The 230,686-nt window shown below is 45.6% G+C and carries 207 protein-coding genes and 1 pseudogene (2 of these 208 only partly in view); 16 read left to right on the top strand and 192 right to left on the bottom strand.

Annotation, left to right across the window (positions count from 1 at the left end):
• The 96 genes from pduL to C161_RS11260 form a co-directional block, all read right to left on the bottom strand.
• Positions 1-157 carry the 5' portion of a phosphate propanoyltransferase gene (gene pduL / locus C161_RS11725; protein WP_017689107.1) on the bottom strand. 416 nt of this gene lie to the left of the window's left edge, so 157 of the gene's 573 nt are visible here — the first part of the coding sequence; the start codon lies at positions 155-157; its stop codon lies beyond the left edge, outside the window.
• A 193-nt stretch (positions 158-350) separates the two neighbouring features.
• Entirely contained in the window at positions 351-1,352 is a 1,002-nt protein-coding gene (locus C161_RS11720; protein WP_442789427.1) for a dipeptidase, read from the bottom strand.
• Between the two features lie 86 nt (positions 1,353-1,438).
• Entirely contained in the window at positions 1,439-1,699 is a 261-nt protein-coding gene (locus tag C161_RS11715) for a stage V sporulation protein S (RefSeq protein WP_007430104.1), read from the bottom strand.
• A 117-nt stretch (positions 1,700-1,816) separates the two neighbouring features.
• Positions 1,817-2,611, bottom strand: coding sequence for a TIGR00282 family metallophosphoesterase (locus tag C161_RS11710; protein WP_036609256.1), 795 nt, complete (start codon positions 2,609-2,611; stop codon positions 1,817-1,819).
• Between the two features lie 153 nt (positions 2,612-2,764).
• A complete protein-coding gene (gene rny / locus C161_RS11705; protein WP_036670418.1) occupies positions 2,765-4,306 on the bottom strand; it encodes a ribonuclease Y in 1,542 nt (513 codons plus the stop codon).
• 310 nt (positions 4,307-4,616) lie between these two features.
• Positions 4,617-5,354 (bottom strand): regulatory protein RecX, encoded by a 738-nt coding sequence (locus C161_RS11700; RefSeq protein WP_036670417.1) that lies wholly within the window; start codon positions 5,352-5,354, stop codon positions 4,617-4,619.
• A 282-nt stretch (positions 5,355-5,636) separates the two neighbouring features.
• On the bottom strand, positions 5,637-6,701 hold the full coding sequence (recA, locus tag C161_RS11695) for a recombinase RecA (protein WP_036609261.1): 1,065 nt from the start codon (positions 6,699-6,701) through the stop codon (positions 5,637-5,639).
• Between the two features lie 243 nt (positions 6,702-6,944).
• Entirely contained in the window at positions 6,945-8,201 is a 1,257-nt protein-coding gene (locus tag C161_RS11690) for a competence/damage-inducible protein A (RefSeq protein WP_036670416.1), read from the bottom strand.
• Between the two features lie 107 nt (positions 8,202-8,308).
• On the bottom strand, positions 8,309-8,896 hold the full coding sequence (pgsA, locus tag C161_RS11685) for a CDP-diacylglycerol--glycerol-3-phosphate 3-phosphatidyltransferase (RefSeq protein WP_017689114.1): 588 nt from the start codon (positions 8,894-8,896) through the stop codon (positions 8,309-8,311).
• Positions 8,897-9,215: 319 nt separating this feature from the next.
• Entirely contained in the window at positions 9,216-9,707 is a 492-nt protein-coding gene (locus tag C161_RS11680) for a YajQ family cyclic di-GMP-binding protein (RefSeq protein WP_036609266.1), read from the bottom strand.
• Between the two features lie 155 nt (positions 9,708-9,862).
• Positions 9,863-10,033 carry a hypothetical protein gene (locus C161_RS32340; protein WP_017689116.1) on the bottom strand — a complete coding sequence of 57 codons (171 nt, stop codon included), beginning with the start codon at positions 10,031-10,033 and terminating at the stop codon, positions 9,863-9,865.
• Between the two features lie 67 nt (positions 10,034-10,100).
• A complete protein-coding gene (locus C161_RS11675) occupies positions 10,101-11,150 on the bottom strand; it encodes a helix-turn-helix domain-containing protein (protein WP_036670414.1) in 1,050 nt (349 codons plus the stop codon).
• Positions 11,151-11,216: 66 nt separating this feature from the next.
• Positions 11,217-11,984 carry a DUF3388 domain-containing protein gene (locus tag C161_RS11670; RefSeq protein WP_036609270.1) on the bottom strand — a complete coding sequence of 256 codons (768 nt, stop codon included), beginning with the start codon at positions 11,982-11,984 and terminating at the stop codon, positions 11,217-11,219.
• 197 nt (positions 11,985-12,181) lie between these two features.
• Positions 12,182-12,445, bottom strand: a complete 264-nt coding sequence (locus C161_RS11665) for a DUF3243 domain-containing protein (RefSeq protein WP_017689119.1) — start codon at positions 12,443-12,445, stop codon at positions 12,182-12,184.
• Between the two features lie 164 nt (positions 12,446-12,609).
• The gene (gene ymfI, locus C161_RS11660) at positions 12,610-13,380 is read right to left on the bottom strand and encodes an elongation factor P 5-aminopentanone reductase (RefSeq protein ID WP_036670413.1); all 771 of its coding nucleotides are present in this window, start codon (positions 13,378-13,380) and stop codon (positions 12,610-12,612) included.
• Position 13,381: 1 nt separating this feature from the next.
• Positions 13,382-14,662, bottom strand: a complete 1,281-nt coding sequence (gene yfmH / locus C161_RS11655; RefSeq protein WP_036670412.1) for an EF-P 5-aminopentanol modification-associated protein YfmH — start codon at positions 14,660-14,662, stop codon at positions 13,382-13,384.
• Positions 14,663-14,665: 3 nt separating this feature from the next.
• A complete protein-coding gene (yfmF, locus tag C161_RS11650; RefSeq protein WP_036670411.1) occupies positions 14,666-15,946 on the bottom strand; it encodes an EF-P 5-aminopentanol modification-associated protein YfmF in 1,281 nt (426 codons plus the stop codon).
• Between the two features lie 126 nt (positions 15,947-16,072).
• Positions 16,073-16,900: a spore cortex-lytic enzyme gene (sleB, locus tag C161_RS11645; protein ID WP_036670407.1), complete on the bottom strand. Its 828-nt coding sequence runs from the start codon at positions 16,898-16,900 to the stop codon at positions 16,073-16,075.
• A gap of 195 nt (positions 16,901-17,095) precedes the next feature.
• Positions 17,096-19,834 carry an FtsK/SpoIIIE family DNA translocase gene (locus tag C161_RS11640; protein WP_036670405.1) on the bottom strand — a complete coding sequence of 913 codons (2,739 nt, stop codon included), beginning with the start codon at positions 19,832-19,834 and terminating at the stop codon, positions 17,096-17,098.
• A gap of 90 nt (positions 19,835-19,924) precedes the next feature.
• The gene (locus tag C161_RS11635) at positions 19,925-20,155 is read right to left on the bottom strand and encodes a YlzJ-like family protein (protein WP_036670404.1); all 231 of its coding nucleotides are present in this window, start codon (positions 20,153-20,155) and stop codon (positions 19,925-19,927) included.
• Positions 20,152-20,913 carry a ClpP family protease gene (locus C161_RS11630; RefSeq protein WP_036609439.1) on the bottom strand — a complete coding sequence of 254 codons (762 nt, stop codon included), beginning with the start codon at positions 20,911-20,913 and terminating at the stop codon, positions 20,152-20,154. Before C161_RS11630 ends, C161_RS11635 begins: the two co-directional genes overlap by 4 nt.
• Before the next feature lie 233 nt (positions 20,914-21,146).
• Positions 21,147-22,826, bottom strand: coding sequence for a ribonuclease J (locus tag C161_RS11625; RefSeq protein WP_036609284.1), 1,680 nt, complete (start codon positions 22,824-22,826; stop codon positions 21,147-21,149).
• A 476-nt stretch (positions 22,827-23,302) separates the two neighbouring features.
• Positions 23,303-24,181, bottom strand: coding sequence for a 4-hydroxy-tetrahydrodipicolinate synthase (gene dapA / locus C161_RS11620; protein ID WP_036670403.1), 879 nt, complete (start codon positions 24,179-24,181; stop codon positions 23,303-23,305).
• 47 nt (positions 24,182-24,228) lie between these two features.
• Entirely contained in the window at positions 24,229-25,449 is a 1,221-nt protein-coding gene (dapG, locus tag C161_RS11615) for an aspartate kinase (protein WP_036670402.1), read from the bottom strand.
• Between the two features lie 377 nt (positions 25,450-25,826).
• Entirely contained in the window at positions 25,827-26,423 is a 597-nt protein-coding gene (locus C161_RS11610) for a dipicolinate synthase subunit B (protein WP_036670401.1), read from the bottom strand.
• Positions 26,420-27,319, bottom strand: coding sequence for a dipicolinate synthase subunit DpsA (dpsA, locus tag C161_RS11605; RefSeq protein ID WP_017689131.1), 900 nt, complete (start codon positions 27,317-27,319; stop codon positions 26,420-26,422). Before dpsA ends, C161_RS11610 begins: the two co-directional genes overlap by 4 nt.
• A 156-nt stretch (positions 27,320-27,475) precedes the next feature.
• The gene (gene dut / locus C161_RS11600; RefSeq protein ID WP_017689132.1) at positions 27,476-27,922 is read right to left on the bottom strand and encodes a dUTP diphosphatase; all 447 of its coding nucleotides are present in this window, start codon (positions 27,920-27,922) and stop codon (positions 27,476-27,478) included.
• Entirely contained in the window at positions 27,882-29,165 is a 1,284-nt protein-coding gene (locus C161_RS11595) for a M16 family metallopeptidase (RefSeq protein ID WP_036670399.1), read from the bottom strand. Before C161_RS11595 ends, dut begins: the two co-directional genes overlap by 41 nt.
• Before the next feature lie 99 nt (positions 29,166-29,264).
• Positions 29,265-30,260 (bottom strand): polysaccharide deacetylase family protein, encoded by a 996-nt coding sequence (locus C161_RS11590; protein WP_036670398.1) that lies wholly within the window; start codon positions 30,258-30,260, stop codon positions 29,265-29,267.
• A 175-nt stretch (positions 30,261-30,435) separates the two neighbouring features.
• Entirely contained in the window at positions 30,436-32,538 is a 2,103-nt protein-coding gene (pnp, locus tag C161_RS11585) for a polyribonucleotide nucleotidyltransferase (RefSeq protein ID WP_036670397.1), read from the bottom strand.
• Positions 32,539-32,797: 259 nt separating this feature from the next.
• Positions 32,798-33,067 (bottom strand): 30S ribosomal protein S15, encoded by a 270-nt coding sequence (gene rpsO, locus C161_RS11580; RefSeq protein ID WP_036609297.1) that lies wholly within the window; start codon positions 33,065-33,067, stop codon positions 32,798-32,800.
• A complete protein-coding gene (locus C161_RS33305) occupies positions 33,045-33,179 on the bottom strand; it encodes a hypothetical protein (protein WP_268745224.1) in 135 nt (44 codons plus the stop codon). Before C161_RS33305 ends, rpsO begins: the two co-directional genes overlap by 23 nt.
• Positions 33,180-33,226: 47 nt before the next feature.
• The gene (locus C161_RS11575) at positions 33,227-34,165 is read right to left on the bottom strand and encodes a bifunctional riboflavin kinase/FAD synthetase (protein ID WP_036671020.1); all 939 of its coding nucleotides are present in this window, start codon (positions 34,163-34,165) and stop codon (positions 33,227-33,229) included.
• 70 nt (positions 34,166-34,235) lie between these two features.
• Positions 34,236-35,159: a tRNA pseudouridine(55) synthase TruB gene (gene truB, locus C161_RS11570; protein ID WP_036670396.1), complete on the bottom strand. Its 924-nt coding sequence runs from the start codon at positions 35,157-35,159 to the stop codon at positions 34,236-34,238.
• A complete protein-coding gene (locus C161_RS11565; RefSeq protein ID WP_036670394.1) occupies positions 35,153-36,130 on the bottom strand; it encodes a DHH family phosphoesterase in 978 nt (325 codons plus the stop codon). The genes truB and C161_RS11565 overlap by 7 nt, the downstream gene beginning before the upstream one ends.
• Positions 36,131-36,149: 19 nt before the next feature.
• Complete coding sequence (gene rbfA / locus C161_RS11560) at positions 36,150-36,509, bottom strand: 30S ribosome-binding factor RbfA (RefSeq protein WP_017689140.1); 360 nt, start codon at positions 36,507-36,509, stop codon at positions 36,150-36,152.
• A gap of 25 nt (positions 36,510-36,534) precedes the next feature.
• The gene (gene infB / locus C161_RS11555) at positions 36,535-39,120 is read right to left on the bottom strand and encodes a translation initiation factor IF-2 (RefSeq protein ID WP_036670392.1); all 2,586 of its coding nucleotides are present in this window, start codon (positions 39,118-39,120) and stop codon (positions 36,535-36,537) included.
• Positions 39,113-39,442, bottom strand: a complete 330-nt coding sequence (locus C161_RS11550; RefSeq protein WP_017689142.1) for a L7Ae/L30e/S12e/Gadd45 family ribosomal protein — start codon at positions 39,440-39,442, stop codon at positions 39,113-39,115. Before C161_RS11550 ends, infB begins: the two co-directional genes overlap by 8 nt.
• Positions 39,435-39,740 (bottom strand): RNase P modulator RnpM, encoded by a 306-nt coding sequence (gene rnpM, locus C161_RS11545; RefSeq protein WP_017689143.1) that lies wholly within the window; start codon positions 39,738-39,740, stop codon positions 39,435-39,437. Before rnpM ends, C161_RS11550 begins: the two co-directional genes overlap by 8 nt.
• Positions 39,741-39,765: 25 nt before the next feature.
• Positions 39,766-40,863, bottom strand: coding sequence for a transcription termination factor NusA (gene nusA / locus C161_RS11540; RefSeq protein WP_036609309.1), 1,098 nt, complete (start codon positions 40,861-40,863; stop codon positions 39,766-39,768).
• Positions 40,864-40,986: 123 nt separating this feature from the next.
• Positions 40,987-41,448, bottom strand: a complete 462-nt coding sequence (gene rimP / locus C161_RS11535; RefSeq protein ID WP_036609311.1) for a ribosome maturation factor RimP — start codon at positions 41,446-41,448, stop codon at positions 40,987-40,989.
• Between the two features lie 256 nt (positions 41,449-41,704).
• Positions 41,705-46,024 (bottom strand): PolC-type DNA polymerase III, encoded by a 4,320-nt coding sequence (locus C161_RS11530; RefSeq protein ID WP_036670388.1) that lies wholly within the window; start codon positions 46,022-46,024, stop codon positions 41,705-41,707.
• Positions 46,025-46,176: 152 nt separating this feature from the next.
• Positions 46,177-47,631, bottom strand: coding sequence for a proline--tRNA ligase (gene proS, locus C161_RS11525; protein WP_036670387.1), 1,455 nt, complete (start codon positions 47,629-47,631; stop codon positions 46,177-46,179).
• A gap of 62 nt (positions 47,632-47,693) precedes the next feature.
• Positions 47,694-48,965, bottom strand: coding sequence for an RIP metalloprotease RseP (rseP, locus tag C161_RS11520; RefSeq protein ID WP_036609317.1), 1,272 nt, complete (start codon positions 48,963-48,965; stop codon positions 47,694-47,696).
• Between the two features lie 113 nt (positions 48,966-49,078).
• The gene (locus C161_RS11515; RefSeq protein WP_036670386.1) at positions 49,079-50,218 is read right to left on the bottom strand and encodes a 1-deoxy-D-xylulose-5-phosphate reductoisomerase; all 1,140 of its coding nucleotides are present in this window, start codon (positions 50,216-50,218) and stop codon (positions 49,079-49,081) included.
• A gap of 70 nt (positions 50,219-50,288) precedes the next feature.
• Positions 50,289-51,083 (bottom strand): phosphatidate cytidylyltransferase, encoded by a 795-nt coding sequence (locus C161_RS11510; RefSeq protein ID WP_036670385.1) that lies wholly within the window; start codon positions 51,081-51,083, stop codon positions 50,289-50,291.
• A gap of 16 nt (positions 51,084-51,099) precedes the next feature.
• Positions 51,100-51,867, bottom strand: coding sequence for an isoprenyl transferase (locus tag C161_RS11505; RefSeq protein ID WP_017689151.1), 768 nt, complete (start codon positions 51,865-51,867; stop codon positions 51,100-51,102).
• Positions 51,868-51,956: 89 nt separating this feature from the next.
• Positions 51,957-52,511: a ribosome recycling factor gene (gene frr, locus C161_RS11500; RefSeq protein ID WP_036670384.1), complete on the bottom strand. Its 555-nt coding sequence runs from the start codon at positions 52,509-52,511 to the stop codon at positions 51,957-51,959.
• Positions 52,511-53,239 carry a UMP kinase gene (gene pyrH / locus C161_RS11495; protein WP_017689153.1) on the bottom strand — a complete coding sequence of 243 codons (729 nt, stop codon included), beginning with the start codon at positions 53,237-53,239 and terminating at the stop codon, positions 52,511-52,513. The genes frr and pyrH overlap by 1 nt, the downstream gene beginning before the upstream one ends.
• 232 nt (positions 53,240-53,471) lie before the next feature.
• Positions 53,472-54,122, bottom strand: a complete 651-nt coding sequence (tsf, locus tag C161_RS11490; RefSeq protein WP_036609326.1) for a translation elongation factor Ts — start codon at positions 54,120-54,122, stop codon at positions 53,472-53,474.
• A 115-nt stretch (positions 54,123-54,237) separates the two neighbouring features.
• On the bottom strand, positions 54,238-54,936 hold the full coding sequence (rpsB, locus tag C161_RS11485; RefSeq protein WP_017689155.1) for a 30S ribosomal protein S2: 699 nt from the start codon (positions 54,934-54,936) through the stop codon (positions 54,238-54,240).
• A gap of 296 nt (positions 54,937-55,232) precedes the next feature.
• Complete coding sequence (locus C161_RS11480; protein WP_036670382.1) at positions 55,233-55,859, bottom strand: endolytic transglycosylase MltG; 627 nt, start codon at positions 55,857-55,859, stop codon at positions 55,233-55,235.
• Positions 55,860-55,862: 3 nt separating this feature from the next.
• Positions 55,863-56,447: a hypothetical protein gene (locus C161_RS11475; RefSeq protein ID WP_036670381.1), complete on the bottom strand. Its 585-nt coding sequence runs from the start codon at positions 56,445-56,447 to the stop codon at positions 55,863-55,865.
• Positions 56,448-56,512: 65 nt separating this feature from the next.
• On the bottom strand, positions 56,513-56,833 hold the full coding sequence (locus C161_RS11470) for a hypothetical protein (RefSeq protein WP_036670379.1): 321 nt from the start codon (positions 56,831-56,833) through the stop codon (positions 56,513-56,515).
• A gap of 52 nt (positions 56,834-56,885) precedes the next feature.
• Entirely contained in the window at positions 56,886-58,295 is a 1,410-nt protein-coding gene (locus tag C161_RS11465; RefSeq protein WP_036609334.1) for a DUF342 domain-containing protein, read from the bottom strand.
• A gap of 62 nt (positions 58,296-58,357) precedes the next feature.
• Entirely contained in the window at positions 58,358-59,146 is a 789-nt protein-coding gene (locus tag C161_RS11460) for a FliA/WhiG family RNA polymerase sigma factor (RefSeq protein ID WP_017689160.1), read from the bottom strand.
• Between the two features lie 15 nt (positions 59,147-59,161).
• The gene (locus C161_RS11455; RefSeq protein WP_017689161.1) at positions 59,162-59,605 is read right to left on the bottom strand and encodes a hypothetical protein; all 444 of its coding nucleotides are present in this window, start codon (positions 59,603-59,605) and stop codon (positions 59,162-59,164) included.
• Positions 59,606-59,609: 4 nt separating this feature from the next.
• Complete coding sequence (locus C161_RS11450) at positions 59,610-60,107, bottom strand: chemotaxis protein CheD (RefSeq protein ID WP_017689162.1); 498 nt, start codon at positions 60,105-60,107, stop codon at positions 59,610-59,612.
• Positions 60,100-60,720: a chemotaxis protein CheC gene (locus C161_RS11445; RefSeq protein WP_100529443.1), complete on the bottom strand. Its 621-nt coding sequence runs from the start codon at positions 60,718-60,720 to the stop codon at positions 60,100-60,102. Before C161_RS11445 ends, C161_RS11450 begins: the two co-directional genes overlap by 8 nt.
• A gap of 10 nt (positions 60,721-60,730) precedes the next feature.
• Positions 60,731-61,192: a chemotaxis protein CheW gene (locus C161_RS11440; RefSeq protein WP_036609340.1), complete on the bottom strand. Its 462-nt coding sequence runs from the start codon at positions 61,190-61,192 to the stop codon at positions 60,731-60,733.
• Positions 61,193-61,233: 41 nt separating this feature from the next.
• A complete protein-coding gene (locus C161_RS11435; protein ID WP_036670378.1) occupies positions 61,234-63,306 on the bottom strand; it encodes a chemotaxis protein CheA in 2,073 nt (690 codons plus the stop codon).
• Between the two features lie 32 nt (positions 63,307-63,338).
• Positions 63,339-64,781, bottom strand: coding sequence for a chemotaxis-specific protein-glutamate methyltransferase CheB (gene cheB / locus C161_RS11430; protein WP_036670377.1), 1,443 nt, complete (start codon positions 64,779-64,781; stop codon positions 63,339-63,341).
• A gap of 32 nt (positions 64,782-64,813) precedes the next feature.
• Positions 64,814-65,701 carry a MinD/ParA family protein gene (locus tag C161_RS11425; protein WP_036670376.1) on the bottom strand — a complete coding sequence of 296 codons (888 nt, stop codon included), beginning with the start codon at positions 65,699-65,701 and terminating at the stop codon, positions 64,814-64,816.
• Positions 65,698-67,050, bottom strand: coding sequence for a flagellar biosynthesis protein FlhF (gene flhF, locus C161_RS11420; RefSeq protein WP_036670374.1), 1,353 nt, complete (start codon positions 67,048-67,050; stop codon positions 65,698-65,700). The genes C161_RS11425 and flhF overlap by 4 nt, the downstream gene beginning before the upstream one ends.
• Positions 67,047-69,080, bottom strand: a complete 2,034-nt coding sequence (gene flhA, locus C161_RS11415; RefSeq protein WP_036670372.1) for a flagellar biosynthesis protein FlhA — start codon at positions 69,078-69,080, stop codon at positions 67,047-67,049. The genes flhF and flhA overlap by 4 nt, the downstream gene beginning before the upstream one ends.
• 25 nt (positions 69,081-69,105) lie before the next feature.
• A complete protein-coding gene (gene flhB, locus C161_RS11410) occupies positions 69,106-70,188 on the bottom strand; it encodes a flagellar biosynthesis protein FlhB (RefSeq protein ID WP_200869420.1) in 1,083 nt (360 codons plus the stop codon).
• 23 nt (positions 70,189-70,211) lie between these two features.
• Positions 70,212-71,000 carry a flagellar biosynthetic protein FliR gene (gene fliR, locus C161_RS11405; protein WP_036670369.1) on the bottom strand — a complete coding sequence of 263 codons (789 nt, stop codon included), beginning with the start codon at positions 70,998-71,000 and terminating at the stop codon, positions 70,212-70,214.
• A gap of 10 nt (positions 71,001-71,010) precedes the next feature.
• Positions 71,011-71,280, bottom strand: a complete 270-nt coding sequence (gene fliQ / locus C161_RS11400) for a flagellar biosynthesis protein FliQ (RefSeq protein ID WP_017689172.1) — start codon at positions 71,278-71,280, stop codon at positions 71,011-71,013.
• A 25-nt stretch (positions 71,281-71,305) separates the two neighbouring features.
• Positions 71,306-72,061 carry a flagellar type III secretion system pore protein FliP gene (gene fliP / locus C161_RS11395; RefSeq protein ID WP_036609355.1) on the bottom strand — a complete coding sequence of 252 codons (756 nt, stop codon included), beginning with the start codon at positions 72,059-72,061 and terminating at the stop codon, positions 71,306-71,308.
• A complete protein-coding gene (locus tag C161_RS11390; RefSeq protein ID WP_156946118.1) occupies positions 72,058-72,594 on the bottom strand; it encodes a flagellar biosynthetic protein FliO in 537 nt (178 codons plus the stop codon). The genes fliP and C161_RS11390 overlap by 4 nt, the downstream gene beginning before the upstream one ends.
• An 11-nt stretch (positions 72,595-72,605) precedes the next feature.
• Positions 72,606-72,971, bottom strand: coding sequence for a response regulator (locus C161_RS11385; protein WP_017689175.1), 366 nt, complete (start codon positions 72,969-72,971; stop codon positions 72,606-72,608).
• A gap of 28 nt (positions 72,972-72,999) precedes the next feature.
• Positions 73,000-74,274 carry a flagellar motor switch phosphatase FliY gene (gene fliY, locus C161_RS11380; RefSeq protein WP_036609358.1) on the bottom strand — a complete coding sequence of 425 codons (1,275 nt, stop codon included), beginning with the start codon at positions 74,272-74,274 and terminating at the stop codon, positions 73,000-73,002.
• Complete coding sequence (gene fliM, locus C161_RS11375) at positions 74,264-75,262, bottom strand: flagellar motor switch protein FliM (protein WP_036609359.1); 999 nt, start codon at positions 75,260-75,262, stop codon at positions 74,264-74,266. The genes fliY and fliM overlap by 11 nt, the downstream gene beginning before the upstream one ends.
• 40 nt (positions 75,263-75,302) lie before the next feature.
• Entirely contained in the window at positions 75,303-75,764 is a 462-nt protein-coding gene (locus C161_RS11370) for a flagellar basal body-associated FliL family protein (RefSeq protein ID WP_036609360.1), read from the bottom strand.
• Positions 75,764-75,985 (bottom strand): flagellar FlbD family protein, encoded by a 222-nt coding sequence (locus C161_RS11365; protein WP_017689179.1) that lies wholly within the window; start codon positions 75,983-75,985, stop codon positions 75,764-75,766. The genes C161_RS11370 and C161_RS11365 overlap by 1 nt, the downstream gene beginning before the upstream one ends.
• Positions 75,986-76,053: 68 nt before the next feature.
• Positions 76,054-76,872 carry a flagellar basal body rod protein FlgG gene (gene flgG / locus C161_RS11360; protein WP_036609361.1) on the bottom strand — a complete coding sequence of 273 codons (819 nt, stop codon included), beginning with the start codon at positions 76,870-76,872 and terminating at the stop codon, positions 76,054-76,056.
• Between the two features lie 81 nt (positions 76,873-76,953).
• A complete protein-coding gene (locus C161_RS11355) occupies positions 76,954-77,337 on the bottom strand; it encodes a TIGR02530 family flagellar biosynthesis protein (protein WP_036609362.1) in 384 nt (127 codons plus the stop codon).
• Positions 77,334-77,891, bottom strand: a complete 558-nt coding sequence (locus C161_RS11350) for a flagellar hook capping FlgD N-terminal domain-containing protein (RefSeq protein ID WP_017689182.1) — start codon at positions 77,889-77,891, stop codon at positions 77,334-77,336. The genes C161_RS11355 and C161_RS11350 overlap by 4 nt, the downstream gene beginning before the upstream one ends.
• A gap of 19 nt (positions 77,892-77,910) precedes the next feature.
• On the bottom strand, positions 77,911-79,299 hold the full coding sequence (locus tag C161_RS11345) for a flagellar hook-length control protein FliK (RefSeq protein WP_051449694.1): 1,389 nt from the start codon (positions 79,297-79,299) through the stop codon (positions 77,911-77,913).
• Positions 79,300-79,339: 40 nt separating this feature from the next.
• Positions 79,340-80,281 carry a MotE family protein gene (locus C161_RS11340; protein ID WP_036670365.1) on the bottom strand — a complete coding sequence of 314 codons (942 nt, stop codon included), beginning with the start codon at positions 80,279-80,281 and terminating at the stop codon, positions 79,340-79,342.
• A 43-nt stretch (positions 80,282-80,324) separates the two neighbouring features.
• Positions 80,325-80,777 (bottom strand): flagellar export protein FliJ, encoded by a 453-nt coding sequence (gene fliJ, locus C161_RS11335; RefSeq protein WP_036670362.1) that lies wholly within the window; start codon positions 80,775-80,777, stop codon positions 80,325-80,327.
• Positions 80,778-80,788: 11 nt separating this feature from the next.
• Positions 80,789-82,108 (bottom strand): flagellar protein export ATPase FliI, encoded by a 1,320-nt coding sequence (gene fliI / locus C161_RS11330; RefSeq protein WP_036609365.1) that lies wholly within the window; start codon positions 82,106-82,108, stop codon positions 80,789-80,791.
• Positions 82,095-82,958, bottom strand: coding sequence for a FliH/SctL family protein (locus C161_RS11325; RefSeq protein WP_036609366.1), 864 nt, complete (start codon positions 82,956-82,958; stop codon positions 82,095-82,097). Before C161_RS11325 ends, fliI begins: the two co-directional genes overlap by 14 nt.
• Positions 82,951-83,967, bottom strand: a complete 1,017-nt coding sequence (fliG, locus tag C161_RS11320; RefSeq protein WP_036609368.1) for a flagellar motor switch protein FliG — start codon at positions 83,965-83,967, stop codon at positions 82,951-82,953. The genes C161_RS11325 and fliG overlap by 8 nt, the downstream gene beginning before the upstream one ends.
• 11 nt (positions 83,968-83,978) lie before the next feature.
• Entirely contained in the window at positions 83,979-85,562 is a 1,584-nt protein-coding gene (gene fliF / locus C161_RS11315; protein WP_036609370.1) for a flagellar basal-body MS-ring/collar protein FliF, read from the bottom strand.
• A gap of 137 nt (positions 85,563-85,699) precedes the next feature.
• Positions 85,700-86,011: a flagellar hook-basal body complex protein FliE gene (gene fliE, locus C161_RS11310; RefSeq protein ID WP_017689190.1), complete on the bottom strand. Its 312-nt coding sequence runs from the start codon at positions 86,009-86,011 to the stop codon at positions 85,700-85,702.
• A gap of 58 nt (positions 86,012-86,069) precedes the next feature.
• The gene (gene flgC / locus C161_RS11305) at positions 86,070-86,519 is read right to left on the bottom strand and encodes a flagellar basal body rod protein FlgC (protein ID WP_017689191.1); all 450 of its coding nucleotides are present in this window, start codon (positions 86,517-86,519) and stop codon (positions 86,070-86,072) included.
• A 6-nt stretch (positions 86,520-86,525) separates the two neighbouring features.
• Entirely contained in the window at positions 86,526-86,933 is a 408-nt protein-coding gene (gene flgB, locus C161_RS11300) for a flagellar basal body rod protein FlgB (protein ID WP_036670359.1), read from the bottom strand.
• Between the two features lie 987 nt (positions 86,934-87,920).
• Positions 87,921-89,321, bottom strand: coding sequence for an ATP-dependent protease ATPase subunit HslU (gene hslU, locus C161_RS11295; RefSeq protein ID WP_036609375.1), 1,401 nt, complete (start codon positions 89,319-89,321; stop codon positions 87,921-87,923).
• A gap of 116 nt (positions 89,322-89,437) precedes the next feature.
• Entirely contained in the window at positions 89,438-89,980 is a 543-nt protein-coding gene (gene hslV, locus C161_RS11290; protein ID WP_017689194.1) for an ATP-dependent protease subunit HslV, read from the bottom strand.
• Positions 89,981-90,006: 26 nt separating this feature from the next.
• Entirely contained in the window at positions 90,007-91,350 is a 1,344-nt protein-coding gene (gene trmFO / locus C161_RS11285; RefSeq protein WP_370511405.1) for an FADH(2)-oxidizing methylenetetrahydrofolate--tRNA-(uracil(54)-C(5))-methyltransferase TrmFO, read from the bottom strand.
• Positions 91,351-91,406: 56 nt separating this feature from the next.
• Positions 91,407-93,506: a type I DNA topoisomerase gene (gene topA / locus C161_RS11280; protein WP_036609379.1), complete on the bottom strand. Its 2,100-nt coding sequence runs from the start codon at positions 93,504-93,506 to the stop codon at positions 91,407-91,409.
• A gap of 116 nt (positions 93,507-93,622) precedes the next feature.
• Positions 93,623-94,753 (bottom strand): DNA-processing protein DprA, encoded by a 1,131-nt coding sequence (gene dprA, locus C161_RS11275; RefSeq protein ID WP_036609380.1) that lies wholly within the window; start codon positions 94,751-94,753, stop codon positions 93,623-93,625.
• Positions 94,754-94,998: 245 nt separating this feature from the next.
• Positions 94,999-95,928, bottom strand: coding sequence for a succinate--CoA ligase subunit alpha (gene sucD / locus C161_RS11270; protein WP_036609382.1), 930 nt, complete (start codon positions 95,926-95,928; stop codon positions 94,999-95,001).
• Between the two features lie 63 nt (positions 95,929-95,991).
• Positions 95,992-97,152, bottom strand: a complete 1,161-nt coding sequence (sucC, locus tag C161_RS11265) for an ADP-forming succinate--CoA ligase subunit beta (RefSeq protein ID WP_036609384.1) — start codon at positions 97,150-97,152, stop codon at positions 95,992-95,994.
• 243 nt (positions 97,153-97,395) lie between these two features.
• A complete protein-coding gene (locus tag C161_RS11260; protein WP_036609387.1) occupies positions 97,396-97,851 on the bottom strand; it encodes a MarR family winged helix-turn-helix transcriptional regulator in 456 nt (151 codons plus the stop codon).
• 437 nt (positions 97,852-98,288) lie between these two features.
• On the opposite strand from C161_RS11260, the gene C161_RS11255 reads away from it, so the two are divergent.
• Entirely contained in the window at positions 98,289-99,899 is a 1,611-nt protein-coding gene (locus tag C161_RS11255; protein WP_036609389.1) for a YifB family Mg chelatase-like AAA ATPase, read from the top strand.
• 243 nt (positions 99,900-100,142) lie between these two features.
• On the opposite strand, the gene C161_RS11250 is transcribed toward C161_RS11255, so the two are convergent.
• From C161_RS11250 to rplS, 10 genes are all read right to left on the bottom strand, one after another.
• Positions 100,143-100,694 (bottom strand): nitroreductase family protein, encoded by a 552-nt coding sequence (locus tag C161_RS11250; RefSeq protein ID WP_036609391.1) that lies wholly within the window; start codon positions 100,692-100,694, stop codon positions 100,143-100,145.
• Positions 100,695-100,974: 280 nt separating this feature from the next.
• Complete coding sequence (locus C161_RS11245) at positions 100,975-102,165, bottom strand: carboxypeptidase-like regulatory domain-containing protein (RefSeq protein ID WP_036670356.1); 1,191 nt, start codon at positions 102,163-102,165, stop codon at positions 100,975-100,977.
• Positions 102,166-102,222: 57 nt separating this feature from the next.
• Positions 102,223-102,384: a paeninodin family lasso peptide gene (locus tag C161_RS32335; protein ID WP_143781352.1), complete on the bottom strand. Its 162-nt coding sequence runs from the start codon at positions 102,382-102,384 to the stop codon at positions 102,223-102,225.
• A 319-nt stretch (positions 102,385-102,703) separates the two neighbouring features.
• Positions 102,704-103,102 (bottom strand): YraN family protein, encoded by a 399-nt coding sequence (locus tag C161_RS11240; RefSeq protein WP_051447123.1) that lies wholly within the window; start codon positions 103,100-103,102, stop codon positions 102,704-102,706.
• Positions 103,096-103,407: an EscU/YscU/HrcU family type III secretion system export apparatus switch protein gene (locus C161_RS11235; RefSeq protein ID WP_036609395.1), complete on the bottom strand. Its 312-nt coding sequence runs from the start codon at positions 103,405-103,407 to the stop codon at positions 103,096-103,098. The genes C161_RS11240 and C161_RS11235 overlap by 7 nt, the downstream gene beginning before the upstream one ends.
• Complete coding sequence (locus C161_RS11230; protein WP_036670354.1) at positions 103,404-105,437, bottom strand: hypothetical protein; 2,034 nt, start codon at positions 105,435-105,437, stop codon at positions 103,404-103,406. The genes C161_RS11235 and C161_RS11230 overlap by 4 nt, the downstream gene beginning before the upstream one ends.
• 30 nt (positions 105,438-105,467) lie before the next feature.
• Complete coding sequence (locus C161_RS11225; protein WP_081745912.1) at positions 105,468-106,169, bottom strand: ribonuclease HII; 702 nt, start codon at positions 106,167-106,169, stop codon at positions 105,468-105,470.
• A 462-nt stretch (positions 106,170-106,631) separates the two neighbouring features.
• The gene (ylqF, locus tag C161_RS11220; RefSeq protein ID WP_036670353.1) at positions 106,632-107,495 is read right to left on the bottom strand and encodes a ribosome biogenesis GTPase YlqF; all 864 of its coding nucleotides are present in this window, start codon (positions 107,493-107,495) and stop codon (positions 106,632-106,634) included.
• A 30-nt stretch (positions 107,496-107,525) separates the two neighbouring features.
• Complete coding sequence (lepB, locus tag C161_RS11215; protein ID WP_036609449.1) at positions 107,526-108,146, bottom strand: signal peptidase I; 621 nt, start codon at positions 108,144-108,146, stop codon at positions 107,526-107,528.
• Positions 108,147-108,503: 357 nt separating this feature from the next.
• Positions 108,504-108,845, bottom strand: coding sequence for a 50S ribosomal protein L19 (gene rplS / locus C161_RS11210; RefSeq protein ID WP_017689212.1), 342 nt, complete (start codon positions 108,843-108,845; stop codon positions 108,504-108,506).
• A gap of 350 nt (positions 108,846-109,195) precedes the next feature.
• On the opposite strand from rplS, the gene C161_RS11205 reads away from it, so the two are divergent.
• The gene (locus tag C161_RS11205) at positions 109,196-110,107 is read left to right on the top strand and encodes a polysaccharide deacetylase family protein (RefSeq protein WP_036670351.1); all 912 of its coding nucleotides are present in this window, start codon (positions 109,196-109,198) and stop codon (positions 110,105-110,107) included.
• Positions 110,108-110,110: 3 nt separating this feature from the next.
• Here the strand turns inward: C161_RS11205 and C161_RS11200 are convergent, their stop codons facing one another.
• The 21 genes from C161_RS11200 to C161_RS11100 all read right to left on the bottom strand — a co-directional run bounded on the left by C161_RS11200 (position 110,111) and on the right by C161_RS11100 (position 130,140).
• Positions 110,111-111,358: a hypothetical protein gene (locus C161_RS11200; RefSeq protein ID WP_036670348.1), complete on the bottom strand. Its 1,248-nt coding sequence runs from the start codon at positions 111,356-111,358 to the stop codon at positions 110,111-110,113.
• Between the two features lie 153 nt (positions 111,359-111,511).
• Positions 111,512-111,886, bottom strand: a complete 375-nt coding sequence (locus C161_RS11195; protein ID WP_036670345.1) for a VOC family protein — start codon at positions 111,884-111,886, stop codon at positions 111,512-111,514.
• Between the two features lie 187 nt (positions 111,887-112,073).
• Positions 112,074-112,841 carry a tRNA (guanosine(37)-N1)-methyltransferase TrmD gene (gene trmD, locus C161_RS11190; RefSeq protein WP_036670343.1) on the bottom strand — a complete coding sequence of 256 codons (768 nt, stop codon included), beginning with the start codon at positions 112,839-112,841 and terminating at the stop codon, positions 112,074-112,076.
• 1 nt (position 112,842) lies between these two features.
• Positions 112,843-113,355, bottom strand: coding sequence for a ribosome maturation factor RimM (gene rimM / locus C161_RS11185; RefSeq protein ID WP_036609454.1), 513 nt, complete (start codon positions 113,353-113,355; stop codon positions 112,843-112,845).
• A gap of 301 nt (positions 113,356-113,656) precedes the next feature.
• On the bottom strand, positions 113,657-113,887 hold the full coding sequence (locus tag C161_RS11180) for a KH domain-containing protein (RefSeq protein WP_017689218.1): 231 nt from the start codon (positions 113,885-113,887) through the stop codon (positions 113,657-113,659).
• Between the two features lie 23 nt (positions 113,888-113,910).
• Positions 113,911-114,183 (bottom strand): 30S ribosomal protein S16, encoded by a 273-nt coding sequence (gene rpsP, locus C161_RS11175; RefSeq protein WP_017689219.1) that lies wholly within the window; start codon positions 114,181-114,183, stop codon positions 113,911-113,913.
• A 53-nt stretch (positions 114,184-114,236) separates the two neighbouring features.
• Positions 114,237-115,616: a signal recognition particle protein gene (gene ffh, locus C161_RS11170; RefSeq protein WP_017689220.1), complete on the bottom strand. Its 1,380-nt coding sequence runs from the start codon at positions 115,614-115,616 to the stop codon at positions 114,237-114,239.
• A gap of 62 nt (positions 115,617-115,678) precedes the next feature.
• On the bottom strand, positions 115,679-116,029 hold the full coding sequence (ylxM, locus tag C161_RS11165) for a YlxM family DNA-binding protein (protein WP_017689221.1): 351 nt from the start codon (positions 116,027-116,029) through the stop codon (positions 115,679-115,681).
• A gap of 262 nt (positions 116,030-116,291) precedes the next feature.
• A complete protein-coding gene (trhA, locus tag C161_RS11160; RefSeq protein WP_017689222.1) occupies positions 116,292-116,939 on the bottom strand; it encodes a PAQR family membrane homeostasis protein TrhA in 648 nt (215 codons plus the stop codon).
• Between the two features lie 146 nt (positions 116,940-117,085).
• On the bottom strand, positions 117,086-118,099 hold the full coding sequence (gene ftsY, locus C161_RS11155) for a signal recognition particle-docking protein FtsY (protein ID WP_036609455.1): 1,014 nt from the start codon (positions 118,097-118,099) through the stop codon (positions 117,086-117,088).
• Between the two features lie 108 nt (positions 118,100-118,207).
• A complete protein-coding gene (smc, locus tag C161_RS11150) occupies positions 118,208-121,777 on the bottom strand; it encodes a chromosome segregation protein SMC (protein ID WP_036670340.1) in 3,570 nt (1,189 codons plus the stop codon).
• Between the two features lie 218 nt (positions 121,778-121,995).
• Positions 121,996-122,700: a ribonuclease III gene (gene rnc, locus C161_RS11145; RefSeq protein ID WP_036670338.1), complete on the bottom strand. Its 705-nt coding sequence runs from the start codon at positions 122,698-122,700 to the stop codon at positions 121,996-121,998.
• A 13-nt stretch (positions 122,701-122,713) separates the two neighbouring features.
• Positions 122,714-123,952, bottom strand: a complete 1,239-nt coding sequence (fabF, locus tag C161_RS11140; RefSeq protein WP_036609459.1) for a beta-ketoacyl-ACP synthase II — start codon at positions 123,950-123,952, stop codon at positions 122,714-122,716.
• 177 nt (positions 123,953-124,129) lie between these two features.
• Entirely contained in the window at positions 124,130-124,363 is a 234-nt protein-coding gene (acpP, locus tag C161_RS11135) for an acyl carrier protein (protein WP_024630176.1), read from the bottom strand.
• 152 nt (positions 124,364-124,515) lie between these two features.
• Entirely contained in the window at positions 124,516-125,265 is a 750-nt protein-coding gene (fabG, locus tag C161_RS11130; protein WP_017689228.1) for a 3-oxoacyl-[acyl-carrier-protein] reductase, read from the bottom strand.
• A gap of 249 nt (positions 125,266-125,514) precedes the next feature.
• A complete protein-coding gene (fabD, locus tag C161_RS11125; RefSeq protein WP_036609461.1) occupies positions 125,515-126,456 on the bottom strand; it encodes an ACP S-malonyltransferase in 942 nt (313 codons plus the stop codon).
• A gap of 25 nt (positions 126,457-126,481) precedes the next feature.
• Positions 126,482-127,471, bottom strand: a complete 990-nt coding sequence (locus C161_RS11120; RefSeq protein WP_036610885.1) for a beta-ketoacyl-ACP synthase III — start codon at positions 127,469-127,471, stop codon at positions 126,482-126,484.
• Between the two features lie 8 nt (positions 127,472-127,479).
• Complete coding sequence (gene plsX, locus C161_RS11115; protein WP_017689231.1) at positions 127,480-128,475, bottom strand: phosphate acyltransferase PlsX; 996 nt, start codon at positions 128,473-128,475, stop codon at positions 127,480-127,482.
• On the bottom strand, positions 128,472-129,020 hold the full coding sequence (fapR, locus tag C161_RS11110) for a transcription factor FapR (RefSeq protein ID WP_047842457.1): 549 nt from the start codon (positions 129,018-129,020) through the stop codon (positions 128,472-128,474). The genes plsX and fapR overlap by 4 nt, the downstream gene beginning before the upstream one ends.
• A gap of 372 nt (positions 129,021-129,392) precedes the next feature.
• The gene (gene rpmF / locus C161_RS11105) at positions 129,393-129,566 is read right to left on the bottom strand and encodes a 50S ribosomal protein L32 (RefSeq protein WP_017689233.1); all 174 of its coding nucleotides are present in this window, start codon (positions 129,564-129,566) and stop codon (positions 129,393-129,395) included.
• Between the two features lie 67 nt (positions 129,567-129,633).
• Positions 129,634-130,140, bottom strand: a complete 507-nt coding sequence (locus C161_RS11100; protein WP_036609465.1) for a YceD family protein — start codon at positions 130,138-130,140, stop codon at positions 129,634-129,636.
• A 463-nt stretch (positions 130,141-130,603) separates the two neighbouring features.
• On the opposite strand from C161_RS11100, the pseudogene hmpA reads away from it, so the two are divergent.
• Positions 130,604-131,839 (top strand): annotated as a pseudogene (hmpA, locus tag C161_RS11095) (NO-inducible flavohemoprotein).
• 219 nt (positions 131,840-132,058) lie between these two features.
• Complete coding sequence (locus C161_RS11090; RefSeq protein ID WP_036670334.1) at positions 132,059-133,291, top strand: nucleotidyltransferase; 1,233 nt, start codon at positions 132,059-132,061, stop codon at positions 133,289-133,291.
• Between the two features lie 363 nt (positions 133,292-133,654).
• Here the strand turns inward: C161_RS11090 and C161_RS11085 are convergent, their stop codons facing one another.
• Positions 133,655-134,695 (bottom strand): SepM family pheromone-processing serine protease, encoded by a 1,041-nt coding sequence (locus C161_RS11085; protein ID WP_036670333.1) that lies wholly within the window; start codon positions 134,693-134,695, stop codon positions 133,655-133,657.
• Between the two features lie 250 nt (positions 134,696-134,945).
• On the opposite strand from C161_RS11085, the gene C161_RS11080 reads away from it, so the two are divergent.
• Positions 134,946-136,283 carry a nucleoside recognition domain-containing protein gene (locus C161_RS11080; protein ID WP_036670331.1) on the top strand — a complete coding sequence of 446 codons (1,338 nt, stop codon included), beginning with the start codon at positions 134,946-134,948 and terminating at the stop codon, positions 136,281-136,283.
• On the opposite strand, the gene coaD is transcribed toward C161_RS11080, so the two are convergent.
• The 28 genes from coaD to C161_RS10940 form a co-directional block, all read right to left on the bottom strand.
• On the bottom strand, positions 136,261-136,767 hold the full coding sequence (gene coaD, locus C161_RS11075; RefSeq protein ID WP_085981453.1) for a pantetheine-phosphate adenylyltransferase: 507 nt from the start codon (positions 136,765-136,767) through the stop codon (positions 136,261-136,263). The two genes, C161_RS11080 and coaD, sit on opposite strands and share 23 nt — an antisense overlap.
• A gap of 1 nt (position 136,768) precedes the next feature.
• On the bottom strand, positions 136,769-137,377 hold the full coding sequence (rsmD, locus tag C161_RS11070) for a 16S rRNA (guanine(966)-N(2))-methyltransferase RsmD (protein ID WP_036609474.1): 609 nt from the start codon (positions 137,375-137,377) through the stop codon (positions 136,769-136,771).
• A 336-nt stretch (positions 137,378-137,713) separates the two neighbouring features.
• On the bottom strand, positions 137,714-138,124 hold the full coding sequence (locus C161_RS11065) for a BRO-N domain-containing protein (protein ID WP_051449693.1): 411 nt from the start codon (positions 138,122-138,124) through the stop codon (positions 137,714-137,716).
• Between the two features lie 804 nt (positions 138,125-138,928).
• Positions 138,929-139,114, bottom strand: coding sequence for a hypothetical protein (locus tag C161_RS11060; protein WP_036670329.1), 186 nt, complete (start codon positions 139,112-139,114; stop codon positions 138,929-138,931).
• 22 nt (positions 139,115-139,136) lie between these two features.
• On the bottom strand, positions 139,137-139,859 hold the full coding sequence (locus C161_RS11055; protein WP_327196783.1) for a hypothetical protein: 723 nt from the start codon (positions 139,857-139,859) through the stop codon (positions 139,137-139,139).
• Between the two features lie 417 nt (positions 139,860-140,276).
• Positions 140,277-140,591: a hypothetical protein gene (locus C161_RS11050; RefSeq protein ID WP_036670326.1), complete on the bottom strand. Its 315-nt coding sequence runs from the start codon at positions 140,589-140,591 to the stop codon at positions 140,277-140,279.
• Between the two features lie 131 nt (positions 140,592-140,722).
• A complete protein-coding gene (locus tag C161_RS31500) occupies positions 140,723-141,586 on the bottom strand; it encodes a hypothetical protein (RefSeq protein ID WP_051449692.1) in 864 nt (287 codons plus the stop codon).
• 126 nt (positions 141,587-141,712) lie between these two features.
• Complete coding sequence (locus C161_RS11040; protein ID WP_036670323.1) at positions 141,713-142,903, bottom strand: putative phage abortive infection protein; 1,191 nt, start codon at positions 142,901-142,903, stop codon at positions 141,713-141,715.
• A 425-nt stretch (positions 142,904-143,328) separates the two neighbouring features.
• A complete protein-coding gene (locus C161_RS11035; protein WP_036670321.1) occupies positions 143,329-143,796 on the bottom strand; it encodes a hypothetical protein in 468 nt (155 codons plus the stop codon).
• A 113-nt stretch (positions 143,797-143,909) separates the two neighbouring features.
• Positions 143,910-144,581 (bottom strand): SOS response-associated peptidase, encoded by a 672-nt coding sequence (locus tag C161_RS11030; RefSeq protein ID WP_036670319.1) that lies wholly within the window; start codon positions 144,579-144,581, stop codon positions 143,910-143,912.
• A gap of 36 nt (positions 144,582-144,617) precedes the next feature.
• The gene (locus C161_RS11025) at positions 144,618-145,475 is read right to left on the bottom strand and encodes an ATP-dependent DNA ligase (protein ID WP_036670318.1); all 858 of its coding nucleotides are present in this window, start codon (positions 145,473-145,475) and stop codon (positions 144,618-144,620) included.
• Between the two features lie 63 nt (positions 145,476-145,538).
• Positions 145,539-146,540: a hypothetical protein gene (locus C161_RS11020; protein ID WP_036670316.1), complete on the bottom strand. Its 1,002-nt coding sequence runs from the start codon at positions 146,538-146,540 to the stop codon at positions 145,539-145,541.
• Positions 146,541-147,092: 552 nt separating this feature from the next.
• On the bottom strand, positions 147,093-148,493 hold the full coding sequence (locus C161_RS11015; protein ID WP_036670314.1) for a hypothetical protein: 1,401 nt from the start codon (positions 148,491-148,493) through the stop codon (positions 147,093-147,095).
• A 145-nt stretch (positions 148,494-148,638) separates the two neighbouring features.
• Positions 148,639-149,706: a GIY-YIG nuclease family protein gene (locus C161_RS11010; RefSeq protein WP_036670312.1), complete on the bottom strand. Its 1,068-nt coding sequence runs from the start codon at positions 149,704-149,706 to the stop codon at positions 148,639-148,641.
• Between the two features lie 336 nt (positions 149,707-150,042).
• Entirely contained in the window at positions 150,043-150,477 is a 435-nt protein-coding gene (locus C161_RS11005) for a hypothetical protein (RefSeq protein WP_156946106.1), read from the bottom strand.
• Positions 150,478-150,604: 127 nt separating this feature from the next.
• A complete protein-coding gene (locus tag C161_RS11000) occupies positions 150,605-150,853 on the bottom strand; it encodes a hypothetical protein (RefSeq protein ID WP_235193784.1) in 249 nt (82 codons plus the stop codon).
• A 78-nt stretch (positions 150,854-150,931) separates the two neighbouring features.
• Positions 150,932-151,237 carry a hypothetical protein gene (locus tag C161_RS10995; protein WP_017689244.1) on the bottom strand — a complete coding sequence of 102 codons (306 nt, stop codon included), beginning with the start codon at positions 151,235-151,237 and terminating at the stop codon, positions 150,932-150,934.
• A gap of 169 nt (positions 151,238-151,406) precedes the next feature.
• Positions 151,407-154,454 (bottom strand): glycoside hydrolase family 2 TIM barrel-domain containing protein, encoded by a 3,048-nt coding sequence (locus C161_RS10990; protein WP_036670306.1) that lies wholly within the window; start codon positions 154,452-154,454, stop codon positions 151,407-151,409.
• A 157-nt stretch (positions 154,455-154,611) separates the two neighbouring features.
• Positions 154,612-155,442 carry a carbohydrate ABC transporter permease gene (locus C161_RS10985; RefSeq protein ID WP_036609483.1) on the bottom strand — a complete coding sequence of 277 codons (831 nt, stop codon included), beginning with the start codon at positions 155,440-155,442 and terminating at the stop codon, positions 154,612-154,614.
• The gene (locus C161_RS10980) at positions 155,435-156,325 is read right to left on the bottom strand and encodes a carbohydrate ABC transporter permease (RefSeq protein WP_036610887.1); all 891 of its coding nucleotides are present in this window, start codon (positions 156,323-156,325) and stop codon (positions 155,435-155,437) included. Before C161_RS10980 ends, C161_RS10985 begins: the two co-directional genes overlap by 8 nt.
• A 141-nt stretch (positions 156,326-156,466) precedes the next feature.
• Positions 156,467-157,750: an extracellular solute-binding protein gene (locus C161_RS10975; protein ID WP_235193818.1), complete on the bottom strand. Its 1,284-nt coding sequence runs from the start codon at positions 157,748-157,750 to the stop codon at positions 156,467-156,469.
• A 352-nt stretch (positions 157,751-158,102) separates the two neighbouring features.
• Positions 158,103-159,872: a cache domain-containing sensor histidine kinase gene (locus tag C161_RS10970; protein WP_036670305.1), complete on the bottom strand. Its 1,770-nt coding sequence runs from the start codon at positions 159,870-159,872 to the stop codon at positions 158,103-158,105.
• Between the two features lie 18 nt (positions 159,873-159,890).
• Entirely contained in the window at positions 159,891-161,438 is a 1,548-nt protein-coding gene (locus C161_RS10965) for a response regulator transcription factor (protein WP_036670302.1), read from the bottom strand.
• 271 nt (positions 161,439-161,709) lie between these two features.
• Entirely contained in the window at positions 161,710-164,778 is a 3,069-nt protein-coding gene (locus C161_RS10960) for a X2-like carbohydrate binding domain-containing protein (RefSeq protein ID WP_036670298.1), read from the bottom strand.
• Between the two features lie 404 nt (positions 164,779-165,182).
• The gene (locus C161_RS10955; protein ID WP_036670296.1) at positions 165,183-166,064 is read right to left on the bottom strand and encodes an SMP-30/gluconolactonase/LRE family protein; all 882 of its coding nucleotides are present in this window, start codon (positions 166,062-166,064) and stop codon (positions 165,183-165,185) included.
• Positions 166,065-166,076: 12 nt separating this feature from the next.
• Positions 166,077-166,742 (bottom strand): SGNH/GDSL hydrolase family protein, encoded by a 666-nt coding sequence (locus tag C161_RS10950; protein ID WP_017689253.1) that lies wholly within the window; start codon positions 166,740-166,742, stop codon positions 166,077-166,079.
• 81 nt (positions 166,743-166,823) lie between these two features.
• On the bottom strand, positions 166,824-167,612 hold the full coding sequence (locus C161_RS10945; protein WP_036609494.1) for an alpha/beta hydrolase: 789 nt from the start codon (positions 167,610-167,612) through the stop codon (positions 166,824-166,826).
• Between the two features lie 143 nt (positions 167,613-167,755).
• A complete protein-coding gene (locus C161_RS10940; protein WP_036670294.1) occupies positions 167,756-168,589 on the bottom strand; it encodes an AraC family transcriptional regulator in 834 nt (277 codons plus the stop codon).
• A gap of 128 nt (positions 168,590-168,717) precedes the next feature.
• On the opposite strand from C161_RS10940, the gene C161_RS10935 reads away from it, so the two are divergent.
• The 3 genes from C161_RS10935 to C161_RS10925 all read left to right on the top strand — a co-directional run bounded on the left by C161_RS10935 (position 168,718) and on the right by C161_RS10925 (position 172,861).
• Positions 168,718-170,745: a beta-galactosidase gene (locus C161_RS10935; protein ID WP_036670290.1), complete on the top strand. Its 2,028-nt coding sequence runs from the start codon at positions 168,718-168,720 to the stop codon at positions 170,743-170,745.
• Between the two features lie 438 nt (positions 170,746-171,183).
• Positions 171,184-172,140 carry a helix-turn-helix transcriptional regulator gene (locus tag C161_RS10930; RefSeq protein WP_036670288.1) on the top strand — a complete coding sequence of 319 codons (957 nt, stop codon included), beginning with the start codon at positions 171,184-171,186 and terminating at the stop codon, positions 172,138-172,140.
• 34 nt (positions 172,141-172,174) lie between these two features.
• A complete protein-coding gene (locus C161_RS10925; protein WP_036670284.1) occupies positions 172,175-172,861 on the top strand; it encodes an AlkZ-related protein in 687 nt (228 codons plus the stop codon).
• Between the two features lie 101 nt (positions 172,862-172,962).
• On the opposite strand, the gene C161_RS10920 is transcribed toward C161_RS10925, so the two are convergent.
• Together C161_RS10920 and C161_RS10915 are read right to left on the bottom strand one after the other, a co-directional pair.
• Positions 172,963-174,477, bottom strand: coding sequence for a UxaA family hydrolase (locus C161_RS10920; RefSeq protein ID WP_200869419.1), 1,515 nt, complete (start codon positions 174,475-174,477; stop codon positions 172,963-172,965).
• Positions 174,474-175,991, bottom strand: coding sequence for a tagaturonate reductase (locus tag C161_RS10915; protein WP_036670281.1), 1,518 nt, complete (start codon positions 175,989-175,991; stop codon positions 174,474-174,476). The genes C161_RS10920 and C161_RS10915 overlap by 4 nt, the downstream gene beginning before the upstream one ends.
• A 141-nt stretch (positions 175,992-176,132) precedes the next feature.
• Between C161_RS10915 and C161_RS10910 the strand changes: the two genes are divergently transcribed.
• From C161_RS10910 to C161_RS10900, 3 genes are all read left to right on the top strand, one after another.
• Positions 176,133-177,059 (top strand): AraC family transcriptional regulator, encoded by a 927-nt coding sequence (locus tag C161_RS10910; protein WP_084650127.1) that lies wholly within the window; start codon positions 176,133-176,135, stop codon positions 177,057-177,059.
• Positions 177,060-177,200: 141 nt separating this feature from the next.
• The gene (locus tag C161_RS10905; RefSeq protein WP_036670278.1) at positions 177,201-179,189 is read left to right on the top strand and encodes a GTP-binding protein; all 1,989 of its coding nucleotides are present in this window, start codon (positions 177,201-177,203) and stop codon (positions 179,187-179,189) included.
• Between the two features lie 14 nt (positions 179,190-179,203).
• Positions 179,204-179,881 (top strand): tetratricopeptide repeat protein, encoded by a 678-nt coding sequence (locus tag C161_RS10900; RefSeq protein ID WP_036670276.1) that lies wholly within the window; start codon positions 179,204-179,206, stop codon positions 179,879-179,881.
• Between the two features lie 113 nt (positions 179,882-179,994).
• On the opposite strand, the gene C161_RS10895 is transcribed toward C161_RS10900, so the two are convergent.
• The 13 genes from C161_RS10895 to rpiA all read right to left on the bottom strand — a co-directional run bounded on the left by C161_RS10895 (position 179,995) and on the right by rpiA (position 193,202).
• Positions 179,995-180,942, bottom strand: a complete 948-nt coding sequence (locus tag C161_RS10895) for a phosphotransferase (protein WP_156946105.1) — start codon at positions 180,940-180,942, stop codon at positions 179,995-179,997.
• Positions 180,943-181,148: 206 nt separating this feature from the next.
• Positions 181,149-181,775 (bottom strand): GDSL-type esterase/lipase family protein, encoded by a 627-nt coding sequence (locus C161_RS10890; RefSeq protein ID WP_017689264.1) that lies wholly within the window; start codon positions 181,773-181,775, stop codon positions 181,149-181,151.
• A 203-nt stretch (positions 181,776-181,978) separates the two neighbouring features.
• Positions 181,979-185,146 carry an MMPL/RND family transporter gene (locus C161_RS10885; RefSeq protein ID WP_036670274.1) on the bottom strand — a complete coding sequence of 1,056 codons (3,168 nt, stop codon included), beginning with the start codon at positions 185,144-185,146 and terminating at the stop codon, positions 181,979-181,981.
• Positions 185,143-185,601: a MarR family winged helix-turn-helix transcriptional regulator gene (locus tag C161_RS10880; protein ID WP_036609512.1), complete on the bottom strand. Its 459-nt coding sequence runs from the start codon at positions 185,599-185,601 to the stop codon at positions 185,143-185,145. Before C161_RS10880 ends, C161_RS10885 begins: the two co-directional genes overlap by 4 nt.
• A 220-nt stretch (positions 185,602-185,821) precedes the next feature.
• Positions 185,822-186,259, bottom strand: a complete 438-nt coding sequence (locus C161_RS10875) for a GNAT family N-acetyltransferase (RefSeq protein ID WP_036670273.1) — start codon at positions 186,257-186,259, stop codon at positions 185,822-185,824.
• Positions 186,260-186,314: 55 nt separating this feature from the next.
• Positions 186,315-186,500 (bottom strand): hypothetical protein, encoded by a 186-nt coding sequence (locus tag C161_RS10870; RefSeq protein ID WP_036670270.1) that lies wholly within the window; start codon positions 186,498-186,500, stop codon positions 186,315-186,317.
• 68 nt (positions 186,501-186,568) lie between these two features.
• A complete protein-coding gene (locus tag C161_RS10865; RefSeq protein ID WP_036670268.1) occupies positions 186,569-187,282 on the bottom strand; it encodes a class I SAM-dependent methyltransferase in 714 nt (237 codons plus the stop codon).
• Positions 187,283-187,350: 68 nt separating this feature from the next.
• Positions 187,351-188,304 (bottom strand): alpha/beta hydrolase, encoded by a 954-nt coding sequence (locus tag C161_RS10860; protein WP_036670264.1) that lies wholly within the window; start codon positions 188,302-188,304, stop codon positions 187,351-187,353.
• 36 nt (positions 188,305-188,340) lie between these two features.
• Positions 188,341-190,038 (bottom strand): ATP-binding protein, encoded by a 1,698-nt coding sequence (locus tag C161_RS10855; RefSeq protein ID WP_036670262.1) that lies wholly within the window; start codon positions 190,036-190,038, stop codon positions 188,341-188,343.
• 15 nt (positions 190,039-190,053) lie between these two features.
• Entirely contained in the window at positions 190,054-191,142 is a 1,089-nt protein-coding gene (locus tag C161_RS10850) for a cobalamin-dependent protein (RefSeq protein WP_036670261.1), read from the bottom strand.
• A gap of 286 nt (positions 191,143-191,428) precedes the next feature.
• Positions 191,429-191,890 carry a MarR family winged helix-turn-helix transcriptional regulator gene (locus tag C161_RS10845; protein ID WP_036670259.1) on the bottom strand — a complete coding sequence of 154 codons (462 nt, stop codon included), beginning with the start codon at positions 191,888-191,890 and terminating at the stop codon, positions 191,429-191,431.
• Between the two features lie 15 nt (positions 191,891-191,905).
• On the bottom strand, positions 191,906-192,505 hold the full coding sequence (locus tag C161_RS10840) for a GNAT family N-acetyltransferase (RefSeq protein WP_051449743.1): 600 nt from the start codon (positions 192,503-192,505) through the stop codon (positions 191,906-191,908).
• Positions 192,506-192,530: 25 nt separating this feature from the next.
• Positions 192,531-193,202, bottom strand: a complete 672-nt coding sequence (gene rpiA / locus C161_RS10835) for a ribose-5-phosphate isomerase RpiA (RefSeq protein ID WP_036670256.1) — start codon at positions 193,200-193,202, stop codon at positions 192,531-192,533.
• 510 nt (positions 193,203-193,712) lie between these two features.
• Here rpiA and C161_RS10830 point away from each other — a divergent pair.
• Entirely contained in the window at positions 193,713-195,455 is a 1,743-nt protein-coding gene (locus tag C161_RS10830) for a methyl-accepting chemotaxis protein (RefSeq protein WP_036610901.1), read from the top strand.
• Positions 195,456-195,534: 79 nt separating this feature from the next.
• Positions 195,535-199,209: a non-ribosomal peptide synthetase gene (locus tag C161_RS10825; protein ID WP_036671009.1), complete on the top strand. Its 3,675-nt coding sequence runs from the start codon at positions 195,535-195,537 to the stop codon at positions 199,207-199,209.
• A 116-nt stretch (positions 199,210-199,325) separates the two neighbouring features.
• On the opposite strand, the gene C161_RS10820 is transcribed toward C161_RS10825, so the two are convergent.
• From C161_RS10820 to C161_RS10810, 3 genes are all read right to left on the bottom strand, one after another.
• A complete protein-coding gene (locus C161_RS10820; RefSeq protein ID WP_235193783.1) occupies positions 199,326-199,946 on the bottom strand; it encodes a TraX family protein in 621 nt (206 codons plus the stop codon).
• Positions 199,947-200,023: 77 nt separating this feature from the next.
• The gene (locus tag C161_RS10815) at positions 200,024-200,482 is read right to left on the bottom strand and encodes a GNAT family N-acetyltransferase (protein WP_051449742.1); all 459 of its coding nucleotides are present in this window, start codon (positions 200,480-200,482) and stop codon (positions 200,024-200,026) included.
• Positions 200,483-200,749: 267 nt separating this feature from the next.
• Positions 200,750-201,223 carry an RbsD/FucU family protein gene (locus tag C161_RS10810; protein WP_036609525.1) on the bottom strand — a complete coding sequence of 158 codons (474 nt, stop codon included), beginning with the start codon at positions 201,221-201,223 and terminating at the stop codon, positions 200,750-200,752.
• A gap of 231 nt (positions 201,224-201,454) precedes the next feature.
• On the opposite strand from C161_RS10810, the gene C161_RS10805 reads away from it, so the two are divergent.
• Together C161_RS10805 and C161_RS10800 are read left to right on the top strand one after the other, a co-directional pair.
• Positions 201,455-201,901 (top strand): MarR family winged helix-turn-helix transcriptional regulator, encoded by a 447-nt coding sequence (locus tag C161_RS10805; protein ID WP_235193782.1) that lies wholly within the window; start codon positions 201,455-201,457, stop codon positions 201,899-201,901.
• A gap of 30 nt (positions 201,902-201,931) precedes the next feature.
• A complete protein-coding gene (locus C161_RS10800) occupies positions 201,932-203,275 on the top strand; it encodes an MFS transporter (RefSeq protein ID WP_036670252.1) in 1,344 nt (447 codons plus the stop codon).
• A 158-nt stretch (positions 203,276-203,433) separates the two neighbouring features.
• Here the strand turns inward: C161_RS10800 and C161_RS10795 are convergent, their stop codons facing one another.
• The 5 genes from C161_RS10795 to yicI all read right to left on the bottom strand — a co-directional run bounded on the left by C161_RS10795 (position 203,434) and on the right by yicI (position 211,192).
• Positions 203,434-204,735: an MFS transporter gene (locus C161_RS10795; protein ID WP_036670249.1), complete on the bottom strand. Its 1,302-nt coding sequence runs from the start codon at positions 204,733-204,735 to the stop codon at positions 203,434-203,436.
• A gap of 82 nt (positions 204,736-204,817) precedes the next feature.
• Complete coding sequence (locus C161_RS32330; RefSeq protein WP_051449689.1) at positions 204,818-206,308, bottom strand: glycoside hydrolase family 3 C-terminal domain-containing protein; 1,491 nt, start codon at positions 206,306-206,308, stop codon at positions 204,818-204,820.
• Entirely contained in the window at positions 206,305-207,768 is a 1,464-nt protein-coding gene (locus tag C161_RS32325) for a glycoside hydrolase family 3 protein (RefSeq protein WP_051449688.1), read from the bottom strand. The genes C161_RS32330 and C161_RS32325 overlap by 4 nt, the downstream gene beginning before the upstream one ends.
• Positions 207,769-207,787: 19 nt before the next feature.
• On the bottom strand, positions 207,788-208,798 hold the full coding sequence (locus C161_RS10785) for a phosphotransferase family protein (protein ID WP_036670247.1): 1,011 nt from the start codon (positions 208,796-208,798) through the stop codon (positions 207,788-207,790).
• A gap of 75 nt (positions 208,799-208,873) precedes the next feature.
• Complete coding sequence (gene yicI, locus C161_RS10780) at positions 208,874-211,192, bottom strand: alpha-xylosidase (protein WP_036670246.1); 2,319 nt, start codon at positions 211,190-211,192, stop codon at positions 208,874-208,876.
• A gap of 172 nt (positions 211,193-211,364) precedes the next feature.
• Here yicI and C161_RS10775 point away from each other — a divergent pair, with 172 nt between their 5' ends.
• A complete protein-coding gene (locus C161_RS10775) occupies positions 211,365-212,285 on the top strand; it encodes an AraC family transcriptional regulator (RefSeq protein ID WP_036670244.1) in 921 nt (306 codons plus the stop codon).
• A gap of 176 nt (positions 212,286-212,461) precedes the next feature.
• Here C161_RS10775 and C161_RS10770 read toward each other — a convergent pair whose 3' ends face one another.
• From C161_RS10770 to C161_RS10710, 13 genes are all read right to left on the bottom strand, one after another.
• Positions 212,462-213,382, bottom strand: a complete 921-nt coding sequence (locus C161_RS10770) for a hypothetical protein (protein WP_036670241.1) — start codon at positions 213,380-213,382, stop codon at positions 212,462-212,464.
• 385 nt (positions 213,383-213,767) lie between these two features.
• The gene (locus tag C161_RS10765; protein WP_036670239.1) at positions 213,768-215,627 is read right to left on the bottom strand and encodes an adenine deaminase; all 1,860 of its coding nucleotides are present in this window, start codon (positions 215,625-215,627) and stop codon (positions 213,768-213,770) included.
• 312 nt (positions 215,628-215,939) lie between these two features.
• Positions 215,940-218,315 carry an RNA polymerase recycling motor HelD gene (helD, locus tag C161_RS10760; protein WP_036670237.1) on the bottom strand — a complete coding sequence of 792 codons (2,376 nt, stop codon included), beginning with the start codon at positions 218,313-218,315 and terminating at the stop codon, positions 215,940-215,942.
• Between the two features lie 244 nt (positions 218,316-218,559).
• On the bottom strand, positions 218,560-219,021 hold the full coding sequence (locus C161_RS10755) for a hypothetical protein (protein ID WP_036670231.1): 462 nt from the start codon (positions 219,019-219,021) through the stop codon (positions 218,560-218,562).
• Between the two features lie 180 nt (positions 219,022-219,201).
• Positions 219,202-220,269, bottom strand: coding sequence for an FUSC family protein (locus C161_RS10750; RefSeq protein WP_017689291.1), 1,068 nt, complete (start codon positions 220,267-220,269; stop codon positions 219,202-219,204).
• 300 nt (positions 220,270-220,569) lie between these two features.
• A complete protein-coding gene (locus C161_RS10745; RefSeq protein ID WP_143781049.1) occupies positions 220,570-221,241 on the bottom strand; it encodes an HD domain-containing protein in 672 nt (223 codons plus the stop codon).
• Positions 221,242-221,293: 52 nt separating this feature from the next.
• Entirely contained in the window at positions 221,294-222,733 is a 1,440-nt protein-coding gene (locus C161_RS10740; protein ID WP_036670229.1) for an NAD-dependent malic enzyme, read from the bottom strand.
• Positions 222,734-222,941: 208 nt separating this feature from the next.
• On the bottom strand, positions 222,942-225,014 hold the full coding sequence (locus C161_RS10735; RefSeq protein ID WP_036670227.1) for a beta-galactosidase: 2,073 nt from the start codon (positions 225,012-225,014) through the stop codon (positions 222,942-222,944).
• A gap of 91 nt (positions 225,015-225,105) precedes the next feature.
• Positions 225,106-226,191 (bottom strand): glycoside hydrolase family 53 protein, encoded by a 1,086-nt coding sequence (locus C161_RS10730; protein ID WP_081745916.1) that lies wholly within the window; start codon positions 226,189-226,191, stop codon positions 225,106-225,108.
• A 32-nt stretch (positions 226,192-226,223) separates the two neighbouring features.
• Positions 226,224-227,102, bottom strand: coding sequence for a carbohydrate ABC transporter permease (locus tag C161_RS10725; protein ID WP_036670224.1), 879 nt, complete (start codon positions 227,100-227,102; stop codon positions 226,224-226,226).
• A 29-nt stretch (positions 227,103-227,131) separates the two neighbouring features.
• The gene (locus tag C161_RS10720) at positions 227,132-228,022 is read right to left on the bottom strand and encodes an ABC transporter permease (RefSeq protein WP_017689297.1); all 891 of its coding nucleotides are present in this window, start codon (positions 228,020-228,022) and stop codon (positions 227,132-227,134) included.
• 189 nt (positions 228,023-228,211) lie between these two features.
• Entirely contained in the window at positions 228,212-229,897 is a 1,686-nt protein-coding gene (locus tag C161_RS10715) for an extracellular solute-binding protein (RefSeq protein ID WP_036670223.1), read from the bottom strand.
• Positions 229,898-230,020: 123 nt separating this feature from the next.
• A protein-coding gene (locus C161_RS10710; protein ID WP_036670221.1) for a response regulator crosses the window boundary here: on the bottom strand, positions 230,021-230,686 show its 3' portion. Its footprint extends 963 nt past the window's final position; the window shows 666 of its 1,629 coding nt (coding positions 964-1,629); its start codon lies off the right edge, out of view — the gene reads right to left on this strand; it ends in the stop codon at positions 230,021-230,023.

Below are 230,686 nucleotides of genomic sequence, written 5' to 3'. Positions count from 1 at the left end.
CAATTACCGCTACAGTTTCGTTAGCAGCGTATTGGCCAGGCTGGGACAGAGGTTTAAATTCAGTCAGTTCATAACCTTTACCAAACAAAATTTCAACGTGCTCTTGGGATACATGAATGTGACGGGCAGATACGCCCACAGGTACTGTTTTACTCATTGTAAATTCACTCCTTGTTTATCTATGGCCTGTACTCAGGCTCTTAACAATCCAATGGTATTATACCCCTTTTTGGAGTGAAATGAAAACGAACTGGTGAAAATTCATGAAATACACTTATTTCACCATCATTCCCCTCCTTTATTTGGAAAACAAGTTTCAATTCAACACATTCAAAGCACACACCAGTTCACTATTTCATGGAATTCCCCTTCATCTGCATCTTCGGATTGCTCTCTGGCAAGTGTTCCCCCAGATAACTCATCGCATTCCCCCACAACCAGCCGCGCACTAAATGTTCATCATAATGCTTGAGCAGGATTTCCGTCAGTCTCGGATAATGTCCTGAATGTTCAAGTCTCTGAATATACGTTGAAATTCCATCAAAATCAGACCCCATCATCAGATGATGCTGCCCGCCGAGAGAACAGATCTCCTCAATATGAGGCAGCAGATCTTCTATACGTACCTCACCCTCCTGCTTTACAAACCAGGGTACAAACGTCAGTCCGATCCGCCCTTCCCGGGCAATGATAGCCTGAATCTGATCGTCTTTCAGATTACGCACATGGGGACATACGCTATAACTGTTGGAATGGGAGGCGATAAAAGGACGTTTGCTCAAGTCAGCCAGTTCCCAGAAACCTTTCTCTGTCAGATGTGACACGTCGAGCAGCATTCCGATTTCATTACACTGGCGCACCAGTTCCTTCCCCTTCTCGGTCAGACCTGCTCCACGCTTCTCCATTACTCCGTCAGCCGCCCAATTGGCATAATTCCACGTTAGTCCAATAATTCGAACGCCCATCTGATAACATAACTCCAGATAGAACAGGTTGCCCTCCAGGCCATCCACACCCTCCAGTGTGATTAATCCCCACGGCCCCCCTGTTTGCCCCACCTGAGCCACCTGTTCACGCCATAACAACGTCTGTGTGCCGCCAGGCCGCTCCTGACTTCTCTCCACACGTCTACGATAAATCTCCAACTGCCCCATCACATGTTCAAACTTGCCTCTGCCAAGCACTTCGGGTAAATAGATGGCGAACGCCTGCAATTCTACATTCCCCTCTTTCAAACGTTGCAAGTTCACATCCAGTTGTGGAGCATTTTCAAATGAAAGGGCAGGCTGCATCAAAATTTTGCTCAGTGCATCACAGTGAAAATCAGCTACACGCCAATCAGACATGGACATCTTAAACCCTCCTCAATATGTGATTGCAAAAAAAACGCAAAAAAACCTGTCTACATCGTAAACAGGTTCAATGCATACTGCATGTATTATCTGGGCTCCACAATCAGCTTAATGGCCGTTCGGTCCTCGCCGTCGATCACAATGTCTGTAAAAGCTGGAATACAAATCAGGTCAACTCCGCTTGGTGCTACAAATCCCCGGGCTATCGCTACCGCTTTAATGGCTTGGTTCAGTGCTCCCGCTCCAATTGCCTGCAGTTCAGCATTTCCACGTTCACGAAGAACCCCTGCAAGAGCGCCGGCTACAGAATTAGGATTGGACTTTGCTGAAACTTTTAATACATCCATGGTAAGTACCTCCCTGGGAATGTTGAAAGTTTGTTTCCACTTACTAGATGTTATTCGCGGGAGGCAAAAAAATTCCTTCTTTTTAGACGGGTTTCCCTGCAAATTGGGACAATACCCCTATTCCATGCGCCACTCGTCCTCCGTCAGACGAATTTTTTCGATGCGTGTTGCCGCACCTGTGGCTTCATCAATTTCAACAAAAACACCATGGAAGTGCCATTTGCCATCATCCACAACAAAACGTACAGGTAGCTGGGTGTAGAACTTACGCAGCACGGCCTCACGCTCCATACCCAATATACCGTCACGAGGCCCTACCATGCCTGCATCCGTCAAGTAAGCTGTTCCTCCAGGCAAAATCCGATCATCATTACTCTGTACATGCGTATGTGTACCTACAACGAGAGACGCACGTCCATCCAGATGCCATCCCATGGCAATCTTTTCTGACGTCGCTTCAGCATGCATATCGACCAAAATACATTTATGGTCTTGGCGCAGCTCATCTACAATTTCATCAGCTACACGGAATGGACAATCCAGAGCAGGCAGGAACGTTCTTCCTTGAAGATTGACAATCGCCAGCTCTTTCCCTTCGCCTTTGACAACCGTGTACCCTCGTCCTGGTGTGCCTGGTGGAAAGTTCGCTGGACGAATCATGCGGGGCTCATCATCTATAAAATCAAAAATATCCTTATTGTCCCAAGTATGATTACCAAGTGTAATACCATGTACACCCCAGTTGAAAAACTCATTTGCGATTGCGCCGGTAATGCCGCGACCTGCTGCCGCATTTTCACCATTCACAATCACTACATGTGGCTTATACTTCGATTTCAGATACGGTAAATTTTCCTTTAATGCCTTACGTCCCACGTTACCTACAATGTCACCAATAAACAAAACTTTCATTGATTACTGCCTCCTCAATTCCTGCAAAGTCCTCTTACTTCAAATGTTGAACCTTTGCAGGACTCTATCTCATGCTCCATGATGTGTAGTTGCCTTTAACAGGCTATCAACAGGAAAAGTGGCCCACTACTGCGGCCACTTTTCCGTAATGCTCTATTTTGCGTATTCAACCGCACGGGTTTCCCGGATGACGGTGACTTTGATGTGACCCGGATAGTCGAGTTCATTCTCAATCATCTTCGTGATGTCACGGGCTAAGCGGAATGCTTCAGCATCATCGATCTTCTCAGGCTGTACCATAACGCGAACTTCGCGTCCGGCCTGAATGGCGTACGATTTCTCGACACCTTCGAAGGATTCTGAGATTTCTTCCAGCTTCTCCAGTCGTTTGATATACGTTTCCAGCGTTTCGCGGCGTGCGCCTGGTCTTGCTGCGGAGAGCGCATCTGCTGCGCCAACCAACATGGCAATGACCGAAGTCGCTTCGCAATCTCCGTGATGGGACGCGATACTGTTGATTACAACCGGATGTTCTTTGTATTTCTTCGCCAGTTCCACGCCAATTTCGACGTGTGATCCTTCCACTTCGTGATCCAGCGCTTTACCGATGTCATGCAATAGACCTGCACGTCTTGCCAGAGTTACGTCTTCTCCCAGTTCGCCAGCCATCAGTCCAGCCAGATAAGCGACTTCCATGGAATGTTTCAAGACGTTCTGACCGTAACTTGTACGGAACTTCAACCGGCCCAAAATTTTGATCAGATCCGGATGCAGACCATGCACGCCCACTTCAAAGGTAGCTTGCTCACCGTATTCACGGATGCGCTCATCCACTTCTTTGCGGGATTTCTCAACCATCTCTTCAATCCGTGCCGGGTGAATACGTCCATCAGCCACCAGTTTCTCCAGGGCAGTACGGGCGATTTCACGGCGAATCGGGTCAAAGCCCGACAGAATAACAGCTTCTGGCGTATCATCGATAATGAGGTCAATCCCTGTAAGGGTTTCAAGCGCACGGATGTTACGTCCTTCACGACCGATAATCCGGCCTTTCATTTCTTCATTTGGCAGGGTAACAACAGATACCGTTGTTTCCGCTACGTGGTCAGCCGCACAACGTTGGATGGCGAGCGTAATAATCTCGCGGGACTTTTTGTCCGCTTCTTCCTTCGCTTGTTGTTCAATGTCCTTGATCATTTGAGCCGTCTCATGACGAACTTCCTGTTCTACGTTGGACAGTATGATACTGCGTGCGTCTTCCATGGTGAGGTTGGATATACGTTCCAACTCTGTCACCTGGTTTTTGTAAATCATTTCGATCTGCTGCTGAGTCTCATCAATTCGTTTCTCTTTGTTAGCCACTTGCTCTTCTTTACGTTCGAGTGATTCCAATTTTTTATCCAGCGACTCTTCTTTTTGCAACAATCGTCTTTCTTGTCGTTGAATTTCATTCCGACGTTCACGAGTGTCTTTTTCAGCTTCAGCGCGAATGCGATGGATTTCATCCTTCGCCTCCAGCACCGTTTCTTTCTTCAGTGCTTCTGCCTCTTTCTTCGCGTTCTCCACGATTTGTACGGCAGCTTGTTCCGCACTAGAGATTTTAGCCTCTGCAAGAGATTTGCGAATAAAATATCCTACTCCGAACCCAATGAATAGCGCGGCTGCAACGAGAGCGATCGTGATTGCAATTTCCATACTGTTCACCTCCTCGTTGGTTCCTCCAAGGCATTCCTTGGGTCAATTTGCAGTTTTCAAACCTTACATATGTTTGGGAATAACGAATACTCACGGCGATCCCCCGCCGATTTTCATTTCACATGTACATGTTTCCACGTACTATTCACTGTTTCCAGCGAACCCATAATTAAGAATGGTATAAATCTTAAGAAACCGAAACCGCTTTTTTGGAAGGAAAAAGGGTTGTCCATTTCTTACAGACTCATGTCCATTTTAGTATTTGACGAAAGAAATTGTCAAGAGAATGCAGTATAGAGACTCTAGTCTGCTAATCCCATAACAACGCTTCGTCATCTTCAGGGTCCCCAGCCTCATCTTCTTCAATTAAACAATTCACGACCTTGCGCACCATATCCATTGAAAAACCACGTCTCATTAGGAAGGGAAGCGTTTTATTTTTCTTCTCTTTGACGTCCCCTTTGACCTGATTCCATTTTTTTCGTCCGGCACTCAAAGCAGTCTCAAATTCCGCATCTGTACTTATCCCTTCTAGTGCCTCAACAATGAGATCATTGGCAATGCCCTTTTGACGCAGCTCTTGCCTTATCCACAGTTTTCCCTTCCGCTTGCCCTCCATACGCTGTCTTGTCCATTCCTTCGCAAATAGATCGTCATCCACCAGGTTCTCCCGCTCAAGCCGATCCAGCGCCTCTTCAATCAAAGGTGCAGCAAACTCCTTCTGACGAAGTTTCTGACTTAATTCATGGCGCGTACGTGGCTTATGCTCCAAAAAACGCAGAGACTGTGCATACGTCCGCTGTCGCTCGTCAGCTAGAATGATATCTTCCAGATCCTTCTTCATAAACGTATTACCTTGAGTCATCCTGTATTTAATCATCACATCTTCAAGAACCGTAATGGAGTGGATGCCAAAAGTGATTCGATAACGAGCTTGCCTGCTCTTCGTTCGTTCTACACGTGTAATAATAAGTTCTTCGTTGTCCGGAAATTGGGATAGGCCATCCTGTTCTGCTTCTTCATATAAATCCTCGTCATGTTGATCCATTCTGGTCTCCCCTTTCATAACATTTTCATTCTGACTACGCCAAACACACCTTCAGATAAGACAAAGAACACCAATAATACAAAAGACCGGGAACTCTGCCCGGCCTTTACTCCACAGTTAGCGTGCTAACAGCCCCTGTCCATTGGGACAGGGGCTGTTAGACAGCACGAGTACTCCCACTACAATCCATTATCCAGATTGATCCAAGCTCAATCAGATAAGTTTACGGAGTCCAGTGGGGAACACCCTCAGGGTCCTCCCTACAAGGGAGGTTTTGAGAGATTACTCGTTGATTTCAAACAATTCTTGTTCTTCTGCTGCTTCTTTTTGTTGCTCTTCACTCGTTGGCGCAGGAACTGCAGTAACCAAGTTACTGGCTACACGAATTTTTTGTTCAATGATGTCAGCAATATCTTTATGCTCTTTCATGAACTGCTTTGCGTTCTCACGACCTTGTCCTAAACGCTCGCCTTCGTAGGAGTACCAAGCACCACTTTTATTAACGATGTCCAGCTCTGTACCAATGTCAATGATACTGCCTTCTCTCGAAATACCCTCGCCATACATGATATCCACTTCCGCTTGTTTAAACGGAGGTGCCACTTTGTTTTTCACAACTTTAATACGAGTACGGTTACCAATCATGTCATTGCCTGATTTGATACTCTCAATACGACGCACATCCAGACGTACTGTGGAATAAAACTTCAGAGCACGACCACCAGGTGTTGTTTCCGGGTTACCAAACATAACGCCGACTTTCTCACGAAGCTGGTTAATGAAGATTGCGATTGTTTTGGATTTGCTGATTGCACCAGACAGTTTACGCAGCGCCTGAGACATCAAACGCGCTTGCAAACCAACGTGTGAATCGCCCATTTCGCCTTCAATCTCTGCTTTTGGAACCAATGCGGCTACAGAGTCAATAACGACGATATCTACTGCACCACTGCGTACAAGAGCTTCTGCAATTTCCAACCCTTGCTCACCCGTATCTGGCTGAGACAGAAGCAATTCATCAATATTAACACCAAGTTTGCTTGCGTACTGTGGGTCAAGAGCATGCTCGGCATCGATAAATGCAGCTTGTCCACCCGCTCTTTGTACTTCAGCGATAGCATGCAATGCTACGGTTGTTTTACCAGAGGATTCAGGTCCATATATTTCAACAATACGGCCTTTAGGCAAGCCGCCTGTTCCTAATGCAATATCCAAAGCCAAGGAACCACTGGGAATAATTTCCACATTCATATGAGTGGACTCACCCAGTTTCATGATGGATCCTTTACCAAATTGCTTCTCTATTTGACGGAGCGCCATATCAAGCGCGGCACGACGGTCTGACAATAAGCTCACACCCTTTACTGTTTATAAGATAATGATACCTTGTTTTAACACGTTTGCCAAGCTTTTTTTCGAACATACATTCGTTTTTTTTGTAAAGGCCGAGGCGCCTCTTCCTCAAGGAAACTTTCCATTAAACAGAAAAAAGAACCGTAAACAAGGCTGTAAAGCCTAATTCTACGGTTCTTCCGTCTTCCTTAATTATACTTGCTTGGAACTGTAAATGCAATCGAAGCTATTAACTAATCAATCCATCGCCACAAGTTTTTGCCATAAGCGATATAGAATTGCTTTGGCTGAACGAATGCGAACCGTCTCGCGATTACCATTAATACGTAGCTCATGGATTTCCGTCTCTTTTCCACGTTCTGCAAGAGCGATGAAGACAAGTCCGGGTGGCTTGCGTTCCGAATATCCCGGTCCAGCTACACCGGTAACAGCCAAGCCAAAATCAGCATCGCCAATCATGCGGATCTGCTCAGCAAGCACTTTTGCAACCTCAGGACTTACCGCCCCAGGTGCATCTTCACCCTCCAGATAATCATGAGGCACATTCAGCAGCTTTTCTTTAATTTCATTGGAGTAACAAACAATACCACCTTTGAGCATTGATGCACTTCCGGGTACAGAGGTCAGACTCTGCATGACAAGCCCTCCTGTACAGCTCTCAGCAGCGCTGAGCGTCAGCCCCATGTCAGACATCATAGTTACAATCGTGTACTCTATAGGCACATCCTCGTTCGCGTAGAGATGTTCTGTCAAACGTTCCCGAATCTGAACTTCCATCGCATCCAGCTTCAGCTTCGCCTCTCCCTCACTCGCAGCCTTTGTGGAGACACGTACCGTAACTTCGCCTTCGCTCGCGTAAGGAGCAATCGTAGGGTCTGTCTGCGCGTCAATCAGATCCAGAAGTCGATCTTCAAGAGCAGATTCACCAATACCTGCGAATTTGAGCATTCGGGAATAGATCGGCATCTCTTCTGTGAGTACATGCTGGAACAGCCAAGGTTTGACTTCCTGTTCAAACATTGGAATCAACTCTTTAGGTGGTCCAGGCATCACAACATAATATTTGTCATTGTCAGAAATCGCATTTCCTGCCGCAAGGCCCGTTTCATTGGCCAGAGGTGTTCCGCCATCAATAACGATCGCCTGACGTCGGTTATTCTCTGTCATATCCACATTACGATCTCTGAAAAAGCTCTCAATTTTGTCCATTGCCATTCGATCTGTATGCAGTTTCCGGTTAAGAACAGCTGCGAGCGCATCCTTGGTCAGATCATCTTGGGTAGGTCCGATGCCACCGGAAAATAAAATAACGTCTGCACGGCTCTGCGCAATGCGAATAGCTTCACTAAGTCGGTTCAGGTTATCCCCAACCACCGTTTGGAAATATACATCGATCCCCATCGCAGCCAATTCACGGGATAGGTATCTGGCATTGGTATTGACGATTTGTCCAAGCAGTAGCTCTGTGCCAACTGCAATGATTTCTGCCTTCATTGAGCATCCTCCTGTACACGTGGTGAGTGATCAAAGGGCAATAGGATAATTTCCTATTGCCCCTGACCCAATGCTTCCTTCATGATTACCCAATTAAGAACAAACCATTATGCTTTTGTTAAATGAAGCAGGTTTTTGTTTTTAATAAAGTAATCGATACCCGACCAGATGGTAATAAGCGCTGCTGCCCATACCGCGATAATATCGACGTGAATACCCGTGTATGAAAACGGGAAATTGTTCAACAGCAACAGCACAATCGCCACAATCTGCACTACAGTCTTCAGCTTGCCCCAAGCACTGGCGGCAACAACCGAACCATCCAGCAATGCAATTTGACGCAAGCCGGTAACTGCAAATTCACGACTAATAATGACAACTGCAATCCAGGAATCCAGCTTGCCCATCTCCACAAGCGAGATCAAAACTGCAGTAACCAGCAACTTGTCTGCGAGTGGATCGAGCAGTTTCCCCAGATTGGTAACCATGTTATTTTTCCGCGCAAGGTATCCGTCAATTCCATCTGTGCTTGCGGCGATGATAAAAATAACAGCAGCAATCAGTTGATTATACGGAAGCGACAAGCTTCCAAGCTGCAACGGCTCTGGATAAAATGGAAAATCCACGAGCAGGAACACCATCAAAAAAGGGATTAAGCAAATTCGTGCAAGCGTAATCCGGTTGGGTAAATTCACAAGACGCCCTCCCTCATATCCTCCATTACTCCAAACAATCATCATAATCCCGTTATCATCATCCGGAACATGAAATGTACAGTTTCAATGTCAATCCATATTAACATGATCCCACTATGTAGAAACGCAAAAAATAAAGTCAACCGCTCAAAAGCAAAACGCTTTAAACGTTCCGGTGACTTCCAGAAGATGTACTGCTTTTCACAAAGTCAGCAAACGATGAGGACTGGACTTGATGCTTGACTGCCAGCAATGCACACTTAGTATAATATACGCCCAATACCGTGTCAAAAAACACTTTTGCTACAAAAAGGCCTTATTACTTGAAATTTGTATATTGCAAATCCAGAGGCAGGTTAGCACCATTTAGCAACTGCATGACAGCTTGCAAATCATTTTTACTCTTACCAGTTACCCGAAGTTGATCTCCCTGAATCTGACTCTTCACCTTCATCTTGGAGTCCCGAATCAGGATATTGATTTTCTTGGCGATGTCCTGATCAATCCCCTGTTTAAAATTCAAACGCTGGCGGACTGTACCAGAAGACGCTGGCTCTACCTTTGCGTAATCAATGTTTTTCAATGGTAGACCACGCTTCGCCATTTTGGATTGCAGCACTTCAATGACAGCCTTGAGTTTGGTCTCATCATCAGATACGATCGTTAACGCATCCTTATCCAGTTTCAGGCTGCTCTTGCTGCCCTTGAAGTCATAACGAGCGCCAATTTCTTTCTCGGTTTGTGTAACGGCATTTGTCAGTTCTTGCAAGTCCATTTTGGACACGATATCAAATGAATTTTCTGAGCTCAAACCAGTCACCCTTTCAGTTAATCGTATGTTCTGTAACATTATAGAGGATACCTTAAGCAAAAGTCTAATTTCAAGCTGTTTTACACAAAGAAAAAAGCATTTTTGGCTTCCACTTCAAGTGGCTGCCAAAAATGCTCGCTGGTTTAGCTTCCAACCTAATAGCGGCTGCGGTTGGGCTGTCTGAACATATCGAGCACACCCAAAAGTACATGTGCAAGTCCAAAACCCAATATTCCGTAACCCCAAGCACTTGGAGTCAGGTAATAACCCAGGAGGCTGACAATGATCCCTAAACCTGTTACGATCCAGCTGACTGTCACAGCCATCCACCTCACTTCACCAAAAGTTAACTGCAAGTTAAGACACGATTATTGTCTCCTGCAGTTGACCCGGTTATTCGCTACCCGTGGTACCCCCTGTACCGTCCGTTGATCCATTTTCAACACCTGTGGAAGAAGTAGTGCCACTACTATCTTCACCAAGCTTCAAACGGATCCGATTGGTCGCCTTGCCATCCGTTACAACCTGCCCGCCAACCTCAATCGTGGTCGCTGCAGCGTAACCAGACTTAATATACATACCTACACTATCCAACTCAAAGGTATAGCTGTCACCTTCGGCTGTGTTACCATACTCCAACTTCTCTCCACTGGAGTTTTCGCCTTTATACACTTCCAGCCAGCTATGACCTGTTGCTTTGATCGTAACCGTTACAGGTTGCCCTGCACTACCGTTAACTTTAAAGTTCGTAATATTCCCTGATTTCCCATCTTCTGCAACAGTCACATTAGACGGTGAATTGTCAGTTGGTTTTTCCTCAGTTTCATCCGTCTGTCCGTCCGTTTGGCCATCAGTTTGACCGTCCGTCTGTCCTTCAGTGTCTGTACCGCCACCGTTACCGCCAGCGTCGCCCTCACCAGTACCGTCAGTACCTGAGTCTGTCGCAGGCGGATTAGATGCCTGTCCGTTGTCGGCAGGTGGATCCGGTTTATCCTCAGGCTGTTGTTGACTGTCTGTAATTTTGACCTGATCAAGACCCGGATTATCTGATTCATCACCATTGTTATACACCACGTATACATACAACAGTACTACGATCAAAACAGGGAATGTCCACATCAACGCGACAGACATCCACCGATTACTACGCTCAACCGGACGGCTGGAACGCTTCTGAATAACCGGTTCCATCGTTGCTTCCGTCTCTTCTTCGGGTACGTCTTTTTTGTGTCCCTCCAGCAGCTCATCAGGGTTCAGTCCCACGGTCTCCGCATAGGTTTTGATGAAAGCACGCACATAGAAGCTACCCGGCAGCACTTTATAGTCTCCTGCTTCTATGGCCTCCAGATACCTCTTGCGAATTTTTGTCATTTCCTGTACATCGTCAAGACTCATCCCTTTTTGCAGCCGGGCCTCCCTTAACTGCTGACCCAGTTCAGACATGCCATCTCCTCCTTATGTTTATCTCTTGAGTTGTTGCTAATCTATTCCATGATTCCGTACGGTTCCTTACAATTCATCGGTGTAGCTAGCCGTAAACGTATCATAAATAATCTCTTCATTGGGAATGTTACGCAATTCAATAATAATATCAAAATCATTAAAATCATATTCGGATTCCTGTACAAAAATATCCGGATGTTCAATAACTTTGGTGCTAGGCATGGACATAATATCCTGCAACAGGTTGTAATGCCGCTCACTGGAACGAATCGTACTTACAATTCCGTCAATGATGAAGACATTGTTTGGGTTCAATTCGTCTTCGGACATTTGACTCCTTATCGTCTGACGAAGAAGTGTGGAGGAAACAAACGTCCATCGCTTCATTGCACATACGCTGCCCGCAATAATAGACTCCGTTTTGCCAACACGAGGCATTCCGCGCAAACCGATGACCTGATTGCCTTCCCTCTTAAATACTTCACCCAAAAAGTCCACAAGTAACCCAAGTTCATCTCGTGTGAAACGAAATGTCTTGCGATCATCCGAGTCACGGTCAATGTATCTGCCATGACGTACGGCCAAAATATCCACCAATTTAGGTTGCCGCAAAGCCGATACGGTGATGCTGTTTACTTTGCCAAGCATTTCACCAAGCAAACGGATTTTTTCATCATCATCCGATTCAAGCAGCATGCCTCGAGTTTTGCCTTCAACACCGTTAATGGTCAATATATTCACTTCAAGCATCCCCAGCATAGAGGCAATATCGCCTAACAAACCGGGTCTGTTCTTATGTATTTTATATTCCATGTACCATTGTTTAGATTCCATTTCAACACCCCGTAATGCATTATTCCCCATTATTCGACAGCAACAGAACATATCCACTGGACAACAATCTGAGACATCTTCTAAAAATGGGTCACGTTAATGATATATAAAATGAAAATGAATTACAAGAACAGCTCTGTAATCCGTTTGTAATCATTAGAGAAAAGCCCCCTTGCGGGAGCTCTTCATCTGTAATCTTATGCGTTTTGTTTGGCCAATTTGACCATCAGGCACGCAATCGTACGACGCTCATCAGCATCGCCGACATCCCATAACTCTTTCAATGCCCGGTTGGAATGGTTCGCCGGATCGACTTTCTCATCAAGGAAGTCGCCGATTTCATACGCAAGTTTGTTGATGGTTTCTTCACTCATCCCCATCTTCTCTGCTTGCAGTACGCGGTCACCCAGGAACTTCTTCCATGTGTCAAAACTGGAGAGCACTGTTTTTTCTGTTGACATGATAAATCCTCCTTAGATGACGCATGAGATTTAAAATCAACAGTTGTAATATGTGCTTTCGAGGCATTTTATATACGAGCATTTTGAAAATAATCCGGAAGACGACTGCTTCTCAGCAACCTTCACCTGGTTCATTCACAGCCAGTCAAGTTTTCTTGCTTTTTTTACGTTAACCAACCGCCATTTGGACTGATGATCTGCCCATTGATATAACCCGATTCAGGGAGAGCCAAAAAATAAACCAATGATGAGATTTCATCAGGTTGAGCAAGTCTTCCTGCCGGAATTTCCTCTTCCAGCATCTTCAGTTCACTCTGATCCAGATGGCTCAGCATGGATGTCTGAACGGCACCAGGAGCAACGGCATTTACGGTTACTCCGGAAGGCGCGAGTTCTTTCGCAAGCGCTTTGGTGAATGCATTCACCCCACCCTTGGTTGTGGAATACAGCACCTCACAAGAAGCACCAGACAGCCCCCAGATCGACGATACATTAATGATCCGGCCGTACCTTTGGGAGATCATGTGAGGCATCATTTCCTGTGTACACATAAACGTGCCTTTGAGGTTAATCGCCATCACTTCATCCCAGATCTCCTCTGTAACATCAGCCAACATCCCATAGTGCGAGATTCCTGCATTGTTCACAAGGATATCTGGCATGAGATTGTGCGACTCCAGCTTCTCACGCATACGCTCAATCTGTTCCCGGCTGCGAAGATCCGCAGACACGGTCATGATTTTTCCGCTGCCTTGTTCCATGCACCGTCTGGCGGCTTCATTCGCTGCTTCATGCGATTTCATATAGTGTATAACAACATTCATTCCCACTCTGGCAAAGCGTTCTGCGATAGCCGCTCCGATGCCACCGCTTGCGCCAGTTACCAGTACAGTCATTTCCCCGATTGCCTTCAATTGTCCCGTTCCCCTCTCCATATCAAGGACTCACGACTAGCGATACAGCCAGATGATCCCACCGAATATGCTCTCTCAGTCTGAGATTTACATCTTCCAGTGTAATCGATTCATAGAGCGGCAGCATATTGAAAAAATCACCGCCACGGAATTGCTGACGTGTAAATTCATGCGCAATGTTCTCCGGAGAATTGAGCATACGCAAATATCCGCCTATTTTCTTTTTGCGTGCACGTTCAAAATCCGTGGAATCGAACCCTTTTTCTACAATGGCATCCACTTCTTCACGTATACGCGCGAGCAGTTGATCCGGGTCTTTTGTATCACCACCAATGGCTGAAAACGCATATTGCGGCGAACTGTTATACTCATGTCCAAAGCTGTCCGAGATCAGATCTTCATCGTAGAGCTTCTGAAATACTCGTGTGCTTGAGCCAAACAAAAGATCCATCATCAGCTGCGTTGTCATATCTCGCCGTAACAATTGTTCCCCCGTGAGTCCAACGTCCGTCTCCTTGAATCCAAACAGACATTTGGGCAGTGAAACAGCCAGTTTCGCTTCCCGTCTGGCTTCTCCTACCTGCTCAGGCTCAGGTTCAAAGAAACGTTGAATGCTCCCCTGTGGCTTATAATCCTTCTGCTCCTGGTTCGATCGAACCATATCAATGACTTCTTGTGGATCTACACCACCCACCACAAACAAGAGCATATTACTCGGGTGATAGAAGGTGTTATAACACTCATATAACATCTCTTTGGTAATCGTACGGATGGATTCCACCGTTCCTGCAATATCGATATGCACCGGATGTTTCTGATACATGGCTTCGATCAATCCAAAATAAACACGCCAATCCGGATTATCAGCATACATGTCAATTTCCTGTCCAATAATGCCTTTTTCCTTTTCCACATTTTGATCCGTGAAGTAAGGATTTTGCACAAAGTTGACTAATGTTTGTATATTTTCATTCACATATTCAGTCGCTGAAAACAAATAAACCGTCTGATCAAAGCTCGTAAACGCATTAGCTGAGGCACCGTGAGACGCAAATGTTGCAAAAATATCGCCTGTTGGTTCTTCAAACATTTTATGCTCCAGGAAATGAGCAATCCCATCCGGGACCTTCACTTCTTCCTGCCCCTCAACCTGAAAATGATTATCCACCGATCCATACTTGGTTGCAAACGTAGCATACGTTTTCTGGAACCCCGGTTTAGGCAAAATATAGACATGCAGTCCGTTATCCATTACTTCGTAATATAGTGTCTCCTGCAAATGCTCATACCGAATGCTCTCCACCGATTATTCCTCCTTCTCATCCCGCAAGAAATAAATCGTATCCAGACGGAATTGTTCTGCCGCCTCACGTACATCTTCCTTGCTAATATGTTCTACCTGAGCCAAAAGTTCTTCAGCCGTTCTCTCTTTGCCAGACAACTGTCGATTGAAGTCATAAGCGATCATCTCAAAAGCAGAATCCTGCATTTCCTTGAGCAGGTTACGGATCATTGCTTTGGTCTGAGACATTTCCAGATCACTGATTGTACCGCTTTTCATTTCTTCCAGCTGCTGCTTGATGATGGTGACAGCCTTCTCATAATTAGGGATTTCAATCCCGGATTGAATCGTTGCAATGCCCTTATGTCCGTCATATCGCGAAGACGCGTAATACGCCAGGCTTTCTTTTTCACGAACATTGACAAACAGTTTGGAATGAGGATAACCACCGAGAATCCCGTTGTACATTAGTGCTGCGGCATACTGAGGATCTCCATAAGTGATAGATGTACGGAGTCCCATATTGAGTTTTCCCTGACTCACATTCAGTCGCTCAACAACGGTCTCCACTTCCTTATTTCCTCGAACCGCTGCCTGTGTCTGGTAATCAGAGGAGGACGTTCGATCTACATTGAAATGACGCTGAACAAGGTTCTCGACCTCCTCCAGTGTCGTATCCCCTACCACGTACAGATCCATACTCGCCTGCTGCAGCCACTCCTGATAAGACGCAGTAAGTGTGTCAGGCTCAATCCCGGGCAGATCCTTTCGCTCACCCAGTGGGTGAAGACGGTACGGCTCGTTCTTGCACATTTCCTCAATACTGCGTTCAGCGGCATAGCGCATTTTATCATTCACGATGGACTCCAGCTTTTTCCGAACAGTCTCTCGCTCTGCTTGTACATAAGACGTCCTGAAATGTCCATTCTCCTGTGCAGGTCGTGTAAGAACCTCTCCTAGGAAGGCAAATGAACGATCCAGCAACTGCTCATCCCCTCCAACAAAGGAATCATTAATGGTATCCATTCGGAACTGCACAATCTGGTAATCCCCGCGTTTATAGACGTCAAAACCAAAACCTGCTCCATACAGATGCTCCAGTTGCTCACGAAATTGCGTTGTTTCCGGATAGGACTCCGTGCCGCGTCGCAGAACAAAAGGTGTCAGTGCTACTTTGGTTACTTTATCTTCCCGTAAGGGAACTCCTGCATATAACGATATAGCAAACGTTTTAAAACGTTTAGTCGGAAGCACATGTATACGAAACTGTCTCTTGCTACCTCGTTCGAATCCTGATGTATTCAAATGTCAAAACCCCTTTACGGCGTCATTTATCATGCAATCGTATTAAGCTAAACGTAACAACCATTTTAACCCATTCAAAAGGCAAGAAGCAACCGAAGTCACGCCTTCTGGTTGCTTCCAACATCATCACATACAAAAGATATGCTGTCCGATTGTTTTCACTTGTGGGCGGGTCCAGATCCATTTGGATGTTGCTGTCTTCGGGTTAAAATAATAGAGACATCCACCGGACGGATCCCATCCATTCAGGGCCTGCTCAACTGCCTTTTTGGCTTGTGCGTTTGGTTCCAAATAGATCTGTCCGTCCGCTACAGCCGTAAATGCACCTGGCTGAAAGATCACGCCAGAAGGCGTATTTGGAAAGCTTGGTGATTTCACGCGATTCATAATTACTGCTGCTACTGCGACTTGACCTTCAAACGGTTCACCCCGGGCTTCACCATATACAGCGTTAGCCATAATCTTGAGTTCATTCTCTGAGAGACCAAGGGCATTGGCAGATCCCATATTGTCTTGCTCTTTATCTGCCGTATTGTTGCTACCTCCACCTCCACCTGAGGATTCCTTGTGTAGCGGCGGCTCTGTTGGCGACCATTTGGTTGAAGCATTATACAATTTCAGTTTGGTTTCAGCTCCAACGACACCATCGGCTTTCATACCAAATTCGGATTGAAACCATTTGACGGATTTCAGCGTGCTGTTGCCAAAATTGCTATCGATTTTACCATTGTAAAATCCCAAATACTTGAGCCGGCCTTGAAGCTCATACACATCCTGACCGTAACTTCCATATTTCACAGCGTTGCTGCTGAAAGTAGGCAAGGCTTTCTCTTCAACTTGTGATGTGCTTTGATTCGAACTTTCGGTTGCTGCATTCTCAGGAAGCAAATAGCGGATTCCCAATGCGGACATCAGCAAAATAGCAGTGAAAAGCCATATGTTCATTTTTCGCATCGACTGTGCTCTACCTTTCTCTTGTGGGATTAACAGAATCGCTAAGGTTATTATGACAAGCCTGCTTGCTTCCTATGCACCAAATCATCCGATCATTGGACATCATGGTAAAACTTCAGTCAAATTGTATGAAAAAAGCCCCCAACCATTAAGGTTGAGGGCTCGAATCGCCTGAATATTCATGTGCAGTACAAGCTACGAGCTTATTTTGTTTTGTTGGTACTCTTCAAGCGAGACCAACACTTCCCGTGGTTTGCTACCCTCGTAAGGACCGATCACGCCCCGGGATTCCATGGAGTCAATCAAACGTGCGGCACGGGTGTATCCTACTCGCATTCGACGTTGTAGCAGAGAAACAGACGCTTGCTTGGCCTCCAGAATAATCTGCACTGCCTTTTCGTATAACTCGTCCTGTACTTCATCTTCAGCCTGGATAGAGTCGTCCACCTCAGGTACAAGGGACTCATCATACTGTGCTTCACCTTGACCACGTACATAATTCACAATATTCTCCACTTCTTCATCACTCATAAAAGCACCTTGTACACGAACCGGTTTCGATGCGCCCATTGGCATGAACAACATGTCTCCACGACCCAACAGTTTCTCAGCCCCACCCATATCCAGAATAGTTCGAGAATCCACCTGTGAGGATACACCGAAGGCGATACGTGAAGGTATGTTGGCTTTGATTACGCCAGTAATAACATCCACAGAAGGCCGCTGTGTAGCAATAATCAGATGGATACCGGCTGCACGAGCCATCTGGGCAAGCCGCGCAATCGCATCTTCAACATCTCCGGCAGCAACCATCATCAGATCTGCAAGCTCATCCACAATGACAACGATATAAGGCAGAACAGCCGCAGGATTATCTTTCATCAGATTATTGTAACCTTCAACGTTACGAGTGCCTGATTTGGAGAACAGTTCATATCGTTTCTCCATCTCAACCACAATCTTTTTGAGAGCAAGTGACGCTCTCTTAGGATCAGTTACTACCGGTGCCAGCAAATGGGGAATCCCATTATATACGTTCAACTCAACCATCTTGGGATCGACCATCAGGAACTTCACTTCATCCGGCTTGGCTTTGTACAATATGCTGGTAATAATTCCGTTAATACACACCGACTTACCGGAACCTGTAGCACCCGCAACCAACAAATGGGGCATACGAGCCAAGTTACCAATAATCGTCTGTCCCGAGATATCTCGGCCAAATGCAATGGTCACTTTGGATTCTGCATCCTGGAACGTTGCTGTCTCCATTACTTCACGCATCGTTACAACCGATACTTCACCATTAGGTACTTCGATACCAATAGCAGACTTTCCGGGAATCGGTGCTTCCATCCGAATATCTTTTGCCGCCAGAGCCAACGCGATATCATCAGTTAGGCTGACAATTCTGCTGACCTTGACGCCAATGTCAGGTTGAATTTCATATCTTGTAACGGCAGGACCCCGAACCACTTCAAGTACTTTGGCACGAACACCGAAGCTTTCCAGTGTGGCTTCCAACTTACGTGCTGTTTGCATATAATCCTTCTGGTCACCCGCCTTGCCCCCATTGTTTGGCTTGGCAAGTAGACGGAATGATGGCAGCTTGTACGGCTTAGGAGGTGGCGGTGGTGGTTTCACCGGTGGTGTGTCCTGCCCTTCAGGAGTTGGAGTATCTGTTCCCTGCATTGCATCATTAGGTACTTCTTCTCCACTCTGAATCTCATCCACAGCATTCATCCCGTTTGTACCCGCATCGGATGCGGACCACTCCGTCTCTACCAGTTCATCCGTTATTTTAATGGCATGCTCGCCCTGTTGTACTACGTTTGGATCGGCCAGATTATCCGGGAAAGGATAAGCATCGTCCAGATCATCTTCAATGCTTGCCTCTTCTGTTCTGACGTGCTCGAAAAAGTCTCGAATGATCGGCGCTGAATTAGGTTTAGCCTGAACAGGAACACGTGATGAAGCTGATTTGTTAGTTACGTCTTCGGTTGCATCCAGCCACGCCTCTAGATTGTGATCTTGTTCGGCGCGGTACACAATCTGTTCTGTTTCTGCCGAATCGACCTCATCCATTTCACGTCCTGATGTCGCCTGTTCCCGTTTAGCTCCCCATTTTCCGAAAAGTTGGAAGAATATGGGCGAGTTTCGTTTTGGCAGATGCTGTTCCTCTAATTCATCCTCATACTCGTCTTCGTCATCTTCAACAGGAACAGGTACCACTTTACGGGCGTTACCTTTCTTTCTGGCATCAGAAGTTGAAGCAGAACGTGCAGAGGGTCTCGACTCCAGCTTTTTGTACATCGAACTCCCGGCATCCCAAATCTTTGTTCGGAATATTCGTATCAAATCCACATAAGATAGACTCGTAATCAGCATAAAACTGATGATAAACATGACAATCATGATGAGTCTCGCCCCAAGACTGCCGAACAGCCACAGGAAAAGAGCAAATTGCCCAGCTCCGAGATAACCACCGCTGATGTCCTTGTTAAGCATGGAGTCCCTCTCACCTGGCACAGCAGGGGTTAGCAACTCGGTTTGCATATCATTATGTACCTGCGTAATCACAGCACCAGGCTCAAGCGCACCAACCGGAATGAGCTTCTGGTGCATTGCAGAGACAGTACTCATCAAGGTTAAGGCAAAGACCAGCAAAACAAGTCCTGTCTTGCGTGTGGTCCAACCACTCGGCCATTTCCGGTGAATCATCACCATGAGACCATAATAAATACCAACAAGTGGAATCGCAAAATAAAACTTACCAAGCATCAGTCCGAACATCTTGGAAAGCGAACGTCCAACGGTGGCTTCACCCGATAATGCTATGACAGCAAGGGTAATAAGCACAATCCCGTAAATTTCATATTTTAAAACGCCGCTAAAACCAGCGCCCTTTTTTTTCCTCTTTTTTCTTCTGGCCAAAATCAGGTCACCCCCAGAAGAATATTATACCATACAAATATAATCCGTACATATGTTCTTTTTCTGCTCAATTTGTCTGAATTCGTCGCGTTATGCTGATCCCAAGTTACCCGAAAGCGGAATGGTCGAACCAGGCATATTAGCAGGATTGAGATAGGCTTCAAGTGGACAATCCAGCAAACGTACAATAACGGCTTCATTGTCATTAACAGGTCTCACCTGCATCAATAAACCATTCATCTTGATCTCCTTTGTATCTTCGCCCTCTTTCCACATTCCCGACCAGAGTTGTTCAGGAGGCATCACGGTATATAGTGTCATTGGGTATAACCTCCCGCCTGCAGGGTCTGTCTCTTGTCTCCTATGAGCTGATTTAACTGAGCAATAGCCTGTCCAATCCCGCCCACTGCATCCATTAATCCATGTTTCACTGCATCTGCGCTTCCTACAGCTGTACCAATATCCCGATTCAACTCACCAGTCTTAAACATTAGTTCTTTGAACATCTCTTCAGAGATATTCGAATGAGAAGTCACGAACCGAACAACCCTTTCCTGCATTTTCTCCATATACTCAAACGTTTGAGGTACACCAATGACAAGGCCGTTCATCCGAATCGGATGGATCGTCATCGTTGCACTTCCGGCAATCAGGGAATATGTTGAAGCTACAGCAATCGGTACTCCAATGCTATGCCCGCCTCCAATGACCACAGTCACCGTAGGTTTGCTCAGAGAAGCAATCATCTCTGCAATGGCTAGACCCGCCTCTACATCTCCACCTACCGTGTTCAAAATGATCAGTATACCTTCAATACGCTGATTCTGTTCTGCGGCCACCAGCTGTGGAATGATATGTTCATACTTTGTTGTTTTGTTTTGTGGCGGCAAAATCAAATGCCCTTCGACCTGTCCAATAATGGTCATACAGAAGATGTTCGATTCACCTGCTGGCGACTGTGTCTGCCCAAATTGCTGAATAGTCTCTGTCACGGGAGAGATGGCCTTTTCCTCCTGAATCGGAATTTCCGGCGCTTCAACTTCCGGTTGATTGGATCTTGATGCCTGCTTGTCATTCATACGTTCATTCATTTCAATAATCCCCTTCTCCAGAAACATTTAATGTATTTCCTTAGTATGGGGATTTTTCCAACCGCCTTATACCCGCTACATCAAATTGCTTCACATATTGACGCTATTGCAGATCTTCCTGAAAACGCAAAAAAAGCCCCTTCTCTACGAGGAACCGTCCAATATTACTCGTAGAGAAGGGGCGACTGTGTGCCTGAATATATGTTTTTGTTTAGCTTATTTTAAACTTCCATAATGATTGGCAAAATCATCGGTCTACGACGAGTTTGCTCATACAGGAAGCGTCCCAGTGCATCTTTAACATTTGTTTTGAGTGAAGCCCACTCGTTAACGTTCTCACTCATCAACTTCTGCAATGTGCTGCTAACGATCCGGTTGGCCTCATCCAATAGTCCTTCCGATTCACGAACATACACAAATCCGCGAGAGATGATGTCAGGACCGGAAACAATTTTTCCATCCTGTTTGCTCAGTGTTACCACAACAACAAGGATACCATCTTGTGACAACAATTTGCGGTCACGAAGTACAATGTTACCCACATCGCCTACACCCAAGCCATCGATCAACACATTACCTGCAGTAACTTTACCTGCTCTACGTGCTGCTCCACCTTGAATTTCAATCACTTCACCGATATCCGTGATGAAAATGTTCTCAGGTTCTACCCCTACAGATTCAGCAAGAACCGCGTGGCGACGCTGCATACGGAATTCACCGTGAATCGGCAAGAAGAATTTCGGTTTCATCAGGTTGAGCATCAGTTTCAGCTCTTCCTGGCTACCGTGACCAGATACGTGGACGCCACTGTTAGCACCGCTGTAATGCACGTTAGCACCCAGACGGAACAGTTCATCAATCGTACGGCCTACATATTTCTCATTACCTGGAACCGGAGTTGCTGCGATAATGACGGTGTCACCTGGCAGGATGTCCACTTTACGGTGCGTGGAACGAGCCATACGTGTCAGTGCTGACATTGGCTCTCCTTGACTTCCTGTGCAGAGAATCACGACACGATCAGCTGCCATCTTGCCTACTTCTTCAGGTTCAATGATCATGCCATCCGGAATCTCAAGATAACCCAGTTCTGAAGCAATACCAACCACGTTCACCATGCTGCGTCCGATAACTGCAACTTTACGTCCAGTCACTTCTGCTGCATTGATCACCTGTTGGATACGGTGTACGTTGGAAGCAAATGTCGCCACAACAACACGTTGACTTGCTTTACGGAAGATATCTTCCAGCACGATACCCACATTTTTCTCCGATGGTGTGAATCCAGGTTTCTCAGCGTTCGTACTATCGGACAACAGCGCTAACACGCCATTTGTTCCGATCTGTGCCATACGCTGAAGATCTGCATATTGACCATTGACTGGAGTATGGTCGAATTTGAAGTCACCTGTGTGAACAACTGCACCTTCCGGTGTTTCGACACATACACCAACAGAATCCGGAATACTATGGTTAGTAGCGAAGAACGATGCTTTCAGAACAGATCCAAGTTGGATCTCGGAATCAGCATCAATCAGAATACGTTTTGTATCACCCAGCAAATTCGCTTCTTTCAACTTGTTTTCTACAAGTCCAAGCGTAAGTCTTGTTCCGTATACAGGAACATTCAGATGTTTGAGAACATATGGCAGACCACCAATGTGATCCTCATGTCCGTGAGTAAGGATGATTCCTCTTACTTTGTCACGGTTCTCAGTCAGGTAAGAAATGTCAGGGATGACAATATCAATACCAAGCATATCTTCTTCCGGGAATTTAAGACCAGCATCTACGACTACAATGTCGTTGGCGTATTGGATGACGTACATATTTTTACCAATCTCGCCTACGCCGCCCAAAGCAAAAATCATCAGTTTATCGTTATTATTTTTCTTAGACAAATGAATCTAAACCTCCTATGGTAGTTGGACGTCGTACCTTATTATTTATTGTAAGTTAAGAAAAGTAGTCCATACATCACATACCCACCTATCGGGATGAATGCAAAAGAACACCTTTATTCACGATATTTGGAAGAAGTTCTTCGAAGTTATTCCCTTTGACCAACAAGTTGGAGTTGAAATTCCCTCTTAGCCGTTCCTTCCTTTTTCACCGCAAAGCTACACCACGAAGCGATGTCGCTTTCAATTTCAAAAAAATACCGCACCCAGTCACTTGACATCATTATACATGATTAAAAACAAAAAAAACAAGTCACTCTCTCGTTAACCTGTAGGTTTCCCCTTAGCAGTGGAAAAGAAACCTCACATTACTCGTAAAAAAAAGAACCGCAGCCTCTAGGAAGAGGAGCGGTTCTTTTGCTGACCTGAAGGATATTTCCATGATTAATAAAATAGTCCATATACAACCAAAATGATTACAAATTAAGCAAACCTTTGATATAAACCTGCTCCTCTTCCGTTGGGGGAATAAGGGGCAACCGTACGGAACCAACGTCTAGACCACGCAAGGTCAGCGCATATTTCACCGCTACGGGGTTTGGTAGAGGCTGTGGACACTCAAACAGGCCTTTGAACACCGGGAACAACTGCTGATGAATCTGAGCAGCCTGAAGAGGTGCTCCGCCATAGAAGGCGTCAATCATTTTCTTCATTTCTGCCCCTACGACATGACTGGCCACGCTGACAATTCCATGTGCTCCAACCGCAATCGCTGGTAAGCCTGAAGCATCATCACCGGAATAAACTCTGAAATTTTCTGGAGCACTCGCTGCAATCAGCGTAACCTGCTCCATAGACGCACATTCCTTCGTAGCGACGATGTTAGGAATCTGTGCAAGACGAAGCGTTGTCTCTGCTGACAGGCTGGTTACTGTACGCCCAGGCACGTTGTAGAGCATAATTGGCAGCTTGGTGGAGCCTGCAATCGCTTCAAAATGTTTGAACAAACCTTCTTGGCTAGGTTTATTGTAATACGGAACAACCAACAAAATGCCATCCACTCCGGCACGTTCAGCTTCCTGTGTCAAATGGATGGAATGTGCCGTGTTATTGCTTCCCGTTCCGGCTATAATTTTGCACCGACCGGCCGCATGTTTCACTGCAAATTCGAATAATTGAACTTTCTCAGTATCACTAAGTGTTGGAGACTCCCCTGTTGTTCCAGAAACCACAAGCGTCTCCGACTTTTGATCTACAATCAGATAGTCGATTAGACGTGCCGTTTCCTCCCAATGAATCTCTCCTTGTTCATTGAACGGAGTGACCATTGCTGTAATCAATCTTCCAAAGTCCAATTCGATTCCTCCTTCAAAACAGGTTTGGCTCCTCTAACTTCAGTTATTTACAAATGAAGTTCGAATGAGGCGTGAAGTGCCCTCAGGGCCTGAACCATATCTTCTTTTTTTACGAGTACCCAGATCGTTGTATTCGAATCTGCCGATTGCAGGATCTGAATGTCTGCCAGTGTCAAGGACTCCACGATTCGAGCCATGATTCCAGGTACACCATTAATGCCTCCGCCAATGACGGACACTTTGGCACAACCGGACAGACTTTGTGGCTTGAGACCTATCTCCTGCAATACCTGTATGGCTTTCTCGGAATCACTGTCAAAAACCGTATAGACAACTCCCGAGGGGGTAACATTAATAAAATCAACGCTGATTGAATTCTCAGCCATGGTTTTGAACACTTTTAGTTGCAATCGATCTGCACCACCACCAGGCACATCCACCGTAATTTGCGTTACATTGCTCACGTAGGCGATGCCTGTTACATAACGGTCAACAATGCCTGTCTGCACATCCTGGAATCCTTCCGGATGCGTAACCAGCGTTCCCTCCGTGTCTGCAAAAGTAGATCTTACCCGCACTGGAATCTGGGATTGCATCGCAATCTCAACCGCACGTGGATGGATTACCTTGGCCCCGTGGTGGGCCATGTTACAGATCTCTGCATAACTTACAACAGTCAGTGGACGTGCATCCTCAACAATTCGCGGATCAGCGGTGAGTATCCCGTTCACATCTGTGTAGATATCCACCATTTCAGCACGTAATGCTGCACCGAGAGCTGTAGCAGACGTATCGCTTCCCCCACGACCCAATGTCGTGAAGTCTCCGTTCTCTGTCTGCCCCTGGAATCCGGTTACAACAACGACACGGCCAAGCTGAAGCTGCTCCAACACACGAACAGGACGGACATCCAATATCCGGGCATTCCCGAAATTGTCGTCCGTCACAAAACCTGCTTGTGCACCGGTCAGCACTGTAGTTGGAATGCCTTCATGTTCGAGTAAACTGCTCAACGTTGTCGCCGATATGATTTCACCACAGCACAGCAGTAAATCCTTTTCGCGTGCGGATAGTGCGTTTCCGTTCTGTGCAGCCCAGTCCAGCAACGTATCGGTCGCATATGGCTCGCCGCGGCGCCCCATCGCAGACACAACGATGACCAGACTCAATCCTGCTTCAAGTTCACGTTTAACATGACGGAGCACATGCTCTCTCGCCTGAACAGTGGAGAGAGACGTGCCTCCGAATTTCTGTACCATGATACGCATCTTTATTCCTCCATTTGTGTACGCAAGAAGACTGGACACGGGTCAAATCAACAAATGGATCACTCTAGGGAGCGTTCTGATGCGATAATTTCAGCATTTTATACGGCATTCCATGCCGCTCCTTATTTTCTGTAATTGTCTGGGACAATCGCAAATCAAAGGTCGCGGTTGTTATCGAGGTCATGATGCATACATTCACAATAGACCTCTCCCGCTTGCTTAACCTGTACTGCCCGCAAGCAGGAATGCCTTATAGACAGGAACGTGGACATAGTAGCTGTTCAATCCAGCATATTGTCCCCCATGATTTTCTTTGTCTCTTGAACCCTTCTTCATTTCTCCAAGCGCATAAACGTTGTCACCGAATCATTGTTCCATCAAGACTGTGAAGAACGCTCCACAATCATCGGCTGCAACTGTTTGCCCTCAAGAGCACTCCAGCAAGCCTCTGGAATCAATTCCATTTTGGCGACTAACGAGTTTGGTTTTTTCACTGGATCGTCTTGCCCAAATGGCACAAAATACAAGTATTTAGCCACAAGCAATTTGGCGATATTCGCAGCATTCAAGCCCAGACCGTCATTCGTGGAAATCGCGAGCACAAGCGGACGCTGATTGCGCATCTGCGCTTTGGCTGCCATTAGCACTGGACTGTCGGTCATCGCATTAGCCAGCTTGCTTGTTGTATTCCCTGTGCATGGAGCAATAACCAGCACATCAAGCAGCTTGGAAGGCCCTAATGGCTCCGCTTCAACAATTGTAGAAATGATATCATTACCTGTTATATCTTTCAACTGTTTTTGCCAATTTTGCGCCGTACCAAAGCGTGTATCCGTCGTCAGAACCGAATTCGAAATAATCGGAATGACGTTGGCACCTTCAGCTACGAAGCGGCTAATTACCGGCATAACCTCTTCAAACGTACAATGAGAACCCGTAATTGCATAACCTACCGTTTTTCCCTGCCAGTTCATGATTTAACCTCCCGTGCGTTCTGTTCTTCCAAAAGCAAACGGATCAACGCGTCGGCAATAATGCCGCCAGCCGTTTTGGGAGCAACAATGCCGGGGAGGCCAGGCGCAAGTAGCGCTTTGATACCGCGTTTGTCGGCATACCTGAAATCACAGCCGCCAGGAGCGGATGCGAGGTCGATAATGACAGCCTTTTGCGGCATTCTGGACAGGATTTGTGCTGTGATTATCATAGTCGGTATCGTATTAAAAAGCAAGTCAACTTCCCCGGTCTGAGCGGCCAAATCCGTTGTCATGAAAGGCTTCCAGCCCATTATTGTAGCGCGGGCAGCATCCTCTTCCCGCCTGATTCCCACCCGTACATTTGCTCCAAGTCCCTGCAGTGTTTTGGCCATTGTGAATCCTGTTCGACCAATGCCAAGCACAATGCATTCCGAACCATGGATTGTGAAGTCCGTCTCCCGAATAGCTATGGCGATGGCTCCCTCAGCTGTTGGAATAGAGTTATAAAGTGCAATATCATCACGATCAAGTACTTCAACAAGTCGCAGCCCATTTTCAAGACAAAGTTCGCGCAAGAACGGCTTTGCCATACCTGTGAACACAATACAATGCTCTGGTAATGCTGCAATATGTTCCTTTTTCAAATAGATCGGTGTGTCACTGAATGAAGTACTTACTTTTCCCTGCTCATCGCAACCGACAACAGGCAGTACGAGTACATCTGCGGAAGCAAACACTTCATCCTCCAGTTCCTGGTGCTCGATCCCTGGAATGGAACGCTCTATTTTATCGAAACCCACCACACTTACCGTTGCATCCAGCTCAGCGCACTTTTGAATGACTTCAAGCTGCCGCGCATCACCGCCCAGGACTACAATCCGGACTCCGGTCAGCATCGGGACGTCACTCCTTTCACCACATGTATGCCTTATCGTATGCAGGGGCCCACAGGGGGGTGAAAACAATAATTGCATTCCACCGTCCGTTTCTCAAATGTAAAAAAGAGCCGCCCCTGTCAGGGACGACTCTAAAGAATAGTATATTTACGCTGCTTATTTCCCGGTATGACCGAATCCGCCTTCGCCACGTACCGTTTCCGAAAGTTCATTCACTTCCGTCAATTCAACCGCAGGCACGGTCTGGAAGACGATCTGTGCGATGCGCTCTCCCCGTACAATCGTGAACGGTTCCTGACCCAGATTAATCAACAGAACTTTAACTTCTCCGCGATAATCCGCATCAATGGTCCCCGGTGTATTGAGGCAGGTAATACCATGTTTGAAAGCCAGTCCGCTCCGAGGACGGATCTGTGCTTCCAATCCAGCTGGCATTGCCATCGCAAGTCCGGTAGGAATCAGCGTACGCTGACCCGGCTGCAATACAACGTCTTCCTGAAGTGCAGCTACTACATCAAAGCCGGATGCCAGCTCCGACATTTTTTGAGGCAGTTTAATATCTTCATTGCCCGGCAGTTTCTGTATTTGAACGTAATGCAACAAAATCATCCCTTCTCAATCCAGCGATCGTCTTATCTGAAGCGCCAACCATAGCAAGTGCAAAAGGTTCAGCAAACATCAGATCTAGTACCGCGTTAATATCGTCCATGGTAACTTGCTCAATTTTGGCAATCATCTCATCCAGTGTATGGTGTCTGCCCAGCATGAGCTCGTTTTTACCCAGACGATTCATGCGACTGCCTGTGCTTTCCAAGCTTAGAATCAAGCTGCCTTTCAGCTGTTCTTTTCCTTTACGAAGTTCATCTTCGGACAAGCCGTTAACAGCCAGGTCGCGTAGAACCTCTTTGGTCAGATCGAGCACTTCTTTGGTCTGTTTCGGTGCTGTACCTGCGTATATCGTGAAAAGTCCGCTGTCCGCATGAGAGCTATGATAGGAATACACGGAGTACGCAAGACCCCGTTTCTCACGAATTTCCTGGAACAGCCTGGAGCTCATGCCTCCACCAATGGCGTTATTCAGAACAACCATAGCGAATTGCAACGGATCTCCGATTTTACAGCCCGGGAACGAAATACAGATATGATTCTGTTCCGTTTTCTTTTTGTGAAAGAGCTGTCCGCTTTGGAAGGCTGGCATCGTGACTGCTTCCGATACTCCATTTACATCAAAAGCACCAAAATGCTTCTCCATCAGATCGATTACACTGTCATCAATATTACCCGCGATACTAATGACCGTGTTCTCAATCGTGTAGTGCTCCTTCATATATGCACGCAGATGGCTGGAATCCATCGCTTTGAGACGTTCTTCCGTACCCAGGATTGGGTATGCGAGTGGATGCTCACCATAGGCGGCCAAGGCCATCAGATCATGAACCATATCATCAGGCGTATCTTCATACATCGAGATTTCTTCCAGAATGACGTTTTTCTCCTTGATCAATTCACCATCATCCATTTTGGAGCGGAAAAACATATCAGACAATACATCAACCGCAATCGGCAAATGCTCATCCAATACTTTAGCATAATAACACGTGTATTCTTTGGAAGTGAATGCATTCACGTTACCACCAATCGCATCGAACTGCTCCGCAATCGCCTTGGCATCATAACGATCTGTTCCCTTGAATAACATGTGTTCAATAAAATGTGATACTCCGTTACTTGCAGGTTGCTCATTACGCGAACCTGTCTTGACCCATATTCCGAAAGACACAGAACGGCAGGTCGGTATCTGTTCCATGACAACTCTGAGGCCATTGCCCAGCTGAATTTTTTTCATGGTTGGCCCTCCTACATCTCTATAATTGCCTTGATCTCAACCTTGAAATTGAAATCGACATTTGGTTCCAACTGTTTGATATTAACAAAAAAACAACGTTCACTCAACCGCAGAGGTGTTTACACGTTCCGAAGACAGCGTCTCACTTACTGTTCCGAGCACCAGACCTTTGGCCCGTATGGATTGAATCATGCCCTTTAAAGCTCCCGAAGAAGCAGCTGTAGGGTGCATTAGAATTAACGTTCCAGCCTCGGTATTTTTAGCAATTTTGGCAACAACGGCATCCGGGCTTGGCTTACGCCAATCCACAGTATCTACTGTCCATAACACGGTTTGCAGTCCCATGGATGAAGCAATGTCAACGGTCTTCTGATTAAAGTCACCGGATGGTGGAGCAAACCAACGATTCTCTACGCCCAGTGTTTTATGGAGCAGATCCTGGGTTTTGCTAATTTCCAGCTTGGCCCGTTCTGCGCTCAATCGACTCATGTTAGGGTGAGAATATGCATGGTTGGACATCTCATGCCCACGTTTCTGAATTTCTTTGGCCAGTTCAACATTTTTGCTTAACCAACTTCCATCCAGAAAAAAAGTAGCCTTCACTTTCTCGGCATCGAGCGTATCCAGCATCGGTTTAATGTATTCGTTCCCCCAAGCCACATTAATCATAAAAGAAACCATCGGTTTGTTTGCGTTCCCCCGATAGATCGGATGTGCACCCAAATCCTTAAGCTGAATCTCCGGCTCAATCTGACGGTAGACATACGCTATTTTGGTATTCAATGTTCCACTCAGCGCCTTACGGTATGTCGCTTCCACATCAATCTCCATGCCATTATAACCAGGAATCGCTTTCCATACCCGATCCACTTTGGCATTTACCGGAGCAATTTTCGTTTCATCCGCTTTATCCCGAATCGCAGACAACAGCGCATCTTCTCCAGTTGCCTCCTTAAACATGTCAAAAGCATTTTGCGTACCTGGCCCATCACGGATCTCCGTAATGTATGTACGTACACTGCCAACTTGTCCGATCAATATGACCGCAGTCACACCCGCCAGAACAGCCGCCAGCTTTTTGGATTGGTTTCCCACAGCTCCATCCTCCCGCCGTCTTTGTCCCCATCATATGAGGACAAGGGCAAAAATATGAATGCTAAGCCATGGTTTCATCCTTGCTTTACGTATTTAAACGTTAAAAAAAGAGCCAGAAATTCACATTCTGTCTCTTCATTCAATCTATCCATTTATAACCTGTCGCTTCGGTATCCTAGGATTGAGCCGGAGCTTCAGCAGTCAAAACTGCTTTACGGGACAAGTTGATTCGACCTTGTGGGTCAATTTCTGTTACTTTTACCGTAATGGAATCACCGATAGCTACAACATCTTCCACTTTGGCAACACGTTCAGTTGACAGTTGCGAGATGTGTACCAGACCTTCTTTGTTCGGAAGTACTTCAACAAATGCACCGAATTTTTCTACGCGTTTTACTTTGCCGACATAAATCTCGCCGACCAATACTTCGCGCACAATACCTTCGATGATCGCTTTGGCTTTATCATTCATCTCCTGGTTGGAAGAAGCGATAAAGACACGTCCATCCTGTTCAATATCAATTTTAACACCGGTTTCTTCGATGATTTTATTGATGATTTTACCACCTGCACCGATAACATCACGGATTTTGTCCGGATTGATATGCATCGTTGTAATTTTAGGCGCATATTGTGATAACTGCTCACGTGGAGTTTTCAAAATTTCGTTCATTTTGCCCAAAATGTGCATACGGCCTTCTTTGGCTTGCGCCAATGCATCAGACAAAATTTGACGATTAATGCCAGCAATCTTGATGTCCATTTGGATTGCAGTTACACCTTCAGGTGTTCCAGCTACTTTAAAGTCCATGTCACCGAGGTGATCCTCCATACCTTGAATATCACTCAGAATGGATACATGATCTCCATCTTTGATCAGACCCATAGCTACACCCGCAACTGGAGCTTTGATTGGTACACCTGCATCCATCATAGCTAAAGTGCTGGCACAGATACTTGCCTGAGATGATGAGCCGTTGGATTCAAGAACTTCAGATACCAAACGAATCGTGTATGGGAAATCCGTTTCGGAAGGAATCACTTTGGAAAGCGCGCGCTCACCCAGAGCACCATGTCCGATTTCGCGACGGCCTGGAGCACGCAATGGACGCGCTTCGCCTACGCTGAATGGTGGGAAGTTATAGTGATGCATGAATCGTTTCGTTTCTTCAAGACTGATTCCGTCCAAAATCTGAACATCACCCAGTGCACCAAGTGTACAAACACTAAGTGCTTGCGTTTGCCCACGCGTAAACAGTCCTGTACCATGTGCACGTGGCAGCAGAGATGTATCACATTCGATTGGGCGAATTTCAGCAAGTCCACGTCCATCTGGACGAACTTTATCATGCGTGATCAGACGACGCACTTCTTCTTTGACGATATCGTGCAGAACTTCCTTCACGTCTTTGAACAATTCCGGACTTTCAATATATTTCTCTTCAAAGTGAGCAACGGTTTCGTCATTCACTACATCGATTGCATCTTGACGAGCATGTTTCTCGGCGATTTTAACCGCTTCGACCAGACGAGCGCTGGCGAATTCACGCACACTGCTGTTAACTTCAGCATTAACGGTACGCAACTTAACAGCCATTTTTTCTTTTCCAGCAACTTGCACAAGTTGTTCGATTACAGCAATAATATTTTGGATCTCATCATGTCCAAACATGATTGCTTCGAGCATCACTTCTTCCGGCACTTCGTTTGCTTCGGCCTCAACCATCATGATGGCATCTTTGGTTCCTGCAACGACCAGTTCAATATCACTGACTTCAAGCTGTGCAATCGTTGGGTTAATGATGAACTCGCCATCAATACGTCCAACTTTCACGCCACCAATCGGTCCGCTGAATGGAACATCCGAAATGCTCAATGCTGCCGATGTACCAATCATTGCAGCGATTTGCGGTTCGCAATCCTGATCCACACTCATAACGATATTCAGAACTTGTACATCATTCCGGAAGCCTTCCGGGAACAAAGGACGAATTGGACGGTCTGTCAGACGGCTTGAAAGAATGGCTTTCTCACTCGGTCTGCCTTCACGTTTAATAAATCCTCCCGGGATTTTACCTACGGCGTACAATCTTTCTTCATAGTTCACCGTTAATGGGAAAAAGTCCAGATCTTTCGGCTCACTTGATGCTGTCACGGTACACAATACCACGGTATCCCCGTATGTTACCTTAACGGCAGCATTAGCCTGCTTGGCCAAACGCCCGGTCTCAAGCGTAAGCTTTCTTCCACCAAGCTGCATTTCAACACGCTGTTCCATGAAACCCCTCCTTTTATTCGTTCCTAATTCAATGGATTCTGCATATTCACAGTATTTCCTGCTTGTCCTGCATTCATTAGCTATGTATGGAACTTTCAACATGCTAACCTGCACAACAAAAGCTCCTCACGGAGCCCCATCTACAAATATATGGCAACATGTTCATCTACAAAACAACCCGGCTGTAAGTTCCGCTTGTCCTTTTAGACAAAAGAATGACGGATAACAGCCAGGTTGATTTTGAAAACATGTACGATAATTAACGACGCAATCCGAGTTTTTCGATCAGTGCGCTGTAACGTTTAACATCTTTGTTTTTCACATAAGCCAAAAGCTTACGACGTTGACCTACCATTTTCAAAAGTCCACGACGTGAGTGGTGGTCTTTCTTATGCGTACGCAAGTGGTTTGTCAAACTTGTGATGTTTTCCGTAAGGATAGCAACTTGCACCTCTGGAGATCCTGTATCGGACTCGTGAGTTTTGTGCTCGTCGATCAGTTGTTGTTTACGTTCTTGAGTCAATGCCATCCTGTTCACCTCCTTCAATATAATCGCCATTAGCCTCGTCACCGCCGGTGAGAGCAAGCAACCAAGCCAAGGTTAATGTTGCCTCAATCGACAACGTAGTACAGTATATCATAATTGCCTAGTTAAAGTAAATGTAAACATGCATTTAATCCTGAACCTTTAAGATAACAGGCGGCCGGCAGTTAATGCATCTTCACGAATCTGGCTAATCAATGCCTCAATGGAGTCAAACTTTCGTTCTGCACGAATATAGTGAACGAGCTCAACCTTTAGTTCCTGGTCATACAAGTGTCCATCAAAATCAAGCAGGTGCACTTCAAACGTAGGTTTCATCCCACTTTCGTGAAACGTAGGTTTCACACCGAGATTCATTACGCCATGCAGTTCCTGTTCCCCATACTGCACACGAACAGCGTAAACACCTTTCGACGGGGTAACGTAATGATCCGTGAGTTCAAGGTTGGCTGTAGGAAATCCAATCGTTCGTCCACGCTTCTCCCCGTGAATGACGGTTCCTCTGATGCTGTAAGGTCGGCCAAGCCACTGACTGGCCTCATCCATCTCCCCACGCTTCAACAGGCCACGAATGAGAGAACTGCTCACTTTTTCACCATTTAACAAGAAAGGAGGAACGGTTTCCACCGTCATCTCTCCTTCTCCCAAAGTACGAAGAAGTTGTTCATCCCCTGCACCCTTGTGACCAAAACGGAAGTCAAAACCAACCACCGCTGTTCGTGTCTGAAGAGGAATCAACAAGTCGTGTACGAATTGTTGCGGCGTCAAACGTGAGAAATCTTCATTGAACTCCACCACATAGAGTACATCAACGCCCATTCCTGCCAAGATGTCTTCTTTATCTCTCAAGGGAGTTAAATAACCCTCGTAATCCCCTTTGCGCATAACTTCCTTCGGATGTGGATGAAAGGTCATGACCGCTGCCTGCATGCCCGTTTCCCGCGCAATGCGGACAGCTGATAAAATGACACTTGCATGTCCGAGATGCAGTCCGTCGAATTGACCAATCGCAAGCACTTGGGGCAGTGTGCTCAGCTCAGTCGAATGTAACGTCTGCGGATAGGTTAGCATTACGGTTTTCACAATCATTCACCTGCATTTCACTAGATAGGCCAAGCTTGAGCCTCACCACAACTCCAAGCCCGAAACCTCTTTATTCCGGCAAAAAGACTTTAACTGCCCTCACCGTTGGTTTTAGTTCATCCCGTTCAAATATCCCCAGAAACGTACCATCCTGAGCATACAACCGCAATAGACCAGGTTGCTCTACAGGCGGTTCCAGAAGACGTGCAGACAGTTTCTGACCTTGAAGTGCTCCTTTGGTCTGTTCTTCTCCAACCTTATGGGCCGGAATTGAAGCAATAGCCTCGTCAACAGGAATCAGCGCCTCCGCCAAAGTCCCGTCAGCCATAAGTTGTTCCACTTCTTCAATTCGAAGACAACGATCTGCAGAGATACCTGCCGATATCGTACGCTCCAGTTGAACCATGGTTGATGGATATCCGAGTTGCCGACCAATGTCTACACACAATGTCCGAATATAAGTTCCTTTTGAACATAAGGCCCGGAAGGATATATCGGTGGTCTCACCCTGAGTCTCAATCCCAGTAAGTTCGAGCTCATAGATTGTGACCTCACGGCTCTTACGCTCTACCGTCTTACCTTCACGAGCAAGCTCATAAAGACGTTTGCCGTCTACCTTTACCGCAGAATACATGGGTGGTACCTGTGAGATCGTGCCCAGAAACTGCTCAAGCACCTGTTGAACCTGTTCCTGTGTTACTTCCACAGTCGTTTCAGCCCGCTCAATGACTTCCCCTGTCATATCCTCTGTGTCAGTAGACAGTCCCAATCTCAGCGTAGCCAGATATTCCTTCGGAAGCTCCTGCATGTACTCCACCACACGTGTCGCCCGTCCAAGACAGAGCGGCAGAACGCCTGTAACTTGTGGGTCAAGTGTGCCCGTATGCCCAATGCGCTTCATTTTGAGAATGCGACGCATTTTGGCTACAACATCATGAGAAGTAAATCCCGCCGGTTTATATACTGGAAGTACACCTTCAAATGGCTTTACCATTGTGAATTCACCTGCTTCAGCACTTTTGCGATAATATCATCAAGTCTGCCTTCCAGACGACATCCGGCTGCGAGCACATGCCCGCCTCCGCCAAAGGTCTGGGCGAGTGCAGCAACATCAATCTTACCAGCTGAACGCAAAGAAACCTTGACTGCATTCTCGTTGATGACTTTGAAAAAGATACCAACTTCCACGCCCTGAATGTTGCGCGGATAGTTCACTACCCCTTCAAGATCTTCATTAGCTGCTCCACAAGCCACCATATCATCTGGTGTAATAACAACCCAGGCTATCTTTCCATCATCTGTCATCTGCAGGCTTGATAGTGCCTGATTCAAAATCCGAACTTGCGGAAGAGTCACCTGCTCCAACAAGGTCTGGGCGAGATAGGGTCCATCCACGCCATGTTCAAGCAGTCTGGAGGCAGTTGTCATTACATTTGGGCTGGTGTTGGCATAGCGGAATCCACCTGTATCGGTAAGCAATCCTGTATAAACTGCCGTCGCAACATCTTTATCCCATGTTACTTGGAACAGGTTAAGAAAATCGAACAAGATTTCAGCCGTTGCAGCAGCATCAGACTTAATGATGTTGACTGTACCATAAGCGTCATTTGTAGGGTGATGATCAATATTCAAAATAACAGCATCGTCTTCGAAATAATGACGTGTCAAACCTACTCTGGCAAAGTCTGCACAATCCACACAGATAACAGCTTTATATTTTCGCTGCGGTGGTTGTTCGGTCATGTTCACAATGTTGCCTGCTTCCCACAAAAATTGCATACGCCCGGGGATTTCACCTTCATTAATCATCGTGAATGTCTTACCCAGACATGACAGCAGCCAGCCCACCGTTACCGTCGAGCTGACTGCGTCACCGTCCGGCTGTACATGCGACACGACCAGGTAATCATCATGCTCCAGCAGAAATTGCTTTCCGGTCTGGAGCGCCTGTTCATAAGTGTGCATTGCCGTCTCCTCTATTCTGTTACTGGGATTCGTTCTTGTCGGAACCAATATCGCCAAGCAGCTTCTCAATTCGGCTGCCATAAGCGATGGATTCGTCAATCTTAAATATCAACTCGGGAACATGCCGGAACCGGATACGTTTGCCCAGCTCCGAACGCAAAAATCCATTTGCTTTTGCCAGAGCTTTCAGCGTGTTATCTTTTTGTTCCTGTTCACCGAAGACACTCAGATAAACTTTGGCTTGCGACAAGTCTCCTGTCACTTCGACTCCCGTTACCGTAATAAAGCCGATACGTGGATCTTTCAGTTCAGACTGGATGAGCAGACTTATTTCTTTCTTGATCTGCTCGCCCACTCTACCTGTACGAATCTTAGCCATTGTTGTTCACCTCATGCTTCCTTGCTTATCGTTGTACTGTCTCCATAATGAAAGCTTCGATAACGTCGCCTTCTTTGAGATCATTAAATTTATCAAGTGTGATACCGCACTCGTAACCTTGTGCTACTTCTTTGGCATCATCTTTATAACGTTTCAGGGAATCCAGCTTACCTTCGTAAAGGACAATGCCATCACGAATCAGGCGTGCTTCCGCAGAACGCGTAATTTTACCTGAGGTAACCATACAACCAGCGATGGTACCCACTTTACTGATGGAGAACGTGCTCCGAACTTCAGCATGACCGATAACTTTTTCTTTGTAGATCGGATCAAGCATACCTTTCATCGCTTGTTCAATTTCTTCGATAACACTGTAGATCACGCGATGCAGACGAATGTCTACTTGCTCTTGATCTGCAGTTGATTTCGCCTGGTTATCAGGACGAACGTTGAAACCGATCACGATAGCATTGGATGCTGCAGCTAAAATGATATCGGATTCTGTGATTGCACCAGCGCCGCTATGAATGATTTTCACGCGTACACCTTCAACTTCGATCTTCGCAAGGGAACCTTTCAATGCTTCAACCGAACCTTGTACATCACCTTTGATGATTACGTTCAGATCTTTGATCTCGCCATCTTTGATGTGCTGGAACAGATCATCCAACGTCACACGAGTATGCGTACCCAGATCGGATTCACGTTGCGTGATCGAACGTTTGTCAGCGATGGAACGCGCTTTGCGCTCATCTTCAAACACCATGAATGGATCTCCCGCACCTGGAACTTCAGTCAGACCTGTGATTTCTACAGGTGTTGAAGGTCCAGCTTCTTTCAATTTGCGACCTTTGTCATTGACCATCGCACGAACACGACCGAAGCAGTTACCTGCTACGAAAGCATCGCCGACTTTCAATGTACCGTGCTGTACGAGGATACGTGCAACTGGGCCACGTCCTTTATCCAGCTCGGCTTCAATCACTGTACCACGGGCACGTTTGTCCGGGTTCGCTTTGTATTCGTTCACTTCTGCAACGAGCAGAATCATTTCAAGCAGACCTTCCAGACCCATTCTTTGTTTCGCTGACACGTTAACAAAGATGGTATCTCCGCCCCACTCTTCAGGAACGAGTTCATAGCTGGTTAGTTCTTGTTTCACTTTGTCTGGATCAGCGCCCGGCTTGTCAATTTTGTTGACAGCCACGATGATTGGTAGCCCAGCAGCTTTGGCATGGTTAATCGCCTCAATGGTCTGTGGCATAACACCGTCATCCGCAGCTACGACAATAATCGTCATATCCGTAACTTGTGCGCCACGTGCACGCATCGCTGTAAACGCTTCGTGACCCGGAGTATCCAGGAACGTGATCTTTTTGTTGTTAATTTCAACTTGATATGCACCGATATGTTGCGTGATTCCGCCTGCTTCGCCATCGGATACATTCGTGGAACGAATCGCATCCAGCAAAGTAGTTTTACCATGGTCAACGTGACCCATGATCGTAACTACTGGTGGACGAGCCTGCAAGTCAGCAGCATCATCATTCTCTTCCAGTGTTTCGAAACGGTCATCTTCAAGCACAATCTTCACTTCAACCTCAACACCGAATTCACCTGAAAGCAGAAGGATCGTTTCGATATCAAGCTCTTGGTTGATTGTTGCCATAACGCCCATAGCGATGAGCTTTTTGATAACTTCGGAAGCATCCTTATGGAGCAACTTCGCTGTTTCACCAACGGTCATATCACCACGAACGATGATTTTCTTAGGTGTGTTATCAATTTTCTCACGTTGTTGGTACTGTTGTTGATTTCTGTTGCGGTTGTTCTTGCCACCACGGTTACCACGGAAGTTGCCGCCACGGTTGTCATCATAACGACGTCCACCGCCACCGCTGTTCGAACGGTTACCACTATTGTTGTTGTTGCCAGTAGTACCACCTGGGCCGCTTCTACGTTGGCCTTGTCCTTGGCTCTGACCTTGGCCACCGCTACGGTTGCCAGCAGTACCTGTATTACCACCGCTGTTAGGGCCTGAAGTTCTTACTTGACCGCCACCGCTGTTATTCGGACGTTGACCCGTTCCTTGCGGACGGGATGCAGTACTGCTTTGTCCACCTTGAGCTGGTCTTGGACGGTTAGTTGATTGTCCTCCTTGGCTTGAGCCTTGGGAAGAGTTCGTTCTGTTGCGGCTATCTTGGCCGCTGGGTCTTTGGGTGCCATTGTTATTGTTGGAATTTGGTCTATTGTTCATACCTACCTGCTTTTCCTGTTGTATTTTTGTTTGTACGGGACTACCGGATGGGTTACTGCTCTTCGGCGTGTTCACTCCGCCGGCCGGCTTGTTGCTGTCCACTGGTTTGTCACTGCGCACTGCCGAAGTAGCAACTGGTTTTGCATCGTTGCCTTGTTTCGAAGCAGCAGTGGATTTTATATCTTTAAAAAATTGTTCCACCTTACCTACTGAACCATTCTCCATGACACTCATATGATTGTTTACGGGAATTTCCAGCTTTTTAAGAATGGTTATAATTTCTTTACTACTCATATTAAGGGACTTCGCATATTCATAAACTCGCAATTTATCCTTGTTTTCCTGTTTACTCAATATACTCCACCTCCGACATTATACCGACTTGCTTGGAGATCATTTTTGCAAACCCTCGATCCGTTACTGCAAGAACAACACGCGTGTCTTTACCGATACTTGAACCCAGACTATCCCGGTCAAATCCGATCAACAGAGGAACCTTATAAGTTCCACATTTATCGCGAAATTTCTTTTGTGTATTGGCTGAGGCGTCACCCGCAACAATAACCATTTTAGCTTCGGAAGAACGGATCGCTTTAAGTACAATTTCTTCACCTGTTACAAGTTTACCTGCACGCATAGAGAGTCCCAAATAAGACAGCGTTTTAATATTAGTCATGTTCACGCTCCTGTGCTGCTTTGAATTCATCCTCAACCGCGATGAAGTCAGCTGCTAATTGCTCGTAAATTTCAGGTGAGACTTTGCCTTTTAACGCCCGATCCAAAGCCCGGTTTTTGAGTGCGAGCTTAAAACAGGACTCTTTGCCGCATAAATAGGCACCACGTCCGGATTTTTTGCCAGTCAAATCGATCAGCACTTCATCCTCTGGCGTTTTAACAATGCGAATCAGCTGCTTTTTGGGCATCATTTCTTGGCATGCCACACATTTGCGCAGCGGCACTTTTTTTGGTTTCATACGTCAGCGCCCCCCGTACTTTACTTTAGTCGACGGAGACGGAATCCTGATGCATTTCAGAAGAAGAATCTTTTTCTCTGCCGAATTCCTGTTCCGCCTGGCTCTCGCTCTTAATGTCGATTTTCCAGCCGGTTAATTTGGCTGCCAATCTGGCATTTTGGCCTTTGATACCAATTGCGAGGGACAGTTGATAGTCCGGAACGATAACCCGAGCCATCTTTTCTTCCTCAAATACATGAACTTCCAATACTTTGGAAGGACTCAGTGCATTAGCAACATATTCGTCTACCTGATCGGAGAAACGAACGATGTCGATTTTTTCACCGCGCAGCTCACCCACAATGGTCTGCACGCGCATTCCCCTAGGACCTACACAAGATCCAACTGGATCAACTTCCTCGTTGCGGGAGTGAACGGCAATCTTGGAGCGGAACCCTGCTTCGCGAGCGACGGAGCGAATTTCAACTACACCGTCAAAGATCTCAGGCACTTCCAGTTCAAAGAGACGTTTCAAGAGGCCCGGATGGGTACGGGACAAAATGATTTGCGGCCCTTTTGTCGTATTCTCGACCTTGGTGATATACGCCTTAATACGGTCACCATGAACAAACTTCTCGTTCGGCATCAATTCGGTCAGCGGTAAAGCCGCTTCGATTTTGCCCAGATCGATGTAGATATTGCGCAAATCCTGACGCTGCACCACTCCCGTAACGATATCTTCTTCCTTATCTACGAAAGCGTTGTAGATCAGGCCGCGTTCGGCTTCACGAATCCGCTGGGTCACTACCTGTTTGGCAGTTTGTGCCGCGATACGTCCGAAATCACGCGGCGTAACTTCAATCTCCGCAATATCTTCCAACTGGAAGTGTGGGTTGATTTCTCGTGCAGCAGGCAATGAAATTTCGGTACGTGAATCCAGGACTTCTTCCACGATCAATTTACGGGCATACACCCGAATAACTCCCGTATTACGGTTCATGTCAACACGCACATTCTGGGCCGTGTTGAAATTCCGCTTGTAGCTGGAAATTAGTGCAGCTTCGATCGCTTCAAACAGCACATCCTTGCTGATCCCTTTTTCCCGTTCCAATTCATTCATTGCTTCAATAAAATCCGTACTCATGAATGTTGATCCCCCTTTCAAACATGGCATCTCATACGTAAAACGGCGAAAGGCTCTGAACTCATGAGCACCTTGCCGTTATCGTGAGATGTGTCTTTTTCATTAATAAAGTGAACAAGGCACTTAAAACAAAATAGCTAGGCGCGCACTGGCAACCTTATCATAAGAAATGGCATGCTGTTTTTTGCCTGCTTCGATCACGAGTTCATCGTCATCAAAGGAAAGCAGCTTGCCTTCAAATTCCTTCAATCCGTTCACCGGCTCGTAGGTTGTAACAAAAACATTTTTGCCTACAGCTTTGGTAACGTCCTCAGGTTTTTTCAGTGGACGCTCCGCACCGGGAGAAGACACTTCAAGGAAATAGATGGTTGGAATCGGATCGTTCTCATCCAGCTTGGCGCTCAGCTTTTCGCTGATCAAGACACAATCGTCGATGTCGATGCCACCCTCTTTGTCGACATACACCCGTAAAAACCAGTTGCTGCCTTCTTTGACGTATTCGATGTCAACCAGCTCGAAGCCTTGTTCGTTCAAGTAGGGTTGGATCATTTCTTCCACGGTAGATTTAATGTTCGTTGTGCTCAAAACCAATAACCTCCAACTTAGGTTACACCAGCAAAAAAGCACTGGCAGATTATTCAATACCCAAGATTCTTGTATACCAAAGACTAAAGAGTGGGTTTCCCCACTCTTTAGAAATTCGTACTATCTCGTTCACTTCAAAAATTATAACATAGTCTGGTAATAGTGACAAGTAAGCGATGCTTCAGGCAGTTTACTTACTAATGAAGGAAAAATTACGTTCCCCCAACAATCGCTATGGTTAGATCCAAATTCAATCCTAGAAAAGGGAAAGCTGATTGCTCTCTGGCAAGCCACGGAAACATCCCATATTCGACAGGAGTTCAACAATGGTCTTACTTGCTTTCGACTTCTGCTGGAAGTCTTCCACTGACAGGAATTCACCATGATCTCTTGCCGCAGCAATATTGCGAGCTGCATTATCCCCGATTCCTGCCAAAGCTGAAAATGGAGGGATTAGTGTTTTTCCGTCAACGATGAACTTTGTCGCTTCTGAACGGTATAAGTCAATGGATTTCAGCGAGAATCCGCGTGCTGCCATTTCCAGACCCATTTCCAGGACAGGTAACATGTTTTTCTCTTTTGGAGGTGCCTGGAAACCTAATTGCTCAATTTCCGTAATTTTGCGATAAATCGCGTCATATCCCTGACACATCAGTTCGATATCAATCTCATCAGCTCGAACAGTAAAGTAAGTTGCGTAATATTCAATCGGATGATACAGCTTGAAGAACGCCGTACGTACTGCCGAAATAACATAAGCGGCCGCGTGAGCCTTCGGGAACATGTACTGGATTTTGAGACACGAATCAATGTACCATTGAGGCACTTTACAATTCTTCATCTCGTCAATCCATTCCTGTGGCAGACCCCGTCCTTTACGAACACTCTCGGTAATCTTAAATGCCAGACTTGCGTCCATTCCCGTTTTATAGATCAGAAATAACATGATATCATCCCGACAACCAATTACCGTCTTAATGTTACACGTTCCGTTCTTAATCAGATCCTGAGCGTTTCCAAGCCATACCCCTGTACCATGGGACAATCCGGAAATCTGCAGCAAATCGGCAAAAGACGTCGGCTGGGATTCAACAAGCATCTGACGTACAAACTTCGTTCCCATCTCCGGCACGCCAAACGTTGCGACTGGCGACCTAATCTGTTCCGGTGTAACACCCAAAGCTTCGGTTGAGTTAAACATGCTCATAACTTTCGGATCATTCATCGGAATGGTCGTTGGATCGACCCCTGTCAAATCCTGCAACATCCGCATCATAGTTGGATCATCGTGCCCCAGAATATCAAGTTTCAGCAAGTTTTCTTCAAAAGCATGATAATCAAAGTGTGTCGTTTTCCACTCCGCATTAACGTCGTCAGCCGGAAACTGAACAGGTGTAACGTCTTCGACCTCGATATAATCAGGTACTACAACAATACCACCGGGATGCTGGCCAGTACTCCGTTTCACCCCAGTACAGCCAGAGGCCAAACGATTCAATTCAGCTCCACGCCATTTCTTCTGATGATGTTCCTCGTACTTCTTGGCAAAACCAAATGCTGTTTTCTCAGCCACCGTACCGATGGTCCCCGCACGGAAAACACTCTTCTCACTAAATAGTACTTTCGTATAGTTATGAGCATGAGGCTGATAATCACCAGAGAAGTTCAAGTCAATATCGGGAACTTTATCTCCTTTAAATCCAAGGAAGGTCTCAAACGGAATATCCTGGCCTTCTCCTTTAAGTGTGCCACCACAATCCGGACACTCTTTCTCTGGAAGGTCAAATCCACTCCGAACACTGCCGTCCAGGAACCACTCGCTGTGTTTGCATTCTGAATTCACACAAATATAATGAGCAGGTAGTGGATTAACCTCGGATATACCCAGGAATGTAGCAACAACAGAGGAGCCAACCGATCCCCGCGAACCTACGAGGTAACCATCCTGATTCGATTTTTTAACCAAGCGTTCCGAGATCAGATAGTTGGCAGAAAAACCGTATTTAATAATTGGAATGAGCTCTTTCTCTAGTCGTGCAACGATTACTTCTGGTAATTCCTCGCCATAGATAGACTTGGCAGTGTCATAGCAGGTATTACGGATTTCTTCGTCCGCACCTTCCAGAATTGGAGTAAACAGTTTGTCCGGGAATAACTTAATTTCCTCAAAGCGGTCAGATAACTCTACCGTATTTGTAACAACGACTTCGTAAGCTTTATCTTGGCCCAGGAACTGGAACTCTTCCAGCATTTCCTCCGTCGTTCTAAAATGTGCATCCGGTTTACGTTGATCTTTGAGTGGACTAAAACCTGTAATTCCGTGAATGGTGATATCCCGATATAACTTGTCACGAGGTTCCAAGTAATGAACATTACCTGTGGCTATGACCGGTTTATTAAATTTTGCGCCTATATCAATGACTTTACGGATCGCTGTTTTGATTTCTTCGGGTGTAGCCACCAACCCTTTATCCACCAAATGCATATACATGGTAAGTGGTTGGATCTCCAGTATGTCATAGAACTCAGCGATCTCTTCCGCTTCTTCGAGCGATTTGTTAAGCACCGCTTCGAAAAACTCCCCTTTTTCACAGCCCGATATAATAACAAGGCCTTCACGCAAATTAATCAGTTTTGATTTGGGAATGCACGGTACCCGCTTGAAATGTTCCGTATGAGAGAGAGATACCAGCTTGTATAGATTTTTCTTACCGACATCATTCAATGCATAGATTCCACAATGGAAAGGTCTTGTATTCGACAAGTCGACACCTACATAATCGTTCAAGCGATCAAGCCTCGTTAAACCTTTCATCTGAGCAGCATCATTTAATAATCCGATCAGTATACCCGCGAGTGCAATCGTATCATCAATGGCACGGTGATGACTTTCAAGTCCAACCTTATATTTATCTGCCATCGTATTCAGACGGTGGTTCTTATTTTTTGGAAATAACAATCGCGCCAGTTCCAACGTGTCAAGGACAGGGTTAGGAAGCTCTGGCATTCCAATTTGCTTCAGGGAAGCCTGGATAAAGCCCATATCAAAACGTGCATTATGCGCAACAAGCACACCATCACCAGCAAACTGCACAAACTCACGAATGACAGGCTCCAGCTCAGGTGCGTCTTTTACCATGTCATCATTAATATTGGTCAACTGCTGAATGTTGTAGGGAATGCGTTCATGCGGATTCACAAAAGTTGCAAACCGGTCGATTTCTTTACCATCTTGCATCTTCACTGCTGCAATCTCAATGATTTTGTTCTGTGTTACCGACAAACCTGTGGTCTCGATATCAAATACGATGTATGTTGCTGTTTGGAGATCCAATGGCTGAGGAGCCATTACAACGGCAACAGAGTCATTCACGACATTGGCCTCGAGGCCGTAGATCATTTTAATCCCGTTTTTCTTAGCAGCCTTGGAAGCCTCGGGATATACCTGCACCCCACCATGATCAGTGACTGCAATCGCCTTATGTCCCCACTCTGCTGCCATTTTCACGTATTTGTCGATTGAAGTTACAGCATCCATCGTACTCATCGTAGAGTGCAAATGGAACTCCACCCGCTTCTCTGGTGCATTATCTTTGCGAGACGGCGGTGCTTTAACTTCAATCAGGTCCGATGGAATCATGGCGAGTTCAGGAATTTGCATAAACCGGTCATATTCTACACGACCACGCACTTTCACCCATTTACCATTAGCCAACAAACTGAGAATTTTTACATCTTCTTTTGTTTTGGCAAACATCTTCATTTGCATGGAGTCCGTGAAGTCGGTCAGGTAGAAGGTAAACAACGTATTTCCGTTTCGCAGTTCTTTACGATCCAGACCAAACACCGAACCTTGAAGCGTGACCTTTTTCTCTTCATCCTGGATTTCCTGCATAGGTACTGCAGGTTCCTTGATGTCATAACCCATTTGCAAACGCAGATCACCCTGCTCCTCATCCACCGGGATTTCTGTGTCCACTTCACTCATCATCTTCTCGATGACCTCAAGTTCTTCTACACGTTTTTGGGCCTGGAACTGTTCCATGGCCTCTTTATTACTTCCCACTTCACCCACTTGCATCTTGATGCGAAGAGGTAGATGAAAGTATTTTTCATAGAATTTCGTAATAGCTTGATCAATCTGTTTCTTACGAGCCAATTCCATCGACGTTGCATCACTCATTGTCAGTTGTAGAAGATCCTCTTCACATTCAAAGGTTGTCCGGTTCATCCAACCATTTACAGATGGAATCTCACGGGTAACCCACTCCAGAAACAGATTCCAATATTCACTGACGATATCCCCATTTTGTACTTGGTCCGTGTATTTGAAGCCAAATGAAATTTTGGCGATATGATTCATCTTCTCTTGAATATGCAGGCAAAATGTGCGATATATTGGAGCGGGTACCAACGTATCCTTTGCAATCAGAATATTCCATTCCCGATTACTTCGATTGGTCTCTACTTGTTCAATCCATCCATCCAAAAAATAGGGCTCTAACAGACCAGCCGGAAGCTCTGCCTGTTTCATCAACAACTCAAACCGTTTTCTTTTCTCCTCGAATCCGCTCATCGTGTTCCTCCTTGTACCCCCTTAAAGCATGAAAAGCCCCTGCATTCAAAAATGTCACCGATCCGAACTCGCACCGACTCATTTTATCCGACAGAAGCTCTCCATTCATTACTTAAACGGTGAATAAGTGCTTTTCGTCAAGTGATCCTGACTTAGTATGCTCTTGCAAACACAACCGTGTGTTCTGCCTGTTCACCACAAGCCAGGCACGTATGCTTTTCTTCCGCAGGCTGGAACGGAATGTTCCGGCTTGTTGCACCTGTGACTTCTCTTACTTTATCTTCGCAAGTTTCCGAACCGCACCATCCGGCCAGTGTAAACCCGCGTTTATTTTCCATCAGTTCTTTCATCTCATCGAGTGTATCCACGGAGTAGAAGTTATCCGACATAAATGTGCGAGCACGCTCTAACATATCTACCTGGATCTGTGTCAGCATAGCCTGGATCTCTTCTACCAGGTTTGCTTGTTCTACCACTTTCTTCTCACCTGTGATCCGTGATACGAGTACACAAACGCCATTTTCCATATCACGTGGACCAATCTCCAGACGAATCGGAACACCGCGCATCTCGTATTCATTGAACTTCCAACCTGGGCGAACATCACTGCGATCATCCATTTTCACACGGACTCCAGCTTTTTTCAACTCAGTGAACAACTCGTCTGCACGCCCAACAACAGCATCACGTGTTTTAGGAGGTCCAATTGGAATCATGACCACTTGAGTCGGTGCGACTTTAGGAGGAAGTACGAGACCACGGTCATCTCCATGAACCATAATTAATGCACCGATCAAACGTGTGCTTACTCCCCATGAAGTAGTGTAAGCCAGCTCCAGCACATTATTCCGGCTAAGATACTGGATTTCAAATGCTTTTGCAAAGTTCGTCCCCATGTAGTGAGATGTACCTGCTTGTACTGCACGTCCATCCTTCATCATGGCTTCGATCGAGTAGGTATCCACCGCACCCGCAAACTTCTCGGACTTGGTTTTCTGACCCACAATTACAGGAATAGCCAAGTATTCCTCAACCACTTCACGATAAATCTGAAGCATTTTCATCGTTTCTTCACGTGCTTCTTCTTCCGTCTCATGCGCTGTATGACCTTCCTGCCACAGGAACTCACTTGTGCGAAGGAAAGGCAATGTTCTTTTTTCCCAACGAACTACGTTAGCCCACTGGTTGATCAGTACCGGAAGATCCCGATAAGACTGAATCCACTTGGAATACATGTGACCAATAATCGTTTCGGATGTAGGACGGATTGCCAGACGTTCTTCCAGCTTCTCTCCGCCAGCTTCCGTAACCCATGGTAATTCAGGGTTAAAACCTTCCACGTGCTCTTTTTCCTTTTGAAAGAAGCTCTCAGGAATGAACATCGGGAAGTAGGCGTTGCGATGACCCGTTTCCCGGAAACGACGATCCAACTCATCCTTAATATGTTCCCAGATTTCAAATCCGTCTGGTTTGAACACAATACAACCGCGTACGGGTGCATAGTCCATGAGATCAGCTTTTTTGATAACATCAATGTACCAGCGTGAGAAATCCTCACCCTGTGGTGTGATTTCAGTCACGAACTGTTTATCATTTTCCTTTGACATAAGACTCCAGCGTCCTCCCATAACGACTATCTCTGAATGTCCAGAGCGTAGTCCAACCGTAATTATCCGTTAATTAAACGTAATATATCATTGTAAGTTACTGCCAGCATCAACACAAACAACATCGCAAATCCGACGAAATGCACCATGCCTTCGCGATTGGGATCAACAGGTCTGCCGCGCAGCGCTTCAATTCCCAAAAATACCAGACGACTGCCGTCCAGTGCAGGTATTGGTAGCAGGTTGAAAATCCCAAGGTACAGACTCAAAATCGCTGCCCATCTCGTTAACTGTTCAATCCCTTGTTTAGCAATTTGTCCTGTCACTTCAAATGTGCGAACTGGACCACCGATATCATCCATGTTGAACTGATTGATCAGATGTTTAAAACCTTCAAATATTATTTTGGTTGTATCAACCATGGCCACGCCTGAGACTTTAAATGTCTCTACAAATCCAACAGATCGGGTTGGTAACGTAGGTACGATTCCCACTTTACCGCCCTCTTGTCCTTCTACAGCACGTGGAGTAATCGTTATATTAAACGTATCCGAACCCCGGCGCAGCGTCCATTCCATCGGCTTGTCTTTGGAATCGGCAATCATCGACACCATTTTTTGTGAATCCGTACCAATTGCAGTACCATTGATGGTTTCGATAATATCGCCCTTTTGCAGGTTCGCCTCATCGGCTGCCCCACCTTCAAGCACTTCACCAATTACAAGATTTTTTGGATTTTCCACTGGAACTCCTGCCATCTGGGCATATACAGCAAACAGCACAAAGGCCAAGATAAAGTTCATGAGTGGGCCCGCAAAAATAGCCAATGCACGCTGTCCAACAGTTTTGCTGCCGAATTGACGATCTTTCGGTGCAATCTGCGTTTGTTTACCACGACTTACCAACATTGCTTGAGGATGAATACGATACTCCTGAATCTCTCCATCTACATCGAGTTGAAGCTTCAGCGCTCTCTCCATATCAATGGAGATGACTTCACCACGTATTACATTTTTACGGTTATCCAGCTGATCCAGATAGATCATCTTCACCTGGTCATCCGCTGATCTTACCGCAATGGTCTGTCCTTCCTGGATCTCTACCAGTTCCGGATCTTCCCCTGCCATCCGTGCATATCCACCAAAAGGCAACAAACGCAATGTAAACTGGGTCTCGTTTCTTTTATATGAGAACAATTTGGGACCAAAACCGATCGCAAACTCCCGTACAAGAATACCGGCGCGTTTGGCAAAATAATAATGCCCCCATTCATGAACCGTCACGATGACAAAGAACATGAGCACCGTTAGAAATACCACTTGTATGGTTTCCAATCCCTATCCATCCTCCTTCACGGCACATACCGCAGTCTGTCCCTCTAGATTATCATTATTCTCTGATGCCGCACAAGAGAATCACTTCTTCCAATTTGTTATGAAAAAAGAGATTACAGACTCGCCGCAAGCTTACGGCTCTCCTGATCACAACGCGCGATCTCCTGAAGATCAGGCTCGTCCACATTGTGGTGTGCTTCCAGCACAGAAGCAATAATATCTTCTATTTTAAGGAATGAAATCTCTTTACGCAAGAAACGGGCTACAGCAACCTCGTTGGCTGCATTAAACGCCGTTGTTGCGGTTCCTCCCATTTTACCACACTCATACGCCATTCTTAAACACGGGAACCGTTCCATATCCATATCACGGAAATGTAATTTCCCAGCTTGAGCAAGAGACAGACGCTGTGCCGGTGATGGCAAGCGGTCAGGGTAAGTCAGTGCATATTGAATTGGAACTCGCATATCCGGATTCCCCAGTTGTGCGATGATGCTTGTGTCATCAAATTCCACATAGGAATGAATAACACTCTCTGGGTGAAGCAATACATTAATCTGATCATATCGAAGACCAAATAACCAATGTGCTTCAATGACCTCGAGCCCCTTGTTAACCATCGTTGCCGAGTCTATCGTGATTTTGGAGCCCATTGACCAATTTGGATGTTTAAGTGCATCCTCTATAGTCACGTTCTTTAACTGTTCACGGGTAAGATCACGGAATGATCCACCTGAAGCGGTGAGCGTGATGCCTGTCAGGCGTTCTTTGTTTTCACCATTTAAACATTGGAATATAGCAGAGTGCTCACTATCAACGGGCAGTAAAGAAACTCCTTTGGCAGCCGCTCTTGTCGTAACGATATGCCCCGCTGTAACCAATGTCTCCTTATTGGCCAGTCCGATCTGTTTGCCTGCATCTATGGCAGCAAGCGTTGACTCCAATCCAACACTGCCCACCACCGCTGTAACAACCGTATGCGCATCGGTTCCTGCCGCAACTTCTACGAGTCCTTCGTTGCCATAAAATAGTTGCGTTCCTGCTGGCAAATGTGGAGCTATCTTCTCCGCCAGTTCTTTGGACCCCACTGATACTTTCTTCGGCCGGTAACGTTTGGTTTGTTCGATCAGCAGGTCTGTATTGCCTCCGGCAGCCAGTCCCTCCACTTGAAAGAGTTCTGGATGCATGTCAACTACATCCAGTGTCTGGGTTCCAATGGAACCGGTTGACCCAAGAATCGCAATTTTTTTCATGCTGCACCTCATCTTTAATTATCCAATGCCTACGGCGAACAATGCTGTTATCTCAGACTCATGTTCTTCTTTAGTAGGGCAGTAGCATTAGTATATGTACGAATGGAAAAACAACAATCCAGCTGTCGCACCGATCAAGAATGCCTCCATGCCCTGGGAGAAGACTGCCTGAATCCTTGATATTATATACACGTTTGTATGCAGACTGGATCAAGTCACCCATCTGACCTACAACTGCACAGGCAATTCCGATCACAATCGCTCTCTGCCAGGAAAGCAAACCATCTGATACTAATGCAAAAATAACAGAAGTAACAATTGCAATTACGATGCCACCCAGTGCACCCTCTATAGTTTTGTTTGGACTGATAGAAGGCCACAGTTTGTTTTTACCAATGAGTTTCCCTACAAAATAAGCTCCTGCATCACTGGCCCATATGGAGCCCAGCAACAGGAACGTCCAGAACAACCCATGATGCAGATGTCTGGATTCTGCAATGTAATAGAAACCGATCCCTATATACAACACGCCGAGGAAAAGCATGGCCACTGTATTCACGGGAACCTTATTTTTGGTGACAACCGAAGCTGTCATCAGTACAAGCATTACTATCCAGATGACCTGAAATAAGGATAGCGGTCTTGCCTCCCAAAACATTTCCCAAGGAAACACAATGGCAAACACACCAGCATATCCAATCAGGGCCACACCTGAAAAAGGCATCACCCCGGTCATTTTAACAAATTCATAATAACCGATGAGAGCCATAAGCAATACCAAACCATGGTACCAGGGTCCGCCCAGCATGCAAAAACCTAAAAACAACACACCTGCTATGATTCCTGTCGTTAGTCGCTGTTTCAACGGCTTCATCCTCCATCTATTTCAAACCGCCGTAACGCCTTGTTCTGCGCTGATATTCGGCTACTGCTTCAAGCAAATGCTTTTTGCCAAATTCGGGCCAGTATATATCCGTAAACCATAATTCACTATATGCAAGCTGCCAAAGCATAAAGTTGCTTAATCTCAACTCTCCGCTCGTCCGGATCAGCAGATCCGGATCAGGCATGTCAACCGTCAGCATATGTCTATCAATGAGTTCAGGTGTTATATCCTCTGCCGATAGTTCCCCCGATTTCACCTGCAGAGCGATCTGTTTAACACAGTCCGTCATTTCACGACGACTTCCATAGTTCATTGCAAAATTCAAAACGAGACCTGTATTATGTTCCGTAAGACGAATGGCTTCCCGCAAGGCATTAATGGTATGAGAAGGTAAATGTTCCTCTTGACCCATCATGCGAATGCGCACATTTTTTTCTATAAGTTCATCCAGCTCTATAGCTAGAAATTCTTGCGGAAGTCGCATCAGAAAATCCACTTCTTCTTTTGGACGCGTCCAGTTTTCTGTCGAAAAAGCGTACATCGTCAGATATTTGATGCCCAGTTCATCCGCCGCGATGGTCGCACGTTTGACCGCCTTCATGCCATTTTGGTGCCCGGCTATACGCGGCAGCCCCAAACGTTTGGCCCATCGTCCATTGCCGTCCATGATGATGGCGACGTGCTGCGGGATATTGTCCTCGGATATAGTCAGCGTTTCCTGCTTGTCAGCCCCATTCCACCACGACCGAACCCGTTTGATCATTCCTGTTCCTCCAAAATCCCTGAAGTTTCTTTATCTGAAGCTTGGAAAAAGAGACAAAACCCCACCGTATTGGAGGGGCTGCGCTTGTCTTACACTTCCATGATTTCTTTTTCTTTGGCAGCGAGTACCTTATCGACTTCAGCAATAAACTTGTCGGTCGATTTTTGGATATCATCTTGATGTCTCCGGGATTCATCCTCAGAAATATCTGACTTTTCCAGTTTCTTGATGTCATCATTCGCATCACGGCGAATGTTACGAATCGCTACTTTACCTTCTTCACCGAACTTCTTCGTCAGCTTAACAAGTTCCGCTCTACGTTCTTCCGTCAATGCCGGAATAGACAAACGGATCATGCTACCATCATTGGCTGGAGTAAGACCCAGATCCGATTTCATGATGGCACGCTCGATGTCACTCATGGAGGATTTGTCCCAAGGCTGAATCATCAGTGTACGGGAATCCGGAGTACTAATATTAGCGAGTTGATTCAATGGCGTCATTGCTCCATAATACTCTACCTGAATTCGGTCCAGAAGAGCTGGAGTTGCGCGGCCTGCACGCAAAGTAGCCAGGTCACGACGCAATGCTTGAATTGCTTTTTCCATACGCTCTTCGGCATGTTGTTTAACCGCTTGTGGCATTAATCTACACTCCCTTTAACGATTGTTCCGATACGTTCGCCCAGAACAACACGTTTGATGTTACCTTGTTCCGTAATGGCAAATACGATCAACGGGATGTTGTTGTCCTTACAAAGCGAGGATGCCGTTGAATCCATTACACCAAGGTCTTTGTTAAGAATATCCATGTAAGTCAACTGATCAAATTTCACAGCTGTACTGTCCTTAAACGGATCTGCTGAGTATACACCATCAACTTTATTTTTGGCCATCAAGATAACTTCTGCTTCAATCTCCGCTGCGCGCAGTGCTGCTGTTGTATCCGTGGAAAAGAACGGGTTACCTGTACCTGCTGCAAAAATAACGACCCGGCCTTTCTCCAGATGGCGAATAGCTCTACGACGAATATAAGGCTCTGCAATCTGTTGCATTGCAATAGATGTCTGTACACGCGTAGGCACTTCAATCTGTTCCAAAGCATCCTGCAGTGCCAGCGAGTTCATTACTGTCGCCAGCATACCCATATAATCGGCAGTTGCACGATCGATGCCGTTTTCGCTACCGGCAATTCCACGCCAGATGTTTCCGCCGCCACATACAATAGCAACCTGTACACCAAGTGCAACAACCTCTTTTACCTGTTGGGCAATCGACGAGATCGTATCTGCATCAATACCGTAGCCGTTTTGACCGGAAAGAGACTCTCCGCTGACCTTTAAGACAACACGTTTAAATACTGGCTGTTCCAATTATTCACCCTCCACTTTGAATCGAACACGCTTGGTGTTCAACCAACAAAACTTCTCGCGCATGGCCTCCTGCTTAAAAAGAAAGGAACACAGTTGTGTTCCGCTCTTTTAGGAAAAACGTTTAACCGGTAAGGCACTGTTTTCCTGAGATATAAGGGAGTTTACGCTTCGAAGTTTCATCATTCTTATATCTTCGAAAATCAATTCTGCTCGCCGGTTTATAGAAACCGTCTTATTTGTTTACTTGGGACATTACTTCTTCTACGAAGTTGTCTACTTTTTTCTCAAGACCTTCACCCAGTTCGTAACGAACGAAACGACGGATGGAGATGTTTTCACCAATTTGGCTGATTTTTTCGTTCAGCAATTGAGAGATCGTTTTGTCTGGATCTTTAACAAAAGTTTGTTCCAGCAGGCAGTACTCTTCGTAGTATTTACCGATACGGCCTTCAACCATTTTTTCAATGATTTTTTCTGGTTTGCCTTCGTTAAGAGCTTGAGCTTTCAGAATTTCTTTTTCTTTTTCCAGCTCATCTGCAGGAACTTCTTCACGTGTAACGAATTTAGGATTAGCTGCAGCGATTTGCATAGCTACATCTTTAACGAAATCCTTAAATTGATCCGTTTTACCAACGAAGTCTGTTTCACAGTTAACTTCAACCAAGACACCAATACGTCCACCAGCGTGGATGTAAGATTCAACAACGCCTTCAGTTGCTGCACGGCCTGCTTTGCTTGCTGCTGCAGAAAGACCTTTCTCACGCAACAATTCAGCTGCTTTTGTTACATCACCGTTTGCTTCTTCCAGTGCTTTTTTGCAATCGAGCATACCAGCGCCCGTTCTTTCGCGAAGTTCTTTTACTGCACTCGCATTAACTGCCATTATAAATTCCCTCCAACATTAAGTATTGTACGTACACTCTAAAAAAAGGGCAGTGAGAGGTTATCCACCTGCCAACCACCCTTTTCATTTAGTTTATAACATATGTTCGAATCTATTAAGCGGAAGTTTCTTCGCCTTGGTTAGCTTCGATTACAGCATCAGCCATTTTACCTGTCAGCAATTTAACAGCGCGGATCGCGTCGTCATTACCTGGGATAACATAATCGATCTCATCCGGATCGCAGTTAGTATCAACGATACCAACAATTGGGATACCCAATTTGCGAGCTTCCGCAACAGCGATACGCTCTTTGCGTGGATCGATGATGAACAGGGCGCTTGGCAGGCCTTTCATATTTTTAATACCGCCCAAGAATTTCTCCAGACGATCTTTTTCTTTGCGAAGCAAGATTACTTCTTTTTTAGGCAATACAGCGAATGTACCGTCTTCTTCCCAAGCTTCCAACTGTTTCAAACGATCAATACGTTTTTGAATAGTTTGGAAGTTAGTCAGGGTACCACCGAGCCAGCGTTGGTTAATGTAAAATTGACCAGCACGTTCAGCTTCTTCTTTAACAGAATCTTGAGCTTGTTTCTTAGTACCCACGAAAAGAATTTTACCATTCTCTCCTGCGATTCCTTTAACGAAATTGTAAGCCTCTTCGACTTTTTTCACCGTTTTTTGCAAATCGATGATGTAAATTCCGTTTCTTTCAGTGAAGATATAACGATCCATTTTTGGGTTCCAACGACGAGTTTGGTGACCGAAGTGTACCCCAGCTTCGAGAAGCTGCTTCATGGAGATTACTGCCATCTTCACACACCTCCTAATATGGTTTTTATTGTGTCCTCCGCCGGCATCATTTTTCGCCAAGACTCTCCATAAGGAAAGCACCCTCAACAAAATTAGCACATGCGTGTGTTTTAACACCGTTATCTAATATAGCATAACTGACTGTCCGATGCAACAGTCTTTGAAGCTAAAATCTACTTTTCGTTTTTTGCTAGTATCGAATCATTTTAAACTTGATATGTAACTCAGGCGCTAATTATTATCAAGCTTTGAAAATGTACCGTTTAATACGCAAAAACCGTCCTGTCCGAGCATGCTCAGTTTGACGGTTCTTTCGTGATTTTTGCGATAATGGATTTGAAACTTTCGCCTTTTTCAAGCGCATAGGTACCCACCTGGATTTTGGTATTGATTCGCTCAGCCTTGCCAGCCTTTATGAATGCTTGAGCATCATCTACGATTCCCGCAGTTTTTAGGTTTGCTGCAACGATCGCCAGACTGTTGCCTGAACGTACTTTAAATGATACTGTTGCGCCTTTCGGATTGCTTGGCGTTACAGGTTCTGTTGTCTTCGGCTCAGTTATCTCTTTCTGCCCTTCACCTTCACTTGCAGCAGGCTCTTGTGGCTTCTCAGGCTCGGTAGGTGTTTCCGTAGAGGTTGCTGTCTCTGGCGGTGTTGCTGTACTCCCCTGCAACTCACTGCTCTCCTGCTTTTTCTTTGCCACCCACTCTGCTTCTGTGTATAGTTCCTCTTCAGAACCGACCAACTTCATATCCAAGGTTTTCGCGGCCGTTTCAAGCTGTTCTTTGGTCATATTGGCAGTCTGCTCGGGGTCCAGATTACTATCCGACAATGCATTTTGTCCAACTGTGGCCAGTTGAAGCAAAACCGCACCAATAATCATGCCGCTCCCCAGACCAATCCATAAGGATCGCTTGTCCATGACTTAGCTTTCCTCCCGTTCTGCCAGTTGCAGTATTAACTGTACCTCACCTCGCTGAATGCCTGTCTGCTTGGATATGGCATCCATCGACTTACCTTCAGCATGTAGATTAAAGAGTTCTGCATATCGATCTTTAATCGATTCACGCCCAGGCAAAGATTCGACTTCACTGGTCTGTTGGTCTGCTTCTAACGCCTGCTGGGCCGCCTCTGCTTGTACACTTTTCACGAGCGCTTGTGCTTGCAAACCTTCGGAAGATTGTACGGATACATTACCGGAGTGTGGAACAGGTGATGCGACAGCTTCATTCTTTTTGCTCTGTTCCAGCTGATCCAACCGCTGCTGTAATTCCTGAAGTTGCAATTGCATACGTTGATCGGCTGCTGTCGCTTCTCCCTTCATTTCAGCCACACGTTGAATAAGAGCATCATTATCATTTTCGATCTCGGTCATGTAGTGCTCAAGCGTAGATTCCATCTCCTGCACCAGTTGATGCCCAGGCTCTTGCACCTTGTTTTTCCGTGGCATAATACAAGCGTAGGCGATGGCGCAGGCCCCTAATATGACAATAATGATCCATGGTGACAAATTGGGTTCTCTCCTTCTGATTCAACCATCGGTGCGCAAGACTGCATGTCCATAACAACCATTTATTATAAAGACAGATCTATGTGTTTTCCCTTGTAAGGGTGCTCTGCAGGTTTCACAGTTTCTTGAGCTTGAGACTGAACCGTCTCCTGTCCATCGGAACCACTCTGCTGATCTCCATCATGGTTATGCCCATCACGCACCGAAGTCTGTGAAGTTTCGTCCATTGCTTCACTTCGTTGCCTTGCTTCATTTGCTTCTTTCGACGTTTGCTCTGCCAAAAGATTCTGATCCGTAATCGGTCGCTGCTGGGCTTCACTTTGATAACGTCCCGCTTCACTTGTTCGTGGTACCGCAATCTGCAACTCCACTGCTTTGAAACTCATACGCTCACCTCACGGTTTCGAATGGATTTCTTCCTGTGCCTGAATGCTGTACTTAAACGTATGGAACCATCGTAATATCACCATCGTGATAATAAAATGAAATTCGACTCACTGGATCTTTAATAAATTTCGTGTATCTGCCGATAACTATTTTAGAGCCTCCATAAATCATCTTCAGAATATCAACACGAGCATTACTTGTATCTTCAAGTGCCTTTTCAATTTCAAAGATACGCATTTTCGTTTCTTCACTTATACGAAGAGCAGATTTCTGCGTAGCATTCAGCTTGATTCGCATCGACATCTTATCTGGAGTTAGTTGTCCAGCGGCAGCTAATTGATCCAGCAATGTCAAAGCTTTCTTCGTTTTGTCCAAGGAATCCATCTGCTCTCTGACTTCCTTGCGCAAATCATTGAGTTCGTTACGCAGCTTTGGTAGCACACCAACTTCAATGGAAGTGACCGTGGACATGCTGTTGCCCACAACACGCGCTGAGACGTTCTGGCCAGCCTGGATCGAGCCACCAACAATAAGACCCTTGGTTCCCGCACAGATGACACCGTGGCCAGCACGAATATTAGAATGCATAATACTTTGGGAAACCAGAACATCTTCACCGGCATCTACGTTGCCTTCTTGAATGAAAGTACATTTAACATTATGGCCTGCTTGTACCAGTCCTTTGTTATAACCAATAATACCACCGGTAATTTCGATTGAGCCGCCTGCTTCCAGTTCAGCTCCTTCGACACCTCCGACGACACGAATGTCACCTGCTGCTTTTACTTTAAATCCGGTAAGTACATTGCCTCGTATGACAACTGTGCCTACAAAGTCGATATTACCGTTATTGTAGTCAACGTCACCATTGACTTCATAAACCGGAAACACATTCAGTTTGTTACCGTCCGTTTTGGTAACCAGCCCATCTAGTGCAGCATACATCGCAGAACCATCCGGGTTAATCACAACGTTTTTCCCAACTTTAAACCGAGCTTCTTTTCCCGGACGATAAGGAATTTCCTCACCCGTTACTGCCCTGCCTGGTATGCCATCGCTAGGAGCGATCCGCTCTGCAATGATCTGACCACTACGGACATTGTTTAACCGGGTCACTTCTTTGTAATCGACAGTTCCATCTTCCGATTCCAGTGGTCGTCGTTCATTCGAATCGTCCATTCCAACCAGAACCTTAATGAAGCCATCTGTTCCTTGAATGGGAGCGACACCTTCTGCGATCTTGTATTTATCTTTCAAATAGGTTTCAGGGTTGTTCACAAAAAGTAATAATGCCTCTCGCGATACACCTTGTTTGATGCCCTTGTTTGCCACAAATTGTTCAAGTTCATCGATCGTGCAGGCAAAGCCTTCTTCCTCTTTGGAAAATTCAAGGTAGGCTGTGCATTTGTCGTCCGATAAAACAATGTTTAAACATTGTTCCAAAGCAGTCCGCTGTATCACCGCAATTCTTCCCCCTTTTAGACTTTCCACTCCCCAAACTCCAATGATATTACTTCTCTCTATTAATCTTTACGCATCAACAAATCTTTCTGTTTGTCCAACGTGCCGCGTAATCGTAATATTGCCTTGGAATGTAACTGGGATATACGAGACGGAGAAAGAGACATAACCTCAGCAATTTCACTAAGAGAAAGATCTTCGTAATACAAGAGTGAAACAACCGTTCTCTCTTTTACCGTCAACTTGTCAAGCCCTTGCACCAAAGCTTCCTTCAAATAAAACTCATTCACTTTATAATCCGGATTTTTGGCTTTCTCATCCACCATCAAAGACAGACGAGTCTCAGACTCTTCCTCACGAATTGGGTCCTCCAGCGAGCAAAGTGACATGACTGCCACTTCCTGAAGCATATGTTGAAAATCTTTAGTGGATACGTCCAAGTACTCGCTCATTTCCTCATCACTAACAGACCTGAGATAACTTTGTTCCAGCTGTTGGTAGGCGTCTTCAATTCGCTTGGCCTTCTCACGCACAGAACGCGGAACCCAATCACCTTGACGCAGACCGTCAAGAATGGCTCCGCGGACCCTCCATGATGCATAAGTTTCAAATTGCAGACCACGTTCATAGTCGAACTTCTCCAATGCATCAATTAACCCCATAACGCCATTGCTCTCCAAGTCATCCTTGGGAACATTTTTGGGTAAACCAACAGCCAGTCGACCGGATACATAATTTACAATATGAAGATACTTTTCAATCAACGTTTTCTTGGCTTCAAGATCTCCATGTTCTTTCCACTTTTCCCACAGATCAGAATGGTTCAAATGTGAAGCTTTACGCTCGTTCAATTACTTTCACCCTCCTTATTTGTCTGTCAGGTGACGAACGGCCTGCGCCAATTCCTCCGGATCCTTGGTCCGGACAAGTTTAGGCGGATCCAAAGGGGCGAATCCCGTTGGAGCTTTCGTCTCAGATGGCGGAAGATCGTCCCCAGATGAAGCGTTCTGTCCACTCTTGAGCAAATCATTCAGCTCTTGTCCATCGTCTTCGATTTTAATGTCCACCTGTGAACCTCTTTGATCTTGAGCACTTGGTGAATCATAACCATACCCATTTCCCTCAATCTGAGGGTTCAGCAGCAATCCCAATCCCCAGCGTAAACCATATGCAAGGACAAACCAGGCTACGAATCCGATCAATCCGCGAATTAAACTGGTCATCAGCACATTGCTGCTGTATGCTACAAAAAAAGTAAGAATAAACCCAACGATGCCTGCTCCAAGATTAATGCGGTAGTTTCCTATCATAGTCTTATAGTTCCTTTACACCCATTTGTACGCTTCGAATAGTCAAAAGTCCAGTTTCACAATCCATCTCAATCGTTCGTCCATAATTCCCACCCGTATCTTCTGCTAGAAGAGGGATATTGAGTTTTTGAAGCCACTCTCGACAAGAATCTGCATTCCTTGGTCCAATACGCATTGTATCTCCAGCGCCAGCAAAGGCAAACATCTGAGAGCCTCCGGCCATTTTAGACACAATACGTGAGTGAGAAGCGCCTAGTTTAATCATCTTTTCCAAAAGCTCAGGCAACGCCGTATCCGCATATTTCGCAGTGTTCAGTTTCCCTTCACGGGCGATCTCTGAAGTAGGAAGCATGACATGCGCCATTCCAGCCAGCTTCAAATGTGGGTCATACATTGTTAATCCCACACACGAACCCAAGCCAGTCGTACGGATTACACCAGGAAGATGAGCGATGTTTAAATCCGCCATACCGACTTTAACGACGCTTTTGTCCTCAATCATAGCTCAGTGGCACCCCTAGCGATTCAAATATCTTTGCAAAGGATGGTGGATCCGGAATGAGGAAAAACTGACCCTCAACTTGATCTTCACCTTCAAAGAAAGATGTGTCAATCAACAATGCAGCGTCACCCATCTCGCCAAATTGCAGCAAGCCATAACTTAGAATGGCACCTGCCATGTCGATGGCAAGTCCAGGAACAGTTGGATACATAGACAACTTCGTGAAATCTGCCAGAGAAGAAAGATAGGATCCAGCCAAAATATTTCCAATCTCGGAAAGCGCTGATTGTTCCATATCTGTAAAATCGAGTCCTTCTTTCAGATCAAATCCGGCAAGTCTATTCAACAACATTTTAGCAGCCTCTGGTGTCATCATAAAGAAAAGATTTCCCGGTGCTTCGCCTTCTACACGAAGAAACACGGTAACCACGATGCGTTCATCTCCGCCCACTTTTTCGGCAACTTCTTCAAAAGGGAGCATTTGTACTGTAGGTACACCCATGTCAATCGGTCTGTTGAGGAGTTGAGACAACGCCGTTGCGGCGTTGCCTGCTCCAATGTTACCGACCTCTTTGAGCACATCCATCTGGAATACCTCAAATCGGTTGAACATCTCCACGGTACTAGCCCTCAACACTTTCCAGCTGTACAATCTCGCTTTTATTTAATACTTCGTTTAGGTTGAGCATAATCAACAAGCGTGAATCTTCCAATTTAGCAACACCTCGCAGGTATCTCGCTTTGACGCCGCCAACCACTTCTGGTGGGCTATCGATCGCACTGCTCTTGATATCAATAACATCATTGGCAGAATCTACGATAAAGCCAACTTGCATGTCGTCTACACCTACGATAACAATACGAGTCTGATCCGTGTATTCCGTTTCCGGAAGGGAGAAACGACCGCGTAGATCAATGACTGGAATTACAACACCGCGTAGATTAATAACTCCTTTTACAAAGGAAAGTGTCTTGGGAACACGGGTAATTGGCATCATGCGCTCAATCGTCTGAACCTTGTCTACCTCAATACCATACTCTTCGGAACCCAATTTAAAGACGATGACTTTCAACTCTTCTTCCATGTAAAAAACCTCCCTATTAAATGTAAGACTTAGCTCTATGCTTATTTAATAAATGCATTAGGATCAAGAATCAGGGCTACTTGTCCATCTCCGAGAATGGTTGCTCCAGAGATTCCTTCAATAGCAGGAAGATAGGTTCCCATTGATTTGAGAACAATCTCACTTTGTCCAATAAATTCTTCAACAGCTACGGCTGCAAGACGGTCGCCTTTGCGAATCACGACAATTTCTGTTTCTTGCTCATCAGCATCATTGAAATCCGGTACAGAGAATACTTCGCTCAAAGACAAGTACGGAATCAGTGACTCACGGAATGTGATCATTTTATTGCCGTGAATATTACGAACTTGCTCACGTTGTACAATGGCCGTCTCTACAATGGAGGACAACGGAACAGCATATTTCTCAGAACCAAGTCGTACAAGCATTGCAGCAATAATGGATAGTGTCAACGGAAGCTGAACAGAGAAGTTCGTGCCTTTGCCTGGAGTTGAATGAATCGTTACATTACCACCAAGCGAAGTGATCTTCGATTTTACTACATCCAAGCCAACGCCCCGGCCAGAGATATCCGAGATAATATCAGCAGTACTAAAACCAGGTGCGAACAACAGTTGATTCACTTCATCGTCACTCATCTTGGCACCTTGTTCTTCGGTTACAACACCACGTTTGATCGCAGTTTTCAAAAGCTTGTCGCGATAGATCCCTTTACCATCATCTTCAATCTCGATAAATACGTGATTTCCACTGTGGAAGGCACGCAGGTTTACTGTACCCATCTCTGGTTTACCTGCAGCTACACGCTCTGCAATGGATTCCACACCATGGTCAACCGCGTTACGCAGTAAATGCACAAGCGGATCACCAATCTCATCAATTACCGTACGATCCAATTCCGTCTCAGCACCTGTAATCACCAGATCGATTTTTTTATCAAGTGTCTTAGCCAGATCACGGATCATGCGCGGGAATCGATTAAATACGGTATCTACCGGAACCATCCGCAATTTCAGTACAATATTTTGCAAATCTGTGCTAACTCGACTTAAATGAGCTACTGTATCGGATAAATCATTGTTGCCTGTTTCACTGGCCAGTTGCTCCAGACGTGAACGGTCAATCAACAATTCACTGAACAGGTTCATCAATACGTCGAGACGTTCAATATCTACACGAATGGTACGTGAAGGTGCAGCAGCTTGCTTCGGTGCAGCTGTTTTAGCTGGTGCCGTTGCGGTTTCTTCTTTGGGTACAGAATTCTTATCCGGCGAAGCAACCTCAGCTACAGCTGTTGGTGCGGGTGGCGCTTCAACTGTAGCTGCTACCTGATTGGCCATCTGCTGAAGAGTCTCCTGATCCAGTTGAATGAGCTTTGCACTTTCAATTTCAGAGATACTCATGATGCCTTCTTCCAGTTCGTGCGCCTCTTTAGTTGTTATGTAATACAACGAGAAACTGCGCTCAAACTTCTCCTGCTCAATATCCTGAACGGATGGGTAAGCCTTAACGACTTCACCTGAACGTTCCAGCATATCAAAGACCATATAAGCCCGTACACCTTTTAACTGGCTATGCTCGCTAACAAGCACATCCACGTAGAACACACGATGACCTTCGGCGATCGACTGATCCAGCACTGAATATTGGAATTCATCCAGCTCCACAGCCGAAGAGATTGAAGCGTTAGCCGGCTTGTTTGTTTCTGTAGCAGGTCCATTTCCGTTTGTCATTTCACCATTTTCAATGGCTTGAAGTGAAGCTACGATTGACGACACATCTGCTTTACCTTGTCCACCTTCGGTAATATCCTGAACCATGGTTTCCAAAGCGTCCAGACTCTTGAACATGGTATCAAAAATGTAATCCTGCATTTTCAACTTCTCATTACGAACCAGATCCAACACATTTTCCATTTTATGTGTCAGTGATGCCAAATCTTCAAAGCCCATAGTTGCTGCCATACCCTTCAAGGTATGAGCAGAGCGGAATATAACCTGAACTATGCCCAGGTCTTCCGGATTGCCTTCAAGTTGAAGCATGTTTTCGTTAAGCGATTGCAGATGATCATTAGACTCATCAATAAACATGGATAAATATTGGTTCATGTCCATTGTGAGGCACCTCCTCCGTGAGTTACACTCCGTTATTTCACTGCTTGAACAAGTTTAGAAGCAATCTCCTGCAATGGCAGAAGATGACGAACGCATTGCAGCTCTACAGCAGAACGCGGCATACCATATACAACACATGTTTCTTCATTCTCGGCAAAGGTTGATGTAACTCCAGCTTCGTATAATCGCTTCATCATACGTGCTCCATCACTTCCCATTCCCGTTAGCAAAACAAGATGCCTTTGTAAAGATGTAAACGGTAGAAGTGACTCAAACATCGTATCCACTGAAGGTCTATGTCCATTCACTGGTTGATCTTCAGTCAACTTCACGATAAACTTCCCGTCTGCTGTTTTGTTAACTTTCACATGGAATCCGCCGGGTGCTATATAGGCGGTTCCTTTTTTCAGAACCATGCCCTCTTCAGCTTCAACCACATGCAGTGGACTGAATGTATTCAATCGTTGAGCCAGAGAACGTGTGAAATTGGGCGGCATATGCTGCACAATAATGACCGGTGCAGGCAAATCAGCAGGCAACTGCTCGAGCAATGTCTTGAGAGCCCTCGGTCCACCCGTAGAACAACCTATTGCCACAAGTTTGTTGAATGGTCCTTCCAGCCCTCCTCCACCTTTGGGAACAGGATTAGGCTTGATTACATCCTTGGCTTTTGCAGAGGCAGAAGTTGCCGCTATTTGATCAGCTGCCACTCTAGCTGCATTAGGTAGTCGAACTTCCTTTGGAGTCTGTACTGGATTAGCTGACCTCACTGCTTTTTCTGCCTTCGTGCCCAAATTACGCTCAGCCTTTGGCAAAGGCTCCGGTTTATTCTCTACGCGACCTGGTTTTGAAGGTGACAATGGTTCAATTGGTTTCTTGGCTTTGGCCTGAAAGGCTTCAGTCCGCTCTCGAAGAGAGCGTTGAATCGTCTCGACAGGTTCGATCGTTTTTTTTACAGGCTCCGCTCGATCCCTAGCCGGCAGTTCTTTCTGCACTGGCTGAGTTGGGGGAGCAACTGCTCCTCGCAACATGTCTCTATTTTTCATGGATAACTCACGATCAGCTTTTCTTTTGACCTCATTCATCGCAGCACGCATGCGCTCAACCAAGGCTTTACCAACTTGAGCAATATCCTGGTCATGTGAAATAGATGGTTTGCGAATGAAGTCAAATGCCCCGGCTTCAAGCGCCATAATGGTTTCTTTCATGCCTTGTTCATTGATACCAGAGAGCATAATCACAGGAACGAAAGATTCCTTCATAATTGATTTTAATGCATCCAACCCATTCATTTCGGGCATCTCAACGTCCATTGTAATAATATCGGGTTTCAATTCTAGTGATTTTTGAATCGCTTCTCTACCGTTTGATGCCGTTGCCGTAACCTTGAATTCCGGATCCGCTTGGATCAAATCCGTAACAATCTTACGCATAAAAGCGGAATCATCGACAACCAATACTTGATACGCCGCCATGTTGTGTCACCCCTGTTTCCTTTATTCAGAAATCATGTTGTTCGTTTAAGCCACTTATTCATAAATCCCCTGATTCCTGTCAAGGTTCCGGATCCCGGAGTTGCAGGTACAGCCAGATAACGAAGAGCAAGTTTCTCTATATCTTTAGAGGCTTTGGCATTGGGATAAGCCAGACTATAGGGCATTTGCCTTTTAACCGCCTTGACTACCTGGGCGTCTTCTGAAATATACCCAAGCAGCGGAATATCCGTCTGCAAAAACCGCCTCGCCACTCCAGCTATTTTTTCTGCCACCCGTTCCGCTTCTCGTTCGTCTTCCACCCGGTTAACGATCATCCGAAAGGGTGTAGCATTTTCCTGGCCGTGCATAACTTTGACTAAAGCATAAGCATCGGTTATTGAAGTCGGTTCAGGTGTAGTTATAATCAGGCATTCATCAGCAGCACCGATGAACTTCATATTCTCTCTGGAGAGTCCTGCCCCAGTGTCAAAGATGACATAATCCATTTCCTGGGCAATATCCTCGACTTGACTGGCGAAAAACTCCAGATCACGATCAGACAATGAGAACAACTCTTTCATGCCCGATCCTCCAGCAATGTAAGGCAAGCCACTGGCACCCAGTTGTATGATTTCCCTTATGGATTTTTGTCGGTACAACAGGTGGTAAAGATTATAGGAAGAAGACGTACCCATAAGAACATCAATATTAGCCATTCCAATATCGGCATCAAATACAAGTACCTTTTGCCCCAAAGCCTGCAATGCCAAGGCAAAGTTCAGTGTGAAATTGGATTTGCCAACACCTCCCTTACCACTGGCCACAGTAATGATTTTCGAGGATCGAATATCTCGCTCAATGCCTTCCATTTCCAATGGCGCGGAGACCATACTTCGAAGTGTAGCTGCCTGATCCTTCATTGTGACCATTCTCCCAGCAACTGTTTGGACAACGAATCTGCATCTGGTTTCAACAAATCATCCGGAACATTTTGTCCATTTGCCACATATGCGAGCTTGAGTGGAAAACGGTGTAACAAGTTAAATAGCGGACCGCAGCTCCCAGTCTCATCCATTTTGGTGAAAATCACCTTATCCAGTCCATATTTACTGAAATGTTCCGTGATCTGCACCATATCAGCACTTTTGGAAGTCATACTCATGACCAGAAAGGTTTCGCTATTCTCTACAGGAGCAAGCAAACTTTGCAGTTCTGAAACAAGTAATTCATTTCTGTAGTTTCTACCCGCTGTATCCATAAAGATCAAATCACAATTCTCTAATCGAGAAATGGCACGTTGTGTATCACCAGGCGATTGCACCACCTCAAGTGGAACATTCAGTATAGATGCATACGTTCTAAGCTGTTCTACCGCCGAGATCCGATACGTATCTGATGTAATGAATCCAACTTTACGCTGTTTTTCGAACATTTGTTCAGCAGCCAATTTTGCAATTGTCGTAGTTTTCCCTACACCGGTTGGTCCAGCTACATAGACGATTCGCGTGGTAGGAAGAATGCCTTCTTCAATACGTTGCTCCAAAAAGTGCATAACCTCAAGCTTCACTATTTGCTCTACATCTTGTTCTTTTAATCCATTCTCAGACCATTTTGCTTGAATTGAATCAAACCAGGATTCCCATACTTCAGGCCAAACATCTTGTTCTGTCAAACGTTCTCGGATCGTATGCAGTTCCTCTGGCACAGGGTCCGCAGAAGTACCTTGCTTTGAAAGCCTGGTCACCATCTGTTTAAGATCCTGCAATTCAGTCATTAACTTATCCTGCTGCAGGTCTGAACCTGTTGGCTTCGGAGCAGTTGTTGAACCCGAAAAATCCGCCCCTTGCGGTCGCGGTTTATGATCCGTGCTCGAAGAACCTGAGCCGCTGTCTATGTTTGAACCGATATTACGCGATTCAAACACAGACGGTGCAGCCGCAGATTGGTCCTGTACACTTTGATCAGCTGTATTCGTTGTCACCGACTCATCAGAAGCCGCAACAAACGAACGAGCTGTTTGCCGATAAGCCTCAGGTACAAATGCACGAGGTACAGGCGTGAATTGATTTTGTACTGGCTTTGTTGTTTGCTTGTTTTCTTCCTTATCCACTGCAGCTACAACTTCGATCCGTTTTTTGCGAAACATTCCCATTACACCGCCCACCTTAATCTCTTTGGTGGACAGAATAACGGCATCACTTCCCAGGTCTTTGCGAATTTGAAGCATAGCTTCGGGCATGGTCTCAACAACGTATTGTTTTACTCTCATAAGTTCACCACCCCGATACTTTGAATTTCAACATTCGGCTCCAACTCGCTGTAGGAAAGCACAGGAATGTCCTGCATAGTACGTTCAATAACCTGACGCAGATACATCCGAATGGTTGGAGAAGTTAATACAACAGGTTGTTGACCTGATTGAATCAAACGGTTCACTTGTTCACTGAGCTTCTGATATACACTTTGTGTAGATACAGGGTCTAGCGCAAGATAACTGCCTTGATCCGATTGTTGCACACTTTCAGCAATTTTCTTCTCAAGACCAGGTCCAACCGTGATCACTCGAAGTGTCTCACCTTTCTGTGAGAACTGCTGAGTAATCTGACGTGAGAGGGATTGTCTGACGTATTCAGTCAGCACATCAGGATCTTTCGTATACGTACCATAGTCAGCCAGTGTCTCGAAGATGGTAACCATATCTCGAATAGATATTTTCTCACGCAATAACTTGGCAAGCACTTTCTGTACATCACCAATGGAAAGTAGAGAAGGGATCAGTTCATCCACAAGGGCAGAATAGTTCTCTCTGAGATTATCCACAAGTGCTTTTGTTTCTTGTCTTCCAAGTAACTCATGCGCATGTTTCTTAATCAGTTCCGTCAGATGTGTAGCCACAACGGAAGGCGGATCAACGACCGTATATCCTGCAAGTTCGGCTCTGTCTTTGGTTACTTCATCAATCCATAGTGCCGGAAGTCCAAAAGCAGGTTCCGTCGTTTCAATACCTGTCACAGACTCCTCATCATAGCCAGGACTCATGGCAAGGTAATGATTCAACAACAGTTCTCCGCCACCTACCACATTACCCTTGATTTTGATAACATACTCATTGGGTCTGAGCTGGATATTATCTCGAATCCGTATAACCGGAACGACCAACCCCAGTTCAAGAGCACACTGCCTCCGAATCATAATGATCCGATCCAATAAGTCCCCACCCTGCTGATTATCAGCAAGTGGTATTAAACCATAACCAAATTCAAACTCAATAGGGTCCACCTGAAGCAGGTTAATTACACTTTCAGGACTTCTAACCTCTTCAATCTGCTGTTCTTCTTCCAACTGTTCTTCCGCTACTTGTTTCAAATTCAGATTATTCTGCATACGCCACGCGGCATATGCCAAGACACCTGCCAACGGAAGCGTAGTAATAACATGAATTGGTGTGAAGAAACCGAGCATGGCAATAACGAAAGCTACGATATAAATTAGTATTGGATATGTAAACAGTTGCCCCGTAATATCATCTGCCAGGTTTCCTTCTGAAGACGCTCTGGTGACGATAAGTCCTGCTGCTGTGGAAATAAGCAGAGCCGGGATTTGGCTTACCAATCCATCTCCGATAGTCAGTACAGAGTACGTTGACATTGCATCTGCAAAAGCCATCCCATGCACAGTCATACCGATTATAAATCCACCAATGAGATTGATCAGGAGGATGATAATACTTGCAATTGCGTCACCTTTTACGAATTTACTTGCTCCATCCATCGCTCCATAGAAATCGGCTTCACGTTCAATTTTGGAACGACGCTCACGAGCTTGTTGCTCGTTGATCAGACCCGCATTCAGATCCGCATCAATACTCATTTGTTTACCAGGCATCGCATCAAGGGTGAATCGGGCAGCAACTTCAGCTACGCGCTCAGACCCCTTTGTAATAACGATAAACTGAACGACAACGAGGATCAAAAACACGATAAATCCAATTGCAATCTGTCCTCCAGCAATCCAGCTACCAAAGGTAGCAACTACAGCTCCAGCATCCCCTTCACCAAGAATTAGCTTGGTAGTCGAAATGTTCAGAGCCAGTCGGAATAGTGTAGTGATCAACAGCAAAGCTGGAAAAATAGAAAACTGCAACGCTTCTTTGCTGTTCATTGCAACAAGGAGTATCATCAGTGCAATTGAAATATTAACGACCAGCAACAAGTCCAACAGCCAGGTTGGGATCGGAAGAATCATCATCAACACAATGCCAATGATACCCGCAAGGACAGCTATATCTTTAATCTTCAATGAATGTACGGCCTCCGATCCCCTTTTATTTCGTTCTGCCCTTTAGTTTATATACATAAGCCAGCACTTCAGCTACCGCTTGAAACAAATCGGCCGGTATAGCGTCACCAATCTCGGCTCTCTGGAACAATGCCCGTGCCAGCGGCTTGTTTTCCATCGTAATAACACCGTTTTCTTTGGCTATTTCCTTAATACGCAAGGCGACATAATCCTGACCTTTGGCAATAATCTGTGGTGCCTCCATCTCGGAACCTTCATACTTTAGCGCAACCGCAAAGTGGGTCGGGTTCGTGATGATTACATCCGCATTTGGCACTTCCTGCATCATACGCTGCATAGCCATACGACGCTGGCGTTCCCGGATTTTACCTTTGATCAGCGGATCACCTTCCATTTTCTTGTACTCGTCTTTGATGTCTTGCTTGGACATACGAATCTTCTTCTCATGGTCATACTTCTGATACATGTAATCAAATATCGCAAGTATCATTAATGCCACTGCAATCTTGATACCAAGACTTAAAGTGATCGACGCAGCGAAATGTAAAATAGCATCCAATGAAAAATGAGAAAGTGAAGCAATATCTGACTGGTAGCCTTTAATTGTACTGTAAACGAGATAACCGATAAGCGACATTTTCAAAATGGATTTAGCAAATTCCACTAATGAGCGGAGAGAGAATATATTTTTGAAACCTTTAATCGGGTCCAGTTTCTCAAGTTTTGGCTTCAAACCTTCCCCTACAAGAAGAAAACCAACTTGCATGTAGTTAACGATTAAAGCAACCAGTAACGCACCCAGCAAAACGGGAGCGATCAATAACAAAACTTCAATGCCATAGCGCATCATAAGCGCCATCACATTCTCTCCGGTGATATCCATACTCAATCGATTGATGAAGATATCTGTAAACAGACGAACTATACGTTCTTTATAGAAATTGCTGAATACCATCATGATCAAAAACACGATTAGGAGAATGGATGCGCCAGATAGTTCAGCGCTTTTTACAACCTGTCCTTTTTTTCGTGTATCCTGTTTCTTTTTCGGGGTAGCTTTCTCCGTCTTCTCCCCTGAAAACAACTGGAGGTCGAGTTGAAGTTTCATCCGTGTCTTTTCCTCCGTTTCACTCAGCCGGGCCTTTGTCCAATGGTTCCAAGCAATTTTTCCATCGATCTGAATATCGCTTCGAACAATTGACTAAATACAAAGGAGAAACTGGGAACCAGCAAAAGCAAAATAGCAAGACCAACGAGTAACTTAAGCGGCAACCCAACTGCAAATACATTAAATTGAGGAGCAGTTTTGGCCAAAAAACCCAATCCAACATCCGTCAAAAACAACGCAACTACAATCGGAGCCGACATCTGAAAAGCCAGCATAAATGATTGACCTAAGGTCTGAATCAAAAATTCAGCAATACTTCCATCTGCCAACCGTAGGAAAAACACATTAGATAATGGTACCCACCGGTAACTGTAAACTATCGCATCCAGCAAATAATGGTGACCATTCATTGTCAGAAACAGAAGCATAGCAAATGCATACTTCAAGTTACCCGTAAGTGGAGCTGAAGCACCTGTCATTGGATCGTATACATTGGCCATACCAAAACCGATCTGTAGATCGATAAAGGTCCCCGCAGTCTGAACAGCCGTCATCAACAGATAAGCCACAAAACCTAAAAGCTGGCCAATTAGAATCTCTCTGATGATCAATAAGACATAACTCAGGTCTGTGGGTACGGTCTGGTCTATTCCGTAAATCAGATAGACAGATAATGTGACAAATGCAGAGATACCTATTTTAACTGAAGCCGGCACATTTCGAGCCGAAAAAACTGGCGCAGTTACAAAAAATGATGTGATTCGACAAAACATAAGCAGAGCGACAGGGAAACTTTGCAACAATGTCTCCATCTGCTAAAGCCTACCCTATGTATCTGTATAGATTATCGAGAATGTTAAACGTGAAATCGACCAAGATATTTAAGATCCAAGGTCCAAACAAAAGTACTGACAGAAGTACGGCAACAATCTTGGGCACAAAAGCTAATGTTTGTTCCTGAATTTGAGTTGTCGCTTGAAAAATACTGATTGCAAGTCCTACAACCAGAGCTAGTATAAGCATAGGTGCGCTGGCCAGCAATGACGTGTATACCGCTTTCCCGGCCAGACCGATAATAAATTCCGAAGTCATGACCGTCCTCCTTTAACTTTCCGGATCAAGTGTTAAAACTCAGTAACAGTGACTTGACAACCAGATACCATCCGTCCACAAGGACAAAGAGCAGTATTTTGAAAGGTAATGAGATCATGACCGGCGGAAGCATCATCATCCCCATTGCCATGAGTGTACTCGCGACAACAATGTCTATAACCAGAAACGGAATAAAAATCATAAACCCCATCTGGAATGCTGTCTTCAACTCACTGATTACATATGCCGGCACCATAACAGTAATTGGGATATCCTGATAGGTCTTTGGTTGTTCAGTCTGATTGTACTTCATAAATAGCAGAAGATCTTTTTCTCTGGTGTGACTAAACATAAATTTCTTCATGGGATCCGCTGCTTTTTCAAGTGCCTCTGTTTGCGTAAGCTCTCCCTGGAGATAGGGCTGAAGCGCTACCTGATTTATGGAAGACAATGTCGGCGACATAATGAAAAGTGTCAGAAATAGCGCCAAACCGACCAGCACCTGATTGGGTGGCATTTGTTGTGTACCCAAAGATGTACGTATAAAACCGAGCACAATCACAATCCGAGTAAAGCTGGTCATCAGTACAAGCATTGCTGGAGCAATACTAAGCACCGTAATTAACAGAATGATGGACAGTGAACTCGTGCTTGGTGTTCCTCCATCACCGTTTCCAATCTGAATATCAATATTCGGAATGGGTTCGGCAAAGGCAACCGTTACAGATGCCAGACTGATAAGTCCTAATAAACAACACGCTAACCAAATCTTTTTCTTCATGAATCCCTCGACCGATCTGTAGTATTGTCTTTATCCAGGAGCTTTTCCATCTTCTCTTTACGGTTAGGCATCTGCCGAAGTTTGGATTCAAACATTTCGTGAAAAGAAGTTGTGTCCTCTAGTTCCATTTCCCGCGGCGGTTCTTCTTTACGGAAACGTTTTGTGAGCTTGGCAATGAGAGGTGAGAGATTTCCTTGTTGTGCAGCAGCATCTCGTTCGAAGGAATCAATGATTCTTTGGGCCTCTTCCAGATCCGAAACCTTATCTATCAACTGGATGTCTTCACCTACACCAAGCAGATATACATATCCACCAATTTCCATAATTTGCAATGACTTGTTTTGCCCCAGTCCAACTCCGCCCAGGGTACGAATTGTGCCGTGCCGGAACATTTGCTGATTCCTTTTGTTTAGAAAACGGATCAGATAAACAATAAGGGCCAGGATGACGGCCAGGACAACAATCACCCATACAAGCTGTAAATAATAATTACTTCCCACGCCAGCTCCTCCTGGAATATCACCCTGAGCCATCATCATGTCTCTTAAACGCCCAGTGTCTTGCTGATCGCTTCGATAACCCGGTCAGATTGGAACGGTTTAACGATAAAGTCTTTAGCACCTGCTTGAATAGCGTCGATTACCATCGCTTGTTGACCCATCGCGGAGCACATAATTACTTTAGCGTTAGCATCAATCTTCTTGATTTCTTTCAAAGCTGCAATGCCGTCCATCTCAGGCATCGTAATATCCATTGTGATTAGATCTGGACGAAGCTCTTTAAATTTCTCAATTGCTTGTGAGCCATCCTGTGCCTCACCAACAACCTCATATCCATTTTTGGACAAAATGTCCCGGATCATCATTCTCATAAATGCAGCGTCGTCTACGACTAAAATTCGGTTTGCCATCTTGATTCAAGTCCTCCCTAAATTGTGCTTATTGTAATTTCTGAATTCGGTCCCATTGGCTAACGATATCTATAACACGAACACCAAAGTTTTCGTCAATAACGACAACTTCTCCCTTGGCGATCAGTTTGTTATTCACCAAAATATCGACAGGTTCCCCGGCTAACTTATCCAGTTCGACAATCGAACCCTGTGACAGTTCCAAAATATCTTTAATTTGCTTCTGGGTCCTTCCTAATTCTACGGTGACCTTAAGGGGAATGTCCATCAATAAATTCAAATTGTTTTCGTCTACCTGACCATACGCCCCATTTTGCAAATTGGCGAATTGAACTGGTTGTACGTTAACATTCCTATTTGGCATTCCACCGTAATGTTGAGGTGCACCATAAGGTTGCTGCGGTGGCATGCCATACGGCTGCTGTGGCGGCATTCCTTGAGGCATACCCATCGGGGCCTGTCCATATCCGTTATAGTCCTGAGCAGGCTGTTGTGGAGCCTGTGGAGCCTGTTGGTGCTGAACGGGCGGCTGCTCCGCAACCGGTGGTGGCGTTGCTGGTACAGCTGCTGGCGCAGGTTCAGGTGTTGATGCCACTGGTGCGCTGGCAGTTGACTCCTGAGCGCCTCCAATCAGCATATCTACCATGCTTTTGGCAAAATGTACTGGAAGCAACTGCATCAGATTGGAATCGATCAGATCCCCGATTAACAAACGAAATGAAACTTGGATAAGTGTCTCATCTGCTGGAAGATTACTTACACCCTCTCCACTCTCCAGATTGAGAATATCGATTCCCGGAGGGGAAATATTCACAAAACGATTAAAAATCGTGGACATTGAGGTTGCAGAGGAACCCATCATCTGGTTCATCGCTTCCTGTACTGCACTAATATGGATTTCATTCAGTTCTTCATCGACCGGATTTCCTTCTCCACCCAACATCAAATCAGCGATGACTTGGGCATCTCTCTTCTTGATAACAAGTGAGTTAATACCTTCGAATCCATCCACGTAATTCACATGAACGGCAACATGTGGCTTAGGAAAAGCTTCTTCAAACTGCGTTCGACTAATGATAGAAACTTTAGGTGTTGTAATATCTACTTTGAGGCCTAATAGCGTGGATAAGGCTGTTGCCGCGCTACCAAATGTAATGTTACCAATCTCCCCCAAGGCATCCTGCTCCAGCTCGGTCAAAAAATCATCAACCGTCTTTTCAGCGGGTTCCGAGCTGTTTATCGATTCCGATTGCCTGAGCAAAGCATCGATTTCTTCTTGGGATAAATAATCCTTACTCGTCAAATTCTTCAACTCCTTCGGTGACAATCTTGTCTATTTGCACAGCCACACGGTCTTTGATTGTCCCCGGACTGCCCATGTATTTCAGTTTGTCACCCACTTTAATGGAAAGTCCCTCATCAACTGGTTTGTTCAACGTAATGACATCGCCAACGGACAGACCCAGAAATTCTGCAATTGAAATTCTCGATTCTCCCAATTCCGCAACGATTGGTAACTTGGCTTTGTTTACACGCTCTTTTAGAGCATCATACTCCTCCGGAGCTCTCGTTTTCTTCTCCGAAACAAACCACTGATGAGTTGACAACCGTGACATAATAGGTTCAAGAACGACATGCGGTATACATAGATTGATCATGCCTGTCGTGTCACCAATTTTGGTACTGAGCGAGATCAGAGCAATGGTCTCATTGGGAGATACAATCTGCATAAATTGCGGATTGGTCTCGAGCGCTTCCATCCTTGGGGAAATATCCAACACAGTCTTCCATGCTTCCTGCAAACTTTCAAATGCTCGGCTGAATATCCGCTCCATGATGGTCGTCTCAATCTCCGTCATGGATGCGATCTTGGTTGGAGCAATTCCGGTTCCACCAAGCAGGCGATCCAACATCGCATATCCCACGTTTGGATGGACTTCCATCACCATTCGTCCCTGTAGTGGCTCCGCTTCAAAAATGTTCAATATCGTCATCTTAGGAATAGAACGGATAAACTCATCATAAGGCAACTGTTCGACCTGAACGACATTGATTTGAACGAACGTCCGCAGTTGGGCTGAAAAATAAGTGGTGAGAAAGCGTGCAAAGTTTTCGTGAATACGAGTCAAGCTTCTGATATGGTCTTTGGAAAAACGCACTGCCCGCTTAAAATCGTACGATCTGATTTTCTTCTGAGTTTCTTCCTTCTTCAATTCTTCTGCGTCCATTTCACCAGAAGAAAGGGCTGCTAATAGGGCGTCAATCTCATTTTGTGATAATACATCCACCATGTTCTCACCCCCTTACAGGTCTACAGCGTGTTCTGTTCATTTACATTGGCGCCATTACAAAAGCTGAAAAACTGGTGCTGCTCAACTTACCTTCAGGTAAAGCTTCATTAATTAGTCCCGTCAATCTCTCATTAAATTGTACGCGGCCCTTCGCTGTAGCCAGCTCCTCAGACTTTGTATCCGCAAACGTCTGAATGATAATAGGCTTCACTGTAATTTCTTTGATTTTCTCGAAATCTTCTTTGGCTGTTTTGTCTGACAACTTGAATGAGAAGCTGACAACTACAACATGATCCGTATCAGCCAAATTGGTTTTAATTTCTCCAAGCTCAGAGGAAACCTCTACAATTTCATCCGCAGTCATCTTCTTAGCTTCTGAGGCTGCCGCCGTATGTGTGTCGTCCTTATTCCCGTTCTGTCCTTGCATAAATACAAACACAACCACCACAATGAGTGTTATCGCCAGCAACATTGTTGCAAGCCAGGGCATCATTTTTTTCATCAGGATTCCTCCGTTTGCTGCACTTTAATAGTGGCTGCCTGAACCCCGATTTCACGGTTGTAATCTTTAATCTTGGAAATAACGTCAGCGGCTTTTTCAAGCACAATCAGTCTCTTTCCAGTTACCAGAGTAATATACGTATCCGGCGTCTCTTCCACAATTTCAACCATCAGCGCATTTAACCACATGGGAGAACCATTTAACCGCGTAACCGAAATCATGCTAAGCCCCCTTAATCAGAGTGGGAGGAGCAAGCTCCCCCACGTTTTAAAAATTCATTAATCAGTTATTAACGTTTCAGGTTAACAACTTCCTGAAGTATTTCATCCGACGTTGTAATGATCCGGGAGTTTGCCTGGAATCCACGTTGAGCTACAATCATCTCAGTAAACTCTCCTGTCAAATCCACGTTAGACATCTCGAGTTGTCCAGCAATGATTGCTCCTGTTCCGTCCTCAGCACTGTTCGCAGTTAAAGGATCAAGAGTACCGTCAGGATTTGCGTTAGCTGTCATCCGGTATAGGTTACCCCCTATTTTTTCCAATCCTTCAGGGTTAACTACCTTCCCTATTCCAATTTGAGTATCGCCTTCGATTGTTCCATCAGCCATTGTCTGATTAATCATACCGTTCTGTCCGATTGTGAATGAAACAACATCATCCCCAATTGTAATGGGCTCTCCCTCACTACTTAAGACGAACAAACCATCTGAAGTTACAAGATTTCGAGCAGCATCAACATGGAAATCCCCTGCACGTGTCAAGTAAGGAATTTCCTGATCTCCACCCAAGGAGACAAGAAAAAAGCCATCTCCGTTAATACGTAAGTCTGTCGGATTGTTTGTAGTCATTGGGCTTCCTGCGAGATGCAGTGTATCTATAGATCCCACAGATACACCCAAACCGATTTGCTTTGCATTCACACCACCAGATGGAGCATCAGTTGGGGCAGTTACCCCTGCCGTAGTTTGGCTCATAATATCTTTGAACATAACCCGACTGCCTTTGAAGCCAACCGTGTTTACGTTCGCAATATTGTTACCAATTACGTCGAGTTTTGTTTGGAAACCCCGCATCCCGGAAACGCCTGAGTACATTGATTTCAACATTTTTAAAAATCCTCCCAGTCTTCATTTGGTTACCGCATCAGTCGGTCAGCGGCATTCCGGCTCCCGAGAAGGGCCAGCCGGTCAAGAAATGATTACGGCACTATCAATCTGAGTGAACACATTATTCTTCATGCTTTCACTATCCATAGCGGTAACCACAGTACGATTTTTGACATTGACGATAAAAGCCATATCCTGCATTAAAATCAATGACTCTTTGGCTCCTTTGGCAGCAGCTTTGTCCAAAGCAGAACCAATCTGTTCCATTTGCTCGGTCTTGAGTTCAATACCACGCTGTTCCAATCGTTTGGCAGCATGATTGCTCAATTTCAGAAGATTATCTTCCAGCACCTTTGCAAAAGGTTTTTCGGGTATAGCCGAAGCTTCTCCCGTTTTGGGTCTTTGAAGCATATTCGGTGTAATCGGGCCTGCGTATAATTGTCCAACCGTTATGCGATCACTCATATCGTTTTCCCGCTATCTTCTGTATCACCCGTTTCAGCGGATGATTCAACTTCCTGGCTCTCGTTCGTTTCAGGAGTTACATCCTGAACGTTCTGTACCGGAGTTTGACTCTCTTCTGCCTGTTTTGGATAATTCACCTGAATGATCTCATCCAGCTTAATCTCGTCGTTGCCCACTTTTGCATATTGAACGCTATCTCTTACAATGATGGAATCTACAATACCCTGACGAAGAGTTCCGTTATCATCTTTATTAGAAGAAAGCCAACTTACCTCCATGCCAATCATGCCGGATACAGCACCAAGGGACTGGTTCAATGTTTTAAGCTGCGTAGAAATATTGACCAGTTGTTCCACTGAGCTGAACTGTGCCATTTGAGCGATAAATTCCTTATCCTCCATTGGCTGCATCGGGTCTTGATTTTGCAGCTGGGTAATCAGGATTTTTAGAAACTGATCTTTACCCAATTCTTTTGTTGCAGCACTTGTGGTTGCTTTATTGGCTGCCGAATAGTTCGGCCAGGTATTATTCATTGAAACATTTTCATTAGCCATTTACTCACCTCATTTCTATTTAAGCCTCAGCACTAAACGTATCTCTCTGTAATTCGTTTCCTTCGACTTGCTCGCTACGCCAGTTACGCAATTCTTCTTGAATCCCTGCTGTAGCTATAGCATCATCCGATTGTTCCTCACGCTCACGCGAACGGCGTTGTTGCTGAGAGTTACTTCCCGGCTGACGGCCTCCGTCCTGATACATCTGTGATCCGATTGAACTGTTCTGGGTAACCTCAAGTCGTTCCACTTGAATTCCCTGGGCTTGAAGTGAAGAACGTAGCTGCGTCATTTGTTGTTCAAGCATGTCTTTAGCCATCGTATGTTCAGTCATAAACCGTGCAACCAACTGCCCGTTCTGCAAGGTAATTTGAACATCCAATTTACCTAGATGCTCAGGCCGAAGTGAGATGGTCGCCTCGGAAAATCCCTTTTGCTGGACAATATCCAGCTTATTAACAACAAACTGTGTCATTTCCTTGGCAAACTGTGATGTTTGCATTACAGGTTCAGCCGGTTTTCCTGCTGTAGTACCTGATGAACGCAAGGACAGCTCTCCTGCAGTAATGATGGTTGAGTGTTCCACTTCTCCACCTGCATTTGAAGTAGATGTTGTCTCAACCTCAGCTTTCACTTGGGTTCCAGAATTCGCCACTGCCGCAACAAGAACTTGTGGTACGACCGAATCCTGTTTGGATGTTTGAAGCCTAGTACTTGGAGCGACCTGTGCAATCTGATCCTTAACTGCAGTCAATGTATCCAGTATGGATTTCAGTTCAGTCCATCCTTTGTTACTAGTGGTATCCACTCCAGCCTCTTGAAGCTGACTCTGCAGAGATTGTAACAAATGTTTGAATTCAGGAGCGTTCTTCGCAACGTTACTCTCAGGATCATTCATTCCAGCTACTAATTGTGTAAGCATATCTTGCAGAACAAAACGTACTGCTGCCGGATGCTGCGACAGTTCAATTGCGGGTACTGTTTTTACGCTTTCCGCTCCGTTCGAAGACTCGTCGGAACCTTCTGCATTAGTACCTGAAGGATTAGTTAATTGTGTATACATCTGTTGAATCAGAGTTTGCATACCTGCAAGTAGAGCTGGGTCATTTTCCAAAGCTTCGTCAAGTGAATCCAAGTCCGTGAACAACGAATTCAGTATAGCTGTGATTGATGCCGCTTCTCCTTCTTCACTTGTAGCAAAGGAAAACAACAACGGATTGGCAGTTAAACTTCCAGTAGCGCTTGAACTATCACCTTCTGTGTTTCCTCCAGATAGCGATTGTGCAAGAGTTTGGAGAAATTCACCGCTAGCACCTGCAGCTGAACCTTTCGATTGTGCTCCGGTTGTCTGACCTGCTCCTGTTGCTTTTACAGTTGCTGTGGATGCCATTTGATATACAATCGACATTTTATTTTCACCTCCTCTCGGTTAAACAGTGTAATCCGATCTACTTGTTGCCCATTAATTTGTTCAAAATTTTTGCAGTTTCAACCGAGTCCTCTGAAGACATGTTCTCAAGCAATTGAGAGCGTGTTGCATCATCTACTGAATTCAGGATGGTCAATGTTTTGTCAGGACTTAACTTGTATGTTTCCAATAATAACTTGGCACCACTTGAAGCAGACATCGAAGCAAATGTTTGACTAAGCTGGTTTTTATCCAGGTTTTTGCTTGTGGTTGTGGATGCAGTTGAAGTTGCTGTGGTTTCTTTCTTCAATCTGGATTGCAGCGCATCCAGCGCCAGATCCCCGGACGGTTTGGCATCCTTCATCATCATGGTGACATCGGCTGCTGTTTTCGGGTCCATCTTTTCAAGCACCTTGGTCCGAGCAGATGACTGCATGGCATTCAACAACAATACCATTTCCTCATTCGTCATATTTTGCAAAATCGGTGCAGCTTTGCTTGGGCTCATGTCAGCATACATTTTAGCCAAATCTTTGATTTGTTTCTGATAATCAGATTCCGTTTCCGGCGTTGCTGCTGTAGCCGTTTCAGCCGCTTTTTCCGCATCATCCAACTTCTTCTGAAGGTCCGTGGCCTTCTTTGCTTCAGTTGTTGTCGCTTCCTGTGCTGCCTTGAGCTCTGTTTCTTTGGCAGTTACTTGGGATTTCAGCTTTTCGATTGTGGCTTCAGCACTTTCAACCTGCTGCTCACTCTTCTCCAGCTTCTCCTTCTCCGGATCCAGTACAGGATCAGGTACCCATTCCTTGACTACCGGTATCTTGTTGGCGAATTCAAACAAATTATTACGAATATCTACATTAAACAGCGTAAGTAGTACACCTAGCAATACTACGGTGAATACAATCGGGATTGAAATCATCAGAAACTTTTCCCAACCGCCTCCCGACTCTTTTTCCATGTCGCTATCATCTTTAACAGCCATCGTTTATTCCTCCTTCACGAGACAACTTCGCGTCCGGCTCACATCAATTCGCGCGTCCGGCTTTGGCAGCGAAGCGTACAGTAGCCATCTCGTCCAGATCGTTCTGTTCCCGGAGGAGCATCTCCTGCTGAAATTTGATCTTGGCCTTGTCTCTCGCTCCAAGCCATACTTTTTCATCAACCATCTTACCGTTCAGAAACGTCTGATTCCGTTGCACGTTGACCTGAGCATGTTTAACATCACTGTTTTTGCGTGAAATGCACTCGTCAAGGTGATGTACATAACGCTGCATCTCCTGCAGACTGTTTACAGACGCTGTATTTTCCGTAGCAGATTGGATAATGCCGATCAGATTACTTCTATCATTAAGAAGTTGTATCAGATGTTCTTCCTCCGTCTGAAGTTTACCGATCGCTGTGGATAACATCCACTCTGCCTGTGTTTTTTCATTACTCTTCAGGTCAACAACTTTCTGGAAATGATATCGAAATTTCATCGTTTACCCATTCATCTCCTTGCAAATTCAAGAATCAAACGTTCCTGTACTTCACTTAAAGTGACTTTCTCGTCGACTTTCTGCTTGGTAAAGTTCCATATACTATCAATCTGGTCTATCGATTCATCTATGGCTGCATTTGATCCCCGCTGGTAAGCTCCAATATTGATCAAATCTTCCGATTCTTTGTACACAGCCATCAAACGTTTCATATTATTAACGGCTTCCAGCTGCTCTTCCGGAGCAATATCCTTCATAACACGGCTTATGCTGGCTAACACATCAATCGCTGGAAAATGACCTTTATTTGCAATGGATCGATTTAACACAATGTGTCCATCCAGAATACCCCTTACCGCATCCGCGATTGGTTCGTTCATGTCATCTCCATCAACCAGAACGGTGTAAAAGGCTGTAATCGAACCCGTAGGCCCTGTGCCTGCCCGTTCAAGCAGTTTGGGCAAACTTGCAAAAACCGATGGCGTATATCCTCTCATTGCCGGAGGTTCACCTACGGCCAGACCAACTTCCCTTTGTGCCATCGCATATCGAGTTACCGAATCCATCATGAGCATCACGTTCATTCCACGATCTCGGAAATACTCTGCAATAGTGGTCGCAATAACTGCTCCCTTAATCCGAATCAGGGCAGGCTGATCTGAAGTTGCAACAATGACTACGGAGCGTTCCAGTCCTTCCGGACCCAGATCCCGTTCAATAAAGTCGCGCACCTCACGTCCACGCTCACCCACAAGCGCGATGACATTGACATCTGCTGCTGTATTACGAGCAATCATGCCCATCAATGTACTCTTACCAACACCAGAACCGGCAAAAATACCTACACGCTGTCCCTTACCTACGGTCAACAATCCGTCGATAGCTCTTACACCAACACCCATCGTTTCAAGTACACGCGGACGATCCATTGGATTAACCGGTGTATTGGAGGTAGAGTACATCGGCATTCTGGATGGAAGGAGGGAACCGTCCAGCGGTTGTCCAAGTCCGTCCAATACTTTACCGAGCAATTCGGAGCCTACCTGAACGCCGAGTGGTTTACCCGTACCTACTACATCGCAACCAGGACCGATGGATTGAAGTTCACCCAGTGGCATAAGCAGCACTTTGTTATCTCGAAACCCAACAACTTCGGCCTGAAGAGGCTTAGCCGATTTACCAGGATAGATATAACATACGTCACCGATACTTGCATCTGGCCCTTCTGACTCCACCATAAGACCAATGACCTGAGTAACTTTGCCGTTAATACGAACAGGATCGAATTGGCGCAAATGTTCCATATATCGCTGTGAACTAAGAACCTTCATGTTGATTTTTTCGCTCCTCATCCTCAAGTGCTATGCGGACCAGTTCTTTTTTAATCTCAGCAAGCTGTGTATCAATTCTCGCATCTACACTTCCGAACGAAGAACGAATGACACATCCCTTATCTTTGACCGTTGAATCAGGCAAAATCTGCAATTCTGCCTGAGAGTCAATAGATAGAGACAATTCTTCACGAGCTGCCTGTACAAAAGTAAACTGATCAGGTGCCACACAGAGTGTGATCAAACCCTGCTCCCGTTTACGTGACAAACTCTGACGAATCAGTTCCAATGTATGATCGGGTTCAATGGTAAGTTGCTTATCAATGACTTTCTCAGCGATCCCGCAAGCGAGCTCCACGAGGAACGGTTCGGCTTCCTGAATGATCTGATCTTTAGCTACATAAGCTTCCTTGAGCACTTCCTGGGCTTCAATCATCATCTTTTCGATCTGCACCTGGAGATCCAGTTCAGCTTGTACTTTGCCTTCCTCAAAACCCTGTTGGAAACCTTGTGAACGAAGCGCTTCAGTCAGATGTTCATCCTGTTGTCGTTGTTCCTGCCACCAGCTGTCGATCTGTTCACGGGCCTCTTGAAGCATGCGCTCTGCCTCTTCTGAAGCTTCACGTACTTGCTTTTCTGCAAACTCCTTGGCATCTTCCAGCATTTCTGCGGTAAGACGTTGTGTTTCTTCGTCCACGCGTGCTTGAAGCGTTTCTGCCTCAGAACCTTCAGCACTATCACCGTATAATTCCGTTTCAGACTCCTCAGCACCACCATAATGATGATGATTTTCAAGTTTTTTACGGTCATCAACGGGTACATACTGGAAAGATTTAATCAAATTAGACAATGATATCATCTCCTCCACCGCGTGCGATAATGATCTCACCGGCTTCTTCCAATCTGCGTATCGTTCCTACGATACGTGTCTGAGCTTCCTCAACATCACGCAATCGCACAGGTCCCATGAATTCCATCTCTTCTTTGAATGTCTCGGACATCCGTTTCGACATATTCCGGAACACGGCATCCCGAACTTCTTCGCTTGCCACTTTGAGTGCCAACTGCAAATCTGCGTTGTCGATATCCCGAATAATGCGCTGAATCGAACGATCATCCACATTGACGATATCTTCGAATACAAACATGCGTTTTTTGATTTCCTCTGCAAGCTCTGGATCCTGAATTTCAAGCGAGTCCAAAATGGTACGTTCTGTACCCCGATCGACTCCGTTCAGAATCTGAACGATCGATTCGATACCACCTGCATTGGTGTAATCCTGCGTTACGGTAGAGGATAACTTCTGTTCCAGAACCCGCTCCACTTGAGAGATGACTTCCGGCGAAGTACTATCCATAACAGCCACCCGGCGAGCGACATCTGCCTGTTTCTCTTGTGGCAAGGATGATAGAATCGCTGCTGCCTGTTCGAATTGCAGGTAAGACAGAACTAGGGCAATCGTTTGCGGGCTTTCATTCTGAATAAAGTTCAAAATTTGATTCGGATCTGCTTTGCGCGCAAAGTCAAATGGTCTGACTTGCAGCGTAGCTGTCAAACGATTAATGACTTCAAGTGCTTTTGATGAACCCAGAGCTTTCTCCAGGATTTCTCTGGCGTAATTGATACCGCCCTGAGAGATATATTCCTGCGCCAGACAGATCTGGTGAAACTCGGCCATGATCATATCCTTTTCGGAAGAATCAACTTTGCGAACGTTGGCAATCTCCAACGTAAGTTGCTCAATCTCCTCATCACGCAGATGTTTGAATATCTGAGCCGATACTTCCGGACCTAATGTAATCAACAATATTGCTGCTTTTTGTTTGCCAGTCAAACCTTGACTGCTTGCCTTTGCCAATGCGCTCACCTCTATTCGTCAGCCAGCCATGTACGCAGCAGATTGACGAATTCGTCTGGCTTTTTCTTGGCCAAACTCTCCAATTGTTTGCGCACCTGACTTTCGTTCGTTACACTGTCCAGCGTAATGGACGGGAACTCTGTTGCTATTGGAAGAGGAATCTCTTCTTCTTCGACTTCGTTTTGTTTGCGGCGACGGCGTACTAACAAAATAACTACCGCTGCGATCAATGCCGCTATGAGTGCGCCTCCACCCCACATCATCGTTGAGGAAAGCTGGAAACCTGTATTGTCTGCAGAGGCAGTCTGGAAGCCTTGTGACATGACTGAAACTTTCTTTGTCAGATCGGCGTCACTTATTACAGTGCCTGAGTCTGCCAGTGAAGCACGAACAATGTTAACCAAAATGTTCTCAATTGCGTCCTGAACCGGTCCCTGTAATTCTGTTTCTCCATTCGGTGGTTCAACTGCAACGTTAATGGTTAAGTCTTTTACAGTATACGGACTGGAAATAATATCCTTAGCGATTCGATTAACATCGTAGTTTATAGTGCTTGATGATTCTTCGGAGGTAGAGTTACCGGTTGCATCAGATGATGGGTAACCCGGAACTTCCTCTTGTCCTGTGCCAGCAACACCACCTGTTGGATTGCTTGCGCCAGTGTAGCTCTTTTGAATCTCCTGCACACTGATCTCGATGCCTTTCATATTATCTACATCAACAGGTGTGACCAGATTTTCCTTACGTGTTTCTTTGTCAAAATTAAGCTTGGAGGCTACCAAAACATTAACTTTGTCTTCGCCTACAATCTGGGAAAGGAATTGTTTTACGTTATTACGGACATCGTTTTCAAACTTTTTCTGTAGTGCCATGTTCTCTTGAACTTCGGAAGACAACCCGCCACTGCCACCTCGGGCAGTTGGGATCAATTCTGCTTCATCTGTGTTTGTAATTGTGATGTTCTCAACAGGCAGATTAGGAATTGCAGTCTTAACCAAGTTAAAGTAGCCATCTACCGCTGCCTGATTTGGATGATAACCCGGTTTGAATTGGAGAGCTACCGATGCTGATGCTTTGTCTTGTTCTTCCAAACCAGCAAAGATGTTATCTTTCGGCATATTAACCAGTACTTTAGCATCCTGTATCCCTTGCATCCGCTGAAGTAACTGTTCAACTTCTCCGTTTATAGCGTTGTTGTACTTTACATCAAACTCTTTATCCGTCATCCCGATGGGGGATGATGACTCCTCGAATGACTTATACCCTAATGAACCATTCTGAATAATCCCTTGAGATCCAACATTCACTTTTGCAATTGCAACACTTGTACTCGGTACGGATATGGTCTTGCCATCTGAACTTAATTTGTATGGAATGCTAGATGAATCGAGATAACTGATCACGCCCGCTGAATCACTTGCATTCAAATCTGTAAAAGCAACTTCATATTCCGTTTTGGACAATTGCATCGTGAGTACAACTGCAGCCAAAATCAGGAACAGGAAGGTGGATATAAATAATACTTTTTGCTTTTTGCTAAAACTATTCCAATACTGGGATGCCTTATCCCTGTACTGGGCGATTCTCTCATTCACTCTGTCACCCCATCCGAAACTTTGCTTAGTCTGTCCTTACTCAACCCTAGCCGTTTCATAGGTTGACGATCAGGAGCAGCATCGCAGCTGCTTTGTTGTAATGATCAGCGCTATTATCGAAGCGCAAGTAGGTTATTTTATAACTGCGTTCGCATAACTTCTTGGTATGCTTCGACCACTTTGTTTCGGACTTGAGTTGTGAGTTGTAGGCTTAACAAGGCCTGTTCGGAAGCAATCATCACCTGATCCACATTCGCTTTGCCGACCAAAAATTGATTCGACATTTCATGCGATTGAGCCTCCTGTGCTGCAACGGACCCTAATGCATTCTGTAAGTATGTACCGAAGCTCTGAATGGTTTCGGCTGGTGTAGAAGGCTTACTTTCGGTTGCACTCTTCATCTGTAGCGGTTGTATCCCCTGTGTGCTAAACATGTTGTTCTGAATCATTAATGTCCCTCCCCTTCATCCCTGGTTTGTATTTTTCTTATTTTCATTTCTAAGCAGATTATCTTCCAATCTCCAAAGCTTTGGAGATCATCGCTTTGGTTGAATTCAGTGCTGTTACGTTTGCTTCATATGAACGCGAAGCAGAGATCATGTCGACCATTTCTTTCGCAATATCTACATTAGGCATAAATACATATCCTTCTGCGTTTGCATCCGGATGAGAAGGGTCATACACAGGCTTCAGAGGTGACTGATCCTCGCGAATCTCCGTTACTCTTACGCCATCTCCTGAACCGCTACCTCTCATCTGATTTTGCAGCATCGTACCAAATGACGTTTTATTCGGCTCAAGCACAACCATTTTACGTTTGTAAGGGACCGCTTCACCATTGGATACGCTCGCGCGCGTAGTCTCTGCGTTGGCAATGTTGGAAGATATTACGTCCATCCGCAACCGTTGGGCTGTCAGAGCTGAGCTACTGATACTAAAACTATTACTAATGTTCAATTTAGGTTATCTCCCTTCCACGCCAACACGCATGATTTTAATTTGTTCGTTCACTTGCTGAATATAAGCGTTATAACGTAACTGATTCTCCGCCAGAAGACTCATTTCTCTGTCTATATCGACATTGTTTTCGTTGTTATTCATGGAGGTTGACTGGTCCATATTAACTACTGGCGTGGGTACGGAAGAGGAAGGACCTATGACAAAATGCCTTGCATCAGTTACTTTACCCTTAAGAACAGGCATATCTCCATTCATTTGCCCTTGCAACATTTCTTCAAAAGAAACGTCCGAGCGCTTGAAATACGGGGTGTCGGCGTTCGCGATGTTGTCAGCAATTGTTCGTTGTCTGATATTGGACGCATCGAGTGCACCTTGTAATCTTTTAAAGCTGATATCGTTTAAAAGATTCACAATCTCCCTCCTCTCTTTAGAAGTTATGGAAAAAGATTGTATCTTTTCCCTTAAAAATTCTTATGTTTTTTTCGACAAAAACATTCGTCTTTACACGGTTTTCTAGGACTTAAGTAGAATTAACTCTGATGTTGTCGTATAACATAAGTTTCTTCGAGTTTGGGATTTATTACAATAAGAAAAAAGCCCTATCTTTTCTGAAAGACGGGGCTTTTTGTGTATTTTCTGCAAATTATGAATTTTTTCGTAAATGTTCGGGCCCAAAACAAAAGTATGTTAATACTCTCCCTTATTGTTCTTTAACATTCTTAAAATAAAAAAAAAAATTCGAGTCTCAGCATGAGCTTATAACGCCCGTAATTATGTATATTTCCGAATATTTCATAGTTGATAATGTTAGAATTTTTTGCCGTCATACTAAGGGTTTAAGGACAATATGATAGGTATACATACAAAGCTGTATATTAATCAATTGACAAATTATCTTTCAAGAATAAAGAAAACTCGTCTTGCCCACACAACACTTTCTTAACAATTCAGTGGGGTCTATATATTTTAATTTTAAGAAAACAATTAGTGGCTTCAAACTTTTCAACAATTCATCATTTTGCGCATTTACGCAACATTTACCAATCTGTCGACTAAACCGATGACCAGACTTGGAATAAGGAAAATTCTTTTAATGGGAATCATTGGGTATGGAATGGAAGAATAACTACCACTCCGATAGGTTTTAACTCCGGATACATGCGGCACAAGTCCTAGGTTTTGTCGATCCGTATAACAACCACACATCTTTTATCGGTTGTAACATCAAAATCCTTTAGATAGAAACAAAAATAAACGATATGCGTTAAGTAAGAGGGCCTTTGTGATTCGTTAAAGGATCGCTTCCCTTTGTCGATCACACAAATGTTCTCTACTCTCTTGCATACCGTTCATTTATAACATCATTTTAACAACTACATTACTAGCCGCAGCCGCATGTTACAGGATATACTGACTCAAATCACGATCAAGCGCAATATCATTTAATTTCTCCCGGACATACTCCGGAGTAATCACCATACGTTCCAGTGTAAGCTCAGGTGCCTCAAAGGATAAATCCTCCAAAAGCTTCTCAAGAATCGTATGCAATCGACGTGCACCTATATTTTCTGTATTTTGATTGACGGATTCAGCCAATTTGGCAATCTCGCGAATAGCCTCATCCGAGAACTCAATCTCAATATTCTCTGTGCGCAACAGATCAACATACTGCTTGGTCAGTGCATTTTGGGGTTCAGTCAGAATGGATACAAACTCCTCCAGTGTTAGACTGCTTAGTTCCACACGAATTGGGAAGCGTCCCTGAAGCTCAGGAATCAAATCAGAGGGTTTGGCGACATGGAATGCGCCAGCTGCCATAAACAGAATATAATCCGTTTTGACAGGACCATATTTCGTCATTACTGTAGAGCCCTCTACGATAGGCAGTATGTCACGTTGCACACCCTCACGGGATACATCAGGACCACTACCGCGCCCTTGACTGGCGACCTTGTCAATTTCATCTATGAAAATGATACCTGTCTGCTCTGCTCGACGAATGGACTCTTGGGTAACATCATCCATATCGATCAATTTGCCTGCTTCTTCCTGGGTCAACACTTTGCGCGCTTCTTTGATGGCGAGCTTGCGCTTTTTCGTACGACGAGGTAAGAGGCTACCAAACATCTCCTGCATATTCATGCCCATCTGATCATTACCTTGTCCAGCAAACATGTCCATCATGTTAGGCGCAGTGTCTTCGACATCAATCTCAATGATGTCATCCTCCAGCTTGCCGGACAACAGATCAAACTTGATCTTACGGCGGCGTTCGGCAACCCCAGTATCCGGTTCTGGCTCATCCTGTTCCTGAACGTTGTTGCCATTATTACCAAAGATCATCTCAAAGGGATTACGCTGACTCTTGGACTTAGACTGTGAAGGAGCCAAAATATGTACAATTCGCTCATTGGCAGCTTCTTCAGCTTTGTCCTTCACTTTTTCAGTCCGCTCCAACTTCACCATCCGCAGTGATGTCTCAATCAGATCACGCACCATCGATTCAACGTCACGGCCAACGTAACCTACTTCAGTGAACTTGGTAGCTTCCACTTTCACAAATGGCGCACCTACCAGTTTAGCAAGGCGACGGGCGATTTCCGTTTTACCCACACCGGTAGGTCCAATCATCAAGATATTTTTAGGCACAATGTCGTCCTGAGTGTGCTCAGGCAAAAGGCTACGCCGATATCGATTACGAAGGGCTACAGCTACCGATTTTTTAGCTTTCTTTTGACCTACAATATACTTGTCAAGCTCTGCAACAATCTGTCTCGGTGTTAACGCTTGAGTATTCATATTGCTTCCCTCCTACCAGTATGTTGAATTTATTTTTCCTAACAAGGACAAAGAATCCCCTAGACGTCCTGGAGCAGATTACAGAATCATGCTCCACTACGGGAGATTTCTTTGGCTTATAACTCTTCTACAATAATATTATTATTGGTATATACACATAGCTCCGAGGCAATCTGAAGTGATTCACGCGCAATATCTTTCGCTTCCAGGTTTACTGCATGACGTTTCAACGCACGCGCAGCAGATAAGGCAAAGTTTCCACCTGATCCGATAGCAATAACGTCATCATCCGGTTCAATTATCTCCCCGCCGCCTGAAATGAGCAGCATACCTGATTTGTCCATCACAATCAAGAGTGCCTCAAGCTTACGCAAGATCCGATCCTGACGCCAATCCTTGGCAAGCTCTACAGCAGCACGTTGCAAGTTACCATGGTGCTCCTCGAGCTTACCTTCGAATTTCTCAAACAGGGTGATCGCATCCGCCACAGAACCAGCAAAGCCAGCAACAACCTGTCCGCGGTACAAACGTCTTACCTTCTTGGCTGTATTCTTCATCACAACACTTTGGCCCATGGTCACCTGACCATCTCCTGCGATTGCAGCCTTACCATTATGACGAACAGCACAGATCGTTGTAGCATGAAATGACATATCCATGATATCAGCATCCTCCCACGAATAATTTATACGCGTTCCGGAACAGTTAGACCTTCTGCCGCAGCAAAACTGGTGATGCCATCCAGGGCACGCTGTGCAAGAGCTTCATTTTTTTCCTTTTTGTTACGAATCTTCGTTTCAAGCTTCGGCAGCAAACCAAAGTTTGCGTTCATTGGTTGGAAGTGCTTGAAGTCAGCAGTTGTAATATACTGAGCCATACTGCCAAGTGTTGTTTCTACGGGCAATACCACCAGTTCCTGCCCAAGTGCTGCTTTGGCTGCGTTCATGCCGGCAATCAGCCCTGATGCAGCAGATTCCACATATCCTTCTACACCCGTCATCTGACCTGCAAAGAACAGGTTTGGACGCTCTTTAAACTGATACGTCGGAAGAAGCAGTTTAGGAGAGTTAATAAATGTATTACGGTGCATTACGCCATAACGAACGAACTCTGCATTTTCAAGTCCAGGAATAAGGGAAAAGACACGTTTCTGTTCTCCCCATTTCAGATGCGTCTGGAAGCCCACCAAGTTATACAGGGTTCCAGCTGCATTGTCCTGTCTAAGCTGAACAACCGCATGTGGCAACTCTCCTGTATGAGGGTTAACCAGACCTACCGGTTTCATCGGACCAAACAGAGCCGTCTGTTTTCCGCGTTTCATCATCACTTCGATTGGCATACAGCCTTCAAAGTAGATTTCTTTCTCGAACTCTTTCAATTGAGCGACTTCAGCAGTAATGAGAGCTTCATAGAAGACATCAAACTCTTCTTCTGTCATCGGACAGTTCAGATATGCCGCTTCACCCTTATCATAACGGGAAGCCAGATACACTTTATTCATATCAATTGAATCTTTTTCGATGATCGGTGCAGCTGCATCATAGAAGTAGAAATACTCTTCCCCCATTAGTGCCTTGATTTGCTCAGACAAGGCAGGTGAGGTCAGCGGCCCCGTTGCAACAACAACGATGCCATCTTCCGGCAGAGAAGTTAATTCCTCATTCACCACTTCGATGAGCGGATGCTGGTGCAACGTGGATGTAATCTCACCTGAAAATCCATCCCGGTCCACAGCAAGTGCCCCACCTGCGGGAACTGCATGTTTGTCTGCTGCTGACAATACGAGAGAATTGAGCATTCTCATTTCTTCTTTTAACACACCCACTGCATTGGTCAATCCATTCGCACGAAGCGAGTTGCTACATACCAGTTCTGCAAATTTATCCGTATGATGGGCTGGCGTTTTCACAACAGGTCTCATCTCGTATAATTTCACGCGTACGCCGCGACTTGCAATCTGCCAGGCCGCTTCTGTTCCTGCCAGCCCGGCACCAATAACGGTTACTTGTTGTTCATTCGTCAAAATCATTTACCCCCATAAAGCAATTTCATATTTCACTATAATTGTATTGATTCACATATATACTAATCTGCTGATTCGTCATCCGGTTCATCCACCGGCTCCTGATGATCACATGAAGTACACTGCAATCGTGCTCCCTTTTTGTTCCGCTTTTCAATCATTAGCGATCCGCAACTTGGACATGGTTTGGCTGAAGGTCTGTCCCATGAGACAAAATCACATTCAGGATATTTGTCACAACCGTAGAAAATACGTCCTTTTTTGCTACGACGCTCAACAACATGACCTTCCTTACACTTCGGACAAGTCACGCCGATATCCTTGATAATCGGTTTGGTATTCCGGCAATCAGGGAAGCCCGAGCACGCAAGAAACTTGCCAAAACGTCCGAGTTTATAAACCAGCGGTTTGCCGCACTTCTCACAGATCTCATCGGATACTTCGTCTTCAATCTCGATTTCTTTCATTTCTTCTTCCGCAAACTCAAGGCGTTTCTCAAAAGATTCATAGAATTCTGCGAGTACCTTGACCCAATCCTCCGAACCTTCCTCCACATGGTCAAGATCACCTTCCATGTTTGCGGTGAACTCTACATTCAGGATTTCCGGGAAAAACTCTTCCATCTGTTCGATGACCAGTTCACCCAGCTCGGTCGGCATGAATTTCTTTTCCTCAATTGCAACATATCCGCGCTTCTGAATGGTCTCCAGTGTTGGCGCATATGTACTCGGACGCCCTATACCCAATTCCTCAAGCGTCTTAACCAACCTTGCCTCCGTATATCGGGGTGGCGGTTGTGTAAAATGCTGTTTTGGCTCAATCTCCTGCTTCTCAAGCACATCTCCACTTTTCAACGGGGGCAACAGACGATCTTCATCGGTTGTACCATCGTCGTTTCCTTCAACATATACCTTCATGAAACCTTGGAATCGTACCTTCGAACCTGCTGCACGGAAAATGGTGTCCCCCGCAGCAATATCTACAGAGAGTGTATCCAGGATAGCCGAAGACATCTGGCTCGCAACAAAACGTTCCCATACCAGTTTGTACAACCGGAACTGATCGCGACTCATGAATGACTTGATTGAGTCAGGGTCACGCAGAATTGAAGTTGGACGAATCGCTTCATGCGCATCCTGAGCATTAGCTGCTTTTTTGGAATAGTTTCGTGGAGTCTCAGGTGCAAATGGCTCACCATACTTACCAACGATATATTCTTTGGCTTCTTCTTGTGCAGATGCCGCAATTCGTGTGGAGTCCGTACGCATATACGTGATGAGACCTACTGTGCCTTCTTTTCCAAGGTCTACACCTTCATATAGTTGTTGGGCGACCGACATCGTCTTGGAAGCTCTGAAATTCAATTTACGCGCCGCTTCCTGTTGCAGAGAACTTGTCGTAAACGGGGCGGAGGGATTACGGCTCCGTTCTTTCTCTTTAACTTCCTTGATCGTAAAGTCTGCACCTTCGATCTGTTTCAGGATCGCTTGCACTTCCTCTTCACTGCCCAGCTCTGTTTTGGCCCCGTTCAGTTTATGAAACTTGGCTTCAAACGGATTGCCGTCTGCTGTCAGCTTGGCGGTAATGCTCCAGTATTCTTCCGGCTCAAAATCATCAATTTCATTTTCACGATCTAAAATGATTTTAACAGCCACGGACTGAACCCGGCCTGCAGACAAACCTTTTTTCACTTTCTTCCATAATAACGGACTAATTTTATATCCAACGAGCCGATCCAGAATACGTCTTGCCTGCTGCGCGTTAACCAAATCCATATTGATTTTCCGCGGCGTTTTGAACGCATCTTTGACCGCCTGTTTTGTAATTTCATTAAATACTACCCGGCAATCTGCCGTATCGTCCAGTTCAAGGGCATGGGCCAAATGCCATGCGATAGCCTCACCTTCGCGATCCGGGTCAGCTGCGAGATACACTTTTTTCACTTTCTTCCGTGCATCCTTCAGTTCTTTCAAAATTGAACCTTTGCCGCGGATCGTAATATATTTCGGATTAAAATCATTCTCTACCTCAACGCCGATCTGACTCTTTGGCAAATCGCGAATATGCCCCATCGAAGCTTTTACGATGAACTTGCTGCCTAAATATTTGCCTATCGTCTTCGCCTTTGAGGGCGACTCCACGATTACGAGTGCATCCGCCATAGGTTCATCCTCCTCTCAGTCATGAAACTGTCATGAAACTGTTTCTGTAAGCTTATGCATAGTTAATAACTTCTGCTAATTATATATTTCCACGCACTACGTAAGTTGTAGCTTCGTCATACCCTCGCGTATTTAGTGCCTGGTAATTGGCTAATCTGCTTTTTTATGATTAAAGATAACAGAACTGAATGCAAATGTCCAAAATCCCAACCAAGCAGCTCAACCAGTTGATCCAATGATTGTTCTCCCTGTTCCAACAGATAAATCACACGTTGTTCATCTGGAGAGAGCTTAACCTCAGCGAATATCCCACGCCTGGAAGGCTCGCTTGTTTCGGTCGAACGTCCTCTATTGTAAGGAAGTTGTTCTGCATTTGGCAAGCCCAATCGATACTCTTCCAATACATCTGCTGCACAAGTGACCAATTTGGCCCCTTGACGGATAAGATTGTGTGCTCCCCGACTTTTCGGCGATGTAATAGGTCCAGGGACTGCAAATACATCCCTGCCTGCTTCAAGCGCAGCATCTGCTGTAATGAGTGAACCACTGCGAATGTCAGCCTCAACAACCAATGTTCCCAGTGTCAGACCGGCAATGATTCGATTCCGTTCCGGAAATAATCCCTGGCGCGCTCTCGTACCTGGTGGATATTCCGACAAAAGCAGCCCTGTCTCCGCGATTCGTTCAGCGAGGCTTGTATTTTCGGGTGGGTATATATTATCAATCCCTGTTCCAAATACTGCAATCGTTTTTCCTTTGGCACGTAGTACTGCCTCATGACATACGCTATCAATACCGCGGGCAAGCCCGCTTACAATCGTCAGTCCTGCATTGCATAATTGCTCTGCAAGCTTTTCTCCAACTTTGCGCCCATACACGGTTGGCATACGAGTTCCCACCATGGCAATAGACGAATTGTGAAGCAAACTAACATCCCCTCGAGCATACATTACCCAGGGAGGCTGAACGGTTTCCTTCATTAATATGGGATAATTCTGATCCAGATAAGTAATAACCTCTATCCCCTGATTGTAAACGTGTTCTCTTTTACTCTCGATCCAGTCGATAGTAAATTGGCTAGCCAAACGTGCAGCTTGATCTTTGCGCAAGCCTGCTGCGACCCAGTCGCTTTCCCCATAATTCAATAGTTCGGGTAATTCATGTTGTCCCAGAATCAGTTTCGAGATTGTTTTCTTGCCAATGCCCTCCATCTCATGTAACCCAAACAAGATCCATCTTTCTTTCATACCATAAACCTCCCAAAGCGGGAAGAGATCTTCCCTCATATTGTGTGTTAAGTGACCACGGAATGCAAGCGTTTACGCAGATGAGAGACAATTCCTCCCCCTTTTTCCGTAAAAAAAAACGCAAAAAAGCAACCCTTCGCCCTGTTCAAGGACAAAAGGTTGCTTACCTTTTCCGTAACCATAATAGTCGGTCTACCAGAAATAAATCATTTCCGAGCCGTTTCTTCTATTATAACGAAAAAGAATTAATGTGTCGTGCACAAATTCAAAATACCGCGTTCCTCAAGTACACTCACCAAAGTCGAACCCATCTCAGCAGGAGTTGGTGCTACTTTGATTCCACATGATTCCAGCTTCGCAATCTTCTCTTTGGCTGTACCTTTACCGCCAGAGATAATAGCGCCAGCATGGCCCATCCGTTTGCCTGGAGGCGCTGTTACGCCACCGATAAAGCCAACAACCGGTTTGGTCATGTTTTCACGTACCCAATCTGCAGCATCCTCTTCAGCTGTACCACCAATCTCACCAATCATGATGACCGCATGAGTCTGTGGATCTTCATTGAACCGTTTGAGGATATCAATGAACTCGGAGCCTTTTACAGGGTCTCCCCCGATTCCTACAGCAGAAGATTGTCCAATGCCACGTGTCGTCAGTTGATGAACGGCTTCATAGGTAAGTGTTCCACTACGGGAAACAACGCCTACGTGCCCTGCCATATGGATATAACCAGGCATGATACCGATTTTACATTCGCCTGGTGTAATGACACCTGGACAGTTTGGTCCGATCAGGACGGTATTTTTACCTTCCATGAAGCGGTCAACCTTGATCATGTCAAGAACCGGAATACCTTCTGTAATACAGATCACGAGGTCCAGCTCAGCATCAACAGCTTCCATAATGGAATCTGCTGCAAATGCAGGAGGAACGTAAATGACGCTCGCTGTTGCGCCTGTAGCTTCCTTCGCTTCCTGCACAGTGTTGAACACCGGCAGACTAGCTACTGTACCGTCTTCCAACGTGATATCCACATTAGTTCCGCCTTTACCCGGTGTAACTCCGCCTACCATCTGGGTTCCGTAGTCCAATGCGCCCTTCGTGTGGAACATTCCCGTTGAACCCGTAATGCCTTGCGTAATGACTTTTGTATTTTTATCGATCAAAATACTCACGTTGCTTCACATCCTTACGGTTATTTTTCAATTCCCGGACAGCTCCGGTACTAAGGAATGAACTTATTTTACGAGGGCAACAATTTTCTGTGCACCATCGGCCATGGAATCAGCAGGAACGATATTCAGGCCAGATTCACCCAGTATACGTTTGCCAAGCTCCACGTTAGTTCCTTCAAGACGAACAACCAGCGGTTTGGTCAGGCCAAGCTGCTTCGCGGCTTCAACAACACCATTGGCGATAACATCACAGCGCATGATGCCACCGAAGATGTTAACAAAGATCCCAGCTACTTTGGCATCGGATAAGATGATCTTAAATGCTTCAGTCACCTTCTCTGTTGTTGCACCGCCCCCAACGTCAAGGAAGTTGGCCGGGTCTCCACCGTAGTATTTAATAATATCCATCGTTGCCATCGCAAGTCCCGCACCATTGACCATACAGCCGATGTTGCCATCAAGTGCTATGTAGCTGAGGTCGTATTTGGAAGCTTCGATTTCTTTTTCATCCTCTTCATCCAGGTCACGCAGTTCCAAAATGTCTTTGTGACGGAACAGGGCGTTGGAGTCAAAGTTTAATTTCGCATCTAGCGCGATAACGTTTCCATCTCCGGTAACAACGAGAGGATTGATCTCTGCAATAGAGCAATCTTTTTCGACAAATGCAGTGTACAGCGCGAGCATGAACTTAACAGCTTTGTTCACCAGTTCATTTGGAATCTTAATGCTGTAGGCCAGTTTACGGGCCTGGAACACTTGCAATCCAATGGCAGGGTCAATGATTTCTTTGAAAATTTTCTCAGGTGTAGCTTCAGCTACTTCTTCAATCTCAGTACCGCCTTCTTCGGAAGCCATCATAACTACACGGCCTGTGGCACGGTCCACAACAACACCCACATAATACTCTTTGCGGATATCGCATCCTTCTTCAATCAGAAGACGTTTCACTTCTTTACCTTCTGGTCCAGTCTGGTGTGTTACCAATACTTTGCCCAGAATTTCAGAAGCATAGGCACGAACTTCATCCGTACTCTTTGCCACTTTTACGCCGCCGGCTTTACCCCGGCCACCTGCGTGAATCTGTGCTTTGACAACAGTCACTGGACTGCCCAATGCCTCAGCGGCCGCGACCGCTTCATCGACTGTATAAGCAACCTTTCCGTTTGGAACGGTAACTCCATACTGTTTCAGTACTTCTTTTCCTTGATATTCATGGATATTCATTCTCGAATCCTCCTATCAACATGACTGCAACAAGGCGGGTTGGTAGACTAACAAAAGACAAATGTTGACTATTTTCACTCAAGCCCAATTCATTGTAACACGTTTTTAAAACGCTTTCCTTAAAAAACTAATGGTTAATAGACAGTATTTTGATATGAGTATGATCCCATATTGTGAATGCTTGGGTATTTATGGAAAAAACCTCAGCTAAAAACTGAGGTTTCCTTGATGTAAAACTACATTTTATTTTTTGGCTGCGTTGGTGTTGGTTTCGTGAACTTTCTCCAGCAATCCTTTGAACTGACCCAGCAATGTTTCAAACTCTGTACTGTTCAAACACGCATCTCCCTGAATGGATTCAGGTATGGATAATGCCTTGTTCCGCAACTCACGACCCGAGTCGGTTAGTGTAATTAATACTTTTCGTTCGTCCTGAGCCGAGCGTTCGCGATTAATAAGTCCTGCTGACTGCAAACGTTTGAGAAGTGGTGTCAACGTTCCCGAATCGAGATAGAGAGCCTCCCCGATCTCCTTAACCGTACATTCTTCACGTTCCCATAAAACCATCAACACCAAATACTGGGAATACGTTACGCCAAGTACCTCCAGATAAGGCTGGTACATCTTCGTAATCTCACGTGAACAAGCATATATGGCAAAGCATAATTGGTTATCCAGCTTCAAACTGTCAGTCTGCATATGTCTTTCTCACCTGCCTATTGTGCAATCTATTCCTAATAATACGGGAACTATAGATCTATACTATCACAAAATAGAAAAAAAACAGAATAATTGAGCACAAATGATTTTACTATTCAATTTAATTATGATAAATTAGATTGCGTAAAATATAAATATAATTAGATAAGTCCAGCGAACAGATTCACGATTTCTCAGGTCAAATTTAATAATCATAATGAAAGTTTATACGTAACCATTTCACCAAAGCTATTTAATGATTTCCTTCCAGAAATAAAATTCAGGGATCAGGAAAGATGACTACAGCAATGATAATGACAGGTTGACTCCATGATTCCTTTTATATAAAATGCTTAATAGAAGCTGAGGAAGCACCTTAATTCGTAGACTGGCCCGTATTATGCGGAGTCAAGAATCGAGTGAGGTGTTTCTTTGTTATGTACGGAAAATTACACAGTGCGTGTTTGTACGGAATCGATGGTGTTCTGATCGAGGTGGAAACCGATTTATCTAATGGTCTGCCACAGACATCCATCATCGGTTTACCGGATTCAGCTATTCGTGAGGCCGTTGAACGTGTCCGTGCAGCGATTAAAAACTGCGGATATCAGTATCCTTTACAGCGGATCACAATCAATCTGGCCCCCGCTGATCTACGCAAGGAAGGATCTTCCTTTGATCTAGCCATTGCTATTGGTTTACTTATGACAAGCGGCCAGCTTGTACTTCCTCCCCAGGAACGGACACTAGTGGTTGGCGAACTGGCGTTGGACGGTTCGATCAGGTCCGTGCCGGGCATTTTATCCATGGTGGATCTGGCCAAACGGCAAGGCTTTACGTCCGTGCTCCTACCTTTGGATAACGTGGAGGAAGCGTCACTGATTCGAGGTATCCAGGTTTTTGGTATTCGTCATTTACAGGATATTGCTCCGGAAAACCCAGATCAACCCTCTAATTCAGTGGGAATACCAAATAATTCGAATGCAGGACCAGTCGTGTTGAAAAATTATGCACACCTCGCTGCTCCTATAACTGATAAGACTCATAAGATGGCGGATAGGAAGACGAGACAAACACCATTATTTGCAGACGACTATAGTGATGTTCTAGGGCAGCATCATGTAAAACGCGCGCTTATGATTGCTGCAGCCGGCATGCATAATATACTGCTCGTTGGACCGCCAGGCACGGGCAAAACGATGTTAATCAAACGTCTACCCTCCATCCTTCCTCCTTTGTCAGAAGATGAAGCGTTGGAAGTCACCAAAGTATTAAGTGCCGCAGGCAAGTTGAAAGAAGCGCCTCAAGGCCTGATTGCAGACAGACCTTTTCGCTCTCCTCACCACACGATATCCACCTCTGGTCTGATTGGAGGCGGTGGTATCCCAAAACCGGGTGAAGTGAGCCTTGCCCACCGGGGCATATTGTTTCTGGATGAATTACCTGAATTCCAGCGCCAAGTGCTGGAGGTATTAAGGCAACCGTTAGAGGATCGCACAGTGACAATTAGTCGGGCACGGGCTGCTTTCACCTTTCCGGCCCAGTTTATGCTTGCATGTTCCATGAATCCCTGTCCCTGCGGATATTTGTCCGCTCATTCGGAGGAGCAACGCTGCATATGTAGTCCAGCCCGTGTTGCCGCGTACCGAGCCAAAATTTCAGGACCACTGCTGGACCGCATTGATCTTCAGGTTGAGGTTCCTCCACCAGGCGAGTGGCGCAAGTCTGCTGCTTCTCCTTCCTCTGAAGAAATGCAGGCAAAAGTGATCCACGCTCATCAAATTCAGGCTACACGTTATGCCAAAAGTTCAGTCCGTTGGAATAGCCAGCTTTCGGGCACGCTTTTGCGACGAACGATCCATCTCCCCCAAGAGGCAGAGCAACTGTTAGAGCAAACGCTGCAAACGTTAAACCTGAGCATGCGTGCACATGATCGGATTATCAAGATGGCACAGACAATTGCCGATCTGGACCATGAAGGTGAAATTGTGACAGCTCATGTGGCTGAAGCCATCCAGTATCGTCAATTGGATCTTAATTTATTTTGAAGCTATTTTAGAAGCATATGGAGGGAAGAACAGGCCGATTTACCCAAAGGCAGTGAAATGGGCATGAAACTGTAAACAGCAGAGGAAGATCGAGAAGGATTCCTTATGCAGATTCTACAATGCGGATACGCCAACATGACAAAAAACGTACAAGCCCTTCTCTTCTGTGAAGAAAGGTACTTGTACGTAGATTTCCCTGTAAACGTAAGGGGATCTTATATAGCTAAGGTCTACAATAATCTATTATTCAAAAAGAGTGAGTTTGTCCTTAGCTGGTGTGCGTTCTTTGGCAGAAGGAATAACATCAGGATATCCCATATAAATCATGCCTACAATCTTCTCTCCCGCCTCTATTCCAAGCGGTTTGCGGAATTTGGGAGCGTACAAGAATGGCTTGGTCACCCAGAACGTTCCAATGTCTTCACTCCAGGCTGCAAGCATAAAATTCTGAACCAATGCACTAACCGCAGCGAAGTCTTCGTCCCAGATATTCTGTCTTGGATCTTCTTCCAGCACAACAAGCATAACGGATGGAACTTGCATAATATTGGGTGAGAATTTGTTGTCTTCTCCCATTTCTGCATCAATAGCCTCAGCCAGTTTCTTCCGTCCATTTCCGGTAAACAACAAAAATCTCCAAGGTTCACGCAGTTTATGATTAGGAGCCCAGACTGCCGTATCCAGCAATTCTATAATCTGCTGTGTAGGAACAGCTTCTTTTTTGAATTTTTTCACCGTACGACGGTTTTGAATCGCATTTCTGACTTCATTTGTTGTTTTCGTAGCTTTACTCATCGGCCGTACCTCCTGTTTATAAAATCATTTGCAACCGCAATAGTGATTCGCGGCCTTGTACATTCAATATAATTTCTTTATGACATAATAAAATACCAGTTTACCTTCTTGATTATACACCCATCTGATCACGAGATTCAAAGGGGAGGCAAGGTCAGTACCGTTAGGGTCATTCCAACAGAAAAGACGACTCTGAATCTTGATTCACCACGAGGGATCATAAAGTCAGAACCGTCTTTTATTCTCATGTTATTTATTCACATATCATATCAACGAGTAATCAATCGTCGTAACTCTCCCCTTCAAACGTGCCATTCCCTTCAAATGTGCCATTAATAAAATCCATTTTGTTGTACTTCTCCTGGTTACCTGCAACATCTGTACTATAGTACTCTACCACCTTGACATCAGGGGCATAAAACTTGACGGGTCCCTCATAGTTTTTCCATTCTCCCCCGTTGATTCGATATTGCGTTGTTTTTACACCCGAACCTTTGACTTCGTCTGTTGCCTGAAGTCTGAATGTAAATCCTTTGATGTATATTTTCCCGTTCACAGTATCTGTAATAGGAACTAATCTGTACTTGGTTACTGGAGGTGTAAAATCTGCATCCTTCTTAAGTACGATATTAAACGTATTATGATCTCCTTTTACAAGAGTAACGCTCAGGCTCGTTTTTAGATATCCTGCTGCTTCTCCCGTTATCGTTCTAGCCCCTGTTGGTACGCGCTTTATTAAATAGTTGCCTTGAGCATCTGTTGTTGCCGAACCTCCAGCATTAACTTTAGCCCCACTTACTGGATTGCCCGACTCATCTACAACTTTTCCCCGCACGTGTGCCGCCTCTGCCAAAACAACATCCATTCTCAAGGTTCCTCCCTCCCGGACACCCAAGCGATCCTGTTCATATAACATATAATCATCGGCATCTACCCATATTGCAATGTTCGGATTATAGGCGTAATCAATTCCTGTAACCGCATATCGACCTTGCTGATCAGTTTTCACTATACGATCAAAGACACTTGTTACTTTTATACGAGCATCTGGAACCGGTCTGCCTGCCTGATCTTTGACTGTTCCTACAATCGTGGATGGCTCATAAATACGAAAATCAAGTTGTATTTGCTCTCCACCCCTTAAACTATAGGAAGTGTAATGTCGATACGGCACATACCCCTCTGCTTCAACTGAAAAGGTAAATACAGTATAGTTCTCAACGGATTCAATAATACGATAATTCCCACTCTCATCTGTCTCCACGCTGTGTTCCTTATTCCCATAATCAAGCCAATACTTGACTGTGGCGTCCTTGACAGGCAATCCCTGACGATCAATCACTTTACCTGACACACTAACCGCATTGTCAGATTCAGTAGCATAAGAAACTCCGGAATACATGATTCCAAACAAAATGAAACATAAAGATAGTGTACTTAGTCGAATGATCCATTTGATACTTGTCTGCATCTTCTCACTACACCTCATTTATTTTATTGATCAAACATTGCTCTTTAACCTCTTAAATTAACTGACCATAAGTTCAAGCTTCCAGAATTCTCCGTCCCAAACATATTGCCAAATCCCCTGTCCACCGTTCATGGTCTCGCTGATATCCAGCACTTCCATCCGAGGGCACTCCCATACTTGTTTTACTGTGTTGTTCGAAATATTCTGAAGCTCTTTCATACATCCCACCAACCTCTCTTTAAATTTCAACTTTCTTATTTTATTACAAATGATACATTTTGTATCTATAATTTTCTGAAATACAATGATTTTATTATCAATGCTCTATCCTCTGTTTAGTGATTTCATAGGTAAATCAAAAAAGCCGCAGCTCCTGTATGTAGAGGAACTACGGCTTTAGAATATTAACTAATTTTAAAACTAAAACGAATGCAAAGATAAGACATAATTAAACTTGTACTTCAAAATTACTGACCGACTCACATTAAAAAGATACAATTCGTATCAATTAATACAGCAGTAACTTCGAATGTAATTCTTAAAAAGCATTAACAATATGATTCACAGAGACAATCTCTCCTGCTTGATCAAGCATTACGGCAATTACATCAAAACGGATCTGAAGTTCCGTCTCTCCCGTCATTTGCAAATACACGGATGCGGTTGAACGCACCTGCTGCATTTTACGCATATCAACCGATTCCTGAGGTGTACCGTACTGAGCGGCTCCACTTCTGCTTCTTACTTCCACAAAGATAATCAGGCCCTCGCAGGAAGCAATGATGTCAATCTCACCGCTACGGCAACGCCAGTTCTGTCTAATGATCCGATAATCGTTCTCTCGCAACCATTGACAGGCAGCCTCTTCACCTAATCGGCCTTTCTGCTGTCGTGTGAGCTTTAATCCTGGCTCCTGACCCAATCTACGTTCTACCATGACTCATTTTCCTCACGTCCTGAGGCCATGCGATCTGCACGGTAGACGTACGTTAGCACCTCTGCGACCAGTTGATACAGCTCTGCCGGAATCTGTTCATCCAGATCCAACTTGGAGAGCACCTCCACAAGTGCTGCATCCTCCTGAACAGCCACGCCGTTTTCTCTGGCTTTATCCAGAATGGCTTCTGCTACTTTGCCACGGCCCTTCGCTACAACAACAGGTGCTTCACTCTCTCCAGGGACATACTTTAGGGCAACCGCCTTTTTGGAAAGCAGGTCCGGTTGTGACGACTCGTCTTTCATACCTTCAAGTCCACCCCTTTGTATCGTTCAGGACTATAGTCCGAGGCCCGCGTTTTTCGTTCCGCGCCCGGTTCCTGCCCCACAGGCCACGGTTCCGCCTTGAAGGTCAGCAGTTGATAGCCCAGCTTGTCCAATGCCTGATGGATTACCTCTCGTCCACTCTCCAGGAGCGGTCCCATGCCTTCGCGATCATTTAATACACGCAGACTGACAATGTTATTAACCACATGGACATCTACCAGAGTAGGCCCAAGACTCTTCATGTCCAGATCGAACCATAGACGGCAATTGGACGCATCCAGCTCTCCACGAGGTCCACGACGTGATTGAATCTGAACAGACGCCGTTTCTTCCCCATCCGGTCCAGTGATCGGAATAAACCAGTGCATCTGTGCAAATGTAGCACTGCGATCTGTTGTTAGCAATAACTGCTGACCTGTCAGATATTGCACGGCCTGTCCGGCGGCATCCTTAAGCGCCGCCGGTGCACCTTCGCTGCTGGCAAGTTGCAGCAGCAAGCCCTTCAGCGTGTCCGCATTTGCCGGACTCGCCGCATCCCCCACGCGCGGCTGCACTGCCGCGCCGTGAACGGCCTGCTGCTCGTGCTCCGCACCGAGCAGCTTCAGCACGCGCCCCACCCACGGGTCCCTCTCGTGGGTGACAGGCGCGTGCACTGCCGCAGCTCCCGCAGGTGCTGCGGCACTACCGCCAGCCGGCGGCGCATCAGCGCCGGCTGGCAACGGCTGCGGCACGCCTCCGGCAGCCGCAGCCGCCTGGCCGCCCTGCGATGCAGGGGCGGCCTGTGCTGCAGTGGACGCGCTGCGCAAGGCGTCCAGCAGCGTCAGCAGCTTGGGCGCCAGCTGCGCTGCCGTAGGCGCTGCTGGCGCTGCCTGGCCTGCTGCGGACGGCGCCCCCGCAGCAACAGGCGTTTCAGCGCGACCGTCAGTCCGACCGGCCGCGCCTGCTTCAGGCTGGCCTGCACTTGCACGGCCAGCCACAGATTCTGCTGCCGCCCCCGGTGTACCCGGGCGGCTCCCGACTTGGCCCGCGTCAGCCCCGCGCGGGCTCTCGCCAGGTATTCCGGTTCCAGACGGAATACCTGCACCCCCTTTGCCAGCCGTTTCAACGTTGCTAGCAACTGCCTTGGCCCCGGCTTCAGCATTCGCTGTGCCTCCGCCGGTCTGCACATTTCCTTTCACCGCAGTACCTGCATCCTCTGTCCCGCCATCCGTCATGGATTTAGATCCCGCCAAAGCTGCTTGTCCTTGTTGCGTTGACAAAGCAGGTGTTCCGGTTCCAGTCACCTGACGACCATTGCCTGACGCAGCCAATCCTTCTTCCATCTGTGCTTCATTCAGCACGACGGGTACACCAGCCACAACAGTTGGTTTCATCGCATCAGATTGTTCTCCAGGCAATAGCGGTTTACCTGTTGTTTGAGTCAGCATCGTTTCCAACTGATCAGCCAACCCGCTTAACAACTGGTGCAGAGGGGGACCAAACACCGTCTGGTGTAATCCTTTTACTGTTTCCGCCGTAACCGGAAGACCACGCTGAAAAGCAATTCCCGTCGCCTGCACCCATTCTTCCACAGGGACCTGTGCAGGTTTAGCTGTCATCATATTCTGGACCATAGCCACATTATCCTTCGTTAGTGGCAATCCGCTACGCTGCATGGCAAGTAACAGTTCCCGGTTCCCTTTTGTATCCGGCAGTCCTACATCCTTAAGCAGGTTGTTCAGCGAAGCTTGTGGCAACTCAGCAAGTGTACCCGTCATAGGTTTCATTACCGTTATGCCATTTTCACCTGGAGGCTGCACTTGAAGCAACGTGGTCTCACCCGGACGGAGTGGAGTCTCCAACTTGGCGCGCACTTGCACACCTTGAATCTGCAGAACTGCTTCTCCCCCATCATCGGATACACTAACGACGGAGCCACGAACCACCTGACCTTCCTTTAATTCAAGCGGTTTGGCATTGCCGGGCTTACTGTCTCCCATTAACCCCTTTATCATGGAACCGATATTCAAATCTCTCCCCCTCCTTTCTTCAAACCTGTGTTAAAACAAAGATTGCTGCTCTCCAAGCAGGTTGCCCAGAAAACTGCGCCGATGCATCGGGGTTGCCCCCAATGCCATAATCTGCTCCCGATGAACTTTTGTTGCATATCCTTTATGTATCGACAAACCATATTCCGGATATAACGTATCCCATTCTTCCTTACACAGCCGATCTCGCGTTACCTTGGCAATAATAGATGCCGCTGCGATCGATTGACTATTAGCATCACCTTTAATAATGGACAGTTGAGGTACATTCACATCCACCTTTTCGGCATCCACCAGCATATAATCAGGAGTTTCTCCCAATGCTTCAACCGCACGTTTCATCGCAAGTCTCGCAGCCTGTTTGATATTAAGCCGATCAATCGTCTCTGCATCCGCGTACCCGATACCTACCGCCAGCGCTTTTTCCATAATGACGTCATATAATGCATCACGTTTTTTCTCCGTTAATTTCTTGGAGTCATTCACACCTTCCAGGATGAGATCCTTCGGTAAAATAACCGCCGCTGCGACAACATCCCCAAACAAACAGCCCCGTCCTACCTCATCAATACCAGCAATACGTTCAAATCCACTGTCCCAATACTCCCGCTCATAGAGCAACAGATCTCGAGGTTCACTGACTTCTTTTTTCTTCTTTGGTCCAATCGGAGTATCCAGTAGATTCAACCCGATCTCTTCATTATTTTCAACCATAACGCTCATCTCCTCTACCCACGCTTTTTCAGCATACGTATCACTTATAACTTTTTATAATATAGACGTAAATCCTCTGTCTTTTGTTCTGTACAACCTGTCTCTATCAGTAAAACTTTTCCTTGAGATTTACAATATAAAGATAGTGATGTCTTCATTTATCGGTATTTGATGGTTTAAATTGAATATATCAGACCTCGTCTAATTTAAATTGCACCACCATTTATCATAGCACGATTTAGATGCACCTGATATATAGGTCAGCCAATTCCATAAAGCGTACTGTTCTTCAAACCTCTTCCATTTTATCGTTTTCTACGTATGTTCCAGCTCTACTTCCGCGTTTGTATACACAAAAAACGACCGCTCCCGGTAATCCGGTAACGGCCGCTTCTTTCGGCACTTGTATATATGAAATGAACAAATGAAGACAATGATCTTCATCGTGTAGAGTCCATTTTTTTAATAGGGAGCTTCCATAGAGAAACGTCCCATTTTACCGGCTCGCAGTTCACGCAGAAATGCTCGTGATGCCTTTTCCAGATCAATACGTCCACCGCTTACAACACATCCACGGATACGGCCGACTTGTTCCATAATTGCAATAACACTGTCTGAATCATCTGCATCCTTGGAGAACTCCTGAAGTCCGTATCTCTCTTCAAGGGCGTCCCAGTAATAACGCATCAGGTAACTGATTCCAAAAAAGGCGATATCCTCTGCATTCAAAATTTCCTCTTTGATCGCACCAGTTACGGCAAGACGATAACCTACATTTTGATCTTCGAACTTAGGCCAAAGAATACCTGGAGTATCCAATAACTCCATTTCTTTGCCTACCTTGATCCACTGTTGCCCCTTCGTCACACCAGGACGATCTCCTGTTAACGCAATACTCCGTCCAGCCAGTCGGTTAATCAGTGTTGATTTACCTACATTGGGAATCCCTACGATCAACCCGCGAACCGCACGAGGATTAATCCCTTTAGCAATTTGACGGTCAATTTTTTCTTTAAGAAGAAGCTTGGCCTGCACGGGAATATCTTTAACATTGGTTCCCGTCGAAGCATCTACAGGAAAAGCGGTAATTCCTTCTTTTTTGAAATATTCAATCCATTCTTGCGTCACTTTTGCATCTGCCAAATCCGATTTGTTCAACAAAATCATCCGGGGTTTATCCAGCAATATTTCGTCAATCATTGGATTACGGCTGGAGACAGGCAGACGGGCATCCAATAGTTCGATGACCACGTCGATGAGCTTTAACTTATCCTGAATCTGGCGTCTGGCTCGAGTCATATGACCTGGAAACCATTGTATCGTCAACTTGTCTTCACCTCATTATTTACTTCAAATTCAGTGGTTGATCCACTTAATCTCACCGATCGGCCAGAAAATCACATCTGCACGACCAATAATATCTTTTAAAGAAACATAACCGATCATACGGCTGTCTGTACTATTCGGACGGTTATCTCCCATGACAAACACATGACCTGCCGGCACTTTGCCATCAGGGAACTGTTCATTCGGGAAATCCTTCACGTTATAGGTTCCACCATTTGCTTCAGCTGCATCAATGGCTCCTTGAATATACGTTTCATCAACCTTTTTACCGTTAACCATCACGGTATCGTCTTGAACCTCAACGGTATCACCTTCTACAGCAATAACACGTTTAATGAAATCTCGACCTTCGGATGGTACGTGGAAGACGATAACTTCACCGCGCTTCGGTTCTCTGATATCATATAAGATTTCGTTGACGATCACACGTTCACCCGTTTCAAAGTTCGGCTGCATGGACGGACCGTCCACAACAAACGGTTTGAAGAGCAACCACCGAATCAGAATGACGAGAACTAATGCAATAACAATGGCTTTAAGCCATTCAACAATTTCATTTTTGGCTTTTTTGGATCGACTATCTTTCTCTTCGGCAGGATTGCCCCGGTCATGTTGAACTTCTTGTTCCATTCAAGATCTTCCTCTCTTCACAGTACATGTTTATAGCAGTACACACATCCAGCATTCTGTATCGTTCCAATAACTCAATGGATGGATACAAAACATTCACATCAGTTATGTAATCTTACACCAAGCATTACAGTACATTTAATCCACAATTCAAATGCCTTCAAGAGGTTGTTCAAAAAGTCGGTACTGAAACCGGTCTTTTGAACACGCACTTCAATAACTGATTTTACAAGCCTCCCGGACTATTCCCCGCATGTGTTGCCATACCATTTTACTCGGAAGTGTACCTCCGGTTCAACTTTTCCCGGACAAAAACGAAAAGGGCTTGTCTCCAAGCCCTTCCCGGTATCCGTTATATTAACGAATTTCTTTAATTCTCGCTGCTTTACCGCGTAGTTCACGAAGATAATAAAGCTTCGCACGACGAACTTTACCACGGCGAGCCACTTCGATTCTATCGATTTTAGGGGAATGAAGCGGGAAAGCTCTTTCCACACCTACACCGTAAGAAATTTTACGAACTGTAAAAGTCTCACTGATTCCACCACCACGGCGTTTAATCACAACACCTTCGAACAATTGGATACGCTCGCGAGTTCCCTCGATTACCTTAACGTGCACTTTCAAAGTGTCACCAGGACGAAAACTCGGAAGATCCTTGCGAAGTTGTTCTTGTGTAATCGCTTGAACGATATTCATCTATGACTCCCTCCTTCCATACAGGCGTTCATACTTCTTCCAGAGATCACCTTGTCTCCTTCATCATCCATAGAGGACCGCCGTATTCCACATAACAGACTTATTGTATCACGCAGCATATCAAAACACAAGAGAAATTAAACAAATGCCTATTGTTCAATCTGCCACTCTGAAACTCATCCATCACATGTTAACTTCATTCTAAAATACATTCTCCCGTATGGAAAGTGAATCAACGCTCTCATCTTGCAAGTCAACCTGATACAGGAAAAAATACTGTAACTTCCAGTGTAGTAATATCGTCTATGATATAACTTATTGACCACTTTAAAAGGAGAATCCCAAGACTTATGAAATATTGGAAAAAGATCACACTTGCCCTACTCGCCATGCTCACATGCTCCATTACACTATATTCATATGCCGTAACTCACCCAACGAATGCACTGTCACACACTGACTTCTCTAACCAATCTGCGCTGGATCGTTCTAACTTTAGGATTGAACAAGGTACCGCTACAGAAGTTCCTGTGCTGATGTATCATTACATAGAGCCCAAACTGAATAATCACGAGACAGATAATAAATCCATCATTAATCTGGAGGATTTTGAGCAAAATATGAAATACCTGCATGATGAAGGCTACCGCACGATTACATTGGATCAGCTTGAGCAATATGTTAGCGGGAAGATTTCCCTGCCACAGAAGTCCATTGTGATTACCTTTGATGATGGATACCAGAACAATTATACATTAGCTTACCCTGTGCTTCAGAAATATAATTTTCATGCCTCGCTGTTTGTCATAGGCAGTAAAATTCAAGATCAACCTTCGGAATTTGAGCCCGCCATTAACAGTTTCATCTCCAAACCAGAGATGCAGGCAGCAACTGACGTATTTGAATTCAACAGCCATACCTATAACCTGCATCACAAGGGATTTATGCGCTGTGGTAACAGTGTTCCTGTCGGTCTGGACACCAGTCTTCTGGATGATGATATCCAGCAAATGAAGGAAACCGGAATAGACACACCTTATTTGGCCTATCCTTTTGGTTATACCAGCACACAGATGATCTACAAGTTACAGCAACATGGATATCGCATGGCCTTTACCGTAAAGTCTGGATTTGTGCATCCAGGAGATCATCCGATGAAGTTGCCTCGCTTGACGGTCACGACAGGTACTGATTTGGCGACGTTGCTTCAACCCGAATCCAGTCCGCAGAACGAATCATCTGCATCGGAGAATGACCAGTAAAATCTAGATTTTAACTTCACCGCCCGGATACAGAGTCGAGTTATACAGCCTTTTTAGCTGTGGCTTGGCTCTTTTTGCATCCAGTAGTGATAATGTCATCGGAGAACTGGAATAAATCACTGCTTCCTCTGCGTCATAGATGATGATCTGTTCTTTCCCCGTCTGAACCAGGTCTGCATGCACCGCATATCCCTCTTTCGGGAATTCAGTAACCGTTTTCATATCTCCATCTACCAAAGAAGGCAACACATCTCCCCCTCGGCGATACGCCAAAATATAATCGAGTCCACCCTCATCCCAGTTACACACAGGCTCTATAATGGTTAACCAGCCCCGAGTTGTGCGGTTTTCTTTCCAAATTTCTTTACCAGCGCTATCCAGCATGAACATTCCATCCTTACCATGCTCATCCCCCCGGACAATCCGGTCCAGACCTGCAATCTGTAAACCTTCCATTCCAGTACAAAAATGGCCTAACGCAATATGCTGTGATTCAATTGAATCTTCATAACGCCATTTCTCATTTCCGTAGCGGTCCATCATGACCGTAACACTGCCACCAATGACAACCTCGACTTGCCCATCACCGTCAACGTCGCCAAACCATATACAGTCAGCATGATCATCGAGATTCTGACAAGACCATAATAATGTCCCATCATGATCCAGCATGTCATATCCGGCCATCACTTCATCTTTCCCATCTCCATCGATATCGTATACCCATGGAAAATGTCCTGGATTCCCTTCATGCTTCCATAACAAATTAAAATCATGGTCGAGTGCCCACAACGTCTTATAGCGGTCTTTCAGTATAATGTCCATTCTATGCTGGTTACCCGTCAGGTTGGCGAGAATAATGCAGTCATGTGCTTCATCACCTGGCAGATCACGTGTTTCTTTGATCTCTCCGGTCCGGCCATCCAACACGAGAAATTGTTTGTCCATCACACACAATACTTCATTATTTCCATCTCCATCCCAATCTGCGACCTGAGCGGGATAGTCTGAACCCGGACCCCCTGCATCGGGATCAGGAGTTCCGACCTGCCATAGTAATGTTCCTTCCAGATCAAACGCAGTCAAACAACATACCTGATGCGGGACATACCGATCGTCTATACCCCCATCTGCCTGTACCAGCAACATTTCAAGTCTGCCATCCCCGTTTAGATCTCCTAAAAGCATTTTGCAGCGTTCTCCGGCTTGGCTAATATTTAGACTGGCGATTTCATAAGGCTGAATGCTCATCATCTTCCTCCTCAGCTTATCGTTGTTATTCAAATCCAGCTGAGTTCACCATAAAGAAAACCCCTATTTTTTACAACCCTATTATGTGGTCATGCAAAAATGTTCAAAGTTGCAAAAAAGTGCCTACGTAATAAACGATTTAAACGAATGATTTTAAGCCCACTCTAAAAACTCAAGACGATTGCCAAAAGGATCATTTATATAAAAACGTCTTACACCTTCATCTGCCCTTGCTTCGTCATCGACAATATGAATTTGGTTATGAATGAGATGATCACGCAACTGATCCAAATGTTGTACATGAAAAGCCGGATGAGCTTTTGTGGCGGGAATAAAATCTTTTTGTACGCCAATATGCACTTGGTGTCCACCACACTCAAACCATACACCACCCCGTTTTCTCAGAATTTCAGGTTTGGGAATCTCCGTCCAGCCCAGTACTTTATTGAAAAAATGACGTGCCTCCGCTTCACAAGCTTCAGGTGCTGCGAGCTGAATATGATCAAGACCAATAATATTGTAAGTCATTCATACACCGCCTTTGGTTTCATTTAGTGAAACTGAGTTTTAAAATATACCTCCATTTTATAGAATAACCCATTGAATATCCAGCTTTCTTTACAAAACACATAAGAAAAGCCAACCTTTGGTATCAAGGTTGGCTTTTTCAAACTCTATAAAAAGATATATTTACGTGTTTATACGATACATATACTTATTCTGTGCTATGTTTACGGTTTGAGCGTATCTTTTTCAACCAAATACGTTCTTTATCTGTCAAATCAGCCGTTTCCAACATCTCCGGTCTGCGCTCCAGCGTACGAAGCAACGACTGTTCTCTGCGCCATGCCTCAATGTTCAGATGATGTCCCGACAACAGCATATCCGGTACTTTCATGCCCCTAAACTCGGGTGGACGTGTGTAGTGTGGATATTCGAGGAGTCCAGTACTGAATGAATCCGTCACAGCACTTGTCTCATTGCCAAGCACACCGGGAATAAGGCGTACGATGCTGTCGATCGCAACCATAGCAGGCAATTCCCCACCAGTGAGCACGTAATCACCAATGGATAGTTCATCCGTCACGAGAAATTCGCGAATTCGCTCATCGTAACCTTCATAATGTCCACATATAAAAATCAGATGATCTTCCTGTACAAGTTCTTCTGCTTTTTTCTGTGTAAACGTCTCACCTTGCGGACACATTAAAATGATACGTGGAGCTTTCATGGTTGCCGCGGCTTCTCCGCGTTGCTCCAGTACATCTTCAACAGCAGCAAAGATCGGATCTGGTTTCAGCACCATGCCTCCACCCCCACCGTAAGGAGCATCATCGACCGTATTGTGCTTATTGGTCGCATAATTACGGAAGTTGGTTGCACCGAGGGACACCAGCCCCTTCGTTTGGGCTTTACCCAGAATGCTTGCTCCGAATACGCCATCAAACATCTCCGGGAATAGTGTTAATACATCCACTTTCATGTTACAGCAGCCCTTCCATCAGGTGAATCTTCACTTGTTGCTGTTCGATGTCCACATCAAGTACTACATCATCAATAACGGGAATCAGCACTTCTTTACCTGCTGGCGTTTTGACAACCCATACATCATTGGCACCCGGAGTCAAAATTTCAGAGATGGTTCCAAGCGTTTCACCCTCTTCGGTGATAACCGAACACCCAACGATTTGATGGAAGTAGTATTCACCTTCCTCCAGCTCAGCGAGGTTCTCTTTTAACACTTTGGCCATACCGCCTTTAAACTTCTCTACTTCATTAATATTGCCATACTCTTTCAGACGAAGAATATACATATTTTTATGCAAACGTGCAGATTCCACGTTAACCATGACGGGATGATTATCTGGCGTAAAGAAAAACAACTCTGCATTTTTCGCGAAACGCACTTCTGGGAAATCGGTTATAGGCATGATTCTCACCTCACCGCGAATTCCATGCGTATTAACGATTTTACCTACATTCATAAACTCTGCCATACGTTCCTCCTACGAAATTAAATCAAACTAAACAGCTACTTCGACTCTCGTACGGTCATTCCGGCGACGGTTCGTTCTTTCGATCGCTGTTACCCCCTCATTTTTCGAACTTAATTTAAAAGGTGAAAATGAGGTGATAAAGGCGAACGCTGACGCTTCTCCAGAATCGATCCCGTCCCCTGCACTGCTCCGAAGTCACTCATACCCAAAATATTTTAATTCAATATCTAATTCAACATATTAAGTTCAGCATGCACGAAAAGGGGCTAGGACATGCATCCTAACCCCCTTTCGTATATCTTTAAGATATGATATCAACGGTAACCCGTTTATCCATCTTAACTGCTGCTGATGTGACGACCGTACGAAGTGATTTCGCGATTCGTCCTTGTTTACCAATTACCTTCCCGACATCGTCAGGATGAACGGTTAACTCATAAACGACAAGCCGGTCTTTCTCAACCGTCCGAACCGTCACATCTTCCGGATGATCGACTAAAGCCTTAGCAATTATGCTTACTAATTCTTCCATAGATGACCCTCCGAATCAGCACTTTATTTAGATAATTTAGACTCGTGGAACTTCTTCATCACGCCCGCTTTGCTAAGCAAGTTGCGGACAGTGTCAGATGCTTGTGCACCGTTTTGAAGCCATGCCAATGCTTTATCTTCATCGATCTTAACAACAGCCGGTTGTTCAACCGGGTTGTAGTAACCGATCTCCTCGATAAAACGACCGTCACGTGGGGAACGGGAATCCGATACCACTACGCGGTAGAAAGGAGCTTTGTGAGCACCCATACGTTTCAGACGAATACGAACTGCCATTTGAAAATTCACCTCCTTCAATGAAATCTGTATATGATCCAGCTTCGCTTAAATCAACGGAAAGGAAACTTCATTCCTTTACCCATACCTTTAAGCTGCTTCATCGCTTTATTTTTACCGCCGCCTTTAGGTCCCATCATATCCGAGAACTGCTTCATCATGCGGCGCATCTCATCAAATTGCTTGATCAGACGATTTACTTCAGCCAGAGATGTTCCGCTTCCGGTAGCAATACGCTTCCGGCGGCTATGGTTGATCATGTCCGGGTTACGTTTCTCTTCGGTCGTCATTGAGTAAACGATCGCTTCGATCCGGCCCATCTGTTTATCATCAACCTTCAGATCCTTGGCTTGTTTCATCTTGCCCATGCCGGGGATCATATCCATGATCTGATCGATTGGTCCCAGCTTTTTCACTTGATCCATCTGCTCCAGGAAATCTTCAAACGTGAATTCTGCATTACGCATCTTCCGTTCCATTTCCTTGGCTTTATCGGTATCAATGTTTAATTGTGCTTTCTCAATCAGAGATAACATATCACCCATACCGAGGATCCGTGAAGCCATACGTTCCGGGTGGAACGGCTCCAAAGCGTCAAGTTTCTCTCCAAGGGAAGCAAACTTGATTGGACAACCCGTAACTGCTTTGACGGAAAGCGCAGCACCACCACGAGTATCTCCATCCAGCTTTGTCAGGACAACCCCGGTCAGATTAAGCTGCTGGTTAAAGTGTTCTGCTACGTTAACCGCATCCTGACCTGTCATGCTGTCTACAACAAGCAGTACTTCATCCGGATTCACTACGCTGTGAATCTGGCGAAGTTCTTCCATCAGTTCTTCATCAACATGCAGACGTCCAGCTGTATCGATAATAACATAGTCATTACCGTTATCTTTGGCATGTTGTAGACCTTGACGTGCGATCTCAACAGGGCTTGTCTGATCTCCCAGTGTGAATACCGGCGCTTTGATCTGCTCGCCAAGTACTTGCAACTGTTTGATCGCTGCCGGACGATAAATATCTCCTGCAACAAGCAATGGTCTGCTGTTTTGCTTTTGCAACATTTTAGCTAGTTTACCCGATGTGGTTGTTTTACCAGCACCCTGCAAACCAACCATCATCAGCACCGTAGGCGGTTTGTTCGCTTTAGCCAGTTTCGCTTGGCTTCCACCCATCAAATCCGTTAGTTCCTTGTTAACGATGTCGATGATGACCATTCCTGGCGTGAAGCTCTCCATCACTTCTTTGCCAACAGCCTTCTCTTTCACCTTGGCGATGAATTCCTTGACCACTTTGAAGTTTACATCCGCTTCGAGCAATGCCAGACGTACCTCGCGCATAGCCTCGGCTACATCTTCATCAGACACCTTGCCTTTGCCGCGCAGCTTGCTGAACACATTCTGTAATCGGGTCGTTAATCCTTCAAATGCCATGATCCCACCTCCTTAAGCTTTAATACTGTTTTCAAGACCGATACGTTCCGCTCAGCCAATTATCATTCACTAAGCTGAGCAACGATATCGTGTATTTGTTTGTTGTTATCAATGGAGACGCCTGCGCGTTCCAATGCATTTTGCAAATCTTCAAGATTGCGATTACGCCGTTCATGCTTTTCTAGCAAGCCCAGCTTGCTTTCGTAATTTTCCAGCACTTGTTCGGCACGCTTGATATGCTCGTATACCGCCTGGCGGCTGATCTCAAACTCGGCTGCAATTTCACCAAGTGAGAAATCGTCATGAAAGTAATACTTTAGAAAAGTCTGCTGTTTCTCGGTAAGTAACAATTCATAAAAAGCAAACAGCAAGTTAATCCGGTTTGTCTTCTCAAGCCGATTTTCTTGACTCACATCGGGGCACTCCCTTCGTCAAGGAAAAACACTTTACACTCTTGCAACGTTCCTAATAATACCTAAAACAAATCAGGTTGTCAAGCAAAAATACTTGTCACAATAAAAACAGCTCTGATGATACGTTATTTCGATGTTTAACGGGTGGTTTATACCCTTTTTCACTACAAGCAAATTCTATCTGTGTCCCTGCGACCCACCTCTATGTAGAAGAAAAAACGAATGCGTCTCAGTCCGTGGAGATGCATCCGTTTATGGTGTTCTAACGAAGTGGTGTCAGGTACAGCAGTACCATAAAGAAATGAAGAATACTGCCTGCTAACACAAAGAGATGCCAAATCGCATGGTGGTACGGAAATCCACGCCATACATAAAAGAGCGTACCCAGTGTATACATCAGGCCTCCAGCAACCAGCAACACAATGCCGCCTGTAGGAATGGCAGCCATAAGAGGTTGCCAGGCAATAACGATCAGCCAGCCCATCGCAATATAGAAAATCGTGGACATGAATAGAAACTTTTTCGTAAAAAATGCCTTAAAGATCACGCCGAATAATGCGATTCCCCAGATTATACCAAACAGGGTCCATCCAAGTGTACCGCGAACAGCAATAAACAAAAGCGGAGTGTACGATCCCGCAATAAACAAATAAATGGAAGAATGGTCGAAAATCTCAAATAAATCTTTCACTTTTCCATCTTTCCATGCATGCACGAGTGTAGAGCTTGTATAGAGCAGCAGCATGGTGATCCCGTAGATCGTGAAACTGACCACATGCCAAGCCGTGCCTTTCATACTTGAAAATACAATCAATATCACCAGTGCAGCTACACTGAGTGCAGCGCCGATTCCATGTGTCACCGCATTGGCGACTTCTTCACGGCGAGAATAGGTATACGTATTGGCCATTTTCAACCGTCCTTTCTAACCCTTTAACATTGCCTGCTTTATTCCTCTATTATACACGTATTGCCAGTGACATTACACGTGACACTTATCACGTATATCACTGGCAATACGGTTAACATTATTAATTCATTCTATTATTAATGATTCTAGGAATTAGCTTCCTCTTCTTCAGCACTTTCCGCTGGCTGTTCCTGGATCAATCCGGCGAACAAAGCATGCACAAATTGCTCCGAATCAAACGGCTGCAGATCATCAATTTTTTCACCCAGTCCTACGAGCTTCACAGGCAAGTCCAGCTCCTGACGGATCGCAACAACGATCCCCCCTTTGGCTGTTCCATCCAGTTTCGTCAGTACGAGGCCAGTTACGCCGCTTTTCTCACCGAAAAGTTTGGCTTGGTTTAAAGCATTTTGACCTGTTGTTGCATCCAGTACCATCAGTACTTCATGCGGAGCATCCGGAATTTCACGCTGAATGACACGATAGATCTTGTTAAGCTCGTCCATCAGGTTCGATTTATTTTGCAGACGACCTGCTGTATCACAGAGCAGAACATCCGCACCCCGTTGTTTCGCTGCTTGTACCGCATCATACATAACCGCTGCTGGATCAGAACCAGATTGCTGTTTGATAACATCGACACCGGCACGTTGCCCCCATACTTCCAGCTGTTCAATGGCTCCGGCACGGAACGTATCTCCAGCTGCCATGATGACTTTTTTACCTTGTTGTTTAAATCGATGTGCCAGCTTGCCAATCGTTGTTGTTTTACCAACACCGTTAACACCAACGAACAAAATGACGGTAATGCCATCCGGGTTCATTTTCAATTCGTTATTCTGTTCACCGCGAAGAAGACCCGTCAGTTTCTCGGACAATACAGGCTGCAGCTCAGCCGCATCCTCAATTTTGCGTTTTTTCACCTCAACGCGCAGGTCTTCGATCAGATTCATGACTGTATTCACACCAACGTCTGCTCCGATCAAAATCTCTTCCAGTTCTTCATAGAACTCTTCATCGATTTTTTTGCGACGGATTACGAGATCCGACACTTTTTCCACTAACCCTTTACGTGTCTTTTCCAATCCATCCTTGAACTGTTTGGTGACCGACTCCGTTTTGCTTGCAATGCTGTCTCTAAGCTTTTTAAAAAAACTCATAAAGCCCCTCCATCGTGTACATAATCTAAGCGCTTTTGCAAAAATGCTCAATCTGAATGATTTTCAATGATTACAATGAGTTCATTTGTCTCGCAAGTTTGGATCAGATCAGGCAATTACTGCTTCCTCATCTTCCAGTTTAACCGAAACAAGCTTGGATACTCCGCCCTCTTCCATCGTAACACCGTACAGCACATCTGCCTCTTCCATCGTACCTTTACGATGGGTAACAACGATAAACTGTGTCTGTTCGGAGAATTCACGCAAGTACTGGGCAAAACGTACCACGTTAGCTTCGTCCAGCGCTGCCTCTACTTCATCCAACACGCAGAATGGTACCGGTTTGACATGCAGAATAGCAAATAATAGAGCCATGGCCGTCAAAGCCCGCTCCCCACCGGATAACAGTTGCAGATTTTGCAGTTTCTTGCCTGGTGGCTGAGCCACAATATCTATTCCTGTTTCAAGCAAGCGCTCCGGGTCCATCAGAACAAGGTCAGCACGTCCCCCGCCAAACAGCTTGCTAAACACGGTACCGAACTCACGGCGGATGGCATCAAACGTGATCTTGAATCGCTTCGCCATCTCGTCTTCCATTTCCCGAATAACCTGATACAACGTTGTTTTAGCTTCCACCAGGTCATTCTTCTGTTCACTCAGGAACTCGTATCGCTCATTGACTCGCTGGAACTCCTCAATCGCTCCTAGGTTCACATCACCCAGTGCGGAAATACTGCGCTTCAGCTTCTGTACCTCTGCCTGTGTATGCTCCACGTCTTCCGGTACAGGATAACGCTCTTTGGCCAGTTCATAGCCTAGTTCGTATTCATCCGTCAGCTTTCGCAGTATATTTTCCAGCTCAACATCCAACCGGTTCACGGAAATTTCCGTCTGTCGCATCTGCTCTTCCACAGCTTTTAACTGCGTGCGCTGTTCCTTCGTTTCGCTCTCGGCAAGCTCAAGCTTTTTCGACAACTCACTTCGGGCAGCGCGTTTGAAGTCCAACTCCTGGGAAGTTTCCGCTTTTTTCAGCTTGTACTGGTTCAGATCTTCAATCTGTTTGACACTCTCGGTCTGTGTTTTCTTGAGATCTGCTTCCATCGAAGCCAGCAACGTGCGATTCTGACGAAGATCTTTCACCAACGACTCCACTTCCCGCTCCAGACGTCGCAATTGTTCCCCATTGGAGAATCGCTCCTGATCAAGCTTGCCTTCGCGCACTTTCAATTCGGTGAGTTGGCTCTGCAATTCTTCCTTCGCCGATTCATTGGCTTTCCGAGCAAACTCAGCTGCATGAATGGCACGATGAGTCGCTTTTTCTTCCTCTTCAAGCTGCTCCAGCTTCTTCACAGCGACGATGCGAGCTGTATCCAGCTCTTTGATCTCTTCGGTAAAGCCGCTCTTCTCCTGCCCGGCAACGGCAACCTGTTCAAGCACATGGCGAAGCTCATGCTCTACCTGTTTCATTTCCATCGAAGCCTGCTGTTCTGCATTTCGGGTATCATCACCGGACTGACGAAGTTCATCCAGTTTGTCCTGACACTGCTCCAGTTGGACTTTTACATCATCCACACTGCGATGCAGTTTCACGATTTGATTTTCCGTATCCAAAATATCCTGGTCGAGCTGGTCCAGCTGCCGTTTCCGGCTGAGCAGACTCACATTTTTCTTGTGCTGGCTACCACCTGTCATGGAACCACCCGCATTGACCACGTCACCTTCAAGTGTCACAACCCGGAAACGATACTGGCAGCGAGCCGCAATTTTATTGGCGACCTCCAACGTTTCGGCAATAATAACATTACCTAACAGACTGCCAATGATTGAAGCGTACTTGGATTCGAATTGTACAAGATCAGCACCGATCCCCACAAAACCCTCCATACCTTCGATCATGGAACGTTCAGCTGCTCCAATGGCACGAGGACGAATGACATCCAGAGGCAGGAACGTTGCACGCCCCAACTGGCGTTGCTTCAGGAAAGCGATTGCCTGTCTGGAAACTGATTCATTTTCCATGACTACATGCTGCAAGGATGCTCCCATTGCTGTTTCTACCGCAAGTTCAATCTTCTCGGGAACTTTGACGAGTTCAGCTACAGCTCCATGAATACCGCTCAGCGTACCTTTGCGTGAAGCCTTGAGGACCTCCTTGACACCCAGCATGAATCCGTCAAAATCATCCTGCATCTCTTTCATCGTATCGCGGCGGGAAACTTGAGCTTCACGCTTCTGTTCCCATTTACGGACCGTACCCCGACTTTCTTCGAGCAGCTTCTGCAGCGACTGGAGTCGTTCACTTTCCGTAATGTATCCACCACGTAGATCACTGATTTCTTTGCCCAAACGAACAACTTTTTTCTCAATGTCCGCTTTACGACTTTCCAGTGTCTCTTTTTGATCTTCCCATTTGCCCGATTCCTCAGCCGCGCGATTCATTCTGCGCTCCAGCGTTTCTTTCTGCTGATCCACATAACGAATTTCATTTCGTGTCTGAGCCATCTGATTCATCAGTTCCAGCAAGTTGCCTTTGAGGCTTTCCTCTTGCTGTTGACTAATGCCACCTGTGACACCGATGAGTTTGGCTTCTTCTTGGGACAACTGATTTCTCACATCATTCAGTTCATGCTCAAGTTTGCCAAACTTCTCACGCAGTGCAAGCAGCTCGGTTTCCCGTTCGCGATGTCTCTCTTCACTGGCGGCAAGCGTTACTTTGAGCTGCTCCTGATTCGTTTGCAGATGGTGGGAGCGCTCCTTGAGCAATTCTCCAAGCCCTTCACTTTTCTCTGTCGCTTCACTGAATTGCAATAAAGCGGCTTGCAGTTGCTCTGTCTCTGTTTCCAGGATACGCAGCGCATTCCGATCATTTTCCAGCTTGGCATCATGCGTAGAGACAATCGCTGCGAGTCCAACCTCTTCCTGTTTTAGCGATTGCAGGCGCTCGTTCGCCTTACTCCAGGACGCATGAATCTGTTCGATCTGGTACACATACATGGAAATTTCCTGCGATTTGAGCTGGGAACGAAGTTCCTTATAGTGGATCGCTTTCTCTGATTGTTCCTTTAGCGGTCCAATCTGATCTTCCAGTTCAGTCACCAGATCATGAATACGCAGCAAATTCTGCTCTGTCTCATCCAGTTTGCGCGTCGCATCCCGCTTGCGGGATTTATATTTAACGATACCTGAAGCTTCTTCAAAGATACCTCTGCGATCCTCTGAACGGGTACTCAGAATCTCTTCGATTCGCCCCTGTCCAATAATCGAGTAGGCTTCCTTACCGATGCCGGTATCCATAAACAACTCCGTGATATCCTTCAAACGACAAGATTGTTTGTTGATAAAATATTCACTATCTCCGCTGCGATGTACACGACGAGTCACCGTCACCTCACCAAAATCCAATGCAAGTGCGTGATCTTCGTTATCAAGCGTTAGCGACACCTCACCGAAATTAACGGCCTTCCGTGCGTCACTGCCTGCAAAGATGATATCTTCCATCTTGCCACCACGCAGCGACTTGGCACTTTGTTCCCCCAGAACCCAGCGAATTCCGTCCGATATATTACTCTTGCCACTTCCGTTCGGACCTACAACAGCCGTAATGCCACGAACGAACTCCATCTCCGTTTTGTCGGCGAATGACTTGAATCCACCCAATTCAATCCGTTTTAAAAACATAGGGTTTCTCGTCACCTCCTCTTGCAAATTTCAAGTATTGCATTCCAGCGCCTAACTAAATTGAACTAAAATAAAATTCAACTTATTTAGTTAACGATCAGGAACCTTCTCCTGAACCTCTTTACAAAAAAAAGAGCAAAAAGCAGTCCGGCCGATTACTTCCGCCGGGGCGGACCCGCGGGCTGCTCTTTGCTCTTCGTTTGTCTATGCGCTATCGGTTAAGCTCCGGCTTCCGGAAGCTTCAGTCGATCAAGTGCTGCAGATGCAGCCTGTTGTTCCGCTTCCTTTTTGGAACGTCCTGTACCTCTGCCAAGTCTTTCTTGACCCATATGGACCTCCGAGACAAACTCACGTTCATGGGCAGGTCCCCGTTCCTCAACGATACGGTATTCCAAAGCTCCCATATTGTGATGCTGAGTAAGTTCCTGCAGTTCCGTTTTGTAATCACTCATTTGCAGCTTGCTGCCCAATACGATTAATGGGAAGACATGCTGATCAAGAAATGTCCGAACAGGCGCAAGCCCCTGATCCAGATACAATGCACCAATGAAAGATTCAAACACATCTGCCAGCAGAGCCGGCCGTGTCCGTCCTCCAGTTAGTTCCTCACCTTTACCAAGAAGTACATACTGCCCAAAACCCAACGCTTCAGCAAATTTGACGAGGGAAGGCTCACAGACAATGGATGCCCGCAGCTTAGTTAATTCACCTTCCGGACGGTTAGGATACAAATGATACAAGTACTCCGATACAGTCAGTTCCAGCACGGCATCGCCCAGAAATTCCAGACGCTCGTTGTCCTGATGCTGACTGAACCGGTGTTCGTTTACATAAGAAGCATGGGTAAACGCTTGTTTTAAAAGCTGCCTGTTGTCAAATTTGATTTGAAGTTTATGTTGTAACTGCTTCAGATCTTCACTCAAACGAACTAGCCCCTTATGCTTCAAATTTTTTGAGAATAATGGTGGCATTGTGACCGCCGAATCCAAATGAATTGGACATGGCAATATTAACTTTGGTTTGACGTGGAACATTTGGTACATAATCCAGATCACATTCCGGGTCCTGATTTTCCAGGTTAATCGTTGGAGCCAGTGTCTGATGTGTCAGTGACAATCCGCAGATAACCGCTTCTACACCACCAGCAGCGCCAAGCATGTGGCCCGTCATGGATTTAGTGGAACTCACGGCGAGCTTGTACGCATGATCACCAAACGCCTTTTTGATCGCAAGCGTTTCGGATCTGTCGCCTACAGGCGTCGAAGTTCCGTGTGCATTAATGTAGTCCACTTCTTCAGGCTCAATGCCCGCATTACGAAGTGCCATCTTCATGCAACGTGCTGCTCCGTCCGGATCTGGTTCTGTCATGTGATGTGCATCACCTGTCAGACCGTAACCGATCACTTCACCATAAATGCGTGCACCACGTTTTTGAGCATGCTCCAGGGATTCCAGAATCATAACACCAGCGCCTTCGCCCATAACAAAACCATCACGTTCTGTATCAAAAGGACGGCTTGACTTCGCAGGATCATCATTACGTGTAGACATTGCGCGCATCGCACAGAACCCTGCAAGACCCGTTGGTCTGATTGTTGCTTCCGCACCACCACAGATCATGGCATCTGCATCACCATTGGCAATCAGCTTGAAGGAATCTCCGATGGAGTGTGTACCTGTTGCACAAGCGGTAACAACGTTAATGTTAGGACCTTTGGCACCAAGAGAAATGGACATTTGGCCTGAAGCCATGTTGGAGATCATCATGGGAATAAAGAATGGGCTTACCCGTTTTGGACCTTTTTGCAATAATGCATTATGTTGGTCCTCCCACGTACCCAATCCACCAATACCTGATCCGATGGATACACCGAAACGCTCTGCATCAATATTCTCGTTAATTTTCAGACCACTGTCTTCAACGGCTTTGAAGCCGGCTGCCACAGCGAACTGTACAAAACGGTCCATTTTGCGAGCATCCTTGCGATCCATATATTCTTCCGGGTTGAAATCCTTGATCTCGGCTGCAATCTGTGTCGTGTATTCACTAACATCAAACGCCTCAATCTGAGAAATTCCGGACTTTCCTGCCATTAAACTGCCCCAGAACGTTTCCAAATCTTTTCCGAGCGATGTCATTACGCCCATTCCGGTAATTACTACTCTTTGTTTCAAACCGAGTCACCTCTATATCGACTGCATTACGCAAGTATTTTGTGGGAATATCCGCAAACAGACATCTACTCAACCAAGATAGGCTTGCTTGAGTAGAGCTGCTTGCGGAATGAGAAAAACCAATGAATGATGAGAAGTCCCGCCTGTTCGAAAACATGTGCGGGACTAAAAATGACTTTAGGTATGAGATTGTATGTAGTTTACAACTTCACCTACGGTCGTGATTTTTTCTGCATCTTCATCAGAGATTTCCAAATCAAATTCATCTTCCAATTCCATGACCAATTCCACTACATCCAAAGAATCAGCACCCAAATCTTCTTTGAAAGATGCTTCAAGTGTAACTTCAGCTTCGTCTGCGCCCAAGCGGTCGACGACGATGCGTTTTACACGCTCCAATACATCGGACATCCGGTTCACCTCCTTCTTTGGTATTATACGAGAATCGCAGGCAAAATGCCATAGAAGACATATGCGGCTCCCGGCCGGGGAACCCGGCCTTTTTCCGGCATTTCGGATCGTCCAGCGCCTGTTCCCCGACTATTGTTCAAGTCCGGGAAGAATTACATGTACATGCCACCATCGACATGCAGCGTCTGCCCTGTCATATAAGATGAAGCCTGTGAAGCCAAGAACGTGACTACACCCGCGATTTCATCCGGCTGACCCAAACGGGACAACGGAATACCACTTAGCATACCGTCCACCAGCTCCTGGGACAACTCTTTTGTCATATCTGTCTCAATGAAACCTGGTGCAACACAGTTAACTGTGATTCCACGAGAAGCCAGTTCACGAGCAGATGCCTTTGTCAGGCCAATGACTCCTGCCTTGGCAGCAACATAGTTCGCTTGTCCAGCATTACCGAGCACACCTACAACCGAGGAGATATTGATAATTCTTCCCGACCGTTGTTTCATCATTGGACGTGTAACCGCCTTAAGGCAGTTAAACACACCTTTGAGATTGGTTTCAATAACCTGATCGAATTCTTCCTCTTTCATACGCATGATCAGATTATCACGGGTAATTCCAGCATTGTTCACCAGAATATCAACGTTGCCCCATGCTTCGAGTGTAGCTTTGACCATTTGTTCAGCTTCATCCATCAGGCCAACATTGGCTTGAAGTGTAATCGCCTTGACTCCTTTGGCACGAATCGCTTCCGCTACTTCCTCAGCTGCCGCTTGGCTACCCGCATAATTCACGGCTACGTTCGCTCCAGCTTCTGCAAGTGCCAGTGCAATACTGCGCCCAATGCCCCGGGATGCCCCGGTAACGAGTGCATTTTTACCTTCTAATGGTTTAGACATAATCATTCCTCCTTTCCCCAAATCTATATCAGTTCAACCAAAGAATGTTTACACTTGCCACTCCGATGACAGAATAAACTTCCGATCGCTGTTATCCCCAGATTTTTTTGATTCCCTTTTATAAAGGGAAAATCCGGTGATAGCGTATGCTTCCGATGTAGCTTTCTTTCAGAAAGCTTTTAGGCGAACGCTCCGCTTCTTCAGTTTTTTTCTGTCCTCTCCGTTCTCGTGTAAAAAGTTTAGTTTAACTCATATAATTCCTTCTAATTCACTTGCCGTTGCTTCGAGCGTTTCAAGACTGTTCACATTGTACAGTTTTACGGTTTTATCTGTTTTTTTAATCAAACCAGTCAATACACTGCCAGATCCAATCTCGATGAACGTATCCACACCTTGCTCAATAAGCCATGTCACACTGTCTTCCCATAATACAGGAGAATAGACCTGAGCTGTCAACAAATCCTGAACCTGTCCATCCTCTGCAGGTCTTGCAGTCACATTAGCGACTACAGGGACCGATGCCGGTGAGAACGTAACGGTTTTCAGTTTCTCTGCCAGCTTCTCAGCCGCACCCTTCATCAATGAAGAGTGGAACGGACCGCTTACTTCCAATGCAATGGCGCGTTTACCGCCTGCTTCTTTCACTCGTTCCGCAACAGCAGCTACGCCTTCCTTCACACCAGAAATGACGATTTGTCCCGGACAATTAATGTTGGCAAGTTCAACCGCATGACCACTTTCAGATACGTCACGGCAAAGCACCCCCAGCGCTTCCCGATCCGCACCCAACACAGCAGCCATCGCTCCTTGTCCACCCGGTACTGCCTGTTCCATATACTGACCACGTGCCCGCACAGTGCTCACTGCGTCAGCAAACGAAAGAACGCCCGCTGCCACCAGTGCACTGTATTCTCCCAGACTGTGTCCAGCCGTATAGTCAGGCTGAATTCCTTTTTCTTTGAAAGCTTCAAGCAAGGCAATACTTGCTGTCAACAGAGCCGGTTGTGTATTTGATGTCTGTTTCAACTCGGTCTCCGGTCCTTCAAATACAAGGTTACTCAGCGAGAAACCCAATGTTTCATCTGCTGTGCGAAAAATTTCAGTTGCCGCAGGCACGGACTCATACGCGTCCTTGGCCATGCCTACAGCCTGTGATCCCTGTCCGGGAAATACAAATGCTATTTTACCCATCTCATTCATCTCCCAGATGTCTATTTTACCAAACGAGTACCGATGCACCCCATGTCAAACCGCCACCGAATCCAACCATAAGAACGGTATCTCCGGCTTTCATGCGACCTTCCTCTGCTGCTTCTACCAGAGCCAGCGGGATGGAAGCAGCAGATGTGTTTGCATACTTATCCACGTTAACTACAACCTTTTCTTCAGGAAGTTCAAGTCGTTGCATCGCAGATTGGATAATCCGAATATTCGCTTGGTGAGGAACAAACAGATCCACATCCGTACGCTCCATACCAGCCTTGCGTAATACCTCAATGGTAGCCGTCCCCATGACACGTACCGCAAACTTAAACACTTCACGACCGTTCATGTTGATGTAATGTTTTTTATTTTCAACGGTCTCTGCAGTAGCAGGCAGACGGGAACCGCCGCCTTCCATCTGAAGAAGACTACCGCCAGCACCTTCGGCACCGAGATCGAACGCTTTGAATCCGCGACCTTCCGGAACTTCACCAACGACTACCGCCCCTGCTCCATCACCAAAGAGGACACAAGTGTTACGGTCTGTATAATCCGTAATACGAGACAAGCAGTCCGCACCAATTACAAGTGCATTGTTGTACATACCGCTTTGGATGAAGCTCGTAGCACTAGCCAAACCGTATACAAATCCGGAACAAGCAGCCGACAGATCAAATGCCGCGGCACCTTTTGCACCCAATTTGTCCTGCAAGATGCAGGCTGTCGATGGGAACGAAGAATCCGGTGTAATGGTTGCAACAATGATCAGATCAAGATCACTGCCTGTCATCCCTGCAGATTCAAGGGCTTTAATCGCCGCTTCGTATGCCAGATCAGAAGTTGCCTGATCGGGTGCAGCGATGTGACGCTCTTTGATTCCTGTACGACTGACGATCCACTCGTCATTGGTATCGACCATTTTCTCCAGATCGCTATTTGTCAAAATTTTCTCAGGCACATATTTCCCTGTACCAATAATCCCTACTGGGCGCAAATTATTCATATCGTCACTCACTTCCCGCTAATTTCCTTAGATATGCTCTCTACCAGCTGATTCTGCACTGCAATCCGAGCTTGGCGCACAGCATTTTTGATGGCATTGCCATCAGCAGATCCATGACTTTTCACAACTAGTCTGCTCAAACCGAGGAGTGGCGCTCCGCCATGCTCCGTATAATCCAGCTTTCGTTTCAACCCACGCAGCTCAGGCATTAGTACAGCTGCAGCCAGTTTACTTTTGAGAGAAGATGAAAATTGTTCCTTAAGCAAGGCGAAAATAGCACCTGCTGTGCCTTCCAGCGACTTCAGCAGGATATTCCCTGCAAAACCGTCACATACAAGCACATCACAAGCACCAGTCAGCACATCACGTGCCTCAACATTACCGACAAAACGAATTGGGAGTTGTTCCAGTAAAGGGTATGCATGTTTGGTTAACTCATTTCCCTTGCCTGGCTCTGTTCCTACATTGAGCAAGCCCACTCGTGGGGACTCAATGCCCTGTACTTTTTGCCGATACAAACTGCCCATCAGACCATATTGTGCAAGGTGCTCCGGTTTGGCATCCATATTCGCTCCTAGATCCAGCGCAAGTACACCTACATCATCAATCGTTGGAATCATAGGCGCAAGCGCCGGACGTTCAATGCCTTCCATGCGACCTACAACAAGCAAACCCGCTGTCATGAGCGCTCCAGTATTGCCCGCCGAGATCATCGCGTCCGCTTCGCCCTCTTTCAGCATGCGGCCTGCCACCACCATGGAGGCATCCTTTTTGCGACGCACTGCTTTGACGGGTTCATCATCCGAACCAATAACTTCGGAAGCATGCCGGACCGTAAGGTTGGCAGGTCTAACACCTGACTGACTCAAAAGAGGTTCCAGCTTGGCTTCATCGCCGATCAGGACGATCTGTGTATCCGCCCATTCCGTGGCTGCGGCAATCGCACCTTCTACCGTTGATGCAGGTGCATTGTCGCCTCCCATGGCATCAATGACGATTTTCATTCCAAATGACCTCCTTCTCCGCTGTCTTCTCCACCTGAATGGTAGATTACAAAGTTGCCTTGAAACACCATTTCTTCACCTACATAAGTGAATACTTCCACTTTGGCTTTGCCCTTTTGACCCGGGATCGATCTCACATAAGCCTTTGCAATACATTTCTCTCCCAAATGAACCGAACGGACAAAGCGAATGTCTGCTGATGCAGTCAACGCGATCTCGTCATTAATAATCGCTACAGCCAAGGAGTTGGCCTGTGCAAAGACATAGTGTCCACGTGCAATCCCTGTTCTGGAAAACACGTGTTCTTCCTTAATCTCAAACAGGGAAATCCCGCTCTTATCCAGTTGCAGATCCACAATATCACCGATAATTTCATGCAAGGGCAACGAGCGTACCTGATCATACGAGAGCTCTGCCATCAGTTTCATCCGCTCCCGAAGTTCGGGTATTCCAAGTTCCAGCCTGTCAAGACGAATCGTCTGAATACTCACCTTCAATTGGCGTGTAAGTTCCTGATCCGTCACAAACGGGTTCTCTTCTATCATTCTGGTTAACTGCTGTTGCCTCTGTCTCTTCGGTACACGTTCGATGCCTGACACCCCCCGCTGTATCGTTTACGGAACCGTCCCGTCCGGCCAGTTCAACCATTCTTTCGTGTTGCTTCTATAGTTGCATCCCTGGTCACCAGGGTCGTTCTCAAACGGATTATGGTTCATCTATATGTAACGTCAAATCTTAGAACCTGGTACTAAACTATAGTATATCTCATCCCGTGTCAAAAAGAAAGACTGGCCTAACAAAAACAATTCACCCTTCTGGTGCAAGGATTTCATGCTTGTTAGCTCACTCTACCTACACTCTCTAATCCAAAAAAAGTAGCACCTCATCGAAATGAAGTGCTACTTAATGTCCAACTATTATTGAGAGATGATCTCTCTTGCTTTGTACGTTCCGCACACTTTGCACACGTGGTGACTAAGTTTAAGTTCGCCACATTGTTCACATTTCACCATGCCCGGTACAGCCAATTTAAAGTGAGTGCGACGTTTGTCGCGACGCGTCTTGGACGTTCTCCGTTGAGGTACTGCCATTATTCCCACCTCCTTATCAAAATCAACCTTTGCAGGTAGTCTTAAAATGTTCGATTTTCAATCATGCTCATTTAAAAAAATCCTTGAGCCCTGCAAGCCGCGGATCAATAACCTCGTTATCACAACCGCAGTCACCTTCGTTCAGCTCATGGCCACACTTGGGGCATAACCCTTTGCATGTATCGCTACATAGCGGTATAAACGGAAGATCCAGCAGAAAAGCTTCCTCGGCATAACCCTTCAGATCAACGCTATCTCCATCCACATAGAGCGTATCATCGTCTTCGTGTAATCCCTCTGGCTGTTTTCCCTGCTTGAATTGCTCATGAAAATCAATATGAAAATGTTCATTGATCGGCTTAAGACAACGGGAGCACAACATGTCCACTCCTACAGTCAGCTTGCCATGAACATCCACAACGTCACCTTCTCTGAATTCTGCAGATAAGTCCGCAGTCAGCGGGGTAACGGCTGTGATATCTTGTCGGTTAGAAACCAGTTCCTTGATCTCCCACTGTTCGTTAAACTTCAGGGGACCATCACTGGTAGCCACTTTGCGAAATGGCATTAACATTTCCATCACTCCAAACGAAACCAATTTCATAATTCGTATCAAACGTATCACGACAGTTATACAGGTCAAGCCTGCTTTTGTAAAGCAATAAATCCTGACTGTATGTATTCTGACGAATCTTCGTTAAAAGTATTATGAAATTGACTTAACAAACAAAAATCATTATACCGATTTTTCAAGACGTTTGTCAACACTTTTAACTTTACACCCTATTTTAAAACCAATGGCCCAGAACCGTTTACTCCATCTGGTCTATTATAGACTCACTTTAAGATAAACTACAAGTCGTCATTTTAATTGTAGTTCCTTGCAAATAGCGGTCACATTTCGTTAACGTTTGGTGTGATCTATGTCACACAGACCCGCTTGCTCCCTATCTATACTTGCTATAAACCGAAGCATGATCAGCTCCATGACCGATTTATTATCCAACTATTTCATATTATATCGGGAGGGAAAATGTATGTTAAGCGAGCACACCATTAGAGTCATTAAATCTACAGTACCTGTACTTGAAGTCCACGGCGAAGCGATCACACGCCATTTCTATGAAACGATGTTCACAGCTCATCCGGAACTACTGAATATTTTCAATCACGCAAATCAGAAACAGGGACGACAGCAAGCCGCCCTCGCCAATATGGTATACACCGCTGCCCTGCATATCGATAATCTGTCCTCCATCCTGCCTGCCGTCCGGCAAGTTGCACATAAACATCGCAGCCTGGGTATCGTTCCCGAGCAATATGTGATTGTTGGCACCTATCTGCTTCAAGCCATCAAAGATGTACTTGGAGACGCGGCAACGGATGAAATTATCACGGCGTGGGGCGAAGCCTATAATGTCATTGCAGACGCCTTTATCGGGATTGAACAGGATATGTATACGGAAGCGGAAAACCAAACGGGTGGCTGGGAAGGGTTCCGTACCTTCAAGGTTGCCAAGAAAGTGCAGGAAAGTGAAATCATCACGTCCTTTTACCTCGTTCCAGACGATGGCCAGCCCATTGCTAGTTATGAACCGGGATAATACATCAGTATCAAAATCAAACCAGAGGCACAGTCATTTACCCAGATTCGTCAGTATAGCCTTTCAGATACCCCGGGTAAACCCCACTATCGCATTTCCGTTAAGCGTGAGCGAGGTGTATTAGAGCGTCCTGACGGAGTTATCTCTACGTATCTCCACGATCACATTAAAGAAGGCAGTCTGGTGGAACTATCCGCTCCTGCTGGCGACTTCACGCTGAATGCAGACGATAAACGACCTGTTGTTCTCCTGAGTGGTGGTGTCGGTCTAACGCCCATGATCAGTATGTTAAATACGCTGGTTAACTTGAATGAAAATCGCATCATTACATTTTTGCATGCAAGTCCCAATGGTCAATCGCACGCGTTCCGTGATCATGTGAACAGTCTGGCCAAACGTAATCAGGGCGTTAAAGCTTATTATTGTTATACTCAACCTGAGGATGCTGATCGTGAAAATGAGTATTTTCATAAGGAAGGTTATATAGATGCGATCTGGCTTCGTCAAGTGATTGATGAACTGGATTCCACGTATTATCTGTGTGGACCGGTTTCGTTCATGCGGGCAGTGTATACGGAACTTCAGGCGCTTGGTGTTGCCGCGGACAACATTCATTATGAATTTTTTGGGCCAAAAGCAAGTCTATCTCCCGCGCCGGAAAGTGTCTAAAGCGTGCTGATTTATTAAGTTGAAGAAGCCGTTCTCCGAATATCGAAAATCTGTAATATACAATAGATTTGCAGGCACAGTCTGACATCTGCTGATGTTGGAATTGTGCCTTTTTCTTGTCTAAATTGGTGCATGATTTGATCTAATACATGACATCCCCTATGATGGAATGGATGTTATACATACTCGGTTATCCAATCGAAAGGAGTACGTCTAATCATGAAAGCCGTAGGCGTCATTGTTGAATATAACCCCTTGCACAATGGGCATGTCTATCATTTGCAGGAAGCACGGCGGCTAAGCGGCGCAGACGCCGTTGTTGCGGTCATGAGCGGCCCTTTTCTCCAGCGTGGCGAACCCGCCATCGTGGGTAAAAGGGCACGCACCGAGATGGCGCTGCACGCAGGCGCGGATCTCGTGCTTGAACTGCCGGTTGCGTACGCGGTCCAACCGGCAGAGTGGTTTGCCTTCGGTGCGGTATCGCTGCTGCACCGCACCGGCGTTGTGGACTCGCTCTGCTTTGGCAGCGAGTCCGGCGACCTGGACAGCCTGCAGCGCATTGCGCGCGTGCTGGCTGTGGAGCCCGCAGGGATGCGCGAGGACATCGCGCGCCGCCTGCGAGAAGGCGCCAGCTACCCCGCCGCGTACGCAGGCGCGGCGGCAGCGCTGGCGCCCGGCGGCGTCGATGCTCACGACGCCGCTGCACTGCTGGAGCAGCCCAACAATTCGCTTGGGCTGCACTACCTGATCGCGCTGCAACGACTTGGCAGCGCGATCCAGCCCTATACGGCGGCGCGTACCGGTGCCGCGTATCATGAGGCGACGCCCGGGCCGGGGGCGATCGCCAGTGCAACAGCCGTCCGCCGCCTTCTGATGGCGGACGGACCTGACGCCGCCGCGCCATACGTGCCGGCGGCAACCCTTGCCATTCTGCATCGCGAATGGCAGGAAGGGCGCGCTCCCATACACTGGGAGCGCTTTGCACAGCCGCTGTTGCACCTTGCGGCCACCCGCCGTGCCTCCGAGCTGGAACGCATCGCCGAAGTCACGGAAGGCCTGGAACACCGGCTGAGCCGTGCACTCGCTCAGCTCCCGGAGCCTTCAGTCGAAGCACTCCTGAATGCACTGAAGACCAAACGATACACACGCACCAAACTCCAGCGTATGCTAGCCCACTTGCTCCTGAATCACACCAAAGCCGAGTGTTCACCAGAGCAATTGGCTACCGGACCCGGATATCTCCGTGTTCTCGGATTTAATGCTCAAGGGCAGAGCCTGCTTAAACAAATGAAGAAAACCGCCTCACTGCCTGTTGTGCTGAAACCGTCGACGTTCACACACAATCAACTTGAACTGGATATACAAGCTCAGGTTGCGTATGGGCTCGCTTGCGAGCACAGGGACACACGCAAGATGTTCAGTGACTACTATGAGTCGCCTGTGAGACTGTAATCCGCTTTTGACCATAAGGCTTCATCTCTATAGAGCTTTTTATTCCATCATCAAACAGATCATTGATATCCACTATTCCACACTCAACTATACAATTGAAATATCCCCTTGCTGCGCGCCGCTCAGGCACCTCGCAACAAGGGGATTTCCTTATTCACTTCTCTTATTCTCTTCTCTTGTTCTCTTAGTTCTTGTTCTCTTAATTCTTTTGGTTATTTTAATCCCTTTGAGTCTAGTGAGTCTGTTGATCTTCTCAAATCTCTTGATCACACTTCATTCCACTGTAATCAATTATTCCGATTTTATCCGTTCTTTATCCATCCGGTTCAACGTTGGCTCGATCTCTTCCCGCCCGATTATAACCTATGATTTCACGGACAAGGTTTTCAAATAAGCCAGCGCATCATCCACCGTGCTCACAGGCACAAGTTTCATTTTGGTACCGATCTGTTCAGCCTTGGCTGCTGCTTCCTTATAGTTATCCTTCGGTACAAAGAAGATCTCCGCTTCTTTTCGATCAGCGGCTACAATCTTGTGTACTACACCACCAATGGCACCCACCACACCCTCCTTGGTAATGGTACCTGTACCCGCAATTCGATGCCCCTTGGTCAGATCTCCAGGTGTTAACTGGTTATAGATCTCCAACGTAAACATCAAACCGGCAGACGGACCACCAACCTGAGTATCGGTAAAGGAGATCTGTTTGTCCGGCTCTTCAGCTTTCACCTTCTGAACCGTACCAATCATTACTCCAAGTCCCGGGCGGATTTCACCTGTTTTATTGTCTTTTACCTGAATCAGTTTCACGTCCCGGCTAATGGTCTCTCCTCCACGTTCCAGTTGCATTTCAACCGTATCTCCGACCTTTTTATCTTTTAACTGGGCAGAAAGCACCGTATTATCCGGCGTAGCTGTTCCGTTCACTCCCAGAATGATATCTCCCGGAGCAATGTCTCCTTCCGGTTTTGGATCTTCAGACAGTCCAAATACAAAGATATGTTCAGGTACAATAGAGTAAGTCACACCAGCCTGCTCATATGCAGCCTCCATTGCGGAGGATTGTGAGTCACTCATGAACCACACCTGTTCGGCAGAGTATTCCGCTTCGCTTTTGCCGCGCAGTCGGTCTTCCTTTTTATCCACTTGAGCATTTTTATTGAACAGAGAGGTTCCTAGCAAAAACACGTTGGCATATGTTGCCGACACGGTTGTCATCATGAACACACCGTGTTCTTCCTGGTCTCCACCCTTAACGGTTACCATTGGTTTTACTTCATCTGCACTGCCAGGCATATATATGATATACGGCGTTGGCATGTACACGGCAACATAGACGACCAGAGCCACCACGATCACAAAGATCGAAGCTCTGAATCCGCCAGATTTCCGAATCCGATTCATCGCATGAGCCTCCGTTCTTTGTATCTCTATATAAGCTGAACTCTACACTAATCAGCGATCGTAATTCCATCTTGTTTAATCATTTTTTCAAGTCTAACACTCTGGTCCTTGTGCATACAATGGTACAGGCCGGATAGGCCGCTGTATACAATAGCCTGTCCGGTCAAGGCCGAACCGCCCTTCGGGCGTCATTCGGCCGTCCATAACGATTCAGATGCCAAATCGGCGTTATCTGATATGAGGTGAAACGATGACATTACAGAGCGAGGTTAGAGATTCTGGCCCGTTACGAACGATAATCCTAAGTACCGGCGCTTTAATGTTGGTCATTGCGGTAGTTGCGTCCCCCAAAGAAGCGTTTGATGCCTCTATTCAAGGTCTGGATATATGGTGGAAAATCATCTTCCCTGCCATGCTCCCGTTCCTCATGTTATCCCAAATGCTCACTGCGTTTGGCTTCACCCACGCGATCGGCGCCTTGCTCGGACCGTTAATGCAACGCTGGTTTAGACTCCCAGGCAACGCAGGTCTGGCAATTGCCGTTGGCATGTGCGGCGGATTCCCCGCAGGAGCAGATGCGGTATCCCGTTTATTTCAGGATAGACAAATTACCGCCAAGCAGGCGGTTGTCCTTGCGGCGGCATCTCATTTTGCCAATCCAATGATGATCATACTGGTCGTTGGTGCTGCTTTTCTCCACCAGCCAGCGGCCGGATATTTTCTACTCGTGGTCCACTGGATCAGCGGCTGGATTGCTGCCATTCTTGCCACACGTCTCCTGCCAGCACCGGGTAAACAGAAAAACAGGGTTGGCTCGACAGCCTTACAAGCAGATAAGAACTCTCTTGATTCTCAGCCTGCAAGTCCTGCAAGTTCCACAAGTCGCTCATCTGCCCCCCACCATGCTACGAACAAACGACGCAGTATATGGTCTGATATGATGATTGCAGCCAAAGAAGCCCATAGTCGTGATGGAAGAGGATTTGGCAAACTGTTAGGTGACACTGTATCCCAAGCTGTGCAGACCTTAATGATGACTGGAGGATACATGATCGGTTTTGCCGTATTTATCCGGCTGGTCTCCCTTTATCTGACCCCCGGGTCCTCTGCTGCGCTGTGGCCAGCTTTCTTTGAGATTCACCTAGGCACCTATCATTTGAGCCAGACTTCATTAACACCCATGCTGCTCATGTCTCTACTTTCAGCCGTTCTGGGATGGGGTGGTTTATGCTCCCATCTGCAAGTCTCTGCTGTCTTGAAAACAACTGGTCCGGGCAGCAAATCGATGTTGTACTTTGTTGGAGTTCGTCTGACTCATGGATTAATCGCCTTTTTCATCAGTCTGTTCCTATGGATGCCGTTCAGCCGTTATAGCACAGAAGTCTCGACCACATTACAGACGAATGCAAAGCAAGACCTCTCAACACCATTTGGTTGGCTACTCATACATAGTCCAGGTAACACATACACGATCAACACCATTTGGAGCGTCTTCCCTGCTGCATGCATGGGTCTTGCGTTACTTCTTGCAGTCATGGTTAGTCTATCAGGTCTTACCTTCTGGTTTAACCGCCGGTTTTCTCGCTGATTTTCTGACGGAGCGCAGCTTCCACTTCAGGTGAGACAAGATCTGTAACATCTCCATGATAATGAGCGATTTCTTTGACGATGCTGGAACTTAAATAGGAATACTTCGGATTTGTCATCATAAATATGGTTTCCGCATCCGGGTTCAACTTGCTATTGGTCGACGCCAATTGCAACTCGTATTCAAAATCAGTTACCGAGCGTATACCACGAACGATGACCTGAGCTTCCTTTTGCCGGACGTAATTGGCTGTCAGATCGCGGAAACTGTCCACTTCGACATTCGGTAGATGGCGGGTTACTTCCGTAATCAGTTCCTTGCGTTCCTCCACCGTAAACAGCGGATTTTTGCTCATATTGTTCAACACAGCCACAATGACGCGATCAAATTGCTTCGACGCTCTGGCGATAATATCCAGATGCCCCATCGTTACGGGATCAAAACTTCCAGGATATACGGCAATTCGTTCCTGTCGGTGTATCATTTCAGTCATGAGGAGCCTCCTCTTCCGGTGTAATGGATTCTCCATCTTCAACTGCTTCTGGCGCATAATAATAGATGGATACTGCCGTCTCCCCATACAAAGCCTTGCGCGTTTGTTCAAACGGGCCGAATTGCTCAGGGTAATCATGTTTGGATTCATATTCAAGCACGATGGTTGCTTCGGGTTCCAGAAGCTCCAGTTCGTGCATGGTTAACATCAACTCGTGCCCGTTCTTCATACGATATGGCGGGTCGAGAAACACCAGATCAAACGTTGTGCCTCGCTTGGCGAGTGCCTTCAATGCTCGACCTGCATCATTACGATATACGGCCGCCTGGTCTTCCAGCTTGGTTGCCTTCAGATTCATGCGGATGACTTCAATACTTTTCGATTCCAAATCAACAAAAACAGCCTTGTCCATGCCGCGGCTCAGCGCCTCAATACCGAGACCTCCACTGCCTGCAAACAGATCCAATGCTGTGCCGCCCTCAAAATAAGGACCAACCATGCTAAATAACGCTTCCTTCACCTTGTCGGTGGTCGGCCGCGTACCCGTGCCAGGAACAGCCTTCAGCGGCCTGCCTTTTGCACTCCCAGATACCACTCTCACTTGACGAGTCACCTTTTCTCTATGTAAGTTTATTGATACGACTATCGTACCACATTCGGGTTCGGTTTGAAAAATGTGCGGTCTTCATTTCCCTTGGAAAATTGTTGACGAATTATTGACGCATATGTATAAAAAGGAAACAATCGGGCGATTCTATAATTATCGACATCACAAGTGTCGTAGACAACCGCGGAGAAGACTTACGTTTCCCCATAAGCTCTTCGTCCGGTTTCTCCTCTCCCATGAAAAAGAAGCTCTCGAAAGAGGGCTTCTTTTTGTTGTCTAAATCCTTATTTATCAAGGTTTTTATCTATACCTAACGATTGATGTCATTACTCAATCCGTTATTGGGTGCGAATTGGGTGCGTTTTTTTTCTTATCGAGCATTCGAAATACTTGGAATCCTTCGAGACCTGTTGATTGGCGTAGCGTCTTAATGATCTCGAACACCCAATCTTGAAAATCTTCGGCCTCTGACTTATTGCTTCGGAAAATTAATCTATAGATACCAGGTTCGTTTACAACGAGAACATCTTGCAGACCACCAGGGGTAGCTAGTTTACATACACCCTTTTGACTACCAGGTAGCCCTTTACTTTTTGACCTTGTGTTTCCGTTAATTGCTTGAGCGGCGTTTCTGATGCCCAGTGCTTTAGTAACATCAGTAGCAACTGCCCACCACTCACCAGGTATTTCCTCAACGAATCGAATCTCATGACCGAGCCAACTTTCAATGCGAGTGTTCATTTACCAACACCTCTGGTTCAGAAGTCTGTGGTTCTTCGTGCTTGATCTCAATCGTGATTCCGAGTGCACCACACACCCGATTGATTGAATCATCGACGGTATACTTTAAAAGTAGGTCGTCTAATAAGCGCTGTTTAACCTTAATGCTTTTAATCCAAGTGCATTAGCAACACCAGCAAACACAGCCCACCAATCGCCAGGGTATTTCTCTACAAACCTGATGTCACATCCAGCCGATGACCTTATTACTATGACTCCCATCTTCGACATGGGGGGTGCTTTGAAAGTACCTCCTCCGGTTGTTTTCTTTTTCTTGCAATTGTTATTTTCTTTGGAGGAGTGGGTTCATACCCGTCAATCTGACGGTCATCACCTATTCGATACTATCCGTTTAAGTGGATAATATCTTTTTCGTCGGTTCTTCCATTCTCCACCATGTGATTTCAAATCACATATCTTGCGCCTTACTCTTCCTTCTAGTTTTTATGGACTGTTTACTGCGCCAATCAATTTCTCTAGCTGTCAATCTGACAGATGTAGAATTTTTACATACTCATAAAGTGAGTACAAGTCGGCGGGGTTACTACAAGTAAGGTCGGGGGTAACAGATACTAACAGGAGATAGATACGAGGGGACTCATCATCCGATCAGGATGATATGAATTTCTGCCAGACTCAAAATACGAGTACGTTGTTCTTATAATACTTATATATACACTATACATCCTGACCGTTTAACGGACAGAAATAAGGACCTTCGTTTAATGAAGATCCTTATTATTTAGTTCCATCAATTTGATATTCTTATTTGTTATTCTTTTTTAATGTAGCACCAGGGACAAAGTCCCCGTTACACCAGCGCACGAAATGATCGGCGTGAAGTAGATATGTTTTCTCTGTAGACGGCTTTAACCCCGCACTCTTCACTTCCTGTGTGTAAGTGTCCAATAGCTCGTTTAGATGCTTCATCAACTCCGGACTCACTTTCATATTTATTCCCCTTATATAATGATTAAGAATTCTCGATCACTTTAGAAATGTATTCGTCCCAATACTCTTCATCTCCAACCACATCAAAAAGCCAGTTGTACATCATCAAAATCTCCAACTCCTGCTTTTTGCCTCGAATGAAGGACTTCTTAGGCAACCTTCTATACAATTCATTTAGATTGAAAAGATTACTCTTTTGCTTGTAGTCATACTCGTAATTCCTCCAAGAATCATTACTTTTTTTTCTATGTGTTGCTGGCCACAACTTCTCTTCTTCATAAAATTTAATCACCCAGTCGTAAGTAAACTTCCATAAGTTCACTTGATGCTTTCTCGATGTCTCTTCCAGCCAATTATTTATCTCTTCATTAATATAAGGAACTTTAACTCCATTTCTTTCCTGACTTTTGATCCCATGATGCTCTTTGATATAAATGAATAACATCTCAGTATGATCTCTTAAATAAGGATGCTTTTTACTCAAGAAAGTGTAACACTCGTAGGAAACACTCCGGAATTCAGCATCAGAATTATAGATCAGAAATAGCTCTTGTTTTTTCAGAAAATTATTAATAGCATGATTTAGCATTTTACCATGATTATCGAACATTTGAACGAGCCACTCAGCCGTTTCAGAATCAAGCTGTGCTAGCTGCCCCCGGTACTTCTCAAGCTTCTCAGACTGGAGATATGTTTTTTCATCTGATGCACTTTCAGTAAGATAATTGTTGAAATACTCAAACACATAATTACACAGATACTCGTATTTTCTGCCTTCGCCTGGTAATTAAATTCATTAAGACCGTCCTCTTTCTTTCTCTTAGCTATGTAATCTACTATGCTTAGCAAGGCAACCTCCTCCTTCTAAAACATTACCTTCGCTCTATTAACGAGAATCCCCTTCCTAACACAAAAAGATATCAGGAATCTTTGCCTCTTCCGTTTTCCTTTTAACAATTTTCTGTCCTTGACTTCCGTTTTAATACTCCTTTCCATCACACCCTAATACTTGGTGCATTATTTGAAGAAACACGCTCAAAAAGCCCCAGATTTGGCCTGAGGCTAAAAGAAGCGGAAGAAAAATAAAATTTTAAAATCTGAACGGATTTCGGGCTCGCGAGCACCCGTAGTCAGTTTTCATCTCTCAGAGGGACCCAAACTCCTAATCTGGCTTGTCTTTGTTTCTCCACTCTTCCATTCGTTCCTGGTACTCATCAATCGACGGTTTAAACCAGAACGGCCTTGTCCCAACCATAACGTCAGGCTCTGGGAACATCTTGTTCTTGCGGACATGATGCATATTTTTAGGGTCTGCACCAATCTGTTCCGCTACCTCTTTACTTCCAAGGAGAGGAGGGTACTTTTTCCAACGTATGATCTTTCTCGACTCTTCCAACTCTTCGACCAGTGCTGCGATCCGCTCTCCGACCTCTCCTCCCAGTTGGTCCGCCAGATCTCGGTACTGATTCAAGGTCAATGCTCATTCCTCCTTAAATTTTCCTGTTTAATAGCCTGTCATAAATATACGGCAATGCCGTTTTTTTTTTACAAGAGCATTTAGAAAAACAAAAAAACAGGTTTATCACCTGTTCTCATTTCACGCGAATTTTATAGTCTTTTAGTGAAGTACAATTCACTATATGGATATTCAAACTTCTTTTTCAACTGATCCTTCACAAAAGATATTGTAACATCTCTGTTTTCTGTGTTATAACTTACAGCTTCTCCGACACCAAAGACATTGTGCTTAATTTCATAATCTCCATTTAAGAGCATCTCTTCTATCGAGATTTCATTAAACTTGTGCTCTTCAGTTCGATTATTTTCCTCATCCCACACCAGTAGATTCGATTTTTTTCTCACTGGAGGAGCAGATTTTATTGTTCTTATTGCCTCAAGTATAATTGCAGTATCCGGACTTATTTCTTTTTTCTCAGGGAGTGTCGCAGGCTGAATATTCAGCAAACTTATTAAAGAATGTGTATCATCATCTTTCATACGATACGTTTCCTTTATAGCCTCTGTTAAACGAGCCACCACTGCGTTTACATTATCAATCCGTAGAGCACGATCATATTCAATATCTCGCAGTGCTGATGTATCAAAGACTCTCGGGGTTGCATCATCTTTAATTAATACAACAGGTAAATTAAATGCTTGTCTTATCCCCAGCTCGTACATAACGTTTGGATTTTTCGAGCTTAGATCACATAGAACCATGTCTGCTTTCACAATTTGATCTAGTATATCCAAGATAATTGTGTTTGTGTGCTTGGTGTCATCCGCTCTCGATGGTTTGAATCCAGCAGCAGCACAAGCTGGTTTTATTATGTAGTCATAAACCCTATTAAAGTGCCCTGAATCGTACCCATCTGCATTCGAAATAGGCATTACAATGAAACAAGTTTTTAGTTCTTCTTTTTTGGCTTCTTGCTCTTGTTTTTCTACTTGATCTTTAACATTGGTAGTCAATCCAATTCCTCCCTAGTATTTACTACAAAATAGTGTAATTGAAATCTCAAATCATGTACATCAACTAGATTTCAATATAAGAAGAAGCCTATAGTATAGGCTTCAAACAATTCATTTATGATATTTTTACTGAATAGCATTAATTACTTTCAACTCTTCCTTATCATTCGCCCATATGAAGTCAGATTGCACTAAATGATCATCGAAAAAATTAGTATTCATTAAGTATGATCTAAATTTTTCGCCTTTTTGGGAATATACGACATTGTAGAATAACATCATTAATTCAAAAGATGAAAGCTGTGCACGTAAAATGCCCCTATACTTTTTCTTCTCTATTTCATTATTTACCACATCTTCAACGAATTTTTCATCCTGTATTAGCTTAATTATCCTATACAAATTCCTATAATAGTGGCCTATAGAATTCTCATTTTCATTATATACAGTTTCATATGCTTTTATTTTTAGATAATTCAGAGGGCTAAGTAAAGTGTCTTGTGTGTAAGTTTGAATAAAATCATTCTGCACACTAGCCTTCATCAATTCTTCAAAATTAGCTTCACGCAATATTTTATTTAAAAATGACTTGTTTTCTTGCAATGAATCAAAGTCTTTTTTTTCCTTTTCTTTTATTTCGAGCCAACGTCCATCTATGTCATTTTTAATATCGTTTATTTTGGTTTCCACATTCTTAATAACATATTGTTTCGATATAAAGTCAAAATCTCTAATTCGACCATTCTCTGCTTTTTTTCTAATTTCATGTATGTAATCCTGTTTCTTATTAAAAATAAATGACTTAAGAAGAAAATCATTCACCACAGTTGTTTTGCTACTCACAAGAATTAATTCTTTTAATTCTAACTCATAAGAGTTTAACACTCCTGACTTATATTCTTCATTCACCCTCTTAAACAATAAAGCTATGGCATCTCTTCCAGTACCCTCTTGATAAGTTATTTCCTTTAGAATATTATGATGCAGATTAATCATATTAAAGAATGTACTGTCAAATTGTTGTTTTCTCATTGTTGCGTTTGTTATCTTATACTCAGCAGTTGTTGCTTTTAGCTCAGCACGTTGTAACCTCAGCTCCTCTTTTTGCATGATAATTGCGGCTGTAACAAAGCTAATACTTGCCAAAGATAATAGACCTACTGTAGTGCCCCCAAAAAAATCTCCAATTGTCCCCAGCTTTCCAAAGCTGTCGACAGTGTATGGTGCTTTAGTGAAATAAATTATAGCGAATGGAACGAAAACAGTAATCACAGCTATTATTGAACCAAACCACATCAAAATATTTTCTTTTTTCAAACCAGATTCCCCTTTTCACCTTATTAGAATCAACAAAAAATCACCCCGCCAGTATGTAGACGATAACGGAGATGGACTGTACTTATTCTATAAGCATTATAAATGAATTGGTATATGTTGTAAATATTCTTTATTCGGACTGAACCACTTTAGCAATTTCTGCCTTGAATGCTTTAGCTACTGTATTCGAATTAATCTGATCATGGTTGACTGTGATTTGTGGTCACGGCAGCGTTAAGTCAGGATAGGGTAGCGGTTTGGCATGTATTGGAGAATTCAAACACTTTAATTGATTATGGAGGGATTGTAGAAGGGTATAGTACACTAGCTGTCAAGATCATGGGCAAGAGGTATTTGAAGAGAAACATTTGAGTTTAGATTAAAAAACGAGGTAGAGCGCCCCAATAGATGAGGCGCTCCTTTTATTAGAATTGATACACTCTGAATTGACCGGTGGAAACCCCGCCAGTAAACACTATTTCTAAACTTGATAAAGGCTGATTGGTTATGAAAGCCCCGTGATTCTCAAATCCAAGTAACGAGTTGTTTCCATTGATAGAATTTGCGCATCCATTGCTAAGAATCTTTTGTGATTTTGAAAAAACAGATAAGGTTACTTCAAAGAAGAAATTTGCATCCGAATGCCGACCGTTTCTTCCGATTAATATCCCTGTTTCGTCCCATGCCGCTTCATTGTCGTTACCAGTCATCAAATAATAACTTTTGTAAGAAGATTTAGCCCCATTTATTCTTAGTAATATTTTGTGATCAGCATTGTTTGCAGCTAGTTCACCGCTTGCAATGATCTTTACATACCCATCTGACACTGCATTGCTAACTGGACAAATTACGTTTGAGGTTCTGTCGAAATCAGCTTGACTTATAATATTCACTGTTTCATCGCTCCTTCATAATTTTTACTCGAAATATTATTCCCAAGCCAGAAAAAATTATGTTGAAACAAAAAAGACCCCGAATGATGTCTGATGTCGGGGCACTTTCTCAGTTAAAGAATACTCTTCAACAAATCCTCATTATTGTTTCGCACATTGCCCACTTCTTTTGGTACCTCGTATGCACGCATCGCAGACGCTTCATATGGCTTGAGCAAGCCAAGTAGTGACTGAACATCATCATTATCTTTTCCAAGCCATTCCGCCTCATCCTCAGGGCGCAAGATGACAGGCATGCGGTTGTGGATGTCTTCCATAAGACTATTGGGTTCAGTAGTAATGATTGTGCATGTGCTCAGTTTGTTCCCGTCCGGATCTGTCCAAGTATCGTACAGGCCGGCAAGCGAGAACAAGCGATCATCCTTCATCAAGATGCGCATGGGCTGCTTTGCAGATCCTTCTTTTTTCCACTCATAAAATCCATTTGTCGGGATTATACAGCGCTTGGAGCTGATCAGACGTTTAAAAGCTGGCTTCTCTGCCAAAGTCTCGGCCCGGGCATTGATCAACTTATTCCCGATCTTGTCATCCTTGGCCCAAACGGGTACCAGTCCCCACCGGAGCGAGCCTAATCGATTACCGTCTTTGCTACCGATTATCGTTGGGATGTACTGCATGGGTGCTGCGTTGTAATTAGGTTTGTAGTCAAAGCCATCAGCTATAAATGCATAGTATCTGTCCATTATTGCGTCCAAGGGATCTGTGATTGTGAATCTACCACACATACAAAGCACCTCCTGTATTGTCCTTACAATATATAATCACACTATAAACTGATCAATCACGGGAATACGCAGCAAGCCGGACTTGGTCCAATTACGCATTTTGACCCTGGCTTGTATCCTTGGTTCCAGGTAAACGTGGTTCTTATCCTCTCCCGTTACAAGCTGCTGACAAACACCACGGAAAGCTTGCTTATGTTTGGGACTCGGGCCATGCTCGATGATTCCTACCGGGCGCATCTTGCCTGACGGATCTGGAACAGCAGCAAGCCACCCGAATTCGGACTTTTTGTATCCTGTGATGAATATATCGGCATATGACCAGTTAATGACCTTCTGCCACTCTCTCGACCGCCTGCTGACGTACTGACTGTCCTTATGCTTGCCAACTACACCTTCCATGCCCATTGCCTCTATCTTGGCGTATAGGGCCTCTCCTGCGCCTTCAATATGCGGAACCACTCCAAAGCTATTAGACGGTAGTTGGAGCCCTTGCAGAATAGCCTTGCGTTCTATAAGAGCGAGCTTACGGAGATCCTGTCCTTTGTAATGCAGGATATCAAATATAGCGAACGTGGCAGGCAATGTCTTAATGAGTTGCTGAACCTTTGAGTGCTGCCGAGTGCTGAACCGGCTCATGACTGCCTCAAAGTCGTTCAGTCCTGTCTCTGGATCGGTGCAAGCGACCTCTCCGTCCAAGATGATGTCAGAGTCAAAGGGCAGTAGTAATTCAGGGTACTGCCGAGTGCAATCATTGTTGTGACGTGTATATAACCGGACGTTGCCGGATTGTTGCGAATATATCAACCGGTGTCCATCGACCTTAGGCTCAAAAATGTATTCCGAATGTGAGAATGGTCCCGGTGACGTTTCAAGTAACATAGGACTAATAAACATAAAAAACACCTCAACCCAATTATAGCGGTTTGCCATAAAGGATTGAGGCGGTAAGTTATGGATCTAAGGAAGCATTATTGAATTTCCTAATTTTATCTCTTTACTAGACTCCACAATCTCTTTTTTATGTGAAAGTAATAAAATAAGTTGAAGCACATTATTAAAAGAATCTGCAAAGACATCAGTTTCTATCCCCTTTGGAATATCACCGAGAGCATGAACAATCTTATTTCTCCACTGGATTAGCTTTAATACAGAATTCAAGTCAATATCCTCTAGGGATTTTTCGTTAATGGTTAAGGGCAGCAAACCAATTACTCTTGCTGTTAGGCCCACTTCTTTACTTAAAAACTGTTTCACTTTTTCATCTGTCATTTTCTTATAGTTTCTCATATAAGCACTCAAGAAACCGTTTAGTACAATTTCAAGAGATATCGTAGATTCGATTACCGCAATTCGGTAATTTTTGTTCTTATATTGTTCCAAAGCATTAACAAAGAAAACTCTCTCCGGAGGTGTTATGTAGTCCGTATTTATTGCAGGCTTTACTTCTTCATACCAGGTCTCATAATTGACATGAGCAGTGCCGATGTTGACACGATTTAATCTTTCATTCTTAGCTATACTTACGTACATAGATTCCAAATTAGGCTTGTATTCAGAATTAGTTAATGGGTTTACAAGTCCCAACTTATAGAAAACATTATGCAAATCTTCTCTTTCATCAAAAGAGACTTCATTGATTGACGTACAAACCCCTTCATTTCGGACCACTCTAGCGACAAGGTTAGTTATATTCAACACTGTTTTCGCAAGTTTCTCTTCATCATTTATGAGTTGTTCTACTTTATCCACTTTTTTATCAATATTACTGATAGAAAATTCTATAGCACTTATGCTCCTTGATCCTTCATTCAGTCCACCAACCTCCTCTGAAGAATAATCCCCAGAAATAAAAGAAACGTTACATGTGTATGATTTAAACTTTATTGTGACAGGCTCTAATCTGAAATTTTCATAATGAAAAATATGTATTTCACAACTAACTTTCCAGTTTATCGACAAAACTATTCCCTCCTCAAAATGATAATGATGTTGATTATTTTAATCAATTCTTTATTTTTGTTGTAAATTTCAATTTTATAGAATTGGCGATCATCTTATCCATGGCTCCGATCGCAGCATCAAGATTAGATCTTTCCAAAGCGTACAAATCGCAATTATGCTCTATTTCGAGTTCTTTGTCACAAGACTCTCCAGGAGGGACGAGACCATAGGTTAGGTGACCTTCTTCATGTAGAAGGATAAATTCTTTTTCTTCATTCGTTAGTGAATTGAAATTATCTCCAACTATTATGTGTAGCGGAAACCGGTACCATGTAGAAGCAGTTTTTAGATGTGATAGCGCACTATGTACAGGAATACCACTTTTAGTTGACGGGTGTCCCAGTAAAATCCCCCCTCAAAACTCATAATGTTTCTATTTTAATATATGACTACTAGTTATGTATATCAATAAAAGGCTCTGCTGATAAACCATCAACAGAGCCTTTCATGCCCATTATAATTCTTCTATTATTCTTTGTGTACAAAACTTTCATTTCACCAATCATCGTGTCATCCAAAACTCACCCTTTCCCTTTGTCTCTGCCATTGAGCCATTTCCTGTGCAAATGAAGCGCGGCCAGCGTCATGAGCTGCAACAATATCTGCTTTACTGGCGTTACCATTGATGTTTATATTAGGGCTGTACACGATGTTCATACCTCCACTAGAAGGTGCCGGAGAGTAACCCATACTTCTGTTTGCAGCATCCAACAATCCTTGTGATTTAGGAGAGTTGTTGTCCGGGATGATCCACTCCGCTGATCTGCCTTCCCCGACCCAAGCAAGCTCAGGTTTGTTGACGTATCCGCCTGTTGCATACCCACCGACCGTTGGGATTTTCGGGATGTCTACCCCGATAGTTCCGCCTCCTAAGAAGTCCGGGATGTCGAAGCTGATCCCGTTGGCCTTCTCAATTACCCAGTTCAGTTTTTCGATTATCCAATTCACTGCGCTGTTGAATGTTCCTTTGATGCTTTCGAATATTCCACCGAACCAACCTGTCAGGCCACTAAACGCCGTTGTAGCCGCATTGTAAGCCTCGTTCCACCGTTCGGAGAACCAAGCACCAATACCACCCGACCAGCCTTGTACAGCGGTCCAGAATCGACCCACCGCAGCTTTAATGGAGTCCCAGTGTGTTACTGCTAGGACGATAGCCGCTACCAACGCACCTATGGAAACTATCACTATGCCAATTGGATTAGCGAGCATAGCTCCATTCAGAGCCCATTGTGCAGCTGAGGCTAAAAGTGTTCCAGCTTTATATGCTTTCATAAGGGCATTAATACTGCCAATTATCTTTAATGCTGTAAATGCTGTTTGCATAGCTGCAATTCCCGCTACGACAGACAGAGCAATACTTTTTACACCTGACCAGTTATTCTTAATCGTTGTGTACAGATCAACAGCCTTTTTGATGATCTTTTGAATATTGTCCTGCATGTTTTGCATCCACGCCTTGCCATCAGTAGACTGGAACCACTTTGCCACTTTGGAAAGAACCGGCAACAACTTTTTACCTAAGGGCTGAATGAAATCCATCTCAACCGAACGTCCGATGGACTGAAACGCCATGCCCAGGGTGTTGAATTTGACATTTTTGACGTTATCCATGGTCTTCCTAGTCTTATCGAATTGGCTACGGGCTTCGCCCATGGCCTTGATCGCTTCATACTCCAAATCCTCGAACTGAGTACCGAACAAGGAGACACCAGCGGCGTTTCTCTTAATTGGGTCCTGGATTTTAGACAATGCTTGGAATATTTTCTGGGTAGCTTTCTTCGCGTTTTCTCCGCCTCCGGCTATGGCCTGTTCGAATTGCTCAGCGTTGAGGTTCAGGAGCTTATAACCTTCATAAGTCGTCTTCGATTGGTCCTTGGTTCGGATGGTCAATTCCTTGATCGCGTCCATTTCTGTTCACATGGTGTGCTAATACCATGCCGCCACTCGGCAGCTGTATGTTTCCATACAGATCAGACTATATCTTCATCCAAGCAATAAAAAAAGAAGGCTTGGATGCCTCCCGTTTCGAGCCGCTTTGCCCTACGTCTTTCGACTAGTCGTTGAAGGTTCTGCCCTCGTTGTATTTCAATAAAAGATCATCCATCGTATCTTTGTCAGTCACATCTTCTCTGAAAAGTTTGTATCCTCTGGTATGACGATACTTGCCTTTTAAGGCATTATATAAGTTGGAATAACTGGTCTTGGAACCGACTCGAACATCAAACCAACTTTTCAAATCAAACCACGAGTCAAACTTATGAATTTCTCCGTTTGATACGTCCACAGCATAAGAAGAGACTGATTTTGCATTTGGATGGATACTGCCTTGTCTGTGATCTTTCATTACAACTGGTTCAATGATTCCGTGTTTGAATTTATGTTCAATCTCAGTTAGGACTCGGTGTTCTGTGACATCTTGGCGAAAAAACATATGACCTTTAAAAGTCTTTCGACCTTTTCCGCCTCGCATGACTGCAAGAACACTGCTACGGTTCAATTTTATACCTCTCTTTTCAAATGAATCTCTTAAATCAAAAAAAGAGTTGAATTTCTCAATTAAACCAGTTGAACACTCCAAGGAATAACATATTACAGCCTTTATAGATGGATTAGCGTTACCTTTTAAGCGTCCTCTATTTGAATTACCGATCTTCTCTTTTGTGTCTATTGACATCTTAGTTCCAAATAGAGGATGGTTTATTCCGCTAACAAGGTGTCCCTTTCCATACTTAGGATTCGATTCCCCGGACCAGCTTCCGCGCTTCTTGTGGGTGACGCTGATTTTCTTCCTCGTCTCCTTTGAGAAAACCGCCCCATTCATTCCTTCGCCCCCCAAAGTCGCGTTATATCCATGCGCATCCTTGTTATGAGCAAAGGTTTTCATTTTTCCAATGAAGTGTTTTTCTCTTTCAGCAGCTTCCGCGAGTGTTTCGACTTGTTCAATTAACTCGGTATAAAATTGGTCTTTCCCATATTTCCTTATAGCTCGGCAGAGATACCTTTCGCTTGATCCACGAGATTGTTTGATATGATCATTGAATCTCGACTCATATCCCTTTGACGTGTATCCCACATATCTTTTGCCGTTCACTTTATTTGTGATTACATAAATATCATACACGGAATAAATCCCCCTCAGGCAGCTTCATGCTGGTTGTCTTCCCAAAACCAATCATACCAAACTTAATTCTTTGATGGTATCTTTTGGAAGGTTTAAGGCTTCCCAGCATAAAGAGAGGTTTAACCTGAGCTATACGATAATCCAACTTGTCGAGCTACTTCGCAAAAAGTGCCCAAAAATAGCATTTCTACTCTACTCCATATTTTATGAAAAGCTTAATCTACCAATGGTTTCACGATTTGATATATGAACTCATGAGCCGAATTAACTCCTCTCCCATGAAAAGTAGGCCCTCGAAAGAGGGCCTATTTTTGTTGTTTATATCACATTATTTAGTTAGTTATATTTTTCGTCAAATTCACTTATTTCTGCTTCTTCTTCAGTCTGCAACCATCCGATCTCCCTCAGCCACATGCCCATATCTGCGATAAACTCATTCACTTTTAAATGTTCAATCTTGTATTTCTGGATCTTTTCACTTAAAAAAGCATAAAACTCATGGCTTAACGCATACCGTTGTTTGCTTTTGCTTAATGCCTTATAACGATCCTCACTGACCACCAGATCAAAATAGATGACATTCTCCTTCTTCACATGCCTGACCGTGGACCTTCTCTCGTATTCCTCAGGAAGACACCTGAAAACAAAGAAGAGTTCAATATCGACTATTTTATATTTGCTTTCTGCTTGATCAAAAACAGACTGCAACTCATCCGAAAGATTGGCAAGCTGCGTTAAACCTGAAGTGTCAGTTGATCTGCCCAGAATCACCACTAAACTCCTCCTTATTCATTTTCAACATTCAGAATGAAACTAAAAAAGGTTGACTAGTAATGTAATCTCCGTCAACCTTTCCTATGTTCATCCCTCTTGTGCCTTACCCCAACGTAGCAAGACCTTACGAGTTCAGCTCTCGATGTTTTCGATTGGAAAGTCGTAAATTGATCAATGGAATGATGAGTGCAACAACCGGCAAGAGAAGATTTATTGAACCATTCTTAATCATCATGAAGGTAATAAACAGCACGGCGAGCCAAGTCATAATCTCCATCATTTCATATTTGGTTAACGTCAGCTTGAAAGCTTTTTTCGAAATGAAACGAATCAAGAAATAAGCGATCAAGCTATAGAACAGGATCATTCCCAAGATAGCAACTAGGATTATGAGGTACATATCCACCATAAAAATCTCACCCGACCCTTATATCATTTCCTTAATTTTGCTTTACTTCTCTTCAACAACAATCGTTGCATTATAGATCACAACACGTTTCCCATTGAGATCAAATAATACTTTATTGCCGTATTCCGTATCTTCCACGTCAATCTTACCATCATAGGTCTGAATCAATTCACCGTTATTGCTGTACACTTTAACAACCCTCTCCAGGCCACCCGAGTTATTGGACCTCATCGTTTTGAGTGCACGTTCACCCGAAGCGGTATTGAAATACCATATGAAACATCCAACTATGATACCCAAGAAGACCAACACCGTCACCCATATACCTGTCTTTGCTTTTTTACTCATCTTGAACCCCCTCTTATGTTTCCTGTCTCGTACATTACGAGGTTGGAGAGAGAACGGTTTCATACAATGCTTCTCAAGCTGTTCGTTGACATAACAAAACAGAGGCCTCCGATAGCGAAGACCTCTGTTCTTTATAGAATACATTCTTTATTCTGTATGATCCTTTTACTTACAGTGCACGAATGACAAACTCAAATGTCAGTTCGCCGTCCGAAGGGATCAGGTATTCCGGATGAACCGGAGCACCCCAGCTGTCATCACCGCCAACACCCATTTGTTTACCCGCTACAGTCACGACCGTATAGTGTACAGGAGGCAATTCGTACGCATGTTGTGCATTCTCCAGCTCAAATGCCGTATATGGTGAAACATTCAGCTCAACCGGAGTTCCGGATGCTTCAATTTTGAAGCCACGTCCCGCGTTGTCTGTCAATTTGGCCCAACGTACGCCCGTACGGTTGCCTGATTCCTGTGGTACCAGATATGGAGCCATGGTATCAGCTACCTTGCTGCCATGGATACCCAGACGTGCGCCAAATGCGCGGTCTGCATAGTTTTCTTCTGGTCCCATCGCAAGCCATTCCACGTTTTCGAAGTCAGGTGATGTTCTGAAGGACAATGCATGAATTGGCAAGTTTGGCAATCCAGCAGTACCTTTGTACGTATTATGCACACGCACACTTCCATCTGCATGAACGGTATATACCACTTTCACTTGTACATCCTCCGAAATGTTGAGCTTGTACGTGAACTCGATCCGGTATTGATCCGGTTTCTGTTCCGCTTTCCACTCTACAGAACGTGGCATCAGGCTCGCTGCATACCAGGCGCCCAGTTCGAAGCCCATCGCCATACCTTTGTCATTATCCGTCATTGCACGCCAGAAGAGCGGTGCAGGTGGTACAGCAATCGTCTCGCGACCAGACAATTTCAGGGAAACCAGTGTCCCAAACTGTTTGGAGAACAGCGCGTGTGTCTTGCCAGCACGAACACCGATGTTAACGTCACCTTCGATAACTTGTACATCACTTACAAGATTCAAGTCGACTTCAACTGCATCATTTACCTGATCCTGTGTGAAAATAAACTGTCCAAATGCCACTTCTTCGCCTTTGTCAGCCCACAGTGTAGCTTCTTTTAACACAAATGCAGTGTTCACAGCGTACTCGCCGCCCGCCAGAGCTTCTGCACCCAGCGGAAGTTTCACTACCATCTCGCTTTGGGCATCCACGTTGACTTCCAATGTTCCACGCAGCACTTCATGTCCATCGCGCTCCAGGCTGTATACCAGTTCCAGCGCAGATGTATCTGCGAACAGATTACCATTCACGATTTTGACACCTTCACGATCCGGGAACAGCTTGATGTTCTGGTACAGGAATTTAACCTCCTGCATTTTCGCAGTTACTTTACGGTCAGCATGGACGATACCGTTGCCACAGAAGGAATAGTCTGATGGACGATCACCAAAATCTCCGCCATAAGCGAGGAATTCTTTGCCGTAACGATCTTTTTTATAAATGGATTGGTCGATGTAATCCCAGATGAATCCACCTTGATACATCGGATATTTGTCTTCCAACTCCGTATATTTGTGCATACCGCCAATAGAGTTACCCATGGCATGCATGTACTCACAGCTGATATACGGCTTGGTCGGGTTTGCATTCAGGAATTCCTCAATGTCCGCCGGTTTGGCATACATGCGAGTCTCCATATCACTTGTTTCATCGAAACGGCGATCATGGAATACACCTTCGTAATGTACCAGACGTGTTGGATCAGCTGATTTGAAGTATTGGGATACTTTGTAGATGACTTCACCACCATGTGATTCATTACCACAAGACCAGATCAGAATGGACGGATGGTTTTTGTCACGCTCCACCATGGATACAGCGCGGTCCATAACGATATCAAGCCATTCCGGTTTGTCACCTGGAATAACCCATGAAGGCTCAACAGCACCAAGTTTCTGCCAAGATCCGTGTGTCTCCAGGTTCATCTCGTCAATAACATAAAGTCCGTATTCATCACACAACTCATACCAAAGACTTTGGTTTGGATAGTGTGACGTACGTACGGCATTCATGTTGTTCTGTTTGATGGTACGAACATCCCACAGCATGTCTTCCTTCGTAACCGCACGTCCACGACGCGGGTTGAACTCATGACGATTCACACCTTTGAATACGATACGTTTACCGTTGATGTGCATCACTTTATCAATCATTTCAAATGTACGGAAACCAACGGCTTGAGGAACAACCTCAACCAGTGCACCCGCAGCATCATATACACGAATATAGAGACGGTACAAGTATGGAATCTCTGCGCTCCACAGGTTCACTGTACCGATATCTTCACGAAGACTTACTTGCCCATCGTTAACTTTGGATTCAAACATTTTAACGGTATTGCCTTCACGATCACGAAGTTCAGCCTCTACTCGCGCTCCAGCAACCGCTTTTCCTTCCAGTTTCAAATCTAGTTGCAACGTACCGTTGGTATAGGACTTGTCCAGATCTGTGCGAACATGAACATCACGAACGTGTGCAGTTGGGACGGTATACAGATACACATCTCTGAAAATGCCGGAGAAACGCCAGAAATCCTGATCTTCCAGCCAGCTGCCTGTGCTGCGTTGATACACCTCAACTGCGAGTTTGTTCTCTCCATCCTGAAGGAATGGCGTCAGGTCAAAATCAGATGGCGTGAAGCTGTCTTCTCCGTATCCTACGAATTGTCCATTAAGCCATACATAGAATGCAGACTCTACACCTTGGAAAGAAATATATACCGAATTCGACTCCCAACCTGTCGGCAGGTGGAATGTGCGAATGTAACTTCCAACCGGATTTTTATCCTGCGGTAATGCCGGCGGACGAATTTCGTTCAGTCCATCCCAAGGATATTGTGTATTTACATATTGAATCTGTCCGTATCCTTGTAGTTGGATATGCCCCGGAACTTCAATATCATCCCAGCCTTCACTGGAAAAATCGGATGTATAGAAAAACTCAGAACGGCTGTCTGGACGAATTGCATAGTTGAATTTCCACGTACCATTCAGATCATAACGCATGGACATCGCGCCTGAACCTACAGCTTCATCCATTGTTTGGTAATAACGGTGATCGGAATAGGCATGAAGACGGTTCACCTCAAATACACTTACGTCCCCCAACCAGTTGATATCTGCCTTTGTTGCTTTCATCGGCTCTCTCTCCCTTTAAAACGTTATAGTTTGACTTATTCAAGGTTTACGCTGGATTTCCTTTTGCTTTACATAAACAAAAAAGACAGAGGTACGCCATAACAGCGCCCTCTCTTCTTTCCTGCATCCGTCATTTGCACGGATTATGCTGTTTTCATTACTTCACGGAACCTACCATACCTGCAACAAAATGTTTCTGCATGATGAAGAATACGATTGCTGTAGGCAGTGTTGCAATCACGATTGCTGTCATGATTACTCCGTAATCCGGAGAATAACCAGCACCCAGATTTGAGATCAACAGTGGAATCGTTTGTTGGTCAGGTGTTTGCAATACAATGAGTGGCCACAGATAGTTGTTCCAGCTACTCATGAATGTAATGATTGCTGCCGCTGCATATGTTGTTTTCATGGTTGGCATATAGATCTTCAAGAAGATGCCGAGTTCACTCAAACCATCAATACGTCCAGCTTCCAGCAAGTCTTTCGGGAACATTTTGGTGTTCTGACGGAAGAAAAAGATCAGGAACGCTGTTGCGATGGTTGGCAGGATCACTGCTGCCATCGTGTTGATTCCAATAACCGGTGCAACTCCCGAGATTGTTGCGAACATACGATACAGTGGTACCATGATCGCTGCAAACGGGATCATCATGGATAACAACAGGATATTAAACACAATGTCACGAGACTTCGTGCGATATACCTCGAAACCATAACCTGCCATGGAACCAATAAACAGTGCCAAGAGAGTGGAGACCACAGAGATAATCGCCGAGTTTCCGAGAGCCTGTACCAGATTTGTCGAATCAATCAGTTTGTTGAAGTTATCAATAAAAGCTGAACCGGGCAGCAGTCTACCCTTGGTGACATCGACTGATGCATTTGTTGAACTGACCAGCATCCAGAAGAAAGGGAAAATGGATACAAAGGCGACGATGGATAGGAACACATATGTGAAAATCCGTTTTGCTTTAGCTTTAGCCATTTTTATTATCACCTGCCACTTTAAACTGGATGATGGACAATACAATAATCAAGATTACGATGGAATACGACACTGTTGCTGCATAACCGAAGTCCGGTGAATATTTGAACGAAAGGTTGTAGATGTATTGTGAAATCGACATGGTCGCATTACCTGGACCACCTTTGGTAATATTCATGATCTCATCAAAGATTTGCAATGTACCAATCGTTGATGTGATGGACGTGAAGAGGATAATCGGTTTAAGCAAAGGTACTGTGATTTTGAAGAATTGTGTAAAAGCATTCGCTCCGTCAATTCTTGCAGCTTCATAGATCGATTGATCGATGTTTTGCAGGGATGACAGATAGAAAATCATGTTATATCCGGTCCAACGCCAAGTAACGGCGATTATGATCGTAATTTTAGCCCAGAACGGGTCTGTGATCCATTGAATTGGATCTCCAATAATGTGCAAGCCCATCAGGAATTGATTCACCATTCCATCTGGTGCGAACAGATATTTGAATACAACAGAGTACGCTACCAATGAAGTTACACAAGGCAAGAAAATCGCTGTACGGAAGAAGCTCCGGAAACGTAGTGTGCTGTCATTCAGCAATACGGAAATAAACAAACCAAGAATGATCATTACAGGCACTTGAATAATCAAGTAGATAAATGTATTCGATAATGCTGTACGGAACGTTGTATCAACTAACAATCTTTTGTAGTTAGAAAGGCCCGAAAATTCAAGATTGGCTCCTACACCAGACTTGAACGATAAGAGCAGCGCTTGGATCATCGGGTAGAAGTAAAATGCAACAATCCCGACAACAGCCAGCAAAACAAAAGCCCATCCAGTCAAATTATTTTTCTTTTGGAGACTGTCTCCTGTATTCATGGCTTTCACAGTATGGCTCCTCTCTCTCCATGGAACATGGGTAGAACCCACGGAGCCCCTCGCCATATCCGGTTCGACTTGCGCCGGACATAGGAGATGGCTCCGATGTTTCCTAGGGTTCTATAAGTTACCTTGGGTATCTTAGTTTAATTGTGCTTCAGCTTGTTTTTGTGCATCAGCCAGAACGTCATCGATTGATTTACCGTTCAGGAATGCTTGCATTTCTACTACCAGAATATCTTCAATGGCATATGTGTTGATACCATAGTTTACGCTTGGAATTTCTTTCGTCCAATTTGCAAAGTCTGTGAAGATTTTTTGTCCGCCGAAGTACTCGTCTGCTTTGGCATACGCGTCACCATCAACTGCTGGTTTGTACGTACCAATTGCGCCGATGTTGTTCAACAGATCTTGATACAATTGTTTATCAGAACCAAATGTTTTTGCTACAAAATCAGCTGCTTGATCTGCGCCAGGAACGTTGTTCATAACATACCAAGAGCTACCACCCAAGTTGGATGCGTGAACAGAGTTTGCTTGACCAGCCATTTTCGGTATTGGAGCTACAGCCCATTTACCGGATTGGGAAGCTTCTTGACGTACAGATGGTGAGAACCAGTTACCTGTAGGAATTGTTGCTACGCTACCGTTATTGGCGTTGGCAACGAATTGACTCCAGTCAGAGTGCAATTTAACAATGTTGGCATCCATCATTGCTTTGTAAGTAATAAACGCTTCTTTCAGAGCAGCATTATTAGCAATGTCAGGTGTTTTACCATCTTCTGCGGAATACCATTTACCTGCAGTTTGGATCATCATACGAATCAAACCAAGGTCATTCGGGTCAAGAGAAAGAAGCTCTTTACCTGTTTTAGCTTTTACGTCTTTACCAATTTGGATGTAGTCATCCCAAGTGATGTCTTGCAGGTCAGCTGCTTTGTAGCCAGCTTGCTCCAGCAGATCTGTTCTGTAGTACAAACCAGCAACGCCGGAGTCAAATGGTACTCCGTATTGTTTACCATCAAACGCTGTTGGTCCGAGTTTGTAATCTGCAAAATCGGAAGCCGTGATACTGGAAGACAGATCTTTGAACGCATCAGGATATGCATTCAGGAAGCTTTGTGAACGATAGTCTTCAATCAGAACTACGTTTGGAAGACCACTGGCAGTTCCGGAGTTAAGACCTGTGTTCAGTTTCTGAATGATATCAGCTTGAGCGTATTCAATGATGTTAATTTTCACATCAGGATTTGCTTTTTGATATGCTTCTTTTGCTGTTTCCATTGCAGCTACGTTAAAAGCTTTGTCCCAAGCCCAGACCGTAATTTCGTTTGTTTTTTCGTCACCACCACTAGCGGATTTACCTCCGCCACCGGATGAACATGCGGACAACAGCAGTACTGTAACGAGCATCAATACCCACATTTTTTTCAAAACATTCAACTCCCCTTCGACCTCTTTGTGTGTAATTTGTTTACGTTTTCTGAAAGCGGTTGCTTTCGATGTATTCATCTTATCATTCCCATATCTCCATTCGTTAGTAATAATTTTGTACGGATTTGTCATCTTATTGCCACAATGAAAACCTTTACAGAAACCGCTTGCATTAAATTTAGTTTTTTGTAATTTCTTTTGATTTTGTAATTTCTTGATCTTGAAATAGTACAAAAATGATTTCACCCGCTTTACCTCTGACACGTGAAAATCCCCCGACTCTGTAGAAAACAGAAGCGAGGGATCTCGATTTTAAGTGTATTTAATGGAATCGGGTTTCGATTCAACTCGTGATTAAAGGTAGTGTAACGGTGACTCTCGTTCCTTCCCCAACCGTACTCATAATGGTGACACCATAAGGTGAACCATATAATAACTCAATACGGTCATGGACATTGCGAATCCCGATCCCACTGAATAGTTGACGATTGTTCTTTGGATTGGGCAACGTTTCTCCCATGACAAGTCCTTCAATTCCATCCCCGTTGTCCATAATCTCACAGATGAGTGATTCTCCCGCTCTGGAAACCATGACATGAATCGTACCCGTTTCTTTCTTGATGAATCCATGGAAAAATGCATTCTCGATAAACGGCTGGATCACCAGTTTGGGTACATGATAGTGTGTACAATCCGGAGCAACGTAGAAAGCTGCTTTAATCCGGCCACCATATCTGACGTGATTAATGAAGACATAATTTTTCAAATTCTCGACTTCTTGTTCCACTGTAACCGTCTGACTCACATCACTGATCGTATTTTGCAGCAATCCAATTAATGCATTAATCGTCTCCGCAGCCCTGTCTTTGTTGCCTTGTTGCACCAGAACTTTGACAGATGCAAGTGTATTGTACAAGAAGTGAGGATTAATCTGACTCTGTAATGCCGCAAGCTCTGCATTCCGTTGTTCATGCTGTGTCTGTACTAACTGATCCACATAATCATGCAGTTCATCAAGCATGTAATTGTAAGCATGACCAAGCTGCCTGCTCTCGTAGCTTCCGCTCACCGGAATATAGTTGTCCAGATCACTTTTTGTAATGTTGGACATCTGCTTCACAAGTCTGCGCAGTGACTTGGTAATCTGGCTGGTGATGAGAAACACAAGGATGAGTGCCCCCACAACGATAGCTGCACAGATCAGGGCAACCGTCTTCATGTCGATAAGTTGACCCATCGCCAGATCCTTATCCACTACATTGACAATATAAAACCGATAGAACGGTAAATACTCGGATAACACAACGCTATCCTGATCCATCACACGAGCATTAATACTTCTCGGAGAGTTGTTGTTCATATCCCGGGCATACGATAGCAAATCCAGCTGAGTTGTTCCGATCCAGTCTTCACGATTCGATGATACAATCTCACCTTTTTCATTCATAATGACCACATCATTGCCACGACTTGTAAAACTGCTGTAAAATTGCCGGAATATGTCTTCTCTCATCGTGACATAAAGCGTACCGTATATCCGGCTGCGTGTTCGGTCCGTCAACGCTTTCGTCGCAGAGATCATCTGCTGACTCCCAAGCGTTGCCTCGTTTTGGTAAACATCAAAGATAAGACGACTCGGCGTCTCAGCGGCTTCCATCGTAATTGGCTCCTGCTTCAATTCATCCACGGACAACTGAAGGTGAGCACGATTCGTGGAATAGCTCCGTCCATTAATTCCGATAATTGTTATCCCGACTTCGTAGGATTCTGTGATGGATTGAATTCGATCCATCGTTTCCCTCATATTATAGAAGGATTTGGCCATCGTGAGGGAATCGGCATCTCCTTCGGACAGGAATCCTCGGATCGATCCACTCTGCGTCACATTATTCGATACGGCAGCAATGGCCTCATTAAAGGATTCAAAATTTGTTTTGATCTGATTAAGCACCTTGGAGTTGGTGATACTGAACGTCTCAGTAAACAGATTGGTTGACATGTGAATGGTCGTCCATAAGATGAGTACAGAAACGAGGACAATACTGACCACCATAACCAGAAACAACTTGGGAAACAATCCGAGACGAGATAATTGGTTCATCCATTTCTTCATGATCTTATCCTTCTGACTTTATGCCCAGAATTTGCGCCGGTATCGGCTTGGTGATAATCCGGTGAATTTTTTGAATACTTTGCAAAAGTAACTATGATCGGAATAGCCTACCATACTGCTAATCTCAGAGATCGTTACATCATCGGATCGGAGCAATTCCTCGGCTTTTTCAATCCGAATTTTATTTAAGTATTCATTAAATCCTTCTTTTTTGTGAGATGAGAAATAACTGGATAAATACGATGGATTAAAATGAAAGTGCTTGGCTACTTCAGCAAGCCCGAGCGGCTGATCAAAGTGATCATGCATGTAATCCAGCAGCATCTTCATGTTGGGATCACTTCGTTTTCCACCCGCACCAACGGTACACTCCTGAACTTCCGTCATGAATTGGTCAAGCACAGTCATGACTTCGTCCAGACTCGAAGCGCCGTCCACATTTTTAAAATACGTATATTTGCTCTCTTCCAGCCCGGCAGACTGAACATCCATATCCGCGAGGGTAATGGTCACGTTGAAGATCAAGTTACCGAGAAATGATTTGATCTCAAACACGTCGGCAATATAATCCCGTCCAAGTGTTTTTGCATGATCCTGTAAATACTCCCTTGCCGCTTCGACCCGGTTACGCTTCACATGCTGCAAAAACATATTCACATTAAACTGGTAACCTGCGGAATGCATTGGAGGCAGTTCACCATACACCAGGATTGGTCGATCCTTATAATAGAAACGATATTCAATCAGCTTAATCAGGCGTTCCCGGTAAACAACACCCATCTGTTCAAATGAAGTAAAGCTTTCACTAAGCACCCAACCAGGACTGTCTTCTCCTGTTGCATTTTCACTGGCCAACTGTCTGATCCGTTCAAGCATCCATTCATCTCTCGCAGGATCGACATTAAGAAGCATCACAGGTAATGTACCCTCTGCGGGAACCATTGCACATTCTACTTCAGGCAGATCACAGCGGAGCTTGGACTCAATCTGCTCCTGATCCATCTTCAGTGGATTCCCTCCAGCACCCACGGGTTTATACACAAGCAAGCGAAAGGATTCATACGGAAAGGTATCTCGAATGATCGGCATTTCGCTATCTTCATCCAGTGTAAATCCGGACAGCATCTTCTCCATCAGTTGCCCAAGTCTCCAGCCATCGTGCGACGGCTCGAACTGTAATTCCGGAATTTTACCCGCTGTGCGTTGAAGGACTTGCAATAATTCATTTGTATCCAGCTTGGGTTTCAGTATATAATCGGCTGCCCCGTGCTGAAGCGTTGAACGTACATACTCGAATTCACTGAAGCTGCTAAGTACAATAACTTCAATCTGCGGATTACTGGCTTTTAGTGTACGGACAAACGTTTCCCCATCCATGACAGGCATGACAATGTCGGTGATCACAATATCCGGTTTTAACAGGTTCACCTGCTGTAATCCTTCTTCACCGTTGGAAGCTTCACCCACAATGATAAATCCTTCCGCTTCCCAGTTCATATGGTGCTTTATGCCCTGTCTTACCAGAAACTCATCGTCAACAATCAGCACCTTGCACAACCGGTTCATGATCGCGACCCCCTTGTCTAATCTTTCCTCTATATCTGTACAGGCTATACCAACTATTATATATCGGTTATAAACACTTTCCAGTGTTAGCGGTTACATTAATTCTAAATTAATTGTACATCTTTTTATATCCTAAAACGATCCTTTAAGCAATGGTAACTATCTATAGTTTACACTATATTTCGACAAAATAAGAAGCCCCGACTCGCCATTTGATCATCTGGCGAATCAGGACCCCTATTTCAATCCTTTATTTCGTTAAATCACTCACTTATGGTTCAATTCCCCATTGGAGACTTCCCGCGATATAACCAGTGACTTTGGACCAGTCCGTATAGGAAGTCTGACTACCTGCAAAAGAATAATCATCCGTTTGCGTATAGTTGGTCCAATTGTTCTTGGAGATGCGCGTATGGATTTCTGTGCTTTGTCCTGCATTCAGAGTTCCAGCGGAAGCTATGAATCCAATCTCAAGCACGTGGTCAGCACCTGTCCGAACCGGATTGAGTGCACTGAACGTGCCTGTTACATTCGCACTGCCAGCAGTCGCCCAGTCAGCGAAGAAGTTCTGAGGCTGTTCGCCGTTTATCGTGTAATAGTATCTGATCTTCACATCAGACAGATTCAAGGCTGTAGTACCTGTGTTTGTCAGTTTGAATTTGGGACTAATCGAGCTGCCCGTCGCTGAAGTGTTACTGTTAAACATCTCAATGCGTATGGTTCCAACAGGTGCAGCTGTTGTGTCTTTAATGAGCAGATTCAAGGTCGCAGGAGCACCTGCGCTGAATTGAAAGGTTAGCGTCACTGCGCCATTGGGAAGTGAAGCCAAGTAGTTTTTACTTAATACGACCTCATTGCCTGTCAACGTGTAATCTGTACCTGAAACCAGTGTTGCATTCCCGTTGCGAATGGATGCAAGTGTATTGCCGTTAAGTGTTAACGTGACTGGAATATTAATCTGATTGCCTGCTTTGCGATCAAATTCGGCTGTAACCGGTGTAATCGCAGAGTTGGTCACTGGAGTACCTCCGCCATTGTTACCTCCAACACGGTCAGCATACAAAATTCCGCGGCCATTTGTTCCGAGATATACTCTTCCATACAAACGCGGATCACCCGTAATTGTAGTTACACGAGCATACTGATGCTGATCATCATTGATACGAACCCAATTGGCACCACCGTCATCGGAGCGGAAGAATCCACGTGTTCCATCGATCTGTGCAACCGTGTATAACGCAACAACACTCTGCCCAGGGGCCGCTTTACCAAATCCGATACTGTCTGCTTCCTCTACATTGGCAAGCTTCGTGAATGTTGCGCCTGAATCCGTAGAATGCCATAATCCGTAAGGACCTTCTTCCTCACTACCACCTGCAAACCAGAGTTCACCTTCAACACCTGGAACGGCATCCAGATCGGCATTTCCTTCCATCGGAAGTCCGGTCGCAGATGTTGCCGTGAAAGTAGCACCACCATTCACACTCACATAGATTTTACCCGCTGCAAATCCATAAAATTTGTTTGGATTGACACGATCCGAAATCACTTTTGCCTGTGCAGGTATGCCCGTACTTGCCGTCCATGAATTGCCGTCAGTCGAATAATGTACGCCTTTATCTGATGTGCTCCATACGAGTCGGTTACCATTCGCAGAGATGGCTACGGTCCCTCCTCCGGTTGTGCCGGCAGGTTCTGCATTAGCCTTATACCACGTAGTACCTCCGTCACTGGACAAACCCATGGATTTTGCATTTGGATCAGCAGCATAATCTGCTTTACCTACGCGAACCATCGTATTTGGACTTAACTCTGCAAAATCCAGACTTTCTGTGGAAGGATAGTTCGGGCTCGTAAATATGGTAGCTGGAGCCTGGTCCAGATTGTTATGACGGAATCCGGAGACATCTCCCAATCCGCTTATCAAATGTGCACCACTTGGCGGGCTGACCAGATCCAGTACGGCAATCTCCTCAACCCCCTTCGCCATCACTGAAATATTGATTTTTTCATCATCATCCCAGTCTGTCAGGTTCTTCGTTCCATAGATCGTAGCACCTGTTCCATACATCATACGATCCGAATCAAACGGATCAATCTCCAGATCACCGATCATCCAGCCCAGTTTTGGGGTTGTTTCGGGTGGGGCAGGATTGGTGCCAAATGTGAGCCATGGCGCTGCCGAAATATCCTGTGTATAACGTAACTTCCGATTCGGATATCCTTCAAATTCCCATATGCGTGTCCACGTCGCTCCGCCATCTGTACTCCGGAACAAGGTGGCATCCGGCCACCAGGAATTTAATGTCGCAACCATCAATGTACCGGGATTCTGTGCATCAACAGCCAATCCGCCATATCCAAAATAATTATCCGTGCTACTGCTTGGAACAGGGCTGATGTTGGTCCAGACACCTGTCGACGTATTCAGTTTCCACACGTCACCTTTTGCCCCATCATAGGGTCCAACACCATCGCTGTACGTTATATAGAGGCTTCCGTCTGAATCAAACACACCATGATGCGGAATATAACCTGTAGGTTGACCAGCAACAGCTGACCAGGTCAGGCCGCCATTTGTGCTGCGATATACGCTTTGATCTTTATCCGCAACACCCACATAGATTGTCTGGGTTGCTTGCCCTGCCGAACCTGTTGTTTTGTCAAATGTAATCCATGCCAGACCCACGATGTCACTGGTATATTCATTCGAAGGATCTTGCACATAATTTCCCGGATTCGGGAAGCTTGTGACTTCGTTCCAGGTCACACCGTAATCGGTACTTTTCCATAACCCATGACCACTTCGTGCACCGAAATACAGAATACTGTTATCATTTGGGTCCACGGTCAGGCGTTCTCCCATTGAACGTCCCGGCATGTTGCCGCCCACTTTGAACGGAAGTGTTGTGGTTTGCCATGTATCTCCCCGGTCCGTAGAGCGCAAGATGGAGCCATTATTTTGATCCCATGAATTCGTATACGTCCCAACTGCCATATACACCCGATCGGGATCAACCGGGTCCGTAGCCAGTGCGTCCACACCATTCTTGTTCCAGTCATCCCAGCCGACAAAATCCGTTAAGGGTATCCACCTCTCGTCAGCCGCATTCCAGCGATAGGCTCCCCCGATATCCGTACGGGCATAGATCAGATCCTTTTCCGACTCGTTGAAAATAATACCCGGCACAAACCCGCCACCTGCACCAGTCACCACATTTTTCCACTCATAGGCTTCACTTGGTGCCGCCGCTGTTATTCCAGCAAGTCCTCCCAGCGAGGCGGTTACTACAGCAACCGTCAGGCTCATCATTCGCAATTTCCTCATAAACGTTCTCATATTAACTTATCCTCCTCTTCTACTTCGTTACTGCATTTCGGTCTATCCCCGCTGTCTCATCGTGCTGATGATGGCGTGCCAGACGAATCAATGCATCCCTTGATACAAGAAGCCTCACCCCCTTCCAGTCATATTGTTAAGCGCTTACATAATTGTTCTTGATTCGCGGTTATCTGGATAATACTTTCAATAAATAACATTCGCTGGCAATCTCCAAACCCCTCTGTCGAAATTCCGATTTTTGTAAAATATTTTCAGTGTTTAAACTGGTTTATACAACAAAAAAAGATGCTGTTAGAACAGCACCTTTCGACATTTTATATAAGAGTAAAAAAATGGAATCGTTTCTTTCCTGGCAAACCAGGCAGAGGTTCACTAAGGTTCACTACATAATTGGCACCTGTTTATTGCTGGCTACCATAAGCGTGAGTCTCCTGCCCTTTAACGCCCGGTCTGATGACAAAAAGTGAGCCCGCATCCGGTGTCTCTTTCAAACGTTCTTCCTTAATCCCTATACGTGCTGTTGTAATGTATAACTCTTCGAGATCCGGTCCACCAAAACAGCAGGATGTTACCTGATCTGCCGGCACCTCGATCTGTTGCAACAGTTCTGATGTATGCGGGTTCCAACGAGTGACTCTTCCTCCGCCCCAGTGCGCAACCCACAGCATGCCCTCACCATCAACCGTCATCCCATCCGGAAAACCGAATTCCTCCGGTATGTGAATGATACTTGTCCGATTTTGTATCGTACCTGCCGTCAGATCAAAATCAAACCGGTCAATAGAACGTGTCGGGGTATCAATGTAATACATGTTCTGCCGATCCGGACTCCAGCCCAGACCGTTGGATGTAGACACACCTTGTACCATTGTGCGAACGGGTTGCCCTTGCTCCAAACAATACAATGATCCGGCTTTGCTCTCATTATTCATGCTCATCGTGCCTGCCCAGAAGCGGCCCTTCGCATCACATTTTCCATCATTAAAACGATTGGTATCCTTATCTTGTTCAGGGTCTTCAATAGCCTGCAGCTCACCCGTAAGCAAGTGATACGTATGGAATCCACTGCGTAAAGCAACCACAACTTCGTCACCACGATAGGGAACAACAGCCCCGACATGTTCACCGACATCATAAGCCTGATCCTGCCCTGTAGCTGGATCATACACATGCACCTTGAAGCTTTCAATATCTACCCACAACAATCGATTGTTCTCTGCATCCCAGCTTGGACCTTCCCCCAGTAATGCCGGGGTTTGTACTGCTACAGTTACGTCGCTCATGCCCTCACGTCCTTATTCAGATTTGACGCTGCCTGACCATTCGAATCCGATGGCATCCAAGAATGCTTTGGACAGTACCATATGGCCCGTTGCATCCGGATGTACCCGGTCATAAGTCAGCACAGACGTATAGAAATGATCCCAAAATGGAGCAAATGCAGCCTGTGTATCCACATACACTGCATCATACTCACTGGCTACCCTGCGTACCGCTTCTCCGTAGATATCCATCGTTGCCCGCATCGGGTCTTCCGGATTAGCCTCAAGATAATAAGGTGTCATTAGTACCAGACCTTTCAGGTTGGGACGAACCGAAGCCACCAGTTCACGCAATGTGGATTCGTATTCTTCAAGAAACACATGTGAGTCTGTTGACAATGGGTTGTCGAACTGACGCCATACATCATTAATGCCGATCATGATCGTCAGCCAGTCCGGTTTAAGGTCAAGCACATCACGATCCCAACGCTGTTTCAGATCACGAATCGTATTTCCACCATTACCCACATTCTGGACACGCAACATCAATTCCGGATAGATGGACCGCAAGAGGGCATAGACTTGCGCTACGTAACCATGGCCCAGACCTGAACTTCCTTCGCCTACAGGATGTTCCCGACCACAATCTGTAATTGAATCCCCGATAAACAGAAGCTTGTCATTTTTCTGCAATTTCATCGTCATTTTCTCCTTCGCTCCAAGGCGCTAATATAAGAATAATTGATTAATCAGACCGTTAAGTTGTTATCCAATCAGTGATTACCAGCCTTGATTCTTGAGCCATGTGAGACACAGATCTGACCATACCCGAACCGCGTGGTTGTCCTCAGCCAATCCAAGTCCATGTGACCCTTTCTCAAAAACGTGCAAGTCATAGGGGATGCCATGCGCACCCAATGCAAGTGCGTAACGCAAGCTATTCTCTACAGGTACTGCCTGGTCATCGCTGGTATGCCAGATGAACGCTTCAGGAGCATCCGCTCTTACCTGCTGCTCCGCACTGAAAGCCTTGATCTGCTCGGCAGAGGCGTCCGACCCAAGCAAATTCTCACGGGAACCGGCATGTCCATAGGACTCCATCGTAATGACCGGATAACAGAGAATAACTCGGTCCGGGCGTGAACTCTGGCGTTCGATGAGGTCCTCATGATCCGGTTGTCCCTCGTCATACAGCGTTCCCAGTGTTGCTGTGAGATGTCCGCCTGCGGAGAAACCAAGTACTGCAATCTTAGCAGGGTTGATGCCATACTGCTCAGCATGAGCACGAACATAACGTATGGCACGCTGACCATCTGTTATCGGTGCAGGATGCTGGTGAGGCGCCACCCGATAATTCAGGACAAATGCACTTATACCTGCACGGTTCAACAATTCCGCTATTGGAGCACCTTCATGATCAGCCAAGAATCCATAACCGCCCCCTGGACATACAATGACAGCGCTCTCGGAACCGGGCTGAATAAATGGAATCAAATGTGGCATCTCGTCTTCATGACCCTGGGCTGCATAAGGTGCAGCATGATCCCATAAGGGTATAGTTGTTGTCATCTTCAATCATCCTCTCCAAGTAGAACGGATACATGGGTCCGTTTAAACGTTTTCGAATCTCAGGAATCGATACCATCATAACGGTAATGACCCTAACGCATCAATACCTTCCTGGCATCACTTTTTGTTCATTTGGGTACATGTTAGTACAAATTACGGAACTGTTCAGGAGTCACCCCCTCAATCCTGCGAAAGGTTGCTACAAAATGGCTTGCATCGCGAAACCCTACCCTAACTGCAGTTTCCCTAATCGTGGGTCTATAGTCTGCGGTCATGATTTCCTTAGCTTTGCGAATGCGCAGCAAAATGAAATAACTGTAGGCTGTCATGCCAAAGGACTGCTTGAACAAGGTGTTCAGATGTCTGGATGAGATCCCCGTGACGTCAGCCATATGTTCGAGACCAATCTCAGGATTCGCATAATGCTGTTCCATGAATGCAATGAGCGGAGCGAGTCTCTCCACGGCATGAGAGATCGAAGAGCGATTGCCGGTCATGCCATGTTTTTTGAGCAAAATCAGAAATCGATATATATCCGCTGACGCCTCGAGTCCCGACAAATCCTGATCACTTCTGATCGAATCCAGCACTTCCTGGCCGTAATCATTGAACGGACTGCTCTGCTCCCACTGATGCAACGCTGCTTCACCCAGACTAAGTGACTCCAAGATTGCCGGACACTGGGAACCGCCAAATGTAATATAGAATGTCTCCCACTCTCCTTGGGCGCGCACATATTCATGCGGTTCATTTGGCGGCAGCAAAATACCTGATGCTTCCCCCAGTACGACCGTGGACCCGGCAAACTTGAATTCTCCGGCTCCCTTTACTGTCTGAAGCCAATGGTAACAGGGATACCCCACAGGTCTGGACACCTTCTCCTGATTGCCGTTATAACCTAGGCTCTCAATATAAAGGGGCAACGGCTGATCACGTGATGTCATGAAATATCGTTGATGTCGGGGGGAGATAAACATGGGATGCCTCCTTGGGTACAAGCTGAAATACACTTCCGTATTCTTATATCAGTCATTACTTTTATTATATTTTAAAAGTCATATGTATCATATAGTATAGGATTATTCTTATACAAGAGGTGAACACATTGATTAGTAACAAACTGCCCAAAATGTTCTACGGGGGCGATTATAACCCGGAACAGTGGGATCACGAAACCCACCTTGAAGACCTGCGCATGTTCCAATTGGCAGGCATTGATATTGCCACAATCAACGTATTTTCATGGGCACTGATTCAGCCTGATGAAGTTACTTACCGTTTTGAAGAACTCGACCAACTAATTAATCGTTTACATGAAAACGGTGTCTATATATGCCTTGCAACAAGCACTGCTGCCCATCCGGCCTGGATGGCAAAGAAATATCCAGACGTGCTTCGTGTAGATGCCGATGGACGCAAACGCAAATTCGGTGGGCGCCATAATTCCTGTCCCAACAGCCCGACCTATCGCAAATACGCTGAGAAGATTGCGGATAAACTGGCCGAACAATACAAGGATCACCCCGCGGTTCTCGTATGGCACATCTCCAACGAATATGGCGGTGAGTGCTACTGTGACAACTGTGAAAAAGCGTTCCGCGTGTATCTGAAAGAACGCTATCAGACTCTGGAACAGGTCAACAAAGCATGGAATACGAATTTCTGGGGGCATACCTTCTACGATTGGGACGAGATTGTATTACCGAGTAACCTGAGCGAACATTGGGGTAACAACAATTCAACGTTCCAGGGAATCTCGCTGGACTACTCTCGCTTTAACTCCGACAGCATGCTGGATTGTTATCTGTTGGAATACGATGCAATCAAAAAACATATTCCGGACTCCGTCGTTACTACCAATCTGATGGGATTCTTCAAACAATTGGACTATTTCAAATGGGCAAAATATTTGGATATCGTCTCCTGGGACAGTTATCCTGGTCTCGCCACTCCTGTCAGCTTCACGGCAATGGCTCATGACCTTATGCGCGGACTGAAAGATGGTCAACCGTTCATGCTGATGGAGCAAACACCAAGTCAGCAGAACTGGCAGCCATATAACTCACTGAAACGTCCAGGTGTCATGCGTCTGTGGAGTTATCAATCTGTTGCGCACGGAGCCGATACCATTATGTTCTTCCAGCTTCGTCGCTCCATTGGTGCCTGTGAGAAGTATCATGGTGCAGTTATTGAGCATGCTGGGCATGAGAATACACGTGTATTCCGCGAAGTCGCTGAGCTGGGCAAGGAATTGCAGATCCTTGGAGATACCACGCTGGATGCATCTGTTGAATCCAAAGTAGCCATTGTGTTCGACTGGGATAACTGGTGGGCCATCGAAAAATCAAGCGGACCTACGGTTGCCCTGAACTATGTGGATCAGATCCATAAATACTACGCAGCCTTCTTCCGCCGCAACATACAAGTAGATATCATCAGTGTGGATACGGATATGAGCAAATACGATATTGTCCTTGCCCCTGTTCTTTACATGCTTAAACCAGGGTTTGCCGCCAAACTGGAGAAGTATGTTGAAGCAGGTGGAACATTCCTGACGACCTTCTTCAGCGGCATTGTCAACGAGAACGATCTCGTGACCACAGGTGGATATCCGGGAGAACTTCGTAAACTGCTCGGAATCTGGGTGGAAGAGATTGATGCCCTGCTACCTGAGCAAAAGAACCGCATTGTCCTCAAAGAAACCTACGGTGATCTTCAAGGAGAGTATGGCTGCGGCATGCTGTGTGACCTGCTGCACAGTGAAGGAGCCGAAATCATCGCGGAGTATGGAGACGACTTTTATAAAGGCATGCCTGTTGTGACACGTAATACCTTTGGTCAAGGTGAAGCCTGGTACGTTGCATCCGACCCGGATGAGCGCTTCCTGGATGGTTTGCTGGGACAGCTTGCAGCAGCCAAGAACGTAGAATCCTTGCTTGAGACACCAGAAGGTGTTGAAGTAAGCGCACGAACCAAAGACGGCAGACCCTACCTGTTTGTCATGAACCATAACGCAACCACACAATCCTATGATCTGGGAACAACTAAGGCACATGATCTGCTCACCAATCGTGAGCTTTCGGGAAGTGTTGAGATTGAAGCCCGTGGAGTGCAATTGCTCGAAATGAAATAAGCGATTTCGCTTAATTGGAATCATTCGGAATAATATAATGTGATAGAAATACCCGCGATACAAAGTGTCACATATTCATTCCTTTTATACTTGTTATTGTCTTCAGCGAGGATATTGGTATAGATTTCAGACCTTTATCGTCTTCTGTAAGCCAAAAGCTGCTACTTCCCGTATCTGTCTACACCGGATACGGGTTTTGGGCATGATCTGTGGTCTTTTTGATAGAAGGAAATATCAGTATGCAAAGCGAATTGGACGAGAAACACATTTTAACAAAGCCTGCCGGAACATGCTTGTGAATCCTGATGCTGATCCATTATAAAATAATGAACAGTTGAAAAATTGGTGACACTCATGATGTCACTTATTCGTTGTTACAATAGAAATATAACTACGACATCACTTTCCGGCGGCGCAGATCGAAACGGAGTGGCTGACATGAACAGAACAAATCGGCTTGCTGCCATTGTAATGGCATTACAGCATGGTCACGAAACGGCACACTCATTAGGCGAGAAATTTGAAGTTTCCCGTCGCACCATTCTCCGGGATATTCAGTCCCTCTCCGAGATGAATGTGCCCATTATTGCCATTTCCGGTCCGGGAGGCGGTTTCAGTCTTATGGAGGGTTACGTATTACCCCCATTACAGCTGGACCCGGTAGAAGCAGCGACGCTCTTATTCGCTCTTGAAGGTCTAAGTCGCTACGCCGACACACCCTTTCATGAGAAACGCTGGACCCTGATGAACAAAGTTAAGGCTATCATTCCGGATGATATTATGTCGCGAATTGATCCCATGCTCAAACAACTGCATCATCATATTCCAGACCGCAATTACATTCTTCCTCATCTGGACGCACTGCTAGCATGTATACCCGAACACGGGTGGCTTAGTGTGCTGTATCGCTCCGCATCACGTCAGCGTTGGTTGCATATCTGTCCCACACGGGTATATGCTTCCTCTGGCTTCTGGTACTGTGAAGCATATTCCCTCGAACATGTTGAACAACGTCTGTTCCGGGTTGACCGAATTATCGAAGTCAAAGAGATCGAACCACAGGATGCATTGGTGCTTAACGAACAGGCGGAGCAACAACAGAGTAAGCCGATCCCTCCAGAACAGCCGCCAACCCTGGTTAAGGCACAACTGAGCTATAGGGGAATGATTGAAGCTGAACAGGACGAGCATATTGGTGAAAAGATGATTGAAATTGCCCCGGATCTCTGGGAATTATCATTCCTTTGTCCACCAGGGGAATGGGACTGGGCCGTACGATTCTTTTACCGATTAGGACGTGAAGCCGAAGTGATTGAACCTCTCCAACTTCGCAGTGAGATTCGTCAGCATGCCGAGGAAGTGAGCCGGAGATACCTTGCTTCAACCAAGTCGTAGCTTGACTACACACAAAAAGGAGCCTACTGATATCATGACATATGAAGCCGTTATAACGTACGAAGAAGCAGTACAGCGTATCCAGTCTATAGGGCTGCTGCCTCTGGCACCACTATTTGCCGATTATCCTTCTCTGTCATCGCTAACCCCCAAAGAACATTGGCACAAGGATGATGAATTCGATCCTTGGTTATGGCGTTCACGCCTGGCTGAAGAGGGCATTGCTGCATATGGAAAATTTGTCAAAAAGAAAGCGCTTCTTGTCTCATCTGAATATTTCCCTTGGGTACACCGACTGCTTGCCGACTCCAGAACCATCAAGGAACAGTATGAAGCGGGTCTGCTCTCCCGTGAAGCGTTCAAACTCCATGCGTTAGTTGCAGAACAAGAAGGCATCGATGGACGTGCCTTGCGATCACAAGCCGGTTTCGGGGCAAAAGAGGACAAAAAAACATTTGACCGTGGACTTCTGGACCTTCAGGGCTGTGCAGCCATTGTGATCAGTGGCACCAAAGAAAAAGAAGGGCTCGCAGAAGGCAAAGTCGCCTGGAACAGCTCCGCATACGAGACTGCTGGTCACTGGATGGAACGTCACGGCATTAAGCCATATGAAGGCAGTATAGAAGAGGCACGTGAACTATTGATTGTGCAACTACAACAACATGCTTCACCTGCAGCATTATCAAGCATCTCCAAAGCGCTTGGCATCCGTGGAATCTAAATAAAACCAATCCCGGTTGTAGTGCAAATCTCAACCGGAATTGGCTGTGGTTCACCATATAATGTAACCCAGACGATCAACAGCCCCCATCGACAATGGATTTAGAGAATTACGCCATCCTTGAATATGGCAATCTCCCGGAATCCATGCTGCTCACTGAGTGTGTGTGACCGTCCTGAAGCAATGTCAATCAGCTGGCTGAACAGCTGCACTTTCACCTCATCCATCGTCTGCCCCTCCAACAACTGGCCTGCGTTGAAGTCAATCCAGTGTTTTTTGCGATTCGCCAGATCGGATTGGGTCGCAATCTTGACGGTAGGTACCGGACCTCCGAAGGGAGTCCCCCGCCCTGTTGTGAAGAGCACAATATGTGCACCGGCCGCAGACAGTGCCGTTACAGACACCAGGTCATTACCCGGTGCTTCTACAATGTTCAGACCGGTCTGAGTTACACGTTTGCCATAGCGTAGAACGTCGACTACGGAAGAACGTCCTCCCTTTTGCGTACATCCAAGTGACTTTTCCTCTAGCGTTGTGATGCCACCAGCCTTATTCCCAGGTGAAGGATTCTCATAGATGTTCTGGCCATGGTTCACAAAATATTGCTTGAAGCCGTTCACGAGGTCCACCAAATCGTGAAACACCTGCTCATTAGCAGCCCGGTTCATTAAGATCGTCTCCGCACCAAACATCTCCGGAACTTCCGTCAGAATAGCCGTACCCCCGGCAGCAACCAGCATATCAGCAACTGCACCGACCAGCGGATTCGCTGTAATGCCAGATAAACCATCAGAACCGCCACACTTCAAACCCATTTTGAGTTTACTGAGTGGAAGCGGCTGCCGTTGTTCATGTTCAACGATCTCCACAAGTTCTTCCATCAGTCGAAGCCCTTCCTCAAGCTCGTCATCCGTTTCCTGTGCTTTGAGAAACCGTACTTTGCCTCGGTATTCCGGAGCAATACACTCACGGAATTCATCGACCTGATTGTTCTCACAGCCCAGACCGATGACGAGCACACCTCCTGCATTCGGATGCTCCACCAAGGAGGCCAGCAACTGTTGTGTGTACTTTAGATCATCACCAAGCTGTGAACACCCGAATGGATGCGGAAAGTGAAATACACCATCTACCCGGCTTCCAAACTGGGACTGACCCATACGTGCCAATGCTTCACACACTTTATTGATACATCCAACCGTATTCACAATCCAGATCTCATTACGAATACCTGCTTCACCATTGGGGCGTAAATATCCATCGAATGAGCGCAGATGTTCCGGAGGCATGTCTGTCTGAACCTGGGCTCCCGGTTGGTACTCATATTCAAGCAATCCGTGCAGACCCGTCTTCAGGTTGTGACTATGAATCCAGCTTCCCTGCTCGATCTGCTCTTGTGCAATCCCGATGGAGAAACCATACTTCATTACATCATCACCTGGTGCCAGCGTATGCACAGCAATCTTATGCCCCTTCGGCACGTCATCCAGCAAGGTAAAAGAAACACCGTCTGGCAGGGTAATGCATTCTCCTTTGGCATAATCCCGAAGCGCTATAATGACATCATCCTGTGGTTGAATGGCAATCCAGTCATTGATTGTACTTGTTGTGTTCATTTCCCTTCACCTTCCAACAATCCGATTTCACGAACAAGTGCTGCACGCAGCCCTTCTCTTGCATCCAGATTTTCGCCCCAGATCAAGGTATCCGACAACACAGCCGCTACCCGGTCATCCAGTTGGTTCTGATTCCTGTTAAGCGTGTCATAACCTTCCCAGTGTGCAGCCAAAGCAGCCAGGACATCCGGGTCATCCCGCAGCAGAATATCTTCCCCATTCAGTCGTTGTGCTTTGTAACCTTCTGCCGTATTTACCGGACGATAGAGACACAATAATCCAGCAAATCCTTGAATTAAACGTTCTGGCCAACTTCCCTGATTTTGCTCGTAAGACAAAAGTGTAGGCAGCACACGCACCTTGAATTTTCCGATCGTATTCAAAGCAATATCTTGCAATTTGTGATCAATATATGGGTTAAGGAACCGTTCGAACACTTCTTCTGCATACTGGTCCAGCTGATGATCGGGCATATCCAGAGCAGGCACAATCTCCTGATGCACAGCTTCCCTGATCCATGAGCCAAAATGTGGATCTTCCATTGTTTCTCTCACATGCTGCTTACCTTGCAGAATGCCGAGGGATGACATTAAAGTATGCGCCCCATTCAAAATACGAACTTTGCGTACTTGAAAAGGCTTCAGATCTTTTACCCAGTGTACATTGAGACCTGCCTGCTTGAGAGGAAGTTTTTTGTCCAATGATTCATCACCCTGAATGGCCCAGAAATGATATGGCTCTGCCGTATTAATCAACTGGTCCTCATACCCCCAGCGATTCGTCAGGGAATCGGCTTCCTCCTGGGTCGGCGCACCTGTGACAATTCGGTCTACCAGATTGTTCAGAAAGTGATTATGGTTCTCGATCCATGAACGGAAGCCTTCCGAATACCCATAATCCTCACTATGACGGAGAACACAACTGCGAAGCACGTCACCATTGCCTTCAAGCAGCTCGCATGGCAGATGAATCAAACCTCTGGATGGATCACCATCAAATTTCAAATATCGCTGATGCAGGAAAACTGTTAATTTCCCCGGAAATGATTGGACCGGTTCACCCTCGATATAGTCCGTATACGTATATTTCAATCCTGATTCGGTTGTATTGGAAATAACGAACTCAAGTGAAGGCAGTTCCGCCAAGTTCAGAAAGGCATCCCATTCCTCATACGGATTGATACACTGTGAGAAAATGGAGATCAACTCTGTCCGCTCAACCGGCTTCCCTTGAGACAGCCCTCGCGTAATCATCGTATATAATCCATCCTGATCGCGAATCTGCTCCAGCTTGGCTTTGCCTCCCGGTCGTGGTTGGGTAACAGCTACACTTCCATGGAATTTGCCTTGTCTGGCACTCTCATGAAGCATCCAGTCTGCAAATCCCCGCAAGAAATTACCTTCTCCAATCTGCAAAACCTTCACGGGACGCTCCATAATCTCCTTGCACTTGCGCTGACCATCGCTCCCCAGTAAATTCAGCTTCAACCTTGGCCGTTTCGTGCTTGCCGACATGGACACTCACCTCATCGATTATTTGTACTGTCGGAATGCAGCTCGAAGGCTCTGCACCCTTTTATTGTAAACGCTTTAAATTCATTGTATCATCAATAAAAGGAAATTAAATTGCTTATATTGCGGTAAATATACTCTCTCATGACCAGGTATAACATCTCGTTGAAGACGATCGTCTGGAAAGGAGTTTTTATGGAACGTTCACCTGTTCGTACGACTATTCAAGCAGAATCCGGTATTCCGTTCCGCCTGGTGTACAGCGATACCAAATCCCCTCAGAACGAATTGCCAGATCACCTTCACGACTGGCATGAAATTATTTATGTATATCGGGGTCAGGGAAGCATCTTTATTGATACGGGACTTGAGAATATGCAAGAAGGAGATCTGTTCATTATACCGGGCAGCACGGTTCACCGAGCCTTGCCGGATGCAGGCAATCCTGTCACATCTTCCGCATTGTTCTTCAGCCCGGGCTTGCTGGCATCGACCGCCGGAGGTGCTGCTTCTTCTTTGCTAAGCCTGCTTGAACGTTGTCGTAAACAACGTGTGTATAAGAGGCATCTGAACACAGAGGAGCAATCACAGGTGGCCGCCCTCATTGATGATATTCAGACCGAATTCCAGCTCGGTCATCATCTAAGCGCACATGCGGCCCTGTTAAGGCTGCAACTGTTACTCATTTTTCTGGAACGTCTGGAAGCTGCGGGACCTGCAAATCCGGGTAGATCCGCTCCGGGTCCCTCCTGGCTCTCTTCTACGATCTCTCATATTGACGATAACCTTCGGAATGGCCTGTCCCTCCCTGAACTGGCGCAGTACGCCTCTGTATCCCCTGCCCATTTCAGTCGTGCCTTCAAACGATACACAGGTATGACTCTAACGGATTACGCATTAGCGCGAAGGGTCATTATGGCGAAAGAGCATCTGGTGCAAGGTGATGAGACGATGGCAGCCGTTGCCGATGCTTGCGGGTTCGACAGCCTGCCCCACTTTTACCGTCAATTCAAAAAATTAACCGGTACAACGCCCGCAGCTTACCGCAGAACCATGAACTGTTCTCATTAAAATAGAACCAGACTGGACGTAGGTTCCTGGGTCTAATCATATATATCCACATATTCTTCCATATGGAAGATGTGGTATGATAATCTGGATTATTACTTGTCGGAAACATTGCATTCCGTTGTCAGAGGAGCTTAGCATTCCATGTTAAACGAATTGAATCGCAGGAATATTGGCATCTTCGCCCATGTGGATGCGGGGAAAACAACTACCACCGAGCATATGTTATTTGAGAGTGGTGTCGTCCGCAGTCCGGGACGTGTAGATGACGGAACAACAGCCACAGACTCCCTGGACATTGAGAAAGAACGTGGCATATCCGTTCAGGCAGCCATGACCTCTCTGATCTGGAAGAACACCATCATTGACCTCATTGATACGCCTGGTCACATTGATTTTAGCTCCGAAGTAGAGCGAACGCTACGGGTAATGGATGGCGCTATTCTCATTTTGTCGGCAGTTGAAGGCATTCAGTCCCAGAGTGAAACCATCTGGCATGCCCTTCGTTCACTTCGCATCCCAACCATCATTTATATTAATAAAATGGATCGGATTGGCGCGTCTGCCCCAGCGGTAATGGAGCAGATTCGTTCCACGCTGTCCCCTTTCGCATGCGAAATCCAAGCGTATCAGCTCCATGAAGATTCATTTCATGGAATCGACTCCCTCTGGAACCCGAATCAAGATTCTCTATCAGATGGCACACCTTCCATTCCAGGTCTGGTCGAGATACTTGCCGAGCTGGACGAAGAGGTCATGGAAGGCTACATTCAGGAGACTCCGTTATCGCAAAGGGATCTGAATGAAGCATTCCTGCGGTATGTGCATCAAGGTGAGGTGTTCCCTGTGTGTTACGGTGCTTCCGGCAAAGGAATTGGCGTCACGGCATTGCTGGACGCAGTCCTTGCATTTCTGCCTCCACCTGAACAGCCAGTGGATTCTCCCGTATCGGGTGTTGTGTTCAAGATTGAACGTGACCGCACGATGGGACGCACGGCCTACGTCCGCATGTATGGTGGTAGTCTCCACAACCGGGATACCATCTATAATTCGACGCGGGAGCTTGAGGAGAAAATAACGCAGATTCGCCGCATGGATGGACGGAAATGGGCAGATACCGGTGCCGTTCACGCGGGGCAGATCGCTACGATGTACGGACTGAGTGACACCCATGTGGGTGACATTATCGGCAATCCTGAGGGTGTACCTCCCCTGCCGCAAATGGCTGTGCCTTTGCTGACCGTACAAGTACATGGCAAGGACCCGGCACGTTACCCCGATCTTGTGGCTGCATTGCAGGAGTTGACGGACGAAGACCCCTTGCTTGATCTGCAATGGTTGCCGGAGGAACGAGAGCTGCATCTCAAGGTTATGGGAACTATTCAGCTTGAGATTTTATCCAGCTTGTTAATGAGTCGTTTCGGACTGGATGTCGTATTCGACCCGCCTTCCGTCATCTATAAGGAAACGCCCCGTACAGCAGGAGAAGGTTACATTGCCTACACGATGCCTAAGCCCTGCTGGGCCATCCTACGCTTCAGAATTGAACCTTTGCCTCGTGGAAGCGGTCTGATCTATACCTCAACCGTAAGGACAGATGATCTGCTGTTACGTTATCAGAATGAAGTCGAACGGCGGATTCCCGAAGCACTGTCTCAAGGCATGCTCGGTTGGGAAGTAACCGATCTGCGCATCACGCTGGTGGAAGGGGAACATCATGTCTGGCATACCCATCCGCTTGATTTTGTCGTAGCCACGCCGATGGGAATCATGGATGGATTGGCGAGAACAGGTACCACTTTGTTAGAACCCCTCCTTCAGTTCAGACTGACGGTCCCCGAAGAATATGGCGGAAAAGCCCTCAGCGATCTGGTATATATGCGTGCAACCTTCGAAGCCCCCGTCATTGGTAACGGACGTTGTATTATTGAAGGAGTTATGCCTCTTGCCACCTCAATGGATTATCCGTTGAAACTGCGTTCCGAGACAAGTGGCCGCGGGATGCTCACGACTTCATTTGCCGGATATCAGGATTGTCCTGCAGATGTGACTCATACTCGCAAACGCAGAGGGGTTAACCCGCTGGATCAATCGAAGTATATTTTAAGTGTACGAAACGCGATTACATCATAAATGGAGTTGACCTTGTGCTTATTAAATTTCTTATCTTTGGCCTTCTATGGCGGATTATAGGTAATCCGTTCATTGCCATCCTCATTTTACTCGTTATACTGTATTTCCTGGATCGTCGTTACGTTGGGGTGTTCCCAAGCTTCACGAAACCTCTCAAACGTATGCGTAACATCTCCCGGCTTCGGCAACAGCTTGCCATGAGTCCCAATGAAGTTTCCTCCAAGCTGGAACTGGCTCGCCTGTTAATTGAGCGCAAGCGTTACAGCGAGGCACATGCGTTATTGCTTGAACTGGAACGCCCATACGAGCAATCGGCTGAGTACTGGGAGGCATTAGGGACGACTGAGCTTCATCTGGGTAACATCGAAAAAGGCGAACGTCATATTTTGCAAGCCCTCGAGATTAACCCCAGAGTCAAGTACGGACGCCCGTACCTAACCCTTGCTGGAGCTTTCAAAGATACGCATGAGGACAAAGCGCTGGATTATGTGCATCAGTTTCAGGAGATTCATTCCTCTTCCAGTGAAGCTTATTATCTGCTCGGCTCGGTTCACCGTTCCCTTGGGCGCAATGCTGATGCAAAACAGGCATACGAGCAATCTTTGAACGTTTATCGTTCGTTACCCAAATACAAAAAACGTCAGGAGCGCCGCTGGGCTGTCCGCAGTTGGTTCCGCAAACGTGGATTGTAATGTCATCCGCTATACACTGTAATCTTCATATATCATTTTTCTAACCAATAAAAGTGCACTGATCTCTGCCCTCGTATGAGCAGAACCAGTGCACTTTATTCTTAATAACGATATTAATACACCAATATCTCACGCAGTCGTTCTTCATGGAGATGCATCCAGTCAATCCGCTGTTTGAGTTTCACAATCTGCTCCACAGCCACTTCCGGCTCATCTGTACCCTCGAACATCCGACTGATGAAATGCATGACCACATCCAGACTACGCAGCAAAATCAATCGAGGTATGGCCAGCAACTCTTCCGGTTTCAGGCTGACCTGTTCCCGAAATCCCCTGATCAGTCCCTCCTGTGCCTGCCACATCCAATCTTCACTCTTGTCCATGGTAAGGAGGTCAGACATCGGAACAGCCAGCTCCATTACCCGCAAATCCCATGTCGCAAATTCAAAATCCAAAATGGCGCAGATTTCACCATCCTGCTGATCTACCAATACATTCGAGGCATTCACGTCCCCATGAACCAATTGATGCGGCAGATGTTCCATTCCCCGCAGGGCTTCAAACAGATCTGGCAGTGCCTCTCTCAGTTGCTTCAACTCATTCGCACATGAGGCCAATTGCTCGGGCGGCGATGTGCATAGCTGTAATAATCGTTCTGGTGAACAGAGCGGATACGCATCCTGAATTCGATAGTATGGTGGATACACAGGTTCAAGTGGTATATCCAGGGTAGCCATAACAGAAGACAGGGCCCCCGCCGCTTTACCGAGCCCCATCAATTGATCTGGTGTATGCCAGATGGGATTGACGCCTTCCCTATAATGAAACAGAGTCACAATTTTGGTATGACCTTTCAGGGTATCTTTTACAGGAAGGAACGTACCTCTCTCACCAGATAACCGCCTTACAAGTGAAGGTGTATCAAGCTTAAAGTTCGAACGTTGGAGGGCTTCCAGCACCTCGTGTTCAAAGGTGATTTTCATCGGATCATTATGTGTTTCATATTGTCTCATGACGTAATTAGTCCCGTCTACATGGAGCATGTAAGTAGAATTATTCATCCCACCCTTTCCCCTCTCGCCTTTCCAATCCGATGTAAAAGCATATAAGGCCAACACTTCGGATATACGTTGCTGCTCTGAAGGATGGAGGGAACCGGAATCGATGTTTTGCACCAAAAATTAACCCCTTTATCTCACAAAATGGAACTGTCTTTTATTTATCTTAAAGGAAGTCCATCGCTTGGTCTAGTTCTGTTCCAAAGTGATCAAGAGAACGGATAATATCCCGTCCGATTAAGCTGCTCCGCAATGACACGATACCCTCTTGCATTGGGATGCACTCTGTCCCAGAACAACAGTTCACGTTCACGACCTTCAAACCTGTCATACACCTGAGCACACGCATAGTTGCCTGATCCCGCTCCATTCAAAAACGAATTATATTGGCGCACCCAGTACGCAGCTTCCGTCGCTTGTGGATACGGGTTGTACAATCCGATGGATCGGACCATATACTCATGGTTGCCCTTTAACTGCCGAATGTGCCGCATGATCTGGGATACATTACTGCGGGTTTCTCCGAGCACCTGTGTCATTTTGCTGGCATTTGGAATGCCATTACTTGCTTTAAACGTACGAATCAGATCATTCCCGCCAATGGATATGGTAATGATATCCGCTTCACGGAGCGATTGCCGCACTCGGGGATGCGAAGAGATCATCTGCAACATTTCCCCCGACGTCAGTCCATTCACGCCCATATTTTCCATGGATACAAACGTACGAACATTCATTTCTGCCATTCGCCGATATAAAGGAACAAAGCCGGTGCCCAGCAACGCTCCTGTACCTACCGTTAATGAATCTCCTATAGCCACATATCGATATACCATCCCGTCGCCCCTCTCTGCTGTGATTTCTCTGAACAATAATGAACTGCTCTATATCTTATGATGAGTGGCAAGACAAGGCGCGGGATGGTGTCCTTAGGCATGCACCTTTCTTTTGCATAAAACCATATTTCTTCTTCTGTAGAGGTAAAAAAAGAAAAAAGCCCTGCCGCATAACGCGGCAGAGCCTGATTCATTGCAATGCATTACATGCCTATGGTCCGATCCGAATCAACGGAATCTGATTGTTCCTTGTTCGGGAACGGCCACCAGTTGGCCCGGCCAAACATCTTCACCATCACTGGGACGAAGAATGGCAGGAACAGCAGAGAGTACAAGATCAATCCGCTAAGGACTACTGTGGCAATCTGCATCATCGAGAGAACACCGGATGGATACATCGCAGCAAATGTACCGCTCAGAATGACTGCGGCAGATAGAATAACGGTGCCCATGTTTTTCATCGCGTACAACATCGCATCCTGTACTTTCATACCTTTGTTCTCATTGAAACGGTCCATCAGGAAGATGCTATAATCCACACCAAGTGCAATCAGCATAACAAATCCGAAGAACGGAGTAACCCAGCTAATGCCTGCGAATCCGAGGATATTAACAAAGATCACTTCGGTTAACGCCATCGATGTGAAATAAGCCAGTAATAAGGAAACGATCAGATACAATGGCATAATGACCGAGCGAAGCAGTACGACCAGAATAATAAATGTGCCTGCCAGCATCAGCATTACAGTACGTGTATAGTCGTTATTCGAGATCCCCTGCAAATCTGCAAACGTGCTGGTAACGCCACCTATGGCGATATCTGCTTTTTCAAGTGTACTGCCTTGTACCGCGCGATGTACTGCCGCCTCAATGTCAGGAACACGATCAATGGCTTCTGTTCCGTATGGATTTTCGGCGAAAATAACATCAATCGTCATCGTTTTCCGATCTTCAGACAGATACGTATCAAATACCTGTGTGAAGTCTTTGCTGTTCAGTGCTTCATCAGGAACGTACCAGCCTGCCAGATCGGAATCTGGTGAATTTTGCAATTGCGTCAGGTAGTCCTGCGCTGAATCCAGTCCACCGGATACCTGTTTAATACCATCGACACTTTGATTCAGTCCATCTGTCAGTTGTGTCAGCTGACCACTCAGATCCGAGAAGCCTTGTTGGATTTTCTCCTGACCACCCTGAAGCTGGCCAAGTCCATCCTGAATGGAAGGAATTTCACTAATCACTTTGCCCTGACCATCTGCAGCCTGTTTGAGACCGGATTGCAACTGACCAATTCCCGTTACAATCTGGCCCAGGCCATCGGCAAGCGCCTTTTGTCCGGCTGCTGCGGAGGCAAACCCTTCATTGGCCTGATTAATTCCAGTAGCGGCTTCCCCAAGTTTGGTCTTAATCTGACCCAAACCTTGAGCAAGTTGCGCTGTGCCAGAACCTGTTTCTCCAATCGTACCTTTGATACGCTGGTAATCAGCATCTTGCTGCAATTCAGGATAACGCTCTTCAAGTGCTGTGAAGGATTCGGACAGACTGGTTAGAGCTGTTGAAACCCCGTTCAGCTGTTGTTCCAGTTCTCGGGTTCCATCCCCCAGTGCAGCGACCCCTGCTCCCGCCTGACGATAGGCTTCAAGCAACTGATTGTTCGCCTGCGCAAGCTGATCTGCACTCGTTTTGGCTTGCTGAAGTCCGGCTTTCAGATCACCCGCACCTGCGGAACCGTCACGAATACCTTTTTCAATCTGCCCTAGTCCCTCACTGAGTTGCGTGATACCCGATTGCAACTGGGAGGTTCCTTTGGTAAGTTCACCTGCTCCATCAGCAGCTTCTTTTAACTGTGGTTCATTTTTACTTAGCTGACTGCTGGCTTCACTCAGTCCATCACGGATTTTGTCTAGACCCGTCTTGCCTTCACCCAGTCCATCCGATAATGTTCCCACTTGCTGTGTAACTTCAAAATCTTTAATCTCATCACCCGTAGGTCGTGTCATACTACGGACACCAGAGACTCCAGCTACTTTCTCTACTTCCCGGCTAATTTTCTCGGCAACGGCCATATATTTCGCATTATCCATCGCTTCATCGTTCTGGATGACGATCTGACCCGGCAACGATTCACCCGGACCAAAGCTGTCAGAGATAATGTTAAATGCTTTTACGGAATCATATTTCTCACCAATCTCATCGAGACTATTGAACGACAGTTTGCCATCGTAGGTTGCCAGAAGAGGCACACAGACAGCTGCAACGATGAGCAGCGCAGCCCATGGACGTTTAAGTGAAAAGCGACCAGCTGCACCATAGATTTTGCTCTCGGCATGTTCAAGTGAACCCTTCGACGGCCAGAATAACTTCTTGCCCAGCACCGCCATGAAGAATGGCACAATGGTCACCAAGGCAAGCATCATCACAGCAATACCTACAGCTACGGCAACCGCAGAGCGGTACAACATAAACTGGGCAAAGCCAATCGCAATGAATCCAACCAGCACAGCTAGTGCTGAGAAGAGTACCGTTTTACCGGCAGTACGATAGGTCGCAATGATGGCATCCCACGTATTCTCATGATGAGCCAGTTCTTCCTTGAACCGACTGATCAACAGGATGCAGTAATCCGTACCAATCCCAAACATGACGGCGACCATAAAGATCTGTGTAAATGTGGATATCGGGAAGTCCATCCCATCCACCAGGAATGCAACAATCTGTTGCGATACAATGTAACTGATCCCCACCGTCAGCAGCGGGACAAACGGAGCTACAAACGAACGGAAGACCAGGAACAGAATGAGTAAAATAAAGACAACTGTAATATATTCCGATTTCTTAAGCCCCTCTTGGGAACTTTCAATGGTGTCTTCATCAATCAGACCTTTACCGGTTATGTAGTGCTCCACATTGACGGACTTCAATGCTTCATTCAGGTCTTCCCGCATTTCCTTGACCGTACGATCTCCCTGATCAATGGATAGCGATGTTAGAATCGTTTTTCCGTCAGCTGAGATCATCTTCTCGGACAGTTCAGGCTGAGAGAAAGGTTCCAGAATGGACAGAATACCGAGCTTCTCCTTGTCGGCCTCCAATTGCTTAACGGCCTTCTCTGCCTCTTGTTTCCCCGTGGTGCCCAGCCCATCGGGATTATAGAATACAAGGGCGATCTGGCTCCCCTGTTGTTCTCCTTTTTGTGCTGCAGCTTCATTCAGAATCGCTGCTGCCTGGGTGGAAGAGTACCCTTCCGGAACCGAAAACTGTCCCTTTTCCCGAATCAGTTCACTCATGTTAGGGGCGGTAAACATCAACACGGCAGCTACAACAACCCATAGCCCCATTAACCACCATCTTGCTTTTAGTATCGTTCTCATTCGTTCTCCCGTCCTCCTTCATGCGATAGCAAAGCTGCAAGCTTCTCAAAAGATTCAATGAAAATCCGGACTTCTTCCGGTTTAAAATGAACCAGATACGGCTCCAGAATCTGCTGTATTTCCTGTTCTGTTTCCCTGTATACCTGTCGTCCGGTATCCGTCAGTGTCAGATATACAACGCGGCGGTCACGTTCATCCCCGGCCCGATGGACCAGATCGCGATCCACCAGCTTGTTGACCAAAGCGGTAATGCTGCTCTTACCTATACACAGAAGCTCTGCAAGATCAGAGGGCGTGCAGAAAGGTTTCTCTTCAATCAGACGAAGTGCGCAGAACTGATCGGTCGTTATGGTCTGCCCCACTTGTTCACGTATCCGCGTATCAAACCGCTTATTGACCATAAAGGAAGCATCCAAATAGCGGTTCACCAAACTTTTTGCATCCGGTGTACTCATTCTTCATTCTCCTTTCCCGAATCTATATAGTTCACTTAACGAACTATTCTTCTGTGAAACTATTCTATAATGAAACAATCTTACAAAGCAATACTTTTTTCCTGCTTTTCTGATGAAAACGATAAAAAAAACAGGACGTCCGACTCAGCTCATTGCCAAATCCAACATCCTGTACTGATGATAATCCATATATTTCTTAAAGTAATAAAATGCCTCTGTGCTACTCTTCGTCTGTATCTTCCTCTTTTTCAAGCACACAACGGAATCGCTCCACACCTGGGTATAATTCACCCAGACTATATACCACAAACCCCGTATTCCGATAAAACTCGACGGCTTCCAGCTCGGCCTCAGCAATCAGTCTATCAGGATTGTATGTTGCCAACAGTTGTGAGATCATACCACGTCCATAATTTTTAAAGCGGTTTTCAGGCAAAACCGAGATATGATGAATGGTAACCTCACTTGTTCCTGTCTTCTCATATCCAATCAGACCGATCAATTGTCCCTCATCTTCGTAACCGCCCATTTGCAATTCGTCTTTCTCTACATATTGTTGCAACGCACGGTTCAAGTGATCCGGATCAGGAAAAACCGAGTAGGACAACAGCTCCTGTACTTCCGGCTCCTGTATGCGTGATTTCAGATTAATTAACACCTTAATTCCTCCTATACCTTGCTTGTTTCCGTTATCGTATTGTAGTCGTTAGCCTCTAAAAGTTCAAGTCGTGTGCCGATTCAGCTCCGATACCCTCCAGCACATTTTGCTCAGCATTGGTATCGTGATAACGGTTGCAACCATTCTTTTGTACATAGGATACAATCTTCCCGTTCTGATCTGCGACAGCCACACGCGTGTGACTCCCTCCTCCATCCATCCCTATTACATATGTATTCATCCTTAACGATCTCCCTTCAGACCACACATTAAGAGGGCCGGGTCCATTGTCAGGTCCCGGCAGAGAATTTATTGCTTTTGCACAGCGAAACGAAGCAGTTCACAACGAAATTGTGTCGGTTCATCATACTTTTCCTCTTCAATCGTCTGTGTAACATGTTCCTGAAGCAGAATATTCCAGCCTTTGTAGGCATCCTCCAGTATAGCAATCGCCTCGGCTGTGGGCAGGTTCAGTTCAATTAATGGTTTAATCTCCTTGCCTGTATTGATTTCTTTCTCCTCCACATTGGTACTCATCGTAATACAATGAATGCCCCCTGTACGAGTTCCGGCCTGTAACCGGTCTATCGCTTCCATGAAGGCTTGCTTATTTGAGACATGTTCCAGACAAGAACAAGCAGCGATATAGTCAAAATAGTTTGGCTCCACAGCATAATGTTCAACATCTGCTTTCACTGCCTGCACGATATGATCAACCTGATATTCTTTCGCATACTTGCGAAGTCCGTCTACGGCCTCATCCAGTAAATCCACACCGATGACTTCACTCTTCGTTTTTGCAAGGCGCTGTGCAATCGGTATCGTATGCCTCCCCACTCCGCATCCCAGATCGAGGACACGCAATTCCTCCTTGTGAGCAAGTAGGCGTTCCAGCATATCCATCACCATAGGCATGGGCCTCGACATCCAGGTACCAGAGGCGAATAATTCATTATTCTGATAGAAATTGGAATGATAACCTTCCTCTGCTTTTCGTGCAGCCTCAAATTGTTCGTTTCCCATCAAGATACCCCCATCGTTTAGTAAATGATTTGCATCTTCTACTTAATACCCAGATTGTCACAAAAAAATCAATTAAAAGCAGGCGACAGATTTTTCTTCATGAAGGATTCCAGTGCCGCCTCATATCCGGTGCGATCGACTTGAAACGCTGTGCCATGACCGGCACGGGGGACGGTCAGCAATTCCTTTTCGGTTGGGCAGGCTTCATACAACCTGTACACCATTTCCGTTGGTACAAACGTATCAGCCTCACCATGGATAAATAACACGGGAACGTTAACTTTGGCAAGCTGCTTGAGAGCAGAAGCCTCTCTAAAGGAATACCCTGCTTTCCACCGGGAGATCAGACTTGTGACAGGTATAAACGGAAATGCAGGTAGCTTGTATAATTGCTTCAACTGGAACGTCAGTTCTTCTTCCACGGATGTATACGCACAATCAGATACAATCGCTTTAACCTGAATCGGCAGAACTTCACCACCTGTCATCAGTACGGTTGCTCCTCCCATGGATATGCCGTGCAATATGATTTCCCCTTGTGTACCCACTTTTTCAAGCACCCAGTTGGTCCACTGGACATAATCCTTCCGATCTAACCAACCAAAACCAATGATATCACCTTCACTCTGTCCATGACCTCGATCATCTGGCATGAGTACGTTATAACCATGCTTTTCCGCATAAAACCGGGCGAATCCAGCCATTTCTCTGCCTCTGCCCGAATAACCATGTGCCAGAATAACCGTCTGATTCGACCCTTTATTGGAACCGAGCCATGTACCATACAGTTTTAATCCATCATGTGATTGAAGAGATATCTCTTCTGTAGGCTGAGCATCCAGCCACTTCAGGTCAGAAGCACTGCTAATGATTTCATTGTCCGGTTCAGGCATCAGATTTGGATTATCTACCAAAAACGTTTTTGGTGTACGGCGAATGGCCGTTTTGAAAAAATAAAGCCCTCCTGCCCACAGAAGAGCAAGAAAGATCAGTACCAGTGCTGCAAGTACGTAGAATAACATGAACGAGCCCTACCCTCTTTCCTCATTAAGATAAATTCAATCTTTACTTACTCGTTGCAGTGCTGCACATGCTGCTTGATAGGCGGGTAACAAAGCATCCAGCAAAGGTTCTGCTTCCCGTGATTGACCTTCCTTCGCGAACTGCTCTATCTGAGCAAACAAAGTTGATAAATAACGAATCCCTAGGCTCAAACTCCCTGATTTCAGATCATGGGCTACCTCGGTTGCAGCAACATGGTCACCGGACACAATATGTCTGCGCAGCACCTCAATCTTGCCAGGTGTATCGGTACGATACATGTCCAACAACATACCAAGGAGTGTACGATCGCCATCGGTGTTTAATTCCGCAATCTCATGTACGATGCTCATATTTAGTACCTCGGTCGGTTCGGAGGATTGCTGCCACTTCTCGATCATCTTACTCAGAATTTCCAGCGTGAAGGGTTTGCCAATAAAGTCATTCATCCCGGCTTCCATACACTTGTCTTTCTCTCCCTGCATGACATTACCTGTCATTGCAATGATTGGTGTGGTATGGCGCATTTCATCCATTTCTATCGAGCGGATTTTGCGTGTTGCCTCCAAACCGTCCATCACTGGCATCATATAATCCATGAGAATCAAACTGTATTTTTTGCTGAGAAAAGCAGCTATTGCCTCTTCCCCATTCACTACAGCGTCCACTTGGGTTATTCCCAGTTTTTTGAGTTGCAACATAACAAGCTGCCGGTTGATGACATTATCATCGGCCAGCAATACAGATACAGAAGGAGCTTCATCATCCATATCCTGCCCCTGATGCCCTTGAGCGGAAGCAACAGACTGGTTACCGTCTTTCTTACCAAGTGTAAGTTCGAACCAGAATGTTGATCCTTCACCCTCCTGACTGTCTACTCCAATCTGACCTTCCATCAGTGTAACGAGCGACTTGCAGATCGATAATCCAAGGCCCGTTCCTCCATACTCACTTGAGCGTCCTCGTTCAGTCTGCACGTAGGGTTGAAATAACTGGTTCTGATCTTCTTCCGAGATACCAATGCCCGTGTCTTCGACTTCAAATCGGATCATTTGTGTAATCTCATCATCTTTCATAAGGGCGACTCGTATCCGCACTGTACCTTCTGATGTGAATTTGTTCGCATTCTGAATTAGATTGATCAGTATCTGTGTAATCCTCGTTGAATCCCCTTCAAGAAGGGTAGAGATTCTGGGGTCACAGTCTATCGATAACTGATTTCCGTTCTTTCTGACTTGGGGTTCGAGCAAACGAATAATATAGTTTATCGTCTCTTGCAGATCCACTTCTCCCAGTTCAAGTCGCATCTGACCCGCCTCAAGTTTGGACAGATCCAGAAGATCCTCAATCAGCTTAAGCAACAGTTTGGTAGCATCCTGTATAACGGAAACGGAATTCTCCTGTTCTTCAGACAATGGAGACAGCTTCAGCATCTCAGCCATCCCCAATATGCCATTTAATGGCGTACGAAAATCATGACTGATGCCTGCAATAAATGCGATTTTTGAATCACCTGCGTCTACTGCTTGCTGACGTGCAGCTTCAAGACTGTTATTGTTCTTTGCAAGCAGACGCTGGAGTGTCACCAGTTCATTATTCATATCCGAGAATTCCGTAAGTATCCGTTCCTCTTGCTCTTTACTCCGGATCATCTGATCTGATAACTGCTCAATCGTTCTGCGTAGCCTCTGTATCTCTCCGCTCTCATTAGACATCACAACATCCCTCTCCTAATCCCTAACCATATCAAAATCATTACATGTAGCTGGCTGAGACAGTAATTGTTCTGCAACCGCTACGGCTTCATCGGCTCCTGGCGCATAACCGTCAGCTCCTATCGTTTTCCACAACTCCTGATCAATATTAAAGGGATATCCCCCAACCATAATCTTCACATGTGCCGTTGCCGGATGATGACGGATCAGATGAATCAACTCTTTGGCCAGATGAAGGTGATACGTCATCGTAACTGAAATCGCAACAACATCGCCCTGATGCCGCTCTATAGCCTCTATTACACTTCCATTGGGAACATTGGCTCCCAGATAGTGCGTATCCCAACCTTCCATCTCGAACACATCTGTGAGCATACGCAGTCCGATCTCATGTTGTTCACTGCCTACACAAGTAGCCACTAGTTTTTTATCCTGACCCGTATGAATCAGCCAGCGAGAATAAAGACGTGATATGAATGACTGGGTCGCTGCCGTACAAAAGTGTTCTTGCCCCACACTGATACGATGGCATTGCCACAATCGTCCAATTTCATATTGGGTAGGCTGAAAGATATATCGATAAATATCACGAATCGTCACCCCGGCTTCTAACTGGGCTTCAATGATCTCAAAGGCTTCTTTCCGTTTATTCTCAAGCAAACACTGTAAGTACGATTGCGCGGCATCTCCATATGGCATGGATTCGTTGATGTAACCCGCCTGTGACTCCATATGTGTTGTTCTATATATTCCCATCTCCAGATACTCGAGCAGAAGCGCCTTTGACGGATGGTCAAATTCTTCTTCCAATGTCTCTTTGATCAGATTGAGATTAATCACCAGGTCTTCTGGTGATACCTTATAACCCTCAAGTAGAACTTTCAGCCAGGCAATATAATGAGTAAACAGACCTGGACTCTGTACGAGCGCACTTTCTGCCAAATAGTTCAAGCTATACTCCGAATCCTGTTTGGTTCGCATTTTTCCATTCTCGCCAAATCGGTCAAGTAAATCGGGCTGTCTGAGATACTGTTTCTCCGTTATTTTATCAGCTAAGTTCGCAGATTCTTGGAGCAAACGTTCTCCTGCTTCTTGATGACTCATAGATGCCACCCTCCTCATACCCGCATCACACTCAATCTTCATTCGTGACTAATCCAGAATGAGATCGATGTTAGTTAACTTGCAATCGGGATAGGTTCTTCTACTTGATCCAATCCATCCATTCCGCTCTTAATCGTTCTGTTCCATTATACATGAACTTTCGATGATCATGTTTTACACACGATGAATGTATAGAACAATCTTCCTATATTATGGAGGGCCTTGCAAGTCAGTCAGCCAGTATATACCTGTACTTTTCGAGATCCACAAAAAAAACTGACCTGCGTTATGAACGCAAGTCAGTTTTCCCTTCTGCCGCCAGTCCCAGCTTCTTCAACATCTTAATCGCAGCTACTTTCTCGGAAGGGTCAAGTCCTTCCAAAGCATCAATGATGACCTGATGGTGTTGAGGAAATATCTGTGTGAACAGTTCTCTTCCTTCCTCGGTTAACTCAGCGTAAATGACACGCCGATCTTCCTTGGATGGTCGACGAAACAGCAGATTTTTATTTTGCAACTTATCTACAACATACGTAATATTACCACTGGACATTAACACCTTTTCACCAATCTTTTGCAATGCCTGTGGTCCCTTATGATATAACAAATCAAGTACACCAAATTCTGTCGTATTCAGTCCGTGACTCTGGATGTCCCGATTGGAACGTGAGGTCACAGAATTGTAGGCCCGAACAAGAACCACGAATAATTGTAAAGACAGTTCCCGGTTGTCCTCCGTGTTCAGCATTTCAATAATCCTCCATCAGTTGTTTACATTTCGGCTCGTATGAGGGGCCAGCTTCTGCTCCCACTCCTCACGGAGCATCCCCATACGAATTGAATCATAGTACTGCCCGCGAACGATACGACACTTCCTCATTCGCCCCTCCACCTGTAATCCGGCTTTCACAGCCGCACGCATCATACGTTCATTACCAGACCAAGTAGTCAATCCAACCCGAACCAAAGGCATCTGTTCGAACAAATGACTTGACCACATGGTAAGTGAGCGTGTGCCAACCCCGCGTCCCCACTGGACAGATCTGTATATTACAATCCCCATTTCCAGCCACATGGATAACTCATCTTCTATGTAATAGCTGATTGTACCCACAATTTGTCTGTCGGATTCAATAATACGGATTGATACGGGTTTGGAATCGCCTGGACCTACTTCCATACGTTTGAGCATACCTTGTTCAAAACTTTCATAACTTTCGTGTTTAAGTGGGTAATAGGGTGCATCCCATTGCTTCCATTCAGGTACGTCATCACTGTAGATCAATTCGTAGAGTTCTTTCAGATCCTGTTTCTCCACACACCTGAGTACAAGTTCACCATCAACGATTGGCAGTTCTTTCATACGATGAAAAGCACCCTCTTCCATATTAAGAACGATGAAGTTCTTCGATACTTCCGTCCGCATTGGCAAGAATGACTGTACTAGCCATATCCACAAATAGTCCGTTATCAACAACACCTGGTAACATGTTCAATCGAACATTAAGGTCCGCAGCGTGATCAATCGCCTCCAAGTGGCAATCTGCTATCAGGTTTCCGTTGTCTGTCAGATAACGTTGCTGTCCATCCATCCGCCACTGTGGTTGACACCCCAATTTTTCGAGCGCCTGGAAGGTCCACTCAGAAGCAAATGGAACCACCTCAACTGGAAGCGGGAATTTCCCCAACTTTTGCACGGCTTTGCTGCCATCCGCTACAATAATCAATTTGTCACTATTGGCCGCCACGATTTTCTCACGCAAAAGAGCCCCGCCCCCCCCTTTAATCAGGTTAAATTCGGGATCAACTTCATCAGCACCATCAATGGTCAGATCCAGACGTCCAATCTGGTCAAATGGGACGATGGGAATCCCCCATTCACGGGCAAGCTTGTCTGAAGCCTCTGAAGTGGCAACCGCTTGAATGTTCAATCCATCACGTACCCGCTCACCGATCCGGCAGATGGCATAATAAGCTGTTGAACCTGTTCCCAATCCAACCTTCATTCCATCTTCAACATATTCTGCCGCACGCTCTGCTGCTATCTGTTTAAGATTCATCTATAAACCCCCGCTGCTCATAATTTGAGAAATGCATATGTAGTTATTATAGATAAAACCGCTTCCGATGTATATCCGTGCCTTCTGTTGCATCTCTGCCATCATATTTTTGTTTTGTTGAAGGATGTATTTTTACCCACCATGTTATAGAATACAGAATGAAGCTAAAAAATGGGAAATTTTAAAATAAACAGTTCTAAATACCTATAAACCATCTGATATGTCCATAAATACGTAAAATATTAAAAAAAATTTAACGATACTATTCAATTTAACGACATTTTATACGACATATTAATTATAGATGTGTTTTAATAATTAGACACCTATGGTTCATACGGTACATAAGTCTCTACGAAAGCGACTGATAAACCAAGACCATGGTCGCATAAATTTCCTTTGGAGGGGATCACGGAATGATCTAGTTCACTGTACCAATGCAACCCTAAAGTTTCTTAATTTAAAGAAGATCAGGAGTGGAATTTAGTGAAATCATTAAGTTGGAAAAGCATGTCGTTTTTCTCCAAAAATTTGTTACTCTCATTTACCAATATCGTTATCATCGGGGTAGCACTTATCGCAAGCAGTTACTATTTTCAAAAAACAGTTCTTGTTGAACAGCTGCATGGACAGGTGGAACAAATTACCAAAAAATGGGCTGAAGATATCAATCCTGCCGAGGTACAAGCTGCTATTACGGAAGGTAGCTATGATGGAGCAACACAAACGAAATTACGAGCGTATTTCGATGAGATGCAAGAATATTATCCTAACATTGCACAAGCCTACATCTTCGGTGTTGAGCTCGGTGGCGATAACAAGAGATTAACTTCCCTTGTAGCGATGCCAACCAACCTAAGAGAGGCTTTTCAAAGTGAGAACGTAAATATTGGTGACATGTATGAGCAGCCGGTCGTTGTAGCCAATGCACTGAAAGAAATGCTTAATACGGATCGCCCAACATTCACAACATTTTATTCCGATGATTTCGGAACATGGACAACCATTGCATATCCAATCAAAGACAGCAACGGAAAGATTTTCTCATATTTTGCCGTTGATGCAGATGCATCAGCCGTACCCGCGGGACTAAACTCCTTGCTCAAAAACGGAATTATCATCCTTGTGGCCTTCTTGCTGTTATTCCTGATTATCCAATACCTTGTAGTTAAAAACACACTTTCCCCTATCCGTCACTTGATCAAAGGAATTGATGACGTAAGTCGGGGTAATTTGAATGTCAACATTCCGACAGGCAAAGACGATCTGGGACTCGTTAACGAGAAGTTCAACACCATGGTTCGCAAAATCAACGATACTATCGTTAAAGTGCAAATCACGTCACAAGAAGTAAATCAGTCTGCCAAAGAGCTATATGAAGTTTCCGAGCGCAACAGTGAGAATGCAGATTCTATCAATAATAATGTAACTCAAATCACTTCCAACATTCGTTCACAGGAACAGGCAACACGGGATAGTGCACGTGCCATGTCCGAGATGGCTACCGTAATCCAGACGATTGCCAGCAGCTCGGCAAGTGTAGCGGATGAAGCCTATGAGATGGAACGTCGTTCGCAACAAGGTAACAGCGTTGTCCGTCAGGTGTCTGAACAGATGAATCTGATTACGGAATCGGTTAAGAATACCGCTTCTGCCATTGAGGTTCTGGAGAGTCGTTCACAGGAAATCGGCGATATTCTCAATATCATCTCGGGTATCTCCAGCCAGACCAACTTGCTTGCTCTTAATGCTTCCATTGAAGCAGCTCGTGTTGGTGAAGAAGGAAGAGGATTTGCAGTTGTTGCAGGTGAAGTACGCAAACTTGCCGAGCAGTCTGAACAAGCAACCAGCCAGGTTGGCGTATTGATCCAAGAGATTCAAGCTGGAATTAAACAAGCTGTACGTGCAATGGAACAAGGTACGTCAGAAGTAGATACAGGACTCAGCGTAGCCGATCAAACAGGACAACTGTTCGAAGATATTTTAGAAGCAGCGAAAAAAGTATCTAATCAGATTCAGGAAGTATCAAGCGCGACAGAAGAAATCTCTGCGGGTACGGAGGAAATGACCGCTACAGCAGACGACTTGTCTTCAAGCGTAAGTAAGACAGCAAACAGCAGTGAACAAATTTCCTCATCTGTTGATGAGCAAAAAGCATCTTTGATTACACTGGTAGACTCCTCCACACGCCTTAACAGCATGTCTGAGGAACTCCAAGAATTGATCTCTCATTTCAATGTAAGCAAACAATAATTCAAATCCACAAACATTCGGTTTGAACCAAGGAGGAATAACTGAAGTGATTGAAAACCAACCATCTTCTTCCCATTCCATGGAATCTAGCTTGCCAGTTCTGCAGATTCCACTGGATTTTGGGCGACGTCAACAATCATTCTCTTATCAGTCTGCTCAAATCACATTACATGCTTCTCTGAGCCGTGAACTTAAACAGAAGTATGGAGAACAGATGGTGTACCCGGTACTCCTCTCAGCTTATGCAGCCTTGTTATTCCGATTGTCAGCTGAACAGGAACTTGCCATAGGTATACTTTCCCCCGATCAGGCAGCTTCCTATCTTTCATTACAGATTCAGGGGAAATTGACCTTCAGCCAACTATGTCATCAAGTTTCAGAGCAGCTCAAGATTGAATACACGTTGCAAAACGGTGGATACCCTGAATCGTTTTTTATGCTGAATAGTGTACAGTTGCCTCAAGCTCCTCAAATATTAAACTGGAACGTTCGAGATGATCAGAACATGCTCATCCTCGATCTGTTCTATGATAGTTCACTGTTAAAAGAGTCTACCGTGCTGAGATATGCAGAATATTATCAGACTCTTCTACTCGCCCTTGTGCGTGACGGTGAGAAAGCAATCGGTACGGTAGATATTCTTTCCGCCTCAGATCGATTGCTTTACCGTGAAATGAATGATACTTCTGTTCTCGAACCAGAGAATCAAACGGTTCATGGCTGGTTCGAAGCAACGGCAGCGGCATATCCAGATTCACCGGCGATAACATCGCCATCCAAAAGTTATACGTACAGGGAATTGAATGAACGAGCTAATCAGGTTGCACGTGTTCTGTTATCCAATGGATTGCAGAAAGGTGAATTCGTGAGTATCTTTATGGATCGGAGTCTGGAGACGATCATCTCCCTGCTTGGTATTCTGAAGGCAGGTGGTGCGTATGTTCCGATCGACCCTGAGCATCCACAAGAACGTAACAGTTATATCGTGGAAGATACGGCATCCTCCTTCGTGCTGACAACGGAGGCTTCTTATGCCCAAGCTTCCAGCTTGTTCTCCAGTATAGCTACGGTCCGTCAGATTCTCGCTGTGGATGGTCGTTTGGCCGGATTTGCAGCAAGTAACCCCAATCTGGATATTCAGCCCGATGATCTTGCGTATATTATCTACACGTCAGGGTCGACCGGTAAACCCAAAGGTGCACTGATTGCCCACCGGGGTGTAACCAATCTTGGCAGTGTGGTTCAACGTGATTGTGACATTCAACCAGGTGATGTATTAACCCAGTTTGCTACATACAGCTTTGATGCATCCGTGTGGGATACCATTGGCGCCTTGTTCTATGGAGCAGAATTATATCTGTTGTCTGCGGAAGAACGTGTATCCGTTGAAGAATTCGCAAGTGCAATTGAACGGACAGGAACAACCATCATTACGATACTGCCTACGATTTTCTTCAATCAGCTTGCTTCCTACTTATCCGATGAAGGTTTCCACAAGCTGGCCAAAGTCAGAATCATTACTGTAGCCGGAGAAGCGTTATATGGTGAACAGGTTCGTGCCTTCCAGCGCAAATTCGGAAACCAGATTGATATTGTTAATGTGTACGGACCTACCGAATGTACAGTAGCCACAACTACTCACCGCATCAGTGAGCAGGTTCCCGAACATGTGGTGAACATCCCTATCGGTAAACCGATTCATAACTACAAAGTATACATTGTAAATGAAGAACAACAGCTCTGTCCGGCAGGTGTACCTGGTGAGGTATATATTGCTACCCCTGCATTGGCCAAAGGTTACCTGAATCAGCCAGAACGTACAGAGCAAGCATTCATTGAGAACCCGTTTGCGATAGGTGAGAAAATCTACAAGTCTGGCGATATTGCCAAATTGCTGGATACCGGGTTGCTGGAATATGTTGGTCGCAGTGACTCTCAGCTAAAAATTCGTGGTCACCGGATTGAGATCGGGGAGATTGAAGATCACTTTGCACGGCTTGATCAGATCCAGAACGTTGCGGTCATTCCGAAGAAAGAATCCGATGGACAAAATATGCTGGTTGGTTACTTTACATCGAAAGATGGCAGTACCCTCTCTGTTACGGACATCAAGGCAGAACTGACGGAGAAACTTCCTTCTTATTTTGTACCAAAGTGGATCTGTCAGCTGGATGAAATGCCGATTGCACCGACTGGAAAAATCAATCGCAAAGCGATGGTATCTCTGCCTCATGTGGAACGACATGAAGATCGCCCTGACCGGGTCATGCCTGAGACGGAGACGGAATCCATTATCTTGGACGCATGGAAAGGAATCCTTCAGCACGATGACTTCGGTGTCGAAGACAGCTTCTTCAATATCGGTGGGGATTCACTCCGGGTTATTCATGTACTGGTTATTCTGAAGCCACATTATCCACAACTGAACATTGCCGACTTCTTTGCCGAGAAAACAGTCCGTGCTCTCGCTCGTCGTGTGGAAGTATTGTCTCTCAGTGCAGCAGTAGTTACGGATTCAGTGGTGACCGATGGTATGATTACACAATTATCCGAACACCCTGTGGAGCTAACGCCCCAGTTGGGGTATCCGCTCATTCGTGAACCTGAGCATGTGTTGCTGACTGGAGCAACTGGTTATCTGGGCTCTCATGTGCTGCAACAGTTAATTCTGAATTCCAGTACACGGATCTACACCCTTGTTCGTCGACCATCCAATGGAATAACTGCAATGGAACGTTTGACTAACGTGCTGGAAGGTTATTTCGGCAAACAACTGACTGACCAACTCTCCACTCGCGTGGAGATTATTGAAGGGGATCTCGAACAACCTAATCTCGGTCTGTCCGCTGAACAAAGGGCTTATGTTCAGGATCGAATTGACCGTGTCATCCACTGCGCTGCAGACGTACGTCATTTCGGCGATGCCGATCAGTTCGCCAAAACAAACGTGGAAGGAACGGTCGCATTGCTAGACTTGATTCGCAGCAAACCAGGTGCTTCCTTCCACCATGTATCCACGATGGGTATTCCGGAAGATCTGGCACTCAGCGGACAATGGGAATCTTCCCTGCAATATGATCGGTTCCCGGCTGACTTGCATGTGGACAACCTGTATTCGGACAGCAAGCTTGAAGCCGAGAAAGTCCTCATGATTGCGGCAGAGGAAGGTGTACCTGTCAGCATCTATCGTGCAGGTAATCTCACTTGCCACTCCGAAACTGGACGCTTCCAGTCCAATATTGATAGCAACGCCTTTTATCGTATGATCAAAGCAATGTTATTGCTCGGCAAGGCTCCTGCGGCTGACTGGATGGTTGATTTTACACCGATAAACTATGCAAGTGAAGCTATCGTTCATCTGGCCTTACGTCAGGATACCGCCGGTCGTGTATTCCACATCTGTAATCCGGAGCCCATACGTTATGATGAGCTGATCCGTTCTGTGAATCGGGCTGGTTACGAAGTCGAAACGCTACCTTTCGCCGATTACACACGTTGGTTGTTCGATGCGAGCATCAGCAAAGAGCCGGAAGCTCTTCAGTTGGCTATTGCACAGCTTGAAGGCGACGGTGCGAAGGATTCAGCATATGTCTATGCTTGCCCTGTCACCACGGCTTATGTGGAACCTGCCGGTATCTCATGTGCAAAAACAGATGATCGCTTCATCTCCGCCATGTTAGACTACGCCGTTCAGATTGGATATTTCCCGTCTGCAATCCGGCACCATAACGGCACTTCTACAGCAATGGAGTAAGTTTCACTTTATCATTAGCATTTAATTAATAAATAAGGTCACACGAAAGAAGCCATCTTATCGTCATTCACTGACGATAAGATGGCTTCTTTACTTCGCATTTTTGGGTCATTCTTTTAGATCCATCGGATAATTGCAATGATGGCAAGATGAGCTGGATAGAAATAACGCCAGACCCAACGTGGCCCCTTCATACGGAATCCCGCTTGATAATACTGAGCAATAGCAATGCCGGCGGTTGCGAGCACACTATACATTTGCACAGAGCTGTTATGCAGCAGAAGATATAGTGCATTTAACAAGACATGTGCCACGACAAGTACAGGACCCTGGAAATAACGGAATAACAGAACCAATAACAACCCGTACATCCCGTAATCCATTTGGCTAATTTCCATGAACCACCCTGCTCCAATTACAATCGGAATCCCTAGTAGTTTGGATGGCAATTTATCGATAACGAATAATACCAACAGGGCTGACCACAATGTCCACACCACGTTCAGAGAATAATGATTAAACGCAGCCATGAAAGGCACCTGTGATATGATCGCAATCCAGAACAGCCGCCATATGTATTTTTGTACGTCTCGTGTATGTTTATAACCGATATACACTGCAAAAGCATAGATTGGAAAAGCGATACGACCTATGATCCTCAACTCTATAATATGTGGAAAAAAGACAGCCCCTATATGATCAATTAACATCGTGATCATGGCAATCCACTGCATCATGTTGCGCCCCCCCTCCCTTGTTGCCGACGACACAAGTGTGCCATTCATTCATATAGTCCATCTTTTGGAGCAAACTCTTATACATTAAGTTCATAATACATGAATTTGGTATCCTGTGCATATCCTTCGGATTCATATAAAGCTTGGGCTTGCTTGTTACTTAACTCAGTTGAGAGTGATATACGAAGAACTCCTCGTTCAGATGCCAATTGCTTGGCTGCTTGCAAGAGCTTCCTAGCAATGCCTTGCTGACGATAATCCGGATGCACATATAGATCATTAAGCACCCAGACAGGCCCCATCGATACCGAACTGAAACTGGGATACAGTTGAACCAATCCAGTACAAATAAAGCCATTCGAGATTGGCTTTTCTGCTACCAAAATCACCGATTCATGGCCTTCCATTCGTTCTCTAATATACTGACGTGCTGCCTCAATGTCAGCATTTTGGTTGTAGAACATCCTGTACTCATTGAACAATCGTCCCACTTCGTTACTATCAAGAAGACCCGCTTGTCTGATTCGGTGCTGCATTTTACTCAACTCCTCTGGGATGGAGACCATCGTCTCCTCGTTTGTATTTCTTTCAATTGTAAAACAGTCCTTTCTTTTTCCCCATTCATCATCTGCATCAAAGTTTGTAGTATCTTGAGCTGTGAGCTGACATTCGTTCATGCGCGTTTCCAGATTGCATCCTGCTTATCTAGTCCATGCCAATTCTGTACGTTTTGTTATATTTACTTCGTATTGGTAAAAATAAAAAGGCGACCAAAGCATCCACTGCTCCGTCGCCGTAATTATTCAGTTCGATTCAGCATTCTGCTGTTCCTGACCAGGATCAGCATCGGGAAAAATGACGCCTTTCTTCAAAATCAGATTGGCATATTGCGCTCGCTCACCAGTTGCAACAATCACATAGGCATTCGAAGCCCGTTTATAAAAATCAAATCGTTCTTCATGATCAAAAGCATCCGTGATGCCCTCGTATTCTTCAATCAACCGGCGGTAGTCTTCCCATATGATCGGGATCACCTGATCCCCTTTCACAACCTGCATGACAGCAGCGGGACGCTCAGCATAGGTATCCAGTGGATATAATTGCAGGATGGCATCCAGCAGTTCAACAACTCCCAGTGCATCACAGCGTACCAGTCGCTTGGCATGACTGGCTGCGGGGAAATTGCCATCCGCCAGAACCAACTCGTCTCCATGACCCATTTCGGACATGATTTTGAGTAACTCTGGAGGTATTATTGCGGGTATATTCTTTAGCATACACAGCTCTCCTTGTTCATCTCCAACATCAGTTAGAGCAGATTGGTTTTCTCCATTTTTCAAGCACGCTAGACATCGATTCTATAAAAGCGGTTTCATCCCTATTCTAACAGTATTTTCTGATCATTGCACAGCGCACACGTAAGTTCGATATGAGAATATTTCATTTTGACAAAAATACTTGTTTGACATATAGTTGTTGTAACAACTAATTAATTAGGACATTTTATTATGGAAGCGAGGTCTAGCAATCACATGGACTATACACTGGAACAATCTGTTGGATTCATGCTGGGTTTCACACACCGTAAAGCAGTAGCTTTACTTGCGACGCGATTCAAACCTTATGATATTACGACAGAGCAATTTTCTGTTCTCTTTAATGTTGACCGCGGTGAAGGTGTGAATCAGAAGGAACTCGCTGCACGTGTCTTCAAAGACCAACCCACCACTGCGCGGATTATTGATCTGCTTGAGAAAAAAGGCTGGGTAGAACGCCGGACCAGCGAACAGGATCGCAGAGCCTATCTGTTATATCTCACCTCGGAAGGCAAAGCGTTAATTGATATCCTCGTTCCGATTGAAAGAGAAATGAATAAAGAACTTGCTGAAGGTATATCCGAAGACCAGATGGAAGCATTTAAACATACTCTTTCCCTCATTAACCGCAACTTGTAATGAATCACAACTCAGGGGGAATACATCATCATGAAAGAACAATCTACACAACAAGTTAGACTATGGACTACCGATTTTATACTGCTGATGCTGTGCAACTTCTTGTTGTTCTTGCAACTGCACATGATTGTCTCTCCGCTTCCGTCCTACGTTCAGGAGCGATTTCACGCGAATGCGTTTGAAGTAAGTTTATTCACCTGTCTGTTTGCACTAAGTGCCATAGCAGCCCGTCTCTATTCCGCGAAAGCACTGGAGAAGGGTCTTCGTAACGCCATGATCTATATAGGCCTGTCCGTAGCCCTGCTGGCAACGCTCGGCTATTATTTTGCTGCAGGCATAGCTGTGCTCTTGTTGCTCAGAATGTTGTTTGGTATCGGGTTTGGTATGAGCAGTACCGCTTTTCCAACGATGGCCTCGGACATTGTGCCCGTCAAACGAATGGGTGAAGGTATGGGTTACTTTGGTCTATCGACTAGCCTGGCTATGTCTATGGGTCCAATCATTGGGGTCACTCTGCTCCAGGGTGCAGGTTTTGTAACCCTGATGTTATGCACTGCGGGTGTGCTCGCTGTGATCTATCCACTGAGTTATTCGCTGACACGCAAAAAAGCAGTCAGAACCGATAACAGTACAACCATCATGCCACAAGCCACAACAAGTGCTTCAGGGTCCAACCCAAAACAGAAGACACCTTTCAACCGCAAGTTGATTCTGCCCAGTGTGCTGAATTGCCTATTATCCATCACCTATGGTGGGCTTGTCGGATTCATCGTTTTGTATGGTAAGGAAGCCAATCTGGCCAATCCTGCGCTGTTCTTTTTGTTCAATGCACTCGCCGTGTTATTGGTTAGACCATTTGCAGGACGGATCTATGACAATAAAGGTCCAAAAGCACTGCTCATTCCAGGGGCAATATTCGTTGCTGTCGGCCTCATTCTGCTCTCGTATGCAACCTCCATGTCCCTCCTGTTCATTGCTGCCTTTATCTACGGAATCGGTTATGGTTCCATGCAGTCGTCTCTGCAGACCTGGATGATTCAAGTTGTATCTCCTACTCAACGAGGTATGGCTAATGGTATGTTTTTGAACTCGCTGGATCTGGGTATTGCGACCGGTGCCCTTCTTCTTGGCGCCATTGCGGCCATAACCAGTTATACCGATATGTATCGATATTCCGTAATGTTTATGATTCTGTTCTTGCTTATATATCTGATTCAGGGAAAACGAAGCGGCAGCTTCTCCATTGAACCTCATGCTCTGCTCGCTCATACTCATATCACTGCAACGGAACCACCTCTAGATCAATCCAAGAATTCAGAATCTGGAGCCGGCAACACCGAAACTAGCCAGTCAAATAAAAGCAAACACGAATGATTGGTTAAGGTCATTCTGCTCATAGAAACGAGAAACGCGTTTACACCCAGAAAGCAAATTCATCCGCTTTCTTAGGCGTAAACGCGTTTTTTTTGAACAGATCTGGATGTTAAACTTAAGACAGCATGGAAATGAACGCAGCATACAGCACCGTCTATCTAAAATGGACTTTTCTTGCGACCTATGGAAACATACCCTCTACTCGTCTCGATCACATCCATAGATGTTTCATCCTGTTTCTGCTTGCTTCCTGAAGTAGGTTGATCTCCCTTATCCGGTTTAACTGCAAATAAGGTGAGCAATCCGCCCACTGCGCCAGACGCAGCGAGCACACCAAAAAGCAAGAAATGATGAGAACCGATCAACAAAGAAACGACAGGCGGACCGAGAGATACCCCAATGAATCGCATGCTGCTGAACAGAGCCGTGATTGTGCCCCGCTGTTTTTTGTCCACGCCTTCTGTAATCAATGCATCCAGACATGGTAACGTTGCACCTATTCCGGCACTTCCCAATGTGAAAAGACCTACTACAACATAGATATTATCGAATAAACCTATAACGCCAAGGGATACCGTCAGAAGCGCAAGCCCTGTGAAGCCAAGCCATTTCATTCGCGTTTTGTTCTTCCCAATCCACTTCCCTGCCAGGAAAGAAGAAAGACATAACGCTGCCAGCGGAATCGCAAGGACAAGTCCTTTAAGTACACCTTTCAGGGCAAATTCGCTCTCCAGCGTCTCGGATAGATAATATAACACACCAAAGATGACAAACATGCAAATACCACCGATTGCAAACAACGCATACAACCAGCGTCCCTTTTCTTTTAATACGTCACGAATGGATGCCACAAATTCCGTAAAGGTGGGAGGCTTTTCTTTTTTCCTAGGAGTCTTCACCAGGAAAATAACAAGAACCAGCGAAAGCACACAAAGTATAGGAATAGCCATGAATGGCGCATACCAGAACCAGACTGCCAGCGCTGCACCCAGAATCGGACTTATGACTTTACCAAACGTATTCGAGGTCTCAATGATACCCAGACTTTTGCTTACTTCATTCTCATCATTAAACATGTCCCCAACCAACGGGATAACAATAGGAAATGCGCCCGCAGCACCTATTCCCTGCAATAACCTGCCACCCAGAATGGTCCAGTAGGCTATGTTTCCGTTCAGCATCCATGCTGCCACACCAGCGACAGCACCTCCGACGGCTGCAATAACGAGGCTGGGAATGATAACTGCTTTTCTGCCAAAACGATCCGACAAGTACCCTGCAAGAGGAATAAGCAGGATGGCAACTACAGCGTAGACTGTAATGAGCATACTGACCTTAAATGCAGATACCTTCAACTCACGTTCAATCTGTGGCAGGATCGGTATAAGCATGGAATTACCCAAGGTCATAATTAAAGGGATGGAAGCAAGTGCGACGAGGTCCCACTTTTTATCGTTCATACCACAACCACCTTTACAGATTCTACACACAATAGCATTATTGTGCTTGTTTCGGAGGTTGATTATTCAGGACATGCTACAACTACAACAATCTAAAGTGCCGTAACGCTGCTCCACCTTTGAAGACAATATATAGCTCATTCACCTTATGTGGGGCCTCTAGCGAACACTGAACTGTTGTCCACTTGATATCTTTCCCATTCACACTGCCTCCAGGTCCAGAAACTTCACACACACCGAGCAGTTCGCCTTTCAGTCCTCCGGAACGAATCTCCAGTCTTCCCTCTTCTCCAAAAGCTGCCACTCTGGCTTCAAATCCTTGTACTTCTTGAACAGCATTATGGTTGAAAGAGATCCAAGACGACTGACCCTCTCGATATAAAGATTCATCCGGAGTGATTGCCCGAACTGCCGAACGTCCTTCCAGACATTCATCCAGTAGAACACCTGCACAAGCATCGTAATTCTCCGCAAAGGTAAGCAAGTGCAGCGGACGATCAGGAATCGTCTCACCTTCAATTTTAATATCAGCCGACTGACGTATATCTGCGGAAGAACGCCCTGCCAGGATAGCCCAGGTCGCTGTCTCCAGGCAGTATCGATCTCGGGTAACATCCCATAGCGCAAGCTTCTGAACAGGAACCTCGAAACTTATCGTAACACGCGTCCCTGCTTTGACATGAACACGACGGAAAGCAAGCAGTTGCTTCTGAGCACGTTTCACTCGGGAGGTATATGAAGATCCATAGATCTGAACAACTTCATCACTGTCACGTTCACCCTTATTGTGTACCTCCACCTCAATCTTCAATTGATCTGTGGTGGTGGATTCCGCCGAAGCACTGCGACTTACACGAATCGCTTCGTATTCGAATTCGGAATACGTCAGGCCATGACCAAATGCATATTGAACCGGTCCTTCATGATACATATAAGTCATGCCATTCTGAATGATGTCATAATCCATCATGTCAGGAAGCTGTGATTCGTCTTCATACCATGTCATATTCAATCTGCCTGCCGGGGCATAATAATCTAACAGCACGTCTGCAAGCGCGTTCCCCAATTCCTGACCTGCATGTGTCATATAAACGATTGCGCGGGCAATACCTTTCAACTCCTGCAAGGCAAATGGATAACTGCCCATAATGACAACCACTGTATTGGGATTGGCTTCACACACGGCTTTGACAAGCTCGACCTGACTCGGCGGAAGCAGCAGACTTGGGCGGTCAATTTCTTCTTTGCCGTTGATATATGGGCTGTTGCCAACAACAACGACAGATGCCTGACTGCCACGTGCAGCTTCTACGGCTTGTTGTATTCCGCGTTTCACAATATCAATATTGAATGCAGAAGGTCTCTGTGTATTACCTGGTGATTGAATTGCGTGTCCAGAGGCACTCACATCATTCGAATTTGTACCTGTAGCTGTAGTTTGTTCTCCTTGTGGCCGTGGTGGTGATACAGCAGACTGTCCCTGATATTCGCTCAGTCCAACAGGAATACCGTTCCATGTCCGCAAGGTGTTACTTCCATCCGTTAGAGGATCTATACGAACAACTTCCTTCACAAACCAGCCACCATCTCCGGTGCGTTTGCCTGATATATGCCTTGCTCGGTTAAACTAACGTATCGATTATTGTTTACACTTCTCAGCGTATGACTTCCCCAACCCCAATCCTGATGTTCAAATTCGGCGGCTGTGTATGCACTGCCCTCCGGTACAGCGACGAGTGTACCTTCCACACCCAAGGTTATAACCTGACCGTTTGTTGTCTTCAGCTGAATACGGTCATTCCCATCCACATAGGTCACGTCTGCTTCAGGTAGGCGATTGCGCAATCCATCGAGGACGGATACACGATAAGGCAATGTGCCACTGTACCAATCGGTATAGACAACATCCGCAAGTGGCCCAATCACACTGATTTTCTGCAACGCTTCTGCCTGCAAGGGAAGTAATCCATCATTTTGGAGCAAAACAATCGATTCGGCAGCGGCACGATAACTAAGTTTGGCATGTTCCGGTGCACATAATACCGACTCGGGAATAGACGCATATGGATTGAGCCCGGACTGATCGAGTTGTCCAAGTCGCATTCGCACACCAAAGATGTTGCGGATCGCTCTGTCCAAATCAGCTATTTCCAACAGATTCCGGTCAAGAGCCTCCTCCAGAGCAGATACAACAAGATCAACTTCATCTGTAAGACAATCCACTCCTGCCTTCAACGCACCTGCTGCTGATTCGGCATGGCTGGTATGATAACCATGATAATTCACCGTCTGTGACAGGTCTCCACCATCACATACAATGAAACCTGGCATCGACCACTCACCCTTAACCACATCATTCACGTATGGACTTTCAATGGCAGGTGTACCATTAATGGAATTGTAAGCTGTCATCATGGACAAGGCTCCACCTTCCACAAATGGCGTCTCAAATGCTTTTAAATAATATTCCCGCAGATTGCGCGGATCGATGCTGGATGAACAATTCAGCCGATCTTTCTCATTATTATTGGCAAAAAAGTGTTTCAATGTCGCGACCATTTTCAGATAAAAAGGATCATTTCCCTGCATGCCTTTGACGAGAGCCGCCGACATTTCTCCCGTGAGGACCGGGTCCTCGCCATATCCCTCTTCCGTTCTGCCCCAGCGTGGGTCACGTTCCAGATCAACCGTTGGTGCCCATAATGTTAACCCGTGAACTTCAGGATTACGGTGATGATATGCCCTCGCTTCATCGCCAATGACTGAACCAATCTCCCGCATGAGACTTGTATTCCAGGTACTTGATAGACCGAGCGGTTGTGGAAATACCGTTGCCTCCCCTTTCCATGCAACCCCGTGGGCAGCTTCACCCCCAACGTTGTAGGCTGGAATGCCCAGTCTTGGTACAGCTGCTTCGCGTGTAGGAATTAGTCGGATCTTCTCCTCCGTTGTCAATCGTGCAATCAGGTCATCCAACCTTTCCTCAAGTGAAAGTGACACGTCCCACATCGGGTATTGATGATACTCCTTCATCCTTCATTCCCCCTGCGAATTAGTTAAGTCCAAGTTGCTTCCATTGCTGCAGTAAATCCAGCGTGCGCTGGCGATACTTCTGACCATCTTCAGGTTGATTAACCTGATGTTCATGAACGTAGGCATTAAAATACGAAGACAGTATTCGGTAGGCAAGCCTGCGTGCCTGTCCTTCAGCGGATGAGTCCAGTGGACGATCATATCCTTCATGAAAAGCCGCTGATTCTGACGACAATATGGCTTCAAACTCCCTGTCTGCAAACATGGAACGATCTCCGTCAATGATGGCCGCAATGTTCAGCTCACCGTTTTCCTGATGAACAAGTACATTTGCTTCCCACAGGTCATTATGAACGAGTACCGGACGGGTCACTTGATCAAATAAGTCTTTATTTTTGATGAAAATAGCAGCGATATCTTCTCCCACACCTGACATATAATCGACTTGTGCCGCTTTAAGTGCCGTTTCTTCTGCAAAAGAGTGCAGCACCTCGGACCATTGATCCGAGCCTTTAATTGAACCGTCCCCCTGCGGCCAACCAAACGAAGCACCCTCGACCTGATGCATGATGGCGGTATAGGCGCCAAGCTGATGGTACAATCGCTCTTTGTTTATATCTGAAATCGATGCGTGATCCAGCTGCTTACTCGGGATAAACTCCATAAACATGTACGTTCTTGGAGTGATCGATCCGCTGTCATCACAAGCGATAATGTTGGGAGCAGGAATACCTGCGTTACGGTAATATTCATACACAATCGGTTCAGCCGCCATCATCGTACGTTCAAACGAAAATAGGGGATCACTCGCAGAACCAGCCGCTATCTCTCCCCGCTCTGGAGCCAAACGTAAAATCACATCCGTATAGGGTGTATGTTCAAGTTGAATCCGATAGGTTGTATTAAAAAGTCCACCTTGCAGGAGACCAAACGCCTTCACTTTGGTATCGCTTCCAAAATTAATTTCTACCAGATGATGCAGCATCTCTGCTGATATCGTGCAGTGCAAACCAGAATTCATTGTACTCATTTCATTCAATCTCCTATCATCGTAGACAAACAGACGGCACCTTTCGGCACCGTCCTTTTCTTTTACTATATCATTTTACAGTTGGATTGTAAGCGCGCTTGCGCCTGTTGCTGCTGTAACAACAACACCATTTGCACCAGACACTTGGGAACCACCTTCAACGCTGGATACACTTTCAATACCGCGAAGCACGATGTTCCAAGGTTTGCCTGCACCTTCAGCACGAACATCCAGCACTGATCCCTTACGTGTAACGTTAACTGTCAGCTCCTGTTCAGCCGCTTGGTTCACAACGACCGCTTGAGCCGTTTGACCATCAGCCAGTTCGAACAAGTGCAAGGACACATCATTTGCAAAGTCGTAATCCGGTTTACTATCCACAGCACCGACAGCGATCAGGCTGTTTGGCTTAACCATCATTGGCAGTGTTTTGAAGTCATGGTTTTCACTGATCCAGCGTCCACCTTGTACTTTCGCTCCTGTCAGATAGTTCGTCCAAGTTCCTTCAGGCAGGTAATAACGCACATCACCCTCCTTATTGAAGATTGGAGCCACCAGAATCGAATCACCGAACATGTATTGCGTATCCAGGCTGTATGTTGTTGGGTCCTCTGGGAAGTCCAGCAGCATAGCGCGCATCATCGGAATCCCTTTTACAGTCGACTCCACCGCAGAATTGTACAGGTACGGCATCAGGCTGATTTTGAGTTTGGTAAAGTCACGAACAACGTCCACGGATTCCTCGTCAAACAGCCAAGGCACACGATACGAAGTGCTTCCGTGCAGGCGACTGTGTGAAGATAACAGTCCGAATTGTACCCAACGTTTGTAGACATCAGGGCTCGCTGTGCTTTCAAAACCACTGATATCATGGCTCCAGAATCCGAAACCGGAAAGCCCCAGTGAGAGGCCACCACGAAGTGATTCAGCCATGGATTCATACGTGGAAGAACAGTCACCGCCCCAGTGAACCGGGAACTGTTGACCACCTGCTGTTGCAGAGCGTGCAAACAGGGCAGCTTCGTTTTTGCCAATCTTCTCTTCAAGCAATTCAAATACAGCTTTGTTATAGAGCTGTGTATAATAGTTGTGCATTTTAACGGGATCAGAACCATCGAAGTACACAACATCTGTCGGAATTCTTTCGCCGAAGTCGGTCTTGAAGGAATCTACACCTTGATCCAACAGGACTTCCAGCTTGCTCTTATACCAGTTCACAGCATCCGGATTTGTGAAATCAACCAGAGCCATACCTGCTTGCCACATATCCCATTGCCATACGCTGCCATCCGCTGTTTTCACCAGATAACCGTTCTCCATACCTTCATCGAACAAGTATGATTTTTCTGCAATATATGGATTGATCCAAGCACAGATTTTAAGACCCTTTTCTTTCAGACGTGCAAGCATGCCTTCCGGATCCGGGAACATCGCTTCATCCCATACAAAATCAGACCATTGGTATTCCTTCATCCAGAAGCAGTCAAAATGGAATACAGAAAGTGGCAGATCACGTTCAGCCATGCCATCTACGAAATGATTAACCGTTGCTTCGTCGTAATCCGTTGTGAATGACGTTGTCAGCCACAGACCAAAAGTCCATGCCGGTGGAAGCGCTGGTTTACCTGTTAATTTCGTATAATTATCAAGTACATCCTTTGGATTGTCACCGCCGATAATGAAGTACTCCAACGTCTCGCCTTCTACGCTGAACTGAACTTTAGATACATTCTCGGATGCAATCTCATACGATACGCGTTCAGGATGGTTTACAAATACGCCATATCCTTTATTGGACAAATAAAACGGAATGTTTTTATAGGACTGCTCACTGCTTGTACCGCCGTCCTCATTCCAGGTATCGACGATTTGACCATTCTTAACAAACGGTGTGAAGCGCTCACCGAGTCCGTAAACGTATTCACCAATACCGAGATCAAGCTGCTCGCGGAAGTACGCTTCCTTGCTTGGACCTGTAATATAACCAGCCGCTCTTTGACCGCTACCTGTAATCCGTTTTCCTCCATACAGGAAGCTAATATCCCAACCGTTTGTTTTGTCGATTTGAACTTCCAGATTGCCACTTTTCAAAACAGCACCTTGTTCATTTTTTGAGATCTCAACGTTGGCATCTTGCGTGTTAAGCTCAAATACAGGCCCTTTTTTCACTCCGCCTTTATGATGATTCAAGGTTACACGAATAACGTTTGGCATAGGTGAGCTGTACGTTGCTTTCAGCAATGTACCGTTCAACGTGTCGCCTTTGCTGCGAATATATTTAGTTGCCGCATATACGGTCAAAGAATTATCTTTTTGCACAATATCACGAATGTCAGTCGGGTTTTGAATCTGGTACCCTTCACGAGTCATCCAGAATCCATCAGTAAATTTCATGTTTTCTTTCCCCCTTTGGTTATATTATAATAATATTGATATTAATAACGAATTTCTTCTCTTATTTTGACCAAATATATCACGATTTTGATAATAAACATCCGATTCTTGAACATCATCACCAATCTATGGAAACGATTACATTAATAATGATACAAAAGGAGAATCTGATATGGAACGTGAACGATTACGGGAAGACCGGATTCACGGCAATGCCATGTATCCCGTCAGTGTGTACCCAGATATTCAACAACTGAACGGGGATAGCATTCTCGATTGCCACTGGCATGATGAGATGGAGTTCACTATGGTGACCCAGGGCTGCGCCGTCTTTCAGATCGATATGAACACTGTTGAGGTCCAAGCTGGAGAAGCGATTTTCATCAATAGAGGCGAGATTCATGCGGGGTATCTGAAGGGCGATGTGCCCTGCGTATTCTCTTCCATTGTATTTAATCCCGAACTGCTTGGCAGCCGTACCTTCGATACGGTCCAAGAGAAATTCATCGGTCCACTGGTACGCAAAACGGTGATTCCCCCCAGCCATATCAAGGCAGATGAGGATTGGGGACAAGAAATCTTGGATCACCTGAAACGCATATTTGCGGACCATGCTACCCGAACCGAAACATGTGAAATGTCAACGAAAGCCTACCTGTACCTCATATTTGCCCGAATGTTCGAACATATGAGACCTGCTCCGCTCAAAGGCACTGTAACTACAGGCAGTCATGACAAGGTAGAGCGCCTGAAATCCGTGCTCAGTTATATTCACAAACGGTATCCTGAACCATTAAAGCTGAAAGAACTGGCCGATGAGGCCAATATGAGTGAAGGGCACTTCTGTCGTTTCTTCAAACAAATGGTGCAGAAAACACCTGTTGATTACATTAACTATTACCGTGTTCAGCAGGCATGCGTTCAGCTTGAGAATACAGATCACAAAATTGTTGATATCGCCATGGATGTGGGTTTCGAGCATCTAAGCTACTTCATCACTACATTTAAAAAGCATAAAGCCACTACACCTTCACAGTATCGCAAAATGTTCTATGAGAACGTAGGAATGGAGTCTGCCCTGGTTCAGGTGTAAAAGGGTGTAAAAGGGTGTAAAAGAAGAAGGTGCTCACAGCATTCAGCTGCAAACACCTTCTTTATCAACTTTCCTGGGAACGAGTGAGGTAACGATCTGATCTGAGCCACATTGTCTCAGGTTAGAACTCATTTCATATGCTGCTACAAGCATTGCGCTAAGGAGTTATTGATGTCTCACTTTTTCAGCGTCTTCCATGAAGTGTACTCATGTACGGAGAAACCGTTAAAGGACGCATGTACTGAAGCCATTTTTTCGACCAATTTTAATTGTGCTTCCATATAAGCAGATCCCTCTTCATAAAAAGTAATGAAGTCGCCTTCCTTGCTTTGCTTTGTTTCCACGGCGATTGAGATCGTCTTGCCAAGCAGAGCTGCTTCTGCAAGTTCATCCTTCGCTACACTATAGATTGCAGCAGCTGTATCGCGGTAAGCCATAATGGTGATGGAATCAAACTTGCGGATCATCCAGCTGCTAACCGCCATCGTTGAACCCGGAATTTTGTAGTTATCCAGCCAGAAAGGCAGATCAGCCGCTACTGGCATCTTCATCCGTGATGCTCGCTCAACAATGTACTCCACATTGCCTTGCCACTGGGTAATTACACTGGCTTGATTGATTTTCCATTGCGGGTGCACATGTGGTTCAATATCCAGATGAATACCAGCAAATTTCTCATTGGACAACGCCTGCGCCTGATATGCCTCGATCCAGTCCAGGAAAGATGCAATCTGTTCCCGACTTTCCGTCAATCCCCACGCTGATCTTCCATCCATGACGTCAACCGCAATGTTCTTGGCTCTCGCCTGGCGGATAAAGCTTTTATACTCAGGAATCTTTATATCCCGGTTCATCTGCAGATAGATCGTATTGATCTTGTGCGCTGTAGCGTAATTTAACACCTCTTGAGGATTACTTCGGATCTGGGTGGTATCCCACACCCAAGTCGCTCTCACCGGCACATCAAGTTTTCCATGAATCGTTGCATAACTGTCGACCGAACCATCCGCAATGGCTTTGGAAGAACAGGCTGTACTCGCACACAGGATCAAACAACTCAGTAATAAGATAAAACGGTAACCCCTTTTGCTTTTCATATTTGTACACTCCCTCTGAAGTTATCAGCTCTGACGTGCAAATCTGGATGAAATTGTGTCGTTTCATATTCATTTAATGGATACTTATTAGGTACGACGAATTTGTATTGCTTTTATATGCAATATCATCTTTAAGACTTACGACGAAAGAATCATATAACTATATTTCGGGAATTCGTAGTTCTGTATGTATAGTTCAAAAGTCACAATTATTTATTATTTTCAAATTCAATCCTTATTCCAGCATGACTTCAGTCATTATTGCCATATGTACACCAAGCTCCAGAAGACCTAGAAAGCGTTTTCTCTCAAAATACACCAAAAAACCGCCCTAAGGCGGCTTTAAATGGAACCCTATTTAATGATGTCTAGTCGACATTTCCGTTCATTCATTTCCCGATGGAGCTACCGGTGTATTGTCAACCACTTCATCGAAAAGGGACACGAGTTCAATACCTTCTGCCGAGATCCGCACAAGACCCTTGTCGGACAAACGTAATTCTGGAATCACAACCAACGCGAGCAACGAAAGCGTCATGAACGCATTATTCAATGTACATCCCGCGGACTGTAATGCTTCACTGACTGCTGCCGATTGGGCTGCAACGACTTCAAAAGATTCAGTTGACATCAAACCTGCAATCCGCAGCGGAAATTCGGTTACCCCTGCTGCCGTTACCACGGCCACCCCGCCCTGCATACGAATGACGCGATTACCGGCTTCAGCCATTAGCGCATCATCATTACCGATAATCAACAGGTTGTGACTATCATGAGCAACCGTCATCGCAATCGCTGCAGGTGATGTGAAGCCGATGCCTCCAACAAGTGCTACCGCTCGATTCCCAGTTTGTTTGTGACGTTCCAATACCGCAATTTTGCATACTTCCCCTGAAGTTGAAACCACAACCTTGCCGTTCTCTACGGTAACAGGCAGGTGTTTCTCCTTTGTATCCACATGGTTCTCTGTCACATGAATGATTTTGGCACCAATCGTCCCCTCTTGAATCGGCGCAGCCAACTCCAGATCTACTGGCTGAATATTAGCTTCTAACTTCACCGTGTTCAGCGCTTCCTCAGGGTACGTGAAGCTGTCCCATACCGCCGTCATCTTCCCATTCTCGGCAACAACTTGCCCGGCAGCAATCGTCATGCCCACACGTACATCCGCCAACCGGCCGTCCAGCAGAATAATATCGGCTATATTGCCTGGAATAATCGCTCCAATGTCGCGCGCAACACCGAAACGCTCAGCCGTGTTAATGGTTGCCATCTGAAAAGCCGTAACCGGCTTCACCCCTTGGGAGATTGCGAGACGAACAACAAAGTCCATATGTCCTTCTTTGAGCAGGGATTCAGAACTTCGGTCATCGGTCACCAGCATCATCCGGCGTGTATCCAGTCCAAGCTCAGTGCAGGCTTTGATTGTCTCAGCCACATCATGCCATGCCGAACCTTGACGCATCTTCGCGTACATTCCGAGTCGCAGACGTTCAACCACATCTTCCTTGGTGACACATTCATGATCCCCTGTAACTCCACTCGCTGCATACGCTGGCAGACGCCAGTCGTCTGCAGCCCAGGTGAAATGACCGTCTGCCACTTTACCTGCCCGGAGGGTCGCCTGTATCTCACCAATCATCGTCTCGTCCCCATAGACTACCCCAGGGAAGTTCATCACTTCACCAAGGCCAATCATGTCCGGACCCCAGGAAAGAGCCTCAGCTACCTCTTCAGGCCCGATATAAGCACCTGTTGTCTCCAATCCTGGATGCGTGGAAGGCACACAGGAAGCCACCTGCATATAAGCAGCCATCGGTGTGGTCCGCGCTTCATCCAGCATCAGTCTCAAACCTTTGAGACCAAGCACGTTAGAGATCTCATGTGGGTCAAAGAAACCTCCGGTCGTGCCTGAAGGCAATACCGCTCTCGCAAACTCGGTTACTTTCATCTGTGTACTTTCGATATGGCAGTGTCCATCCAGCAAACCAGGAGCGATATACTTACCGTTCGCTTCAATAATCCGGGTATGTTCTCCGATGGTGTGGCTTACATCTTTACCAACATAAGCGATTCGAGCTCCCTGTACAGCTATGGACATCTCAGGCAAAATCTCACCCGATATCACGTTTACCAGCGTACCTCCCCGAATGACCAAAGTCGCTGGCAAATCTCCCCGTGCTGTAGCGACCAGATCAGGTACACAATCGGCCATAAGTGGCCGTTCAAAAGATGGTTTGTTCATTTTGTTGCCTCCTTTAATAAACGATCCAAAAAAAAATATATTGTTACGATTATATGAGTCGGGACTTCATGTGTAAAGAAAAATCACATCTATTGTGCTTAAATACAAATTATGAAGTCGTCTTTATCCACGGGACCCAATCCTTACGGATTCACGTTAGGTATTTTCATTCAATACGATCACTTAAATGGCTGGAACCTCATCTCGTATAATTCCCTCGCTAAGCTAGCTTCTTCCCGATCTATGTATCATATACAGAAAAACTCCCGTTCCATTGAACGGAAGCCTTCTTCATGCATATGAAGTGTTATGTCAGTCCACTTGCGCAGCAGACACCTTGCCAAGATCATACCATTCTTCCGACTGGGCAGTAATGAAAGGACTCGGTGTACCCACGCAGTAAACGTGCAGCAGATGCATCGCTCGTGTACAAGCCGTATAGAACAACTTGCGTTCATGTTCCTGCGCATACTGCTCCGCAGAGCCGTCATAGATCAGGACAGCATCGAACTCCACACCTTTGGCCAGATACGCTGGGATCACATGAACACCCTGCTCAAAAGCCAGCGTCGTTTTTTTGATTAACTTCGGTGCTGTGGGCAGTACCTTGCTCAATGCAGCATGTACGTCTCTGCTCTCTTCGGCGGTCTTGCAGATGACTGCGACCGATTCGTATCCTTCCTTAATCAAGTGCTTCAGGTCTGTCGTGATGACGTTCATATGACGCTCGGCATCAGAAGAGACAATCACTTTAGGCTTCTCGCCGCTACGGTTAAATGGAATAATCTCTTCCCCACCAGGCACCATACCACGTGTAAACTCCACGATCTCCCGGGTAGATCGATAACTTCTAGTCAGCTCAATCACTTCCGTATTGTCTGGTCCGTACAGGTTAGTCAAGGGTCCTGTTCCACTAAGTACTGAAGAGTGGGCATAGATTGCCTGATTAAAGTCACCAAGTGCTGTTATTTTCGCCCGCGGGAACAATCTCTTCATAAATGCCAACTGAAACGCAGAATAATCCTGGGCTTCATCAATGATGACATGGCGAATATTGGAGTTAATATGGAATCCAAGCATAAGCTCACGCAAGTACAAGTATGGCGTAATATCTTCATATGCCAACTCCTGAGACTTCAATCTGCGTAAAGTCATCTTACCAATTTCATCCCATTGAGCAGGCAGTGCTTCGTCACCCAGCAATCGCTCCATCTGAGCCTGATCGTTGAATAGATGTGCATATAATTGTCTTATATCAACGAATCGTAAGGACTTAATCCATTTTCGCAACGGTTTGAGTCGGTCACTGACCACCATACGTGCCAGAATCCCTCTTTCCTGCTCGAAGTCATTAAACGTATGGGTCTTTCCTTTTTGCTTGCGCTTCAACCGTTGATACGCACGTTGCAGATCCTCCGGCTCCATCAGATCAAGCTGCTGATCAACCCAAGGCGCATCCAGTTCACCTTTACCAAAGGCAGACAGTTCTTTCAGCATCCAGTCCCGTAACATCTCCAGTCGACTCACCAGCTTAACGGATGACTCGAAGCTGTAGAATTTCTCAGCCATAGCCTCTGACGTGACAATCGCTCGGCCCTGGAAGCGAACCGGCTTGAATTTCATGCCACCTGACAACATACTTTCCTTATAACGTGTAATAACCTTGAGGAACGTTTCGGACGACTTGAAGCGAATGCTGGACATGCGAACATCGTAATCGGGATCTTCCGTCCCCGTAAGTACATATTCAAGCTGAATAAACGGATCTTCCAGTTGATATTCACGACCCAAACGGCGCTCCAGATACTCCTGGAAGGTCGTTTGCAACATGTTTTCCTCCCCAAGCTCAGGCAGTACCGTGGAGACATAACTGTTGAACATTGGATTTGGTGAAAAAAGAACCATCTGATCCGCTTGCAGATGCTCGCGGTATTTATAGAGAAGATATGCCACACGCTGGAGCGCCGCGGATGTTTTGCCACTGCCGGCTGCGCCTTGCACAATGAGCATACGTGTCCGGTCATTACGGATAATCCGGTTTTGCTCCTTCTGAATGGTCGCTACAATACTCTTCATCTGTGCATCCGAAGTTCGACTGAGCACGGCCTGCAACAACTCATCACCAATCGTAACCCCCGTGTCAAACATAAAACGAATACGACCGTCCCGAATGACAAACTGTCGCTTCATCTCTATATCACCGCTGATCTCCCCACTGGGTGTATGATACGTGATTGGACCCGGTGCTCCGTCATAATACAGATTGGAGATTGGCGCACGCCAGTCGTAGACCAGAAAAGATTCTTCCTTCTCATCCAGCAACGATGCAATGCCGAGATAAATGCGTTCTGCATTTGGATATCCATCTTCCTTAAAATCAATGCGTCCAAAATACGGTGAATGATGCAGTCGTTTCATTTTATCCAACGCAGCCGCTGTATTGAGATGGCTACGCTCCCGATCGGACAATACCTGTGACTGCTGCCGCATGCTGGTTGAAGTCTCGCCAACATCATCCGCTTCGCTAAAGTTCATCGTGACTTCGTCCCAGAAGTCTTTTCTCATGCCAACCACTTCGTCACGAAAGGAACCAACTTCATCTTCCAGCGTTGTGATCTTGCGTTCAATCTGATCGGTCACGGTGTTGACCCGTTGTTGTTCCTCATTCCATTGCTGATCTGTACTCATATGTTAATAGCCCCTCTTTCCCCGGATTGTGTCCTCAAAATCCCATTTGACAAGCCCGAAAAGGCAATGGTATAATTATTAGAAAGTAAACATTTTAATTATATGTTAATTAGTTCTAATTTTCTGAAAACCATTTTTTATTGTACCAGTGACAACGTCCCGATGCAAGCGGAGGCGTTTTTTGTTGTTTTCTTCTTCATTATTACCCAATCACCGGGTCCTCAACTGACCTAGCTACTCCTGCCTACTTTCGTAATTCTTCAATTGTCTCTTTCCAGCGTGTAATTGCTCCAAGTTCATCCTTCAATTGAAAGGTTATTCCTGAAGTGATCTCCGCATATGGCGCGTGATCCACACGTACCTGAAGCACTTGTGCTCCAAAACGATCTCTCGGATGAACAGCCCCCTTCATCTCAGGCAGCCGTTCTACTTCTATACGGATATGCAGCAATCGATGTCCTTGAACCGCAATCAAGGTAGCCTTGCCTGTTTTGCTCATGTTCATACTGGTCTGTGTACCTGGCCATAGAGCCAGTCTAAGCTGATGCGGATTTATCGCAATCACTTCCCCCATACTGATCATCGCCTGATGCGGCCACTGATCCTCAGATACAGTTAGCAGTTGCATGGCTTCATGCTGTTTATGCTCCAGATTTGTCCCACTCAACCATTCCATTAGTTCAGCGTCCAATTCCTCTATAATCATGTCTCTATCCCTCAGTTCGTTAATATTCATTCATTCGCTTCAGCCGTATGTATGACAAAACAACCCGGACACGATTGTCCGGGCTATGTTGTAACTACATTGTATATGATCGCCAAGCAGGTACGCAATTCGCACGTAGAGAGGTTGTTCAAAAAGTCTACTTTTGATTACGAATCATGCCTAAGGCCACTTAAGCCAATTCAAAATTTTGTCCTGTGATTCTTTGTCTTCACTGGCGCTATGCACATGTTCGGCAAGTCGATTCAAACGTTCCAACTGATATCCATAATCATAAATGGCAGCAGCCACGATAGACAATCGTAACATCCCTTCCTTGTCGATATCAAACTGGGTGATCGCCTGCTCCATGAAACGGTCATTATCCAATACAAACTGTGCGGCCTCTTCCCCATTAGGTTTCAGCTTATCCTCGAACTTGAGCAGTGCATGCTCATGGAATTTGATAACCAGTTCAAGATGTGAGTCAAAAAACTGATCCATGGCCGTTGTCCGCGGTGCCTGGAAATAGTGGCGTTCCACCGAATCCAGCACCTCGTACCCTTTTTGCAAACTCAGCAGCATTTGTTTGTAGACCACCATCTGACGAGTTTCGCTGAATTTCGAACGTTTCATCTTTTTCTGTTCCTCTTCGAACAAGTTATACTTGTCGGACAAAGACTTAATGGAACCGCCCAGGTTACTTTTCTCCTCCCGGAATACAACTTCCTTGATCTCATCCGAGATCGAAGTTCGCAGAAGCAACGACATACCGCTGAATACACTATGGATCTGCTTCACGAACTGAACCTTCGGTTTCGGAGGAAATACCGTAATGTTGATGAGAAACGCCGATACAATACCAACCAATGTCAACAGAAAACGATTGAGTGCAAAATGCCAATCACCCGAGGCTTCCATAATGGATACAACCGTGACCAGTGTCAGGCCAACCGTCTCACCCATATTCAATTTAAGACAGATCATGATGACAAGTACAATAATTAATCCAACGGCGATTGGCTCATTGGACAACACCATGCCCCCCACCAGGGCGACAATAGCTCCCAGCGTGGTCGTTTGCAATTGATCCAGGAAGTATTTCCAGGAACGATAGATGGAAGGCTGCATGGCGAATATAGCCGCGATTGCGGCAGGCACGGGAGATTGCGGGTTCAAGAACAGGCTGCTTAGGTACAAGGCAAGCGTGACCGCGATCCCCGTCTTAAGTACACGTGCACCAAACGACATGGTGATGCCCCCTCCTCTTTACCGAACCTGAAATTTTACATTTGATAATCATGTTCATTATTACCCCATATTTCTTTTTTTGCCTGAATTCATTCAGGAGAACGATTTATTGTACCATGTAAGGTCTTCCGTTGCCATGTCATAAGTCAGAGGTATTATGAAATTGATTCCTTTATGTATGTTAATACACATTATTAACCCAAAAAGAAGCAAATCTTCAAAATGGATTTTCACCACTTCAAAGATTCGCCTCTGTTACTTATGATACCTCTGTGGAATGCTCATGCTTATTATGCCTGCCTAACGGTCCGTGCCCTCCCATTCCCTTTTGAACTGGTCCACAAACTGCACCATATAATCATGACGCTGTTCCGCCAGCTCCTTGCCATAGGAGGTATTCATCAGATCCTTGAGCTTGAACAACTTCTCGTAAAAGTGATTTATCGTTGTGCTACGCCCATTGCGATATTCCTCACGGGTCATCTGCTCCCGTGGGGGAAGGGAAGGATCGTACATCTCGCGCCCTCTGGCGCCTGAAAAGGCAAAGGTTCGCGCAATCCCAATCGCACCCAATGCATCCAGTCGATCCGCATCCTGTACAACCTGTGCTTCAAGCGAGCTGACTGCAGCACGCTGTCCTCCCGCATATGAGATGGTGCTAATAATACCCACAACCTTATTACGTATATCCGGGTCAAGAGGCTGGGTATCCAGCCAGTCATTCAGTTTGGCCATCCCGGCTTCCAAGCTCTCATTCAGCTTCTCATCCGGTACATCATGTAATAATGCAGCCAGTTCGCAGACAAATGGATCTGCACCCATACGGTGAGCGAGTTCAACCGCAAGTGCGGTTACCCGTTCAATGTGCGGCCAGTCATGACCATCACTATGCTTGGATGAGTCCCCTTGAACAAAGGATCGGGCGGCGCGCAGAACAGCCTCTCCTGCCGTTATTCCATCTATATTATGCATGTGCCCTAATTCTTGCAGATTCCCACCAGGTTGAAGAGGGTTCTCTGACATCTTACGATTCCCCGCCTTCACGGGCCTGTTCACGAGGAATACGTCGAGCTACACCCGTCTTAACAGCTGCTTCAATTACGCGACTGCGCATCGATTTGACTACTTTATCATTGAACACACTCGGAATAATGTAATAACGTGTACGCTCTTCGTCGGTAATGGCCGAAGCAATCGCTTGCGCGGCTGCCAGCTTCATTTCTTCATTAATTTCGGTGGCTCGGCAATCCAAAACTGCCCTGAACATACCCGGGAAACATAACACGTTGTTGATCTGATTCGGATAATCGGATCGTCCTGTTGCCATTACAGCCACAATGTCTTCCACCAAGGCAGGCATAATCTCAGGTACCGGGTTTGCCATTGCAAACACGATTGGATCTTCTGCCATGGTCTGCACATCTTCGCGAGTTAACAGATTCCCGCGGGACAGGCCAATGAACACATCGGCTCCACGAATGACATCACGCAGCGATCCAGTCTCCAGTTCGGGATTAGTACGAGCTGCATAATCACTCCAGACTTCATTCTCATAGGTTTGTGTCCGTACAATCGCACCCTCACGATCGACACCTATAAGCCGGCTGGCTCCCGCTGACAATAATATATTGCTGCACGCTACACCTGCTGCACCGATGCCACAGACCACAATCTTCACATCTTCAATGGACTTGCCCACCAGTTTGAGTGCATTGATCAGACCGGCATATAACACAACCGCTGTGCCATGCTGGTCATCATGAAATACAGGAATGTCCAATTCCTCATTCAGACGACGTTCAATTTCGAAACAACGCGGTGACGAGATATCCTCCAGATTAATGCCGCCAAAACCAGGTGATATCGCTTTCACAGTACGTATGATTTCCTCGGTATCCTGTGTGTCCAGGCAGATTGGGAAAGCATCCACACCAGCAAACTGTTTGAATAACATCGCTTTACCTTCCATGACAGGCATCGCTGCACGGGGACCAATGTTGCCCAGTCCAAGTACCGCACTGCCATCAGATACGACGGCTACTGTATTCCGTTTAATTGTCAATGAGAAGGCTTTGCCGGGTTCTTCTGAAATGGCTGAACACACACGAGCCACATCCGGAGTGTACACACGTGACAGATCTTCCCGGTTTTGAATCGGGGTCTTTGGTGTTACTTCGATCTTACCGCCCAGATGAAGCAGGAACGTCCGATCCGATACATTAATAATGGATACACCTTTAAGCTGGCGCACCCCTTCTATAATTTTACTGTTATCTTGTGCATCTGTAACTGCGACCGTCAAGTCGCGCACGCTTACATCCTGATTGGTGGAAATCACGTCGATGGCAATGATGTCTCCCCCAGCTTCCGAGATGACCGAAGCCACTTCGCCAAACTTGATATCCTTAGTTGTCATTTCCAGTCGAATAATAATGCTGTTACCATCCAGATTTCTTTGATTCATTTCCATTCCTCCCAGACTGAAAGTCTTGAGTTACATGTTACGTGTTTGTCTTCGCTACGCGGACACGTTTATCCTTTATCTTGTCCAGAAAAAGTGGTTCAACAGCCAAATGCATAAAATTAAAAAAGATGCCCTGAACACCAATGCAGGCGTTCAGGGCACTCTTTGTCTATCCTAACTCCGTTTATAAAGTAAGGATGAACCTATATTATTTTCGAGCAGTCGGTCTGCGCAGAACACAAATGTCATATGGCTTCAAGCTGAGACTTGCTTCCACAGCATCACCACTGAGCAGATCGGTATAGGACTGTCCATCTAGTTTAACCAGCTTCTCATCTGGCGTGTAGTTCTGTACAAACACATAATCTGCTGTACCATCTGTACGCGTATGTGCCGTTGTTCCGGCAGGCAGCTCGGTTTCAAGTCCACGCTCAATGTTCAGGTCAGCGATAAGCTTCGCATAGAAATCATCATAGAATGGTGCTTTCAGACGTGTCGCTACGTAATATGCTTTTCCTGAACCCAACTGGTTAACCGTCAATGCCGGACGTCCGGCATAAAAGTCAGAACGGTACGTAGCCAGGGACTTCGCGCCTTCGAGATGAATCAGATCACACAGTTCAATTGCATCATACGCTGTATTGAGCTGAAGCTCATTGCCCTTCTCAGGGATAATTCCGTTCAGATCACGATCATGCAGTCCGTCAATTTCCTCGGACCAGATGCCAAGTGTCTTACGCAGCGGGCCTGGGAATCCACCCAGGAAACACAGATCGTTTTCGTTAACAATACCAGACCAGTAAGTTGCTACAAACGTACCACCTTGTTCTACAAACTTCTCAATACGTTCCCCGACACCTTCACGTACCAGATAGAGCATTGGAGCAATCAGCAACTTATACTTGGACAGATCTGCATCCATATCAATTACGTCTACAGCGACTCCCTTTTTCCAAAACGCTTCGTAATGCTCTTCCACCGTCTGCTCATACTTCACACCGATATTACGCGGACCCTGGGAATCATTAACGGCCCAGCGGTTTTCCCAATCAAATATGATTGCAACTTCTGCCGGAACCGCTGTTCCTACAATAGCTTCCATGCCTTCAAGAGCCGTTCCTACGTCGGTGACATCTTGGAACACTCGAGTGTGTTCCGTTCCTACGTGGTCTACCACCGCACCATGAAGTTTCTCACTGGACCCACGGCTTTTTCTCCACTGGAAGTACTGAACACTATCGGAGCCGTGTGCCACAGCCTGGAGAGAAGAGAGCAGATGCATGCCAGGTTTCTTCAGTTTGCTGACATCTTGCCAATTCGTCGAACTTGGAGTACTCTCCATCAGCAAGAACGGCTGACCGCCTTTGATGGAACGAACGATATCATGCATCATCGCGATCCGGGATGCCTGTTTCGCGTCGTCATCTGCATCATGCCAAGTCGGATAACTGTCCCAAGAGAGGAAATCCAGAATATCAGCGAACTTCCAATAGTTCAGACCGCCATAGAATTCCATCAGGTTGGTTGTGACTGGCAGATCAGGATTCTGAGCTTTTAATGGTTTCGTTTCATGCACGATAAAATCAGCTGTCTGATCCGTAACGAAACGGCGCCAGTCCAGATTCATTGCGTGTACCTGTGTCTCACCGTGTGGCGCCGGAGATTCCACTTGACTCCAGTCTGTAACCGTATGGCTCCAGAATGTGGTCCACCACGAATGATTCAGTTCATCGAGTGTTTTATACTTCTTCTGAACCCAACCACGGAATGCTTCCTGACAATAATCACAATGACAGTCTCCGCCGAACTCGTTCGAGATATGCCAGCCAATTACAGCCGGATGATCCGAATAACGTTCTGCCAGTTTTGTGTTGATCGCAGTAACCTTCTCACGGTATACCGGGGAAGTATAACAGTGGTTGTGACGGAAACCATGCAGATTGCGGACACGCTTCTCGGATACACGGAGCACTTCCGGGTACTTCGCGGACATCCAAGCAGGTCTGGCACCACTTGGTGTAGCGAGGAATGCATAGATACCGTTTGCTGCAAAACGATCCAACACCTGATCCAGCCATTCAAACGTGTATACGCCCTCTTCCGGCTCAAGGGATACCCACGAGAAGATACCAATGGACATCACGTTACACTTGGCAAGCTTCATCAAGCGAATATCTTCTTCCAGAACTTCAGGATAGCGGAGCCATTGCTCCGGGTTATAGTCTGCGCCATGCAACATGTGCGGGGCTTTGGAACTTACAGGTGGAAATTTGTATGTCATAAGGACAACTCCCTTGCTTTAATTACTGTTTTTTTAGTTTATATACGATAACGATAACAACGACTTCACAGACGATACGTATTACGCTAGATTACACGTATGTCACGACATCTGATTCTTCAACAGTAGCAAGTGCTGTAAACGATTCCAACTTGCGACCTTTAAAATCAAACATGGTGAGGTTGCCCCAGTTATTCGGATGACCGACGGACCATTCTTCTTTACTTGGTATCCAGGCAGGTTCCCAATAATAGAATCCGTGACCCAAACCACCAGGAACTTCGCGAATAATCTGCAATAGATCCTTCAGATATTTGGTCTGTCCCTCTACACTTGCAGGGTATCCTGGTAACAACATATCTTCCTGATTCAAAATCCATTCAATGCCTTCCGGCTGCTCCAGCGTCCATGGATAAGCGGTTTCAACTACATTGATCGGTTTGCCATAACGCTCAGCCAGATCATGCAGATTGTCACGTAATGCGTCGAGTGTGCCATGCCACCAAGGGTAATACGAGAGACCAATGATATCAAACTCCACACCCAGTGCTTCAAAGCGATCGTAAAACTTGCGGCTCTCGGCGTTATCCCCACCACGATCAATATGTATCATAATCTGAATATCCGCGTCAACGGATTTGACCGCAGCAATTCCGTACTTCACAAGACCTGCAAAACGCTCCCACTGTTCATCCGTATCATGCTCTTCTCCACCGACACGTCCCTCATTCCATAACATGCCTGGTGTAATCTCGTTGCCCACCTGCACCATGTCCGGAAGCGCATCGTGTTCCTTCAACGTTCTCAGAACGTCAGCCGTATACATGCATACCGCACGTTGAAGCTCTTCATAGGACAGGTGCTCCCATGCTTTCGGCTTCCATTGATTGGCTGGATCAGCCCAGCGATCAGAATAATGGAAATCAAGCAAAAATTTCAAGCCCTGTTCCTTGATCCGTTTGGCTACCTCCACCGTCCGCTCCAGATTGCAGAATCCACCAACAGGATCATTCCAGATTCGAAGTCGTATCGCGTTAGCGTCATTAATCTTCAGGATGGACAGCAAGTCTTGTTCCTTGCCATCCACATCACTATAACTCCCGCCATGCTGTTCGATTTCATCCATAAAGGACACATCCATTCCCAGAATGAATGTCTTTTCCGTCAAGTTGCTCACTGTATCAACCTCCATTAATTTGGGGTACAGGCTCAGCCTTTAACTGAGCCCAACGTCATACCTTTGACAAAGAAACGTTGCAGGAAAGGATACACAATCAAGATCGGTGCACTTCCGATGAAGATCTGAGCTGCCCTTACCGTAGTTTGAGAGAGAGCTTCCATTTCTTTTGGATTCATGCTCATGCTACTCATATCACGTCCAATAATGACCGTTTGCATAAATGTAGCAAGTGGGTAATCCTTGGCGTTATTCATGTAGAGCAATCCATCAAACCAGGAATTCCAGTGGAACACCATACTGAACAATGCAATTGTTGCAATGGACGGCATCGAAATGGGAAGGAAGATCCTGAACAATGTTCTGAAATGGTTAGCTCCATCCATGAGCGCCGCTTCCTCCAGCTCTTTTGGAATACCGCGGAAGAAGTTCAGCATCAGAATGACAAGGAATGTGTTAACTGCTCCTGGGAGCACCAGTACCCAGAAGGAATCCATCAACCCGATCTTCTGGATAACCATGTAGAACGGCACCAGTCCCCCGTTGAAAATCATACTGAATACAAAAATCCAGGAGTAGATCGTTCTGCCTTTGAATTCACTATTCTCTTTGGACAACGGATACGCCGCCAGGAACGTAATCAGCAAGGTAATAGCTGTACCGATCACTGTACGTAGAAGTGAAATCCAGAGCGAGTTCAAGAAAATTGGATTGTTCATCGTTTTTTTGTAAGCCTCAAGTGAAAAACCTACGGGCCAGAGATTGACCAGATTGGCATCGGCAGCAGCCTTTGTACTAAAGGATACTGCCAGTACATGAATCATTGGTACGATACACATAATGGCGACCAAAATCAGAAAGCAGGTATTGACTATATTAAACACGCGATAAGGCAATGATTTATGATACATCGTGGTCCCTTCTTTCTCTGTTCATTCGTTTAGAATATGCGATATCCAGCGTATTTTTTGGCTAAGCTGTACGATACAAGAATCAAGATCATACTAATAACCGATTTGAATAATCCGATCGCGGTTGCAAAGCCCATCTCACCATTCTGCATTGCGGAACGATATACGAATGTATCAATGATGTCACCCGTTTGATATACGAGCGGGTTATACAAGTTGAATATCTGGTCAAATCCGGCATTCAGTACGTTACCAAGCGCCAGTGTTCCTACAACCATCAACATCGGCACAAGCGAAGGGATTGTAATGTGAAGTGTCTGTTTCCAGCGTCCTGCTCCGTCAATCTCCGCTGCTTCGTACAACGCTGGATTAATTCCGGCAAGGGCAGCCAGAAAGACAATCATGTTATAGCCAAATTCTTTCCACACATCTGTCAGAATGACCGTAGATCGGAACCAACTGTTGTCTCCCAGGAAGAAATATGGCCCAAGTCCAAAGGTTCCCAGAACCCGGTTAACCAAGCCGCCTGTTGACAACAGATCTATCAAAATCCCGCCCAGAATGACCCAGGACAAGAAGTGAGGTAAATATACGAGTGTTTGAATCGTTCGCTGTACAGCCATCTTGCGAACCTCATTCAAAAGAATGGCAAAAACAAATGGAACAAATAAATTGAAAATCAGTTTAAGTACAGCAATAATTAATGTGTTCCAGATGACCTGTAAGCTGTCTTCACGTTCAAACAAATATCTAAAGTTGTCCAGCCCAACCCATTCAGAACCGCTAATCCCAAGCCATGGCTTGTAGTTCTGGAACGCCATAATGATTCCGCCCATAGGCACATAACTGAAGATAATCAGAAAGATAATGGCTGGCAACAGCATAACGTGGAATGGCCAAGTGCGTTTCAAAGTTCTCATGATTGCTCCCCCTGTATTTCTTCCTACTCAAGTACTCCCTGAGTGGCTTATAATGCGATTATATCAACCTTTTACGGGGTCCAAACAGCACATAAAAGCAATATAAATGGCACAAATTCAACCACTTTGCCTCAGCTCTAATAAACAAAAAAAGCGCCCAGACGTTAGTCGTCTGGGCGCTCCTTGTAATTATTTTTTCACACTGTCATACCATTCATTAACCTCTTGCGTAATTTGGTCACCGCCACCGGATTTCCACGTTTGTACAAAGGTATCAAACGCATCAACCGGATTTTTGCCATAGATAATTTCGTTAAATGCTTGATTCTCGATTTTGTTCAAATAGTCAAGCTTGGATTTCATCGTCTTTGTTGTCGGACCTGTGAACATGTTCTTGAAGGAAATTTCTTCTTGGCTCAGCAACACTTTCGCTGCTGCTGGAGTCTCTTTACCGTAGTTGACAGCAACATCTTTTTCAAGCTTGGTTTCCGGCTCTTTGCCATTGGCCAAATTCATCAGAGCTTTCATCTGTGCATCTGGAATACGAGCACCGTCACGAACAAGCAAATAACGTACAACGTTCACGTATCCACCTTCGATCTCGTCAATCGGCATTTGTTTCCCATCTGCATCCAATTGATAGTCATAGCCTGCAAACAGACCGTTGTCATACTGGCTACCCGGAGCCGGGTCAGCATAATTGTCGAACAGGTAGTTCTGATACGTAAAGAATGCTTCTGGGTGCGCCATATCTTTTTTGATCAACGTAACACCATTAACGAACTGTGTCCCGTGACGCATCGCTTTGCCTTCAGGACCAGACGGAATTTCAATTGGTTTCCATACGGCACTCGGTACATTTTTCACTGTATCGAGAAGTGGCCATCCACTCATCCAGTAAGGTCCTGGAATAATACCCGCAGTTCCTGCAACTGCTGGCTCTGCTGTTTTGTTCTCATCCCATAGAGCTGCTTCCTGCGGGATATATCCTTTTTTGAGCCATTCGCTCAATTTGGTCAGACCTTGCTTCATACCCGGATTGATGGAGCCATACTCCAGCTTGCCGTCTTCCCCCAGATTCCATTGGAACGGCAATGTTCCATATGCTCCGAAGATCCAAGATGGGTCTCCCATCCATGTATTCATGGAAGTTTTGAAACCAATGCTGAGCGGAGTGACTTTATCAGGAGCCAAGCCGTCAGGGTTATTATTTTTGAATGCTTCCATCACTGCTTCCAGTTCGTCGATGGTTTTTGGCGCCTTCATGTTCAGCTTATCCAGCCAATCCTGACGAATCCAGAGCAAGTAATCATTGTTGTAGGCATAGTCCAGAACAGGGATACCCATTCTTTTTCCATCACGACTATACTGGTTCCATACGTTTGGATCTTGTTCAATTGCTTTTTTCCATGTGTCCGAAGCATATTTATCGAACAGTGGCCCTACTTCTTGATACATTCCAGAATCAATCAGATCCTGAGCAAGCAGATTATCACCTACGTTTACAATATCAGGCATTTCCTGTCCTGATGACATCGCAAGACGAAGCTTGGTTGCAAATGCTCCATTTGTGTCTGTTACTGACCACAACGATTTGATTTCAATCCCGAATTGCTCTTTGGCCCACTTGGTTGCCACGTTATTTTCCATGGATTCGCCATTTTTAAATTTCAGCTCTGGATCGATTCCCCATGCTGTAGTAATAGTAACTGCCGGATCATATTTCTCTTTGTATTCGTTTTGGGTTCCAGATGTACTTGGTGTTGCACTATCTCCGCCCCCACTGTCTCCTGAACATCCTGCAAGAACGACAGTTAGACTCAGCGTTGTAGCGAGAAGCGTCAAGAATCTCTTTTTTGTTGATTGCGCTCTCATGTTGTTCCCCCTTAAATCGTTTTGGTTACCCTTTCATTATAGGCTGACCAGGCCTTTGAGCCTATGATACGAAATCAAGATTTCTGCACCTTTGCCAACCTATATTCTGGAATGTTGTTGAAATTATGCCTGATCCCGAAATTCATTTGGTGTCATACCATAATGTTTTTTGAACATTTTGCTGAAATATTGCGGATTTTGATAGCCAAGTTCACTCGTAATCTCGTATATTTTTTTGTTGCTATTCTTAAGCAGATATAGAGCACGTTCCATGCGCATACGAATCATGTAGTCCCCAAGACCTTCCCCAGTCTCTGCCTTGTAAATTTTCGATAGATATACAGGGTGTAAATATACCTTGTCCGCAATCATCTTCACCGACAGATCCTGTCCTGTATCTCTTGTCACCAGCTCCTGAACCTGCTTGATTACATGCCTGCGGCTCTGCACACCTTCCTGATCGGACAACTCTTCCTGAAGCTTCGCCAGCATCTCGGTAGCCCAACGCCGCAGCTTCTCGGGGGATTGAATCAACTGATGAGCAAGGAGCAGATCGAATCCCGCATGATCAATCTCATGCACCAGATGCCCCTGTTTATGGGCGATATACATAAATGCATTAGTTACCGACAGATACATCTCATACACATGTTCTCTGGACAATCGTACCTGTTCTGCCGCGTCAAAGACCGTGTTCAGCTTACGGGCTGCCGCTTCCCATTGCTTGGTCTCAAGCAATTGCGGAAGTACAGGCGGTTTGTACAGCTCTTCGAGCGCCTGCGTTGCATC

The sequence above is a fragment of the Paenibacillus sp. FSL R5-192 genome (assembly GCF_000517845.1).
GTDB classification, from domain to species: Bacteria; Bacillota; Bacilli; order Paenibacillales; family Paenibacillaceae; genus Paenibacillus; species Paenibacillus amylolyticus.
The sequence above is the reverse complement of the archived record's forward strand: the minus strand, read 5'-3'. Positions and strand labels throughout refer to the sequence as shown.

What these genes read in the sequence shown, in the direction of transcription:
- C161_RS11250 (WP_036609391.1), bottom strand. Translation starts at nt 100,694, where the DNA reads ATGAGTAAAGCTACGAAAACAACAAATGAAGTCAGAAATGCGATTCAA.
- C161_RS11710 (WP_036609256.1), bottom strand. Translation starts at nt 2,611, where the DNA reads ATGAAAGTTTTGTTTATTGGTGACATTGTAGGTAACGTGGGACGTAAG.
- C161_RS10830 (WP_036610901.1), top strand. Translation starts at nt 193,713, where the DNA reads ATGTCGTTTTTCTCCAAAAATTTGTTACTCTCATTTACCAATATCGTT.
- C161_RS11260 (WP_036609387.1), bottom strand. Translation starts at nt 97,851, where the DNA reads ATGCAGACTGACAGTTTGAAGCTGGATAACCAATTATGCTTTGCCATA.
- C161_RS10715 (WP_036670223.1), bottom strand. Translation starts at nt 229,897, where the DNA reads ATGAGAGCGCAATCAACAAAAAAGAGATTCTTGACGCTTCTCGCTACA.
- C161_RS33305 (WP_268745224.1), bottom strand. Translation starts at nt 33,179, where the DNA reads ATGATATACTGTACTACGTTGTCGATTGAGGCAACATTAACCTTGGCT.
- rplS (WP_017689212.1), bottom strand. Translation starts at nt 108,845, where the DNA reads ATGAATATCGTTCAAGCGATTACACAAGAACAACTTCGCAAGGATCTT.
- hslV (WP_017689194.1), bottom strand. Translation starts at nt 89,980, where the DNA reads ATGGATATGTCATTTCATGCTACAACGATCTGTGCTGTTCGTCATAAT.
- trmD (WP_036670343.1), bottom strand. Translation starts at nt 112,841, where the DNA reads ATGAAAGTGGATGTATTAACACTATTCCCGGAGATGTTTGATGGCGTA.
- C161_RS10820 (WP_235193783.1), bottom strand. Translation starts at nt 199,946, where the DNA reads ATGATGCAGTGGATTGCCATGATCACGATGTTAATTGATCATATAGGG.
- sucC (WP_036609384.1), bottom strand. Translation starts at nt 97,152, where the DNA reads ATGAATATCCATGAATATCAAGGAAAAGAAGTACTGAAACAGTATGGA.
- C161_RS11090 (WP_036670334.1), top strand. Translation starts at nt 132,059, where the DNA reads ATGAAAGCCGTAGGCGTCATTGTTGAATATAACCCCTTGCACAATGGG.
- C161_RS32340 (WP_017689116.1), bottom strand. Translation starts at nt 10,033, where the DNA reads ATGGCTGTGACAGTCAGCTGGATCGTAACAGGTTTAGGGATCATTGTC.
- C161_RS10805 (WP_235193782.1), top strand. Translation starts at nt 201,455, where the DNA reads ATGGAAGCGAGGTCTAGCAATCACATGGACTATACACTGGAACAATCT.
- trmFO (WP_370511405.1), bottom strand. Translation starts at nt 91,350, where the DNA reads ATGATTTTGACGAATGAACAACAAGTAACCGTTATTGGTGCCGGGCTG.
- C161_RS10770 (WP_036670241.1), bottom strand. Translation starts at nt 213,382, where the DNA reads ATGAAAAGCAAAAGGGGTTACCGTTTTATCTTATTACTGAGTTGTTTG.
- C161_RS10825 (WP_036671009.1), top strand. Translation starts at nt 195,535, where the DNA reads ATGGAATCTAGCTTGCCAGTTCTGCAGATTCCACTGGATTTTGGGCGA.
- C161_RS11085 (WP_036670333.1), bottom strand. Translation starts at nt 134,695, where the DNA reads ATGAATCGGATTCGGAAATCTGGCGGATTCAGAGCTTCGATCTTTGTG.
- fliI (WP_036609365.1), bottom strand. Translation starts at nt 82,108, where the DNA reads ATGAAGGTTCTTAGTTCACAGCGATATATGGAACATTTGCGCCAATTC.
- C161_RS11080 (WP_036670331.1), top strand. Translation starts at nt 134,946, where the DNA reads ATGACATTACAGAGCGAGGTTAGAGATTCTGGCCCGTTACGAACGATA.
- C161_RS10795 (WP_036670249.1), bottom strand. Translation starts at nt 204,735, where the DNA reads ATGAACGATAAAAAGTGGGACCTCGTCGCACTTGCTTCCATCCCTTTA.
- C161_RS10965 (WP_036670302.1), bottom strand. Translation starts at nt 161,438, where the DNA reads ATGAACCGGTTGTGCAAGGTGCTGATTGTTGACGATGAGTTTCTGGTA.
- fliE (WP_017689190.1), bottom strand. Translation starts at nt 86,011, where the DNA reads ATGATTCAGAACAACATGTTTAGCACACAGGGGATACAACCGCTACAG.
- C161_RS11030 (WP_036670319.1), bottom strand. Translation starts at nt 144,581, where the DNA reads ATGTGTGGTAGATTCACAATCACAGATCCCTTGGACGCAATAATGGAC.
- C161_RS10765 (WP_036670239.1), bottom strand. Translation starts at nt 215,627, where the DNA reads ATGAACAAACCATCTTTTGAACGGCCACTTATGGCCGATTGTGTACCT.
- rpiA (WP_036670256.1), bottom strand. Translation starts at nt 193,202, where the DNA reads ATGAATCTTAAACAGATAGCAGCAGAGCGTGCGGCAGAATATGTTGAA.
- rpsB (WP_017689155.1), bottom strand. Translation starts at nt 54,936, where the DNA reads ATGGCAGTAATCTCCATGAAGCAGCTTCTCGAAGCTGGGGTACACTTC.
- C161_RS10925 (WP_036670284.1), top strand. Translation starts at nt 172,175, where the DNA reads ATGACATATGAAGCCGTTATAACGTACGAAGAAGCAGTACAGCGTATC.
- C161_RS10920 (WP_200869419.1), bottom strand. Translation starts at nt 174,477, where the DNA reads ATGAACACAACAAGTACAATCAATGACTGGATTGCCATTCAACCACAG.
- C161_RS11425 (WP_036670376.1), bottom strand. Translation starts at nt 65,701, where the DNA reads ATGAAGGATCAGGCAGCTACACTTCGAAGTATGGTCTCCGCGCCATTG.
- C161_RS10985 (WP_036609483.1), bottom strand. Translation starts at nt 155,442, where the DNA reads ATGGCTAAAGCTAAAGCAAAACGGATTTTCACATATGTGTTCCTATCC.
- C161_RS10725 (WP_036670224.1), bottom strand. Translation starts at nt 227,102, where the DNA reads ATGTATCATAAATCATTGCCTTATCGCGTGTTTAATATAGTCAATACC.
- acpP (WP_024630176.1), bottom strand. Translation starts at nt 124,363, where the DNA reads ATGTCCGATGTATTGGAGCGTGTAAAACGCATCGTCGTCGACCGCTTG.
- C161_RS11515 (WP_036670386.1), bottom strand. Translation starts at nt 50,218, where the DNA reads ATGAAAAAAATTGCGATTCTTGGGTCAACCGGTTCCATTGGAACCCAG.
- C161_RS10910 (WP_084650127.1), top strand. Translation starts at nt 176,133, where the DNA reads ATGACCAGGTATAACATCTCGTTGAAGACGATCGTCTGGAAAGGAGTT.
- C161_RS11065 (WP_051449693.1), bottom strand. Translation starts at nt 138,124, where the DNA reads ATGAACACTCGCATTGAAAGTTGGCTCGGTCATGAGATTCGATTCGTT.
- trhA (WP_017689222.1), bottom strand. Translation starts at nt 116,939, where the DNA reads ATGGCCAATACGTATACCTATTCTCGCCGTGAAGAAGTCGCCAATGCG.
- C161_RS10745 (WP_143781049.1), bottom strand. Translation starts at nt 221,241, where the DNA reads ATGCATAATATAGATGGAATAACGGCAGGAGAGGCTGTTCTGCGCGCC.
- C161_RS11690 (WP_036670416.1), bottom strand. Translation starts at nt 8,201, where the DNA reads ATGAAGGCAGAAATCATTGCAGTTGGCACAGAGCTACTGCTTGGACAA.
- ffh (WP_017689220.1), bottom strand. Translation starts at nt 115,616, where the DNA reads ATGGCATTTGAAGGATTAACGACCCGATTACAGAATGTGTTCAGCAAG.
- C161_RS11180 (WP_017689218.1), bottom strand. Translation starts at nt 113,887, where the DNA reads ATGGAAGAATTAGTAAGCATAATTGCTAAGGCTTTAGTCGATCATCCG.
- C161_RS11505 (WP_017689151.1), bottom strand. Translation starts at nt 51,867, where the DNA reads ATGATCAAACGGGTTCGGTCGTGGTGGAATGGGGCTGACAAGCAGGAA.
- rny (WP_036670418.1), bottom strand. Translation starts at nt 4,306, where the DNA reads ATGGAAATTGCAATCACGATCGCTCTCGTTGCAGCCGCGCTATTCATT.
- C161_RS10870 (WP_036670270.1), bottom strand. Translation starts at nt 186,500, where the DNA reads ATGAATACATATGTAATAGGGATGGATGGAGGAGGGAGTCACACGCGT.
- C161_RS10995 (WP_017689244.1), bottom strand. Translation starts at nt 151,237, where the DNA reads ATGAGTAAAAAAGCAAAGACAGGTATATGGGTGACGGTGTTGGTCTTC.
- C161_RS10940 (WP_036670294.1), bottom strand. Translation starts at nt 168,589, where the DNA reads ATGTTTATCTCCCCCCGACATCAACGATATTTCATGACATCACGTGAT.
- nusA (WP_036609309.1), bottom strand. Translation starts at nt 40,863, where the DNA reads ATGAGTACGGATTTTATTGAAGCAATGAATGAATTGGAACGGGAAAAA.
- fliJ (WP_036670362.1), bottom strand. Translation starts at nt 80,777, where the DNA reads ATGAAATTTCGATATCATTTCCAGAAAGTTGTTGACCTGAAGAGTAAT.
- dprA (WP_036609380.1), bottom strand. Translation starts at nt 94,753, where the DNA reads ATGAAAGAAAGATGGATCTTGTTTGGGTTACATGAGATGGAGGGCATT.
- C161_RS32335 (WP_143781352.1), bottom strand. Translation starts at nt 102,384, where the DNA reads ATGAAAGAGCTTCAGAATATTTCGAACAACACAGTAAAACAAGTATGG.
- C161_RS11355 (WP_036609362.1), bottom strand. Translation starts at nt 77,337, where the DNA reads ATGAGTGATCGCATAACGGTTGGACAATTATACGCAGGCCCGATTACA.
- fliP (WP_036609355.1), bottom strand. Translation starts at nt 72,061, where the DNA reads ATGAAGAAAAAGATTTGGTTAGCGTGTTGTTTATTAGGACTTATCAGT.
- C161_RS10800 (WP_036670252.1), top strand. Translation starts at nt 201,932, where the DNA reads ATGAAAGAACAATCTACACAACAAGTTAGACTATGGACTACCGATTTT.
- ftsY (WP_036609455.1), bottom strand. Translation starts at nt 118,099, where the DNA reads ATGAGTTTTTTTAAAAAGCTTAGAGACAGCATTGCAAGCAAAACGGAG.
- C161_RS10775 (WP_036670244.1), top strand. Translation starts at nt 211,365, where the DNA reads ATGGAACGTGAACGATTACGGGAAGACCGGATTCACGGCAATGCCATG.
- C161_RS10955 (WP_036670296.1), bottom strand. Translation starts at nt 166,064, where the DNA reads ATGAGCGACGTAACTGTAGCAGTACAAACCCCGGCATTACTGGGGGAA.
- C161_RS10975 (WP_235193818.1), bottom strand. Translation starts at nt 157,750, where the DNA reads ATGTGGGTATTGATGCTCGTTACAGTACTGCTGTTGTCCGCATGTTCA.
- C161_RS10840 (WP_051449743.1), bottom strand. Translation starts at nt 192,505, where the DNA reads ATGAAAGAACTGCCAATCGTTGATGGTGAACTTGTACTCAGGTGTGTG.
- C161_RS10895 (WP_156946105.1), bottom strand. Translation starts at nt 180,942, where the DNA reads ATGAATAATTCTACTTACATGCTCCATGTAGACGGGACTAATTACGTC.
- C161_RS10720 (WP_017689297.1), bottom strand. Translation starts at nt 228,022, where the DNA reads ATGAGAACTTTGAAACGCACTTGGCCATTCCACGTTATGCTGTTGCCA.
- C161_RS10810 (WP_036609525.1), bottom strand. Translation starts at nt 201,223, where the DNA reads ATGCTAAAGAATATACCCGCAATAATACCTCCAGAGTTACTCAAAATC.
- dapG (WP_036670402.1), bottom strand. Translation starts at nt 25,449, where the DNA reads ATGCGTATCATGGTACAGAAATTCGGAGGCACGTCTCTCTCCACTGTT.
- C161_RS11435 (WP_036670378.1), bottom strand. Translation starts at nt 63,306, where the DNA reads ATGGACATGAACCAATATTTATCCATGTTTATTGATGAGTCTAATGAT.
- C161_RS11630 (WP_036609439.1), bottom strand. Translation starts at nt 20,913, where the DNA reads ATGAATGACAAGCAGGCATCAAGATCCAATCAACCGGAAGTTGAAGCG.
- C161_RS11470 (WP_036670379.1), bottom strand. Translation starts at nt 56,833, where the DNA reads ATGAGTTTCAAAGCAGTGGAGTTGCAGATTGCGGTACCACGAACAAGT.
- C161_RS11195 (WP_036670345.1), bottom strand. Translation starts at nt 111,886, where the DNA reads ATGACTTACAATATTATTGGTCTTGATCATATTCAGCTCGCAGCACCT.
- fabG (WP_017689228.1), bottom strand. Translation starts at nt 125,265, where the DNA reads ATGTCTAAACCATTAGAAGGTAAAAATGCACTCGTTACCGGGGCATCC.
- fliR (WP_036670369.1), bottom strand. Translation starts at nt 71,000, where the DNA reads ATGGAGACATTGTTGCAAAGTTTCCCTGTCGCTCTGCTTATGTTTTGT.
- proS (WP_036670387.1), bottom strand. Translation starts at nt 47,631, where the DNA reads ATGTCAAAGGAAAATGATAAACAGTTCGTGACTGAAATCACACCACAG.
- C161_RS11445 (WP_100529443.1), bottom strand. Translation starts at nt 60,720, where the DNA reads ATGTTCAACCGATTTGAGGTATTCCAGATGGATGTGCTCAAAGAGGTC.
- C161_RS11205 (WP_036670351.1), top strand. Translation starts at nt 109,196, where the DNA reads ATGAAATATTGGAAAAAGATCACACTTGCCCTACTCGCCATGCTCACA.
- lepB (WP_036609449.1), bottom strand. Translation starts at nt 108,146, where the DNA reads ATGGAACAAGAAGTTCAACATGACCGGGGCAATCCTGCCGAAGAGAAA.
- C161_RS11120 (WP_036610885.1), bottom strand. Translation starts at nt 127,471, where the DNA reads ATGAATAATTTGCGCCCAGTAGGGATTATTGGTACAGGGAAATATGTG.
- C161_RS11255 (WP_036609389.1), top strand. Translation starts at nt 98,289, where the DNA reads ATGTACGGAAAATTACACAGTGCGTGTTTGTACGGAATCGATGGTGTT.
- rimM (WP_036609454.1), bottom strand. Translation starts at nt 113,355, where the DNA reads ATGGCAGAGTTTATGAATGTAGGTAAAATCGTTAATACGCATGGAATT.
- tsf (WP_036609326.1), bottom strand. Translation starts at nt 54,122, where the DNA reads ATGGCAGTTAATGCGAGTGCAGTAAAAGAACTTCGCGAAAGAACGGGC.
- rpsP (WP_017689219.1), bottom strand. Translation starts at nt 114,183, where the DNA reads ATGGCAGTTCGTATTCGTCTGAAACGTATGGGTGCTCACAAAGCTCCT.
- C161_RS11720 (WP_442789427.1), bottom strand. Translation starts at nt 1,352, where the DNA reads ATGTCCATGTCTGATTGGCGTGTAGCTGATTTTCACTGTGATGCACTG.
- pnp (WP_036670397.1), bottom strand. Translation starts at nt 32,538, where the DNA reads ATGGAACAGCGTGTTGAAATGCAGCTTGGTGGAAGAAAGCTTACGCTT.
- C161_RS11670 (WP_036609270.1), bottom strand. Translation starts at nt 11,984, where the DNA reads ATGGAATCTAAACAATGGTACATGGAATATAAAATACATAAGAACAGA.
- flhB (WP_200869420.1), bottom strand. Translation starts at nt 70,188, where the DNA reads ATGAAACTTCAACTCGACCTCCAGTTGTTTTCAGGGGAGAAGACGGAG.
- topA (WP_036609379.1), bottom strand. Translation starts at nt 93,506, where the DNA reads ATGGCGGATGCACTCGTAATCGTGGAGTCGCCCTCAAAGGCGAAGACG.
- C161_RS11060 (WP_036670329.1), bottom strand. Translation starts at nt 139,114, where the DNA reads ATGAAAGTGAGTCCGGAGTTGATGAAGCATCTAAACGAGCTATTGGAC.
- C161_RS11350 (WP_017689182.1), bottom strand. Translation starts at nt 77,891, where the DNA reads ATGGCTAATGAAAATGTTTCAATGAATAATACCTGGCCGAACTATTCG.
- C161_RS11550 (WP_017689142.1), bottom strand. Translation starts at nt 39,442, where the DNA reads ATGACTAATATTAAAACGCTGTCTTATTTGGGACTCTCTATGCGTGCA.
- frr (WP_036670384.1), bottom strand. Translation starts at nt 52,511, where the DNA reads ATGCCACAAGCGGTTAAACAACATGCCGAAGAGCGTATGGAAAAAGCA.
- C161_RS11345 (WP_051449694.1), bottom strand. Translation starts at nt 79,299, where the DNA reads ATGTCGATTGTATATCAAATGGCATCCACAGCAACTGTAAAAGCAACA.
- rpmF (WP_017689233.1), bottom strand. Translation starts at nt 129,566, where the DNA reads ATGGCAGTACCTCAACGGAGAACGTCCAAGACGCGTCGCGACAAACGT.
- C161_RS11365 (WP_017689179.1), bottom strand. Translation starts at nt 75,985, where the DNA reads ATGATTTCGGTTACGCGGTTAAATGGTTCTCCCATGTGGTTAAATGCG.
- C161_RS10915 (WP_036670281.1), bottom strand. Translation starts at nt 175,991, where the DNA reads ATGTCGGCAAGCACGAAACGGCCAAGGTTGAAGCTGAATTTACTGGGG.
- C161_RS10740 (WP_036670229.1), bottom strand. Translation starts at nt 222,733, where the DNA reads ATGAATCAAAGAAATCTGGATGGTAACAGCATTATTATTCGACTGGAA.
- rnpM (WP_017689143.1), bottom strand. Translation starts at nt 39,740, where the DNA reads ATGAAACCAAAAAAAGTGCCGCTGCGCAAATGTGTGGCATGCCAAGAA.
- C161_RS32325 (WP_051449688.1), bottom strand. Translation starts at nt 207,768, where the DNA reads ATGAAGGAGTATCATCAATACCCGATGTGGGACGTGTCACTTTCACTT.
- plsX (WP_017689231.1), bottom strand. Translation starts at nt 128,475, where the DNA reads ATGAAAATCGTCATTGATGCCATGGGAGGCGACAATGCACCTGCATCA.
- C161_RS10980 (WP_036610887.1), bottom strand. Translation starts at nt 156,325, where the DNA reads ATGAATACAGGAGACAGTCTCCAAAAGAAAAATAATTTGACTGGATGG.
- flhF (WP_036670374.1), bottom strand. Translation starts at nt 67,050, where the DNA reads ATGAGAGTAAAACAATACGTTGTTGAGACCATGCCCGAAGCTATGCTT.
- C161_RS10880 (WP_036609512.1), bottom strand. Translation starts at nt 185,601, where the DNA reads ATGAGTACACCGGATGCAAAAAGTTTGGTGAACCGCTATTTGGATGCT.
- C161_RS11385 (WP_017689175.1), bottom strand. Translation starts at nt 72,971, where the DNA reads ATGGCAAACCGAATTTTAGTCGTAGACGACGCTGCATTTATGAGAATG.
- dpsA (WP_017689131.1), bottom strand. Translation starts at nt 27,319, where the DNA reads ATGCTGACCGGAGTCCGGATTGTAGTCCTGGGCGGTGATGCGCGGCAG.
- C161_RS10960 (WP_036670298.1), bottom strand. Translation starts at nt 164,778, where the DNA reads ATGAGAACGTTTATGAGGAAATTGCGAATGATGAGCCTGACGGTTGCT.
- C161_RS11200 (WP_036670348.1), bottom strand. Translation starts at nt 111,358, where the DNA reads ATGAGCATTCAGCCTTATGAAATCGCCAGTCTAAATATTAGCCAAGCC.
- flgG (WP_036609361.1), bottom strand. Translation starts at nt 76,872, where the DNA reads ATGTTGAAATCAATGTACTCAGGCGTTTCCGGGATGCGGGGTTTCCAA.
- C161_RS11390 (WP_156946118.1), bottom strand. Translation starts at nt 72,594, where the DNA reads ATGGCTCAGGGTGATATTCCAGGAGGAGCTGGCGTGGGAAGTAATTAT.
- C161_RS11100 (WP_036609465.1), bottom strand. Translation starts at nt 130,140, where the DNA reads ATGTTAATGCCATTTCGCAAAGTGGCTACCAGTGATGGTCCCCTGAAG.
- C161_RS10850 (WP_036670261.1), bottom strand. Translation starts at nt 191,142, where the DNA reads ATGAGTCATCAAGAAGCAGGAGAACGTTTGCTCCAAGAATCTGCGAAC.
- C161_RS11225 (WP_081745912.1), bottom strand. Translation starts at nt 106,169, where the DNA reads ATGGTTGAAAATAATGAAGAGATCGGGTTGAATCTACTGGATACTCCG.
- C161_RS10785 (WP_036670247.1), bottom strand. Translation starts at nt 208,798, where the DNA reads ATGAGTACAATGAATTCTGGTTTGCACTGCACGATATCAGCAGAGATG.
- C161_RS11025 (WP_036670318.1), bottom strand. Translation starts at nt 145,475, where the DNA reads ATGTTTATTAGTCCTATGTTACTTGAAACGTCACCGGGACCATTCTCA.
- C161_RS11235 (WP_036609395.1), bottom strand. Translation starts at nt 103,407, where the DNA reads ATGAAAGACGAGTCGTCACAACCGGACCTGCTTTCCAAAAAGGCGGTT.
- C161_RS10845 (WP_036670259.1), bottom strand. Translation starts at nt 191,890, where the DNA reads ATGCTGAACACGGAGGACAACCGGGAACTGTCTTTACAATTATTCGTG.
- C161_RS11240 (WP_051447123.1), bottom strand. Translation starts at nt 103,102, where the DNA reads ATGGTAGAACGTAGATTGGGTCAGGAGCCAGGATTAAAGCTCACACGA.
- C161_RS10905 (WP_036670278.1), top strand. Translation starts at nt 177,201, where the DNA reads ATGTTAAACGAATTGAATCGCAGGAATATTGGCATCTTCGCCCATGTG.
- C161_RS10750 (WP_017689291.1), bottom strand. Translation starts at nt 220,269, where the DNA reads ATGTCGTTTGGTGCACGTGTACTTAAGACGGGGATCGCGGTCACGCTT.
- C161_RS11370 (WP_036609360.1), bottom strand. Translation starts at nt 75,764, where the DNA reads ATGAAAAAAATGATGCCCTGGCTTGCAACAATGTTGCTGGCGATAACA.
- C161_RS11635 (WP_036670404.1), bottom strand. Translation starts at nt 20,155, where the DNA reads ATGACACTATATACCGTGATGCCTCCTGAACAACTCTGGTCGGGAATG.
- ymfI (WP_036670413.1), bottom strand. Translation starts at nt 13,380, where the DNA reads ATGGAGAGGGGAACGGGACAATTGAAGGCAATCGGGGAAATGACTGTA.
- C161_RS10950 (WP_017689253.1), bottom strand. Translation starts at nt 166,742, where the DNA reads ATGAAATTGCAGAAAAATGACAAGCTTCTGTTTATCGGGGATTCAATT.
- C161_RS11440 (WP_036609340.1), bottom strand. Translation starts at nt 61,192, where the DNA reads ATGGAAGAAGAGTTGAAAGTCATCGTCTTTAAATTGGGTTCCGAAGAG.
- C161_RS11340 (WP_036670365.1), bottom strand. Translation starts at nt 80,281, where the DNA reads ATGGCTGTTAAAGATGATAGCGACATGGAAAAAGAGTCGGGAGGCGGT.
- C161_RS11480 (WP_036670382.1), bottom strand. Translation starts at nt 55,859, where the DNA reads ATGGACAAGCGATCCTTATGGATTGGTCTGGGGAGCGGCATGATTATT.
- fliM (WP_036609359.1), bottom strand. Translation starts at nt 75,262, where the DNA reads ATGGTGGATGTATTATCACAAAATGAGATTGACGCCCTATTAGCAGCC.
- C161_RS10865 (WP_036670268.1), bottom strand. Translation starts at nt 187,282, where the DNA reads ATGGGAAACGAACAATTTGAGGCTGCACGAAAAGCAGAGGAAGGTTAT.
- C161_RS11245 (WP_036670356.1), bottom strand. Translation starts at nt 102,165, where the DNA reads ATGCAGACAAGTATCAAATGGATCATTCGACTAAGTACACTATCTTTA.
- C161_RS10860 (WP_036670264.1), bottom strand. Translation starts at nt 188,304, where the DNA reads ATGTTATTCTACGTACTTGCAGCACTGGTACTGATCTTTCTTGCTCTT.
- C161_RS10945 (WP_036609494.1), bottom strand. Translation starts at nt 167,612, where the DNA reads ATGACAACAACTATACCCTTATGGGATCATGCTGCACCTTATGCAGCC.
- C161_RS10890 (WP_017689264.1), bottom strand. Translation starts at nt 181,775, where the DNA reads ATGGTATATCGATATGTGGCTATAGGAGATTCATTAACGGTAGGTACA.
- C161_RS11450 (WP_017689162.1), bottom strand. Translation starts at nt 60,107, where the DNA reads ATGATTGAGGACAAAAGCGTCGTTAAAGTCGGTATGGCGGATTTAAAC.
- C161_RS11530 (WP_036670388.1), bottom strand. Translation starts at nt 46,024, where the DNA reads ATGAGCGGATTCGAGGAGAAAAGAAAACGGTTTGAGTTGTTGATGAAA.
- C161_RS10855 (WP_036670262.1), bottom strand. Translation starts at nt 190,038, where the DNA reads ATGTCTAATGAGAGCGGAGAGATACAGAGGCTACGCAGAACGATTGAG.
- rbfA (WP_017689140.1), bottom strand. Translation starts at nt 36,509, where the DNA reads ATGGCTAAGATTCGTACAGGTAGAGTGGGCGAGCAGATCAAGAAAGAA.
- C161_RS10990 (WP_036670306.1), bottom strand. Translation starts at nt 154,454, where the DNA reads ATGAAAGCAACAAAGGCAGATATCAACTGGTTGGGGGACGTAAGTGTA.
- fliQ (WP_017689172.1), bottom strand. Translation starts at nt 71,280, where the DNA reads ATGACTTCGGAATTTATTATCGGTCTGGCCGGGAAAGCGGTATACACG.
- C161_RS11595 (WP_036670399.1), bottom strand. Translation starts at nt 29,165, where the DNA reads ATGAAAAAAATTCAGCTGGGCAATGGCCTCAGAGTTGTCATGGAACAG.
- truB (WP_036670396.1), bottom strand. Translation starts at nt 35,159, where the DNA reads ATGGTAAAGCCATTTGAAGGTGTACTTCCAGTATATAAACCGGCGGGA.
- C161_RS11700 (WP_036670417.1), bottom strand. Translation starts at nt 5,354, where the DNA reads ATGGATCAACATGACGAGGATTTATATGAAGAAGCAGAACAGGATGGC.
- hslU (WP_036609375.1), bottom strand. Translation starts at nt 89,321, where the DNA reads ATGAATACTCAAGCGTTAACACCGAGACAGATTGTTGCAGAGCTTGAC.
- C161_RS11610 (WP_036670401.1), bottom strand. Translation starts at nt 26,423, where the DNA reads ATGAACTGGCAGGGAAAAACGGTAGGTTATGCAATTACGGGTTCTCAT.
- yicI (WP_036670246.1), bottom strand. Translation starts at nt 211,192, where the DNA reads ATGAAATTTACTGATGGATTCTGGATGACTCGTGAAGGGTACCAGATT.
- C161_RS10815 (WP_051449742.1), bottom strand. Translation starts at nt 200,482, where the DNA reads ATGCAGCACCGAATCAGACAAGCGGGTCTTCTTGATAGTAACGAAGTG.
- helD (WP_036670237.1), bottom strand. Translation starts at nt 218,315, where the DNA reads ATGAGTACAGATCAGCAATGGAATGAGGAACAACAACGGGTCAACACC.
- coaD (WP_085981453.1), bottom strand. Translation starts at nt 136,767, where the DNA reads ATGATACACCGACAGGAACGAATTGCCGTATATCCTGGAAGTTTTGAT.
- C161_RS11015 (WP_036670314.1), bottom strand. Translation starts at nt 148,493, where the DNA reads ATGGACGCGATCAAGGAATTGACCATCCGAACCAAGGACCAATCGAAG.
- C161_RS11455 (WP_017689161.1), bottom strand. Translation starts at nt 59,605, where the DNA reads ATGATAGGAAACTACCGCATTAATCTTGGAGCAGGCATCGTTGGGTTT.
- C161_RS11665 (WP_017689119.1), bottom strand. Translation starts at nt 12,445, where the DNA reads ATGTCAACAGAAAAAACAGTGCTCTCCAGTTTTGACACATGGAAGAAG.
- C161_RS11715 (WP_007430104.1), bottom strand. Translation starts at nt 1,699, where the DNA reads ATGGATGTATTAAAAGTTTCAGCAAAGTCCAATCCTAATTCTGTAGCC.
- fapR (WP_047842457.1), bottom strand. Translation starts at nt 129,020, where the DNA reads ATGATAGAAGAGAACCCGTTTGTGACGGATCAGGAACTTACACGCCAA.
- C161_RS10970 (WP_036670305.1), bottom strand. Translation starts at nt 159,872, where the DNA reads ATGAAGAAATGGATGAACCAATTATCTCGTCTCGGATTGTTTCCCAAG.
- sleB (WP_036670407.1), bottom strand. Translation starts at nt 16,900, where the DNA reads ATGCGAAAAATGAACATATGGCTTTTCACTGCTATTTTGCTGATGTCC.
- C161_RS10930 (WP_036670288.1), top strand. Translation starts at nt 171,184, where the DNA reads ATGAACAGAACAAATCGGCTTGCTGCCATTGTAATGGCATTACAGCAT.
- C161_RS10735 (WP_036670227.1), bottom strand. Translation starts at nt 225,014, where the DNA reads ATGACATACAAATTTCCACCTGTAAGTTCCAAAGCCCCGCACATGTTG.
- C161_RS10885 (WP_036670274.1), bottom strand. Translation starts at nt 185,146, where the DNA reads ATGAGAACGATACTAAAAGCAAGATGGTGGTTAATGGGGCTATGGGTT.
- C161_RS11565 (WP_036670394.1), bottom strand. Translation starts at nt 36,130, where the DNA reads ATGCACACTTATGAACAGGCGCTCCAGACCGGAAAGCAATTTCTGCTG.
- C161_RS10755 (WP_036670231.1), bottom strand. Translation starts at nt 219,021, where the DNA reads ATGATTATAGAGGAATTGGACGCTGAACTAATGGAATGGTTGAGTGGG.
- smc (WP_036670340.1), bottom strand. Translation starts at nt 121,777, where the DNA reads ATGTTTTTAAAACGGATTGAATTGGGTGGATTCAAGTCATTCGCCGAC.
- fabD (WP_036609461.1), bottom strand. Translation starts at nt 126,456, where the DNA reads ATGGGTAAAATAGCATTTGTATTTCCCGGACAGGGATCACAGGCTGTA.
- rpsO (WP_036609297.1), bottom strand. Translation starts at nt 33,067, where the DNA reads ATGGCATTGACTCAAGAACGTAAACAACAACTGATCGACGAGCACAAA.
- C161_RS11675 (WP_036670414.1), bottom strand. Translation starts at nt 11,150, where the DNA reads ATGTCTGAACTGGGTCAGCAGTTAAGGGAGGCCCGGCTGCAAAAAGGG.
- cheB (WP_036670377.1), bottom strand. Translation starts at nt 64,781, where the DNA reads ATGGCGGCGTATCAAGTATTGGTTGTCGATGATTCCGCTTTTATGCGT.